We start from the raw sequence: 230,686 nt of genomic DNA on the forward strand, positions 1-230,686 counted from the left end.
AGAAAGTCAACTGGTTTTGTTTAACTTATTTTCTAATAAATCATTTTTTAATCAAACTTTAAAATCTCATTCAGAAATCTTAACAACTCAATCAACTTATTGATTTATCAGAGGTTTTGTTTAACATCACCGCCGATGGATACGCATTATAGGGGAAAAAATTTCCTACGCAACCCCTTTCTTTAATTAATTTATTCAAATGGTGGTTTTTTCTACCATTTCGCTAAAAAACTGCATTTTTATTCTATTTTTTAATCATTTTTATAAAAAAATTTCACATATTTCATATTTCATGCAGGTATTTTTTATTATTCAGATCTATCAAGGCCCTTTGTAGCTAGTCGATAGTTATAACCTATTATTTTTTTAACCTAGCTTCAAATGCCCTACTCTTCTTTCTTTGAAGCTGAAATAACGTTAGATAAAATATTCATTATTTTTCTAATTTTTGAAACTCACGAATAGAAAGTTCATTGACCTGTCCACGCCAAATCCACTTTAAATGACTCTCAATGAAACTTTCACCCTCAAACCAAACAAATAAACCCTCCATCATTTCAGGCCAATCCTTCCGATCAATTTGATTACGCCCAGAAATCACAGCAATAATTGCAGCCAAAATAGTATCGTGACTTACTGCAAGACTTAATCCATTGACATTTTTTGGGTGTGTATCATAGATTAGCTCTAATACATCCACTACACCATGAATAGGATGTTTCATTCCCGGCAAAGCATTATTTATAAAACTATTGATAAAACCCAATGCCCCCTGTTGACGAAAATAAGGTGCCGCTTGCTTAATATCTAAAACAAAGCTACCTGGTTCAACCAATAAGCCCTTTTCGACAATTTCAATATGATGAGTATTATTTTCAAGAGAAATATAGTCGGCACCTTGAATCATCAGAGCCGCAGTATCGACACAACGTTGAATAGGACTTGAAATACAATGCTGAATAATACGATCCGTATGATTAATCAAATAAGCACCCCAAGCTTGCGCTAAATCGCGCCCTTGTGATGTAAGTTGTAAATCATAGCCCGCCAATCCCTGACCATTCACGATTTCACGTATCGAATGACGTGTAAATAAAGTCACAGGTGTCTTAGCATCAGGCAATAAATCAATTGCTTTCAGCATACTTTTAGGCAATAACTCAAGTGCCATATCAACTCAATCTAATATTTCAAATGCATCCCTACTATAAACAGGTAGAAAGAGACACACAATCTCACAACATCATGTTGCTTAAAGCATCAACAGCAATTTTTTGACTTACTTGATCTCGAAATGCAATAAAACCTTTATTTAACACAGTATCTCGTTGATTGTAGCTAAATGGTGCCAACTCTAAACTCACCAATCCCCCACCAATACTTTCCAACAAACCTTGTCCTGAACTGGTATCCCATTCTGAAGTTGGATGAAAACGCGGATAAATGTCAATTTCCCCCTCAAGCATCATACAAAACTTATAAGCGCTACCTGCTTCACGACGAGTTACTGGATGGTATTGTTCAAGATAAGTAATATATTGCTGATATTTAGGGTTGTTACTACTATGACTCAATCCAACTTGAATCGGCTCTGAAGCCATAGCATTTCCTCCACTATACCGCTCCCAAGTTTTTTCTCTAAATGTATACTTATAGGGCAATTCAGTTAAATACCCCAGATACATATTTTTTTTTGTAGGAACAACAATAATAGACAATACGGTTTGATGATCTTGGATCAGACTTAAATTAATAGTGAATTCATCACGCTGATGAATAAACTCTTTAGTACCATCCAAAGGATCCAGCATCCAGCAGACATTCCATTCATGACGCTTTGAATAATCACTTTCTTCCGAAATCACAGGAATATCTGGTGTAATGATCGCCAGTTGTTCAAGCAAATATGCATTTACTTTTAAATCTGCTTGTGTCACAGGAGAATGATCATCTTTTTTATCAATATTAAACTCGCTTCCTGCACAGTAATTTTGGTACTCATCTAACAAAATCTGACTAGCTTGAGTCAAGATTGGAACTAATTGTAAAATTTGCCGATCTTGTGGCACGGATGTTGTAATAAACATTGACTAAACCTACTTTGCGTTCACTTTAGATATAAAGCCTTATTTTTTTCTAAATTTAGACTGCTAAGGTACTTATATGCAACTGATTTATAAAAAATCCAATTTAAGCATATCAAAATAATACTCGGCATCAGTTAAAGCCCTAAATAGGAAATAATGACTGAGCAGAGTGCAATACATGAAAGAAGACAAATCATGCTGGAATCCTTGGTAAGTAGATTACTAGCAACACTCAAAATTTACTGAGTAAAATAAAAGAAAATCTGAAAAATCATAAATTACATAAAAAACTAAATTAATAGTTTGTATATTTATTTATTTCATGTATTATAACGCCTGACTACAAAATAGTTTTGTTTCAGTAAATCTTATAGTATTTTCGCAGTTTTATTCATAATCCTTCGTTTTTCAGATTTTATGTTCCACTCTATTTCCATGTTAACTATTGGTCAATAGACCCAAATTTTTTAGATTATTAGGATATTATTATGTCTAACACTGTTAAAGGTACTGTTAAGTGGTTCAACGAAACTAAAGGTTTTGGTTTCATTCAACAAGAATCAGGTCCAGACGTTTTTGCTCATTTCAGCGAAATCTCAAGCTCAGGTTTCAAAACTTTGCTTGAAGGTCAGCAAGTAGAATTTACTGTTGGTCAAGGTCAAAAAGGCCCTACAGCGACTAACATCGTTGTTCTATAATTTGAATTATATCTATTCTAAATAGATGATTCAAATAGAAAAAAGCACCTTTAAGGTGCTTTTTTTACACTCTCAACTTACACAATATCCATTTATTTGAAAATATGAACCTCTTACCTATTTATAGCGTAACTAATTCCCCAAAACTACCAACCACCGTCATTCCAACGAATAAAGCATTTCTCTTTCAACCATCAATCACCCAAGACTTAATGTATTATAATTTTAAAAATAGAATATTGATAAAATAATGTATATATAATCTCTATCGGAACAGATGAAACCGATCCTATTTTTTGATATAAACCATCAACAACTACTAGATTTATTGTGTTTTTTAATTTCTTTTATTTTTCTGCGCTAGTTTTATACAGCTTAAATAACGAATCCTAAAGTGACCCCAACAACTATAAATTAAGAAACTTTCCATCATTTTAGCAATATCTAAAAATGAAGCCATTACAGTGCGCTGATTGCTGTAATGGCTTCAATTACAATATTGATGCTTATAATAAATTTTCAAGATTTTTGCATAAGCTGTATTGCGTTAGTTTCATAAAATCTGAATTAAAAATAATTTATAGATAAAGGTAATCCTAATTACATGAATAAAAACAAGGAAATAATATTCATTCAGAAAATTAAAATTGGCTCAATTATATGGTTAACAACCTCACTTTTCTCTCAACATTCCATATCTGATTACCTTAACCTTCGGTCTAGAGCTGATTTTATTAGCTAGAATTTAGTTTACTTGTTATTTAGCAGATTGATACTTCAGACCCAAGCAGAGAAAGACAGTGCTGATAAAATAGTATTTGATTTAAAAGAACAGCTTTTAAAATATCTAGATGAATACCTCTACTTTTAAGATCGATGTATAGTAGCAACTATCTATTACGCAACTTATTTTTAAGGAGATAATTTGAAAACATTATTAAGCTTATCATTTATGGTTTTAGTATTGATGGGATGTCAATCATTCTCTTCAAAACAACCAAACAGTACAATGGAAATAGATTTAAAAAATCCAGAAAAAAAGGTTTTGTGCGACAAGTATATTTGTGCAAATTCAGAAGGTGTTTCTAAAGAATTGACCATCAAATATCTAGGTCAAAAACAAGCTGATCGCATTTTTTCTCAAGGCGAATTTGATAAGACTCAGTTTACATTTGAGAATGGTATTTTCTGTGATACCAATACAAAGACATGTCATGTCGATCGTTACTACAATGAACGTGGCAAACACAGTGCTATTGCCCCAAAGTATACTTCTGCATTATTCGGTAAATAGCCAAAAATTAATATTTAAAAAGACATCTTCAAAGTGTCTTTTTAAATATTCAGAATCATATGATGAAAATTATCTACAGGAAGTATATTGCGCACAATCAATTTCCCATTACCTCTTGGAGAGGAACTATTGAAATAGTTGATTATTACTTTCATCTCCACAGGCAGTCAACTCAAGTGCAATGAGACACATAGCTACCCTAATATTAGTTACCTTATAAATCTGTCTTCCCGACATAATTCCTATTAGCTCATTCAATGTTAAGTTATGTGGCTTAGAATAAGTTGTCACTCAGAAAACTCTCTCTACAATGACTCACTACTTCAGGATTAATAGTTAATCAAAATTATCCTTAACTTGAAGGATTTCTTAAGTAAGTCTTTTAGACTTCCACTGATTAACCAACCTATGCAACATCGCTTGACCTACTTTGACCCAAATATCAAATTAATTTAAATATATTGATATGTTATCTCAGTTGACCTTAAATGATATTTGTTAAAATATTTATGTCATTATAAGTTCCTAAAAAGAACTGATAATAATAAAAATAATTCAAATCGATGAAAAAAATCAGAAATAAAAGTTAAGTTACCGCCTGAGAAAGTATTCGATATTTTTACTGGTCTTGAAAGCTACAAGAAAGTCCCAATTGTTTTAAGTACAGAATTAATTAAAACAAGGTGATTCACACTCTTCGTACGGTAAAAATGCAATCCGAAAATTAGCTTTCTTTCTGGTTCATTAAAAGAAGTTGTGACAGTTGTACAATACTCTCTATGGGATTATTTATTCTTAGGATGACCACTTCCAATGCAACATATGGGTGGTAGAATGCAGTTTACCTGTGTGGAAAATGGCACGTTAGTTACTTGGTCAACAAGTTATAAATTCCAATCATCTTCCAAGGATTCTATCCAAAACAATTGAGACTATAAATAAAGGGTTTTACTTTATGTCAGCAAAAGTATTATCTAAAATTGCATTAAAAAATATGGTTAAGACTCAAATTACTGCTGATAATTTCTTAATTCAATCGTAAGAAACTCATTACTAGAAAATTGCATAGAAATATTTGTGAATTAAAGTAACTGATGCTCGGATCTATTGGTACTTATGAAAAGCCTTAATAACTAATCAAAAGTATCAATCTACTTAATTTTTAATAGGTATTTGAAAACCACCTCATTGGATGGTTTTCATAGAAAAACTAGTAGAAATAATATTATTTATAAACACTCATAAATTGTTCATATATAGATGCTTTTTTCCCATCTTTATATACATAACGAGAAATCACACCTTTATCAGTATAAATATTCATTGTTATTTGATTTGATCCACTTAAGTCATTCATCAAACCAACTGGCGCGACAAAAATATTACGTGATCTATTGGCTCCAAAAGCAAAATCTTGTTCAGTTTTTCCAATCATATCGAAAGCATAAGATTTTTTCCCATTTTCAAATGTTACTTTTTCAATTTCATACTTATTATAAATGTCATTTAAACTAACCCTAACTTTAAGAATATCTTTTCGGTCTTGATTCCAAATGACAGTCACGATTGGACAAAGTTCATTGGGTTTACAAATTAACAAACCTTTAGTTTCAACGTCTTCTGTTTTTTGTGTTGTTGCACAACCTGTTATTACAAAACAACTAAGAATCAGCACTGCAATTTTTTTCATATTAAAGGCTTCCTATTCTAAATAATATAATGAACGAATTAATATCTAAAAATTAAATACTAGAGTGACTAAAATGATGAGTTCGCCTGACTAACATGAAAACCCTTACTTGTTCGTCACTCAGTTCTAATTTATGTTTGACTATGATTATATATTGTAATAACAAAAAATGTGATATTCCATCAACTACTTGGATACTCCTTATCACAAAATAAATAATTTGCGTAACACTACTCACCTATCAAGACTACTTTCTCTCATACATTCAGCATGATCAAAAACTACAGAATAACTTTCATTGATTAATTTTATTGTAATCTGCTTAAAGAACACACTCTTTTTATTTTTATAAAATAAAGCAATCGCTATTTGTTTTAACTTAATTAACCATAAAAAGTCCGTAGCACTGTACGGACTTTTTTAGATCGATATATGATAAATACATACTTTATATTTATAGCTTAAAAGTAACGAGATCTCATTACTTTTAAATATAAAATATATGATCTATTTCTAAGATAAAATTAACTATGACTCTCAAGGTAAATTAATTCACCTGTCCTAATGCCCACGCTAAGAAATCATCTTTATTGGTAAACTCTGGCGCTTTCATACCATTAATTTTCCTTACAATACCACCAAATGAGCCAATATAGGTAGAATGATTTTCCATCACGATTCTTTCCGAATCCTTATCTTTCATTACATCCAAAAAAGCTTTCAATTTCTCATGCTGGCTTAAGTCTCTGTATTCTGGTCGTTCTATTAAGTAATAATATACTTGTTCTACAACATGTTTTTGATTAGATAAATTCATACCTGCCTCATTTTCATTTTTAATTATAAAGCTTGCACATTTTAAAGATAATGCGTCTCAATCGTATTTTAAACAAAAACTACACGATCACTCAATGACTTTTTTTAACATTCGGTAAATTATTTTAATTCTGAGATATTTTAAATATATAAAGATCGATTTCTTGAGCAGTTTTAGAATCTATTAAATAAGCGACTTATACCACAAAATAATTCATTTTTTGCCTAATAAAACAATAAACTCACACAAAATCTACCGTACACTAGATGTGAGTAATGCTATATTTAAAGAAGATAAAGAATCTGGTAATAAGAGGGAAATCTCATGAATTACCAACACATTCTTGTTGCTGTTGATGAATCTGCTGTATCGCTTGCCGCAGCTGAACAAGCAATGATCTTAGCAAAAGCACTGCAAAGTAAAGTTACGCTAGTCAGCGTTGTTTCTATGGATCCTTTAAGTAGTATTAGTTTCTATGGAAAAGCACCTCGTTCAATGGATTACTATTCCGAAGCAGAAGAACACGCAAAGAATATATTAACCGCTTTAAAACTTAAATTTACCAACAAAGGGATTGATACCGAGACTAAAATTCTTGGAAATCTATCTGAAAGTCATGCAATTAGCGAGCTAGCAGATGAGTTAAATGTTGATTTAATTGTCATGGGTTCACATGGGCGTACAGGTTTTAAAAAATTAGCTTTAGGTAGCATTGCTCAAGATGTACTGACATTAAGCCATGTACCTGTGTTAATTGTAAAACATACACAATAATATGATATACATTCTTAAAAAAACCCACGCTTTGTTGGTTTTTTTAAGAATCACGACTTACGAAGAATAATAAAATTAATATAGGTACTTATTAAGCTGACTAAACTGTCATTTCAGTTTTAAAATAAGGATGACTAGAGCGATATACGCTTAATATTGTTAATTCTTTTTTTAAAAAAAGTTCTGACTCTTGTTCCCAAGTCGGCTTGCCACTGTAAAAATCAGTATTATTCACCGTCCAATCTGATACTAAGCCATAGATAAACGAATTATCGGCAAAAACTAATTTCGATTTATTGCTGGTTTCACTCTTAAAAACTTTATGCGTCGGCAAGGAACCAAACACATGAAAACAAGTATACAAATATTGATAATTAAGACTCATAGCGCAAATTCTCTCCCACTAACGATACTATAACAGTAAAGCCACCTCACCATTCATGCTAAATTACAGCAAAATACCATAAATTTATTATGGTTATTTTTATTACCCTAATAACTCCTACAAATGCATCAAAAATGTTAATGAATTCAAATTGCGAGCTGCATCATGATGTGTTATCAATAAGCATAAGAATTAAATACGATACGCAAAGGATAAAAACCATGTCATATAAACATATTTTAATTCCAGTTGATGACTCTCCTATCTCTTATGCAGCGATTGAACATGCTGAAAAACTTGCGAAAGCCTTTGGTAGTAAAGTTACGGTCATGAGTGTAATTGCATTAGATCCATTTACAGGCGTAGATTTTTATAAGGTCGCTCCTGCTGTTACCCAATACATTCTTGAAGCAGAAGCCAATGCCGAAGGCCGCTTAAAAGATATTCAAGAAACTCTAAGCCATCACGGTATTGATGTTGATACTAAAATCATTCGAGAAGTTCCGACAGCGACAGGAATTTTAAATATTGCGGATGAAATTAATGTAGATCTTATCGTTATGGGCTCTCATGGTCGTACAGGCTTGAAAAAACTGTTTTTAGGTAGCGTGGCTCAAGAAGTACTCACGATTAGTCCTATCCCCATACTCATCGTCAAACAATCAAACTAAATTAGCTTAAATTTTATTCTTAATCATGCAGGATATTGACCATGTCATACCAAAATATTTTAGTTCCCATTGATGGTTCAGAAATTTCACTCTCAGCTGCTAAGCATGCAGCCGAAATTGCCAAAGCACTCGGTAGTCAATTAACGGCGATTAGTATCGTATCAGAAGACCCATTTTCAGCTGCAGATTTTTATTACAGTCCAGATATGCTAAAAGATTATATTCTTGAGGCCTATAAAAGTGCTGAAGAAGCACTAGAAAAAGTCAAGACTATTGGTTCTGAAGTCGGGATCAGCATCAATACGCAAGTGATTAAAGGTCCAGTTTTTGCCGAAACTATTTCCGAGACTGCTGAAAAGTTAGGCACAGATCTGATTGTGATGGGTTCACATGGTCGTAAAGGCTTTAAAAAGTTTCTTCTCGGTAGTTTTGCACAAGATGTTTTAGGGAATACGCATATTCCTGTGCTGGTGATTAAACAATAAAGTCTGAGCTCGTGAATATAAAACCCACGAAATGTGGGTTTTATTAACTTTCATAATAATAAATATTATTTACTCATGAATGGCGATCACTTTAATCAAAATCGTTTGTGACTCTTCAAAATCATCAAAAATTTGCTTACGCGTTAACTCTTTAGACTTCACTTTAAAATCATGGTTTTGATAATGAATAACGGAAGGAATTTCATCAAAATACTGACTCCCAACATCAAGTGTCTCTTCAAATAATGGTGTACCAAGCTGATATTCTTTACTTTTTAAGACAACATATTTAACTGTTGTTTTCATGGTTCACACTCCTTTTTCACATACACTTTATTTTTATTTATATCATCTTTTTAGTTCTATAAAAGAATTAAATGCTCCACTTTGCATAATATTCCTACAAATAATACTAAAAAATAAGTCAGCAAATAATTTTAGTAGCTAAAATTAACTCTCAGCAGATTGATGAACGACATAAAGTCACTTCATCTTGCCCTTTATAAAAGTGGTACAGATCTTTCAAATAGCGTGTACTTTAATTCTCAAGATCAGTTGCCTACTTTTTCGGTACTCGATTTGATAAACCGACACAAATTGTAATTAACACCAGTAAAATGAACGATGCAGTAAATCGACTCAAAGCTAAACCACCATGGTCAATAGGTTTATCTAGAAAATCTCCAACCACAGCGCCTAAAGGCCGTGTTAAAACAAAGACAACCCAAAACAATAAGGTTCTAGAAATATTCGTCCACAGATACAATGCTAAAATCAGTAGAATTAAACTACCATAAAGATATATCCCCCCCGTATAACCCAAGCCCGCTGTATCTGCAGACCAATCACCTAATGCAGTACCTAACGTTTGTGAAAAGGTAATGGTTAACCAATAGAAAACTTCGACACGAGGGCGATTCACACTATGTGGAGAAATTGAACCTTCTGACTTATACCAAATCAATAATGAACCAAGTACCAACGCCAATAGAATTGTACTACCACCAACATAGCCTATCCCTAATGAGCGATCGACAAAATCAGCTAAGGTGGTTCCAACTGTCGTACTGGCAATAATAGTTGCCCAATATAAGGCTGGCTTATATGTTTTACTTGAAATTTGTAAATATAAAAATACGATAAAAATAAAAGCAAAAATAGTGGTACTTAATAAATAACCTAGGTTCAAAGACATTGACAATGCATCACCTGCCGTTTCACCGAATGTTGTGGCAAAAATTTTTGTTATCCAAAATAGCCCCGTAATTTGAGGAACTTTCACCAATGTATTTTTTAAAATTTCGTTCATCAGAAAACTCGAACTAACGTTATATTGATAGTTCAACGCCAACGCCTTAAAATCGGCTTAATCTACTTAGACAATTGAGTAACTGATGATTGAGTAAATACTAAATATTGTGAACATTTATAAATTAGAATGGCTATTATTTTTCCCATTAGAAAGAAACGAATAAGCCTAGACTCTTATGATTATTTTTCAAATCAATACAATTTTACAACGGGTTAATGATTATTCATTGTTTCATTTTTAGATATAAAAAGGTAAATTTAAACGTATTATTTACAAAGCAATAACATTCTTAAAAATAAAGGTTCTATATGAAAATCCAAATCGCTCTTATCTCAGCCTTCGTAATCTTAACAGGTTGCGCTAGCTCACAACCTTTAAAAGTCATCACAAAAGGTCCATTAATTTGTGAAGCGGATGAAGTTTGTCCAGAACTTGCAATGCGCTGGAATGAAGAAACACGAAATGGTTTCAAGATTACAACTGAAATTAATAATCCTGAACAATTTGATATTAAACAATTAGTTTTCTTGGTAGATGGTCAACCTTATGCATATTCAACCATATCACCAACAGCTTATACTACAACAGGTCATTTAAAAACCTCGACAAATTCAATTCACGTACCAGTCAGTTTCTTAAATTCATTTCGTGATGGTAAGGAAATTAACCTTAAACTTGTAACAGATAAAGGCGAAATTAACCGCCCTATTCTTAAGGCCAATGGTCAAAAGTCTTCTGCTTATGTAAGTTTCCTGAAAGGTTATACAGGACAAATGCCTCAGTAGTTTTAGAGCCTAAATAAATAAAAACCAGACATTAAGTCTGGTTTTTATTTAGAGTGATATCATTATTTCGGTTCAATTGGATTAAATGGCGCAATAACATCTGCATTCTGCGCTCGATGACGCATAAAATGATCCATCAGTACAATAGCGAGCATCGCTTCTGCAATTGGTGTTGCACGAACACCCACACATGGGTCATGACGACCTTTAGTCAGCACATCGGCATCTTCACGATTAATTGTAATCGTTTTACCTGGTGTAGTAATACTTGCTGTTGGTTTCAACGCAATAGCAACTCGAATTGTTTGACCGCTAGAAATCCCCCCGAGTATTCCTCCCGCGTGATTGGCTAAAAAGCCATCCGTGGTTAACTCATCACGGGTTTCATGACCAAACTGTGCGGCAACAGCAAAACCATCACCAATTTCAACACCTTTTACCGCATTAATACTCATCATGGCATGTGCAATGTCAGCATCTAAACGGTCAAAGACTGGCTCACCCCAACCAACGGGCACTTTTTCTGCCACAATCTCAAGCTTGGCACCACAACTGGTACCTTGTTCACGCAGAGAGGTCACAAGGGCTTCAAAACGAGAAACAGCTTCCACATCACCACAGAAAAATGGATTATTCGGTACTTCATTCCAATCTAATGTATTGGTTTTTTCAGTTCCAATTTGGGTGACATGACCACGAATAACAATACCAAATTTCTCAAAAAGATACTTTTTCGCAATACCACCGGCAGCAACACGCATTGCCGTTTCACGGGCACTAGAACGACCACCACCACGGTAATCACGAAAACCATACTTTTGGGTATAAGTATAATCAGCATGTCCTGGTCGGAAAGTTTGTGCAATATTGCCATAATCTTTCGATTTTTGATCAGTATTCCGAATCAGCAGACCAATCGATGTGCCTGTGGTTTTACCCTCGAACACACCAGAAATAATTTCCACTTCATCTGGTTCTTTACGCTGAGTCGCAAATTTAGAAGTTCCCGGTTTACGGCGATCTAAGTCTTTTTGTAAATCTGCTTCACACAGTTCGATCCCAGGCGGAACACCATCGACAATCGCCATGAGGCCGACGCCATGAGATTCACCACAAGTCGTTACACGGAAGAGTTGTCCAATACTATTACCAGCCATGTTCACAACTCCTTATGCTTGAACAGATTCTACAAATAAATCACGATACTTTCGGCATTGCTCAGCAGTTAAAGCAAAAATACCCGAACCACCTTTTTGGAATTTTAACCAGTGGAAATCAATCATATTAAAGTTTTGCTTCATCGCCCACTCAGAATTCCCCACTTCAATGATAATTAAACCATCTTCAGTCAAATAATCTGCGGCTTGCGCTAACATTTTACGTACAAGATCTAAACCATCCTGCCCCGCTGCTAATGCCAACTCAGGCTCATGTAAAAACTCAGCTGGAAGATCAGCCATATCTTCGGCATCCACATATGGAGGATTAGATACAATTAAATCATATTGATTTTCAGGCGGAATTTTAGCGAATAGATCTGATTCCATCCATGCAACTTGATACTGCATGTTGTGATGTTCAGCATTAATGTTTGCCACTTCTAAAGCTTCTTTAGAAATATCAGTAGCATCAACTTCTGACTCTGGGAACGCATATGCCAAAGCAATCGCAATACAACCTGAACCTGTGCACATATCTAAAATACGACGCGGCATTTTCGGATGAGCATTTTCAGGTAAATTATTTGTAGCTTCACGCGCTTGACTATTTTCATCTAAAAAATACGGCGCAAAGCGGTTTTGGATCAGTTCAGCAATTGGTGAGCGTGGAATTAACACACGTTCGTCAACGTAATAAGGTTTGTCACAGAAATACGCGAGATTCAACAAATACGACGTTGGTACTTTTTCATTAATACGACGTTCAAGCAGGCTAATAAATTCAGCTTTTTCACTTGGTAGTAATTTCGCATCTAAAATATCTGGATTTGCACTCCAATCCAATGCCAGTGTTTGTAAAACCAAGGCAGAGCTTTCAGCAAAAAAGTCTTCAGTACCTTGGCCTAAATGTGCATCGTATTGACGTAATGCTGAAACACCAAAGCGAATAAAATCGCGAATGGTTGTCAAATTTTCAGCGGCTTCCTGTAAATGTTCAGGGCTAATAGTCAGTTGATCCACTTAAGGCTTCTCCAAGGTCAATATTTTAAACGCTTTATGATACCTTGTTTTGCTTATATTTATAATGCTTTCGTTAGCATCAATTCAGCAACAACTAACGATAACGATAGGTTTTTTGTTCTAAAATATTGGCTTGTTGTACTGTCATTTTTAAAGCACAATTATAATATCTAGATTTATGCCCGATTGATTCTGATTTATTTTTTTCAGCACAACGCTCATCACGCAAATCAAACCATTGTTTTTGCAATTCTTTCTGAGCCTTTCTTTCATTAGCAGCGTCATATTGCGTTAACAATACATTAAAATAAGATTTTACCCGTTGATCTTGTTGTTTCAATTCATCCTGCATACACGCTGCAATATAACTCTGACTTGACCCACCCGAATTCATACATGAGGCATATTCTGAACTATACCCCATCGCAAATATTGATGTAGGCATAAAAATGCCTAAGGCTGCACCCCACAATTTATAATTCATTACTCTTCCCCAAATTTAAAACTGATTTTTATCTTGAAAATTTTTCATTCAAGTGAATTTTAAAAGAATAATCTGGAATAACAAAGCAAATGTTTTAAAAACCTTAGATGCTCAACGACACTTACATTGTTCACCCAATATCTGAGTAATGAAATTTAAACTTGATTTTCTTATTTTCCAGTAAATAGCGAATATTTGAAACTTACAATGTTAATGTAAAAATAGTACGGCTTGATTTTAAAACATTATGCCACTTGATTTCGCTCTTAACGATCATTATATACTTTACACCATTTTTAAGATTTAAAGTTTCGATGAGCTATAAGCATAATAACTTAATGGCGATGCGCCAGAATTACTGGAATGATGTACTTTCTCCAACTGTCGTTTCAGAAAAACATTATTTTCAACAAACCCTTACAGAACATGGGGTATTTGAATCCGCTTCAATTGAGGATGCTAAATACTTCTTCTTTAGTTTACCTAGTATTATTATCGTCAAAGGTTATGCTTTAGGTTTTATGGATAGCGCAGTGAAAATAATGATTGCAAAATATATTCATGACAATAAGCAAACTTTAATGCATCGCCAAGAGATTAAAATTCAATTCCGTATGTAACTTATTCACATATAAAACTTTAAATACGATTCATTGACTTTAATTTCACCGATTAATCGGTAAGTTGAACTATTTTAATACGGTCAGACCATGTAATATTCATTATTATGATTTATGTGCTCGTATTGCTTAAAGGATTTAATCTTCATGTCAGATCGGAACCAGAAGCTTAAACAGTTAAAAACCTCTTCTATGGATCGACGCTTATCAATTGCTAAAGCTTCATTGTTAGCGGGTACACGTTGGGCAGCCTCTAGTGCAGGTTCTATGTTCTCGAGTGAAGAAGAAAAAGAAAAAAAACGTAAAAAAGTACTAAAAGAACAAGCGGATTATCTTGTTTCTGAAATTGGTAAACTCAAAGGCTCAATCGTTAAGATTGGGCAAATGATGGCATTATATGGCGAACATTTTTTACCAGAAGAAATTACACAAGCGCTTAATACACTTAACAATCAAACTGTTGCCTTAGCTTGGCCTGCCATCAAAACACAATTGGTTAGCCAACTCGGTTCAAAACTAGATGATTTAACCATTGATCATGAGCCAATTGGTACTGCATCACTGGCTCAAGTACATCGTGCAACGCGTAAATCAGATGGTCTGGAAATTGTCCTTAAAGTGCAGTATCCAGGCGTCGCCGATGCCATTGATTCAGATATGAGTCTATTTAAAAATATGCTTAAGTTGACCCGAATGGTTCCACAAACTCGTGAGTTTGACCAATGGTTCGATGAAGTCAAAGAAATGATGCATCGTGAAGTCAATTATCGTGTTGAAGCCGCCACGACTCGTCGCTTTGCAGAACGTTTACATGATGACTCTCGTTACGCCGTGCCACAAATTATTAATGAATATTGTACTGACCAAGTACTTTGCATGACTTTTGAACGTGGTGTACCAATTAATAGTCCTGTTATGTTGTCACTCCCTCAAGAACGTCGTAATCAATTGGGTGAGGCATCTCTTGAAATTGCAGTACGTGAAATTTTTGAATGGGGTGAAATGCAAACCGATCCTAATTTTGGAAATTATCTGGTTCGCCTCGGAAACGGTGCAGAGATTAAAGATAAGATTATTTTGTTAGATTTCGGTGCGATTCGTCAGTTTGATGTACAACTCTTAAGCGTAGCACGTAATTTAATTAAAGCTGGTTATGATCATGATGCCGCAGCTATGGTCAATGCCATGACTGGTTATGAATTCTTTGATGCAATGCCTCTCAGTATTAAACCTGATATGGCAAAAGTCTTCTTACTGGCAACTGAAGCCTTTAGCACGCCAAGCAATAATCCAGATTTACCTGAAGGCGTGATGGATGAGCAAAATCGTTATGATTGGAAAAAAAGCCAATTGCATAGCCGCGTCATGCAACGTGCATCTAAATCTATGGCTTCACGTTATTTTAGTATTCCACCCAAAGAATTTATGTTTATTAGCCGCAAATTTATTGGTGCGTATACCTTTATGACCGTCATTGAAGCCAAAACTAATGTCCGTAAAATGATCACGCCTTTTTTATAATTTATACTCCCCAATAATCGCTTAGCGAAATAGCTCCAATTGTCATTCAAGTCAATATCCTACTTCCGTAGGATATTTTTTATTTATTAAATATTAAAAAATCAAAAACTTATACAACAAAAATCAGTCATACAACCATTTATCTTTGGTCAATCAGTTTGTCAGCTTTGACATGGTTTTTTAGCCATGAGCATGTCAGGATAATTACATACCAATACAAAAAACATAGAGTATTATAAATGGGTAATATGGCAAACAAGGCTCAAGGCTTAGGCTTAGCATTTATTACAAAATTGGCAGGCAGTGACCTACTCGATCAATTGAAACTTCGAAAGTTTGTAGAAAAATCGTTATACCAAGGCTCAAAAGTTGGCTTTAAAACATTAAGTACGACACAAAAAGTATTTAAGTCCAATACTACAGTTGGAAAGCAACGATTACCCAATCAACAAAAATCATTATTTGATTTAAATCTAACCGAAGAACAACAAATGACGACTGATGCAATGGATCAATTTGCATCAGAAATACTTTATCCTTTGGCACATAATGCAGACCATGCTGAAAAATTTCCAGCTGAACTTTGGCAACACATTACAGACCTTGGATTAAATTTTTATGCCTTACCAGAGGCTTTAGGTGGTGTTGCTTCAGAAAAAAACATTCTCAGTAATATTTTAATTGCTGAACGTTTAGCAAAAGGTGATTTTACCCTTACAGCAGGCATACTTTCGACTTTTAGTGTAATTAATGCCATTACACAATGGGGTTCAGAAGCCATTCAATCCACATATTTAAGTAGTTTTGCTGAAGATACCGAGATACACGCAACTTTTGCCATTCAAGAAGCCACGCCTGCATTTAATCCATTTAAATTAAAAACCAAAGCAACATTAAGTAACGGCCAATATTTAATTTCAGGTGAAAAAACGTTAGTCATCTTAGGTGAAACCGCAGATTTATTTTTGGTCAATGCTGAATTCAATGGATCAGCTGAAGTATTCATTGTGAAGCGTGACCCAAGTATTATCGCTAAAAAATCATCCGCAATGGGTTTAAAAGCCGCTGAAACCGTTACTTTAAAATTTGAAAATACTCCCGCTGAGCGCTTAGGCGATGAGGATTTTAATTATACCGCCTTCCTTGACCTCGGTAATTTAATGTGGTGTTCAATGGCTGTGGGTACCTGCGAAGCCGTAAAAGAATATTGCATAAAATATGCGAATGAACGAATTGCATTTGGTGAACCTATTTCGCACCGTCAAAGTGTCGCATTTATGATTGCAGATATGAGCATTGAACTTGAAGCAATGCGCATGCTGATCTTAAATGCTGCAAGCCTTGCAGAAGCTGGCCAACCTTTCCATCGTGAAGCCTATTTAGCCCGTTTACTGTGTGCTGAAAAAGCCATGAAAATTGGTACTGACGGCGTACAACTACTGGGTGGTCATGGTTTTACCAAAGAGCACCCCGTAGAACGTTGGTATCGTGATTTACGTGCCACAGCGATTTTACATTCAGGCTTACATGCTTAATCCATAATTATAAAAAAGGAATATAAATCATGAATTTACAAAATCCTAAAAAATTCAAAATACTTTTGGACCAAGCACACGAAACCGCCTTAAATGTACTCCGACCAATTTCACGTAAATATGACAAAGCAGAACATGCATATCCCAAAGAACTAAATATGTTGGCTTCTTTATTAGATGGTATGAACGATGGTGGCGATGGCATGAATGCGGGTGCTGCGGTCAATAAACGTGGTAACACCGATTCAAGCAATAAAAATGGCGTCAATATGTCCACCGCTTTGGGTGTGATTGAAATGTGCTATGGCGATACAGGTTTATTACTCTCTATGCCACGCCAAGGTTTAGGTAATTCAGCAATAGCTGCCGTTGCCAATGATGAGCAATTGGAGCGCTTTAAAGGCACTTGGGCAGCAATGGCCATCACTGAACCTGGTTGTGGCTCAGATTCAGCAGCTATACGTACAACTGCAACCAAAGACGGTGATGATTACATCCTGAATGGTGAAAAAATCTTTGTCACTTCCGGTGAACGTGCCGACTCTGTTGTGGTTTGGGCGACCCTAGATAAAAAACTGGGTAAAGCAGCCATTAAGTCATTCGTGGTACCTAAAGGTACGCTAGGGATGAAAGTGGAACGACTAGAGCATAAATTAGGGATTAAAGCTTCGGATACCGCTGCAATTAGCTTTATTGATTGCCGTGTTCCAGCTGCAAATTTATTGGGAAATCCTGAAATTGATATTGCCAAAGGTTTTGCAGGGGTTATGGAAACCTTTGACAACACTCGCCCATTAGTGGCGGCAATGGCAGTGGGTTGTGCTAAAGCCTCTTTAGAGCGGATTAAAGAGATTTTTATAGATAGTCTAGATCCAGACTACAACACACCTTATTTACAAACATCACATATTGCTGCACAAATTTATCGTATGGAGGCTGAATGGGAAGCTGCTCGCCTACTCACCATGAAAGCGACATGGATGGCAGACAATCGTAAACCAAACTCTCGTGAAGCATCGATTGCAAAAGCCAAAGCGGGACGTATTTGCAATGAAATCACACTAAAATGTGTCGAACTTGCAGCAAGTGTGGGGTATAACGAAGATGAGTTATTAGAAAAATGGGCTCGCGATTCTAAAATTTTAGATATTTTTGAAGGTACGCAACAAATTCAGCAACTGATTATTGCCCGCCGTGAATTGGGTAAATCTTCAAGTGAATTAAAATAATTTTCATCCTTTAAGATAAAATACCCTATTAGAGATGGATTTATACGGAATATCGTATTATAACAATCCATCTCTTTTTGATTTTATTACTTTATAAACATGTACCAAATTAGACTGATTCAAGCCAAAGATAATACTGAAATTGCTAATATTATTCGTCAAGTTTCTAAAGAGTTTGGTTTAGCAGCTGAATCTGGTTTTGCTGTTGCAGATCCAATTTTAGACAATCTTTATGAGGTTTATTCACAGCCCCATTCTCAATATTGGGTGGTTGAAAATGAACAAGGGACAGTTTTAGGCGGTGGTGGTATATCGCCTTTAACAGGTGATAATACGAGACTTGAAATACAAAAAATGTATTTTCTTACTGAAGTTCGCGGTTTAGGTTTTGCCAAACAAATTTTGCAAAATGGTTTTAAATTTGCACAACAAAATAAATTTCAATTTTGCTATTTAGAAACCACTAAAGATCTTTGGCAAGCTGTAAAATTGTACGAAAAATTAGGATTTGAGCATTTAAAACAACCAAAAGGTAATACAGGTCATAGTCATGCCTGCGAAATTTGGATGGAAAAGCTTTTATAAGCGTATCTTACAAACTAGTGCAGCTTCATCGAGGAGCTAGATGCAACAATTATTATCTGTAACATAATGATTAATCAAATGAATATATAAACCAATTAAATTTAGTCATAAATTAAATTGAGTACAGCTACACTTTTGACTAAACCTACAGTTACAGGCAATGTTTCGGCATAATATGCTGCTTGGAGGCTTTTAGTTACAGTTTTAGAGTTATTTAACATACCAAACGTGAACTTATTTTCTAATAATAATGGCCCTATTGGTATCGTATTATTTGAAGTGTCCGTTAATTTAATTTTAATGTTGGAACCGCCAGCCGATGCTGAAATACTATTTGTTAATACTCCATTCAAATTACTAGCAGATGAAAAATTATCAGTGATCGTTGCTGAATAGCTCGTATTAACAGCATCATTAGGACAATTTGCTGTAATAGTAAAGCTAGTAGTGCCACCTATTTGATTAGCACTGCTAAAATCGGAGCTTCGCATAGAAGGTAAGGTAATATTAGGACTATCTACAACACACGTGGATGGCGAAATTGTATAGCTTAGATTAGAAATAGTAATATTTTTATTTGCACTTACAGCTCCTCCTCCTGATGAAGTTCTTGTACCTGTAGCCGTGTAGGTACCTAAAACAATATTACTCATACTATATGTACCAGAAGTTAAGTTCGTTCCACGAATCAACACACTCACTTGCTCTAAACGCATACCTCTACTCGAGCTAGATCCAGTAAATAAGTTATATGATGTTGTAGATGAATTAACCGGATACAATGCTGCAGCATCCTGATTATCTTTAACACTGAAAGCAATATAAATTTGAGCTGGACTTGCAGCTACAGGAGTTTGTGGAGTATTGACTCTATAATATGTACGACCATTTAGATTAATGATATCTGATGTACTTAAACTTGTACCATTAATTTGAAAAGAATTAGATCCTGCATTATTACAATTATTAATGATTGTGCCATAACGATCAGGGGTCGTGGTTGCAGTAACTCTTTGATTATTCGCATTCGTTTTAAAATTACCCAAATTACTCAAAGTAAAATTAGGATTTTCAGTTCCAGTCGTATTACAAGCATTTACATCAAGTGAAAAAAATAATACGAATGAACTTAAAAGTAATGGATTTCTCATATCAATGACACTCCACACTAAGTATTTCAAATTGATAGTTTTTCTTATCTTTTTTAGTCTTTGGTGACGATATTGATGGAACTTTACAACTTTCATTCATTTCACTCCCCCATTCGACCGTTAAAGGTTGTTCAAATATATCATTTCTATTCTCAAGTATGACTTGATTCGACTGACCTAACATCCCAACAAAAGTTCCATTTTGATTTAAGACACGACTTCCAATTGGCAATTTAATCTCTTTTCCAGTTGATATTCGCAGCAAAATATTTGAAGTTTGCTTCGTATTAAAGGTTGCTAATGTCGAACTAAATCTTCTTGGAATGACTTTAATTTGGTTTGAATCTAGCACCACATCTATTGGTAAATCTTGCGGGTTTATACTAATATCATTTTCACTATAAGCTGAGTTTGCCGGATAAATTGCATTCCCAAAACGATCTAGCTTTACGCCCCATGCGTTATTGACTTTTGCACCCTTACCATTCTCTACATGGACAATCGTATATGTATCAGATAATGAGTTTACTGGCGTCAAACCAAATTGATGAGCAACAAGTGCTCCACGTGCTGATAATGAATATTGTTGATGATTATCATACGTATATGCAGTAGCGCCTAACGTTATTTTAGGAAGCATATAGTTTGCATAAGCTTGTAGCGAGGTTTCCGCATCACTATTTTGGTAAGTATTTGATAAACCAAGACCATAGTTAAAATTATTTTGATTTCCTAAAGTACCTGAAACATTCACATTTGCAGTGTTTATATTGCGATCATTTCTACTATTTTGAATATTCGAGTTAATAAATAATCGATTTTCTTTCCAATCTAGTGGTAATGAAAAACTCATATAAAGTGTTTTATCATCAGTATTGAATGAAGAATAATCTGTTTGACTATATCCCACAGTATAACTTAATTTTTTCCAAATATTACTGTAACTTAAGTTGTACTGTTGCGCACTTTTTTGCTTATCCCAATACTTATTATTTGAATAACTCAAGTTAAAGCTAGCCGTATTATTTACAAAATTAGACTTCATAATGTTTACAGAAAACTGATCTTTTAAGTTATTTGTAAAAATATAATTATTGTACTCAGAATCACTTAAATCATCGAAGTTAAGCTTAGATAATGCATTTGAAACTGTTAAATAGTTTTTACTTTGATGCAAAGTATTAAAAAAGAGGCTTAGACCTTTATTTTCAAAGCTATACCGATAATCAAAATTGAATTGATCCCCACGGTACTTCTCCGAAAATATGTTAGCTTGACTTGAGTTGACTTTAAAATTCATCCCACCAATTGCTGAACTAATACCCGCACCAAGCAATAAACTTTTATAGTGTTCAGAGGCATTAATCCCTCCTAAAAGTGTTAAATTATTACTGACTCCATATCCATAATTAACTTGAGAAATAATCTCATCCGTTGTTTTATTAAATAAATGATAACGTCCTAAAGCAGCACTATAATTATACCGACCAGGTTTGATTAAATTAAGATTTTGTTGTAGAGGCATCGTGTATGTTTTTATTTCACCACTATTTTCTACAATCTCAACCATCAAATTTCCATTACCAACGGAACCTAAATCCGTAATTTTAAAAGGCCCTGCTGGAACAGTACGTTCATATATTTTTATACCATTTTGATAAACTTTGACGACTGCATTTGAGTTCGCAACATTCTCAATGACTGGAGAATAAGTTTGTTGTGACCACGGCAACATCGTTTGATCTGAAGCAATCTGTGCTCCGATAATGGGTAAACTTTCTAGCTGATAATTCTGAGTACTAAACTGCCCTAAACTCAATCGTGAATAAATTGGTACTATATCTGTATGTAATACATTTTCATTTGATCTATAGGTTCCTAGACTAGAATCCTCTGAGTCAAAGCTACCTTGATGTCTAAAGTACCAACCATTCAAGTTTACACCACCATTTAAGCTCAAATATTGGGTATTTTTTTCATTATTATGATTTGTATTATAATTATAAGAAATAAATGAAGAGTTTATTCCTTTATCAAATAATTTTGGATTTATATATCCGTCTGGATGCTCTGTACGCAATGCTTGAGGTATATAAATATTTAAAATTAATTTAGATGCATCAAATTCATAATATGCACTGCTACTAATATCTTTAACATTTAAACAATTTACAGAAGGTAAGTTTTTAATCACCTCCGTAGTCAAATCAAGATGATTCAATAAACCTTGATCAATACACAATATTGCAGAATCTTTATTCTTTGGTTTTGCAAATGTTACTGTTGAATCGGCCATTCTTTTTTGATTTATGTTTAGTTGAACAAAGTACATTCCTTCAATAATACTATTTTTAACATTAAAATCCTTAAGATTAATATTTCGATTACTTTGCCCATAAAGCGAACTTGAGTTAAAAAATGCAAAACTTGATGTATCAAATGCCTGTAAATTTTCAATTGAATCATCAACAGGTTGAACAGCTGTTTTCTGAATCGATGGTTTATCTAAAGGGAATTGAATATTCTCTGGGTTATTTGGTTTACTTGCATGAGTGCCAACGGATACAAACATTAGAATATAAAGGTGTTTGTATTTAAATTTTTTCATTGACGACTATCCAACCTAAATAATACTAAATTAATTCATGCTTTTAGAAATTGATTGCACACCGCCTAGATCATTAATAAATGAATAGTTTATATTATTCGGTTTATTTTCTAGTTTAAAATCAACTATTTGACTTGAAAATGGAAGAACCATTATTGGTTTTTTGTAATTACTCTCGCCTAAAGACGTTTTGAAATCTAAACTGACAAATGTGATGTAATAAGACGTTGGATTTTTTAGCTCGACTTTTTTTTCATCACTTAGGTAATTAAACTGAACTTGATTAAATGCCTCATTCACTGCAACTTTTAATTTATTCGGTCGATAAAATAGTTTTATACGAGTCCGTACAGTAAATGATAATAAATTTTGCCCCACTAAATTAGGATTATCTGGTGGTATATCTAGCATATTAAACCAAAATAAAGACTCTCTATCTTCTGGTAGTTTTGATGACTCAGTCTGAATAATACGTATAACCTGACCTTGATTCGGCTCTACTCGACTCAGTGGAGGCGTCAATACAAATGGAATTTCTTCAGCTGTAGGAATTTCATCTATATTTCCATTATCAATCCAAGTTTGAACCAGTGCTGGAGTATTAAATTCATTACGAACCTGCACACCAACACTGGTTGAACCTGCAGGAAAAATGATGCGCGTACCATCAATGCTTACACCCGCCTGAGTCAAATTAATCCAACATACAGTGAGAAGCGTTAAAACAATCTTTCGCATAACTTTTCCTTTTATTAAAATTATGGATAAGTAATATTATAAGTAACAACAGCATTTACATCCTGAGCAGCAGGAAGAATAGATCCTGTACCCGCATAATATTGAGCTGCGTAATAAAACTTATTCGCAGTAGAATCATATGCAGCTTTTGCTTGTGTAGAAGTATTGCTGTAATCAACGAGTGTGCCTGCGCCGACTGAAGTAGGCTTAGCTAAAATTTGAACAAACACAGGATTTGTTGTTGATTTTGTTCCTGCTTTATTGACTAATGCAGTAGTCTCAGTCGCACTATAATCAGCTGAGGTTGACGTACTCAAAGTAACTACTGGTGCTAAGTTCGCACTTAAACCTGTTGCCGTATAACATGCAGTACCATCAGTTTTACTCAATGTCACATCAAAGTTTTTCAAACCACTCATACGTGTCGTTGTTGTGAAGTTAGAGCTAGGAATCGTATCTAAAGTAACAACGACATTGGTTGTACCTAGAGCATTGGTTCCCCCAGTTAAAACACAAGTTTCATTATAGATTTTACCATTAATGGTAATCGTCCCTGGATTTGCGAAGGTAATAGAAGACAGACTTAATGCTGTAATAGCCAATGCGATTTTTAAAGTTTTCATTTTAGTATCTCATAGAGAATTCGATTTTTAATTTCAGACACGCGATACAACACACAACCTGCAAACAAGTGTGAATCAATTAACACTATCCGAGCGAATTATACATAAAAACTAAACAATTAATACAATAATGACTATCAAGTTATACTTTTTATTTTTGAGATATATCAAGCCTATTCACACCATTACAGAGTTGAAAGTGAACAAAGACAATTTCTAGGATGTGTGCCGCCTTTAACAAGTGGTGCTGAAACAAGACTTGAAATATAAAAATATATTTCCTATCCAGATTCTTAGTTTTAATTTTACCAAGCCGATTGTAGAAAACAATTTAAAATGCAACCAAAGAAACAACTTTAGACATTACTATTTAAATAATATGAAAGACCTTGAACAAGTTACTAAGTTGTATAAAAATAAAGCTTTAAGTGACGTAAAAGCAATACAATGAATAGTCATATTTACAATGTTTAGATGGCAAAGCCTTTATAAACAGATTTAACAAAGTAGAGGACTATATTCAAATTAAATATTAAAAATCATATAAAAGCCGTTACAGTGCACTGAATTCTATAACGGCTTTGGCTACAACATTGATGCTGAAATACAAGCATTCCACACAAGTGTGTATAATATTAATGATAAATAATTTGTAGCCAAAATAATCCAGTCAAACAGGCTAAATATGATCAATAACTCGAAAGTAATTTTTATTTTTAAATAACTAAACATTTTCTAAAATAGATTTTGGTAAGTCTACTGATTATTTCCGTAATGATATTCTTTGTTTAATATTATAGTATTCAATTTTATAATACTATTTTGCCCATTCAACATAATGGAGCTTATACTCAATGCATCTTGATACTATCAACTCTTATTATTACTTAATACCACTCTCTTATAAAAAGCCCCTTTCAGGGCTTTTACTCAAACAGCTTCTTTACTTAAAAGCTTGTCTATGACACCAAACGTCTTAAAAATTTTCGCACGACGTTTCGGATGAATATTGGCTTTACTCAAATCTCCTTGATAATGCTCAAAAACACGCTTATCCATGATCTTAAACCATAAAGAAGGAATCAGCGCAGGAAGTAACATACTTGCATAACCACTTGGTAATTCTGGAGCCTCATCAAAATGGCGTAAAGCTTGAAATGGGCGAGTTGGATAAGCATGATGATCCGAATGACGCTGTAATTGGTACAAAAATAAATTTGTCACAATATTATTATTATTCCAACTATGCTCAGGCATGGTTCGCTCATACTTGCCATTCTCATCCTGCTGGCGTAATAAACCATAATGTTCAATATAGTTAATCACTTCAAATAAACTCAAACCATAAAAAGCTTGCGTAGCTAAATAAGGAATTGTGCCTTTCCCAAACAAAGCAACCATGCTTGTATGAAATGTTGCACTCATCCCCCAACCTTGTAACAGCTCATTCTCTTTCGACCAAAAAGATAGACCTTTACGTTTAAGACGTTTGGTTTCAATCTCTATCGAAGATTTTAATGAACCAAATACAGTGCGTGGCCAAAACTCGTAAAATGTTTCGCCCATCTTTGAGGATGCAGGATCTTCAGGTGTTGCCGCTCGTTTATGATGTCCATACGGATGCTCAATACGAAAATGATTATATCCTGTTGGGACTAATGCTAAATGTGACAAAATATGATCTAAGCGGTCAGATTTATGGCTCAATTCATGCGCGGTATTAATTGCAATACCATTGATTGCACCCATTGAAATGCCCAATAAAACCTTATCCAGTAATGAGGTTTCTTTGCGGCTAGCCAAGTAACAGGCATAAACATTGGCAACATACTGTAAAGGAATAAAAGACTTTACCAATCTAGAATAATAGGGATCTTGTTCCAACAACTTAATATCTTCTGTGGTTGGATTATTATTATCTTTACCAATTAGAGTATCAATGCTTGGAATCACAATGTGTAAAACAATTGGACCTCCTAAAGCAAAAATCTTCTTTAGTGGTTTTGGTGAAAATTGATATCCAGCTAAAATACCAATACCAATCACGGGTAATGCTGGACTAATCATCCACAAATAGCGTTTTTTATCGAGTGCCATTCCTGATTTTTTTGTGCCTTCTTGCATCTGGGTTTCAATTATCTGTACTGGTGCATTCATCGCTTCGTCTTCCCTATCTTGCTCTTAGCTCTATCTTTCAACAAAGCCCTCCATAAAAACAGTTGTAAGCGTCCAAAAAAGCTATGAAAAAGTCTTTGGCATCTTTAACATATGATTTGTCCTTTTCGCACATGCTTTAATCGCATATCCTTTTTTATAATTGCTCAAGACAGCGTTTGAATTGAATTTATGGATGCACTCAGTAAAATTTTTGATGATATTCATCTCAATCGATCAGAATATATCTATTTACAAGCGCAAGGAGATTGGGAGTTTATTTGTCCTGAGCAATCTGCGGTGATTGCTCATATTATTTTATTCGGGCAAGCCCACATACAATTTTCCAATGACTTAAGTTTAGCGTTAAATACTGGAGATATGTTGCTCATCCCAGCCGGGTTAGAACATCACGGCATGAATAACACTCATCAAAAACTGATTGAGCCTTTAAACATAGAACCGTTATTTAATGGTTTAAGACATGACTCTATTCATTTAGGTCAAAGTGGTACTGAACAAACCCTGATCCTGACAATTCGCTGTCACCTTAATGCAATTATGGCACGCCCATTGGTGAATGCTTTACCACAGTACTTACATCTTAAAAATGCGCTCAGTGATGAAGCACCTGAGTGGCTAAAAATCGGCCTATATTTTGTTGCATCTGAAACACAAAGAACCGCGGCAGGTAAAAACAAAATTATGGATCATGTGGTCAGTATTATGGTGCTCGAATGTGTTCGAGACTATATTGAGCAACTCAATGATCAAACAATCAATAAACAAAACAATTGGCTTAATGCACTCATTCATCCAGAACTTGCAAATGCTTTAGCTGTTATTCATAGTCAACCAGAACTTGCCTGGACTGTAGAAACATTGGCAGAAAAATGCTGTATGTCACGTTCAAAATTTGCCAACTTATTTAATCAAATTATTGGGGAAACGCCACTGGCTTATTTGCAGCAACATCGCTTACGTTTAGCCAGTCAACATTTAAAACATGGTCAACTTTCTATTCAACAAATCGCACATCAAGTTGGTTACTCATCAGAAACAGCTTTTAGCCAAGCCTTTAAAAAATATTATCAGCAAAGTCCAAGTCAGTATCGTAGCCAGTCTAATTTAAAAAATGAGTTATAAAAAAGCGCCGAAGCGCTTTTTTATAATGCAAAATTATTTAATTTTGGCTTTAGATTTTAAATATTGAGTATAGTCATCCAATTCTTGTTGACCACGTAACTGTTGATACAATTGCGTTAATTGTTGTGCTTCTTGCGGATTAAGCGAATCAGCTGAAGATTTAGTCACATCTGCGACTGCAATCACTACCATTTCATTCGGCAAAGGTACTGTTGTTACAGACCACATACCCGCTTTTGGTGCAGGTAAACTAAATGCAACACGTTCAATTTCACGTTTTAAACCTTGTGAACGAGTAAACATCCCAGCATGTTCAAAAGCATATTTATTTTTCGCTAATACTTGTTGCGCAGGTTGAGTTTTAAACTCAGCTAACATTGTTGCAATTTTCGCTTTTGCCGCCTCATACGCTTTTTGTTCAGTCAATAATGTTTTAATTTTTGCGCTGGCTTGCGCTAAAGATTGTGCACCAGCAGCGCGGTAATTACGTACTTTGATCCAAACAGTATCACCATTCGTCAATTGGATGCTACTTGATGCATTATGATCACCATTTTTAACATCATCATTAAACAGTTTAGCTTTAACATTAGGATCAGCCAATACAACATTTTGCGTCGCTAAAGTAACGCCATTAGCAGATTGTACTTTGGCATCTTTCACTTGTTGTGAAACTGGATCCAAGGCATCGCTACTTACTACCAATTCATTCAAACTATTCACTGTATCTGAGAAAATATTGGCAGATTTTGCTTTAATCACTTCTGCAGTTAACTCCGCTTTTTTCTCTTCGAAGCTTGGCACTGCATTAGTTGCTTGAGTCACTTCAATAATATGATAACCAAATTGGGTTTTAACTGGTTTCGAGACTTGATCTTTTTGTACGCTATTCACAGCTTGATCAAATTCATTCCCAAATACACCAACCGTATAAGACTCAACTAAGCCACCCTTAGATTTAGAACTAGGATCTTCAGAGAATTGTGCCGCAGCTTGAGCAAAAGATAAACCTGCCTTAATTTTGGCATAAATATCATTCGCAAGTTTTTCAGCATCGGCTGCAGAACGTGCATCTGTAGTGATCAAAATATGCTTAACATCACGTTTCACATCTTTATTCTGTTTTTCTACAAACTGTGCATAAGCTTGTTTTAGATCAGCTTCCGTCACATCAGTATGTGGCTTTGTTACCATTGCTGGTGTCAAAACTACATAATCCACATCAACTGATGCCACTTGCTTAAATTTATTTGGGTATTTGTTATAGTAATCGGCAATTTCTTGATTCGTTACTTTTACATTTTTCTTATAATCATCTAATTTAACACTCGATAAAAACAGATTACGTTGTTCAGACTGTAAGTTATAAACTTGCTGAATATCCAACTTACTGACTAAAGCGTAGTCCGTCACTGAACTCATGAGCATTTTAAGCGCATGATCTTGGCGTAAATTAGCAATTAGAGCCTGACTGGTCATACCAATAGAACGCAGATAGTTTGCATAAAGCGTATCTGAGAATTTACCATTTTCTTGGAAATTTGGCTGCTGTGCAATCATTTGCTCAATTTGAGCATCACTTAATGAAATGCCCAACTTTTCAGCTTGTTGAATCAATAACGTACGCGCAATCAAATTATCCAAAACTGAATTCTGAATAAAACTCATATTTAATAATGATTCATCGCCTTTCACTTTTTCACTATTTAGCAACTGATCTTTATAGCTTTTCGTCTGGGCTTCCAGATCTTTTTTAGAAATATTTTGACCATTTACCGTTTTGGCTACGTCTTCTTTCTGTCCCCCACTAAAATAACCCTCAATACCCACTAAAGCTAAAGGCGTTAAAAATAAAATGAGTAGGAGTTTGCCGAGCCAACCCCTGATGACATTACGAAAAGATTCCATAAGTATTCCAATATTTTATTTCGTAGGATTCTAACTGATATTCAAAAATGAATGAATGAGCAAAGCATTATAATTTAAAATATTTAATAAAAAACGCGCCAAAAAGGCGCGTTTTCAACACGTAGAGTTTAAGCTACAGAATCTTTTAAGCCTTTACCAGCTTTAAAGCTAGGAACTTTACTTGCTTTAATTTGTAGTTCTTCACCAGTTTTAGGATTACGACCAGTACGTGCAGCACGGTCTTTAACACTAAATGTACCAAAACCAACCAAAGTAACGGTATCACCAGTTTTTAATGCTTCACCAATTGAAGCAATAGTCGCATCTAACGCTTTACCAGCATCGGACTTAGACAATCCCCCTTTCTCTGCAATTGCGTCGATTAATTCTGATTTATTCATGAAGATTACGTCCTCTTATATCGTTTGTTTAAATTCCAAGGCTGTTGTTTAAAAGGCCATGACGACTTTATAGCAATGCTTTGGGGGGGAACGCAAGACCACATTTCCGTATTTCACTAAAATATCGACTAAAAATTATCAAAAAATGTATTTTTATTCATTTTTTTGGGATTTGAGTTTTTAAATTTAAATTTTCTGCCACCAAAGCATCCACCTTATCGTGCAATTCTAAAATTAAACTTTCTAAATGTTTTAAATCTTTAGCGGTGACTAAACCCAATCTATTTAAAGAGTGATTAATACGCTGGTCTAACACTTTTTCAACTTTATCCTTGGTCTCTATCACAGATTCTTTGGTTTTTCCTGCAACCTTAGTCACAGTTTGGTCAGTAATCTCAATGGTCTTAGACTCTAGCTCCTCCCCTACTTTGACCAATGAGTCAAATAATTTATTCCCTTCCTCTTCAGCACGCGAAAAAGCTCCTAAACCAGCCAACCAAATTTGTTTAGTATATTTCCTAAAATCGAGAGCTGACTTACGTGATGTTCTTGATTTTAAATGATTTATATTGTCATCAGGGTTTTCATCTTGATTAATTACAACCTCTTTAGTGTCTTGATCCATTCTAAATAAACTCCAATTATTATGACCGCAAAGTACTTATTTTGCATAAAATATATTTATTATAACAAATAAAGCCCTTGAACCTTTGGCAAAACTGTTCTACAAAGCTATGCTATACATAGTTTTGTATAGTTATACGACATTTTACTGTCATGTTTTAAATTTGAGACTGGATTCTCAATCGTTTTTTGTATAGGAATTTTTGTATGAATGAATCGCAACAAAAACAAGGTCAAACTCGTTTGTTGCTAAACATTGTCATGATTATATTAGAAACAATTTATTCTTTTGTATTAAAACATGATCGTGTTGTTCGCTTACAGGCTAAGAAATTTGTAGAACAACAAATTACAATCAAAATGAATAGTTACATTCCTTACATAGACTTCTATATCCAATTTACCGACAAAGGTATTTTATTTGATTTAAAAGCCCCTGAAAAAGCCATAGATTTAGCAGTAAGCAGCACCATTTTTGATTTTATACAGATTTTTGTGTTTGCCAATAAACGCAGTATGAAAAAAATGCGTTTAGAAGGTGATGCTATTTTAAAAGATGAATTTAAAGATTTGGTCTTACACCTTACCGCACCCAAATTGCTTTCAGACTGGAAAAATTGGCTCACCAATCCAGATAATGACAGTGAAAGTCGTGCCTCTAAAAAACGAATTAAACCACTGATTGAAAAAATTGATGCGCAACGTTCTAAAATCAATACATTACAAGTTGAAGTGAAACAATATCAAAATAGAATTAAAAAAATGCAAAAAAAACAACAGCAAATAACCATGGCTTTTTATGTAACAGGGATACTCTTTATAGCTTTACTCGTGTATAATTTTTGGGTATTTTTCAAATAATATTAAATATAAATAAGCTTTTAAACATTCTCTCAAAAATCCTGACAAATTTAGTAGGAATTATTAATAAAAAACTTGACTATTTTAGTCAGGATTCATAAAATTCAAACATCTAGTCTAAACATGTGTATCGAATCATGCGTTTAACCACTCGCGGTCGCTACGCAGTGACTGCTCTACTTGATTTAGCTTTGCAGCCACCTGAACAAACGATTACGCTAGCAGAAATTGCAACCCGTCAAACGATCTCAGTCGCTTATTTAGAGCAATTATTTGCCAAACTTAAGCGTCACGGTCTAGTTTCAAGTGTACGTGGTGCAAATGGTGGCTATCATTTAGCGCGCAAGGCTGAAGAGATTACTGTTTTAGAAATTATTGAAGCTGTAAACGAAACTGTTGATGCAACACGTTGCGACCATAAAGCAAACTGTCAAAATGGTGCAATGTGTCTCACACATGATTTATGGCAAGAACTCTCTCTCCATATTGCCGATTACTTAGCTAAAATCACCCTTGCTGATCTTGTCTCTCGCGACAATGTACAAACCGTTGCATTACGCCAAAATCCAGCAAGTTTTGATACAGCCCTTTTATCGGTTACAGGTATTTGACATGAAACGTCCGATTTATCTTGATTACGCAGCAACAACTCCTGTCGATCCTCAAGTAGCAGACCGCATGATGGAGTGCTTAACTTTTGACGGTATATTTGGTAATCCTGCATCGCGTTCACACGCTTATGGCTGGCAAGCTGAAGAAAAAGTTGAATACGCACGCGAACAAGTTGCTAATTTAATTAAAGCAGATCCTCGTGAAATTGTTTGGACATCTGGTGCAACCGAATCAGATAACCTTGCACTTAAAGGCGTAGCACAGTTCTATGCTTCTAAAGGCAAACACATTATTACCAGTAAAATTGAACATAAAGCGATTTTAGATCCTTGCCGAGAATTAGAACAAGAAGGCTTTGAAATTACTTATCTTGAACCAGAAGCAAAAACGGGTTTAATTACCCCTGAAATGGTTCAGGCTGCAATTCGCCCAGATACTGTTCTTGTTTCCTTAATGATGGTTAACAATGAATTGGGTACGATTACTGATGTTGCCGCAATTGGTGAAATCACTCGTGCCAACAAAACTTTCTTACATGTGGATGCTGCTCAAGCCGCAGGTAAAGTTGAAATTGACCTTTCAACTATGAAAATTGACTTAATGAGCTTCTCTGCACATAAAATCTATGGCCCGAAAGGCATGGGGGCTCTTTATGTCCGTCGTAGCCCACGTGTTCGCTTAAAAGCGCAAATACATGGCGGTGGTCATGAACGTGGTATGCGCTCAGGTACACTTGCGACTCATCAAATCGTCGGTATGGGTGAAGCATTTGAACTTGCAGGTAAAAACCTAGTTGCTGAACAAACGCGTTTACGTGTATTACGTGACAAGTTATGGAATGGTCTTCAAGGTTTAGAACAAGTTTTCCTAAACGGTCATCCTGAACACAATGTTGCTAATTACTTAAATGTAAGCTTCAACTTTGTTGAAGGTGAATCACTGATGATGGCATTGAAAGATGCAGCCGTATCTTCAGGTTCAGCATGTACCTCTGCAACATTAGAACCATCTTATGTACTTCGTGCATTAGGTTTGTCTGATGAACTTGCACATAGCTCAATTCGTTTCAGCTTTGGTAAATACACCACCGAAGAAGATATTGACCATGTACTTAAAATTACTAAAGCAGCAGTAGAAAAATTACGTGATCTTTCTCCGCTTTGGGACATGTACAAAGATGGTATCGACTTAAGCACGGTTGAATGGGCTGAACACTAATATATTCGGGCATCTTATTGAAAAAGCTCAATTGAACTTCACTCAGATGCCCCAACATATAAACATATACGTTAAATAATATTAACGCTGACCCCGAGGTATGGAGACGCATCATGGCTTATAGCGAAAAAGTAATTGATCATTACGAAAACCCCCGTAATGTTGGTGTTTTAGATAAAAATGCTGAAAATGTGGGTACTGGCATGGTCGGTGCACCGGCATGTGGTGATGTAATGCGTCTTCAAATTCAAGTGAATGACGATGGCATTATTGAAGAAGCGCGTTTTAAAACTTATGGCTGTGGCTCTGCAATTGCCTCTAGCTCATTAGTGACAGAGTGGCTTAAAGGTAAGTCTTTAGACCAAGCGCAAGCCATCAAAAATATTGATATTGCAACTGAACTTGCACTTCCTCCTGTAAAAGTTCATTGCTCTGTACTTGCTGAAGATGCGATTAAAGCAGCTGTTGAAGATTACCGCAGCAAAAAATCTAAAGCTTAATTTTTACCCAGTTGATGAATGGAGTTTTCATGATCAATTTAACTAAAAATGCTGCAACTCATATCAGCAATTATTTAAAAAATCGCGGTAAGGGTGAAGGTATTCGCGTTGGCGTGAAAACTTCAGGCTGTTCCGGTTTAGCATATGTACTTGAATTCGTTGATCAAGTTGATACACATGACCAAGCATTTGAACAGTTTGGTGTTAAAGTTTTCGTTGACCCTAAAAGTCTAGTTTACTTAGAGGGTATGGAAATGGACTATGTTAAAAATGGTCTAAACGAAGGTTTCGAATTCAACAACCCAAATAAAAAAGGTGAATGTGGTTGCGGTGAATCTTTCACTGTTTAAATAACACTTCCATTTTTATTGCTTTAAAACAGTGTAATACACTGTTTTAATTGCATTAATATCTTGTTTTTTGTTGTACTACTACCTTGGAATTCACTCCCAATGAATCACTTTGAGTTGTTCAATCTCCCTGTAGCACTCGATATTGATTTAGCTAATTTAAAAACTCAGTTTTTAACATTGCAGCAACAATATCATCCCGACAAAACTGAAGATAAAGATCAAGCCTTGATTAAATCAAGCGAAATTAATCAAGCATTTAAAACTTTATGCAATGTCGATAGTCGTGCTGGATATTTATTATCACTTAAAAAACAAGATCACCATCTCGACCAATCTATTAGTGATTTCGAATTTTTACAATCAGCTTTGGAAATTCGTGAGCACTTAGATGAAGCAACAGATAGCGAACAACTCCTCTCCTTAAAAAAAGAAGTGCAGCAATGGATTGATGGCTTAGTTCGTGAATTTAAAATTGATTATGATGATGAAGACTGGGCTGAAGCACGCGATACTGTGCGTAAATTACGGTTTTTCCAAAAAGTTATGCTGGATATCGACAAAGCAGAAGACCGCTTACTCGATGATGAAGATTTCGATTTAGATGATGATTTTTAATTTAATTTTTTTGACTTATTTCCAAGGGATTTAACATATGGCACTCTTGCAAATTGCAGAACCTGGACAATCAAGTGCGCCACATGAACATCGTATTGCCATTGGTATAGACTTAGGTACAACCCATTCTTTAGTGGCTACGGTGCTTTCTGGTAAAGCCAAAGTTCTCAAGGATGAACAAGGTCGTGTGTTACTTCCTTCAATTGTTCATTATTCTCAAAATTCTACAGAATATGGCGATACAGCAAAACCATTTATCACCACAGATCCTAAAAATACAATCTCTTCCATAAAACGCTTTATGGGGCGCTCTAAAGCAGATATTAAATTTCAACACCCCTATGCACTGGTGGGCGAAGAGCATCAGATGCCTGCTTTTGAAACAGCGCAAGGTCGTAAAACACCCGTTGAAATATCTGCTGAAATATTAAAACAACTCAAAGATCGTGCTGAAAATAGTTTAAAAAACCCTATCAATGGTGCAGTCATTACTGTTCCAGCTTATTTTGATGAAGCACAACGCCAAGCTACTCGTGATGCTGCACAACTTGCAGGTCTAAACGTATTACGCTTACTTAATGAACCCACTGCTGCTGCTGTAGCATATGGTTTAGACCAAGATACCAGTCTAGAAACTGATCGTAACTATGTGATCTACGATTTAGGTGGAGGTACTTTTGACGTCTCTATCCTACGTTTTTCACAAGGTGTTTTTGAAGTTTTAGCTACTGGTGGGCATACTGCACTTGGTGGTGATGATCTTGATCGCTTAATCGTAAAATGGGCTAAAAAACAGCTCAATATTGAAACCCTAGATGATGTAGAATATGCACACTTCATTGTTTCTGCACGCAAAGCCAAAGAAGCTTTAAGCGACAATCAATCTACCGATCTCAAAGTACTCGACCAACATCTCAGTTTAGATCGCACTACCTTTGAAGGTATCATTAAAGTTGCACTAGATAAAACCATTAGTGTCTGCAAACGCGTTTTACGTGATGCTAAATTAGACTTGGGCGACATCCAAAATGTGGTCTTAGTTGGTGGCTCAACTCGCTCTTATGCTGTACAACAAGCTGTTCGTGAAGTATTTAAACAAGAACCATTGTGTACCATCAATCCAGATGAAGTGGTTGCCATTGGTGCTTCTATTACCGCCAATCAATTGATCGGTAATAGTCAAGATGGTTCTTTACTATTGGATGTAACTCCACTTTCTCTCGGTTTAGAAACCATGGGTGGATTGGTTGAACGCTTAATCTCACGTAATACTGCTATTCCTGTTGCACGTCGCCAAGAATTTACCACCTATCAAGATGGCCAAACTGCCATGTTGATTCACGTCGTACAAGGTGAACGTGATTTAGTGGAACATTGCCGTAGTTTAGGACGGTTCGTGCTACATGGTATCCCACCAATGACTGCAGGTCAGGCACGTATTGAAGTGACTTTCCAAGTGGATGCTGATGGATTACTCAGCGTTTCCGCTAAAGAGACAACATCTGGTGTCAATGCACATATCGATATTAAGCCCTCTTATGGTTTAGCCGATGATGATATGCAACGTTTGCTTTTAGACGGTTATAAGTTTGCTGAAGAAGACAAGCACCTTCGTCACTTGCAGGAAACTAAAGTTGAAGCAAAACGTGAACTTGAAGCATTAGAGCAAGCACTGAAAGTTGACTCAACACTGCTTTCAAGCACACAACTAAATGACTTAAATCAAGCCAAAGAAAAGCTTGAACAACAGTTAGCAACATCTGAAATTAAAGCTATAGAAGCCGCTGTGGAACAGCTTAAAATTCACAGTGATGCTTTTGCTGCGGCACGAATGAATCAACATATTGATCATGCTTTAAAAGGTACAAAGCTTGATGATTGGTCAAACTCAAACTAATTAATAGGTAAAGACTATGCCACGTATTAAAGTTCTCCCTCATGCGCAAATTTGTCCAAATGGTGCTGAGTTTGAAGTTGAGCAAAATGCTAATCTTTGTCAAAGCTTACTCAATAATGGCATCAAAATTGAGCACGCTTGTGACATGTCAAAAGCATGTACGACATGTCATGTCGTTGTACGTCAAGGTTTTGATCATCTTGAAGAAATGGATGACGTTGAAGCAGATTTACTTGATCGCGCTTGGGGCTTAGAGCCCGACTCTCGCCTGTCTTGCCAGGTTAAAATTACAGATCAAGATTTAGAAATTGAAATTCCGAAATACACGATCAATCATGCATCGGAAAACCACTAATACCAAATCATCTCTAGTTAAAATATAAAAAACCACTCAATTGAGTGGTTTTTATATTTACGCGTAACAATATTTTTTATTTAATTTCATCTTCAAAATTTAATTTTGCAATACCTTGAGAATTGGTTAACTGCTGCTGCACATGAATCCGATCAATCATTTTTTCCAAAATATCCACTAACTCAGGATATTCATAATTTTGAGTTTCTTCTAAATTCAAGACTAAATGAAAACCTTTATATTCATAATCAAACCACTGTTGATTTTCTTTTCTATTGGCAGCATATTTTTCCATGACCTGCCATGTCTTCACCAAACCTTGAATACCCTTTAAGGCAATCGGTTTTTTAGGTGCGCACAAATAATCATTTTTAATCAATTTATAGGTTTCATCTGAAACTAAAATTTCATCAATTTCAGCTGCACTTTGTAATCTCGCCGCCAAGTTTGCATCACGACCAACAATGGTATACGCCATACGATGGACTGCACCATAATTACCAACGTGACAATAACCAGTACTAATTCCCATACGAATATGCAAAGTTGCATAGCCCATTTTAATCCATCGTTCTCGCAGCAATTTCATTTGATGACGCATTGAAATTGCCATATCAATACAATTTCGTGCATCTTGCTCTACCCCTTGAGAATCTGGATCCCCAAAAAAAATTAAGATCGCATCACCCATGAATTTATCAATGGTCGCGCCATATTGTTTAGCAATTTCAGTCATTTGACTTAAATAATCATTCAGTAAAAATGCCAAATCATCGGGAATTAATGTTTCAGATAGCTCCGTAAAACCCTGAATATCTGAAAAAAATACGGTTATTTTTTTACGTTTATATTCTAATTTTGCCTCAGTCTCACCACGCATAATGGCTTGCCAAAGCTGTAATGGCGCATAACGGCTTAATTTATTTGAAAGCTCGATATAGCGGTTCATTTCCTTAAAATAATTTTGTTTTTGCTCTTCTATTCGCTTCATTCGTCTATTTTGATAATAATTACCAATATTGGTAAATATTGCGATACAGACAAAAGCCAGAACAGAAAGTTCAGGATTCGTTTGCTGAAAATATTCATCAAAACCAAAAACAAAAATAATATTGAGATAAAAAACAATAATTGCAACAAGGCTCGCAAAAGAGCCCATCATAAAAGAAATTTTATTATTAATTGCATTGTAAATAAGCGCTGAAAACAATACAAAAGATACCACAAGACTTAAATGTACAGCAGCTAATGCCGAAGCGATGACAATAACATCAATAATAAAAAATACATTTTTGCGGATATGATTATCAAATTTATACTGAATCCAATGTGATAGTTTTTGACTAATCACAAAGACCAATAGTAAAAAAACTGGAAAATAGAGTTGATAGCTAGCATCTGGCGAGGTGAAATAATACACCACCACCAACAAAGCAATCATGACATATCCCATTAAACGCTGGAATACTTCAAATTGCTTTGGCTCTCTATCTAACATTCGATCTAATGGCACTGAATTAAATCACTCCAATTTCACTTCTACACAAATCCATGTGTATGTTACTTAGTCCATGCGCCAATCAAATGGCATATCACCCTGACCACGTAACGCGAGCATTAAGGTTTGGCGCATATGTGCTAACACATCATTGCTATATGGTACTGCTGGTGTACCCCAAACTGGCTTCGGCCAAGCCACATCATTTTGATAGCGTACTACATGGTGAAAATGTAATTGTGGAACCATATTTCCTAGCGCAGCAACATTCATTTTATCTGCACGAAATACACGAGCAAGCTGGCTTGATAACCAACTTGACTCTCTTAAAAACTGCTCTTGATCAGATTGGCTCAATTCATACAGTTCAGTAATTCCAGGTACACGTGGAATCAAAATTAACCACGGAAACTGCATATCATTCATTAAACGACATGTAGAAAGCGGAAAATCGCCAACAAAAAAAGTATCTTGAGCAAGTTGTGGATGCAAACTAAACATATCTTTATAAATGACGTAAAATTAGAAGGATGGCTAATACTAACACATCAATTTTGGCATGAATATTATTAGTCTTGTGTTTTACCACAAATAAACACAGATTAGCTTGAATCCATTCATCCCGTGCACATTAAACTAGAAAATGAAAATTCCAGCCCCCCCATAATCTATGCTTAAAAATCCTCAATACAGCATTCTGAACGAGGATTTAAAAGCTTAAGTTTCTTAAAATGAGAGTATAGCGCTAGCTTAATTTACTTCACTTAATAATTTATTCAGCAGATCTAGAACAAACTGAATTCTTTTCTCAAATTCTTGCAGCATTACCATCACTTTCAACCGTTGCCCACCGTCCATCCGGTAATAGGTCGGATGTTTTTGCATCAACTGAATGATACTCATCGCTTGTACTGGCGTATCTGGAGAAAACTCAATTACACCGCCATTACCATGTATATCAATTTTCACAATTCCCAATTGCTCAGCTTTAATCCGAATTTGATGCACACTAAACAACTGTTTAACAGGTTGCGGTGGCACACCAAACCGATCAATCAACTCCATACGAATGTTATCGAGTTTTTCTTGAGTATTGGTATTACTAATGCGCTTATAAAATAATAATCGCTGGTGTACATCACCTAAATACTCATCCGGAATCAGAGCTGGCATATGTAAGTTGATTTCAGCAGTGAGGGATAATGGCGCATCAAAATTTGGGGTTTTTCCTTGTTGGATGGCCTTGGTAGCTTTTTCTAACATCTCCATATACAAGCTATAACCAATCGCTTGCATTGACCCACTTTGCTGCTCACCCAACAATTCGCCTGCACCACGAATTTCCAAATCTTCAGTGGCTAGCATAAAGCCAGCCCCCAAATTAGAAGCCCGTTGAATGGCATCTAAGCGTTTTTCTGCATCACCTTTTAAACCTTTTAGCGAAGGTACCATTAAATAAGCATAAGCTTGATGGTGTGAACGACCCACACGCCCACGCAACTGATGTAATTGTGCTAAACCCAGTTTATCAGCCCGTTCTATGATAATGGTATTCGCATTTGGAACATCAATTCCTGTTTCAATAATAGTCGAACAAACAAGGACATTATGCTCTTTATGATAAAACTGCTGCATGACTTGCTCAAGTTCGCGTTCTCGCATTTGACCATGTGCGACAGCGACACGTGCCTCAGGCACTAAATGACGAATATTTTCCGCAGCACGCTCAATTGTATCGACTTCATTATGCAAAATATAAACCTGACCACCACGCAATAATTCACGCAGAATCGCTTCTTTCATGGTTGCATCAGTTTGATCAAGCACAAAGGTTTTTACCGCTAAACGACGTGCAGGTGGCGTTGCAATAATAGATAAATCTCGCATTCCAGAAAATGCCATATTTAGCGTTCTAGGAATTGGCGTCGCCGTTAATGTCAACATATCCACATCTGCACGCATGGCTTTAATTCGCTCTTTATCACGAACCCCAAAACGATGTTCTTCATCAACAATCATTAATCCGAGGTTTTTAAATTGGATATTTTCCTGAAGAATTTTATGCGTCCCAATAACAATATCAACTTTACCATCGGCTAAGTCTTCTATAGTTTTTGTATGTGTTTTCGTAGTTCCAAAGCGTGATAAGACCTCAACTCGAATAGGCCAATCGGCAAAACGATCTTTAAAAGATTCAAAATGCTGTTGTGCCAAAAGCGTGGTTGGAACAAGTACTGCAACTTGCCTATTATTCTGTACAGCAACAAATGCTGCACGCATTGCCACTTCCGTTTTACCAAAGCCAACATCACCACAGACCAATCGATCCATGGGCTTAGCCAATTGCATATCATGTAATACAGCTTCTATCGCATTGGCTTGATCAAGTGTCTCTTCATAAGCAAAACCACTGGCAAATTGCATATATGCACTTTGATCCAGCTCAAAACTGATTCCAGGCTTAGACTGACGACGCGCTTGAATATGTAAGAGTTCAGCAGCGACATCATGAATTTGCTCTAAAGCTTTACGTTTAGCTTTATTCCATGCATCTGTACCCAGTTTATGTAAAGGTGCTAAATCAGGATCACCACCACTGTAACGACTAATTAGATGTAGATTGGTCACTGGCACATAAACTTTTGCCGCATCAGCATAGTCAAGTTGCAGAAACTCATAATCTTGATCATCAATATTTAAAGTGACCAACCCTGCATAGCGCCCAACACCGTAGTCAATATGTACAACAGGTGCACCAAGACTTAATTCAGTCAAACTACGAATTAAAAATTCTTCTGAAACTTCTTGTTGTCGTTTGCGGCGTCGTTGCACTACACGATGTTCGTATAATTGGTTTTCAGAAATAACTGTTAAACAATCGGTAATAACCAAACCACGATCTAAGGGTGCGTTGGTAATAGCAACGGAATAACCACTTTGTCTAAACTTGGTAAAGTTTTCAACAACAGGGATATCACCTAGACTTGGACGCAAGGCATCTTTTAAAGTTTCACGGCGGCCTGCGCTTTCGGCAACCAATAGCACAGGATGATTGGCTGAATCGATATATTTCTTAACAACTGAAAATGGTTTTTCATGTTTAGGATCTACAGGTAACTTTGGCGGTTGCTCCACGCGTAGATTAATTGCACCTGCTTTCTCTTCAATTTCTTCCGATGCTGCAATAATTCGAGAAAATTGATTTAAATATTCAAAAATTTGCTTCGGTTGTAAAAAAAGCTCTTCGGGTGCAAGTAAGGGTTGATCACTATTATGACGTCGATCTTCATAGCGACGTATTACATCTTTCCAAAAATTAGCTAAATTTTCATCAATCTGCTTGTCTGTAATGACAATAGCATCACGTGGTAAGTACGTAGTAATACTACTTTGCGTTTGCATTGCCGCTTTACTAAAGAATAATGGAAAGTAAAAATCCAATCCAGGAGATGCAATTCCCTCTAAAACATCCTGATAGATTGGATTTTTCTTCGGATTTGCGGTTGGAAAACTCTCCGCATAACGATCTCTGAATGTTGATCGTGCTTCTTTGAGTGGGAACTCTTTGGCTGGTAAAACCGTAAATCGATCTAATTTTGTAGTGGTCCGTTGCGTTTCAGGATCAAAAAATTTAAGCGTATCAATCTCATCATCAAACAAATCAATCCGGATTGGTGAGTTTTGCCCTGATGCGTAAATATCCATGATGCTACCACGTACTGCAAACTCACCGTGGTCATAGACCGTATCGACAAGATGATATCCAGCTTGGATCAATTTTAATTTTTGCTGCTCTAAATCAAATTTTTGCCCAACTCGAATATCAAAATGCTCACCCAGAACCCATGACGTTGGCGCAACACGCTGCGCTAAGGTCGTCGCAGAAATGAGTAAAATACCTTTTTGAGGCATATTTGAAAGAATAGATAGACGTTCTGAAACAATATCTTGATGTGGTGATAGCCGATCATAAGGTAAAATTTCCCAATCGGGGAAAATAGTCGGCTTAATACCATAAAATTCGAGTTCGCTTTCCAACTGACCCAAATGTTGATTATTGCGTGCAACCAAGACAAATAGCTGCTCAGACTGCACTGATATTTCTTTGAATAATAAAGCTGCAGACGAGCCAAGCATTGAGCCAATCCAGCGCTTTTCGCCTGCTTTGAGTTGTTTTAAATTGAGTTCAGAGATTTCTTTTTGGAACATAATCGCTACAGGTCTAAAAGACATGCTTGCTATTTTAGCATGATGCTTTTATAAGAACTTATTTATCGATAAAGTCTTGGTTTTATTTTCTCAAACCTACTGCATTTTCTTAAAGAATATTAGGTCAGTTTTTGTGAGACTATATTCAAAAAACTCCATTTTTTATCAATAAATATTTGATTCATATCTATACTGACTTCTCTATACTAAATGCACTCTGAGTAAATTACTCTGTATAGTGTTTCATCTATCCCGTTTAAAAATTTTATAATAATCATTTAATTTTTTAATAATCGCCTGAAGCTGCTTTAAGTTTTCTTCGGTATTTCCTAAACGTGCAACATAACGTCCTGAAGAAACTTCTAAATCAATTTTTTCATTGATCAAAATCGCTTTATAAAATAATTCTTTTAAATCATTAAAATTGTTTAATTTTCGGTTAGAAAAATATTCTAAACGCTCGGACCATTCATTCAAAATGATGCCATCAACGATAAAACCTTGCTCTATATCAAATTGAATATTTTGTTCACGCAAATAGGTCTGTTCAGCTGTTTCTTTATTGCCTTTCAAAAACGCTACCAGTTTATTCAACATGTTTCTTCTTTCTGAACCTAAACTGTCATCAATCATATCAAATTATGCTGATTACAGCCGCAATATAAAAAGGATGTCCATATCAGACATCCTTTTTTGATTCACAATGGATTACTCATCACCCAAGTCATCTAAAAAATCAACAGTCGGCACAAAAAATAAAGTTCCAGTTTTAGCTGTACTAAAATCTAGTAATCGATCTAAATTCCCTTCAGCATCACCTTGAAACATATGTTTTAACATTTGATTGGTCGTACTAAATCTACCCGCGTAACCAATAAAAAACGTACCATATTCATTTTTTGAAGGATTGGAAAAAGGCATATTTGCACGCATAATCTTAAGCTCATTACCCTCTCGATCATAGGCTTTACTGACTACATTATGCGCCGTACCAGGTTTAACATCATCACCTAGTTCAACATCATTAAATTTTTTACGACCAATCACTTTTTCTTGTTCTTCATCACTTAAGCCACGCCATTTATCCATATCATGCATATATTTTTGAATAAAAGCATAACTTCCCCCTGTAAATATTGGGTCTTCATTTCCAACTAAAGCATATTCAGCTGCAATTTCTGGTTCAGGATTCTCAGTTCCGTCTACAAAACCAATAATTGCTCGACCATCAAAATAACGAAAACCATGCACTTCATCAATCGAGTACGCTACATCTTTGAGTTGCTCTTGAATAATGCTCGCCAACTCAAAACATAGATCCTGACGATCAGCGCGAATATGAAAAAACAAATCACCCTGTGTTGAAACAGCTGTATATTTCGGCCCTTTGATTTCTTTAAATGTGATTAATTCTCTTGGTTTATTCAGCTTCGGAAATAATCGATCCCACGCATTTGAACCAAAACCCATGGTCGCATTAAATTGGGCTTCAGGAAATCGATTACTTAAACTCCGTGTTAATGCAGAAAAATTAGCCGCGAAATCTATAATGGTTTCTACAACTGCATCATTTTGATTCAATCCCAATACGATGAATAAAGCATTTTCCCCCGGACGACTCATGACCGGTTGAATTCTCGTATTTCTCATAAATATATGCTCTCATTTTATTATAAATCTCGACAATTTAGCATATCGCAAGATTTATTCTGTAATTTTGAGCAACAAATTTAATTCAGTCATTCGATTTTACTTATACCCTAAAGTAAAAAGCATCCTTTAAGCGATGCTTTTTTGTGTTGATCCTTGGAAATATTAGCCATATTTTTGCTGTAAATACGTCACAATATCTTCGGATTCAAATAACTTAGCACCTGTATTCGGGTCTTCCAAATACGGCACTTGAATATCGTTCTTAATCCGGCTCATGACTTCAATGACTTTCTCACGTTTACCACCCTTTAAAGGCTCATACAGCCCCGGCTTTAAACGCAACACAGCAGGACCTTGATCTTGCCAACGCTCCTTGGCGACATTATGAAAAACAAAAGGAATCTCTAATTCTGTCAGGACACCGCGTACTACACGTGTATAAGGGCTCGCTTCAAAGCCCCATAATTTCAATAATTGTTCAGGTGCAGTACGATCAATAATTTTCTGATTAACCCACACACCTCGGGCGCCATTAATAAGCGTACCTGCTAACGCCACGACTGGGTATTTTGGATAATGTGTATATTTTTTCGGAGTTTTACCACTTTTTCCATAATGCTGAAATAAATAATCAATGATAGCCTTTGACTCATACATTGCAGCGCCAGTATTTTCATCCACAAAGAAAGGAAACTGCCTCTTACCGCCTTGCTCTTTGACGACTTTACGATACTTCATGCCTCCCTTTGGGCAGGGATAAACTTCATAATCCAAATTCAATAGCGTCATGACTTCGCGAACACGGCGACAAAATGGTGAACCCTCAAACTCATAAAGTTTTAATGTTTTTTCAGGCTGATTCGGAAAAGCTGTACCTGTTGCTCCACGTCCACCTGCTGTTATAGATGAGGCAAGTGCTTGAACGACTTTAATTTGATGATGCACCATTTTATAATCCTTGAGCTTTCGGCAGTTATTAATTTATAAATCGACCAACTTTTCTTTTGCAACAACAATTCCATTGTTATCGGCATATAGATAATCGCCCGAATTGATGCTTACACCACCAAAATAAAGACTAATTCCAGTCTCGCCTATGCCTTTTCGCTGACTTTTTTGTGGAATCGCAGCCAATGCATGTACACCTAAATCCAGTTCTGCAATCGCATCAACATCTCGCACACACCCATAAATAACCACACCATTCCAGTGATTTTTTACCGCTGATTCAGCAATCATATCGCCCATGAGTGCACAGCGCATAGATGCCCCACCATCCACTACAAGAACCTTACCTGTACCATCCGTTGCCAATAATTCTTTAACGCGTGAATTATCCTCAAAACATTTTACAGTGATGACCTCTCCACCAAAACTTGTACGTGCACCATAGCTTTTAAAAAACTTACCATCCATAGATGGAGTGACGACTTGAATATTTTTTTCAGGATGATCATCTAATAAATCACAGGTTACGAAAGGCGTTAAAGTCACTTTTTATCTCCATTACTTGGTATTTTGTATGTATAAATTATCATAAATTTTAAACTTATCAGTCTGAGTTTTTGCTGCCTCGACCATAGTATGAGCCACCTGCTGTGCGGTCACGGGTTTATATTTAAAAGTGTTCGGTACTAAATACGAAAATTTTTGATAAAGCTTTTGAGTCATATCTTCTAAACCTCGTTTTTCTTGACGTTCGCCCAAGAGTAGCGATGGTCGAATAATCGAGGTGCTATATAAATCCAAACTTTGAATATAGTTTTCTAACTCACCCTTGACCTTATTATAAAAAATTTTCGAGGTAGAATTTGCCCCCATCGCACTAATCAATAAAAAATGAGTCTGCGTCGTTTCGAACAAATCTGCAAAATGCGCATTAATACCATAATCTATATTGTAAAAATTCTGTTTTGAACCCGCTTTTTTAATGGTTGTACCTAAGCAACTAAATGCATGACTATATCCACTCACATCTTCATCATTCAATAATAAGAAGTCATCCAAAATAAATTGTTGTACTTTTGGATGAATGTCAAACGCTTGATCTTCGCGACGTACAATTACAGTTATACGCTCACATTCAGGATTTGAATTTAACTGTTTTACCAGTTCTCGACCAACCAATCCAGTCGCTCCAATCACAATTGCACTTTTTATTAATTTAGTCATTTTTTAATCATTCCCACTAAGTTTCAAATAATTTAACGTTTTCTTTCAAGTTTATCTGCATCTAAAATGTTGCCAAAGCAAGTCAAGTCTTGACTTTGATGCTTTATTTAATCACAATATGGCACTTGTTTACGGGCTGGTGATAATTCTTCTGATGAAGGTTTTCAGATGCAATTTCAGCCCGCCCAGACCAATCTATTTCAAGGAGTGCACGAGTGGCAAACTCTGCTCAAGCTAAAAAACGTGCCCGTCAAAACGTTAAAGCACGCAAACACAACGCTAGCTTACGTTCTATGGTTCGTACTTATCTTAAACGTACAGTAGCTGCAATTACTGCTGGTGATTATGCTATTGCTTCAGAAGCATACAAAATTGCTGTACCAGTAATTGACCGTATGGCTGATAAAGGCATCATCCATAAGAACAAAGCTGCTCGTCATAAGAGCCGTTTAAATGCACAAATTAAAGCTTTAGCTAACTAATTTATGTATGTAAAAAAAGCCCTTTTATAGGGCTTTTTTTGTGCCTATTTATAATCAATACGAAATAAAAAGAAGCCCTTTATAGGGCTTCTTTTATGTATTTAATATTTAAAGTCGGACTATTTTGTTAAAAGTCGCGATATCAATGGTAAATTTTTACCATTAGACGCTGCTAAAATTAAACTTTGATTCTGAGGAATAATACTCCACTTCTGGTTATTACCGCCGCCACAACCATACATTGTAATTTCACCGCGCCCATCTGCGCTTGGGGTACGTCCGCCAGACAAGTCTAAACAGCTATTTCCTTGGCGCAATTGTTGCGTATCACCATTTACAGCAACCTCCCATACTTGCCCTTGTAAATCATTACTACATGATGCAAGCGTTCTTGAACTGGTTAAACATAAATTTGGATACTGTTGACTATGAATTTTACCAACTGCATCATGGATCCACATTGTGGATGGCTCTCCTGTACAACCATTTTTACCACTCATATAAACATTCAGTTTATCAGTATCAAGCTTTTCTACTTTTAAACAACTATTGCCCATCTTAGGCATCACCAACATGTTGGCATTAGCCAAAGGAATATCTGCATTTAGCCCAAGTTCATTGACAAAATTATGGAATGCTTCTAATGCTTCCGTATTACCATTACTTAAGTCCGCATAATACACATTTACCCAACGATTCAAACGATATACTTTAATCTGTTGTTGCGTATAACGAACCATTTCAGACTGAGCATCTGCAGAAAGTTCATCTTTAAAGTTACGATATGAATCATAAAACAATCTGAAAGTAGGTGATAAACTTACAACATCTTTACCCTTATTTTGTAAGAATGCCTGTTCCATCTGTGGCATTTCAACATGACGAAGAGCTGAATAACCATCTTCCTTACCAATGCTTACATAAGGCGACATGATGTCAGTAGCTACAGGAATATTAATACTTGAAAGTTTAACCGCTTGCTCGTTGGCTTTCTGACAATATAAATCAACAGATTGCGGTTGATCGCTTTGTGCTAAATTAATATGGAATTTATTGGCATTACCATTCATACGTTGCGGTGCTAAGGCGATATTTTGTACACCACTTAAATACTGTACTTTCAACCAACAATTTGCAGCCGTGCCAACATTGGCTTGTGGCAAGTTAAATACATTCCCCCAATTCCCTCGTGCCGCAGGATAGATTAATCCTACTTGGTTAACAGGATCATACCCACCTAAAATAGTATATACAGGCACACTAAACAAACGTGGCTTTAAGTAATTTCCATCTGCACTGTTATACCAAACATTACCCGATTTTACCGGAACTTTAGGTTGTGATACTTCCATCGTTCGAGTGGTAGCATTCCACTTTTTATAACCTGTAGATGAGTCAGCAGACCAATTATAACGATCAAAGGCAGGTTGAATTTTTTGCTGAGCACTATAACCAGTGTAATGCGTATAACGTGAAATAGAGCTTGCTGACGAACCGCCAGACATTGCATCCCAACCATATGCGTATTTATCTAAGAAATTAGGTACACCATTGGTACCATCCCCTAAATTAGTTGCTCCCCAATTTAGATTTCCACGCATTTTATTTCTAAATGCAATATAACCCCAACCACTGTCTGCATGATGTGCAGCCCAGAACATATTATTTCCAACAGAACCAGGATAATGCCCTAAACCATAATGATGCCCAATTTCATGACTAAATTCATTACCGACTGAGTCATACAAAGTTAGAATACCATTACCACCACTTAAACCATGATTTGATTGACCATTACTATAATTCCCACGAGCATGGTGAATAACAACGCTTTGAGTTAATTGTGGCTGCTCTTGACTCTGCATTGATGAACTCGTCACCCCCCAATTTGCGAGATTTATCCCAACACTGAAGGTTGATTTTGCGGTATTTTCACGCATGTCACCACTATAAACATCACCTGTAGTTGCACTGACTAAATCATAAATTACACCATTTGCTACCATTACCTTTTCAAGCTTCATATCATCATACTTACTTACAATCATATGCGCTGCAGGGATGGTCTGGAAATAATCAGTCCCTGCTTTTTCAGGCTCAAGTAACATATAATGACCACTTGACTTAGGTGGATCAGTTAACAATCCCAATCGAATACTTTGAACGACAAGTTCTCCTGGCACTGCAAAATCAATATCTTCAGAACCTAAATCACCACTCTTATTACTTACAGGATCAATAATTCGAATAGATAATCCACTACGAATCTCATTCCAGTTTAGTACAGTTGTCCACGCCCGTTTTGAAAATTGAACTCGTGGACGATCATCCGCATTGGACTGATCTGAAAATGAAAGACGAGATGGTTCTTTCAACTCTACTGTTCTAACAAGTTGATTATTTAAATATATTTCAGCATTTAAAGTTTCAGGATCACCCATTTCAATAGTCGGTGTTACCAAAAGTAATGCATCTTTTTCAGTGGTTAATCGTGGTAAAAATTGTTGTTCATTATTTTTAGGATTTACAACATGGCTTTGTGCAAATTGCACCATAGCCGAGAAACTACCATTTAAGTCATTTCTGATTTGTCGAGTAAATCCAAATTTATCAAAATCAAAAAAACCCAAAATTGAGTTTTCAATGAGATCTTTTTTAGGTTCAGGATATTTTGAAATAAATGGTGGCTTTATGGGTGTACTTGGTCCAATTGGTGTCCAAGGGATACTTGTATCTGGTGGTGTTACCGGTGTGCTTGGCCCAATCGGTGTTGAAGGGATACTTGTATCTGGTGGTGTTACCGGTGTACTCGGACCAATTGGTGTCCAAGGGATACTTGTATCTGGTGGTGTTACCGGTGTACTCGGACCAATTGGTGTCCAAGGGATACTTGTATCTGGTGGTGTTACCGGTGTGCTTGGCCCAATCGGTGTTGAAGGGATACTTGTATCTGGTATAATACCACCTCCGATATTTTCACCACCGCCTCCAGGAGTGCTAGGTGTGCCACCTCCAGTATTTCCACCTCCAGGAGTTTCAGGTGTACCCCCCCCAGTCCCAGGATTTTCTGGTCGTCCATCTCCTGGAAGTTCATTAGTTCCATCTCCTGGAACTTGATTCCCCCCCCCACCAGAACCAGTTGAACCACCACCAGAGCCGTTAGTTGAACCATTACCCTTATCATCATCCAATCCGTAATAACCTGAACCACCACAGGCCACCAGCATTGCAGATAATGTACATAATGTTAAATACTTAAACCTTAGTTGCATCACATTCCCCAATGGAAAAACATAAGTGCTTCTCCTATTATTAAAATTAGGTGATATGGTTAAAATAACCTTTTATATCAATTACTTAAAAATAACACACTCTAAGTGTCTGTCAATTTTTTACTGATTACATGTATAAAAAAAGCCCTAGTGGACTTTTATGATTTTAATCATTGTACTTCGACACATTTAAAGTTTTTAATTATTTTAAAATTAGGGAGGATTTTGATACACAACTTTTTTAATTCATTATACTTCCTTATTTTAAAATTAGATAAGTCAACTTAGCCCCAACTAAATTGACTTATTAAAATTTATTTTAAAAAACTAGACACTAAATTCATGACTTTTTGAATATCGTTATTTGCTTCTTGCGGATCTGTTGATTCACCCTGTGGTGTTAATGAATCAATAATTTGTGGTAGTATCGTAGAAATAGCTCCGTATACATCTTGAGTTGGCACTTGAACTTTTTGCGCAACCTGTTCTATCTCTTGGGCATTAAATAAATTTTGGATTTGTTGCGTAGGAACTTCACTATTACCTTGTGATGGATCCACCCAACTTTGTAGTTGACTCCCCAAACCAGCACTTTGTAATTTAGCTAAAGCACCTTGTAAGCCACCATTTTGCTGAATCCAACCAAGTACCAATGGTACAACAGCGATCAATAAAGATTGTGCATTAAAACCGCTGGGTTGGGTTGTAGATTGTTGCTGGCCACCACCTAAGTTGCCCAATACTGATCCCAGAATACCTCCAAGCCCACCTTGTTGAGTTTGCTGTTGATTACCACCTAAGCCATTAAGAACAGATCCTAAAATACCACCCAATCCACCACCTTGTGATGATGATTGCTGCCCACCCAGTGCTTGCTTCGCTAAAACTTCAACAATATTACTTAAATCCGTCATGAGCGTTCCTAATTTTTATACTCATCAACAGAATACTTGGCTTTATTTATAAAGCCAAAATGCGAATTGTTAATTTTTGCAAGAGCTCCTTTGTACCAGCCAAATATATTTACCAACGGAATTTATTCCAGTTTTCAGGATTCGCCCAAAATCTAGAGTTAAACCAATCTGGTACATGTTTATACGTCAAAATATTAAATTGCCATAAAGCAAAATCATTATTATGCAAGGTTTTATCAACCAATTGAGTAAAGCCCAATGAACGCAACAACTGCTCATCATTGCGCTTACACACCACAACAATACGCTTAGCCATCAAATCCCGTAGTTTTACCAATAATTGTGATTTTTGCTGATCAGATACACTCATCAATTCATCTGTATCCATCAATACAAAGCCTAAATCATAACGCTGAGTAAAAGGCAGACTTAAAAAGTCAGTTAAGTTAAAATACTGCCATTGAATTGAATGATTAATATTGTATTGTGCAAGATTCTGCCCAATACACAATGCAGTTGTAATTGGCTGTTCTATTGATAAATCGTCTAGCATAGAAGTGATGACATTGTGCTCAGCCATAACTGCACCTTTATTTGAGTGAGTAATTAAATATGGAACTACATGGCATTTGCCATAAAATGCATGCAGGTCTTAAAAACCTTAGTGTAACTGATCAACAAACTCACCAGGCAAATGTTGAATATAAATTTATATTAGATCGCTCAGAAGTTGATCTACCCTTTAATTTAGGTCAAGAGATTGAAATTGAAGCAACAGGCAATATTTACTGTATCTCCTGTGGAGCTAAAACAGCAAAATCTTACTCACAAGGCCATTGTTTCAAATGTATGAAAACTAAGGCTTCATGTGATATGTGCATCATGAAACCGGAAACCTGTCATTATCACTTAGGGACTTGTCGTGAAGATAGTTTCGCTCACGAAGTTTGCTTTCAACCGCATATTGTTTATTTAGCCAATTCAAGCGCTTTAAAAGTCGGTATTACGCGCTTAGGGCAAATGCCAACGCGTTGGTTAGATCAAGGTGCAACACAAGCACTCCCAATCATGAAAGTCGGTTCACGTCGTCTATCTGGGCAACTTGAAGTAATGTTTGGCACCCAAGTTGCAGATAAAACTGATTGGCGTAAATTACTGAAAGGTGAAGCTGAACCCGTGGATCTCATTGAAGCTCGCGATCAATTAATTGAAGAATTTGCGCCCAAAATTCAGAGCATTCGAGATGAGTTTAGTCAACATTTAGAGTTTACGGAAACAGTTGAATTACTAGAGACGGAATTACCGCGTGAATTCATTTATCCCGTCGATGAATATCCTGAAAAAATTAAATCACACAACTTGGATAAAACCCCGATTATCCGTGGCAAATTACAAGGTATTAAAGGTCAATATTTAATTTTGGATACAGGTGTCATTAATATTCGAAAATATACCGGCTATGAATTAAAAATTAGAATTTAATCTCAAATCTATATCCTCTCTAAAAATAGAAGCCCGTCATTTATAAGTACGGGCTTCTATGTATCTAAGGCTTTATTTGATTAAATAATGACATTAAGCCTCATTCAACACGCCCATATCTAATGATTTTTCAAGATCAGACCGATTCAATTTAATCGACTCAATATCATCACCTGACTGCATCGCTCGATTTACAGCACGTCGGGTTGCACGTGTTACCAATGAGTTCAAATCACGCCCTGAATATCCTTGGCTATTTTCAGCAATTTCTTGAGCAACAGCATTGATATCAAAATCAATCGGTTTTTTGGCCAGCATTCCTACTAAAATTTTTACTCGCGCCTCTAAATCTGGTAGTCCAATTTCAATCTTTCGTTCCAGTCTAGACATTAAAGCGCTATCAATATTTTCAGGATGATTACTTGCAGCAAGTAAAAAAACTTGGCCCTCTTTCGTTGCAACACCATCTAGCTCTTGAAGCATTTGTCCAACAATTTCTTGCGTAAAACCATCATTTGTACTACCTCGTGCACCTGCCACAATATCAATTTCATCAATAAATACAATACAAGGTGCTTGTGAACGAGCTTGCTCAAACAATTGCCTTACCTTCCCCCCAGACTGACCAGTAAAATTGGCTTTTAAATCTGAAGTAGCCGCAGCAATAAACGATAATCCAGATTGACTTGCCAATACCCGCGCAATTTGCGTTTTACCTGTTCCCGGCGGGCCATACAACAAGATTCCTTTCGGTGTTGAAATACCCAATTTCGCTAATTTCTCAGCATTTTTAAGCTCTTTACCTAGATTTTTAAACTCCATGAAAGTTTCAGATGGTAATACCACATCATCCCAAGTCAAGGATCTCACTTGAGTAGAACCTTTTCCTCTAATTTTACGTACTTGTTCAATCAAATTCTCTGGTTTAAATTCTCGATTAATATTTTCAGCAACGATCGTTGCAACCAAAGTATGAATATCACGCCCTGACATTCCCGTGGTTTCTGTCACTAAGTCTTCAGTGACTTTTAGTTCAATTTCTGCCTCTTTAAACTCATTTTCAAGTATACGTTTACGTGCTTGATCATTGGGTAAGCCAATTTCTACACTCGCAGTAAAGCGGGACAATATTGCATTATCAATAATATCGTGACGATTGGTTGCCGCAATGACCAAAACTTTCCCAGATGCTTGATTAAATCCATCCCATTCAGATAAAAAAGTTTGTACTAATTCATTACCAAAGGCATCATTATCTGTACCACCACGTTTTGCAAATGCGCTCTCACATTCATCCACAAATAACAAAGTCGGTGCATTTTCACGACAACGCTCCCACAGCTCTTTAACTTTCGGTGCAGTTTGACCAATATAACCTGCCTTTAAATCAGAAATATTAACTGCTTCAAAGTGGCAATTTGCATGCTTCGCTAGCTTGCGTGCGATTAATGTTTTACCTGTACCCGGAGGGCCATATAACAAAATACCTTTAGGAGAAGGTTTTCGCCCAGAAACAAATAAATCAACCAGCTTTAAAATACGATCAAGAGTTTCCTCTTCCATCGCAACATCTGACCAATTTTGTGTAACATCACTTAAAGTTTTAAAACGTTGTTCAAGTGATGCAATATACTCATATGCCTGAACCCAGGCCTCAGCATGCTCAGAAAAGATTTGTATTGCCGAAATATCCTTAGAAAATTCAGGAACTAAATCGAGTGCAATTTGTTTATAAATAGGCCAATTCCATGCTTCTGTATTGGCGTTGATGTCAATAAACTGAGCTGGTTGTCCATTTTTAGGCATCATTAAAATTGCAAATTCATTGTCAGCTTTATTTAAACCATGGAACACCACAAAATCTGCACCAAAAACTCGCCCTGACTTTTCATTTATACGCCAATTTTTTGAAATATTTTTCTCAGAAGTAGGTGCACAAATAGCTTTATAGGGATAACCTTTTTCATTGCTTTCTTTGTCCCCAAAATGCATATAGCTGAGCTGACATTGCCCCAACAAATGAATGCTTTCAAACTCACTTTTACTTTTTCGATCACCTTCCTTTTGCATACCCTTTCTGACTAAAAATACATAAGCAGCAATCGCCAAGATGTAGCTTAAAAAACCACCTACCAAGGGTTTTGCAAAAAAGGGAATCAGAAGAAAAATACAACCCCATAAAAGGACTAAAACAATACCATTTTGACTCAATGGCTTTAAAGTTAAAGCACTTAATAGGCTATTTTTACGTGCTTTTTCACGAACAGTATTTGCTTTTATAGCTGTATAGTTCTTTAGAATTAGCTCTGCTTTATGTGCAGCTGCTTCCACGGCAGGATAATACCCAAAAGTTTCAGCTTTAATGTTTTGTAAATTTCCTCTAGCTTTGCTAAGTTCACTCTTGACTTGATTAAGCTGTTGTCCCAAATAGCTTTCCTGTTCAACAGATGAATTATTATCCATAGTCAGTTTTTCTCATAAAGTTTCTTATGCCTCCATTATGCATAAAATAACTTTTTTTACATGATTCATTTAATTTCATCACATTTTTATTTAAAATAATCAGCAGCCTATTCATATAGCTAATGATCAAACTTCTCTGCATGGATAATATAATTATCCACACGCGTTCTATCGCATACGCTGCCAGTTACACTGCTCATTACAAAGCTTGGCGTAAACAATTTGGTATCATACCCATAAAGTGCGAAGCAAATGTATGGAAAAGCTTGGATTACAGAATAGCTTTTCTCAAGCCATATCAATTCTTCATAACGCACTCATACTGGTATATCTGACTTTCTATTTTTTGTTATGTCATATTTCCTTATACAACAGTGACTTTGTTAATTAAGGCTTAAATATAATTTAATCAATTCCAGCACCATGCATTTTTAGGTCAAATACTTTAAAAATTCTGCTCAATAAAGAATTTATTACTTACCACTATAAATACCTTAAAGTGATTAAAAATCTTTTCAAAACAGAAATTCATTGACATATTTGCTATAATCTGTACAGCCTAACTACTCTTTCCTTGTATTGTTCTATGCATAAACATTTAGCTGAATTTGAAGCTACTGGTTGTGATCAACCACAAACTCGTAGAGGCCATGAACGACGTCTTGCGCTTTTACTCAGTGCAAATGATTTATTTTTGGAACGTGGGTTTGATGCGGTTTCATTGGATGATATCGTTAATCATGCTGGCGGCTCCAAAGCATCAATTTATAAATACTTTGGTAATAAAGATGGTCTCTTCACCGCAATTTGTGATTATCGACGTGAACAATTTTTCAAAGATATTTGCGTACCGTTTAATTTTACAACAGATGATCTGCGTTCTTATTTAATTCAAACACTCATGAGTTTTAAACAACATCTGATTATCCCAGAAAATGCAGCCTTTCTTCGTTTAATTCTAGAACAAGCTCAACGCAATCCAGAATTGGCACTTTATATTCATGAACAAGGTCCAAAACATATTCAGATGGCGATTGCCTGTGCACTGACCAAAGCAGATGAACTCGGTATTATTGAATGTAAACAACCGATTTATTCTGCGCAGCTATATTTTGGCATTATCCGGAATATTGAATGGTGTGTCCTCATGAATATCCATATTCAAGAAGATGATCAAGAAACACTCAAATACATCAGTTTTTGTGTTGATCGCTTCTTAGCCGCTCATCAAAAAGTCTAGTTTTTTTGCAATTCTGTTGTCTTATAGTATATTAGCTGAATCTTTTTTACTTTCTACCAACCAACAATGCATTGTTGGTCAATTTTTTATTGGCTAAGCAATGATTGTGGAGTAACCATGGCTCTGCGACATTTTCTAACTTTACGTGACCTATCCACCGCTGAATTGAACCGCATTATTGATCGTGCGCAAGAACTCAAGCTTATGCAACATAACAATGCAGTGTTCCAACCTTTTGTTGGCAAAGTAATGGGAATGATTTTTGAAAAGTCGAGCACACGTACACGTGTGTCTTTTGAAGCTGGTATGAGCCAATTTGGTGGTAGTGCTATTTTTCTTTCTTCACGCGACACACAATTAGGTCGTGGTGAACCCATTGAAGATTCTGCACGCGTTATTTCTAGTATGCTTGATATCGTGATGATTCGTACTTTTGGCCATGATATTGTCACACGTTTTGCTGAATACTCCAAAGTTCCTGTCATCAATGCATTAACTGATGACCACCACCCTTGTCAACTTCTTGCTGATGTGCAAACCTTTGTCGAACATCGTGGTTCTATTCAAGGCAAAACGGTTGCGTGGATTGGAGATGGCAACAATATGTGTAACTCATATATTGAGGCTGCACATATGTGGGGTTTTAAATTAAAAATCGCCTCACCTAAAGGCTATGAGCCAAAACCAGAGTTTTTATCTGAATTTGCACATTGTGTAGATCTGGTTGCTTCTGCTGAAGATGCGGCTGTAAATGCCGACTTAATTGTGACTGATGTTTGGGCAAGCATGGGACAGGAAGAAGAACAGAAAATTCGTGAAAAAGCGTTTGCTGCGTACCAAGTAAATGAAAAGTTGATGAATCTCGCTCATCCTGATTGCTTATTTATGCATTGCTTACCCGCTCATCGTGGCGAAGAAATTTCAGAAAATATGCTTGAGCATAAAAATGCAGTAGTTTGGGCTGAAGCTGAAAATCGTCTACATGCGCAAAAAGCCTTGGTTGAATTTTTAATTAATGCAAATCTAAAGAAAAATTAATTTTTATAAACGAAAAGGCTTTGATCATCAAAGCCTTTTTTATGCATTCAGAATACTTAAAGTAAAAATTACTCAATCATATAAAATTTCAAAAAAATACTTCAACCGAATTCAATAAAAATTTAATCTAACGTATCAAACCATGTGGTTGTAAAATAATTAGTGCCGCACCAATTAGTACCACAGCCCCACCCATCATATCCCATCGCGTTAAAGACACCTGATCAACAAACTTCAGCCACATTAAAGCCGTAAAAATATAAATTCCGCCATACGCGGCATAAATACGCCCAGAAGCTGCAGGATGCAATGTCAGTAACCAAACAAACACAGCGAGACTTAGTATCGTCGGAACCCATAACCAGTGGCTTTTCCCTTGATTCAAAATCAAATAAGGAAAATAGCAACCTAGAATTTCTGCAACAGCGGTAATTAAAAATAAAAAAAATGTTGTCATTACTTTGGTAATTTGAATATCCATCATTGTCTCAAATACTTTATTTAATGGAACTTAATAAAAATAACCCGTGAATTCACGGGTTATTTTTAATTTACTTGAAGAGTTATGCTGGTTCTGCGGTTTGATCTTCGAAAACTTCCAGTTTCAAACCAACCACTTTGCCATTTTCTTTCTGTACTGAAACAGCAACATTACCACCATGATCTGCCAATTCACCAAATAAAATCATTTCTGCTAGTGGCTTTTTCAAATGATCTTGAATCAAGCGTTGCATTGGACGAGCACCCATTAAACGATCATAACCTTGCTCACACATCCAATCACGCGCACTTTGATCAACTTCCAATACAACTCGCTTATCATCCAATTGTGCTTGTAATTCAGTTAAGAATTTATCAACAACCGACTCAATTACCGTGATTGGTAAAGCTTTAAATTGAATCACACCATCTAAACGATTACGGAATTCTGGTGAAAATGCTCGCTTCATTGCTTCCTGATTATCATTACTATTATCTTGCTCAGTAAAACCAATACTCGTACGAGAAATACTTTCTGCACCAATGTTTGTGGTCAAGACAATAATCACATTTCGAAAATCAGATTTACGCCCATTATTATCGGTTAATGCGCCGTGATCCATCACTTGCAACAGCAAGTTAAAAACATCAGGATGTGCTTTTTCAATTTCATCCAACAATAAGACACAATGTGGATTTTTATGAATTGCATCTGTAAGCAAACCACCTTGGTCATAACCCACATAACCAGGAGGTGCACCAATTAAGCGAGAAACTGCATGGCGCTCCATATATTCAGACATATCAAAGCGTACCAACTCCACACCCAACAATTTCGCCAATTGTTTGGTCACTTCAGTTTTACCGACACCCGTAGGGCCCGCAAAAACAAAACTACCGACTGGCTTATCTGGAGATTTTAAACCAGCACGAGATAATTTAATTGCTGAAGAAAGTGCACTAATGGCTTCATCTTGCCCAAAAACCACACGTTTTAAATCACGCTCAAGATTTTCAAGTACGGATTTGTCATCTTTAGATACAGTTTTAGGCGGAATACGAGCAATTTTTGAAATAATATCTTCAATATTTTCAATCGTAATGACTGTATTATCTTGCTCCGCCTTTAAACGACGTTGCGCACCAGCTTCATCAATCACATCAATGGCTTTATCTGGTAAAAAGCGATCATTAATGAATTTAGCAGACAATTCTACTGCTGAAACCAGTGCATTATCATCATATTGAACATGATGGAATTCTTCAAACTTGCTTTTTAAGCCACGCAATATATCAATCGTTTCAGAAATTGAAGGTTCATTGACATCAATCTTTTGGAAGCGACGAGATAATGCATGATCCTTTTCAAAGACTTGACGATATTCTTGAAAAGTCGTTGAACCAATGCAACGTAAAGAACCATTTGCCAACGCTGGCTTGATCAAATTCGATGCATCCATCGTACTGCCCATACTTGAGCCAGCACCAATAATCATATGAATTTCATCAATAAATAAAATTGCTTCGGGTTTCTTTTTCAAGGCATTTAACAGTTGTTTTAAACGCTTCTCAAAATCACCACGATATTTTGTGCCTGCAACCAAGGCACCAATATCGAGACTAAACACTTCGGCATTTGCCAAAGGCTTAGGTGCGCGTCCATTTACAATCAACCATGCTAAACCTTCTGCAATTGAAGTTTTACCCACACCTGGATCACCCACTAGTAATGGATTATTTTTACGGCGACGACATAGAATTTGGGCTGTACGTTCAATTTCTTTTTCACGACCAATTAAGGGATCAGTTTTACCTTTTTGTGCTTCAATATTAAGGTTAAGCGTATACAACTCAAGTGGTCCAGCATTTGCTGAAGTACTTGATTCACCATCTAAATCTTCAACTTCTTCTTCAACCTGAATTTCTTCTTTACGCGCACCATGCGATAAATACTGAGTCAAGGTTAAACGATTAATTTGATGGCGTTTAAGCAAATACACTGCAAATGAGTCACGCTCTGAATACATTGCCACCAGTACATCAGCGCCTTCAACCGTACGATCACCACCACTAGACTGCACATGAAAAATTGCACGTTGTAAAATTCGATCAAAACTTTCAGTTGGATGTGGCGCTTGGTCACTATTTTCACCAAGCTTAGGCGTATGTTGCTCTACATATTCTTCTAGTTCTTTACGTAAACCGATAATTTCTGCACCACAAGCTTTGAGTGCATTCACAGCAGAGTCATTGTCGAGTAATGCCAATAGCAAATGTTCGACCGTAAGAAACTCATGTCTCTTTTGACGAGCCATGCTAACAGCCAAACGTAAAGAAACTTCTAATTGACGACTGAGCATGAGATCCCCTTATTCTTGTGGCTCAATCTGACAAAGTAATGGATGACCTTGAGATCGAGCATAGTTGTTTACTAGGTTTGCTTTTGTTTCCGCAATGTCTCGCGGATAGACAGCTGCAACACCTTTGCCTTCATAATGTACTGTTAACATTACTTGAGTAGCTTGGTCAAGATTCAAAGCAAAGTATTGTTGTAAAATTTCAATAACAAAGTCCATCGGTGTGTAATCATCGTTCATTAAAACGACAGCATACAGTGGTGGACGCTTAAACTCAGGTGGAGCTGTCTGTACCGCAATATCACCCTCCTTTTCGTCTTGATGATCTGAATCACCAAGTCGAGGGCTCAAGTGCCAATCCACATAACCTGCCTGATAAAAAGAAGCTTTAACTTCAGATAATCTCATTTGACGTTTGTAACTGCGCATATATTTTAAATTCATCACTTATTGAGCATTCGCTTCAGCTTGCGGAACTTCCGCAGCGAGAGCAGCTGAGCTTTCTATAGGTTGTCCACGTGACCAACTAAAGCGCTTAATCACTGGCGTAGCCCCGTTCAAACGCACTTCGATAAATTGTGGATTAAAGCCTTTCGGCATAGTCCAACGACCAGTCAAGCGCTCAAAATCTGCAAAATTAAAATTACTATCTTCCATCGGAACAACCAAAACCTCTGTCCCACTGATTAAGCGTAACTCTGCACTTCCTGAAGCCTGTCGATTATTAGGACTCACCTGCACCAAATCAATTTGGTATTCATAGGCATTTTCAGGCAGGGTTTTAACGGCTATGTTTTGCACCGTCAAACTCATACCACCACGCTGCTTCAACACTTCACGATAGATCGCACTCATGCCATCCACTTGGGCTTTTTCAGTATTCGCCAAACTCAAAGCTTGGAATAAATCATTTGAATTACTCACTGCAACATCACGCTCTTGCACTGCAGCATTCAAATTTTTATTTAGCGTACTAAGCGTTGCCTTTTGCTTCTCAACCACATCGACCAGTTGTTTTGCATCGGCATCATAGCCCACCACGGTTAAACCCTGACGATGCCCGATCGTGTACCCTAATAACATGCTGCCTGTACATAGCACTACACCACCCACAATTAGAGGTAGAACTCCTTTCAGCAAGGTTTTTTTTTGTGGCTGAATTGATTGTGACGTAGGATCTATTTCTGTGTTCTGCATCATCATCTCTGATTGTTGATAGAGTCAAAACACACATTTAACGCTAAAGTAAAATGTGTGTGAAGTTTAAAAAGGTTTTTTATGGTAATAATCCAATGCCTTGTAAGCCTGCATTTTCAGAAAAACCAAACATTAAGTTCATATTCTGTACAGCCTGTCCTGCTGCACCTTTGACCAAGTTATCTTGTACCGATAAAACAATCAACTTTTTAGGTTGTGGTTTATACAGTGCGATTCGTAATTGATTAGAACCACGTACTGAACGTGTTTCAGGTGAACTATTTTCAGGCATGACATCTACAAACTGTTCATTTGCATAAAACTGTTCATATAAGCTTTGTAAATCAGCTTTATCACCCGCATCCGTTAAATCAACATAAATCGTACTCAGCATGCCACGAATCATCGGTACCAAGTGCGGTACAAATACAATATGATCAAACACACCTATTTGACCTGAAATATTTTCCAATGCTTCCACAATTTCAGGCTGATGACGATGGCCTGCAACACCATAAGCTTTAAAATTATCTGAATTTTCAGAGTAAATCATACCTAAACTGGCTTTACGACCTGCACCTGAAACCCCAGATTTTGCATCAATAATAATACTTTCAGGCTTAAGTAAGGTTTCTACTTGTTTAAATAATGGTGCTAAACCCAATTGAACTGTCGTTGGATAACAACCTGGATTTCCGACAACATCAGCTTGTTTAATTTTGTCACGGTTCAGTTCTGACAAACCATAAACTGAGTCTTTTAAAATCTCTGGGCAACTATGTTCTAAACCATACCATTTTTCGAATTGTTCTAAATTTTGGAACCGGAAATCTGCTGCCAAGTCTATAACCTTTGTCTTCGCTGCCACTAATTCAGCTGCATGTTTCATCGCTACACCATGTGGTGTTGCGAAAAAAACTACATCACATTTTTTCAATTCATCAATATTTAGGTCTGAATAGCAAAGATCTGTATGGCCACGTAAACTTGGAAACATATCATCTACACGGCGCCCATTTTCAGTACGTGAAGTCAGTACATTCACTTGTACATTTGGGTGTCGCAGCAAAAGACGCAACAACTCAACGCCTGTATAACCTGTACCGCCGACAATACCAACTGAAATCACGTTCTTTACCTCAATTCAAAGCATCTATTTCATAACTGTGCAGTATGACAGGAAGTTCAGGTTTTCTAAACTATTTTGCTTGGGATTCATTATATTTTATCACTATTGCTTAGATCGCTATTTATCTGTTAATTATTCTTTCATGTATTTCTAAAAGAGTACAATTACGCCCTGCGCGTTTCGCTGCGTATAATAATTTATCAGCAACTTCAATCGTATCCATTAGATCTTGATTTTTCACTTGGGTCAGACCAAAACTTGCAGTAACCGATATTTTTTGTTCTAAAAACAATTCCGATTCAATTGCTGTGCGAATCCGTTCAGCAATCTGATATGCAAGAGTTATATTCTCAACTTGCAATAGAATAATAAATTCTTCGCCACCAAAACGCCCAACCAAATCATGAGCACGAACATTTTGACTAATGATAACAACGACTTGCTGTAGAATATGATCCCCCATCAAGTGCCCTATAGCGATCATTAATTTTTTTAAAATGATCAACATCACACATCAACAAAAAATATTTTTTGCTAGGACGTTGTGCTAAGTTTTGTTCAGCAAAATCGTAAAAACCACGTCGATTAAGCAAATAAGTGAGAGGGTCGCGTGAACGCTCATCCTTTAGTTTTAAAATAATATCTCGAACCAAAGTACCCAATAAAACTATTGCAAACCACATACTAAATAGAATACTGGCAGCCAACATCATCAACCACCAAACTGATGTTGAAAGCATTTGCAGCTCAACATCCTCCAAAAATAGAAAAATAATAATGCAACGAACTAAGGTATAAAGCACTATAAATAGATATGAAAGATCAACAATTTTATTCAAAGAATCACTGTATTTATAATGTCTAAACATCGAAACTAAAACCAAGCCTCCTACAATGGCGATACCTAAATTCAAAATCAACATTCGCATCCATAGCTGTTGATTTACATAGGAATAGTAACCAAGCAAGATTGTAATCATCACAATCAAAATCCATGCAATTTTAGAATGTGCATGTGCATTTTTTCTTAAAGCCATAGCATAGGCACTGGCCCAAGTACCAAATAAATACATCCCCCCAACACAGGAGCTGCTGCATTCAATTGGTCATTGAACATTAAGCTCTGTGCGGCTAAGGCGAATGCTGGCACGATATAACCTACCCCCAACCACAACAAATAATGGGGAGCCTTAAATAAAAAATGGCAAATTAAAAATAGACTACCCATCAGAATTAGACAGCTAGGGACTATCAGTATGAAATAATGAATATCTGTAAAATTCACGTCTAAGTTCTTAATTAATATAATGACAATGGAAAAATAGTTGTTTTTTAGCGCATAAATTTTAAATCATTTTTGTATATCGTGTGAATCTCTACTTAGAATATCCTACTACTCACTATTAACAATACCACCAAAATGGTATTGAATTTACTTTTAATATGTTTTGATGATTTTTATAATTTATATCATGGTTGGACACTACTGCCCAAAAAGCAGCACTATGATTAAAATGCTGAGTATGTGCCAATTCATGCACACAAACATAACGGACAATGGCTTGGGGGAATAAAACCAAAGCTCCATTCAACATAATGTCATGCTTTGAAGTACAACTACCCCATCGTGTTTTAGGCTGACGAATGGAGCATCTTGCAAAATTCAAATCACACTCGACACTAACTTGTGCTAAATAAATAGGCAAATGCTGCTTAGCATAGGCCACGACAAATGCCTTTAAATATTGTTTTGGCTGTCGATCACTAATCCAAAGTTGGTAATTTTCATGATCAAAAATAAAGGATTGTTTTTGAGTCTGATACTCAACGTGTACAGAGTGGTCTAAATTAAATAATTTTAGTTCTGTGGGTAAGGTTTGATCTTTAAATTGTATTTGTTGTTGCTGATGCCATGTTTCAAGCAACCATTTCTGTGATTGATCAATAAAATTCTGAATTTGTTTTTTACTACACAATACTGGGGCGGTTAAACGAATCTGATTCGGTTCAACACGTAAGCGCAAACGCGTTGCCCTTACATGCCGAACAATTTTAATTTCAGGTAAATCTGATAGATTCATCGAAATCTCAAACCCAATCGCAATTAAACTGCTATGCGCTCTTCAATCCCATTATTGGTTGCTACAATCGCAATATCTGCTTTTTGAATTGCAAATATGCCATTAGTAACGACACCTGGAATATTATTGAGTGTTTTTTCAAGCTCAAGTGCATTTAGAATATTCAAGTTATACACATCTAAAATTACATTGCCATTATCAGTCACCACACCTTCGCGGTAAACGGGATCTCCCCCCAATGAAACGATTTTACGTGCTACAGCAGAACGCGCCATAGGAATCACTTCGACTGGCAGTGGGAATTCACGCCCCAACTGCTCAACCCATTTCGAGTCATCTACGATACATACGAATTTTTTCGCAATCGAAGCCACAATTTTTTCACGGGTCAATGCTGCACCACCACCTTTGATCATATGCATATGACGATCAATTTCATCTGCACCATCCACATAAGCATCTAAACCACCAACATGGTTCATATCCACAACTTCAATGCCTAACTTTTTAAGGCGTTGTGCAGTCGCTTCAGAACTTGCAACAGCAGCTTCTAATTGCAATTCTGGTAATAATTCAATGAGGAAGTTCACAGTACTTCCTGTACCTACACCCAAAATACCGCCCTTCGGCAAGTGCTTTAACGCAGCTTTTGCGACAGCTTGTTTCTTTTCATCTTGGGTAGCATACAGACTCATAACTTGGCTCAACTATTTTTTGACATTTGTTGCTGATTTTACAGCCTAAATGTACAGGGTTTGTTACAATAAAAATCTATTTTAAACTGTTAGATGGAAAATTAACATGCTGTCTCGTTTGGTTCGACAAATATTACAAGCAACCGTGTATGACGTTGCAATCGAAACTCCACTCGAAGCAGCGCCGCGAATTAGTGAAAAACTAAACAATAACATTCGCTTTAAACGTGAAGATTTACAACCTGTCTTCTCATTCAAACTACGTGGTGCATATAACCGCATTAGCCAATTACCAAAATCTCAGTTGGAACGTGGCGTAATTACTGCCTCAGCAGGCAACCATGCACAAGGCGTAGCATTATCCGGTCAAAAACTAGGAATTCACGCTATTATTGTGATGCCAAAAACCACCCCTGATATTAAAGTACAAGCGGTAAAACGCTTAGGCGGAGATGTGGTTCTATACGGTGATTCGTTTGATGTAGCCAACAAATATGCCATTCAACGTGCTAAAGATGAAGGTCTGACCTTTATTCCACCTTATGATGATGAACTGGTCATGGCTGGTCAAGGAACCATTGCCAATGAAATTTTACGTCAATGGCGTGACGTCGACTATGTCTTTGTTGCCGTAGGTGGTGGTGGTTTAATCGCAGGCGTAGCCGCATATTTAGGTGATGTCGCACCACATGTCAAAGTCATTCCAGTGGAATATGATGAATCCGCCTGTTTAAAAGCGGCTTTTGAAGCGAATGAACGTGTCATTCTGCCACAAGTGGGCTTATTTGCGGATGGCACTGCGGTTGCACAAATTGGTGAAAAACCATTTGAAGTGATCCAACTACAAAAATCAGATAAGTCAGGTCCAATTGTTGAGCGTGATGTTATTTTAGTCAATACCGACGAAATTTGCGCAGCGATTAAAGACACCTATGATGAATGTCGTAGCATTGTTGAGCCATCAGGTGCGATGGCACTGGCAGGCATTAAAAAATATGTCGAACAGCATGGTTTAGAAAATAAGAACATGGTCTCGATTGTTTGCGGTGCCAACATGAACTTTGATCGTTTACGCTATATTGCTGAGCGCACCGAGCTAGGTGAACATAGAGAAGCAATTTTCGCTGTGACCATTCCAGAAGAAAAAGGTTCATTTTTAAACTTCTGCCGTGCTTTACAAGGTCGTAATATTACCGAATTTAACTACCGCGCCAGCACTTCGAGTGCCGCTCAAGTCTTTGTCGGTATTAGTTTAAAAGGTGGTGAAAAAGAACGTCATGACATCCATGAATTACTAAAAACCCAATATGATGTGGATGATTTATCTGATGATGAAGTGGCTAAACTACATATCCGTTATTTAGTGGGTGGGCATGCTGATATTGAAAATGAACGATTATTCCGTGTTGAATTCCCAGAACGTCCAGGTGCATTACTCACCTTCTTAGAACGTCTAGGCCCAACTCATAATATTACCTTGTTCCATTACCGTAACCACGGTGCTGCAGAAGGTCGTGTTTTGGTTGGCTTAGAAGCAAGTGATGCCAAACAAAATCCAGATGGTTTGACTGAAACATTGGAAAATATTAATTATCCATATGCTGAAATCACCAACAATTTGGGTTATCAGCGTTTTCTTAAATAAACTGAATCACTCTACACTTCTAAAGCTAAACTTAAATAAAGAAAAGAACCTCCACTGAGGTTCTTTTCTTAGCAACAGACTAAGTTGATCGTGGGCAGTCCAAAACTGCATAATGCTCTATGCTTAGACCATCTTCTTTAAATTGCTTTTCAAAAAATTTACAAAATTTTTCAATTAATACCTCATTATTTGGCACCATGCACCAATAGAAATGATCTGCATAAATGAGTAACATCTCAAAACCACATGCTTTGACCAGATTTAGAACCTCTTCAAAAACAATATCAAAAACTTGGTCATACACACTGTAATAGCGTCCAATCACGGCATGATATTGATCGAAATGTTCAAACAATGGCTTAGCTCGTTGTCGAATCAAAGTCTGAGCGGCCTGAATATCAGCATGATGATCATGTAAAACTGAACAACTTACTAATCCATTTTCGCTATATAGATTACGATCAATCTTCATCCAATACTCACGCGTCTGATGGGCGACTTTCTCAACAGCAACCCATTTCAAAAAAGCTTTGAAGTTTCGTCTATGCTTCTTCTTCGGTAACTTCTTTTTCTTTAGTTCAGGAAACCAATGCCGTAACAACTTATAAATTTTTTTATCATCCATTTTAATTTCCTCTATTGGGATATCCATGAGACATTGATTGCTTCCACACAATCTGCTCCATATAGAAATTAAACTACTTTCTTTAAACAATGATGACCAAAGCTGAAATTCGCATGAATGCTTAGCTTACCGTCTAGCTACAAAAAACACGTGCTAACTCAAAAATAAAGTAAACACCTGATCACCTGTGAAATATTGCTTTTACCTATATAGTATGAATACTAAATTTTCATCCCGTTATTTCCAAGGAACTTGTTGTTTATGATGATTGAGTAGATTAGCCGTTGGCTGCATGACTCTTTTACAGATAAAATAGAGGAACAAGTTCAATCATGTGAATATCTCTTGTATCGTTAATGCCTAGTTTTCGTTATCACAGAACATCATCATATTTCATTTACAAAGGATATTTTTAAATATGGCACTGTTTGCTGTCATCGGTTTAGGAAGTTTTGGTGGAACAGTTGCCTTAGAACTGACTAAACTGAACCATGATGTAATCGGAATCGATACCATTAAAAAAAATGTAGAAAATATAGCGGATCAAATTAGTCATGCGGTCATTGCCGATGCGACTGATGAGCATGTGCTCGATGAATTAAATGTGAAAAATTGCGATGCTGTGGTGGTTGCAATTGGCGAAGATATTGAAGCCAGTATTTTATGCGTATTGCATTTAAAAAATTTAGGCATTGACAGAATTTTAGTCAAAGCAAAATCTAAAGCCCACCATATGATTTTATCACATCTTGGAATCACTAAAATTATTCATCCCGAAGAAGATATGGGGATTCGAATTGCACAGAGTCTGAGCTTTCCAATGGTTCGACGTTATATGGAGCTGAATAATGAGCGCTATATCGTAAAGGTTGAAATTGGTGCTAACCTACAAGGTGCACAATATCAAACTCTGATGGAAGAAGCATACGACTTAAAAACCCTATTACTGCAACGCGGCTCGCATGTGCTTTATGAGATTGCACCCGGTACAATTTTACAGGAAAAAGATGTTTTAATTATTGAAGGTCCTGTAGAAATGTTAAGAAAACTTTCGTCCCGTTTCTTATAAAGAAGCCTTTATGAAATTTAAAAAAACTGAGCTGATTAATAAAAAGCAAAACAGCATTAATCTAAGTCCACCCAGTTTACTGGCCTTGGGCTTTTTAAGTTTTATTGTCGTTGGTACAATTTTACTCAAACTCCCCTTTGCCCATCATGGCGAACTACCTTGGCTTAAAGCACTTTTCACTGCGACTTCAGCTGTGACCATTACTGGGCTTTCAGTCGTTAATGTCGGCGATTCTTTTACCTTATTTGGTAAAATTGTCATCATGGTCTTAATTCAATGTGGTGGCTTAGGTTTTATGACCTTTGCAATCTTAGCCGCGTTAAGTCTATCTTCTAAAGTCGGCTTAAAACAACAAATTATGGCACAGGAAACCATTGGACAAACCAGCCTTGCCAGAGCCACATTTACCGTCAAAGGCGTTTTACTTTATTCTTTATTTTTTGAAGGGCTCGGCACCTTTATTTTAACCATTGCTTGGATGCAACATTATGACTTTGGCCATGCATTTTTTTATGCGTTATTCTATAGTGTATCTGCATTCAATAATGGTGGATTTTCTTTATTTCCCAATAGCTTAATGAGCTTTTCCGACCAATATATGGTGACCTTTACCATTAGTATGCTGTATATCATCGGCGGGATTGGCTTTGTCGTATTAATGGATATAAAACGTGCCAAACGCTGGAAGAAACTCTCTCCTAATAGCAAACTCATTTTATCGACCATCGCCGGTTTAAACGTATTCGCTTTCATTGTTATTTGGTGCCTAGAGGCCAGCAACCCACTGACACTCGCTCCCATGTCAATCGGTGACCAAGCTTTAAATGCATGGTTCCACGCGACTGTTCCTCGATCCTCTGGCTTTAATAGTGTTGAGGTTAGTAGCATGACAAATGCCTCAACATTAGTCACAATGGTACTTATGTTTATTGGCGGTGGTTCACTCAGCACAGCGGGTGGAATTAAAGTGGGTACCTTTATTATTATGATTCTGAGTGTCATTACCTTCTTAAGACGTTCGGATGAGTTAACAATATTTAAACATTCTATTCCCTATCATATTACCTTCAAGGCTTTGGCAGTGATTTCCATTACCTTTATGCTCATTTTGGTCGGTTTTTTTGCGCTACTGATTTTGGAACCCAATAAACGCTTTCTTGATTTACTATTTGAGGCCATTTCTGCAGCCTGTACAGTGGGCTTATCTCGAGGAGTGACCGAGGATTTACAACCTGGCAGTTTGATTACGCTGATTATGTTAATGTTTGCAGGACGCTTAGGTCCACTAACCTTAGCTTATTTAATCGCAACACCGAAAAAGAGTCGAGTCAGCCACCCAAGTACAGAAATTCAAATTGGTTAAAAATAAAGTCAAAAAAAATATCGCTCTATTGCGCGATATTTTTTTGACGCTTAGTACCAATTCATCAAAGAAACACCCAAACCAACATAGGTTGCTCGGTGATTATAATCAATCAGACTTTCTCCATAACCATCAAATAGTTGAAAATGTCCACGCAGCTTACCTTTAATTGGAAAAGCCCAATCAAATTGCATCGCACCATGTGAATCGTCGCCACCTTTAAGCGAGTGGCGTAACATGAGAGAAAAGTCATGCTCATTCCACCGATAAAATGTGGTTAAATCACCACGCCCAATATAATCCTTAATATCAGGATTATTATCATCTTTTGCTGTTTCATCCATCCGATACCAAGGACGAACCATCATCGCAAAATTGCCTCTTTCAAAACCTAAATTCAGCATCACGCGGTTCCAACTACGTGATAAAGGATCTGAGCGACCATTCGATTGGTGATTAAACGTAACCCCCAATAAACGCCCATTTAAACCCAAAATTTCATAATTGGTACGAAATATAAGACTCGCTTCAGGCTCATAGTTGGTTTCACGAAATGGACGAGACTCTTCAGAATTATAGACTTGCCAACGCGAAGACTGTGTATAGCCTAACCATACATCACCATTATTACCAATCAGATTTTCAACCGCTTTCGTTTTCAAAGAAATTTGAAATTTCGCTTCCATCGATTTTAAATTTTGATCTTCAGTTACTGTATTTTGTGGATTTGGGCTATGCGGAAATTCATTTTTACTCGTCGTCCAAAACGCAGGTAATAAATATACCGGTTGATAGGCCCTAATATTCCACGTTCCTAACTTACTATCCGCAGAAAGCTCCCAACGCTTATCCAACAATGACGTATTCGGGTCTATTTTAGGCCCTTCGATCACAAATAAATTCCCGACTTTCTGTTCAATTTTATCTTTTAAAGTCACTGGTTCAATCTCAGGCGGAATCAATGCCTCCGCTGCGCGCTTTTCTGAGACTAAAACTGGAGCTATAGTACCTGACGTTTTGAATATTTTGTCATAGCATGCCAAACGATCCGCATTTGACTCCAAAGCCACACAAGCTTGCGTACTTGCAGGACTAACTTGAGTCGAATCATCTGCTTGTGCCGTAGATACCCAACCCAAGCTAAGCATCATAAAGATGCTCAGATGAGGCGGTGTACGTTCAAAAGATTTGAACGACATAAATTTCTCCAGAAAATTTATTTGACTTGTTTTATTTCAAATCTAAGTTGTTCCAACAGCTCTTTTTTGGCTACAGGTGCAACTACAGCTTTGACTGGGGTTTGTTCAATTAAATACGTTGTTGCGACACGTTTTAAATCAGGTAATGTCACTTCTAGCAACCGCGCACGTAACATTCTTCTAAATGCTGGTGTACGACCATGCAACAACGCATAACACGCCGTAATTGCCTCACCTGCAGGTGAACCAGGTTTATCCATACTCGAAACAAGACCTAAAATCGCTTCTTCAAGTTGATGAGGCTGTTGTTCTACATTCATTAACCATTCAATACTCGCATCAAAGTCCTTAAAGGTTTCTGCTAAACGCGGATCACGATAACTATAGAAACGGAATGAGCAAGCATTGCCATCATAACTCGCACCGCCACCATAAGCTCCTCCTTTTTCACGAATCGCACTATGTAAGAAACCATTACGTAGGTAACCTGCGAGTACCATTAATGGCGCAGCATCAGGATGAGAAACTTCAACCGCCGCATAAGCCGAAGCACAGAATTGTACATTGGTTTGAATCAACCAAGCCTGATCTTTATCGCTATTTTCTGGCTCAATTTGAGTTAAAGCTACTGACGATTGATCTACTGCAAGTTTATCCCAAACCTCTTGAATCTCTGCTACCAAACTTTCGGAATGATGCTCTTCACACACTAATAAGAATTGTTTTGGTGCCAACATTAACCCACGATGAATAGCTTGCAGTTCTGCGATTAATGCATCATATGCAGCATCATCTTTTTCAATTTTAGCAATTAGTTCACTTAACCAATTTAACGCACCTAAACCTGTATTTTGATAATCACGTTGTGCCAATGCACTCATATTCCGCGATGCAATTTGCATGGCATAACTATGACCAGAATCTGACAAACGTGAGGCCCAACGAGTTTTACGTTGTTGTAACAATTCAATAATACGATCTTTTTCATCAAAACGAAGCTGTTCAAATGCCAACTTAAGCAATTGAATGGCATCTAGTTTATTACTCAATGACTTGGTAGTTAAAGTTAACCATGCGGTAATTTTACCTTTATCATCCACTTGAGATCGCAATGATGCTCCCATGCCCAAACCACCACTCACAGCTGTTTGTAGTTGCTGCAAAGCCAAGTAATCATACTCACCTGCACCCACTTCACCCATCAAAATAGACAGTAAATTGAAATACGGTGATTTTACAATTTGATCAGGAATCTGAATCAGCACTTGTTGATAATAAATACCATTGGTTCCAGCATGATATAAATTCAAAGGCGTATCTAAACTATTACAGATAATTTCACGCAATTGACCTTGCACAATGGCCAACTCTGCGGGAATATCCTCTAAACCAACTTTCGGTAGTAGATCTAAATCATCAGGGGTTGCTTGACGAATATTTAACGCTTCCGTTTGTTGGATGATTTCAGCTTTTTGCTCTTCAGTTAAAGAGGCACCAATTGCTGCTAAGCGTGCTTTTTCTTCTTCAGCTTCTTTAGCCGATTTCATCGCATCGGGTACTAAAGTCATTTGTACGCGGTGTGGATTATCCAGAAGATGTGTGGTAATGAGATTAGACAACCACATTGGATCTTTAAGTTCTTCTTTAACCAAATCCATAGCAGCATCGACATCCCATACATGTACAGGATCATGATGATGAATTGCACTGCTCAACCCATTCAAAATTAACGTTAAGCCATATGGCGTTCCATCACCACTAATTTCACGCTGATGCAACTCAATTTGGTGCAAGATTGCATCAACCATGTCTTGATCTACTGGTTTCGATGCTACATCTTGCAAAATAGTCAACACGCCACTTTTGAATTCTTCTGCATGCTCAGGATTTGAACCTTGTACGCCACAATAGAACGTCATTTCAAAATTGGAATCATCCACGCCCATAATTGGCCCAGTTGATTGCGCATAACCACAAGTTTCCAAATAATGGCGTAATGGTGAAGCTGAATCTTCGAGTAAAATCCCTTCAACCAAACGCATGCCTAAACGCAGTTTAACATCACTGGACTCGGGTAATAACCACGAAAGAATGTGATAGGTTTTATCTGTTAAATCATCTGCATCAACCGCATAAGTTTCAGTTACTTCAAGCGGTGCAGTCAAACGTTGCTCATGTTTAGAATAAAGCGTCTCACCTTTTCCAAATTTAGCCAATGCTAATTTTTCAAATTGCTCTTGCAAGTGATAAGCAGATTCATTACCAAAAGTCATAAATACGGCATTACTTGGATGGTAATGTGATTTATAGAAAGAGACTAACTCTTCGTAAGTAAGATCCGGAATATCTTTAGGATCGCCACCTGAATTATAGTGATAAGTGGTTTTTGGGAATAAGTGATGTGCCAATTGATGATAAAGCTGATCTGAAGGTGAGCTCATTGCACCTTTCATTTCATTAAAGACCACCCCTTTATAAACAGGCTGGCCCTCTTCTAGCTCAATACGAATACCTTCTTGAGCAAAATCAAGTGGATTTAAATTGGCTGCAAATGCTGCATCCAAATATACTTCCAATAAATTTTGGAAATCTTTCTTATTCTGAGTTGCAAATGGATAAGCTGTCCAGTCTGCAGCAGTAAATGCATTCATAAACGTGTTCAATGAACGACGAATCATTAAAAAGAATGGATCACGTACTGGAAATTTTTCTGAACCACACAATGCTGTGTGCTCAAGAATATGCGCTTCACCTTTTGAATCCATCGGTTGAGTGCGAAATGCAACCAAGAAAACATTTTCATCATGCTCAGTCGCCAAGTGATAATGCATTGCACCTGTAACTTTGTGTGTGTATTCAGAAATAAAAATATCTAAAGCTTCAACATGGTGTTGACGTACCAACTGAAACGCAGGATGAACAGTTTGGGTTATTGTTTCAGTGACATCTACAGTCATGTGATCTCCTCAAAAGTTTTAATATTTAACATAGAGACATTATACCTACAGTGCTCCCTACAATTCATCCTTTAATCGTAGTGTGATGAAAAATTTAACCGACTATTTTAATCGGCTTTATTTTAGAATAGATATAATCACATGCTATTTTCCACAATAGTGATAAATTTTCGTGTTCTAGTATTAAAAAAATTAATATTGCTTAGGCTATTTTTATTAATATAACCTCATATATTCGAGTCGACTATTACCTTGCTCTATCGCACTTTTAAATTATAAAAACTTACTCCTACTAGTTAGTTATTAAACCAATAAATATGTAATCAAAAAAATTATCTTGAAGTACTCCACATTGCCAAAATTTAAAGTCATGCATTATGTTTCTCACTTTCAATATGACTATTGATTATTTACATTAAAAAATTTTACTTATTGAGTATTTATCGTGAATTTTATTCATCAACCTACAGTAAAATTGAGCATTGGTGTAAACTTTGCTTTTTTAACATTGATGTGATGAATAAAATGGCTACAGTTGATCTTTTTGCAATTGGTAATGCACTGATTGATCAGGAATTTAAAGTTACAGATGAATTCCTCACTCAACAAAATTTGCAAAAAGGCACCATGCAATTGACTGATGCCGACACTCAAACTCAACTGTATAGCAATTTAAAAGCAAGCCAAATCTACAAAGGTCAAGCTTCTGGTGGTTCAGCAGCCAATACCACTGTTGCATTCAGCGCATTAGGTGGTTCTGCATTCTATGCGTGCCGTGTTGGCCATGATGATTTAGGTTCAATTTACCTCAATGGTTTAAATGAGGCTGACATTCAGACTACGCCAAAATCAATCAGTCAAGGTGTAACGGGGACATGTATGGTTCTTGTGAGTGATGACTCAGAACGAACCATGCATACTTACCTAGGTATTACCGCTGAATTAACCGCCGAACAAATTGATTTTGAGCCATTAAAAACTGCAAAATGGCTTTATATTGAAGGTTATTTATCGACTAGCGATACGGCACGCGTTGCAGTAAAACAAGCCCGTCAAATTGCACGAGACAATGGCGTTAAAATTGCTTTAACCCTATCTGATCCAGCAATGGTGCAATATGCACGTACTGGTTTAAATGAACTGCTAGATGATGGTGTAGACTTAATTTTCTGTAATCAACAAGAAGCGATGATGTATACAGAAACTGATTCTGTAGAGGCAGCATTAGCAAAATTAAAATTACTAAGTAATGATGTTGTCATTACATTAAGTGAAGAAGGTGCAGTTGTTGCTAATGCAGAGCAAAATATTCACGTTGCAGGTCGTAAAGTAACTGCAATTGATGCCAATGGTGCAGGTGATGCTTTTGCTGGGACTTTCTTATATGCTTTAAATTCTGGTTTAGGATTACAGACTGCTACAGAATTAGCGATTTTGGTTTCAAGTGAAGTTGTTGCACAATATGGTGCTCGTTTAAACATTGCCGACTATGCTGAACTTTTTCAAAATTTTCAAAAGGAATGTGCATAAATGTCTAAAATTGCAATGACTGAAGAAATCCCTGAAAGAGAAGCGCGTGCTTTTGACACAGATGATGGTCGAACCATTTTTATCACTCAACGTGATGGCGCTTACTATGCTTACAATAATCTTTGCCCGCATCTACAAACTGAATTGGAATTTTTAGAAAATCAGTTTTTAGATCAGGATGGTGAATATATTCAATGTTCAACCCATGGCGCATTATTTAATGTCGAAACGGGTGAATGTATTTCGGGACCTTGCTTAGGTGAAAGTCTAGAGAAAGTGAATATTAAAGTGCATTCTGATGGTGGAATTTACATCGAAGACTCAGCACAGTAGGCTTTAAAAACCTACTCAATTGCCCCAAGGACAGCCATGCTCGATTTTTTCTTCGAACCTGATCTTATGCCATTTCATATCAGTGTTATTCTTTTGATCTTACTCAGCATGGCTGAAACTATTGGTTATTATATTGGCCTTAGACCCAGCACTTTTTTTAAGCGAATCTCTCCCGACTGGCTTACCCATTCCCCTTTTATTCAAGTCAAATTTGCCAAAGTTCTAATCGTAGTCTTCTTTTTAATTACCTTTAGTTTTGCTGGATACCTTCTGCAACTGATTGTATATGCTAGTCAGCATCACTTTTTTCCATGGTATTACATGATTATACCAGCGCTGATTATTGCAATTTTCTTTACTGTATTTATGATTCATTGTTTAGATCAAGTCATTAAACCACAAGTGATACAAACCCAAGTCAATCTCTTAGGCCGCTTAGCAACAGTTTCAAGTGGCAATGCTCGCCCTGGTTTTTCGGCTCAAGCTCGTGTTCGAGATGAATTCGGACAACTTCACTATGTTCAAGTTGAGCCCGAGTTTGGTGAACTAGAATTCCAATCGCAGATTATTTTAATTCGTTTTAGAAAGTCACATTACATTGCAAAAAATATTTCAAGATCGAACCATCTTTTTAGTTCAGAACAATTTTAGATCAATACAATTATTCCAATACATGATCTAGTTTAAATTACAAAATACCATTTAGGTCACCTCCACGCTTTGCACCTATGTGTATAAGTAAAAATCATACTCTCTAAATTTTTTTAAATGACATCTTTACTCGTTAAAAAATAGCAAATATCAAAAGTACTTCATACGGTTTTCTACTAAAAATCTTTACAATTTAACGCACTAAATTACTTGAAATACAAATTATAACCAACTATTTTACTATGAATACTTTTTGTACTAAACCAAATAAAATTTCATTAAAATATTTAATCCATATTAATATGGTTGGTTTATTCTAAATAAACAATACTAATTTAGTCGGTTTATTTTCTAATAATCACAACCATTTTAATCAACTTTAAAATAGCATAAAATTAGATTATTTTTTATTTAAAAAAACACATAACACTTTGTTTATAAATAAAATAATAATATATTTTTATTTTAATTGTTTTATCTATTTATTTTATATTGTTTTTTGTTTAATAATATAAAAGAAATTAAATAATAGGCTTATCCCATGAGCTTAAAATCTAATGATGTAAATCGTCGTCTTGTTCGAGAAATCACAGTCATATTAATAATTAAGATTGTGATTTTATTAACCATCAAGCATATCTGGTTTGATGCGCCGACGATCCCTAAAGATTTTGACAATCAAGTTGCTGAGCGTATTGCTGGCAGTCCTTCCCAAATCAAGGAGACACGTTGATGATTTCTGAAAGCGTGGTCGATCTTTCGCGGTTCCAATTTGCAATGACCGCGATGTATCACTTTATTTTTGTACCACTGACTTTAGGTCTGGCTTTTATTCTTGCCATTATGGAAACTACATATGTGATTTCAGGTAAAGAAATTTATAAAGACATGACCCAATTTTGGGGAAAACTTTTTGGTATTAACTTCGCCCTAGGTGTAACTACGGGCTTAACCATGGAGTTCCAGTTCGGTACAAACTGGGCCTATTACTCACATTATGTTGGTGATATTTTCGGTGCTCCACTGGCTATTGAAGGATTAATGGCTTTCTTCCTAGAATCAACTTTTATTGGTTTATTCTTTTTTGGCTGGGATCGCCTCTCTAAAGTCCAGCATTTAGGTGTAACATGGTTAGTTGCACTTGGATCGAATTTATCTGCATTATGGATTTTGGTCGCCAATGCTTGGATGCAAAACCCAGTTGGTTCAGCATTTAACTTTGAAACCATGCGTATGGAACTTGTAGACTTCGGCGCGCTAATATTCAATCCAGTTGCTCAAGTTAAATTTGTGCATACCGTTTCAGCAGGTTATGTGACTGGTGCAATTTTCGTCTTAGCAATTTCAAGTTATTACTTACTTAAGAAACAAGACTTACCTTTTGCTCGCCGCTCCTTTGCAATTGCTGCGATTTTTGGTCTAGCATCAACACTGTCAGTTATTTTATTAGGTGATGAATCTGGTTATGAATTGGGTGATGTTCAAAAAACCAAACTCGCCGCGATTGAAGCTGAATGGGATACGCATCCTGCACCTGCTCCATTTACTGTATTTGGTATTCCAAATCAACAAGAAATGCGAACAGACTATGCCATCCGCATTCCCTATGTCATGGGAATCATTGCGACACGTTCTTTAGACAAAGAAGTGACAGGCCTCAAAGACCTAATGACTCAACATGAAGTTCGCATTCGCAATGGTATGCAGGCCTATAGCGAACTTGAACAGCTTCGAGCAGGTGACCGTTCTCCTGAACTCATGGCATCATTCACTGAAAACCAAAAAGATTTAGGCTATGGCTTACTTCTTAAAAAATACACCCCGAATGTTGTGGATGCTTCTGAGGAACAGATCAAAGCAGCAACCAAAGATACTATTCCAAATGTTACCGCTTTGTTCTTTTCATTCCGCGCGATGGTTGCTTCTGGCTTCTTGATGTTACTGCTGTTTCTTCTTGCAACGTATGCTGTCGCCAAACGTAATGCAGAAAACAAACCGTGGTTACTTAAATTTGCATTATTTGCACTGCCGTTACCATGGATTGCAGCACAGACGGGTTGGTATGTTGCTGAAGGTGGTCGTCAACCATGGTCGATTGGTGAAATACTTCCGACACACTTATCTGCTTCAAGCTTAAGCACTGGTGATGTTTGGGGTTCAATTATTGCACTTGCAGCGTTCTATACCGTACTTCTCATTATTGAGATGTATTTAATGATCAAATTCTCGCGCTTAGGTCCAAGTTCGTTACATACGGGTAAATATCATTTTGAAAAATTAGCTGCAAAAGATCATACCAATCACGCTAAAATTGAGGAGTCTCAATCATGATCGAATATGAACTTCTCAAAATAATCTGGTGGGTATTGGTCGGTGTACTCCTAATTGGTTTTGCACTTACAGATGGTTTCGATATGGGCTCAATGGCACTTATGCCATTTGTAGGAAAAACAGATGATGAACGCCGTGCTGCAATCAATACGATTGCACCACACTGGGAAGGCAATCAAGTTTGGTTTGTGACTGCTGGCGGTGCATTATTTGCCGCATGGCCAATGGTTTATGCCACTGCTTTCTCTGGCATGTATTGGGCACTTTTACTGGTCTTATTTGCATTATTTTTACGACCTGTAGGCTTTGACTACCGATCTAAACTACAAAATACTCAATGGCGTACCTCATGGGATTGGGGTCTAGCAATTGGTGGTGCGGTACCCGCACTCGTTTTTGGTGTCGCATTCGGTAACATGTTCCTTGGTGTTCCCTTTACTCTAGATGAAACTGTACGTTCAACATACACAGGTAGCTTCTTTGCTCTACTGAATCCATTTGCTTTAGTCTGCGGCTTAGTGAGCTTATCCATGCTATGTGCGCACGGTGGTGCATGGTTAATGCTACGTACCGATGGTGTATTACGTCAACGTTCTGCCAAAGCAACACAACTGATGGGAATCATCTTCTTAGTTTGTTTCTTAGGTGCAGGTGCTTGGTTATATTTCGGTGGTATTCAAGGTTATACCCTTGTAACCCCTTACAATACTAATGGCGTAGCTAACCCATTAGCAAAACAAGTTCTCACCAATGCAAACCCAGGCTGGATGAATAACTATTCAATCTATCCAATTACTATGCTTGCGCCAATCGCGGCAATCTTAGGTGGGTTACTAATCGTCTTGGCTGCGGGTAAAAATAAAGCTGGACTGAGCTTTACAGGCTCGACCCTAGCAGTAACTGGCTCCATCTTAACGGCTGGCTTTGCACTGTTCCCATTCCTGATGCCATCCAGTATTAACCCAACGGTAAGTTTAACAATGTGGGATGCTGTTTCAAGTAAAAATACCCTAACCGTTATGACTGTTGTTGCCTGTATTTTTGTTCCACTAATTATATGCTACACCACTTGGTGCTACTATAAAATGTGGGGTGTGATTACCAACAAACACATTCAAGATAACTCACACAGCCTTTATTAAGGTTGTGTTTATAAGAAATAAGGAGAATAGTTATGTGGTACTTCGCTTGGATTCTTGGCATCTTGATGGCGTGTTTTGCAGGTGTGCTAAGTGCCCTATACATTGAACATCATCAAGATTTAGATGAGGAATGAGACGATGACAGAAATCGCAATGACAACAAAAGAAAAAAAGCCGAATAAATTTGCAATGGCCGTTTCATTTTTGATGGCATTGCCACTTGCTGCGGTATTATTAATTCACCCAAGTCTCATGCTTGATGCGAATGGTCATTACAATCATACGGCATTAATGTTGATCATGATTGGGATCTCAGGTGGATTCATTCACGGCGTAGGGTTTCTGCCTAGATTTTGGTTATGGAAATGGCTATTTAGCCCCTATATTGCATGGCCACTCATGCTTTGGGGTTACTACACTTGGTTCTTTACTTAATCAAACCGCTCTCTCTTTAAGCCCTCAAATTATGAGGGCTTATTTAATTAATACTTATCTTTAATTTTTAGCGACTTATAATTTGAGTTATTAGGTAAATCATTGCGAATGATACATCCTGTCTATATAGATGATAATACCCACTCCAATCACAACTTAGATTCAATCTATATAACTATGATCTTTTTCATCTTAATCAAATGTAAATCCACAATAGGCTGACCCACATTTGCATCCACGGGATAAGCTTCTATTTCACCAGTTCGTACATAACCACGACACTCATAATATGCAATTAATTCATCACAGACATTAAGCACCCACATTACATAATAGCTTAATTCTGTTGGATGCTGTTTAGCATACTTTTTAGAATGGTTTTCTGCGTACGCTAAAAAACGCTTCCCGATTCCTTGATTCTGCCAATGCGGTGCAATACAAAAAGTACCTATTTCAAATTCTAGGTGAAGATACGTCAACCCAATACAAGCAATGATAGTTTTCTGATCACAATCTTGTATTTCAGCGATTAAGAGTTGATTATTCGGTTGCTGGATACGAGCACCTACCACAATATGTGATTCACTCGCCCAACTTTTCCCTAAGTTTTGTCGATAGGCAGAATTAATCAAGTTAACCAATTGAGGAATATCAGATAGTTTTACCGCTCTAAATTCTAACTGCTGTATAAAAAATTCAACTTATCCCTTACCTTACTGAATAAGACCTAAAATAGCCTGAACCGGATCTTCACTATTATTTGCCAATAACTTCTTATGCATAGTAATCAATTGCATCACTTGTATTTGCGAAGTTTCCACACCCATTAATTTTTCAATTTCTGCCGCTAAATTTTCAGGAGTCGCATCACTTTGAATTAATTCTTGAATCACTTTTTTACCTGCAATGATATTTGGTAACGAGTAATATTGAATTTTAACCAATAGTTTCGCAATAATATAAGTCAACCAATTTAGCTGATAAAAAGTCACCATTGGTCGATGTAGCAGCATCGCTTCTAATGTCGCAGTGCCAGATGCTAAAGCAACAATATTCGCAGCATTCATCACCTGACGACCAATTTTAGATTCTTGGTCTGAGTTTTCCATTAAGCGAATTTTGGCGACTAAACTTGCAGGACGTTGTTTTAGCAAAGCTTCAATTTGTAATTTTCGAGCGTCATTAATGGCTGGAATTAAAAATTCATATTCAGGATATTTTTTATGAATAATGGCCGCTGCATCTAAAACCAAAGGGCCAAGCCGTTCAACTTCTCCACGACGACTCCCAGGTAATAAAGCAATGTGCTTTTGATTCACATCCAAACCTAATTCTAATTTCGCATCATGAATTGGATTTTTTAAGGGCAATTGACTCGCCAAAGGATGCCCAACAAAAGCTGCGGGTACTGCAAATCGTTGATAAAATGCTTTTTCAAATGGGAACAAGCATAGAACTAAATCAATCGAAGCTTTAATCCCATGTACTCGTCCCTGACGCCAAGCCCATACCGATGGACTCACATATTGCACAGTTTTAATTGGTAAATTATTTTGCTTAATACTTTTAGCAAGGCGCAAATTAAAATCAGGCGCGTCGATTCCAATAAAAATATCAACTGGATTTTTAGTCCATTTTTCAACCAAGCCATCACGCACAGCAAATAATTTTTTAATATCTTTAAGGACTTCAACTATCCCCATGACTGATAAAATGTCCATCGAATAATAGCTTGCAAATCCTTCAGCAATCATTTGAGGGCCACCAATCCCCTCAAATTCAACCTCGATACCTTGCTCGCGAAAACTTCGGATCAGCTTTGCTCCCAATGTATCACCAGAAACTTCACCCACGACTATTCCAATTTTAAGCTTTCGATTTTGCAAGACTTAATTCCCCTAGAAATTCCGAGCCATCTTAGCATAATCCATCTTTGCTTAAAGTTGTATTTCTAGATAAACCTCAAGCTTGAAAAGCTGTCGTAACTAAAACCCCAGCAATAAAAATCAAGCCTAAAAAATACAAGGTTGATTTACTTTAGCATTTTTTAGAATAAGTAAATCAACAATCAAGACAACCACTTATATGAAAAAGTCATAAGATAAGTCTGATTTTGATATTTGGCATTTCCAGTCATGTTTGGTCCAATTGAGTTTATTTTAGCAGGCGTTTTAGTGGGATTCTGCGTAGGCATTACGGGTGTGGGTGGTGGATCACTAATGACTCCAATTTTAATCAGTCTATTTAAAATAGAACCACATATCGCGATTGGTACTGACCTGCTTTACGCTGCGATTTCAAAATTTTGTGGGTCAATGGTACATGCAAAAAAACTCAATATCGTTTGGCCCATCGTGATTTGGTTAGCATTGGGAAGTATCCCTGCTTCATTAATGACACATTGGGTTTTGGATCATTATTTAAGCCAATCTAGTAACTATAAAGCGGTACTTACCACCGTTCTTGGCTTTATGCTGACCTTAACAGGTCTTTCCATCATGTTCCGTGCACATATTGAACGATTTTTTAACCGTTTCCGTCATACAACCATCGATTTAAATAATACGCCACCTTTTAATATTGAAGGTAAACGCATTTATGTTGTGATTATGGGCTTCATTCTCGGTGTGTTTGTCACCTTATCTTCTGTAGGTGCAGGTGCTTTTGGTATTATGGCACTGATCCTAATGTTCCCCAATTTACCGATGATCCGTATTATCGGTTCAGATGTGGTACATGCGGTATTGCTTACTTCTGTCGCGGGCTTTGCGCATATGAGTTCTGGGAATGTTGATTTTCATTTACTTGGATGGCTATTACTCGGCTCAATCCCTGCAATCATTATTGGTACATTAATCAGCTCACGTTTACCAGAAAGAATGATTCGTAAAATTTTAGGGATTACATTATTTGCTTTAGGCATCAACTTTATTCTTCACCCAGTAAAAACTAAACCGATAGAAAAACCACATACAGCCCAGCTCATTAGTACCGAAAATTCAGTACAGGCATAACCAAAATTATCTTATCTCCAATATTTCACGATTTTATTGATGTTTTATATAGATTTTATTGATGTTATCTATAGCAATGTGTTGATCAAATCGTGTTATATTCAAACAACTAAAAATACTTTCGTATGATCTAATACCAGTGACGGCAATGAATACAGTAAAGTCAAATCCTATTACTCAATCAGATATTGATGACGTGAATGTACAGAGCATTCAACCGCTTGTAACTCCAGCTGAACTTAAAGCTGAACTTCCTTTAAATGAAAATGCCTATCAAACTGTGCTGCATGGTCGTGAAACTGTGCGCAATATTTTAGATGGCAACGATAAACGTCTTTTTGTTGTGATTGGACCGTGTTCCATTCATGATATTGCTGCTGCACATGATTATGCAGACCGCTTAAAAGTTTTAAGTGAAAAAGTAAAAGATACGCTCTTCATTGTTATGCGTGTTTATTTTGAAAAGCCACGTACAACCGTTGGCTGGAAAGGTTTAGTTAATGATCCTGACATGAATGACTCTTTCAACATTGAAAAAGGTCTTCGTTTAGGTCGTAAACTTTTATTAGAATTAAATGATAAGGGTTTACCTTGTGCGACTGAAGCACTTGATCCAAACTCTCCACAATATTATCAAGATTTAATTTCATGGTCTGCCATTGGTGCACGTACCACAGAAAGTCAAACTCATCGTGAAATGTCTTCTGGTCTATCCTCACCTGTAGGCTTTAAGAATGGGACAGATGGCGGCTTAACCGTTGCGACCAATGCCATGCAATCAGTTAAACATGGTCATAGCTTCCTTGGCTTAAATAACGAAGGTCAAGTCTCCGTTATTCGCACCAAAGGTAATCCATATGCACATGTCGTTTTACGTGGTGGCAATGGCAAACCAAACTACGATGCGGGTTCTGTTGCAGATGCAGAAAATGCTTTAGCTAAAGCCAAAGTTAGCAATAAAATCATGATTGATACTAGTCATGCTAATTCGAATAAAGACCCATACCTACAACCGTTGGTTCTTAAAAATATTACCGAACAAATCTTAGATGGCAATAAATCGATTGTCGGGATTATGGTTGAAAGTCACATTAAAGGTGGCCGTCAAGATATTCCTGAAAATCTTGCCGATTTAGAGTATGGTAAATCAGTAACTGATGGTTGTATCGATTGGGAAACCACTGAAAAAGCATTGCTTGAAATGGATGCTGCCTTAAAAGACGTTTTACCAAAACGATAAGATAATAACGAACGCCATCCTTCGTGATGGCGTTTTTATTTAAAGACTGATAATTATTATGAATGACATCGAAACAGAATTAACGCAAATTCCAAATTTTCAATTTGTCCATGAACACCTGTTCAGCTCTGGGCAACCAACCCTAGCGCAATTCAAGCAAATCAAAGAATATGGCGTAGATACTGTTATTAATCTCGCATTTACAGATGCAGATCTGCATTTACAACATGAAGATAAAATTTGTGCTGAACTCGGTTTAAATTATATTCAGCTACCTATTTTATGGGAGACTCCCGCCGATGATCAGTGCCTCTTTATTTTAGATTTAATTGCTCATTTAGTTCAAACTAAAATGGTTTGGGTACATTGCAACCAAAATAAATCTGTCAGTAGTTTAATGTATTTATATCGTCAATATTTTCTAGAGTTGGATATGCCAACAGCACAAGAACTGATGCATCAAATTTGGGAACCCAATGAAACTTGGACAGGTTTGATTTATGCAGTCAGTTTGCAACTACAAGGTCGTAAAGCAACTGAAGATTTACAACAGTGTTTAATTCATCGCGATCAGTTCGCATAAATATTCAGTGATTTTGAATACAATCAAAATCACTGATGCACTCCCTCGTATAAATCAATTCAAATTACCTCCCTGAAGAGCTAATTTTAGAACTACTTTTTCACCAGATGTGAAATCAAAACGGTCGCCGTAGCCAGAATTCCTTCTTGTCGACCGGTAAAACCTAACTGTTCGGTTGTGGTTGCTTTAATACTAATTTGTGTCACATCTACATCTAACACATCAGCGATACTTTGGCGCATTGCTAAATTATGCTTGGCCAATTTTGGACGTTCACATGCAACCGTCATATCTGCATTATTCAGAATATAGCCCCGATCTAAAATTAGTTGATAAACGTGTTTCAATAATTTTCGACTGTCTGCCCCTTTAAACTCAGGGTCGGTATCTGGAAAATGCTGCCCAATATCACCTAAAGCCAAAGCGCCTAACAATGCATCACACAATGCATGTAATACGACATCACCATCTGAGTGTGCTTTTAGACCCTGTGTATGCGGAATTTTAATCCCTGCTAAAGTCACAGAATCACCTTGTTCAAAGGCGTGTACATCCATTCCCTGTCCAATACGGATTTGAGCAATCACTTTAGGCTCCTTTATACGATTTTTAAATTTGAAAATGTTGTATTCATACTTTCTATTTCGCTATAGTACGCATGCAACCATTGTCAAAGTATAAGCGATCATGTTGTTGAAAACTGAGTTTAATCTGATTAAAAATATTGTTTTAGTTCTATGGCTAGGCCATGTGAGCATGAGTATCACGTATGCTCAAGCTATCCAATGTGAGTCTCAAAATACATCCTCCGCACTTCAAAAATTGTGCCACGATGATTTAAAACAATTACGCCATAAATTCAATGAAAAATATATGACGGCTTTTTTAGTCACTGATGCACCAACGCGTCTTGTGGATGATACCAATACTCTTTGGCTCAATCGTATTCAGCAATGTAAAAACATGCAATGCTATAAACAGCAGTTTGATTTACGTCTTGAAGATTTAAATTTTTATACATCTATGAACCAAAGTCTTACTCAACATTTTATTAAATATGAACAAGGTCAAATTGCCAAACAACCTGTGCATTTACAAGTCCATCAACTCACTAAAGAACGCATCAAAATTGAAGGTATCGCTTACCGTAATCCCAACAATCGTAAAGAAAAACAGATTGTTTCCTTACTCGCCTACACCACGGCTAATAAAAAGAATGAAATCATTGATAATGAACATGACTGTAAATATCAATTAAATTTCCAAAAAGCAATTTTAGTCATCAAAAGTAATCAAAAAGGTTGTGAACGTTTTGTTGGTACTTATCGCTTATATGATTAGGATAATTATGTATCAATATGCTTAGTTAACACATTTTGTCATATAAAAATCTTTCCAACCAGAGTTTAAATAACCACTGTCTCTAATTCATCTTTTTCTATAGTACGGTTTTCTTAAGTATTATCCGTCGTGCTTACAGAGCATTAATAGGTAAACTACTATATTTTAATTTTAAAACCTTAATAGCTACGCCAAAGCCAAACATACTACACCAAGCAATCCTAAAACCAGACCGAAAGCTGTAAGTATTTTGAACTTTTCTTTAAATATGATTAATCCTGAAAGAACACCAAACAACACAACTAGGATATTCATTCCTGCAAAAACGACTGCAGGTGAATCTTTAAATAACATATGTGCATTCACATACAGTGCAATATTAGAAAAATTTAAAATACCTAGAACCAACCCACCCCAGACATTCTGTAATTTCCATATTGTGTGAGTAGCCACCAAATATAGCATCGTAAAGACAAAAGAACATCCAAACATTAAATTTAGGGTTACTGGAAATTGCAGTCCTAAATTCGTTGTATATTTCAACAATATATCAACCACTGCATAACCAACCCACACACTCAATAAATAAAGGCTACCCTTACTTATCAGCATTCGTTTTGACATGGCCGCTGGTGAATACAACAAACACAGAACAGCACTAATACCAAGAATCACACCCAAAACTTTAAGTGAATTAAATTGTTCTTGGAATAAAAAGTATGCACTCAGTAAAGATAAAACAACAGATAAGCGCTGTGCAATCTCTGTTTTTAAAATACCAGCCGTTTGTAATGACTTAGCCAGTGCCAAAAAAAGACTAGGAAGAACTACACCTAACACTACAATGAGCCACCATGGCGTGTCAGAAATTGTAATATGAGCTAAATCTGGCTTGAACCAAAAAAAAGACAAAATACTAGCCACTGCATAATTCCATGCAATCATTTGCATTACATCAAAATTTTTATTTTTACAAAATTTTAAGAGAATGGAGACCAGCACACTACACATTGCTGCTGCAAATATAAGTTCCATCTAATGTCCCATTTTAAGAATAAGAAAAAGCCCGCAATAAATGCGGGCTTTTGATTATAGATAATCTTTAACGATTATTTATAACGATTCACCATTTTCTCTAAAGAAATTGGACGAATCTTGTCTGCATTACCTGCTGTACCAAATGAAGTATAACGATCTACACAAATTTGTTTCATTGCATCAACAGTTGCAGAGAAAAATTTACGTGGATCGAATTCGCTTGGCTTTTCAGCCATCATACGGCGCATTGCACCTGTAGATGCTAAACGCAAATCTGTATCGATATTGATCTTACGAACACCATGTTTGATTGCTTCAACCAGTTGCTCAACAGGCACACCATAAGTTTCGCCAATTTCGCCGCCATATTGGTTAATAATCGCTAACCATTCTTGTGGCACAGAGCTTGAACCATGCATTACAAGATGCGTATTTGGCAATGCTGCATGAATTTCTTTAATGCGGTCAATTGCTAAAATATCGCCTGTAGGTGGACGTGTAAATTTATACGCACCGTGCGAAGTCCCCACTGCGATTGCCAAGGCATCAACATTGGTGTCAGCTACAAATTGTGTTGCTTCTTCAACTGAAGTTAAAAGCTGTGAATGATCAAGTACGCCTTCTGCGCCCACACCATCTTCTTCACCCGCCAAACCAGTTTCAAGGCTACCCAAACAACCAATTTCACCTTCAACCGAAACGCCACATGCATGTGCCATTGCAACAGTACGACGTGTAACATCTACGTTATATTCGTAGGAAGTTGGTGTTTTACCATCTGCACCCAACGAACCATCCATCATTACTGATGAAAAACCCAATTGAATCGAGCGTTGGCACACATCAGGATCAGTACCATGATCTTGATGCATCACCACTGGAATATGTGGCCATTCTTCAATTGCCGCCAAAATTAAATGACGTAAAAATGGAGCACCTGCATATTTACGCGCACCCGCCGAAGCTTGTACAATAACCGGTGAATTTGTTTCATCTGCGGCTAACATAATTGCGCGCATTTGTTCTAAATTGTTTACGTTAAACGCTGGTACGCCGTAGTTGTATTCGCCGGCGTGATCCAAGAGCTGGCGCAATGAAATAAGAGCCATAATATCCTCCCAGGTAATGCCCCGTATTCTACATGTGGATTTATTTCAATTCAGCAACAATATGTACTTTTTCAAAAAAAATCCCTGCTTTCGCAGAGACTTTTAATAAAATACAACAATTGCTTAGATTATTGCGCTTTGGATGCTTCTACTTCAGTTGCAGGTGTAGCAAGGTCAGTAGCTGCATTAGCTTTTTCAGCAGAAACGTCCGTATTTTTTTCATCTAGGACTGGCTTATCAATCGTATCAATCACTGCTTGTTGTTCTGGTGTTACCATTGCTGCATCAGTAGCCGCAGTAGTTTGTTCCGAAGCTGGTGCTTTTTCTTGTTTAGAGCATGCTGTCAGTGCTAAAGGAGCAATAATCAGTGTCGCAAAGATAAATTTAAAATTCATTACATAACTCAAATTGGAGATTCATTAGGGATGAGTTTATTGCAGTAATATTTCATTTTTATTACTTAGCGATGAATCACACAATCTCCATCGCATAAAAAAGGCTAACACGAGGTTAGCCTTTTTTAATATACCAGCCTAAAGACTACGCACGTTCTAACAATGCAGCAACTGCTGGAAGTGTCTTACCCTCTACAAACTCAAGGAACGCTCCACCACCTGTAGAAATATAACCAATTTTATCAGCAACATCATATTTATCAATTGCTGCTAACGTATCACCACCACCAGCAATAGAGAAACCAGTAGATTCCGCAATCGCCAATGACAGTGTTTTCGTACCTTCACCAAATTGATCAACCTCAAATACACCGACTGGACCATTCCAAAGAATAGTTTTAGAAGTTTTTAAGATTTCTGCAAATGCTTGCGCTGTGTTTGGGCCAACATCAAGAATCATATCATTGTCAGCAACATCAGCAACATTCTTAATCACAGCCTTTGCTTTAGCTAAAGAACCTAAGAAGTCTGAAAAATCAATTTCAGATGCATCAGCTACGACTACATCTGTAGGAAGTGGTACAGATACTTTTGCTGCAATTGCCTTTGCTGTATCCAACAAATCAGCTTCATACAGTGATTTACCAACATTAAAACCAGCAGCTGCGAGGAAGGTATTAGCAATCCCCCCACCAACGATCAATTGATCACAAATTGTAGCAAGCGACGTTAACACATCTAATTTTGTCGACACTTTAGAGCCAGCAACAATCGCAACCATTGGTTTTTCAGGCGTTTTTAATGCGCGGCCAAGTGCATCTAATTCAGTTGCAAGTAAAGGACCTGCTGCTGCAACAGGTGCAAAACGAGCAACACCTTCAGTTGATGCTTCTGCACGATGCGCCGTACCAAATGCATCCATTACAAATACATCGCAAAGTGCGGCATATTTTTGCGCAAGTTCGGGATTGTTTTTCTTTTCACCAACATTGAAGCGACAGTTTTCAAGTAAAACCACTTGACCCACTTCAACCGCAACACCATCTAAATAATCAGTCAACAAAGTTACGTTTTGACCCAAAGCTTCTGTCAAATAAGCGGCAACAGGAGCAAGTGATTGTTCAGCCTTTGGTTCACCTTCAACAGGACGACCTAAGTGAGAATACACCATTACCGCCGCACCTTTTGCAAGTGCAGCTTGAATAGTTGGTAATGCCGCGCGTAAACGAGCATCACTGGTAATCACACCATTTTTAACAGGAACATTTAAGTCTTCACGAATAAGGACACGCTTGCCTGTTAAATCGAGGTCAGTCATACGCTGAAAATTCATGTATTGCTCACTTTAGAGATATTAAAAATCGCGTAGATTCTAAATGATTACAGAAAAAAAGGTTAGTTACTTTTAAAGAAAAGCTGTAGAAAGATTGAGTTTTGATTATCATAGTCCCAAACTTATTCATCTTGTTGTGTGCTTATGTCATTTCATCCAGATCCAAAAATTAACGGTTTAAATGTTTTAGGTGAACCTTTGGCAAGCTGTTGCTTCTCTCCTATTACTGGTTATTTCCGTAATGGCTTTTGCCATACGGCACCTTCCGACTTAGGTCAACATACTGTTTGTGTTGAAATGACTTCTGAATTTTTAAATTACTCACAAAAAGTGGGCAATGATTTAATCACTCCTCTTCCTGAGCATGGTTTCCTTGGCTTACAACCGGGTGATTTCTGGTGTCTATGTGTTACTCGCTGGGTTGAAGCATATCAAGCAGGTATGGCACCCAATGTAAAACTACAAGCATGTCATCAGGCTGTACTGTCTTATGTTCCTCTGAATATCCTGATGGAATATGCGGTCTGATGGATGACTGTAAAATGAATAATCCTGAAATTATCTTGGCATCATCAAGTCAAACACGTCAAGATTTAATGAACCGTTTAGGTTTAAAATATCGTTGTATCTCACCTGAAATTGATGAATCACCTCGTGGTGAAACTCATGCAGATGATTTAGCTAAAAGGTTGGCTTTTGAAAAAGCACATTTAATAGCGCTAGATCATCCTAATGCAATTATTATAGGTTCAGACCAAGTTGCTTGGCGTGAACACGCACCACAAGCTTTTATTGGTAAACCTTTAATTGTAGAAAATGCAATTGCTCAACTACAAGCTAATTCGGGTCAGAATGTTTACTTCAGTACTGCACTAAGTGTGCAACATTTGTCTTCTGGCTTTGAGCAAACTTTAGTTGAACATTATCATGTCAAGTTCCGTGATCTAACTCTTGCTGAAATTGAACGCTATATTGAAATGGATCAACCTTTACATTGTGCTGGAAGCTTTAAATGTGAAAGCTTAGGCATCAGTTTATTTGAGCAAATGATTGGTCAAGATCAAACCACTTTGATGGGTATGCCAATGATTCAGTTATGTCATATTTTACGAAAACTTGAAATTCAACTTCCTTAAGCTTTTCACTCGAATTAACTTCATCCAAAATTTATACTTAGGCTATTTCCCATGTCCCAACCCTTAGATGTTTTAGGCGGAATTACCGCAGAACAGTTTCTCGCTGAATATTGGCAAAAAAAACCATTACTGGTTCGTAACGCTCTTCCTGACATTGCCAATATTTTAGAACCCAAAGATGTTATGGAGTTAGCACTTGACGAGAACATCACAGCGCGCTTAATTAAACAAAAAGATAAAGATCCTAAGCAATGGTCTGTTAAAACATCACCATTAATTAAAGGTGATTTCCAAAAAATGCCCAAACTATGGACATTGCTGGTTCAAGCGATTGACCATTACTCTTTTGATTTAGCTGAAATGTGGAAAAAATTTCCTTTTATTCCACAATGGCGCCGTGACGACATTATGGTGTCTTATGCCCCTAAAGGTGGCTCAGTAGGTAAACATTTTGATTTTTATGATGTTTTTCTAGTTCAAGGTTTTGGCCATCGTCGTTGGCAGTTGGGGCAAATGTGCGATGCTGACACCGATTTTGTTGCGGGACAGCCTTTAAAATTACTTGCCGAAATCGATGTAAATTTTGATGAAGTACTTGCACCAGGCGATTTACTTTATGTCCCACCAGGGCTATCACACTATGGCGTCGCTGAGGATGATTGTTTAACCTACTCTTTAGGTTTCCGCATGCCAAATATTGCTGACATGATAGATCGTACCAGTGAAAAGTTCGCTACAAATGGCTTATTTCACAATCCACTCATGGATATCGCTCGCACGAATCCAACACAGGTCGGTGAAATTACAGCGCATGAATTATCTTACTTAAAAACTGAACTGCTTGCTCGTCTGCAAGACTCTAGCATTTTAGATGATGCAATCATGAGCTTAATGGCAGAATCAAAGTATCCAGAAAACATTCCTGAAGTAGATGAAATTGGTACAGGAGATCTAGAGGAAGTACTGGATCTAGGCTATTCATTAATGCTAGAACCTGCTTCTCGCTTACTGTATACCGAGCAAGAACATGAATTATCATTTTGGGCAAATGGTGAAATAATCAGTGTTTCTAAAACATTTACACCCATTTTAAAAGAAATTGCAGATGGCCAGTCAATCTTACTGGATGCTAAATTGGCAAATGAAGACATACTTAAAGATATTGCACACCTGCTTAATGAAGCAGTTTTAATGCTTCTACCGCCAGAAGAAGAATAGTCCCATTAGATTCGAATGATCTAAATTCTAATTTGGATCATTCGAATCTTTTGAATATAAAAAATCAGTCTTTAATTTCTGCATAATTAAAAACAATTCTCAATACTAACAAATCATTACTTGAGCTTATTTAGCATTATTGGCAACGTAAGTTTATATATTTTAATTCATTGGAAAATCACATAACAATGGCCAGCCCTTCTCAAGCAATCAGAAGTCGACTTTTAAATACTTTTTTTTCAAGATTCTCCATTTGGTTCACTTGTATTTTTATCGCAATTTATTTGACATGGATTATTTTCTTTACTGAATCCCATTTTATTTATTATTTTTTTTCCGACACCATCTTAAATCTTATTTGGCTCATAAGCACCTTACTTAGCCTAGTCGGTTTATACGATGTCTTACAAAATAAACACGCCATTCTAAGAAATTATCCGATCATGGGACATTTCCGTTTTTTCTTTGAAAGTTTTCGCCCTGAAATTCGCCAGTATTTCATTGAATCAGATAACGATGCCTTACCTTTCTCACGTTCACAACGGAGTTTAGTTTATCAACGCGCAAAGAATGAAAATGCTGACAAACCTTTTGGATCAATTATTGATGTTTATCAAGAAGATTACCGCTTTTTGACACACTCCTTATCTCCATGCACTCCTGCTAACTTTAAAACATTTCGTATTCATATTGGAAATGAACAATGTGCTCAACCTTATAGCGCCTCAATTATGAATATTTCAGCGATGAGTTTTGGTAGCTTAAGCGCTCATGCGATTCTTGCACTAAATAAAGGTGCAGAAATGGGAGGCTTTTACCATGACACAGGTGAAGGTAGTCTAAGCCCATATCACTTAGAAAATAATGGTGATATCGTTTGGGAGATTGGTAGTGGTTATTTTGGTTGTCGAACTTTAAATGGACAATTTGATCCAGACAAGTTTGCTCAACAAGCAATTTTACCTCAAATTAAGATGATTGAAATTAAGCTTTCCCAAGGTGCTAAACCTGGTCATGGTGGTATTTTACCTAAAAATAAAATCAGCGATGAAATTGCACAAATACGCGGTGTGAGCCAAGATGAAGATTGCATCTCTCCAGCGAAGCATTCTGCTTTTAATACTCCCATAGAAATGATGCAGTTTATTCAAAAATTACGAGATCTTTCTGGAGGAAAACCTGTCGGTTTTAAACTCTGTATCGGACAGCCGTGGCAATTTATGAGTATTGTCAAAGCAATGTTACATACTCAAATTTTTCCTGATTTTATCGTTATCGATGGCTCTGAAGGTGGGACAGGTGCAGCACCTATTGAGCTTATTGACCACATGGGTACGCCATTACGTGAAGGCTTATTATTTGTGCATAACACACTCGTAGGGACAGGTCTTCGAGATAAAATCAAAGTCGGTGCAAGTGGTAAAATCATTAGTGCTTTTGATATTGCCAGCACCATGGCGATTGGTGCTGATTGGGTCAATTCTGCGCGTGGATTTATGTTTGCAGTTGGTTGTATTCAAGCGCAGAGCTGTCACACCAATCAATGTCCAGTCGGTGTTGCCACACAAGATAAAGAGCGCCAGAAAGCCATTGATATACCGACCAAAGCAGATCGGGTTTTTAGTTTTCAAAAAAACACCTTAAAGGCACTGGCTGAGATGATAGCAGCAGCAGGTTTACAGCACCCTGCTGAAATCAAAGCACATCATTTAGCCCAACGCATTAATGACCGAGAAATTAAAAATTATGCACAATTACACTTTTGGTTAAAAGATGGTGAACTACTCAATTGTGAAAATAAAGATGAAGAAAAATTTTATTTTAGAATGTGGAATTTAGCTCAATTAGATCGGTTTTAAATATTAGGAATGAACACTGGCAAGCTAAGGTCACTTCAAGATGATGTGGCTTGCCAGTCTTTTATGAAAAAGCTCAATTAACAATCTTCTTCAATTTTTAAATACAGACAATTTTTTAATAATAATCACCACTGGATTGTGCATGTAGAAATGCAGGAATTAATCCAGTCAAAGCGGCACGTATATCTGCCCGCTCGTTAATCAATTGATGAGAACCCTCCTCTAACATCAACAACGTCTGTAATCTAAATTTACGACGAATAAAATCAATGTTGTAACGCCAATCCACAGTTTGATCTTGCGCACCTTGTGCTAACCATACTGGAATTCGACAAGGTGGATAATTTTCCATTTCTTGCATCCATTTTGACATTGCAAGAATCCAATCCATTCCCATCATCCGAGGTTGTAAGGGATCTTTTAGCCGTACAAATCTTAAAAATTCAGGATTATGGTTATTGCGTCTAAAATGACGTGGTACTTCACGCTTAATCCGGCGGATAATCCCTAAACCAATCGAGTTATGCCACCATGCTGATTTTGCTGGCCGTACCAAAGGAGATAATAACAGTACTCGTTCCACAATCGGATTTTCACGGCGCTGTGCATATTCCAATAAATGATGCATCCAGATTGCACCACCTGTACTTTGCCCAATTCCTACCCATGGTTTAGGCAGTTGGTTGGCATTTTTAACATATTGATAGACTGCTTGCAGAACGTCTTGATAATGGTCAAAACTTTGAATATTTGCAGGAGAGCCATCAGTTAAACCATGGCCCGGTAAATCATACGTCAGAACACTAAAACCCTGCTCTAAAAGCTCTTTCACAATAGGCTGATAAATTCCGCTATGTTCTAAATAACCATGCAACAGACAAACCGTGCCTTTAATTTTTTCAATTTTCGGCTGAAATACTTGTACATGCAATTTAAACAACGGCATTTTGATATAGCCTTGCCACTGCTCACAATCGAGTTGATCAAAACCATATAAACGACAGTAAGCTTGAAGCTCTCTAGAGGGAATAAACACTCGATTTAAATTTAAAGGCTCTAATAAATGTGGCGTAACATCCCGACTCGGTACAGGTAAATCAAGTTGTTTTAAAATAATAGGATTTAAAAAAGGAATATCTGACATTTATGGCACCTCTCTACAACCACTGGTCCCAAACAGCACATCACGTATGGTCGCAAGCAGCTCATAATTTGCTCTACGACTATGATCATAATTCAATTTGCTGGGTTTCCAATCTGTTAATTGCGTCGGCATTGGCGCTTCAACTGCAATAGTTTCAACCCCATTCAATGCAAATAAGCGCCGTGTTCTTGGCATATGATATCGATCTGTCACTAAGAGAACTGTGGGAGCACCACCTTTTTTCTGTAATAGTAATGAACTAAACCTAGTATTTTCACAGGTATTCATACTTCTATTTTCTAATAGGTTCGCATCTACTCCACGCGCATTTAACCATTTTTGCATATAAGGTGCTTCTACACCACTCAATACAATTGGAAGCTTTGTTGATTTTTCAATCTTTAATGTGGTTTCTAATCTTAATTTTGTATAATCATTTACAATAATATCTTTTTGATTTTTATCCAGTGTTAAACCACCACCCACCACCACAATAGCGTAGGGTTGTGACAACGTCCGTTTTTTATCTTCATTCTGATTTTGTAGCAGTGCAATATCTTTATAAACTTGCTGATCTACAGATAACTGTTCAGCACTTTCAGTAATTTCATAGCTTTTTAAAAAATGAACATATTTTTCCATCAAAGCTTTATCATCATTATTATTCCCCCCTAGAAGCTCACTCACATCTATTTTAGTAAAAGCAGATTGAACCTCAGATGTGGCAGTTTCAGGCTTTAGCATTAAAGGAATCTGGGGTTTTTCTTGTTGTTCATCCTCCTCTGCTTGCTCTTTTTGAATATCTGCCTGCAACACTTTATAACGGGCTTGAATCAGCGCTAACTCTTGTGAATCCTGATGTTTAATCGCATCTTCGATCACACTAAGATAAGCTTGTCGAGCAATCCATTCATCTGAACCTGGCTCTAAATCCTCAGTGTCTGTTAAAGATGCCATTTGCTGACTTTTCGCTGCAATTCGATTGACTTCTACAGGTACAAATTGATTTAAAACTTTCACGATTAGATTTGAATAAAATGGCGTATACCAAAAAACCACCAGACACGCCAACAGTACAAATAATATTGCAGCTATTCGTACCAATTTGACCATCCAATGCATCTTTTGCATATCAGCTTAACTCACATGTGCTTGTATTAAACCAGACTCATTAAATAACACAGGTTCAGGTTCTAATAAAATATTAAATTGTTTAAATACATCTCGTTGAACTGCTTGATAAGTCGCTTGCACATCTTCTAGCGTTGCTTCTGCATAATTTACAAGTACTAACGCCTGTTTATCAAACATCCCGACTTGAGCCAGTCTTTTACCTTTCCAACCTGACTGATCAATTAACCAACCAGCTGCAATCTTAACATGGCCATCATTTTGTGGATAATGCGGAATATTCGGTGCATTGAGCTTAATTTGCTGCAAATCCTGCTCGGAAATAATTGGATTTTTAAAGAAGCTCCCCACATTTGGAAATGTTTGAGGATCTGGAAGTTTACTTTGGCGAATTCTAATCACTTGTTCTTGTAAATTTTTTGCCGTAATTTCATCTGCCATAGCAGTCTTTAAATCACCATAATTCATTTTTAAATCTGGATTTTTCAATAATTTAAAAACTACATGGCAAATCACATAGCGATTCGGATCATTTTTAAAAATACTATGTCGATAAGCAAAAGTACAATCTTGCGCTTGAATCGAATTAAACTGATTCAAATGACGATCATAAACCTCGACAGATTCAATAAATTCACCCACTTCTACACCATACGCACCTATATTTTGCACTGGTGAAGCGCCAACCAATCCAGGAATCAAGGCCAAATTTTGTAATCCATAAAGCTGTTGCTCTGTAGTCCATAACACAAAGTCATGCCAAACTTGCCCCGCACCCACTTTAATAGTTTTTGTTAATTCATCTTCAGCAAGAAATTCAATGCCCTGAATATCCATATGCATCACCAAAGCATGCAAATGTTGCGGCAATAACATATTACTACCACCTGATAAAATCAGAATATTTAACTGCTGTTTTTGTGCAAAATGGATAGCATCTACTACACTTTCAATAGAATGAATTTTGACATAATGCGAAGCCATTGCATCTAAATTTAAAGTATTAAAAGGTTTAAGCTGAACCTGTTGCTGAATATTCATCATGTTCCTTTTACTTTAATGTAGATGTTGCTTAAAAATGTTAACCCATGCTTGGCTACTAGACTCGCACTGATCCAATACCTGTTCAAAACCAGCATCTCCGCCATAGTAAGGATCTTGCAATGCTTGTTTTGGATAGTTCATATCATGCTCACTCATTAAGGCAATTTTGGCACGAATTTGAGCATGCCCATTTTCACACTTTGCGTGTTGCATTAAAGCCTGAATTTCACTTAAATTTTCAAAGTCCATAGCTAGAATCAAATCAAACTCTGCAAAATCAGCTATTTTTAACTGCCGCGCACGTAAAGCGGATAAGTCATAGCCACGTCTTAATGCATGTTTTTGACTACGTAAATCTGGAGACTTATTCGGATGATAATTACTTGTTCCAGCGGAATCGATAAAAATATTAAGTTGCTGGCTGTCGCAGAAATGTCGTAAAACCACTTCAGCCGTGGGTGAACGACAAATATTTCCTAAACACACACATAACACCTTGTATGGCGTTTTGGACGGCATAACAACCTCAAAAGTTCATTTCTTTTCAAGGCTATTATGTTAAGTTATTTACAAGGTGAATCCTATAGAACAGCAAAACAATAATGTTTAATTTATGATGAAAGATTAAGGAAAATACACATGAGCCACTTTCAATTCCAAACTGTTTCCAACATTATTTCTGGTCTAGGCTCTATCCAACAACTTAAAACTATTTTAACGCAACACCCCTACAAAAAAGTATTAATAGTGACTGATGCAGGCATGATTCAACATCAATTACACCTTCCAATCATTGAGATACTTAATCAGATTAAACTAACATATGTGATTTATGCAGATGTCCAAGCAGATCCAACTGAAGCAATCATTCTAAAAGCTGTAGAGTTCGCAAAATCTGAACAAGTGGATGTCATCATTGGATTTGGTGGTGGAAGCTCCATGGATGTTGCCAAAGTCATTGCCGTACTTGCAGAGCCACAACAAACACAGACGATTCAAGCACTGTATGGAATAAATAATGCTAAACCACCCCGTCTACCCCTCATTTTAATACCCACAACTGCGGGTACTGGTTCAGAAGTCACGCCGATTTCGATTGTTACTACTGGCGAAACTACAAAAACAGGAATTGTTTCTCCAGTACTGTATGCTGATATTGCCATTTTGGATGCAAACTTTACTCTAGGTTTACCTGCACACATTACCGCTGCGACGGGTATCGATGCTATGGTACATGCGATAGAAGCCTATACCTCTAAAATAAAAAAGAATTTTTATGCGGATATGCTCGCAAAACAAGCCTTAAAATTATTACATAAAAATTTAAAACTGGTTCTGAATGATGGTTCAAATTTAGAAGCGCGTCAAAATATGCTCTTAGGCTCTATGCTTGCAGGACAAGCTTTTGCCAATGCGCCTGTCGGAGCAGTACATGCATTAGCATATCCACTGGGTGGACATTATCACTTATCTCATGGGCATACCAATGCACTTGTTTTGGTTGAAGTCATGAAATTCAATATTCCAGAAGCAAAACAACATTATGCAGAGTTGATGCAATGCATTAATCCCTTTAGCCAAGGTAGTATCGACGGCTTATGTGATTTATTTATTGATCATATGCAACAGCATTTAGCAGAAAGTGGATTAACCTTAAAACTCAAAGATCTTCATGTACCTCAAGATCATTTAGAAATTTTGGCTCAAGATGCCATGCTACAAACACGCTTGCTTCAAAACAATCCCCGTGAATTAGTACAAGCGGACGCATTCAATATTTATCGTGCTATTTATGAATAGTCTTTTATGACATCCACATATAAAAATTTAGTGCTTATGAAACCTCAAACGCAATTACGTTCTCAATATACTTTTTTCTTAGCGATCCAAACCCGCTGGGCAGATAATGACATCTATGGTCATGTGAATAACGTGATGTACTATAGTTATTTTGACACTGCCGCAAATGCCTTACTTATCCAAAAAGCAGCTTTGGATATTCACCACTCACCTATTATCGGCTTAGTTGTAAACTCATCTTGTCACTTTTTACAAGAACTAACTTATCCTGAAATTATTGAGGTTGGCGTTGCTATTCAAAAAATGGGGAATTCTTCATTAACTTATGATTTAGCTATTTTTAAACAAGGGCAAGAACATGCCTCTGCACAAGGTCATTTTATACATGTTTTTGTTGATCGCCAAAGTAAAAAAAGCACCCCGATTCCACAAACAATGCGAGATGCCTTAAATCCATTTCTATTGAGTCATTGATCAGACCAAATCTGAAGAATATACAAGTGAGTAATTAAAAATAATTATCCATTAAAATGGTAGGTCATTGCAGGATCACTGACGGAGTGTTCGCCTATTTCAACACGTCCAGCAAAACGTCGATAAAACTTAGGGTCGCTATTACAGGTCACAGCAAAATCATACCAATACCCTACATCTTTCAAACCCCAATGCTGAGTCACAGTTTGTCCTGCTTTAACAAGAATTTTTTGTAGGGGATCGGTTCGATAAGCAACCGGAGTGACACTAAATTCAGTATCTTTCAGTCCATGATTGAGTAAATCAACATATACATGACCATTCAAAATATCATAACACACACGAATTTCAGGACTCACTTGAACATCTGTTAGCTTATTAATATCACCTTTAAAATGACGATGAAATCCATTGGGACCTATAACCCACAAGTCATACATTCCTAGATTATCTTTATTCACATTCCATACATCATCTATACTTTTTCCAGCTTCAACAACATAACGACGAGGTATTCGAGTCAAATTCAATTTATCATACACATGAAAGACCGCCCCCTGTATGCCAGTATTTGAAAACAATAGTTCGACATGACCATCTGTTTCACAACGGGCACTAGTATGTAATTCATAAGGTAGTGCACGAGATGGGCGAATCCCACTTTGTTGAATTGGGAGCTTAATATCACTTGGAATAGGTACAGCAGGTAAAGATTGCTGACTTTGGCGTAATTGATCAGCTTGATCACGAGTTTGTTTACCGCTCAATTGTGGTAATGGTTCTTCATTTGGTGTTTTAAAATTAAAAGTACTGCTTAAATCCCCACAAATAGCACGACGATAAGGACTAATATTCGTTTCTTTAACTCCAAAACGTTGTTCTAAAAACATTAATACTGATGTGTGATCAAAAACTTGTGAATTAACCCAGCCCCCACGACTCCATGGCGAAATCACAAACAAAGGAACACGTGGCCCAGGGCCATAAACTGCATTGTCTTTCTTCGGTTGTTTGGTACTTCCAAACGGTGCGTCATGTACAAAATATTCATATTGCATCTCTGCATCACTTAAAGTCGATTTACCCGCATAGGTTTTATCCGTTTGTAATGAGGGTGCTGATGGCGATGGCATATGATCAAAATAACCATCATTTTCATCAAAATTAATCAATACAACTGTTTTACTCCAAACCTCTGGCACAGCAGTTAGTGCATCAATGATCTCTTGAATAAACCATGCACCTTGAGCTGGACTTGAAGGATCAGGATGCTCACAATAAATTGAAGGTGCATTTACCCATGAAACTTGTGGCAACTTTCCAGTCTTAATATCATTTTTAAATGCATCTAGATATTCTTCAGGCTTGGTTCCAGGCAACGTATTTGCAATACCCTTATATAAGGGATTTTTTGCATTATCGGTATCACGATTATAAGCCTTATAAGGCAAGGCTTGCCCTGTTTGCGCATATGGACGATTTGAAGAACCACCACTACAGACTGGATAACCTGAATTTACATTAGCCTTCTTAAAAGTTTGAAATGCTCCCAACATATTATCCCCCCATTCATCAGGCATATTTTGGTAACACATCCAACTCACACCAGCCTCCTCTAATCGTTCCGCATAAGTTTTCCATGTATAGCCTATATTTACAGTCGCAGGATTACCATCAATCCAATCCCACTCATTATTTACAAAGGAAGTATTTGTTGCTGTCGCACCATTGGTTCCAGTTAAATGAAATGAACGATTTGCATCCGTACCTGTATGCATTGAACAATGATATGCATCACAAATTGTAAAAGCATTGGCGAGTGAAAATTGATATGGAATTTCTTGCTGCTTAAAATATCCCATTGAAGTATCAGTCTTATGCGTGGGCCAATTTGACATTCGCCCATTGTCCCAAGCTTTTTGACTATCACTCCATGAGTGGGGTGTACCACTGGTACGCTGCGCATTGTTGGCCGTTCCATCTAAGTGATAGGGTGTTAAAACATTACCATTACTGCGCTGTTGTTGCCAAACTGAGCGACCATTGGCCAATGGGATGGTAAATCGATCACCAAAACCACGAACGCCTTTTAACGTTCCAAAATAGTGATCAAATGATCGATTTTCTTGCATCAAAATAATGACATGTTCAACATCTTGAATGGTGCCAGTTTTATTATTCGCAGGAATTGCTAACGCTTTTTGAATACTGGCAGGAAATGAAGCAAGTGCTGCTGCACCGAAACCCGTTTTAATTGTATTGGATAAAAATTTACGACGACTGATCATTATTCTTTCCTTAATTATGGCGCACAACGCATCACTGGTTTTTTAGATGGATCTGGATGAGATACTGCTTGATCATCCTTAGAATCATTACAAGCAGTGAGCACCGAAATTAAGGGGATAATCAAAATAAAAGCAAAATATCGCTGAAACGGTATAAACATATAAGTGAACCTGACAAAATTTAGAATAAATTAGATGGCTCAGGTGACATTAGAATTACACTCATATTTCAAAATAATGATAAAAAAATAAGCCCGTAGGCTTATTTTAAATTAAAGAAAACAAGATTTTATTTTAATTGGATGTTTTTTAAATCTGCATCAAAAACTTCAACTAAGTTTTTCACTACAGACTCTTGATGTAACATCACCGCAGCCCGATCAAAAGCTTTTACTTTTCGTTCGTTTTGCATATTGAAGGGGGTAATTTCATCAACATCACCATATTGCACTAAAAAACGTGAATTTGGCCAATTTTGCTTTAATTCTGCTTCTAAGTCATGTTGAGCTTGAAACAATAACTTTTCATATTTTTGCGGAATATGAAACAGTGATTCACCGTCAATCTGACCTGTCATCACGCCATGCTGAGCCAGTTCCTGAACCGCAGGTGAAAGTGCACTATTTCTGAACCAATACTCCCACTTCTCGACATTCCATTCACCTTCCAAAACTTGCGGAACGAGTTTTAAAATCTCTTGTGGTGTTTGATTTGTACTAAGTTCTCGAGAGGATATAGATGTATACTCTAAAGAAGCGACTATAGACTGCTGGGGTACAGCTTCTATTACCGCAACATTGTCCTGTTCCGCATGTGTTTCAGTTTCAGTCGCTAAAAAGAATACATCAGCATCATGATTTAAAACATTAGCAGATATGACGGGTGTATTACTTTGAATCGACTCCCCCCCAAACAATGACAGTTCAGGTACTACTTCAAGCGTAGTATTTTCAGTTATTGAATCGATCTGCTTAATTTCTTGGACATTATTGGGCTGCTCTACAGACTCAATACTACTTTGCGCTTCAATCGGCTCATCTAAAAAATCATCACTACTCGGCTCATGGGTATTCTGCTGTTGATCGTCTATGATATCTTCTGACTGATCAAATGCATCAGCTTGAGTATTTTGCACATCATTGACCTGATGAGACTGAACATGTTGAAGTTGCGAGTTTTGCTCTTGAACAGCGGCAGTATTTTGATGAGTCGATTGTGTGTCATCATTCACAATTTGAGGTTGCGTAACATCTAAAGGAGCGACCTGAGTCTGAGATACTAAAATTTCATTGAACTGTAGCGGTCTAAAAGCCAATAACCGCAAAATAGTCATTTCAAAACCTTGCTCTTGCGTTACTGAAATCTGTAATTCAGCTCGACCTTTGCATGCAATTTGATAATACAATTGTAAATCTTGAGCTGAAATTAGCTGAGATAATTGCATGATTTTTTTATTAATTTCAGCACTGTATTTCAAACTTAAATCGGGTAAATATTGCAACATAGCCAATTCATGCAAGGTTGAAATAAACTGATCTAGAACCAAAGAGACATCTAAGGCTTGTTGTCTAAATTGCAATAAGAGTTGACTTACACGCTCAGGTTGATTTTGGTGAATCGCCAGAATTAAATCATAAATAATAGTTCGGTCGATTAAACCCAACATCTCTTTCACATCTTGATGATGGATCACACCCTGACCATAAGCAATCGCTTGATCAGTTAAAGATAATGCATCGCGTAACGAACCTTGCGCCGATTCAGCCAATTGCCAAAGCGCATCTTGCTCAGATTGAATCGCTTCTTTATTTAGAATATCCGTTAAATGATGGGTAATTTCATCTACGGCTAACGGACGTAAAGTAAACTGTAAACAGCGGGAAATCACCGTAATTGGTAGTTTCTGTGGATCTGTGGTGGCAAATAAAAACTTCACATGCTCTGGTGGTTCTTCTAAAGTTTTAAGCAACGCATTAAATGAATGCGTTGAAAGCATATGCACTTCATCAATCAGATAAACTTTAAAACGGCCTTGAGTCGGTGCATAAGGAACATTGTCTAAAAGCTCTCGGGTATCTTCCACTTTAGTTCGAGATGCTGCATCGATTTCAATCAGATCGATAAAACGCCCTTCATTTACAGCCGTACAAGTTGCACACACTTCACAGGGTGTTGATGTAATACCTGTTTCACAATTGAGACATTTTGCCAAAATACGTGCAATAGTGGTTTTACCAACACCACGAGTTCCTGTAAACAAATATGCATGATGCAAACGTCCGCGATCTAAGGCACTGGTCAAAGCACGCGATACATGATTTTGACCAACCAATTCATTAAAGTTGCGTGGACGATATTTACGTGCAAGTACCTGATACATGGATGCTCCTAGTGACAGGTCTAAGGATACTGTTTTTTTACCTATTAGTGAATGCAGTTATGTAGAGTTATTTCTGCTGAGAGATAATTCGATCAAATTCAGCAAATTTATCCGCTTAATTTAATATTTTCTTAAAAACATGACCAATAATCGTTTCCGAATCAATCTCATTTAAATGCTTGATTAACACTATACTCCCACTATTGCTCAGCTAACCAACTCATAAAACGTTGACGTTCCACTTTAGTTGCTTTTTGCCAGATTTGAATTAATTGCTGATCTGCTGTGTTGGCAATCGAATTACTTATAGCTTGTGGACTCACTATCGGAGTTGACACAACCGTTGGTATAGATGATTTTTGTGCATAAATTGCCGCAGGCTGAGTGGTACTTTTCTTTTGCGTTAAATCCAATACTTGTCCAAAAATCCCACTACTTAACCATGGTTTTGGTTGGTTATTTGCACCAGTTTGTTGTACCAGTAATTGATTGTTTTTATCATATATCGCAATTGTTGGTTGTGTTGCATAAACTTTTGCTGCATCAAAACTCTGAGGCGGATTCACCAATGCCAATTTATAAGTTTGTCCATCTTTTAAATCAGGTGCTTGAATAGTCACAATACCTGATTTCAAAATATCATGCTCACCGTTCAAATGTTCAAAATACTGTTGGTAACGCACACTTAAAGAAGCATTTCCAGCATCCACTTTATAATCATTTTTTTTATTTCTTAAAAATCCAACATTAATTTCCTGATCATTCACCGCTAACATCACAATTTCTTCTGGTACTGAAATAGTCACTGCTGCAAAAATGGAGCTACTCATCATTAAACCGAATACAGCTGTGCTTAGCTTGAATGTCATATGTTCTACTCTATTGTCAAAAAACTGTAAAATTTAATGCACTATGCAATGTAGTGATGACAGATTTATGACAATAAATATTTAAACCAATATGTCACTTCTAAAGAGTAATAGAAGTGATCAGTCCTGTCAGGTGAACAGCTCAATAAAAAAAAGAACGCCAAAGCGTTCTTTTAAAGCATCGATTACGCGACTTAGTTAAATGTTTTAAAGCGTACCGCATCGTCCATAAATGTTTTTTCAGCAGCGGGCGCTTCAATTGAACCAAAAACCAGCTGAGCACGTAATTTCCAGCTTGCAGGAATATCAAATGTTTCAGCAACCTCTGTATCTACAATTGGGTTGTAGTGCTGCAATGACGCCCCAATACCCGCTTCATGTAATGCAGTCCAAGTCGCAAATTGTGCAATGGCTGTAGAATGTTCTGCCCAAACGGGGAAGTTATCTGCATACAAAGCAAATTTTTCTTGTAGGTCTGTAATAACATCCATATCTTCATAGAATAAAACTGTACCAGCGCCAGCAATAAAGCTATTCAATTTTGCACTTGTACCCTCAAATGCCTCAACAGGTACGATTTTACGCAAAGTTTCTAGAACAATGGTCCAAAATTGGATATGCGAATCAGCAAATAAAATAACAGCACGTGAGGATTGTGAATTAAAAGATGATGGACTCTGTTTTACTGCTTCTTTAATAATGTCTTCAATTTTTGCTTGCTCTAAAGTAACATTTTTACCAATTGCATAAATTGAGCGGCGTTGTTTGATTTGATCTAAAAATGACATACTTACAATCCTTCTATGACCAATGGTCGTATTCTTTAAGATGATCGTAGTTTATGTATTCTTTAAATGAAGGTCAGCCCTATAAGAATAACAAAGTGTTCTAATTTTAGAACAATAAGCTTATATTATAGCCCACACTCTCAAATAACCCATACTAAATTAATATTATTGAATTTTTTAAAAATAAGCATTCACAATAATACGTGTTCTATTAGAAAAACACACGAAATAACACAGCATCATCTTGTCGTTCCTTCGGTTTCGGTGCGGCTAATATAGAACCAAAAATCAATTGTGCTTTAAGCTCCCAACTTTCAGGCAGTTGCAAAAATTTAGTCACCTCTGCATTGATCGTAGGATTATAATGATGCAATGAAGCACCTAACTCTGTACTTGATAATGCCGTCCACACTGCAAACTGCGCCATTCCAGAGGTTTGTTCTGACCAGCGCTTAAATTCCTCTGCTTGTAATGGTTTCTGCTTTTGCAGTGTTTTAATAACCTCTTGATCTTCAAAAAACAAAACTGTGCCATAGGCTGCCGCACAGCGGTCTATTTTAAGTGCTACACTATCATAAATATGCACAGGCACTTGTTTACGCTGAACTTCTTTCACTAATTGCCAAAATTGATAATGTGTATCTTCAAATAAAATCGCTACACGCACGCTCGGTGAATTAAGTACAGAGGGACAACAATACACCGCTTCTTTAATTAAATCTGTTAAATACTCACGACTTTGAATAACACGATTGCTTAATTCATAATAACTACGTCGCTTGTACATATCCTCAAGCAAACTATATTCTGCAACTTCAGTATTCTTTTTTTTAAACATGAAATCTGTTGATATATCAGTCGTAAGCACCTGACTTAATTTTGTAAATAATGCCATTTTATATTCCCAACTTAGTTGCCTAAAGGCATACATTTTGTAGGTATTTTAACTTTATATTTACAGTTATACTTAACTTAATATTTTCTTATGTTTCTTTTTAAATCAAATAGATATTTAAAAACAACAAACTCCGCACTTAGCGGAGTTTATGTGAAATGTACCACATATATTATTTAATTATTATTTATCAGTTTCAAATAAAGCGGCAACGAATGATTTTGCAGAGAATGGACGTAAATCATCAATCTTCTCACCCACCCCAATAAAACGAATTGGTACATGGGTACGACTTGCAATATTAAATAGTACCCCACCTTTAGCAGTACCATCAAGTTTAGTAATAGTTAAGCCCGTTAAACCAACAGCTTCGTCAAACATTTCAACTTGGTTAATTGCATTCTGGCCTGTCCCCGCATCGACCACTAGCATGATTTCATGCGGTGCAGTTGCATCAATTTTTTGCATCACACGTTTTACTTTTTTGAGCTCTTCCATTAAATGGCTCTTATTGTGCAAACGACCGGCAGTATCTGCAATAAGAACATCAATACCTTTGGCACGCGCACTTTCAAATGCATCAAAAATCACCGATGCACTATCAGCACCATGACCTTGTGCTACAACCGAGATATTATTACGCTCACCCCAAATTTCTAATTGTTCTGTTGCAGCAGCACGAAAGGTATCCCCAGCCGCCAACATTACTTTCTTGCCTTCACCTTGTAAACGCTTGGCTAATTTACCAATTGTCGTGGTTTTACCCACACCATTGACACCGACCACCAAAATTACAAATGGAGTTTTATTAGGATCGATATGTAAAGGTTTTACTCGTGGTGCAAGTAAAGCAACCAATTCTTCTTGCAGTGCTTTATATAGTGAATGGGAGTAAATCAAATCACCACGTGCAGTACGCTCGGTTAAATTCGTAATAATCGTTTTAGTTGCTTCTACCCCAATATCAGCAACAAGCAATTGTTCTTCGACTTCTTCAAGCAATTCATCATCAATCTCTTTACCACCAATCAAGATATTGACCATACCATCTGCAAGATTTTTGCGTGATTTGCTCAAACCTTCTTTCATTCGGCTAAAGAAACCACCTTTTTCTTTCTCTTGAGCTAGGTCTTCATTTTTAACTATTGGATTTATATTCTGTACAGCAGCTACAATTTCTTTTTCTCGGCTTTCTATGCTTTGAGTTTCAACAATAGGCACATCAACGGCTGGTAAACTAGGTAAAGTGATATCGTCATCACCGATATCCGCATCAATCAAAAATTTATTGTGCTCTTGTTGCATGCCGAATCCTTGAAAAGCATAGCTCAAAGGAATAATTCTAACATAGAATCCAAGCAATTCACGCTGTAATGACACTTTTAGAATATGCGTTCAAAATTGTATTTAAGGCTATGATCTCTGAATGAATTTTTAACCCACGTTATTAATGCATCTTGGCTTTATCATTATTCAAGTAAATTAATTAACTTGCTCTGCATCATCTTGTGCCATAGCTGGATATTCTTTTATTTTGGATGATTCTGCGTAATGTGCCCACATTAATCTAAAATAATCTGATGCAGCAATATTGTCTTGCAAAATTAAATAATTAGCCATTTTTTGGGTTGAAGGATATTGTTGTTGTTCAGTGAGAAGTCGAACTTTGTCATATTTCTGTGATTCAATCGGGCGCTTTAATGCCAAAACGGCACAAAAAATAATGCTTAAAATCACTAGTACAACTACTATATTGAGCAAATCTTCCAACTTGAACTGAGATTTAAATTTTAAAAACTGATCTTTAGAAATGAGCATGAACTACCTCGAATTGCACGTAGTTTAATATTGCTCAACAAAAAGTGAAAGCTTTGATTACCTGACCAGCTGAATAAATCACGACTAGTCAGGTTATTTTATATCGATTTATATGCACTAGCTGACTAATGCACGAATTACTGCAAAATATAAAATAATTGCAATAATTGCTAATGCTAAAAAAACAGCAAAAACACTTAAACCACTTTCAGCATACATTGGATGTAAATCATCATCATCAGCTAAACGCTTCAGCTCACCATCATAAGCCTGATAAAAAGCTTTTTTTTGCATAGGCTCTAAAAGTCTGGTATAGTCATACACGCGTTTTCGTTGTGCAAGACAAAAGTCACCTAGGTGTATTTCTTGATGATAAATTGCTTCATCAAGTTGTTTACGATGGAATTGAGCCAAAGCGATAATTTGAGACTCAGCCAAAGGTAGTTCAAAGTTAAACCCATCAATTGTGTTTGTCATTTTTGTTCTCCTTTTTTCATATTTTCTCATATTGATTTTAATAAAAATTATTTCTGATTATTGTTTAATCGTGTAATCTTGAATTATCGAATACCAGCCTCGTGTATTAGACATATTAGTTGACAAATTAAGTAATTTGTAATATTAGTTTAATATAACTTAGTTAAAGTAGTAAGAAGACCAAATTGGTCGTTAGTTAGATGTAGCAATCATAATTACAATAAGGAGTTTTATATGATTCAACAATTTTCCCATCATGACTTAGAGCATGTATATGCAAGTGCTGTAAACACAATTCAATCTGAAATGATTTTTGTAGGTGCAGTACAACAGTTAGAAGAAGCAGCGCGCGCTGGACATGGTAAAGCAGCAATGTTTTTAGCAGAACTTTATTTTCAAGGTTTCCGTGTAGAACGTGATTCAATGAAAGCACAATATTGGCAAAAAATGGCCACGATGCAAGCTTAATTAAACGTCACCTAGGTGGCGTTTTTTCGTACTACTCTTTAACAAATCATATTCATAATTAAATCACCAACCCCAAATTATATAAATCTTACAATCCATGTGATCTAAGTTAGAGAATAGATCACATTACCAGCAAAAAAACTTGAGTAATTTTACCCTGCTACAACCATATAGCTAAAATCTACGCCACTCCTATCTATTTTAATTATCTTTAAAATAACAATCCAATAAATATAATATTGTTAAGCACAGGATCTACAATTCAAATAACTGTCATCATTTTGTTTTAAAGATATAGATGAGTGATAAAATTATATTTTTATGACTGGAAAGTATTTGCATTCTTTGAAAATAGAGCTAACTTAAAGGCGTATAAGATTCAATATAAAATGAATAGAGGAACAAGAATATGACCACAGTTGCACAAGTGATTCACAATAAATTAGGTCAAGAAATTTATACCATTGCACCATCAGCTACAGTACTTGAAGCAATCACCCTTATGGCCAATAAGGGTATTGGTGCAGTCGTAGTTTCAGAAGATTCTAAAGTGGTAGGTATTCTTTCAGAACGCGATTACACTCGTAAAATTGCATTAATGCAACGGACTTCCGACCATACTACTGTTGCTGAAATCATGACCAGCAAAGTAATTTCAGTAACACGCAGCAATACTGTGGAGGAATGTTTAGAGCTTATGACTAATCGACATCTACGTCACTTACCTGTCCTAGAAGAAGGATTCTTGATCGGCTTTATTTCTATTGGTGATTTAGTTAAAGCAACAATGGAAGACCAGCGAAAATTAATTGAACAATTACAACAGTATATCTCAGGTTAAATTTATTCAAAATAAAAAACCTCTCGGATTGAGAGGTTTTTTTATTAATTTCAGGCTTTAAAAAAGCTTTAGCGAATATCTTTGTTAGTTCAAGCCTAATTTTTCAGCCACATAATCTGCATCTTTATCACCACGCCCTGATAAATTTACAACGATATTAATCTCTTTTGACATCTTAGGTGCTTCACGTAAAGCCCACGCTACCGCATGAGAACTCTCTAAAGCGGGTACGATTCCTTCTACGCGAGATAAAATCATGAAAGCATCTAAACATTCTTGATCTGTGGCTGTTGAATACTCAACACGACCCAAATCTTTTAAGAAGCTATGCTGTGGCCCTACCCCTGGATAATCCAAACCAGATGCAATTGAGTGCACAGGTAATGGCTCACCCAGCTTATCCTCAAGCACGTAACACGCCATACCATGCAATTGGCTTGGCTTACCTAGTGTTAAGGTGGCTGAGTGCATATCTGTATCTAGACCATGTCCCGCAGGCTCTACACCCACAAGCTTCACATCAGCTTCATTTAAAAATGCAGTGAAAGCACCCATAGCATTAGAACCACCACCTACACACGCTACAATATAATCAGGATGACGACTAAAACGTGCATTACTCTGAATCTTGATTTCATCACCTATAATGGCTTGAAAATCACGAACCATTTTTGGGAAGGGATGTGGCCCAACCACTGAGCCGATCGCATAAATAAAGTTTTGTGGATCTTTCAAATATTCTTCAAATGCGCTATCTACAGCGTCTTTCAAGGTTGCTGTACCACGTGTTACTGAAACAAGTTTTGCACCTAAAATTTTCATTTTAACGACATTAGGATGCTCTTTTTCAATATCCACTTGCCCCATATGAATTTCACAGGGAATACCAACTAAAGCACAGGCCGTTGCCAACGCGACTCCATGTTGCCCTGCACCCGTTTCTGCAATGACTTTACTCTTACCCATGTACTTGGCAAGTAGTGCCTCACCCAAACAGTGATTAATTTTATGCGCACCAGTGTGGTTTAAATCCTCACGCTTTAAATAAATCTGTGCACCACCCAATTGATTAGATAAGCGTTTTGCATGAAACAAAGGACTTGGACGACCCACATAATTGGCAAATAAGTCAGCCAACTCATCCTTAAACTCAGAGGTATGACGAATTTCTTCGTAAGCAGCATTAATTTCATCCATCGCAACCTTTAAATGCGGTGGAATAAATTGGCCGCCGTACTCACCAAAAAAACCATCTTCATTAGGTAGTGCGATACCATTAATTTGATAATCCAATTCGATTCCCCATACTAAAACCAATATATTGGTTGAGTTTATCTTGCTAAATATTTAGTCATATCTTCAATGCCTTTTAAGGTCATTGGGTACATATGATCTTCAAAGATTTGTTTTATTAAACCAATAGTCTGCGTGTAATGCCAATAATTTTGTTCTTCAGGATTAAGCCAAGCTGTTTTTTCAAAATGATTACGCAAACGACGCAACCAAACCTCACCAGCCTCATCATTCATATACTCAACTGAGCCACCGACCGACTTCAATTCATAAGGTGCCATACTCGCATCACCCACAACGATGACACGGTAGTCTTTGCCATAGGTATTGAGTAAATCCCAAGTATTCATTTTAGAGGATGAGCGACGATGATTATCTTTCCAAACATAATCATATAAACAATTATGGAAATAAAAATAATCTAGAGTTTTAAATTCAGTCTTCGCTGCACTAAATAATTTTTCACATTGTGCTATATGTGAATCCATAGATCCACCGACATCAAACAACATCAGTACTTTAATACGATTACGACGTTCAGGCACCATCTGTACATCTAAAATACCTTGCTTTGCTGTTTCATAAATCGTGCTATTAATATCAAGTTCTTCAGCTGCACCCTGACGAGCAAACTTACGTAAACGACGTAATGCCATTTGCATTTGTCGAGTACCCAAAATCTGATCATCATCTAGATTTTGATATTTACGCTGCTCCCAAACTTTCACAGCAGAGCGCTTACGACCCGGCCCACCAATACGCACACCCTCAGGATGATCCCCGAAAGCGCCAAAAGGTGAAGTTCCACCTGTACCAATCATGCGATTGCCACCTTGATGTTTTTTATGTTGTTCGCGTAAACGCTCCTCCAACATTTTCATCAATTCTTCAAGCGAGCCAGCTTTTTTCAATTCTTCGCGCTGTTCAGGTGTGAGATGCTTTTCCAATAATTCTAGATCGAACCAATCTTTAGGGAGTTGGTGAACCTTCTTCAACAAATCATCTAAGTCGAAGGTATGAATGCCTTCGAAATAGTCTTTCATAGCACGATCAAATTTATCAAAGAATCTTTCATCTTTAACCATGACTGTTTTTACAAGCTGATAAAAATCATCTTGATCTGCAAACACCAAGCCCGCACTAATTGCTTGGTTTAAATCAATCAATTCACGAGTTGATACGGGTACACCGTATTTTCTGAGCGTATAAAATAATCGCACAAACATTTGGCGATTACCTCTTAGCGACGTGACATAAAGGCTAAACGTTCTAACAATTGCACATCTTGTTCATTTTTAATAAGTGCACCATACAGTGGCGGAATAGCTTTAGATTTATCCTGATTCCGTAAAACATCTTCTGGCATATCATCTGCCATCAACAAACTTAACCAATCAATTAGCTCAGAGGTGGATGGTGGTTTCTTTAAACCTGGGACTTGACGCAATTTAAAGAAGACTTGTAATGCCTCGCTGACCAATGTTGATGAAATTTGTGGGAAATGTACTGCAATAATTTCACGCATAGTTGCTTCATCTGGAAATTCAATATAATGAAAGAAACAACGGCGCAAAAATGCATCTGGAAGTTCTTTTTCATTATTGGATGTAATAATCACAATTGGACGTTGAGTTGCCGTAATTGTTTCACCCGTTTCATAAACAAAAAATGACATTTTATCCAGTTCATGCAACAAGTCATTCGGGAACTCAATATCTGCTTTATCAATTTCATCAATCAATAAAACGCAGCGTTCCTCACTGGTAAATGCATCCCACAATTTACCTGGTTTGATATAGTTTTTAATATCATAAACACGATCATCACCGAGTTGGCTATCACGCAAACGTGAGACGGCATCATACTCATACAACCCTTGTTGCGCTTTAGTCGTCGACTTAATGTGCCATGTAATCAGTTTGAGACCTAAACTTTCTGCAACCTGCTCAGCAAGTAAGGTTTTACCTGTACCCGGCTCACCTTTGATTAACAATGGTTTTTGCAAAGCACGAGCTGCTTTTACAGCAAGTTTTAAACTATCGGTGGCGATGTACTGTGCTGTACCTGTAAATTGTTGAGAATTAACAGACATAATTAACCTTTATTTTTTATTTAAAGTGGTGAAATATTTTTTGCTAAAGTGCTGCTATTGGCTATATTTTTATTGATTTTGTATTTTGACCACAAATAACCAATGATTAAACCTAGCCCAATAACAAAAGTAATAAGAGCGGAGTTTGACCAAATTAATGGCGTATCTTTGGTTAAAATACCAAAAAGTAAGCCAAAGATTGCAGGCGCAACCTCAGAATTTGGTCCCTCAGAAATGGTTGGGGTTGCGATAACCGCAAATACGATAATCCACGTAATACCACCAAGCGGCGTTGGCAACCGTTTTGAAATCGCATACCAACACCAGAGAATAATCAATACACCAAGAACATAAACAGCAATGGCAATACTATCTTCAGGAATTGAATCCAGCAATGCTAAAAAGTTTGTCCATATTCCTGATTGATCTTCACGCACCACGTAATCCCTCTGGTTCAACCGCATTTGGATTAATTAACCCTTCAGGCGGCACTTGAATAAAGAAGCCTTTGGTTTGTAATGAATCAATCACATGCAATACGCTAACACGTGCCAATTTTTTTGATTCGCTTAGCTCTAGATGCATCACAAAAGTTGCACGACCAAAAGCAGACCGCAAAGCTTCAGATAAAACACTTAATGGATCTACACCCTCTTCTTGATGAGGATGGTTTGGACGAGCCACATAAAGATACATTTCATCTTTTTTGCTCGATTTATAAATATCACAATGCATTTTTTTCAACAGCGCTTACAAAACTCAGCTGACAGCATACATGAAAAAAACGACAGATACATTAGCCTTTGTTAACGCATCAGTCGTATTTCCGATTCAATTGCTAGAAGTTTAAACAGTTTGAAAAAATATTAATTGACTTACTCAGTGACTGTCATTTGAGTAGAAAGGTATTCTTTATCTTTATGCAGTAACTCAAGCAATGGCCGCGTAAGAATGTCATAACGCCAACCCAATAAGTAGCGTGGTAAATCTTGCTCATCACCATGAAAAACCACATGTTGATACAATGAATTTAACCATTTCTTACGCATCAGTACCTCTTTAGGCACTTGAGATTCTTGCACAACCAAATCAATAAAAGTATCGACTGCTTGTGTCACACCTTTAGATGAGTGCCGAATTGGTCTTGCCATTCGTAATGGCCACTCTTCACTTTCAGGCAAAAATTTAAGTAAATCTAAAATCGTTTTGCCGTGCTCACGCACAATATTTGGACGGATGTCTTTCACTTGTGCTAACTGAAAATTATTTTTAGGGTTTTTTTCAACCAAATCATAAATACTTGAATTTTTCAGCAGAAAACTACGTGGCTGGTTTAGCGCCTTCACCATTTCTTCTCGCCATACACTCAATTGCTGTAATTGCATCAATTGTTTACGCGAATGGCGATAGTTAGCGATATCTAGATATAGCTTATCTTTGAGTGAAATTTCAAAAGTTAAATTATTACAATCTTCTAATACACAATGATATAACTGCTTGGCTTCTAATTCTGTTTTAAGCTTCTGCGCCAATTGCGTAATGTACAGTACATCATTGGCTGCATAACTCATTTGCTCAGCCGAAAGCGGACGAGCCAACCAATCTGAGCGGGTCTGATCTTTATCAATATCGATATCCAGCATTTGTTTTAATGCATTTTGATAACTTACCTGTAAACCATGACCTAAAAATGACATAGCAACTTGAGTATCAAAGACATTGTCCAAACTAGAATGATCTGCGTAATGATAAATTAAATCAATATCTTCACTACACGCATGAAAGATATTTTGTTGCGCTTGAAATAACTGTTTCCAAAATCCTGTCAAATCAAGTGCTGTCCCATCCAGAAGAAACACTTGATCATCAACATTAATTTGAAAGACGCCTAATTTCGGCCAAAATGTATCGACTTTAATAAATTCTGTATCTAACCCATAAATTGAGCTTTGCTTCATGTGTTGCAACACATTTTCAAGATCAGACTGTTGATTGATAAATTGGAACATGTTTATACGATTCAAACGACTACATTTAAATATAAATTATACGTTAGTTTCATCTATAAAAATTAAATATAAACGTTTCAATCAATCTCCTCATCATAAAAGCTTTTATTTTTTTAAATTAATCTTTTTTACTTTTCTATTTTGATCATTTTAATAAATACAATGACTTGCTCAACTTAATTAAATAAACACTTTACTGTCTCAATAGCACAAGCATTTATTACAGTTAAAATAAGCACACACGCGTGCTTATTTCATCCGCATTCGATTATGTACTGCTTGGCTTAAAGTATGGCTATCGACATACTCCAACTCTCCACCTTGCGGTACACCTTGTGCAATTCGAGTCATCTGAAGATGAAGATGCTTAGTGGCTTCAACTAAATAATGAGCCGTTGCCTGACCTTCAACCGTGGCATTGGTGGCTAAAATCACTTCTTCAACGGTTCCTTGAGCTAAACGCTGAATTAAATAAGGAATGCCTATTTCTTCGGGTCCAATCCCATCTAAAGGCGATAAATGCCCCCCTAGTACGTGATATTTTCCTCGAAAACTTCCACTTTGTTCAATCGCCATGACATCCGCAGGTGATTCAACCACGCACAGCAAATGCTCATCACGCTCTGTAGACAGGCAAATATCACAAACTTCATTTTCAGTTAAAGAATGACACATTGTACATTCATGAATATAAGATGTTGCTTCGTTTAACGCATGCGCCAAACCAATTGCACCCTGTCTATTTTTCATGATCATATGTAAAGCCATGCGTTGAGCCGATTTTGGCCCCACGCTTGGCAATATTCTTAACGCTTGAACAAGTTGATCAAAACGATCACTAAACACAAATCGTATCCTTAGAATATTTTAGTGGTTTAAAATAAACCTGAAAGACCTGGTGGTAAACCCATACCAGATTTAGCACCATTTAATTTCTCTTCAGAAATCACTTCAACTTGGCGTGCCGCATCATTCATTGCTGCAGCAATTAAATCTTCAATCATATCAGCATCATCTTGAAGTAATTCAGGATTAATCTCGATACGTTTCACCACATTACGGCAAGTCATTGTCACTTTAACTAAGCCACCGCCAGCTTCAGCATGCACTTCAGTTTGAGCCAGCTCTTCTTTGGCCTTTTTAACATTGCTTTCCATGTCTTTTTGCATACGTTGAGCTTGCTGCATGAGCATATTAATGTTCATAAAATTCTCCGAACAAAATTAATTTTCAATCAAAATATTTAAATTAAATCTAAACCGCGTTTGATATCAGCAATAATATCATCCACATCTTCTAAACCAACAGACAAGCGAATTAATCCTTCACCAATACCTGCAGCAAGTTTTGCTTCCGCGGGTAGTTTACCGTGAGTTGTCGTTGCTGGGTGAGTAATTGTCGATTTTACATCACCTAAATTACCTGTAATTGATATAAATTTTGTATTATCAATCACTTTCCAAGCACTTTCTCGCTCACCTTTGACTTCAAAAGAGACAATACCTCCAAACCCAGCTTGTTGTTTTGCCGCCAATGCATGACCTACATGATCAGACAAACCCGCAAAATAGACTTTTTTAACCTTTGGATGAACTGCTAACCATTCCGCTATTTTTTGCGCACTACTTGAATGTGCTTTCATGCGTAAACTTAAAGTTTCTAAACCTTTTAAGAATACCCATGCATTAAATGGGCTCATTGAAGGCCCAGTGGTTCGTACATAAGCAAAAACTTCTTCAAGTAATTGATGCTTACCGACAACAGCACCACCCAAAGCACGCCCCTGCCCATCTAAATATTTAGTGGCTGAATATACGACAAGGTCAGCACCCAACTTAAGGGGCTGTTGCAAGATTGGTGTACAAAAACTGTTATCAATCGCTAATAACGCATCATTTGCATGCGCAAGGTCAGCTAAAGCCTGAATATCTGCAATTTCAGCCAATGGGTTTGATGGTGATTCGACAAATAGTAATTTTGTTTCAGGACGTACTGCATTTTTCCATGCATCTAAGTCAGTTAAATCGACAAAATCAACCGCGACACCAAATTTCACCACATATTTTTCAAACAAAGCAACTGTTGAACCAAAGACAGCACGTGAACAAATCACATGATCACCAGTTTTTAAGTATGACATTGCCACAGCCATAATCGCAGCCATACCCGAACTCGTCGCAACAGCACGCTCACCGCCTTCTAATGCAGCTAAACGTTTTTCAAACATTGCGACTGTTGGATTGGTAAAACGAGAATAAATGTTGCCAGATTCCGCACCCGAGAATTTAGCCGCTGCTTCTGCTGCATTTTCATAGACAAAAGATGAAGTGAGGAAAATTGGCTCACTATGCTCACCTTCAAAACTACGGGTATGACCAGTGCGAATTGCCAAAGTATCAAGTTGATATTCGATGTCGTCTTGTTGGCTCATTTTATTGCTCAGTCCGAAAACTGCCTTTGCGAAGAATTGCCAACATTTTGAGCGTCTAGTGTATTTAAGGTCAAGGTATAATGTAAAAATATCGCTTAGACTTCGAACAAACTTGCATAAAAATGAGACTAAAATTGCGTATGGAACAACTCAAAAAGAAAGTACAGGATCGTTCTCTCAAATTTAAAAATCTTTCAACCCGTATTTTTAATGGAAAATCTCTCGTTCTCTCCCAAAGCACCCCCTATGACGTGGTTGCAGAATACAAGCAAACACGTGTACGCTACTATGCTTCTCCTGATAGAAAATATAAAGAACCGCTTGTTTTTGTTGCTCCATTGGCCATTAATATGGCCATTTATGATCTCTACCCTTATCGCTCTTTAGTCAAATATTTTGGTGATCAAGGCTTTGATGTATATTTAATTGATTGGGGCAAACTCAATTATAAAGATCGTTTTTTAAATTTTCTGAATTTCATTGATGAAGCAATTCCCTACTGTATCAATAAAATTCGACAGCACTCTAATAGCAATCAAATTTCACTCCATGGCTGGAGTATGGCTGGAATTTTTGTTCTATTATATACCGCGCTACATCAACCGAATTATGTCAAAAATTTAATGGTACTGGCGAGCCCAATCGACAGCTATGCTTCTGGTGGAATCGGTAAATTGTATCGCCGAATTAACTATTACTTATCCCAAAATAAAAAAATTAAACAAGCGATTTATTCAGGCTTTATTCCAAAACAATTTTTACATACACCAGGTTTACTCAATGCAATTGGCTTTAAAGTCTTAGACCCCAAAGGATGGTATGAAGGTCATAAACAACTATTACTAAACTTAGATGATCAACAGTTACTACATGAACATGCCACTTTAGGTAATTTTCTTAATCATATGGTCGACTACCCCGGTGGCGTAAATCAAGATATGCTTTTTAATGTTTGGCTTCAAAACCCACTCAAGCAAGGGATGATCCAATTAAAAGATAAAAAAATTGAGCTTAAAAAAATTGATTGTGCACTTTTTATTGGTGCAGGTCGCAGCGATCAAATGGTCACAGCAGATGCAGTTAAGCCTTTAAGTGAATTGACAAATAGCCACGATGTCACGTTTACTCTCATTCCAGGAGGACACTTAGGCTTGATGTCGAGCCAAAAAAGTGCCGATGAATTTTGGCCTGTCCTGTCCCAATGGTTAGATCAACGTTCAACCAAATTATAGAAATATGGTTGTAACCGAAAATATAGGGAAAATGAATCATGATTCAATCAGTTGCATTTATAGGCTTAGGCGCAATGGGTTACCGCATGGCGGCGCATTTACCACAACATTTCGATACTGTTTATGTTTGGAATCGAAATTTCGAAAAAGCACAACAACATGCAACTGAGTTTGGAACCTTAGCAGTCGAGCTGCAACAGGCAGTTCAAGCTGATATTATTTTTTCCTGTTTACCCACTAGCCAACAAGTCGATGAGATTCTAGCGCAAGTCCAACTTAAATCAGGTTCTATCTGGGTAGATTGTACCAGTGGTGTCCCCGAATCTGCTCGTGCACAATCAGCACGACTTTTACAACAAGGTATCAACTTTTTAGATGCACCTGTGAGCGGTCAAACTATTGGGGCTGAAAATGCAACTTTAACCTTTATGGTGGGTGGGAATGCCAAAGCCTTTGCTCAAGCGGTTCCTGTCATGCAAACTATGGGTAAAATCGTTAAACATGTGGGGCAATCTGGTACTGGTTTTGCAGTTAAAGCAGTGAATAACATGATGATGGCGGTACATTTATGTGCAGCAGCAGAAGGATTTACCACCTTAAAAGCACATGGTGTAAACCTTACTGAAGCACTGGATTGTATTAATGCATCGAGTGGTAAAAGCGGTGTAACTGAAAGTGTATTGCCACAACGTGTATTTAATCGTAGCTTTCCTTTAACTTTTGCCCTCCCACTACTGGCCAAAGATACTGGAATTGCTGTTGATTTAGTTCGTGAAGCTCGAATTTCTGCACCTGTCATAGGACTCACACAAAGTTTAATTCAAGTCGCTAATGACTTAGCTGAACCAAATAGTGATTTTTCTACTGCAATAAAAATGTATGAATCGTGGAGTAAAATTACATTAGAGTGATTTTTAAACATTGAATATCACGCCACACCCCATATAATCAATGTAATACTCAGACAATTTAAAATGTCATTTGAAGGATTCTTATGAAAAAGTGTTCTATTGCAATTATTTCCATGCTATCGATGTTTGTTGGCACTCAAGCTTATGCTGCCGATGCTGCTCAAGAATGCCAAAAGCTACAAGATGACTATAACGTGATCTATGCTTCTAAAGGTTTTTGCTTTAAAGACCCTGATGCAAAGGCTAAGTTTGGTAATGAAAACTGTTTTACCAGCAAACCTAAATTTTCGGAAAAAGAACAACAAAAACTTGACGAAATCAAAGCGCGTCAGAAAGAGTTGAACTGTAAATAATGACTTTAAAAACCATCAAGGAACTTACTATGGCTTATGATGATCAAAATATATTTGCTCGAATTTTACGCAACGAACTTCCAGCTATTAAAGTATATGAAGATGATCAAGTGCTTGCATTTATGGATATTATGCCGCAAGCCGAAGGACACACTTTAGTTATTCCGAAAACACCTGCTGTCACTTTATTAGATTTACCACCAGAATCTGCTGCCTATACCATCCAAATAGTGCAAAAAATTGCCAAAGCAATTGAAACAGCCTTGGATGCCAAAGGCATTGTCTTAATGCAACTTTCAGGTACTGCTGCGGGTCAAACAGTTCCACATGTGCATTTTCATCTTATTCCAAGTTCAGTCCATGAACTGGGTCGACATGCAGTTGAAATGGGTGATCAAGAAAAAATTAAAGCATTAGCGGAAAAAATTAAAGCGCTACTTTAATTTTTTAAACTGATAAAAATGAGGCTCATGCCTCATTTTTTTGTATTTTATTTTCTCTAATTTTTTCAATTATCAAAGCGTAATAAAACTGTCATTTACTCTTCACCCATTTGTAACAAATTTTACAGATACTGCATGCAAGTTAGTAAGCATCTGTAATTTTTTGTACCAGACGCTTACTAAATAAAAAGAGTAAAACAGGCAGACGCCATTTTTGAACAAGTTTTGGAGAAATCTCAATGAAAAAAGTGCTACTCGCTGCAGCAGTTGCATCATTCGGCTTAAGCGCAGCGCAAGCAGCGCCAACATTGTATGGTAAGCTCAATGTGTCTTTAAACCAAGTGGATAATAAAGACTTTAAAGGAACTGATGAAACTCAATTAAATTCAAACGCTTCACGTATTGGGGTTAAGGGTGAAGAAAAACTAACTGACAATATGGGTGTTGTATACCAAGCAGAATGGGCAATTTCTACAGATGGCTCTGGTTCTGATACAGATTTAAGTGCTCGAAATCGCTTTTTAGGTCTTAAATTTAAAGACATTGGTACATTAAAAGCTGGACAATACGATTCATATTTCAAAACATCTGCTGGTAAATACCAAGATATTTTCAATGATGATACCAATCTTGATATTACTAAAACCATGTATGGTGAAGAACGTCTAAAAAACGTAATTGGTTTTGAAACTGATAAAAATCTGCTCATTCCAGGTTTACAGTTCAATCTTATGGCACAAACGGGTGAGAATAACTCATCTGTATATTCGACCAAAAAACGTGATAGTTTCAGCGGTGTTTCAACATCACTGACTTATGAAAACAAAGATTATGGTTTGGCGACTGCACTTTCTGGAAATTTTGCTATACCTGGTGCTTACAATGCTCTCAGTTTAAAAGATATTGAATCTGATGCTTATCGTGTTACAGGTTCTCTAGACCTAAGCAAAGCCGGTATTAATGGTTTAGTTTTAGGTGCATTGTTCCAGCATGCTGAACCATCTAACTCTCCTTCAGCTGCTGATTTAACTGCCGCTAAACTTGACGCACGTGTTGCTTCACTTAAAGAACAAGCTTGGATTCTCCAAGCAACTTATAATATTATGAATACGCCATGGACTGTTAAAGGACAATACCAATCAGCTAAAACTGAATGGACAGGTGATGACCGTACCCTTGACCAATACGGTGTTGGTGTGGATTATAACTTTAATAAACAAGCACGATTTTACGGCGTTCTTGCTCAGCAAAAACGCGATTGGCAAACGGATGATAACAAAAAAACTGTGTTTGGCTTAGGTATGGAATATAACTTCTAATCAAAAGACTCTTTCCTCCTAAAAAGAACATGCAATCGCATGTTCTTTTTTATGGTTTAATATTCAGCAACTTTCTACTTAATAATCCTTTAAAAAATAAAGAATAGTTACAGCATCATTTCTAAGTAGGCATCCTGCCTACATAAACTTCCTATTTTCTTATAAAGAGCCATTACGAATTCATACACATTTATAAATTTTTGAATTACTGATCATTATCAATAACTATACTAACTTATTGATATTTTATATAATATTTCAATGTGAATCTCAATTTATCTGCCATACCTACATATTTCCCCTCTCAGTCGAGGAAAATCAGCACATTAATAAGATGCTTATCAAAAGCATTTTATTAAAATTTAATTGATCAGGAATTAATTACAAAACGCAGCGATTCCAGTTTGTGCTCATCCTAAAATCAGCGCATGTACATCATCTATTCCTTCGTAAGTATTCACAACTTCAAGATTACAAGATATCGTGCCACACCAAATTCATCACTAATTCCATTGCCGTCCATCATCTCACATGCAATATTTAATGCTTTACCACAATTATTACGCTTAATTAAAGATGTGCCGTCTACAGAAGCAATATCTTCATCTTTCATGCGACCAAAACGTAAAGCAATTTGCAAGCCCAACACAATTTCAGTTTGCATATCAGCAAGTTTCTTCTGAATTAATTGATTTACAGTCAATGACCGTCCAACTTAATACGAGCGAACTCATCATCACTTCAACTGCAAAAATGAAGGTATCAAAATTTTATTAGTTTTATGCTAAACAACAGCAGTCATCATTATTAGAAATTTCTAGGCTGACTAGAAACTGAAGTTCAGCTTTATCAATCGCAGACTGAGTTTATCCGTTCTTAAATATCACTTATGAATTTAGCTCATTGCCGTTGCTGTCAAACCAATGTAGCGATACATTCCTTCTACACCTAAATCTGCCTGATAAATTACGTAATCAGGAAAACTAGCTTGCGAAATCTCATGCCAGATATTCATGCTTTCATCATCATGCGCATGAATTTCATCTACTGTTCGTTGCATACTCGCCTCATACGCATCTGAAATGTATTCAAAGCCCAAATCCATAGCAATAAACAAAGTATGTGCACATGGTTGAATATATTGTTCTTGAGACCAATCAAGAACATCTTGCTGACAATAAGGGCATGTTACATTTACTTGATTTTTTTCAAGTTGAATTAGTTGAAAAGACATATTCTTTGGAACAAAATAAAAGGATATTTTAAACGAGTCAAAAAAATTTAAATACTGGTTTAAATTTCTTTAAAGTAATAATTTTTATAAAGAAGACAAAAATGATCTCAATAATTGAAAAAGCAATTGCTTTAGCTGCACAAAAACATGCAGGACAGGTGGACAAAGGTAATCAGCCCTATATTTTTCATCCACTTCGACTGATGCTCAAAATGAAAACACCTGAACAGCAAATTGTTGCTGTGCTGCATGATATTTTAGAAGATACAGATACTACTGTGGTTGATCTAATTTCACTGGGTTTTAGCCAAGAAGTCATTGAGGCAATTCAAGCACTGACTAAAAAAGATGATGAATCTCGAGTTGAAGCAGCATATAGAGCAGTAAAGAACCCCATTGCACGTGCCGTTAAACTGGTGGATATTGCTGATAATATGGATTTAACTCGTATTCCACAGCCATCTGCAAATGATTTATTAAGATTAGAAGAATACAAACATGTGCAACAGATCTTGCTATCAGGTACTTGAAACAATAAAACAAGATCTAAATTGACAAAATACAACAAAGTATCTTTACAATGCGGGCTTGTTGCATTAATGGAATGTTTTTATGCTCACCGATTTAGATGATTTTTACTGCTTTGCACTGGTTGTTGAACACGGTGGATTTAGTGCTGCAGAGCGAGCAACCGATATTCCAAAATCCAAATTAAGTCGCCGCGTCTATCATTTAGAAGAAAACTTAGGTGTACGACTTATTCAACGAAGTTCCAGACACTTTGCCGTTACTGATATTGGTATGAATATTTATCGTCATGCGCAAGTGATGATGAATGCTGCACAGTCTGCACATGATTTAGTTGATCATTTAAGTGAACAACCTCGTGGTGTTATTAAAGTCAGCTTACCTGTTTCTATTGCACAAAATGAAATGGCAAAAATTTTACCCGCTTTTTTAAAAACATATCCTGAAATTAAAGTGCAACTATTGGTTAGTAATCGTCGTGTGGATATTATCAATGAAGGAATTGATATTGCACTCCGTGTTCGTGCCAATTTAGATGATGATCCAAGCTTAGTACTGCGAAAATTTGAAAATATCGAACAGCATTTATTTGCCAGTCAAGCCTATCTAAATGAGTATGGCATGCTCAAAACCCCAGAAGATTTAACTGAACATCGAATTTTAAGTATGGTTGATGAGCATCTAGATCAACAAATGATTTTGCATGATGATCAAAATCTTCAGAAAAAAATTAAAATCAATCCTGTGGTCATGGGCTCTGATCTAATGATGCTGGCTAAAATGGCCAGTCAAAACTGTGGTATTGCTCTCTTACCAGATACCATTGCCTGTGATTATATTAAATCGGGTGAGTTGGTACGTGTACTCCCCGAATGGAAAGCACCACATGGTATTTTCCATGCGGTATATCCCTCACGTCGTGGCTTACTCCCCGCAGTACGCGTGTTTATTGATTACTTGGTCGAACATTTAACCAAAAGATAGTTTTTATATATTTTATAAAAATCTATTGATAGGGTTTAATCGCTAGAATGGGCATTTATAAATTGTCCATTTCTCCCAATTTTTGATACCATCCATGCTTGCTTTGTCTTCGTACTTTTGACTTTTTATGACTTCATCTTATCAACAACAGCTTGATGCCAAAATTGAACGTATTCGTACCCAATTTGCCGAGTTTAATCCACCTGAATTAGAAGTATTTGAATCGCCTGAACAAAATTTTCGTATGCGCGCAGAATTTCGAATCTGGCATACAGAAGATGATATGTTTTATGCGATGTTCGAACGCAGTGAAGATGGCACACAGAAGACTGTTGTCCGTATAGATGAATTCCCTATTGCAGATCAAAGCATTAATCAACTGATGCCAGTTTTACTCAAGGAGCTTAAAAGTAATCCGATCCTTGAAAAACGATTATTTGAAGTTCATTTTCTCGCGACATTAAAAGGCGAAATATTGGTTTCCTTAATTTATCATCGTAAATTAGATGAAGAATGGGAACCGATAGCCAAACAACTAGCAGATAAGCTCAATATTAAATTGATTGGTCGTAGTCGCGGTCAAAAATTTGTAATCAGTGATGAATTCGTAGTTGAAGAACTGCAAGTTTTTGATCGTACATTTAAATATCAACAAATTGAAAGTAGCTTTACACAGCCTAATGCACATGTCTGCCAAAAGATGCTGGAATGGGCGTGTAATGCCGCTGAAACGACGCAAAAAGATTTATTAGAATTGTATTGTGGTAATGGCAATTTTACATTGCCTTTATCCCTTAAATTCAATCGTGTACTTGCGACAGAGCTAGCTAAACCATCGGTTTATGCAGCACAATGGAATATCGAACAAAATCAAATTAAAAATATTCAAGTTGCACGTCTGTCTGCTGAAGATTTCACCCAAGCATATAACGGTATTCGTGAATTCCGTCGCTTGCAAGAAGCAGACATTGATATTCAAAGTTATGATTTTGACACCGTCTTTGTCGATCCACCTCGTGCAGGTATTGACGACGATACTTTAAAATTACTACAAGGTTTTAAGCGAATTATTTATATTTCATGTAATCCTGATACCTTACATGACAACCTCAAAACATTATTACAAACACATAAAATTCAAAAATTTGCGATGTTTGATCAATTCCCATACACGCACCATGTTGAATCTGGTGTGCTTTTACAAAAGATTTAAACAATTTATTTCAGCTTTATAATGGACTACATTCATGTAGTCCTTTTTTATTTATATTTTTTTGTATGATTAATCATATAGTTATAATTTATCAAGTTCTACTACTGTCATAATTTCGTTAAACTTAGCTGTTATTATCGATATTTTTACTTATAAATTGAGAGTTACATCACCTTCTCATACTTGAATTTTATTTTAAAACGACTATATTTCGAACTATGTTAGGTTGTATATGAAAGGCTCTATGAGTTTTTGGCAAAAGCTGTTTATGGCAAATCAACAGCAGAACGAGCAAAAAAACCAAATTGCTTGTGTTGAAAATGATTGCTCTTGTAAGTCTAATGATCAACTTCTTTCGGCACTATTGAAAGCGCAAGATGAAGATGTGATCGTTGGGATTAAAAAGGTCCTGATGTCGCGAGGCTATAGCCGCAAAGAGTTAAACCAACTACAGCATCCACCTATTCAATAGTCATGGATGATCATGAAAAGGCATTTAGTTCAACTAAGTGCCTTTTTTAATGATGATACATCCTTATCTGCTTTATAGTAAAAAGCAAAGACCCCATCTAGTAAAACTTAGCCAAAGTTTATATGTAGGCAATTTTTATTTAGATGGTTATCACAATATTAATGGACTACAAAACCTAGGTTTGGGAATCAATGAGCTAAAAACATATATTAATTTAAAAAAGTAATCTATTTGAATGCTTAAACAGCATATATGCTCAAAATCTAACTCGATATACCTGTATAAAAATAAAAATGCATACCTTACTAATTGGATAACAATCAAACATACATTGAGAATAACTTTATCATCAAAATTCTCTGTTATGATTGAGCAACCTACAATAAATTAAAGAGTTATATATGAAAAAACTATTATTACTAACCATTTCTAGCCTATGTCTTGGTCTTACTGCATGTAGTAATATGCCAAAGGAATGTGAACAATCTTGGAAACATATGGAAGATTTAGCCAAACAAAGTGGTATTCCAGCAGATGCGATCAAAGCTCAGAAAAAACAATTTGAAGAACAAATTAAAAAAATGCCTAAAGATCAAGCAATACAAGCCTGTCAAGCACAAAACTCTGTTTTTGGAACAGTCAAATAATCAGTTGAAGCCTTGCAAGCTGAAAAGAATATTTTTCTGATCAGCCTTTTGCTTTATTCTTTCAGCGCTCTTTTGGCGATAATCTAAGGTTGCTGGGCTAATACCCAATAGTCGAGCTGCTTCCCATACATTTTGCTGACTTTTACTCATTGCAGATAAAATAATATCTTGTTCATACCTATCTAAAGAAAAATCTGCGGTAAATAGTTTATTCAATGTGAGTACTTGAACATAAGATCCTGATTGATGATCAGGTAATAAATTTGTTCGCTGAGAATGATAACGCGAGTTCTTCTTTGATTTTAGAACTATAAAAAATCAAAAATCATTGGCATCCGAATTTAGGTTGAATATAGGCAATGATTGGACCTAAATTAAATACTTGATCATTCCTTTGGGCTTGGGGAATATAAGCACTTGAAATAGAACCGTCTAAGTATAGTGCATTTGTAATTTTTAACTGATCTTTAAAAATTGTCGCAAAAGCATAAAATGTAATCGGATCACGACTAATCAAAAAATACAATTGATTGTTTTTCAAACCAACTCCATTTCTAATTTTTAATGAATTTGAATTTTCAACAAATTGAGAGTTTAGCTTTCCATCAATGACTAGCATTGGGCCAGACTGCGTTGCATATTTTGCTTTAAAGTTCGTATTTTTATAATCTTTAGTCATCTGAATAACTGCCCGTTGATTATTCCATGCCAATACTCCGTTGGGCTGCATATAAAAATTACCAAAAGCTTTTTTTTCATTCAATGAAGTCTGCTGCCTTGAATCTTCAATATATAAACCAACAGGTGAAAAGTCGGCATGATACATGCCTGCATTCATCGCAAAATGCATTTTTTCACAAGGCTTCAAACTATTTTGGATAGCTAAAAAGTGATAATATGGATGACCTTTTGGATTATTTAACCGTAACGTTAAGTCTTGCAACTGTACAACTTTGATCACATCAACTTCATTTTTTTCAGTTTTAATCTTTTGATATTCTACATCTGCAAAACTAATAGATGCTGCAGATACAGTTACCACAAAGATCATACCCAATTCTGCTAACTTCATTTTTATTCATTCTACTTGGCTCTTAATTAATACTTTATAGCAAAAATAATCACCACTTAAATATCATTACTGCATCCCACTTTTTTATGATTTCTTTACTTGAACCACATATAAAAGGAGCACCTTGTTATCATTTTAGCTATAATCAAAGTTCTTTCAATAAAAAGACATCTGTACAATTTATTGGAACTCAATAACCATGTTAGAAAGTTCAAAGAAATACCATTTAGGATCACACTTAATCGTTTATCATTTTGGCTATAGTCATCATGGAATTTACGCGGGCAAAGGTCGAGTGATCCACTACTCTGGGTTTGCGCATTTCTTTAAAAAGCAACCCATAGAGATCACGTCCATTGAAAAATTTTCTCGTGGCAAAAAAATCATCATCCGCCACTATGAACACTCAAAATATAAACATCGTGCAGTTGTGCGACGTATGCGCTCACGTATGCATGAAAATAATTACCATTTAATTATTAATAATTGCGAACATTTATGTAGCTGGGCGATTACTGGAGTTGAAAGTAGCCCGCAAGTTATGAAAATGATGGGACGCTTAACGACTATTGGTTATATTAGTTCAATCATGAGTTATATGAATGGTTTATTTCTAACTCTTGCAACGGCATGTTTTGCTTTGGTGTTCTATATAAAAATAAAACTTAAAAGCCAAGCAAAAATGCAAATTCCAACTTATTTATCCTTACGTGATCGACAACAGAAAAAATAGTGCTGCTGATGACTCTTTGGATATACAGACTAAAATCATTTATTCGCTTCAATTGAGCACCTACAAAAATATAAGATTCAGGCTTTCTAATCCCACCCCCCCCCCATTGAGCTGATTAAATTGACCGTTGTTACATATTGACGACTACGTATTGACCAAACACTACTTTGCGCAGTAATACGGGCATTCTGGGCCGTTAACACATTCAAATAAGCTACAATTCCTGCTCTATACTGATTCATTGTCGTTTTTTCAGCACGACTTGCAGCCTGTAAACTTTGCTGCTGTTGATTTACCTGTTGTGACAATAAATATTGTGCTGCGATATTATCTTCTACATTTTGAATCGCCGATAAAATGGTTTGTTTGTATTGTGCCGCAGATGCAGCATAAGCTGCACGAGCCTGTGCAGTTTGTGCTTTTCTTAATCCTCCATCCAATATAGTCGATGCCAACACAGGTCCAACTGACCAGACTAAATTTGAAGCATTTAGCAGGTGGCTAAATTGATTGCTTTTAAAACCGATATTTCCACCCAAACTAAAATCAGGGAAAAAGGCTAACCGAGCCACACCAACTTGTGCATTTGCGGCAGCCATAGTCCGTTCAGCAGAAGCAATATCAGGTCTTCTTTGTAAAATACTTGAAGGAAGTGAGCTGGGTATTTGCGGTAAAGCCGGTAATTGCTGCGGAATTTGTAATTGTAATTGATCTTGTGGTTGAGCAATCAGCATTGCAATAATGTGTTGCAATTGTACTTGTGACAATTGCATATCTGTATAACTGGCTAAGGCAGCCTGATATTGGCTTTGTGCCTGATCAACAATCGTTGAGGCAACAATCCCCGCATTATATTGATTTTGAGTCAGTGTTAAAGACTTTTTCAAGTTATCGATACTCTCTTTTTGAGATTGTAACTGAAAGCCTTGTACTACCCATTGTAAATAGTTTGATACCAACTGCGATTGCATGCTTAAACGAATATTATTTAAATCTGCCTGACTAGCTTCGGCTTTATCTTGATTAACCAAAATATTTTGACGGACTTTACCCCACAAGTCAGGTTCCCAGCTTACTGTTGCATCCACCCCATATTCAGTAGAAATAGCTCTAGAACTATTAACCGAAGCACTCCCAGAATTTGCCCGCGTCATCGAAGCATTGCCTGCGAGTGTTGGGAATAATCCAGCGCGGGACTGCTCAATTAAAGCTAGAGCTTGCCGATACTGTGCTTGATACTGCGCAATTGAAGCATTTTGACGATTTAATTGATCAACCAATTGATTAAGCTGCGGATCACTAAAGATTTGCCACCATTCGCCTTTAGGTAAACTATCGCTTGGATTTGCGATTTTCCAATCCTGAGTTTCCCATTTTTTATGTTCTATGCCTAAACCATATTGACTAGGTGAAGATAAATTTTGTCCGATATTTACCGAAGGTGTCTCTTCAGGCTTAATCATTTGGCAGCCTGAAAAACCCATTATGAATAGCACAGCTAAACTGCTGACATTTGAAAAATAAAGTATTTTAATTTTTTTTGAGTGACTTTTTTGCATCATATTTTCCTTATTCTATTTTTTAACGTTGATATGTTTAAAGCTAGGGAATTTTTCAAATTTTTCTTTACCCCACTGACTTAAACGATCAATATATAAATACATCACGGGGGTGGTATACAGCGTCAGAATCTGACTAATAATCAGCCCACCTACAATAGAAATACCTAAAGGTACGTGTAATTCTGCACCATTCCCCCGCCCTAAAGCCAAGGGTAACACCCCAAAAAGTGCCGTCAGCGTGGTCATCATAATGGGTCTAAAACGTAATACTGAGGCATTTAAAATCGCCTGTTCTGCTGGCAAATTTTGCTGTCGCTGTAGTGTTAAAGCCACATCAATCATCATAATGGCATTCTTTTTCACAATACCCACCAGCAGTAAAATTCCAATCAGTGCAATAACGTTAAATTCCATTTGAAATAGCATTAATGCTATCAATGCCCCAAGTCCAGCAGAAGGTAAAGTAGAAAGAATCGTGATTGGATGAGCAAAGCTTTCATACAAAATACCCAATACAATATAAATCACAATAATTGCTGCGAGGATTAATAATGGTTGACTACTTAGCGAGGATTGAAAAGCTTTGGCTGAACCTTGGAAGTTGCCATGTATGGAGCTTGGAACTTGCAGTTGATTCATGACCTGATTAATTTGATCGGTCGCATCAGATAATGAATAACCATTATTTAAGTTAAAAGATAAGGTGCTTGCAGCAAATAAACCTTGGTGATTGACTGATAACGAGGTATTTTCAGGTTGCCAAGTACTAAAAGCAGATAAAGGCACTGCTCCACCTGAACTGCTCTGTATATAAATATTTCTTAAAGACTCTACCGACTGCGCGAATTCAGGTGCTATTTCCATAACCACATGATATTGATTCATTGCATTATAAATTGTCGAGACTTGCCGCTGCCCAAAAGCATCATTTAACACGCTATCTACTTGTGCTTGGGTCACACCCAATTGTGTCATTTTATCATGGTCAAATTGTAGTGCTGTTTTAAGACCCTTCACCTCTTGGTCACTAGTAACGTCGGTTAAAGCTGGCAGCTTATTAAAAGCCTCCTTTAGCCTTGGTGTCCAAGTCCGTAAGCTATTTAAGTCATCACTTTGCAAGGTATATTGATAACCTGCATCAGATAGACGCCCACCAATTTGTATATCTTGTACTGGCGTTAAGACCAATGTTGCACCCGGTTCATGGGCCAAATTTTTACGTAGACGCCCCATAACCTGAGTGGGCGTATCAGTACGTTCACCTAAAGGTTTAAGTGCCAAAAATAGATTCGCATTATTAATTTGCGCCCCGCCTAGCGTTCCCATAACATGATCAACCGCAGGGTCTTTTTCAATGACATTAATAAATTGTTTTAATTTTAAATTCATCGCATTAAATGAAATATTTTGATCTGCACGTAGTGATCCCCTCAACACACCTGTGTCTTGCTGCGGAAAGAAACCCTTAGGAATCACCACATACAAATACACATTAAAAGCAATCGTAAACAAAAAAATAATTAAAGTTAAAGCTTTAAAACGTAATGCAACGGCTAGACTCCATTTATACATTAAGGTGATACGTCCAAATAAACCTTGTTGTTTAATATAGTCATCTTCCGATGCAAGTCGTAAAGCCTCGCTATCAGAAATGGGGAAGTGTTCGGGTTCAAGCTGTGCTGAAGACGATTGTCGTGGATGTGACTTTAACCACCAAGCACAGAGCATCGGTGTTGTCGTCAAAGAAACCAACATAGAAATCAAAATTGCATAGGACAATGTCATTGCAAACTCATGGAATAATCGCCCCACAATACCGCCCATCAATAAGATAGGTACAAACACAGCAATCAGAGAAATACTCATAGAAATCACAGTAAAACTAACTTCTTTTGCTCCAGTAATTGCTGCTTGCATCGGGCTAAGCCCTTCTTCGAGTCGTCTGGAAATCGTTTCCAGTACTACAATGGTATCGTCCACCACAAATCCCGTGGCAACTGTCAACGCCATTAAACTGATATTATTGAGGGAAAATCCTGAAAGATACATCAAAGCAAATGTACCAATTAAGGAAATGGGTACTGTTAATGCAGGAATCAGCGTTGCACGACCATTTCTGAGAAAGACAAATACCACCAGAATGACCAAAATCACAGAAATGATCATAGTCATTTCTATTTCTCTTAATGAGGCTTTAATCGTGGTACTTCGATCTACCGCTACTTGAATATTAATTTGTGTTGGCAAAGCGGACTGTAACGTCGGCAACATATCTTTGACACGTTGAATCGTTTCAATAACATTGGCATTCGGTTGTTTAAATACTAGAATCAACACCGAGGGTTGCTCTGAATAATAGCCTGCATTTCGAGTGTCTAAAACAGAATCTTTCACTGCTGCCACATCCGAAATACGCACGGGCGAATTGTCTTTGTAACTGATAATTAAAGGTAAATAATCCTGTGCTTTTTTGGCTTGATCATTGGCCTGCACTTCCCATAATTGGTCTTTTTGTTCGACAAACCCTTTCGGTCGATTGGCATTGGTTGCGGTAATGGCTGAACGCACCGTTTCTAAACCAACGCCATAATGAGCAAGTTGTAACGGATTAAGCTCTACCCGTACTGCTGGCTGTGCTGCACCACCAATACTGACATCACCAACTCCATCAATTTGTAAAAGTTTCTGTCCTAAAATAGTATCCGCAGCATCATACATTTGACCTCTAGATAAGGTTTTTGAGGTCAAGGCTAAAATCATCACTGGTGCATCAGCAGGATTAACTTTACGATAGGTTGGATTATTTTGTAAGCCCGATGGCAATGAGGATAACGAAGCATTAATCGCACCTTGTACATCACGTGCAGCACCATTAATGTCACGGCTTAAATCGAACTGTAAAGTAATATTTGTTGAGCCCAGTGAACTAGTAGAGGTGATTTCATTTACACCAGCTAAACGTCCTAGTGTGCGTTCTAAAGGTGTTGCTACTGTCGCTGCCATCACTTCGGGGCTTGCACCTGCTTGCTTGGCACTCACGGAGATGGTTGGATAATCAACCCGTGGTAAAGAGGCGACAGGTAATAAATTAAATGCCAATATTCCTAATAAACATAATCCAATACTGAGCAATGTTGTCGCTACAGGTCGATGAATAAACGGCGTTGATATAGCCATATTTATTCCCCTGGTGACTTAATGAAATGCTTATAAGGAGGTAATGCACTGGCATCAATATCCGTTCGAGATTGGTGTTTCATCCGTTGTGCTAAATGGTCAAAAGCTAAATACACGACTGGCGTGGTAAATAAGGTCAATAACTGGCTAACAATAAGTCCGCCAATCATGGCAATACCCAGTGGATGACGTAGCTCGGACCCCATGCCATTGCCAATAATTAAAGGTACAGCCCCCAACAACGCAGCCATTGTGGTCATTAAAATGGGTCTAAATCTTAATAGACAGGCTTGATAAATAGCTTCTATCGGGCTTAATCCCTGATGTCGCTCTGCATCTAAGGCAAAATCGATCATCATAATGGCATTCTTTTTAACAATCCCAATCAGTAAAATAATCCCAATAATTGCAATAATATTCAGATCATTACCCGTTAAAGATAAAGCGAGTAATGCACCAATTCCCGCTGAAGGTAAGGTTGAAAGAATCGTTAATGGATGAATAAAACTTTCATACAACACCCCTAAGATAATATACATCACCACAATCGCTGCGATGATCAGCCAAACCGTATTACTTAATGAAGCTTGGAATGCCAAAGCTGTACCTTGAAACTGGGTAATCATACTTTTAGGCAGATTCATGTGCTGTTCGGTATCTTTAACTGCCTGTACAGCTTGTTGTAACGATATGCCTTCTCCCACATCAAACGATACCGTGACTGTGGGAAATTGTCCTAGATGATTAATTTCTAATAAGGTACTTCTTGAGGATATATTTGCAATACTACTTAAACGTACCGGTTGACTGGTACTCGAGGGAATATATAAATTTTGTAGCGCCTGAATTCCATCTTGGTCTTGTCCTGAAAGCCCTAACACCACATGATATTGATTGGTCTGGGTAAAAATCGTACTAATTAAACGCTGACCAAAAGCATCATATAACACATTATCAATATTGGCTGTGGTCACACCATATTGTGCCGCAGCATCGCGATTAATATCCACATAGACTTGTAGCCCTTTATCTTGCCAATCTGATGCTAAATTGGTAAGTTCTGGCCGCTGGGCTAAATTCTGCATTAATTTAGGCACCCACATGGCTAAATCAGCCATATTGGTTGATTGCAAAGTAAACTGATACTGCGTCCGGCTTTGCCTTGAATCAACAATTAAATCTTGTGCGGGTTGCAAATAAACGGTTACACCTTGTGCTTTGTCTAGACGCTGTTTTAAATCACTAATTACACTAGCAATATCACCGCGCTGTGATTTTTCTTTCAAGTTAATTAAGATTCGGCCAGTATTTAACGAACTGTTGACTCCATCAATTCCAATAAATGAAGAAATGCTCGCTACAGCAGGATCTTGTAAAATAATTTGTGCCGTTTGCTGCTGTTTTCGACTCATGGCTTGAAAAGAAATAGTTTGATCAGCTTCCGTAATCGCAATAATTTGACCAGTATCTTGAATCGGAAAAAAACCTTTTGGAATGAAAACATACAACATAATGGTAAAAACAAAGGTGGCCACGGTTACCACCAGAAAAATACCCTGCCGAGCTAAAACCCAACGGAGTGCTTTGGCATATAGTTCAATTAGCCCATCAAAAAATGCACCCATTTTTAAATAAAAACGACCTTGCTGATCATCTGGGGTATGTTTAAGCAACCGTGAAGACAGCATTGGAGTCAGTGTTAAAGATACAAATGCTGAAATTAAAATAGAAATTGCCAGTGTAACGGCAAACTCACGAAAGAGTCGGCCAACCACATCCCCCATAAATAGAAGTGGAATCAGCACGGCGATTAAAGAAATCGTTAATGTGATGATGGTAAAAGCAATTTGTTCCGAACCTTTTAAAGCCGCCTGCATGGGCGTATCACCCTGCTCAATATATCGGGAAATATTTTCAATCATGACTATGGCATCATCTATCACAAAACCTGTTGCAATGGTTAAAGCCATTAAACTTAAATTATTGATAGAAAATCCAAATATATACATGACTGCAAATGTCCCCACTAAGGACAAAGGTAAAGCCACAGCAGGTATAAAAGTTGCTCGTGCGCTACGTAAAAATAAGAATACGACTAGAATCACCAGAACCATGGCCAAAACTAATTCAAATTCAACATCGGTTAATGACGATTGAATTGTGCTGGTACTGTCATTCAAAATTTGAATTTTGACTGCCTGTGGAAAATTACTTTGTAATTTTGGTAATAATTGCTTAATTTGATCAGCAACTTGGATGATATTGGCATTCGGTTGACGTTGAACATTAATAACCACGGCAGGTATCTGTTCTGCATTCACTTGCCCTGAGATATTTTGCCCCATCCAAGCGGCTAGCCGAATGTTTTCAGCAGAATCAAGCGTCGCTGCAATATCAGACATTCGAATTGCTGCACCATTTTTATAAGCAATAATTAGATTTTTATAGTCATCAGCCGTATGTAATTGATCATTACCATCAATCGTTGAAGACTGAACTGCACCACTAATCGTTCCTTTAGCTTGATTTACATTCGATGCAATAACGGCTGTACGGACATCTTCAAGGCTTAAACCCATATTGGCCAATGCAGCAGAATTAACTTCTAATCGCACCGCAGGCCGTTGTGCACCGCTCACACTAATTAGACCCACGCCATTTACTTGTGAAAGTTGCTGGGCTAAACGTGTATCGGCCAAATCTTCTAACTGGGTTATCGGCAGCTCTTCAGAACTCACTGCAATCGTCATAATCGGCTTATCTGCCGGATTAACTTTGCTATAGGTTGGTGGAGAAAGTAAATCGCTGGGCAACAAGTTATTTGCTGCATTAATGGCTGCTTGAACTTCTTGTTCCGCGACATCCAAACCTAAGTCTAGATTGAACTGTAAGGTAATGACAGAAGCACCATTTGAACTGGTGGATGACATCTGATTTAAGCCAGGCATTTGCCCCAACTGACGCTCTAAAGGTGCAGTAATGGTTGATGTAATGACATTGGGGCTTGCACCTGGATATAAAGTTGTCACTTGCATCGTTGGGTAGTCAACCTCTGGCAATGAGGCCACAGGTAAAAACTTCCAAGCCACTAAACCAGATAAAAAAATTGCAATCATCAACAATGTGGTTGCAACTGGGCGCAGAATAAATAATCGTGATGGATTCATCTGCACTCCTTATTGAGTTGCTTGACCAGTGTTCTGGATATTTGCATTGCTGTGCACTATGGCATTGCTCGCTTGTGGTCTACGCTGTTCTGGTTGTTCACCTGTTCTGCTATTTTTTACGGGCACTGGATTGGGTAAAAGATTTTGTGCAGCATACATGAAGATTTGATTCGAGTGATTGCTCTGATTTCATTGTAGCTTTAATGTGATCTGATTTTGGGACAACATCACCTAAGCGAACTTTTGCACCATCTTTAAGCTTATCCACTCCATCCGTGACTACTTGATCATTGGCTTGAATTGCACCTTGTATAAGTACAGTATTATCACCAATGACCGTACCCGTCGTCACATTCACGACTGTAACTGTATGATCTGGATTTACTTTATAGACAAAACTTCCATTACTGCCCAATTGTAAAGCAACTGTTGGAACAATCAGAGCATTGAAAATTTTGCCAACTTGCATTTGAATATTGACAAATTGATTTGGAAATAAGTGCTGATTATGGTTATCAAATTCAGCCTTAATATTAATCGTACCCGTACTGGTATTCACTTGGTTGTCTAAAGCCAATAACTTCCCATCAGCAAGTTTTTGGCTATTTTGTCGATCCCATGCTTGAATAGGGATTATTTGCTGTGGATCATCCATTAACTGGATCAGCTGCGTCAAATATTGTTCTGGAACGGCAAACACCACTGAAATATTTTTAAGTTGAGTAATATTCGCAATCCCATTGGGATCCGTCGTATTTACCATATTGCCAGCATCCACTTGTCTTAGACCAATACGACCAGCGGCAGGTGCGGTGACCTGCGTATAACTGAGCTGCAATTTGGCATTATCGACAGCTGCTTGATCAGTTTTGACCACACCTTGATACTGTTGAACTAAAGATGCTTGGGTATCATATTGTTGCTTAGCAATCGAATCTTGTTTCCAAAGCTGTGCATAACGCTGTAAATCCAATTTTGCATTACTCAGTAATGCTTGATCTCGTAAAAGTTGCCCCTGACTTTGTAATAAGGCAGCTTTTGGAGCCCGATCATCAATTTGTGCTAAAAGCTGCCCTTTCTGAACAAAACTTCCTTCTTTGAAATAGACATGCATCAACACACCACTGACGAGTGGATGAACAACGACTGTATTGGAAGATGTAACCGTACCTAAGGCCTGTATAGAAGAGTTGATATCTTTTTGTACAACGGTAGCGACACCTACAACTGTTGGAGCAGAATTTGCACCACCTTTTTTGCTTTGATCTGAACCTTGAGTCGATTGCACTGATTTATGTGTAAGATGCCAAATTCCCCAAGCAACTAAAAAGAGAATGATCAACACAATCAAGTAACTTATGATTCCTTTAATTTTGGATGGTTTTTTTACAACTTCCGTCTCTTCAGATGAATTATTCATTTTGTTATCATTGGTATTATTTTATTCTAATATAAATCATTCAATCACTTTAATTTAAGTTTAAATGTTTATTTTTTTATCATTTATAGACAGCTAAATTGATCCATTATTTTGCGTATTTTCACTCACTAAATGAACTTTTATCCTCTATATTTTGTCTAGTTCATTTTAGCAAATTACTTATTACAGCAATCTTCATAAAATATTTTCAAATTAAATACCCACCCATAAATTACCATTTAATTTTTGTTATACAGCACTAAATTTTCTGTTTTGAGCAATTAAAATCATAAAAAAGCCCAACCGAAATTGAGCTTTTAATTATGGATATAAAATTACTTACCTGGCTTAAAACTGTCTTTTAAGTCTAGAATACGGTTAAACACAGGTTTTTCGCTTGTATGATCATATTGATCAGCTACGAAATAACCTTCACGTTCAAACTGGAAGCGATCTTCAGGTTGTGCCAATGCTAATGCTGGTTCAATGATAGCTTGCAAAACCGTTAAAGAATCAGGATTTAGATGCGCTAAAAAATCATCATCAGCATCTGGTGCTGCTTCAGTAAATAAACGGTCATAGACACGAACTTCCGCAGCAATACCCTTCTCCGCAGAAACCCAATGTACAACCCCTTTTACTTTACGCCCTTCAGGATTTTTACCTAAAGTTTCAGGATCGATTGAACACTTAAGCTCAACAACCTCACCATTGATATCTTTAATCACTTCATCGCACTTAATCACATAAGCATGACGTAAACGAACTTCGCCTTCTGGGGTCAAACGTTTAAAGCCTTTTGGTGGAACTTCTTCGAAATCTTTACGATCAATGTATATTTCTTTCGATAAAGGAATAATGCGTTCGCCCATATCTACGTTTGGATGACGCGAATGGCTTAGATCCATATCTTCAGGAAGATTGGTTAAAGTCACTTTCAATGGATTAAGTACCGCCATACCACGTGCAGCAGTGTTTTCCAGTGATTGACGAATACAGAACTCAAGCATTGCAACATCAACAATACCATCTGTTTTAGATACGCCTACACGTTTACAAAAGTCACGTAAGCCTTCCGCAGTAAAACCACGACGACGCATACCAACAACAGTTGGCATACGTGGATCATCCCAACCATGAACATGATTACCTTCGACCAGCTTACGTAATTTACGTTTAGAGGTAATGGTGTAATCAATATTTAAACGGCTCGATTCGTACTGATGTGGAACAGATGGCGATTTAACTTTTTCCACAACCCAATCATAAAATGGACGGTGGTCTTGGAATTCAAGCGTACACAGTGAATGGGTAATCCCTTCAATCGCATCTGATAACGGATGCGCATAATCATACATTGGATACATTTTCCATGTATCACCCGTTTGATGATGTTCAGAATGGAGTACACGATACAAAATAGGATCACGCATATGTACATTCGGTGAAGCCATATCAATTTTAGCGCGTAAAACAGCTTTGCCTTCACCCAATTCACCATTATTCATTTGTGTAAAGCGAGCTAAGTTTTCTTCTACTGAGGTTTCACGATAAGGTGAATTTTTACCTAGCTCAATAAAATTACCACGGTTTAAACGAATTTCTTCAGGTGATTGTAAATCGACATAAGCATCACCCTGTTGAATTAATTGAATTGCCCAAGCATGCAATTGATCAAAATAACTTGATGCATAGCGTGGCTCACCATTCCATTCAAAACCTAGCCACTTCACATCATTGGCAATACCATCGACATATTCTTGTTCTTCTGCATCAGGATTCGTATCATCAAAACGCAAGTTACATAAGCCATCAAACTCTTGAGCAATCCCAAAGTTTAAGCAGATTGCTTTAACATGACCAATGTGTAAATAACCATTCGGTTCTGGCGGAAAGCGAGTCACAACCTGTTTTGTACGGCCCGATGCTAAATCTTCAGTAATGACTTGACGTACAAAGTCTAAGCCCGCCTGTTGTTCTTGCTGCGCAGCATCGACAGATGTATTACTGGTTGTCGGGGTCTTCGGCAGTTCTGAAACAACATCATTTGGCTTCATAGTTGATAAATCACTTCTATAAGATAAAATAGGGTAATAAAAATGCAATTTTCAGTTTATTAACAAAGAAAATCGCGTTTTTGCTTGCCTTGTAGTTTACAGTTTGCTTATGCTTCTCTCAACCACAAACCCATGGCTTTTTTTGTCCATGATCAGGAGATTATAGAATGAGTTTTCCTCAAGTCGAATTAAACACCAATAAAGGGCGCATTGTTCTTGAACTTAATGCTGAAAAAGCACCTATTACTGTGGCTAACTTTTTAGAATATGTTCGCGATGGTTTTTATGATGGCGTAATTTTCCACCGTGTTATTGAAGGTTTCATGATCCAAGGCGGTGGCATGGATGAAAACTTCAAAGAAAAAACAACACGTGATTCTATTGAAAATGAAGCGGACAACGGTTTAAGCAATGAAGAAGGTACGGTTGCTATGGCACGTACTCAAGCACCTCATTCAGCTTCTGCGCAATTCTTCATTAACGTAAAAGACAACTCTTTCCTTAACCACACAGGTAAAACTGCACAAGGTTGGGGTTATGCAGTATTTGGTAAAGTTGTTGAAGGCCTAGATATTGTTGAAGCAATCAAAGGTGTACGTACTGGCAACCGTGGTTACCATGCTGATGTACCTTTAGAAAATGTCGTCATTGAATCTGCTAAAATCATTTCTGAATAATTTTATTTAGGATTGCTCGTGACGTATTTGTTTATCGCTGATTTACATTTGTCACCTGAACACCCTCGACTGGTTCGAGGGTTTTTGGATTTATTGATTCAATATAAAAACAAAAATACGCAACTGTACATTTTGGGTGATTGGTTTAATGCTTGGATTGGCGATGATTACACTGCTCCATGGTTAGAAGAGCTTGTTACAGCGTTAAAACAATTTCACCAAGCAGGCAATCAAGTTTTCTTCCAAGTTGGAAATCGTGACTTTGCTTTAGGCCAAAGATTTTTAGATCAATTTAACGCAATACTTCTTCCAGATGTTTATACGCTAAAAATAGGCAATAAAACCTTTCGGTTAGAACATGGCGATGCTTTATGCACTGATGATATTTCCTATCAACGCTTTAAAAAAATCATTCGTAATCCCATTATTCTGGGACTACTCAAAAGTACGCCTTTAAGTTTTAGACAAAAACTTGCCAATGGTTTTCGTAAAAAAAGCCGTGAATCTCAACAGCATAAAACCTATGAAATTATGGATGTAAATGCTGAAGCAGTAAATCAAGCCTTGAATAATATTGATTTTTTGATTCATGGACATACCCATCGCCCCGAGATTCATCCTGTAAATGATAAATTACATATTGTCTTAGGCGATTGGCGTGAACGTACCTCTGAGGCTATGATTTTAGAAGTTGATGAAAATGGTGAATGGCAATTAATTAAGTGGAATATCAAATAAAACTGTTGATTTCAAATTTCCAAGAAATGACTTTTCATGTTTACTCACGCTTTGATTACGTTCTTTTCATATTTTATGCCTATAATCAATCCATATTTAAAAATTGAAAGTTAGGTTTAAAACATGGACTTATTAAACGTTTCAAAAACACGCTATACCACCAAAGCTTACGATGCTAAAAGAAAAATTCCGCAACCGCAATTTGATCGTTTACTTGAAATTCTACGTTTAACCCCATCCTCGATTAATATTCAACCTTGGCACTTTTTCATTGCAGACAACCCAACGGCCAAAGAACGCATTGCCAAAAGTCTGGTAGGTAAATATGCTTATAATGCAGCTAAAGTTTTAGATTCATCGCATACAATTTTATTTTGTACTAAAGCCGATATTAGTGAACAACATCTTGAAAATCTAATTCACCAAGATGATCTGAGTGGACGCTTTAAAGATGAAAAAGCCAAACAGGGCCAAAAAGATAGCCGTTCAGGTTATGTACATTATTACCGTAATGAAAAGGGGGATATCCAACGTTGGGCTGAAAATCAGACCTTTATCGCTTTAGGCCAAATTCTTTTAGCTGCAGGGATTGAGGGTATTGATGCTACGCCTATTGGTGGTTTTGATGAGGAAATTATGACTGAAGAATTACAATTAACTGAAAAAGGTCTAGTACCTTCAGTCCTGTTAACTTTAGGTTATCGAAGCGATTCCGACTTTAATGCAACATTACCTAAATCCCGTTTAAATAAAGAAGATATTTTTACGCAGTTATAAAATAGCTTAGAGGGTAAGTAATATAGATACTTACCCTTCTTATAAAATTATAGTTTTAAATTTAACAATCCATTCCATCATAAAGTAACGCTCTAAAAATCAAAACCAACCTTTACGTCCTTTCAACACAGCATCTGCACAACGTAAAGTCTCTTGACTTAAACCCCAAAGACGATAATCACCCGTCATTGAACCAATCATAAAGTTATGCGTATAAGCAAAACTGAGGTCTCGTTGTGGGTCACACCAAGCACCAGAGCCATTGTATCCGATATGTCCAAAACCCTGTTTAACGCGTTTCCCCATCGTAATCACACGGTGATATCCTAAGCGCCAGTTCATTGGAATCGGCATCACACGATCACGTTTAAAACTTTGTATTTGGCTCAATACTGTAAAGACTTCTGGCTTAAGTATTTCTTGATTTTCCCAAACACCTTTATTGGCCAGCATGGCATACATTTTAGCCAAACTATTCGCGGTAAAAACACCATTCGCGGCAGGAATAATCGCTTGTAAACCTTGATCACTAAAGAAACTAAAATCTTTCATACCCTTCGGTATCATTGCATCTAAAAAATCTTGAGGATTCTGCCCACTTAATTGAATCAGTTTTTCAGAAAAATTATTTTTATGTTGTTTTTGGATTGAAGATTTAGTCTTGGATTGTACAACGTGCTCTTGTTCTATTTTTGATAATGGGCGTGCTACACGAGCAAGTTGTGTAGTGGGTACGCCAAAGTATGCACCGTCTAATTCTAAAGGATCCTCCAAATAGCGCTGCATCAACCAAACCAATGGTTGCTTGGTCGCTTTTTCTAAGATACCACCCACCAACCAGCCAAAAGTGAGTGCTTGATAGGCAATATCAGACCCCATCTCAAATCTTGGGGTCGCTTGCTCCATGACTGTCAACATATGCTGCCAATCCGCCATTTCCACAGCGCGCGCAATCAAATTTCGAATGTCATATAAACCACTCTGATGACTCAGAATATGTCGCAAAGTCATGCCTGCTTTACCATTTTCCCCAAACTCAGGCCAATACTGAATAATCGGTGTATCGTAAGCTAAAAAGCCTTCACTGACTAAAATATGCGCCAAAGTAGCGATGACACCTTTGCCTGTTGAATAACATATAGATAAGGTATCCTGAGCCCAGTTTTCTGTTGCAGATTTTTTTCCAGTAAAAATATCAACAACTTTTTGTCCCTGAAAATAAACTGCAAGTGCTGCACCACCATGATCAACGCGTGCATCTTGTAATCGGCTAAATTGCTGTGCTAAATCATAAAATCGCTCATCAACAATACCATGATAATTTTCAGTATTTGCAAAAATAATATCTTTTAACTGGCCCATTCCTTTAACCCTCTTATTCTTATATCTCTATTAAAAAAGCCTAAATTATCTTAATTTAGGCTTAATCTATGAGTCTACTTATAAAGCTTGTACCACACCGCTCACATGCGGCTTTTTAGATTTTTGATTCCGAATCAAAAAGTCAGTTTCTTTACTCTGTTGAGCCGTTAAAAACTCAACTGTTGAAGGTAGATACATCGGTAATTTAAACCAAACATCCGCTTCATAAGCATCAGGCAAGGCCAAACTTGCCAATGCGCGTGCCTTACTCCACATACCATGTGCAATCGCTTGTTTAAAACCAAAGGCTTTTGCGGTCACAGCATGAATATGAATGAGGTTGAAATCACCTGAGATCATTGCATAACGGCGACCCGTATTTTCCGAGATATTCCACTCGGCTTGAATTTGATAATCTGGCTCTTTGGTTTCTTTGGTTTTCTCTGATACCGCAGCTGTAGTTTTTTGACGTGATAAATACGTCGTTGTGCCTTGCATCACAATATCATTACCGACTTTCGCAGTGGTAATAAAATCAAATTGTACGCCTTTATCATGTGGCTTAAGCTCACCAAACTGACAAGATAGAGTCAATTGCTCATTCACGCCAATTTTACGCGTTTGCTTAACAACGTTTCGAATATGAACTAAACCTAAAATTGCAAATGGAAATGCTTCTGAAGTCATCATATGCATTTGCAAACTTTGTGACAGTACAGCTAAATAAATAGCAGGAATATAGCCATTATTTTTAAAACCACACACTTCGTTATAAGCTTTTAAATGCTTTGGATCAATTTTGAATGAATCCACCACATATTCAACTTGTGGCAGAATTTTCTCAGCTTTCGGCTTTTTGAAAATAAGACCTTGAATCACTTTTGGATAAGCTAGATACGGTTTAGGAAGTTGACTAAAGTGGCGAGTATTCATACTGGACCTTTGGAGAATTATTTTTAGATAAATCATTATGCATTGCTTTTCTTCAGTAAGGTTTAAAGCTTACTGAAGAGCTTATTAGAGAGGGAATATAGAAAAGACCAAAGCTCCCTCTCTAACTTTCTCAGAGTACTATAAAGGCACTATGAGAAACACCTTACGTTGTCTAAGCACCTAACAAGCTTTGACCACAGACACGAACCACATTGCCATTTAAACCTGTTGATGCAGCTGATGCAAACAAGGCAATAGTTTCTGCAACATCGACAGGTAGACCACCTTGACTCATCGAATTCATACGACGACCAGCTTCACGAATTGCAAAAGGAATCGCCGCAGTCATTTGAGTTTCAATAAAACCAGGTGCAACAGCATTAATAGTGATACCATCTTTTAATACAGGGGCAGTAAATTTTACCAAACCAATCACACCAGCCTTAGAAGCAGCATAATTCGTTTGACCTAAATTACCAGCGATACCTGAAATTGAAGAGACACAAACAATACGACCATTCTCATTCAAACCTGAATGATTCAATAAATAATCATTAATGCGTTCTGCAGCAGATAAATTAATATTGATTACCATATCCCACAATTCTGGTTTCATATTCGCTAAAGTTTTATCGCGAGTCACCCCAGCATTATGGACAATAATATCCAAGCCACCTTTAGACGCAGCAGCGGCTTTAATTTGCTCACCTGCATCAGCAGCTGTGATATCAATAGCAAGTGTTGATCCACCAATTTCATTGGCAACGCGATCTAAATCTGCTTGTTGTTGTGGTACATCTAAACAAATTACATGTGCACCATCGCGTGATAATACATGAGCAATTGCTTCGCCAATACCACGACTCGCACCAGTAACCAAAGCTGTTTTGCCCGCTAAAGGCTTCGCCCAATCAATATCAAGTACATCCGCTTTAGATACATGAATTACTTGACCAGATACATAAGCTGAACGTGGAGAAAGTAAGAATCGTAATGATGACTCTAAATTCGCAGCTGCATCAGCATCCACAAGAATCAAATCAGCAGCAATCCCTTTTTTAAATTCTTTACCCACAGACTTCACAAAACCTTCAAGTGCACGTTGAGCAATTGCTTGCTGAATCGTAGGTGCGGTTTCTGGAGTTAGCCCGACAATAATCACTCGACCAGAGTTTTGAATTTGACGTGCAATTGGATGAAAGAAATTGTACAACTCATGTAACTGTTCCGAGTTTTGAATACCAGAAGCATCAAAAACTACTGCTTTAAATTTAGATTCTTTATCACCTTCATTAAAAGCATTAACAGTTAAGCCCACTTTAGCAGCAGCTTGCTGTAATTCTGCATTATTACCAGCATAACTATTTGCATGAATATTACTTAATACTTGTGCAATCGCACCTGAAAAAATACTATTCGGCGCGGCACCGAAAAGAGCTGCACCTTTAAGCACAGGTGTCGCAGATTCAAAACGATCTAACTCAAGAGGAGAAGGTAAACCTAAATTTTTAATGACAAATTTACCAATTGGAGATTTAGAAAAAGCTTGGTATTGGTCAGACATGATTATTATCTCTCAGCAATATAATTGTGAATGAATCGCAGGTATCTATTAACTTCAATGTAATGTCAGATACTTATAATGACTTCAATTCATTCGTTCCACAATAATAATACTTGAGTTACCCCCCTGATGTCTTGACCTGAATGATCAGTCAAATGTCATTTTAGTCAATTCAGGCCATTTGACTCTATGTTAATGTATGCACTAAGAATATCGTAAACATGCTTGGAAAAGCCTTATGAGCAAATCAACTCAAGAAAATCCAACTGTCGAGAATTCTGCGACAGAAGCTGTGTCAAATACATCAAAACCACGTACGCGTACGAGTCAAAGTACTGCTACGGCTTCTAAAGCAGCAAATGCTACTGCGAAAACTCGCCCACGTGCGACATCTTCACGTAGTAAAAACACTGCAACACATTCTAAGAAAGCTGAATCGACAGCACCTGTTACAACTCAAACTGCTGTTCCACAGGAAAAAATTATGAGTCAAAATACTATTCGTCGTGTTGCTATTATTGGTGGCAATCGTATTCCGTTTGCACGTTCAAATGGTGCATACTTCCAAGCATCTAACATTGATATGTTGACTGCCGCATTAAATGGTCTAGTTGAGCGTTTCAATTTGCAAGGTCAACGTTTAGGTGAAGTTGCTGCTGGTGCAGTCTTAAAACACAGCCGTGATTTCAATATGACACGTGAGTGTGTGCTCAACACTCAACTTGCACCAGAAACCCCTGCTTATGACTTACAACAAGCTTGTGCAACAGGTTTACAAGCGGCATTCCAAGTAGCGAATAAAATTGCCTTAGGCCAAATTGATGTAGGTATTGCAGGCGGTGTAGATACAACTTCTGATGCACCAATCGCCTTTGGTGATGGTTTACGTAAAGCATTACTGGAGTTAAATATTGCTAAAACGGCAAAAGATCGTTTAAAAGCGCTGACGAAAATTAATGTAAAAGACTTGCTTGATGCCCCTAAAAATGGTGAGCCACGTACTGGTTTATCTATGGGTGATCACCAAGCAATTACTGCACTAGAATGGGGTATTCCTCGTGAAGCGCAAGATGAGCTTGCAGCTTCTTCTCATCAAAAAATGGCAAAAGCATATGATGAAGGCTTCTTCGAAGACCTAATCACACCATTTATGAGTCTTGAGCGTGATAATAACTTACGTGCGGATTCAACTGTAGAAAAGTTAGCAAAATTAAAGCCTGCTTTTGGTAAAGGCGATGCTCGTACTATGACTGCGGGTAACTCTACCCCCCTTACGGATGGTGCTTCTGTCGTACTTTTAGCCTCTGAAGAATGGGCTAAAGAAAATGGACATGAAGTTTTAGCTTACTTAACCTTCTCTGAAACTGCTGCAGTTGATTTTGTTGGTAAAAAAGAAGGCTTATTGATGGCACCGGCTTATGCAGTTCCACGTATGCTTGAACGTGCTGGTATTACTCTACAAGATTTCGACTATTATGAAATTCATGAAGCTTTTGCATCACAAGTACTTTCTACCTTAAAGGCTTGGGAAGATCCTAAATTCTGTAAAGAACGTTTAGGTTTAGATGCTCCTTTAGGTTCAATCGATCGTTCTAAGTTAAACGTTAAAGGCTCTTCATTGGCAGCTGGTCATCCATTTGCTGCTACAGGTGGTCGTATTCTTGCAACAGCTGCAAAACTATTGAATGAAAAAGGTTCAGGTCGTGTTCTGATTTCAATCTGCGCCGCTGGTGGTCAAGGCGTAACGGCGATTGTAGAAAAATAATTTTTTCTACTTTTAACTTACTGAATAAAAACTCATTTGTAATCACAAGTGGGTTTTTATTATCAACTTTTAATAAATATAAAAATGAAATAAATTGGTGATTATTTAGCCAATGAATTGCAACGAGCTTTAACTTATGTCAAACAAACAAAATAATCATGCACTATTACTGCCAATATTTCAGATACACATAAATTTTTAAATGACAGCTTTGCCATATGCATAACAATTTCTAGCCTTATGGTTGTATATAACTTTTTATTTATAGGAGTCAGCCCACGCGCTAAAATACAAATACGTAGCTATATACATACATTAAATAAAAATCAAAAAAGCATATTTAGTCCACTTGGAGCTCTATTTTTTATCTTTATCACTGTTTTTCTTAATTTTATCTGGTTCATTCTTATTGATGATCTTCCTCCACCAAACAGCAAAAATTATATTGTGACTTACTTTTCAAGCTTTGCACCTGCTTATTTAAGCTTATTGTTTTACTTCTTTAAATATTCACTCATTCTCTGTATCACACTATTATTATTCTACATATTAGAGAGTCAAAAATTAAAATAAAAAGCCATATACATTGATATGGCTTTTTAGCAGGGTTCATTTAAATCGAATGTTTAGGCTGATAACCCAAGCGCGCTTCAATATAGTCATAGCACCATTGGAAAATAAAGGTATAGACTAAAATACACAAGGTCATACTTAAATCCAGTAAAATTGCCTGAAAAATGGTCATATCCATTGCATAGGCAACCATTGGAATAGTGGCTAACATTAAACCACCTTCAAAACCAATTGCGTGCATAATCCGTACAGGAATGGTTCTTTTTAATTGATGCTTTCTTTCATATTTTTCAAAAAAATGATTAAAAATCATATTCCAAATTACAGAAGTAACCGCCATGGCAACACCTAATGTCCCTGCTATTTCCATAGGCACTTCAAAAATAAAACTTAACGCAATCGCTATGATCACCAACAAGATGATCTCATAGCTCAATGCATGAACAATCCTTCTCTTGGAAATCAACATTTTCAATTACTCGCTATACTATTCATTAGATGAGTTGTATTTTATGCTTATAATATTGATCAATCGAGTCAGATTCTTTCAATCTTATTGATAGATAAGCCATATATAAGTGATCCTATATGAATATTAATCAGGAACAACTCATCATCTTTAAAACGGTGATCGAAGCAGGATCTTTTTCTGCAGCTGCACGAAAACTTGGTAAAGTTCCATCTGCCGTTAGTATGTCCATTTCAAATTTAGAAATTGATCTTAACCTCAACCTATTCAATCGCATCGGGCGTGAGCCTATTCCCACTCCTCAAGCACTGAGTCTTTATGAAAAAACTGAACAGTTACTCATAGAAATGAATCAATGGAAGCAGCAAGCCTCTGCCTTGAGCAATGGTTTGGAATCCGCCTTAAATATTGTTGTAGTTTCTGAACTTTTACATACGCATTGGACTGACTATATTTCTTTGCTTGAGCAAAAATTCCCTGAACTGCAGATTAATATTTTTTCAGCTCCTCAAGAAGATGCCTTAAAGTTACTGTTAAACCAATCTGCACAACTGGCTTTAATGTTTGAACGTGAACAATTAGAAAGCCGTGAACAATTTGTAGAACTGAAACGCGAAGCATTAGTTCCTGTCGCAGCCAAAGACTATCCTTTGGCACAATCTGAACATGTTAGTTTTGAACAAATTTTACAAAGTCGGCAAATTGTCGTCGCCAGTCGTGACCGCACAATTAAACCCGAACTACTCTACTCGAAACGTAATTGGCGTACTGACAATCATCATTCTGCCTGCGCAATGATTATGCAAGGTCTTGGTTGGGGCGTATTGCCTTTAGAAATGTTTAATGAAAATCCAAGTTTAAAAAAACACCTAAAAATTTTAAACTTCTCAGATTTCACACCAAAGTTTGAATATTTTGTCGATTTAGTCTGGAGTCGTGAAACTGAACTGGGTGCAGCTGCTCGTTTTTTGATTAATCACATCCGAAAGCAACGAATTCATACAAAATAAAGCCACTTGAAGCCTATTTTTCACTTTCGCCAAAATCACATTATGCTATAACTGAACTTACAAATAATTTACCTAAGAATTAGATCGCAATGACACAATCTGCATTAAGCCAATTAAAAGCATTGACCACTATTGTTGCTGACACTAGCGATTTAAATGCAATTCAACAATTTCGCCCTTTGGATGCAACCACCAATCCTTCATTGATTACTGCTGCAGCCAGCCAACTTGAAAATAAAGAGTTAATTGAAACTGCGTATGATCAGGCTAAATCTGAAGGTTACCAAACAGATGAACTGATTGAACGTACAATTGATATTTTAACAGTCAAATTAGGTGTTGAAATTTTAAAAATAATTGAAGGCCGTGTTTCAACGGAAGTGGATGCCTCATTGTCTTATGATACAGAAGCCACCATTGTGAAAGCTAAAGAGTTACTAGCACTTTATCAATCTCATGGTATTGATCAAAACCGTATCTTAATTAAAATTGCTTCGACTTGGGAAGGGATTCAAGCCGCAAAAATATTAGAAGCAGAAGGAATTCATTGTAATCTCACCTTATTATTTGGATTACACCAAGCAAAAGCCTGTGCCGATGCAAAAGTAACACTTATCTCACCGTTTGTAGGGCGTATTCTGGATTGGTTCAAAAAAGCTGAAAATATTGATCATTATCCAATTGAGCAAGATCCCGGTGTATTATCGGTCAAACAAATTTATCACTTTTATAAACAATATGGTATCCAAACTGAAGTGATGGGTGCGAGTTTCCGTAGTGTCGATCAAGTGCTTGGTTTAGCTGGATGTGATCTACTGACTGTTTCACCTAATTTATTGGCAGAACTGGAACAAGATCAACGCACTGTAACGCCGCAACTCACGCGTGATCATGCACAGTCCCATCAAGCATGTAGTCATGAAGTTCTCACGGAAGAACAATTCAAACAACAATTGAATGCAGATTTAATGTCTTTTCAACTACTACAAGGTGGAATAGATGGTTTTATTAAAGCACGAGAACAATTGAATACCTTGTTACGTCAGTCCTTTGGACTAAGTGCAACCATTAAAGCTTAATGAGATATACTGAGTCAGTTCAATTAACTTCATATATCAAGCTGAGTTCGTCATAAATTAACGACTCAGCTTTTCTTGGTTTATATTAAATAAGTGAGAAATTTGTGTTTGGCATTATCGATATTGTCACCTTTATCATCGGGACTATTTTTATTGTGATTTTGCCAGGACCAAATTCCTTATATGTGATGTCAATTGCATCAAGATTTGGAATTAAGGCAGGCTATTGGGGAGCTTTCGGCGTTTTCACGGGTGATCTTATTCTAATCATCTGCACTGTTTTAGGTGCAGCCTCTTTACTGCATGCCTTTCCGTGGTTATTTATTTTATTAAAAGTGATTGGCACCGTCTATTTATCTTACCTTGGAATTAGATTACTTATTGCCAGTATCCATACGTGGAAAAACAACCCCAAAGTCATTCAATCAAATCAAACAGCGATAAGCCGTCAAGATATACATCCTTATCGAACTGCATTAACAATTAGTCTACTCAATCCTAAAGCAATTCTATTTTATCTCTCTTTTTTTGTGCAGTTTGTAGACCCCACCTATCCTTATCCAGCACTCAGTTTTACTGGACTAGCAGTTATTCTACAAATTATTAGTATGGGATATCTCACCATTCTAATTTTTTCAGGGATTAAACTAGCTGATTTTTTTAACACCCGTTTTAAATTTGCATCGATTGCTGTGGCATGTGTCGGACTCTTATTCTGTGGATTTGGTTTAAAATTAGCCTCTTCAACTATGTTATGAATTTAGTACGAATTACTCTGCACTCATCTCGTATTTAAAACCATCTGTTCAAGTAAGAATGTAAAGGACTATGCAAAAAATTATTCAAGATTTCTCTATCCCCGCAGTATTTGCAGGATTTATCACCTTCCTCATTGGAATTAGTGTTTCTGCTGTTTTGGTCATTCAAGCAGCACAACTTTTAGGTGCAACAGCTGAACAAATTAGTTCTTGGTTTTGGGCACTTGGTTTAGGCATCGGCCTTTCAGGATTAATATTGTCATGGAAGTTTAAATATCCTGTGGCGACATCTTGGTCCACTGCGGGCTTAGCCCTGATTCTTGCCTCAGCCAGTGGTTATACCCTATACGAGGCAATTGGCGCATTCCTCATTTGTGGACTCATGACAGCCGTCTTAGGGTTTTCAGGTATTTTTGAAAAAGTACTTTCTTATATTCCACAAAGTTTGACCAGTGCAATGTTGGCCGGTGTGCTACTCAAATTTGGCATTGCATTATTTGCGAGTATGCAAAATGACTGGGGCTTTATTCTGAGTTTATTGACGGTTTATATTGTTTCCAAACGGCTTTGGGCACGTTATTGCATTGTCATTACAGTCATTGCTGGTATCACTCTTTGTCCTTTTTTCATGGAGTTTCACACCCCAGCTCTACATTGGTCACTGGCTAAACCGGTATGGATCACACCTGATTTCACATGGTCTGCAGTTTTTGGTTTAGCACTCCCACTGTTTGTAATTAACATGGCGTCACAATATTTACCCGGTATTGCTATGATTAAAAGCTATGGCTATCAACCACATGTCAACCAACTGATTGGCTGGACGGGGACAATTCAAGCTCTACTTGCACCCTTTGGTTGTTATAGCGTGAATATTGCTGCTATTAGTGCAGCAGTTAGTTTAGATGATCAAGTTCATCCAGATCCTTCAAAACGTTATATTGCAGGAATGAGTTGTGGGTTTTTCTATATTTTAATGGGCCTATTTGCAGCAACATTAACCAGTTTACTGATGTCATTCCCGCATCTATTTATTGTTGCTTTAGCAGGAATCGCGCTATTTGGTACTATTAGCCATAATATTGCGATTGCCTTTTATGATGTAAATGAGCGTGAAGCAGCGCTGATGACGTTCTTATTTAGTGCGTCTGGTCTGCAATTTTTTGGTGTCGGCTCTGCATTCTGGGGGCTACTCTTTGGTTTTGCAGTATCTATCATTTTAAAATTTAGAACAAAATAATGGATGACGACTCTCAATTATTTATATTTTCAGAAATCTAAATTTTGAGTAAAAAAAAGCTTATCCTGAGATGGATAAGCTTAAAAACTTAAATCAAAAAAAGAAACTACAGCTAGAATCTGGAATGAATCATATAGCTTGTGTGTTTTCTAAGCAAATACTTTTAACAGATCAATCTATACCTAAAAGGTATTAATATTAAATAAGAACTGAGCTCCATTTTTTATACACTCAGAACCTCTTTAACATTCAGTCAGGATAAAATTTATATATGACTAAAGCCGATCATTGACATATTCCTAAGCTAAGTTAAATTTCTAGATAAGAGCCTGTGCCTTCTGGCCATGGTGACAACAATTCAAACCCAGTGCTAGTCACAGCAACCATATGCTCCCATTGCGCTGATAATGATTTATCCGTGGTCACGACCGTCCAACCATCTTTAAGCTCTTTAACTCTCGCTTTACCTGCATTAATCATCGGCTCGATAGTAAAAACCATCCCTTCTTTCAATACGATGCCTTGTCCAGGTTGTCCATAATGCACTACATTCGGTGATTCATGATAAACCGTCCCAATACCATGACCACAATATTCACGAACAATACTATAACCTTCACGATGTGCAACACTTTGAATCGCAAAACCAATATCACCTAAGGTTGCACCAGGTTTAACAGCATGAATGCCTGCAACCATTGCTTCATAAGTGGTATCTACTAATTTTTTTGCTTCAGGACTCACATTTCCCACGAAATACATTCGGCTGGTATCACCAAAATAACCATCTTTAATAATGGCAACATCAATATTAATAATATCGCCGTCTTTTAAAATAGTCGCTGCGGATGGAATACCATGACAGACTACTTCATTCGGCGAAATACAGGTTGTTTTGGTATATCCATAATAGCCAACATTTGCAGGAATTACTTTTAGTGTATTCACAATAAAATCATTACAAATATCATCTAAATATTCGGTAGTCACGCCAGGCTGAATATACTTCCCTATCATTTCTAAAACTTGCGCCGCTAAACGCCCAGAGACACGTAATTTTTCGATATCCTGTTCAGTTTTAATGGTAATAGTAGAAGCTTTCATTGCATTAATCCCCTGATTAGTATGGCCATTATATGCCTTTTATACATAAATTTCCCTGCTTTGATTTTCTGAATTTATGATTATTGCTCTAATTTTATTCTCAATCAGAGGTATTCTCTGTTTACAATTAAAATAATAGTAAATATTATAAATCTGGAATATACCAAATTACTGTATTAATATTTTATTTTTTCTTTATATTATCATTAACATAACTTAAATACACATAGTATTCATTTGCATAAATTTATAACAATAATAAATATGATTGATAAAATAAAATACCCAAATGACTTCAGATCCTCTAGAATTTATATTTTTGCAACACACTCTCCTTTATGACTAGTCTCCGTACTCGGGATATTATTGCTTTAGGTTTCATGACTTTTGCCTTATTTATTGGGGCAGGCAATATTATTTTCCCACCCATTGTGGCGCAACAAGCTGGTGAACATGTCTGGTTAGCAGCACTAGGATTTTTAATTACTGCGGTTGGTTTACCTGTAATTACTATCATGGCGCTTTCTCGCACACACGGTTCAATCGCAATCCTAAGCTCACCCTTAGGTAAAGTTGCAAGCTTAATATTAACTGTAGTTTGTTATCTTTCAGTTGGCCCTCTATTTGCCATACCACGTACCGCTACTGTTTCTTATGAAATTGGGTTCTCTTCACATTTTGGTACGACAAGTAGCAGCTTACTGATTTACTCTGCAATTTATTTTGCTTTTGTAACAATCATTTCACTTTATCCAAATAAGCTTTTAGATACGGTTGGTCATGTACTTGCACCACTGAAAATTTTGTCTCTGGCAATTTTAGGTATTGCTGCATTTTTCATACCTTCTGGCTTTATTCCACCAGCGATCAATAACTATGTTGCCAGTCCTGTATCCGAGGGCTTTGTAAATGGTTATTTAACCATGGATACATTAGGTGCTTTAGTTTTTGGTATTGTAATTATTAATGCAATTCATTCTCGTGGTGTTACTGATACTAAATTAGTAACTAAATATGCAGTTATTGCTAGTTTAATTTCAGGCGTTGGTTTAACTTTAGTTTATCTCAGCTTATTTAAACTAGGTTTAGGCAGCCATGAGGTTGCACCAAATGCGGCCAATGGTGCAATTATTTTGCATGCTTATGTACAACATGCTTTTGGTGATTTAGGCTCGCTATTCTTAACTGGCTTAATCTTCCTTGCCTGTATGGTTACAGCAATTGGTTTAACCTGTGCTTGTGCTGAATACTTTGCTCAACTGACTAAAATTTCATACAAAATTCTAGTCTTCATTTTAGTAGGCTTCTCATTCATCATTTCGAATTTGGGCTTAACTAAACTTATTGCAGTTTCAGTTCCTGTACTAAGTGCAATTTATCCACCAGCTATTGTAGTTATTGTACTGAGCTTCTTTTGGGGACGATTTAATAACCCACGTTTGGTTATCGCACCAGCCACGGCAGTTTCATTTATATTTGGCGTGATCGAAGGCATTAAAATTACTGCTTTTAAAGATAATTTACCCGTTGCTATTCAAAACCTTCCGTTGAGTGAACAGAATCTAGCATGGCTAATTCCATCATGTGTTGTATTAGTTATCTGTATTATTATCGATAAAGTTAAAAAGTAATCATCTTCAACTTTCGTCAATAAAATTTTGTTTTACCCAAACATAGTTTTATATATGATCAATAATGGCCATGTTTTACCCAAATGGGCTTTTATTGATAATCTACTTGACGATGATGAAGTAGTTTCTTTCTGATTTTAAAACTGATCATATACAGATAAGCTTTACTTTTTAAGGAAGTATAAAGCTTTATCTTTCAATTGCTTTTAATGAATCCTCTTGCTTTTGTATTACTCAGCAGCATGACTAGAACAACACGATGATTGAGCATAAAATATTGTTAAAAATATTTCTAAAAAACCACATAATACGTGACAAAAATCACAAATAACTTCTCAACTCATATCAACTATTCACATTCCATATCATTGTATCTTTACACTACTCTTTGCAATATTTTTCATTTTTTAATATCTCTTTAAATCTTGTCGGACTACCCCAATATAACTTCATTATATTTATACTTTCATGTCGTAAAAATGAGCACTTTTTTATGAGCAGTAAACCATCTAAAACCTGCCTTTCTGCCGTTAAAATAGCGTAATTAGATCATAAAATAGTGCCATTTACGCTTGAAATAATATATAGATATGATACAACTAATATTCAAACCTGACTAAAACAATTAGGTTTTGTCAAGCATGACAGGAGGGGTGGAGATGTTATCAATACATTTCAATAAGCAAGTCTTCATTAATTCTTTGAAGGCCAATAAAAAAATAGTAATTTATCTGAGTACCAGCATTGCGCTCATGGTCATGTTAATGATCCATGGATTAATTCAAGGAAACCTAAAACCTGAATTCTTTATCTATGCATTATTTGTGTCTGTAGCATTTTATGTCTGGGATGTGATTGACCATAAATTTAGAAAACAACGTACTGAATTTTTAGATTAAAAAATGGATGCACTGCATCCATTTTTTAAATGTAGATATAATTATAAAAATTTAAATTAAAAAATAATACAACCCACCTCATTTAATGTCTGTGCATCATAATAAACTCATACTAAAATCAACTACTAAAATAAAGTATTTATGCTTCCAAAAAGCAATCCACCTGTCGCGACTATTTCGCCAATTACCAATAAAATCATCGCACTTCTGAGCATCCACTTCGGCAATTGCCACTTGCCCATTTGATGAGGTTGTTTAAATTGATTCGATGTATCTTTTAACCACCCATGTAAAATATAACTTACAATCGAGAAACTAAAAAAGATTAAATTAATCACGACGAAAGCTAAATTCAACCATTCGGGCCAAGATGAAAAATAAGCCAATACTGCTAAAATCAATGTTGCAGGCGCATAAAGTAAACTACTTCGATGTGCAATATCGACATAATAATGTGCACGCGCATGCTCAGAACGACTAATTTGATAGTACTTCCATACCCCAGTTAGCATTCCGACCCACAAATAAATTCCACTAAAAATAATTGCAAATTTAACCGAATATTGTAAATGTTCCGCATCCATGAACCTGATTTTCCATTCTTTAATATAAAAATATAAATGGAGTCTAGCAATATCGCTACGCTTTCACAAATGACTTTTTAGTCATATTTTAATCAAGTTTCTTTTTAGAACTTGTATACAGTAAAGCAATAACTTTTTAGCTTTAATCAATTATGAACTCTTTTGAAAACTTAAATATTATCTGTGCTGATGGTTATAAACTCAGTGCACGCTTTTATAAATCGACTGAAGTTACTCAAAATCTTCCCATATTAATCTGCCCAGCAACGGGTATTGTTAAAGGTTTTTATCACGCTTTCGCTGAATGGCTCAATACCCAAGGTTATGATGTTTTAAGCTTTGATTTTCGCGGTATCGGTGACTCTTTACATGGTGCACTGAAGGATTCTCAAGCCAGTATCCAAGATTGGGGGCAGCTCGACATTCCGGCTGCAATTGAGACACTACTGGTAAAAACAGCACATGAAAAAGTCATTCTACTAGGACATAGTGCAGGTGGACAGCTTTTAGGAATCACACCCAATTTTGAAAAAGTAGCTAAAGTGGTTGCTGTTTCTGGTTCTACTGGTCATGTTAAAGGTTTAAAAGGTCATACAAAACGTATGGCACCTGTGATGTTTAATCTGATATTCCCTGTTTCAAATTTTGTTAAAGGCTATGGTGCGACCAAAATATTGGGGATGGGAGAAAACCTACCTAAAAATGTAGCAAAACAATGGGCACTTTTTTGCAGTAAACCTGGTTATGTTTTAAACGCCATTGGTAAAACCATATTTGATGATTTTCACAATGAAATCAATAGCCCTATGACTGTATTTTGGTCATCCGATGATGAAATTGCCACACAAGCCAATGTTAAAGATTTAATTCGCTTATATCCAAATGCATCAACAAAAATGTATGAATTGGTTCCATCAGAACATGGTCATAAAGCCATTGGTCACATGTTAATGTTCAAAAAATCTCATCAAAACATTTGGCCAGTTATTGCCCAAGAACTCCAAGTATAATGAGGTAAAACATCCATATTCATCACCTCTAGACCTGTAATCCTATTTAGAGAATTGATCTCTAACAAAAGATGCTTCACAGATTATGAGGCATTTTTCATATTGAATGACGTTTGATTTTTCAACGTCATTATTTAATCTTTTAATATGCAAACTTACACATTATATGACCTTTTAGACAGAAAGTTTTTATTAAAAAGTCACGTTTAAAACTGTATAAAATTCATTAGAATAAAACCCTTAGCCAAAAATATTGCATAAATAATCTATGGCTATTTAGATGCGTAAACTTTTCATCTAAACAAAAAAATTGACTAGGATTCATCATTATGGCATATGCAAATGTATTAACCTTTAATAAAAAATTTAAGCCTATTGTAAATACAAGCGATGAAGGTGCATATATCAACCGCGCTGCAGTGTTTGAATTTCATCAGGTCAAAGTCGTAGTTATACAGGAGAATCAAAAGCAAGAATTACTCTACCAAGTGACACTTGAAAATACACTACCGACAGCAAAAATTTCAAAATTAGTAGTCACTAACTCTCAAAGTATTGTTGCAATTTCACCCAAAAACAACTAAATTTGCTCAAATCATCAACAGAAAGACAACTATACCCTGTCTCTAATTCAACAACCCTGCATAAATTTTATTCCAAGAAAAATAATCGTAGTTAGATTTCTCTTGTTTTTAAACTTTGTGATTAAACATTAATTACATTATCTATATCATTTCAAATAAAAATAGTACAATGAGTGAATAGATAATTAAAAAAATGGAATTTAAAAATGTCAAAAAAATATTCTAAATTTTTACCCTCGACTGAACATTTCAATTTAGAAGATTTTCCTTTTTATTGGATTACTCAAGTTCATGCTCAATACGTGCTTAATGTGGACCATGTATTGAAAAAACATGGTGTTGATAACTCTCGACGACGCTTACTGATCGCTCTTGAAGCACAGCCCAATGCGAGTGTTTCTGATCTTTCAGATAAGATTGTGTCTAAAATGTCGACAACTACTAAAATTGTCTATCGGCTAAAAGATGAAGGCTTTGTTGACACGTACTCATGCTCAGATGATGCCAGAATTACACGTGTAATTTTGACAGAATCTGGCAAACAGATGACCCGTAAAATTAATGACTTAATGGCTGTTGTATTAGAACAATCCTTTGAAGGACTCACCTTACTTCAAATTGAAAAGATGATGGAAAGTTTAAGACACATCTTTAAAAATCTTTCTCATTAATCAAAACATCCAACTGTGTTGAGTTTGTAGGCTCTTTAGTATTGGGGATACCCGCTTTCAAATTCATCAACAGAAAATTTCTGAATAAAAGGATTAATATAATTGGAGTTCAGAATCAAGCTAGCACTTCAACAATCATACTAGATAAAGAAAAATAGGCCAAAGTATTAGATGATAAGCAATACTATTATTAGTGTTGCTGCTAAATATGCTCACCTTGCATTTATTGGAGTGATTTCATATCAAGTGCAAATAAAATAGCTCAAATATCCTAATATCTTATATTTCAGTGTTGGTATTTTACCCTTCACATATTTTGTATTCATAATGCTAATTTATCGCACATACTATTGCGCTCGATATAGCCTCATAAAATAGATAAAAATCATTCTCAGAAAAAATGCATTATTATATTTATACGCTGCCATTACACTTTTTATTAAATGTGTACTTAACTTATATTTAACATACACAGACTGGGGGTTTTTATACATTTTTTTAGAAAATTAGCTCGTATAATTTAATCAGTAAAGCTGTTCAGATACTTTTAATAAACTTAAAAAGTATACTTAGCGATCATCTTTTAAATAGGTATTAAGCCAAGCTTATACTGTGTGATAGCCACCCCATCCTCTTCAAATGATTTACTATTTAATTCTATCCGAAGAATCTCGTGACTTTTCTTTCAGCATCAAGCAAGCCATGCATAAAGCTTTGCACATGAAAACTTGAGGCCGTTTATCAGTAAATGATAGTGCAAAACTTATCAACTGATGAGGAGATAGAAATGAATAAAAAATTACTTACTGCTATAGTAGTTATAATAACCACAACCCTCACTACTGGTTCTATTTTTGCAGAACCATCATATAGTGATCATCATGATTCAAGAAATCACGATAGAGACTACCAAGATCATCGTGATGAACATGAGCGGCATGATGGACAACAGTGGGATCATCAACCGCGTTATATGCAAAACCATCAAGCTTATCGCTATGACCTACCAAGGCCACATCATGAGTGGCGTAGAGGTCAGATCATTCCGCCTCAATACCATGAATCGGATTATTATGTAGATAATTGGCGTGATTATGATCTTCCAGCTCCACCATATGGTCATCGTTGGTTAAATGTGAATGGAGATTATGTATTAGTCGCTGTAGCAACAGGTGTGATTGCGAGTATTATTCTTGGTGGACATTAATGAACATCTTAAGTATAAAAACTTTAGCTTCATTCTGTAGCTTGTCACTTTAATAATGATGTATTTCTTAAACATTCAATTTTTATTGTGAATATAGTATAAAAAATAAAAAAGCCTCTTAAGAGGCTTTTTTATTAGAGAAATACGGCAGTTTTAATCACCGGTATAACCTTTTAGTCTTAAGCGCGCAGCATGTAACAAAGGCTCTGTATAACCAGATGGCTGCTCACCACCTTTAAAGATCAAGTCTGATGCAGCTTGGAATGCAATATTGTTGTCGAAATCTATAGACATTGCAGTATATTCTGGATCATTTGCATTTTGCTCATCCACAATCTTCGCCATACGTTGCATGACTTCTTCAACTTGTGCACGTGTAACAATGCCATGACGTAACCAATTTGCCACATGTTGTGAAGAAATACGTAAGGTTGCACGATCTTCCATCAAACCAACATTGTTGATATCGAGAACTTTAGAACAACCTACGCCCAAATCAACCCAACGAACAACATAACCCAAGATTCCTTGACAGTTATTTTCAAGTTCTTTGGTTTTCTCTTCTTCAGACCAGTTTGTATCCTTCGCTAATGGCGGAGTCAACAAATCATCTAAAGGCAGAGCTTCAGTCGCCAAAAGTTCTTTCTGACGATTCGCAACATTAATTTGATGATAATGAATCGCGTGAATGACTGCACCCGCTGGTGATGGAACCCATGCACAGCTTGCGCCAGCTTCTGGATGCTCAGTTTTGGTTTTATACATATCAAGCAACATATCTGGTTTAGGCCACATGCCTTTACCAATTTGCGCTTTACCACGTAAACCTGCTTTAAGACCAACCATTACGTTACGGTTTTCATATGCTGGGAACCAGATCTGAGCTTTCACTTCGCCTTTACGTACGAATGGACCAGCTTCCATAAAGGTATGAATTTCGTCACCAGTACGATCCATGAAGCCTGTATTAATAAAGATCGTACGATCTTTTGCTTGAGCAATACAATTTTTCAAGTTTACAGAGGTACGACGCTCTTCATCCATAATCCCGATTTTTAAAGTTTTTGCAGGTAAACCAAGGACTTTTTCTGAGCGCTCAAACAATTCTACTGCAAATGCAACTTCTTCAGGACCATGCATTTTTGGCTTAACGATATACATAGAACCTTTACGCGAGTTCTTAATTTCGTTTTGGCCTTTAATATCTGCAAAAGCAAGTAATGGCGTAATTAATGCATCCATAATGCCTTCGTAAATCTCAGCACCATCTACAAGAATGGCTGGATTTGTCATTAAATGACCGACATTACGAAGTAACATCAATGAACGACCATGAATAATCGTTTCACCACCAATTAAGTTCTTATGCGTACGGTCTTTATTCAAACTACGCGTTACAGTTTTACCGTTTTTTTCAATCGATTCTTCTAAAGTACCTTGCATTAGGCCTAACCAGTTACGGTAGCCTTCTACTTTTTCTTCTGCATCAACGGCAGCAATCGAGTCCTCTAAATCCTGAATCGTTGTTACAGCAGCTTCAAGTACTAAATCTTTAATACCTGCTGCATCTGTTTTACCAATAGGGCTGGTTGCATCTATTTCTATAATGACATGCAAGCCATTATTTTTAAAAACGATTTCTGTAGGAGTTGCAGCATCACCGTTATAACCTACGAATTGTGCTGGATGCGCCAACGTCGTTGTAGAGCCATCTTTCAATGTCACAACAAGTGCATTGTGATCTACAGCATACTGAGTTGCCTCAGCATGCGAACCTGCTGCAAGTGGAAAGTTTTCATCTAAGAAGTTTTTCGCGAATGCAACTACTTTCTCGCCACGTACGGGATTGTAGCCTTTGCCTTTTTCTGCGCCACCTTCTTCTGAGATAACGTCAAAGCCGTAAAGTGCATCATATAAAGAGCCCCAACGTGCATTAGCAGCATTTAAGCAATAACGAGCATTACGTACAGGTACGACAAGTTGTGGACCAGCAAGCAATGCGATTTCTTCATCGACATTTTCTGTGCTGATTTGGAAATCTTCTACTTCTGGTAACAAGTAACCAATTTCTTTAAGGAAAGCTTTATAAGCTTCTAATTCAAATTTGTTGTCACGGTGCCACTGATCAATTTTAGCCTGAATCTCATCACGCTTTTCTAAGAGCGCTTTATTCTTAGGGCTAAGATCGACAACGACTTGCTCAAAGTTATTCCAATATGTTTCGCTCTCTAAACCAGAACCTGGTAAAGCTTCATTTTCGATAAAATCGTAAAGTTCTTTAGCAATCGCTAACTTGCCTTTTTGAATACGTGCAGTCATTGTCTTTCCTGATATTGCTACTTTTTATAACAAGAGTTTGTAGTATACCGATTTATACTTTGCTGAATACTAATATCACATTCCTAAATAATGAGCATTTTCTAATTGATAAATATTGACATTATCAAAATAATAAATGTTAAAATTCAAAATGTATCAACAAATTAAATACCGATTTACAGTGTATAAAGTTTTTAAAATGTCGAAATTAGACTTAAGTTCAGAATGTACCGCTTATTCTGATTTTTATTCGATAACTTTTATAAATGTATAAAGATTAAGCCATGAAAGCGCGTTAAAGTCGATCAAATAGCTTCTTTTTTTATCAAAAAAGCACTCCGAAGAGTGCTATTCAAATTGAGATCAAGAACCTATGACTTAACTTTTCGCTTCAGTACTGTCTTGTGGTTTATCAGCCACCTGATGATGAGCTGCTTGTAAATAATCATCTGACTGCATTTCTAATAAACGCGAACGAGTCCGTTCTATTTCAAATGCCAATTTTTCACCTTCATAAATGGTAATAATTGAATCTTCAGAAGTCAGTAATAGTTTGACCCCACGATCATAAAACTCATCTACTAGATAAATAAAGCGACGCGTCCCTTCCGATAAATAATCGGTTAAATGCGGCACATTGCTCACCAGAACGGTATTATAAATATTAGCAATTTCGATAAAATCCGCAGGGCTACGTGGTTTCATACATAGCTCTGAAAATTCACACCACAATACATCCTCGGTGTGACCGAGTGTTTCCACAATACGATGACTAATAATAATCGGTTCATCAGAAATAGTTTGCGTTTGCGTCAGCGCTGTAAATCGCTTTGCCATCCACAATTTATGTTCATGTGTCAAAGGTGACTTAAACAATTGTGCTTGTTTTAACACACGTAAACGGTAATCCACGCCAGCATCAACATTTAACACTACACAATTTTTCTTGACCATTTCAATGGTTGGAATAATGCGGTCACGATGGATACCATTTTTATATAAACCATCTGGTGCAATGTTTGAGGTCGCAATCAGCGTAATGCCTCGCTGAAATAGCTTTTGAAATAAATCACTTAGAATCATCGCATCGGTGACATTTGATACAAAAAACTCATCAAAACAAATCACGACAGCTTCTTTATAAATTTGATCTGCAACTAAATCGAGTGGATTCTGCTGACCTGATAATTTATTAAGTTCTTTATGCACATATTGCATAAAATGGTGAAAATGCATCCGTGTTTTACGACGAAACGGTAAAGACTCATAAAACTGATCCATTAACCACGTTTTACCTCGACCAACTCCGCCCCACATATACACTCCACGTGGTGCAGTCTGTCGACGGAAACGACGAAAGGCTTTTTTAGAGGCTTTGTATCGGTTGAGTAGCTCTTGCCAAACCCGCTCCAACTCATGTACCGCCTGAGCCTGAGCATCATCAGGCAAAAACTGTCCAGAAGATATAGCCTGAGCATAGCGCTCCGCAGGCGATAAAGGTGTAAATGCTGTCTTATGCGTTGCTTTCTGATCTAACATATCGCTTATGTACTTTTTAAGGTCTAGTGGAAGTATATCGAAATATAAACTTTGATAAATAAAACTTTGGCATATAACCCAAGCTAAATAATACTTAGGCTATTTACCATACTGCCTTGGACTTTGTCCAAACCAGCGTTTGAAAGCATGATTAAATGCCGCAGGTTCAGAATATCCCAATAACTCAGCAATCACCTCGATTGAATATTCATTATATTCAATCAGTCGCAAGGCTTTATGTTTTATCAATTGTTCACGGATTTGCTTATAGCTGCTATTCAATTGTTGTAACTGATAACGCAACGTTCTTTCAGGGATATTCAAAGCCTGTGCCGTTGTCGCCATACTTGGAATATTCCCCTGTTGTAATTCTAAATAACCACGTACACGCTGTATAAGTGAGGCTTGATCAGTTTCTTCAGCATTTAAACGTTCAATTTCAGCTATACATTTGGCTTCATAAACTCGAAAAGTAATAGGATCTGCTGATGGAATTCGAACATTCATCACAACATCATTGAGCTGAAAAGCTGCTTTTTCAGCTCCAAAATGCAAATCTGAGCCATAATATGTTTTATATTGATTCAATACATCTAATTCTTGTGGTGGCTTAAAAGGTAATTCAACGCGGATAGTCGGTGCCACCAAACCCATCATTTTATAAATATCTTGTAAAAACTTATAGGTTCCTGATACTTCACATTGCGCACGTAATAAACCCATCTCAGTATTTAAATCAATAGGTTCATAAGTCAAAGCAACATGATTATTGGAATAAACCAATCCCAACCGACCAAATAAATGTGTTAAGCCTTGAAACTGAATCCCATATTTAAGTGCATCTTGAATAGTACTACAGGTCACAAGAAGCATTAATAGAGGACCATAACCAGCTAAGGCATAATGCTGTCCAATAAAAAGCCCAACTTCAGGTTTAACCCCTTCTCCAATGACTTTTTGAATATCCCACTCTAAGCTCGGATGAATAATTGAACTTGGATCAAGTGCATCTGCATTTATTCCAATACTAGCAAGTCGTGTATCCACATCAATTCCTGAGTTACGCATCCCATGAATTAAATACATTAAACCCAGTATTGATCGTTTCATCATATCTTCAATAAAATCTTTGCAAACTGTTTTTACAACAAATAGTTAACTTTGAAAATTGCCGAATCTATCAATTTTATCGTCAGCGAAATCATGTTTCTTCGTTTAAAAATCTATTAACCTACAAAAATCAAAAAATGATTCTAAAAATTAGGATAAAAATCATGAATGAAGCAGCACCTCCATCTAAAAATGTACCAAACAATGTACAAAAAACACAAGTCGCCATTATTGGTGCAGGTTTTGGTGGTCTTGCAATGGCAATTCGTCTCCTTCAAGCCAATATTCAAGATTTTATTATTTTAGAAAAAGCAGATGATGTTGGTGGGACTTGGCGTGAAAACCAATACCCAGGTGCAGCATGTGATGTGCAATCACATATGTACTCACTTTCTTTTGCACCGAAAAAAGACTGGTCTAAACGTTATGCTGAAGCAGCTGAAATCTTTGACTATATACAGGATATAATCAAAGAGTTTGAACTTAAAGAATTTATTCAATTTCAGCACGAAGTTATTTCAGTAAAATTTGATGAAACCGCTTTAAACTGGCAATTGATCATGCAAAATGGTCAGCATATTGAAGCACAATTTATTGTTTTCGCCTCAGGTCCACTCCATGTTCCACAAATTCCAAAAATTAAAGGTATTGAAAAATTTAAGGGTGAAGTCTTCCACTCTTCACAATGGAATCACAACTACAATTTAAATAATAAATGTGTCGCATCCATTGGTACAGGTGGTAGTGCAATTCAATATATTCCTGAAATCGCACCAAAAGTAGAGCAACTCTATGTTTTTCAGCGTACTGCTGCTTGGGTTATTCCACGAGATGAGCGTGCTTATCATACTTTAGATAAAACGCTGTTTAGCCATTTTGAATGGTTCCGTAAATTACACCGTGCCCGTTTATATTGGTCAAATGAGTCACGTGTCGTTCCCATTGTAAAACCACAAATCATGAAATATGGTCAAAAACTTGCCGAAGCATTGATTAAATTCAAAATTAAAGATCCAAAAATCGCACAAAAATTAACACCAAATTTTGTTATGGGCTGCAAACGTATTTTAATTTCCAACAAATACTTTCCCACTTTTAACCGTGATAATGTGGAATTAATCACTGAAGCTATTCAAGAAGTCACTGCAGATAGCATCATCACCAAAGATGGTAAACAACACAAAATTGACTGCCTAATTTATGGTACTGGCTTTATTACAGATCCACGTATCTATTTAAAATCTTTTGCATGTTATGGCCAAAACAACCTAGAACTCAAAGAAGCATGGAAAGATGGTGCTGAAAGCTTTTATGGCATCACAACCAAAGACTTCCCTAATCTTTTCCAACTATTAGGGCCAAACACTGTACTTGGGCATAACTCTGTTATTTTTATGATTGAATCACAGACCAATTATATTATCCAGATGATCCAATTAGTTCATAAGACTCAAACTCAAGCGATTTCGGTGAAAGCTGAAGCCCAAGATCAGTTTAATCAAAATGTGCAAAAACAACTTAAAGGCACTGTATGGCAATCTGGCTGTGTTAGTTGGTATCAGCAAGATGGCGGTAAAAATTTCTCCCTTTGGCCCACTTATACATGGAAATACTGGTTAGAAACTCGAAAAGTCAATCCTGCTGATTATCAATTTTTTGGAAGTGTTAAGTCCAATAACAAAACATCCCGTGTTGCATAAAGTTTGCTTATAATAAGCAGGTGTCTACCCACCTGCTGACTTTTTCATGCAATCGCTTTGGTTAATTTTCCAATTATTATTTTGTTTATTTGTCGGATTTTTTTTAGCACGCAGACTTCCACAATGGTTGGAAAAAATTGCTTTTAAAATATTACCTTATTTTACCTATATTCTTCTGATTGCAATTGCCGTTGAGTTTTCCCAGACTTTACAAAGCATGAATAGCCCCACACAAATTTTAAGTAGTGCCTTAACATTATCACTGAGTACATCTATTGGAGCCTTTCTCTGTTGTTACCTACTATTTAAAGCCATTGGCTATCAACCTGCACAAGGCAAGGTTTCAACCAACTTATTGATAGGATCACTCCTCAATATTAGCTACGCCTTCATTGCACTCGGTTGTGGTTATGGCTTAGCAGAATTATTTAACCATTGGGGTTACAGCCTACATGTTAGTACTTGGAATCTATTGTTAGTTTTCATGTTTTTAATTGGCCTAGATTTGGCTTATTCTCCTTTAGATCGCTCATGGCTCAACTGGAAAATCATGCTCGTTCCCGTGGGTTGCATTATTGGCTCAATCTTAGGTGCTGTCGCGGCATCTTTGATCATCAGCAATATCAGTCTCAAAGATCTAATTATGCTGTCACAAGGCTATGGTTTTTATTCAATGACTGGAATTGTGGTTACTGAATTGAAGAATTCTCATTTAGGCAGTATTGCCTTAATAAATGATTTATTTAGAGAAATTATAGCCATTTTATTTATGTATCTAATCGGATGGCGCTATCCACGTTCAGCTATTTCTTCTGCGGGTGCAACAGCAATGGATGTTACCCTGCCAATGGTGAAACAGGCATGTGGTAATGAGTTTATTCCACATGCAATGGTCAGTGGATTTATTTTATCTATACTCGCACCGATTGCCGTCAGTATTTTAGCCGCACTTTAAATTACCACAATAAATCATGCTCCATAATCCCTCTCTTACAAGAGGGATTTTTCCATCCTTTATATCAAGGGGATCTGGGTAAAACTTGATTAAATAGATGCTAAAATATCTTTTAACATTTGGCTTGGATACTTAGACTGGGTAATCGGACGACCAATCACCAAATGTGTAGCACCATCCAACATCGCTTGCTTAGGCGTCACAATACGTTTCTGATCATCTGCAGTTGACCCTGCCGGACGAATCCCTGGTGTCACCAAAGCAAAATCTTGACCCAATTCTTGACGTAGCATTTTAGCTTCTTGTGCGGAACATACTACACCATCTAACCCACTTTCTTGAGTCAATTTTGCAAGACGCTTCACTTGTTCAAAAGGCTCAATATCTAAACCGATATCACGTAAATCTTCTCGCCCCATAGAGGTTAAAACAGTCACCGCAATCAGTTGCGTTTGATAATTACCTGCCTTCAAACGCTCGACACAAGTTTCCATCATTTTTCGTCCACCTGATGCATGCACGTTCACCATCCATACACCTAGATCAGCAGCAGCACAAACCGCTTGCGCTGTAGTATTTGGAATATCATGAAATTTTAAATCTAGAAATACTTCAAAACCTTTGTCATGTAATGCTTTTACGACAGATGGCCCTTCATGAGTAAAAAGTTCTTTACCCACTTTTACTCGGCATAGTGATGGATCAAGTTGATCTGCAATTGTTAATGCGTCATATTGGCTTTTCGCATCTAAGGCAACAATGATACTCAAGAGTCTATTCCATCACATAAAAAGATACGTAATTATAAGGGGGTTTAGCAAGTGCTGTAAAACATTGATCGGCGACTCATATCAATTAAATTAAAATCGCTATTTTTCAATGAACATATACGGTTATAAAGTCAGTAAAACTTCATTATTTAATCAACTTACTCGAATACCAATTCAAAGCTTAAAAATAAAAAAGCTCTTTATTGCTTAAACAATAAAGAGCTATGTATTCGCTTTAAAACTATAAAGGATTCGAGGATTTATCCTCAGGATAAATATCTAATATTGTCTTTTCATGACGAGCATGAGCAGCGGCTTCCGCAGCAGCCAACTGTGCAGTTTGTATTTGTTCTTTGCGTAAGTGCTCTATATCTTTACGTAAACGTTTAATTTCCCAACTATTTTGGAATACACGGAAAACTTGAACACCTAAAAGTAATCCTAAAACAATACCAATGGCTAAAGTAAATAATAACAACAAACCTAAGCGCATTGCAGGCACTTGAGTAAACCATAAATCTACTGCAAGCTCTGTACCATTAAGCAACACTAATGCTAAAGCATAACCAAAAACAGCTATTAATAGCAGTACCAAAACATAGCGCATAAGCACCCCGCTCGATTTTTATTTATTGGCAGATTCGTTTACTGCATCACGTAGCGCTTTACCAGGTTTAAAATGTGGAACGGCTTTTGCTGCAACTTCCACTGATTTACCTGTTTTAGGATTACGACCAACACGCGGATCTCTATGGTGCAATGCAAAGCTACCAAATCCACGAATTTCTATACGATCATCTCCAGATAATGATGCAATCATTTGATCGATCATTATCTTAACAGCTTCTTCTACTAAAGGCTCGGCTAAGTGTGGATTTTTTAGTGAAATTCTTTCTATTAAGTCAGACTTATTAAGTGCTTCAGTTGTCATATAATGCCTCATTCATTTTAATGCTATTCGCTATGTTATAAATAATATCCTTTTTAAATACAAAAAGGTAGCGCAATAATTAAATACTACGCCACCTTTTACAGTAATTGTATAAAAAGTATTAATTAGTTACATTAAATAATACTTCTTTACAACGACTTAGTGATTCATTTGAGCTTTGATCAAATCACCAATAGTCTTAGGACCATTTTCTTGACCAGCAGGCGCTGTAGTTTTTAAGCTAGCAACTGCTTCTTTCTCTTCAGCTTCATCTTTCGCTTTGATAGACAAGTTGATAGAGCGAGATTTACGATCAACGTTGATGATTTTCGCTTCAACTTCTTGACCAACTTCTAAGAATTTAGTTGCATCTTCAACGCGATCGCGATTGATTTCAGATGCTTTCAAAGAAGCCTCAACTTCGTCTGCTAACTTAATAGTTGCGCCTTTAGCGTCAACTGCAGTTACAGTACCTTTAACCAATGCACCGCGTTCGTTAGTCGCCAAGAAATCATTGAACGGATCATTGTTCAATTGTTTCACGCCTAAGCTAATACGGTTGCCTTCAGCATCTACAGATAAGATAACCGCTTCAACTGTGTCACCTTTCTTGTAACGACGAATAGCTTCTTCGCCTTGTTCGTTCCAAGAAATATCAGACAAGTGAACTAGACCGTCAATACCGCCTGGTAAACCAATGAAGATACCAAAGTCAGTGATAGATTTGATCGTACCAGAAACTTTTTCGCCTTTGTCATGGTCTTTAGCAAACTCTTCCCATGGGTTAGCACGAGTTTGTTTGATACCAAGAGAAATACGACGACGTTCTTCATCAACTTCAAGAACCATAACATCAACTTCATCACCAATCTGAACAACTTTAGATGGGTGGATGTTTTTGTTTGTGTGATCCATTTCTGAAACGTGTACTAAACCTTCAACGCCTTCAGCAATTTCAGCGAAACAACCGTAATCAGTAAGGTTAGTTACGCGTGCTTTAACGATTGAACCTTTAGGATAACGGTTCATGATCGCTAACCATGGATCTTCGCCTAATTGCTTAAGACCTAAAGATACACGATTACGTTCTTTGTCAAATTTAAGTACTTTAACAGTAACTTCTTGACCCACTTCAACAACTTCTGAAGGATGTTTGATGCGTTTCCAAGCCATATCTGTGATATGTAGAAGACCATCAATACCACCAAGGTCAACAAATGCGCCGTAATCAGTAAGGTTCTTAATAGTACCTGTAACTGTTTGACCTTCTTCAAGTTGAGAAAGTAATGCTTCACGGTCAGCTGAAGATTCAGCTTCCATAACTGCACGACGAGATACAACAACGTTGTTACGTTTAGCATCAAGCTTGATTACTTTAAACTCTAACTCTTTACCTTCAAGGTGAGTTGTGTCACGGATAGGACGAGTATCTACCAAAGAACCTGGTAAGAATGCACGAACTGGACCGATGTCAACAGTGAAACCGCCTTTAACTTTACCAGAAATAACACCGGTAACGATTTCGCCGTCTTCAAAGATTTTTTCAAGTTTAGTCCAAGTTTCAGCACGTTTCGCTTTTTCACGAGAAAGAACTGTTTGACCCATACCGTTGTCAAGTGCTTCAACAACAACGTCAACTGTATCGCCAACTTGAACTTCAAGTTCACGTTGTTCGTTTAAGAATTCAGAGCGTGATACAACACCTTCAGACTTAAGGCCAGTATCAACAGTTACCCAATCAGAATCGATGCTAACAACGATACCTTGGATGACTGCACCCTTTTCTACGTTGAGGTTTAATTCACTTGCTTCAAAGAGGGCTGCAAAAGATTCGGTCATGATATACCTAGTAAAGTCAGCGGTCTTGGATCAGACAAGGCCGGTTTAATTAAGTATCCACATAGTCCATATAAACTGATCAAGCTATGCTTCTACTGATATTCGATTAAATATTGGTTATATTAGCTAAACGCTCATCGACATAATCAGTCATCAGTTTGAATACTTCATCAATATTCAAATTTGAACTATCAATGATATAAGCATCATCTGCTGGCTTGAGTGGAGCAACTGTACGCTCCATATCTCGCTTATCTCGAGTTTGTATATTTGCTAAAATATCGTTTATTTTAACATCCAGCCCCATACCCTGCAACTGTTTTACACGACGTTCCGCACGCGACTCCGCCGAAGCAGTAAGATAAATCTTAACTTGCGCTTCTGGAAATATCGTTGTCGCCATATCTCGCCCATCTGCAACCAAGCCTGGCGCTTGTGCAAAAGCACGTTGACGATCTAAAAGCGCTGTTCTAAGTACTGGAATCGCTGCGACTTTTGACGCATACTCTCCAATTTGTTCGGTACGTATAAGCTGGGTAACATCTTCACCATCCAATAAAATGACAGTCCCTTCATCTTGGCTTTTAAATACGATGTCTAAATTTGTTGCAATTGTAACGCATTGTTTGAGTACGTCATCATTATCCAATGCTTCGAGCAGATTTTTTTGCTGCAATGACAATCCAAGTAAGCGATACAAAGCCCCAGAATCTAACAAATGAAATTGATAGTGATTTGCGAGTTTCGCAGCTAATGTTCCTTTACCCGAACCACTTGGCCCATCGATCGTAATAATTTGAATTGTCATTGATTGCCCGATTTATACAGATTTTGCCAATTTGGAAAAACCTAGTGTAATCGCTAGTTTGAGCTGTGCAAGTATTAATTTACTTACAAATGGTGCACGTGCTTGTAATTCAATCGTATATTTCACTAAAGTCTGAGTTGCTGAAACTGCTTCAAATTCAATAATTCCGATATGATGCTTAATTAAAGGATTATTAATCAGCTTGTATTCAATACGCTTATTCACATCAAGCAAAGTAATCTGTTCTTGAATTGGTTTAATTGGGCCAAACCCCATTCTACGAATTGATCCCAAACCATCTGGACGTTCTGGATCTGCTGCATCCTTAACACGTACCACTTGTACGGGAGCAAATGCAACATTATAGGTTTCATGTTTTGAAAGTAGCTCAAAGACCTGATCAATCGGTGCATTAAATTCTTTTTTGACTTGAATCGCGTTCATTTTATTCCCCTGTAATTGATGACAACCCGTCATCTTGTTTTAATCGATTCTAAATTGTTTTTTTATTTATTGAGTGAATTTTGTTCGACACGACGCTGTTTTTTTTGCTCACGACGCATTCTAAAAAAGTCGGATAACTGAGTCGAACATTGAGCTTGCAAACAGCCACTCTCAAATTCAAAAATGTGATTGTAATAGCCTGATTCTAATAATTTTCGACTACTCACCAAAGAACCCGCTTTAGGTTCAGTTGCTGCAAAAACCACTCGATGAATTCTTGCGTGTATCAAAGCACCTACACACATCGTACAGGGTTCTAATGTCACATAGAGTGTTGCATCATCAGGTAAGCGATAATTTTGAAGATGATGGCAGGCCTGCCGAATCGCTTGTATTTCAGCATGCGCAGTCGGATCATTTAATAGAATAGGTGCGTTAAAACCCTGTCCAATCATATTTCCTTGACTGACAATAATTGCACCTACAGGAATTTCACCTTGCGCAGCAGCAAATGCAGCTTGCTCATAGGCACGCTGCATCCATTGTTCATCTATTTTTTGCTGCTCATTCCATATCAAAGAATCAATCATGACACATTAAAAAATCATGCAATCACGTGATATTGTTTTAACAGCGTATTCCAGCTTTCAATATTGGTAATCGGTGGGTTTTTTGCCAAAATACCTTTCAATGACATGGACTCACAAGCTTCCCATTCAGGCGATAAATCTTTATCAACTAAACGTGCACGTACACCCTCTACAAAATCAGGGTGGCGAATCTTCCAATCTGAAATTTGTGATTCTAGCGCAAAAACTTCTTGCCAAGGATGAACCTGACGTCCCCATTGCCACAATAACCACGTAATGGCTGCCGTACTCGGTGAACCTTTTGCTAAGTTTTCACTGGCTTGACGTAACCAATCACTACGTGCATCACTCAAACCAATAATAGCTTGATAATCATGTTCAAAACTTACACCACGGCATACGCTATGAATCACATCTAATGAATTTTGTAATGGTCCAGGTGCTACCGGACGATGCAACCCATTTAAGGTATCATCTAAAGCACGGAAATCACCTGCTGGATAATGATCCCAATCGATATCCAGTAATTTTTGTAATACTACATCACGCTGTGCATCACAAATATGCGTTGCCCAGCCAATCCCATAACCACCCGCAGCAGTCATGATTGAACCCGTAAGACCTGTGAATAAACCAATTGGACCACGATCTGCCAAGAAACGCGTCGCGCCTACATCTGGATAGAGTCCAATATTTACTTCTGGCATCGCCAAACGTGAGTATGGTGTTACTAGACGGAATGGCGCAGCCATAAATAACCCAAGCCCACCACCCATCACATAGCCTTCACCCCAGACCACCACTGGCTTTGCATAGTCATGCAGCAATAAATCCAGTGCATATTCTTGAGTAAAGAATTGATTTGCGGTCTCTACTTCATTATTAATCACGAGTTGACGCAATTTGCGCACATCGCCACCCGCACAAAATGCTTTAGGCGTGGTTGAATCTAACCATATTGCTTTAACTGAATCATCATGGTGATAATCTTGGAATAGCTTTAATAATGCAGTTGCAATAGATTCATCTAAAGCATGAAGAGACTTTGGACGGTTTAAGCGAACAATTCGCCAACCATTTTTAGCATCTTCAATAATCAGATCAGGATGATAGTCGTTTGTTAAGGGAGAATTTGTCATGCGTCCAGCTGCCAATCTATCGGCTCAATGCCATTTTGTTTCAGATAATTATTTGTTTTAGAAAATGCTTTACAACCAAAAAAGCCACCTCGGTTTGCTCCTAAAGGTGATGGATGTACAGCTTTGAGTACTAAATGCTTATTTTGATCAATGCGTTGCCCCTTACGTTGTGCATAAGCACCCCAAAGAATAAACACCACATGTTCACGCTGCTCATTCAATACATCAATCACAGTATCGGTAAAATCCTCCCAACCCTGTTTTTGATGCGATGTTGGCTGCCCTGCCTCTACAGTTAAAACACTATTTAATAACAGTACACCTTGTTGCGCCCATTGACTTAAGTCGCCATGCTTTGAAATGGTTAAACCTAGATCGGTATTCAATTCATGGAAAATATTTCGCAAAGATGGAGGTATTGCAAGTCCTTTTTGTACAGAAAAACTCAAACCATTCGCTTGATTTGGCCCGTGATAAGGATCCTGCCCTAAAATCACGGCTTTGACTTGATGTAATGACGTAGTATTTAAAGCATTAAAAATGAGCGAACTTGGAGGATAAACGACTTTGTCCGCTTTTATTTCAGCAAGTAAAAATTCTCGTAAATGTTCCATTTTTGGACCCAACAAGAATTCTGACAAGCTATATTTCCAACTGTCATCCAACCGAACTTGATTCAACTTTGCTTGCTCTTGTTCAGTCAATTGCATTTGTATTCATCCTAAAACCAAAACTCCACACTCAATAAACCAATTTAAATTTTTACTTGCAAATCTACTGCAGGGTTTTGAAACTTCAACCCTTGTTTTAAATTTTCATACATTTGTGGATCCATCCATTCCGCTTGTACTTGTTCAGAAAATACAATTTTATCTAGATCTAAAATCCCCATTTGCACATTTTCAATATCTTCTTGAAAGCTCTGTGCATAGCCCGTATCGGTTTCATGTACGATCACAGAATAAACTTCTACATCACCCTCGCCATTTTGAGTAATGGTCGATTGTAGAACTTGCTGTGCCAAATAGAAAAAAATTCGAGAAAATTGTTCTGCAGATGGTGATACTGGTAAAGCCACCCAACGTGCACTAAATGTTTTACAGGCTTGAATATATTCTGCACTATCATCTTGCCAGAAACAGATTGCATGATCAAAACTATCGAATAAATCTTTAATGACACCTTTGAGCAAGCCAAAATCATATACCATTTGACCATGATCGAGTTTCGAAGCCTTTAACAGTAATTCTACTTTATAACTGTGACCATGAATCGAACGCTTACAACGATCAGATGTGCAGTTACGCACGATGTGTGCATTTTCAAATTTAAATAACTTACGAATTAACATGCGCCAAAATTTCAACAAAACGTTAAGAAAATTGATTATAAAGCAAAACTGAAACACTGAGCATTAATTTTACCGTTCTTGACAATAGGCAAAAGGTATTAGCCTAGATCATATCTCACTGTAGCATCTATTTCTTAAAGCATCACCTACCAAATCCCTACCTAAATAGCCCTGAGGTCTATGGCTACTACATACTTTAAAAAGGCGCTAAACTTCTAGCATAAACAAAAACATGCTTATCTTTACGCATCATATAACTGGTAAATTGTCTTTTACGATTTGAAAGCAAGACTTCAATCTGTGCTTTAAAATAATTTGATTTCACATCAAAAATTTGCGGGGCTAGCGCTTTTGCTTCCGTATTGACAGAGTCAAACGGTGACAGGGTCATCAATGCGTTTACATTGGAAAAATGTTCCAACTTATTTTGTTTTGCCTGTATAGCCGACGTTACTGCATTTACATCCATTTTTTCATCTAAACTTGCCAATAATAAAGGTTGCGCAGTATTAACATTTATTTTTGTACTGATCTCAGGCAATGCTGAAATATAAGGTGCTATCAAATCAAATTTAGCACCCTCAAAACCACGAACTTGTTTCAACTCTTCAATTTGATGAAATTGAGTATTTGCAGCTAAATATGGGCTAGGTAATCCTTGATAATAATTACTTTCAGCACCCATTGCTCCTACAGTTAAATCATCTGGATCCTGCCAATCAACAACCGCTTGACTCAATTCAGCTGGCAACCCGACTCGTACTAAAAGCTTTTCAAAAAATTTCTTGGTTTCTGGGTTTTCAGTCCCATCACTCTTTAACAACGTATTTAAATTAAACTTACCAGACTCATCTTTTAGCGTACCAGAGACAAAACCATCCTCAACAGGAAATGCTGGCATGGGTTGCGCCCATGTCTCTTGTAAATAATCAATATTCGCTCCTCCCTCACTGTCTTGTACCAATAACTCTGAAAAAAAAGCCTCTGCACTTTTTGCGTAATAAAGTGATTGATTTTGCCGCATTAAATACGCAGTATTTTCAAAAGTGCTCTGTTGGTGTTTCGCAATTGTTGCTGCAATAATTGTTGCTAAAGCCACCATAACCAATATGGTTATTAATGCAATTCCTTTCTGCGGCTTCATTAAATGCCTCAATTGTTTAAGCTACTATTTGGTGAGCTATTATTTTGATAACCACTATTCAATGAATTATGGTTTTTTATATCCTGATTGACATCACTATTTGGTGCATTAGCATTTGAGTCATTACCTGTATCAACTTCATTTGATTTATTTTTAATCAAATAACTGGTATTTAATAAACTGAACATCCACTCATATTCAACCTCACGAATCACAACTTTAATTTTTATACCACGAGGTAACAATTGCTGTGCTTGAGTATCAGTCGAATCAGTCCCTGTTGCAGGCCAACGATCCAATTCACCCGGATTTAAGACTGAAATATTGTACTGATCTACATCAGCTAATAAAACACTGGATAAAGGCTGTGCTGAATTTGCAGTATTTAAATTGGCATATTTTAAACGATAAAGCTTTTTTTCTTGTGCATTATATTGATACTCAACACGTTCATACGGTGATAAGCCTTGCTTTAAAGGATCAGTGACACCTGCTTTACTAAAACTTAAATTCTGATTAACCAAGTGTAAAGCAGGCTGGATCTGCCCAGCCACATTTGCAGTTAACGGCATAATTTGCAACATATCTCGCTGAAATTGTTGATATGCTTCTTGTAGTTGTCCTAAATTTTCTTCGTGGGTTGCATTTCGATCCTTCACTTTCAACAAATAATCAAAAACCTTCCAACCTAATGCCGACAATACCGCAAAAATTGCAATCGCAACCAACAGCTCAACCAAAGTAAAACCCATTTTTGTTTTCATTGGGGAGTTTTTCATACTGATTGCTGCTTCATGATGGATTATTTTTTTGTGGATAGTTAAAAAAAATCAGATTGGTAATTCCTGACTCAACTTTTCCTTGTTCAGAATTAAACAGACTAACTTGTACATCTATACGTTGTACATTTGGGCTTATGGTCGCTTCGGATTTTTTATCAATTTGCCAAGTCTCACCTTGTGAGGTTACTTGTTTAGACTGAGTCCCTTCTAGTTTTTCCTGATTAATCTCCATTTGTGCAACTTCATTCTGTGCAACAAATTGCGCTTTTGTCCGCAAAATCGCATGAGCCGTCGATTGTGTATATTGCATAGCCACATGGGTTAATGCCATTGCCGCCACCGCAAAAATCGCCAACGCCACAACTACTTCAATAAGAGTAAAGCCTTTATTCTGCATCGGTGATTTTCCCCAAATAATCAATATTAATGGGTGCACCTATTGGTTTTTGATCATAATACATCTGAATAGAAACAGGCTTCACCTCACCATTTCCGAACCAAATCAACTGTGGTGCTTGATTTCCAACTAAATCCGCATTGTTGGCATTTTGATATTGATGATCTTGTACCTGAATCATAAATGATACGTGCTCAGGTAAAATTCGTGGCTTAAACTCAGTTAAGGCCTGCCATTTATTTTGCTCAATGACTTGGATGCGGCTATTTAAATCTACTGAGTTGGGTTTATATTCAGTTAATTGGTAATTAAATGCTGCTACGTCTGTAGCTGGATGAGTATCCAAAGCATAAATTCGCGCTTGATCATTAGCTTCACGATTCATTTTTTTTAAATCTAAGATCAGAAATTCACGCGCTTGCATTGCCTTACGATGATCAACACCACCAACATTAAGCACAACCAGTGAAGCCATAATACTAACGATTACAATCACCACCATCAACTCTATGAGGGTAAAGCCACGTTGCAGAGATGGTGATGGATGATTCATAACATCTTCTTAATTCTTAATTGTATTCAGTGATTCGTTCCATCACTGGCGACTGTTTTGGCATTGCCAAAGCTTGCTCAATCAAGGCTACTCTTAATGTATCTCGACACCCCAAATAACGCTGATAGAAACTCGAATTTAGAATCGATGCAGCACCTTGAGTAATCGACCAAATAGAAGCTAAGTAATCACGTACGCTCATCACACTTTCAATTGACTCTAAATAGCGTTCAGTCATACGAATAATAATACGCAGACGTTGCTTCCGAACTTGATAGAGTTCATTAAATAAATAATGAATCCCCTGACCTGTAGTAGAAAGACGCTCTTCAATCTGGTGAAATAAAACTGCACGCTCAGGATGGTGTAAATGATGAAGCATAAAAAAAGCCAAATGTTCAGGAAAGGCTTTTTCAGTATCTCGCACCATTTCAAGTAACATATGCTCATTACGAATGATCAACAACATGTACAGTTCATCTTTACTTTGAAAATGTTTATAAAGTGTTCCTTTGGCTAGATCTAATTCAGCTGCCAAGGCGTCCAGCGTCATGCCCGCCTCACCATTTTCTAACAGTAGTTGTTCTGCTACTTGAAAAATTAACGCTTCTCTTGCTCTAAACTGAGCCTGACGATCCATCTTCACTCGATAAACTCTCTTCTTGCTATTCTATCCGTAAAAAAATGATGCACTTCTATTCACATTACTTTTGTTTAAGGAGATTCTCAAAGTTTTGTGTGGTAATAAAAGCAATCTCCTCAAGGGTTTTATCATATACATCACTTAAGGCTTTGGCTACATAAGGAACGTATTTAGGCTCATTAGGCTTTCCTCGATAAGGCATAGGTGCCAAATAAGGACTGTCTGTTTCAATCAAGACTCGATCTAACGGCACTTGCTTAGCAACATCTCTTAAATCTTGGGCATTTTTAAACGATATAATCCCTGAAAAAGAAATGTAATACCCGCAATCAAGCACGGCTTTAGCCGTTTCCCAATCCTCAGTAAAACAATGCAAAATACCATGCGTTGATTTTTCAGCACGAATAATATCTATCGTATCGTCTTTTGCTGAACGAGTATGCACCACTACAGGCTTTTTAACTATTTTCGATGCTTGAATATGTCGTGCAAAACAAGCTTTTTGTTCCGAAATAAAATCTGTGCTATGAAAGTAATCTAAGCCAGTTTCACCCAATGCCCATGCCTTTTCAGCTTGCGCAAGTTCAATGAGATACTCAACTGTGGCACGTTGCATAACCTCGACATCTTCACATGGATGTACACCCACGCTATAGCCCACATCTGCATGTCGCGCCGCAATTTCTGACAATGCAATGTGATCATCCAAATCTACAGAAATTCCCATAAATTTAGATACACCACACTGACGAGCTTCCGCCAATGCTGCATCTAAACTGCCTGCATACGGGTCTAAATTCAACATGGTTAAATGACAGTGCGTATCAACAAACATTTTTACCTACTAATAACTATGTGCTTAAAATTTTATTTACTGAAGTACTTTGCCAAAATAGTTTACATGGTGAAGCTTGGTTTATCTGAAGATAAACTTCCAGCAAGCATTTTTTCAGCTTCCATTTTATAGTAAACACCTTTCTCACCACTCATTTGAATAGCAAAACCTTGGGGTTTTAAACCTGCTTGCTTTTGCGAAATCCAAATCACCTTACCTGTTAAGGGAATTTTTTGTAGTTGATCCGGCAAGGTCGCCAAAACAAAAATTTCTTCGCCCATCTTAACTGCTTGTTTCGAGGGAATAAACAACCCACCGCCCTGTACATAAGGCATATAGCTCGCTTGCAAAGTCACTCGATCACTAATATTAACCTGTAATAAACCGCCCATACGTGGCTGCATGATTATTCCCCTTTAATTATGTCACGCTGATGAAACATGCATTAACTTTATAAACAACTGATCAATAATTAGATTTGTTTGCACATTTTGATCAACCATTTGTTTTGATTGTTGTAAACACTCATAAATATCAAATAATGTTTGCACTTGATATTGCTCTGCAAGTACTTTGAAATCTAGATCTTCATTCTTAACAACTTGGTTCAGCTTGACACAAATTAAATCCGACAACAAGTATTCAAACATTTGAATAAAATCAGAAAAAATCAGCAACTTATTCCACTTACTAGCCAATTGCATTGGCATATTTTTTTGTATGACTAGTTTTTGCCAATCTTGGACAAAATCAGCGCGCAGTTTTAACCACGTACTTTGTGCCAACTCAAGTGCTTGCAAAGGCATCTGATTAGATAAACTCATCAATAATGAAATATTTGATGCTTCAGATTCAGGTAAATACTCTTTTAGATAAGCCTCTCCTTGTTCCAAAGAAATACGATCTAAAGCATAATGTTGCAAACGGCTACGAATAGTTGCTGGTAATTTTAAATAATGATCTGCCAAAAGAATGATCATGATTCTTTCACCAGGCTCTTCCAATGTTTTGAGTAATGCATTTGCAGATGACATATTTAATGCTTCTGCAGGCTCAATAACAATCACACGCCAACCATCGACAGTTTGCTGTACAAATGGTAATAAATCACGAATTTTCTCAATCTTTATTTTAGCATTTTGTTTTTTATTATCTTCATCTGTAGAAATATGCACATAATTCGGATGGGTATCCGATTTCAACCATAAACAACTACTACATTCACCACATGCCGCTTTCGGTTTTTTATTTAGACATAAAACCCAAGCCAAAAAGTGTTGTGCAAATGCTTGCTTACCACAGCCTTGCTTACCATAAAACAATAAGCCATGACCCAAATTGGGGAATCGTCCAGTCAACGTTTCCCAAATCTGCTGTTGCCATGGATAGACTTGTGAAGATACTGCACCCATGCTGATTAAACTCTCTGTGCTTTATTCAAAGTTCTTAACATCCATTGCATTCAAACGATCTAAATCCGCCTGAGTATCTACACCAGGTGGCAAATTCACTGCTGCAATATTAATAGCAATCCGATGTCCATTTTCCAAGACACGCAATTGTTCCAAACTTTCTAATTGTTCTAATTGCCCTATATCCCAAGTCACATAGTCTTGTAATAAATTTACACGGTAAGCATATAAACCTAAATGACGAAATGCTTGCTGATGTAAGATTGCAATGGCCTTTTGAGCACCATCACGGTCATACGGAATAGGTGAACGACTAAAATACAAAGCTTCATTGAATTTAGACATTACGACTTTTACAATGCTATCGCGTTGAAACTCATCCAGATGATGAATCGGCTCACATAACGTTGACATTGAACAATGCGGCTTTTCAATCAATAAATCTGCAACCTGTTGCACCAATTGTGCTGGAAGCAAAGGCTCATCCCCTTGTACATTCACAATAATATCTTGTGCAGCCCAACCTTTAATCCGAGCAACCTCACTTAAACGATCAGTACCCGATGGATGATTCGGATTGGTGATGACGACATCAACACCTTCAGCACGACAGACTTCAGCAATACGTAAATCATCAGTGGCCACACAAAGATCATCAAAACCTTGCACTTTTTTAGCTTGATCCACTACACGTAAAATCATGGGACGTCCATGAATTTCCAATAATGGCTTACCAGGTAAACGTGAACTAGCAAAACGTGCAGGAATAACAATGTGTTTCATTTTAGAACCTTAAGCAATCTGAATACCGAGTTGTGACAATTGATGATTTAATAATGCATAGCACTGATTTGATAATACAGCTTCAACTGGAATGACCCAAATCTCACGTTTAAAAGTTGGATGTTGCTTCAATAAAGGTAACAGCTTCACTGCATCTTTTTCAGTGGTAATAATCGGATTACTATCTTCAAACTGAATATCATCAATTTCATAATCATGATGATCTGGAAATTCATGACACTGAAACTGCATTACTCCCAAGCTTTCCAGCGTATGATAAAAACGCTGTGGAAAACCAATTCCTACAACAGCATAATAATCTAGGTTTGGATCAAAAAGCTCTGCTTGATCATATAATGGATTCAGCAAATATGGCTCAGCCACTTCAAGATGCATATTCAATTCGGATGCAGGATTAGAACTATGTTCAACCACTGTACTGTATTTTAGACGTGATACAGGTTCCCGCAAATAGCCTTCAGGCAATAGTTTTTGATTACCTAGCCCTCTATTTTGGTCAAGAACAATCCATTCCAATTGACGATCTAAAGCCCAATGTTGCAAGCCATCATCGCTAATAATCAAATCCAAAGTGGACTGTTTTAATAACAATTCAATACTTGCCTGACGATTAGCACCAACGGCCATCAGCACGCCTGTAGACTGTACAATTAAACAGGGTTCATCACCAACATATTCAGGTACAGAGTCTGACGTCACAAGAGCTGGAAATGGACCTTGCCCACCATACCCCCGACTAATCACACCAACTGCAACTTGATTCTGTTGCAGATATTTAACCAGCTGAATCAGCAAAGGTGTTTTACCACTACCACCTACAGTTATATTACCAATCACCATCACAGGCACTGGAGCATGGTAAGTAGCTTTAAGTTTACTCTTATAACATTGTTTATTGAGTAAAAAGCCAAATCGGTATATCCATGACAAAGGGCGTAATACAACCAACCACTTTGCTTGCGTATTCCATGCATTCTGAATGGTTTGCGCAATAGACATACCTAATTACTCCTCAAAATTTCTTTGGTGTAACTGATAATACGCACCATGTTGAGCCAATAACTCGGCATGACTGCCTTGTTCAACAATACGCCCTTTATCCATCACCACAATCAGATCTGCATTTTCAATCGTTGATAATCGATGTGCAATCACTATAGTTGTTCGATCTTGCATCGCTTCATCAAATGCTTTTTGAATAAAATATTCAGATTCATTATCTAGAGCACTAGTTGCTTCATCTAAAATTAAAATTGGCGCATTTTTTAAAATTGCACGTGCAATTGCAATTCTTTGTCGCTGACCACCTGAAAGTGCCAAACCTTGCGCACCTATCGGGGTGTCATAACCCTGCGGCAAGTCCATAATAAAGTCATGCGCATACGCAGCTTTCGCGGCAGCAATAACTTCTTCATCGGTGGCATTTTCCAACTGGCCATACGCAATATTGGCACGTACCGTCCGATCAAATAAAATTACCTGTTGATTCACCATAGCGACTTGAGAACGTAAACACGCCAAATCAATATCACCAATAGCTATACCATCTAAGTAAATTTGACCTTGACTAATTTCCTGAAAACGAACCAATAAATTCACTAATGAGGTTTTACCTGCACCAGAACGCCCAACTAAAGCAACAGTTTGCCCAGCTTGAATATTTAAGGAAAAATCTTGAATTGCATGCACTTTACCTTTATATGTTAGTGCAACATGATCAAACTGAATCGCGCCACGTAACTTTGGTGTTAATGTTCCAGTATTGGGTTCTTCTGGCATATCTAATAATTCAAAGACTGAATGTGCTGCTGCCATGCCACGCTGTAGCTTCTCGTTCACATCGGTTAAACTTTTAATCGGTTTTGCCAACAAGCCTGCTGCAGTAATATAAGCAACAAATTCACCTGAAGATGTATCACCTAAAATTTGTGGTCGTAATGCAAGCCAGACAATAACGCTCATGGCAATCGCCATCACCAATTGTACTAATGGGCTATTTAAGTTTTGCACCACCACCATTTTCAAGCCACGTTTTAAATTTTCTTCTGAAGATTGATAAAAACGTTTTTGTTCATTTTTCTCTCCAACAAAACTTTTAACAACAGCCTGTCCATTCACACTTTCTTGTACCACATGATTCACATCCCCCATGGTATTTTGAACTTGGACAGAGAGCTTCCGCATCCGCTTTGATGCTTTACGCACTAAAAATGCAATCACGGGCATAACAATAAAAATACACAGGGTTAAACGCCAATTGCTATACAACAAATAGCCCAACAAGCCCAAAGTAATCAAACCATCTTTGACCACAACCTTTAAAGATTCTGATGACGCTGCTGTAAGTTGCTCAACGTTATACATAATTTTCGCAGTAATATGCCCAGATGAATTATCCAGATAATACTGCGAAGGTAAGCGGAGTAATTTTGCATACACCTCTTGGCGAATACTAAACACCAAACTTCTAGAAATGACCGCAGTAAAGTACCCACCCATGAACAAACCAAGTCCACGAAAAAATATTAACAACACAATCAACGCAGGAAACCAATTCAAATCTTCACGATTGCCAGCTTGAATCGCATCAATAATAAATTTTAGTAATTTGGCAACTGAAACCTCAGTCGCGGCATTAATTCCAAAACCAAGAAGAACAAATAAGGCAATACCCCAATATGGCTTTAAATACGAAATTAGGCGCAAATAGACCTTAAAATCTTGGTTCACGAATTAATAACCTCTAGATGGAACTTTAGTACTGATGTTGATATTCACAAAACCGAGTTGACCTGCAGCATCCATGACACGAATGACATCTTGATGGGTTGCTTGCGCATCAGCTGCAATTACAAACATTAGGTCGCGGCGATCATTCGCCGCTTGCTTAATAGCAGTGCTCAAATCAGTCGTCTCTTTACTTGAAAGCGCCTGTCCATTCACCGCGTAATGCCCTGAAGAGTCTACCATGACTTCAATTTTTTGATCGTACTGTTTTGGTGGGACACCTTGAGCATCAGGTAAGGATAAATTAATACGGCTCTGCTGACTAAATGTGGTCGTCAACAGCAATATCACCAAGATAAATAACAAGCAATCAATTAAAGGCGTTAAATTGATATGAATATCTTCAACACTCGTTCTCTTAAATTTCATTAAAGCACCCCCAAAAGTTAACCTGCTTTCTTCTGATGAGTTTGATCATGCTTTTGATAAAACAATGCTGCATGAAATAATGTCGACTGTTGCTCTAATTCAGCAATATATACTTGCACTACGCGCTGAAAATAACGATATGCAAACAATGCTGGAATTGCAATTACCATACCGACTGCTGTGGTAATCAAGGCTTTAGAAATCCCTGGAATCATCATGGCTGGATTGCTATTCGAACCCAAATCAAGCACCAAAAATGACTCAATAATCCCAACAACTGTCCCCAATAGCCCCAACAATGGTGCAACTGCACTTAAAGTTCCTAAAAAATTAATATATTTTTCCAAAAAACCAATTTCACGTGAAGCGGTTGCTTCCATTTGCGCGCGTGCATAGGCTTCACCTTGCGGAAATGCATCCACAGCATCTTGAAAAATGTAACCTAGCGTCGATTGACGTGCTGCTTTATCTTTTTCCAAGACATCCAAAACAGAATCTAGACTACGTCCTTTTTGCATCAATAAGGCTTTCGGTAGAACTAAAGAGCGCTTCAATCGAATTAATCGCTCGAAAGAAATCGCTACGGTAAATATTGAACACAGTACCAAAGGTAGCATCAACCACCCGCCTGCTTTGATCAATTCCCACATCTTTAGTTCCCCAAAATTCTAAACCCGTAATGTAATATTTTTTTATTCAGATAAACAGATATTTAAAATACCATCCAATTCATCTAATGAATGGTAATGGATAACCAATTTACCCTTACCCTGTTTATTGTGATCAATTTTAACGTCCGCGCTAAAGCGTTCTGATAGTTTTTTAGTCAGTTGCTCCATGTCAGCAGAAGACGTCTCTTTGGCCTTCTCTTGTTTCGGTGTATTCAAGTCACGAACCAACTGTTCGGTTTGACGAACAGATAGACTTTTTTCAATCACAATTTTTGCGATGTGTAATTGATCTTTGACTTTTAGCGTCAAAATTGCTCGTGCATGCCCCATATCAATCTGACCTTGTTGCATCAGGTCTTTGATTTCATCTGCAAGACTCAATAAACGCAGCAAGTTACTTACAGTTGTTCGCGCTTTACCTACAGTATCTGCAATTTCTTGGTGACTTAAACCGAACTCTTCATGAAAACGCTGCAAAGCCAGAGCTTGATCAATTGGATTTAAGTCTTGGCGCTGAATATTTTCAATTAAAGCCAAAGCAATCGCGACTTGATCAGTTAAATCACGAACAATGGCAGGAACTGTAGCCAAACCTGCAATTTTTGCAGCGCGCCAACGGCGCTCACCCGCAATAATTTCATAAGGTGTGTGTTCATCATCTATTGGACGAATCACAATCGGCTGCATCACGCCATGTTTTTGAATCGAGGCAGCCAGTTCTTGTAAGTCTTGCTCATCAATAAAACGGCGGGGTTGATACGCACCACGTTTGAGTTGCTCAACATCAATCTGCTTCAGCTGACCATGATCCAGTGCTTGAACCTCAAGCTGTAATTTTTCTTTTTGAATCGAGCCCAGCAATGCATCCAAACCACGACCTTTGGCCAATCCACGTTTTTTAGTGGTCATGCTTTACTTTCCTTTTTTACTTTACTTTTTTTTAACATTTCTGCAGCTAAATTTAAGTACGCAATTGCACCCTTAGAGCTTTTTTCAAAATAAATAATGGGTAAACCATGTGCTGGCGCTTCAGCTAAACGTACATTTCGAGGAATCACAGTATCATAGAGTTTCTTACCAAAATACTGCTCCAACTCACCAGATACATCACGTGTCAATGCATTACGCGCATCATACATGGTTCGTAACACACCAATAATTTCTAATTCAGGATTTAAAGCTTGCTGAATCTTATCAATCGTTTGTGTTAAATCTGCTAAGCCTTCCAAAGCATAATATTCACATTGCATTGGAATCATCACGCTGTGTACAGCAGATAAGGCATTAACTGTAATTAAGCTTAAGCTTGGCGCACAATCGACAATGATATAATCAAAATTATGTTCAATCTGTTGTAATGCATTGCGCAGAATAAATTCACGACCATCTTGGTCTGCAATCGCCAGTTCTACACCGGCTAAATCACGATTTGAACCTAAAACTTTATAACCAACTTCCGCTTTAGTAATAGCTGTTTCTATAGATACTTCACCCAATAGCACATCCGTTACCGAATACAGTAAGTCATTTTTTTGAATCCCTGACCCCATTGTGGCATTGCCTTGGGAATCCATATCCACCAATAACACACGTTTCTTTAAGACTGCTAAAGAAGCAGCCAAATTTACTGCTGTTGTGGTTTTACCTACGCCACCTTTTTGGTTTGCGATTGCTATAATCTGAGCCATGGTAAATCCAATCCTTAGTTCTGTTTCTAAATCTGTTTTAATAAAAGTAAATGACGTTGTTCATCTAAGCGCGGCACACTTAATTCAATCACATCGCAGGTAAACTGATCTTTAACTGCAGCAACTTCATCAGTTGGAATTAATCCACGCATTGAAGCAATAATACTTGTCGCATGCATATAAGGTTTCGAAGCATCTACAAAATCAGTCAACGAAGCAAAAGCACGACTGGTAATCACATCAAACTGACCCAGTTCTTGAATCATGTCTTCATTTTCAACGCGAGTTTGCACTGCAATCACATTTTTTAATTTTAAATCTGCAATGAACTGTTTTAAAAAACGAATTTTTTTACCATTGGAATCAAGCAATACACATTTACGTTCAGGCTGACACAAGGCAATAATCATGCCGGGCATACCACCTCCCGTCCCGATATCAAGTAAGCGCCCTGTAGGTAAATCTTTTAAAATACTCAAACTATCCAATAAGTGCTTCACCAGCATCTCTTTTGGGTCTCGAATAGCAGTTAAATTATACGCTTTGTTCCACAGCACTAAAGTATCTTGATATTTGAGTAATAAATTCAGTGCTTCGTCACTCAGTTCTAAACCAAGTTGCTGACTACCCTGCTTTAACTCTTGAAAAAATGGATGCATAGCGAAATAACATCTCAATAAAATTAAATGGAAGTATACCGATTTATAGACCGTGGAACAGTAGTTAACGATTAGTGATTATGCATTTAATCGTATATCCCCTGACGAATCTGCAAATCTAAGCTAGTTAATCGTTCAGGCGTACCTACATCCACCCATGCAGACTGCATTTTCGCAGCAGATACTTTCTCATCAAGCATTGCTTGTTTTAACAAGGGTGCCAGTGGTCGCTTACCGCCTTCTAAACCATTGAACATCTTAGGATCAATCACAGCCAAACCACTATAGGTTAAATTTTCACCCTGCTGATTTTGTTCAAAGGTATAAGCTCGACCCGAAGCAAGAGTAAAATCTCCACGAGGATGTTGCTCAGGATTACTCACCAAGACCAAATGTGCCAAGTCTTTTTCAAGCTGAACATCCAATAGTGCTGCAAAATCAAAAGTAGTCCAAACATCACCATTAAGTAGAATAAAAGGTTCATCCCCTAACAAAGGTAAAGCATTGATAATTCCACCCGCAGTTTCCAGACCTTCGTCTTCTCGTGTCCACCAGATATTTACACCAAATTGCGTACCATCTCCAAGCGTGCCAATCAATATATCGGCCAACCATGCAGAGTTAATGACAATATCGGTGACACCAATTTCTTTTAATTTTTCGATATGCCACACAATGAGTGCCTTCCCCCCCACTTCAAGTAAGGGCTTAGGCTTATACAAAGTAAGTGGGCGCATACGATTGCCCAAACCTGCCGCTAAAATCATGGCTTTCATTATGCAAGCACCTCATATCTGCCATATTTTTGTTCAAATTGTGGCATAACGCGTTGTTGAACAAATTGCATAAAAGGCTTTAATTCTGCATAAGGTTTACTTTCTTCAAGTAAATACCACATCACCCGTGGTAGATCTTTCAAATAGCCTGACTTACCATCACGCTCAAATAAACGCACAAAAATACCTAAAATTTTAATATGACGCTGAATAGCCATCAAATCTGCATCACGTTTAAATTGTTCAAAATTGCGCTCTTGTTGCGCAGATTCTGGCAATAGATCATAGAATGTTTTAAACCATTGATAAACGCGATCTGCATTCCACTGCACATAGGCATCTCGTGTTATCGAGATCAAATCATAAGTATCGGCACCAATCACGGCATCTTGAAAATCAATCACGCCTTGTTCTGTCTCATTTTCTAAGATCATTAAATTACGGCTATGAAAATCACGATGCACAATCACTTGTGGTTGAGCCAAGGCTGCATTGGCCAAAATTGCAAAAGTACGTTTAATTAACGCTTGCTCTTCTTTTGTTGGTTCAATCTTTAAGGATGGCAACAGCCAAGCGGTTAATAGCTCCATTTCGGTCATCAGCTTTTCATAAGAATAGGTAGGGAAATGTCCTAAACCATCAATTGACTGTAGTTGAATCAATTGCTTAAAGCTTTGTGCATAATGACTATCTACAGTTTGATCATCTAATCGTGTAGACAACAATACATCGCCAAAATCTTCTAATAACAAAAAGCCTTGTGCTAAATCCTTAGCAATTATATGGGGTACTCGTACACCATTTTGATCAAAGAATTCATCAATCGTCACAAAAGGCCCACAATCTTCCATCGAAGGGGGTGCATCCATAAGCATAAATGTTTTATTATTCAGAGTAATTCGTGCATAACGACGGAAGCTCGCATCGCCAGCTAAAAAGTGAATTTGAAATTGATCTGAATTGAGTACAGATGTCAGCCAAGCTTGTATGGTTTGTTCACGTAGTGTATTCATTTGCAATTAAATCTAATTCAGGCTGCATTTTGAACCACCAAGTGTAGCTACTTATCAACTTTTTCTCTATGATGCGATAATAATTAATTGCGATTTGCATACTTGGTTAATGAGACAAAATGAAGCAACAGTTTAAATTTAATCCTTTAGCGACTGCTATTTTGACCCTTCTTTGCGGAAGTTCTGTATCAAGCTATGCTGAATCTACAAAAACCGTTTCCAATGTTGATAATCAGCAGCTCAAAGCAACGATCAAAGAGAACTTTCCAGGTCAAAATTTCTTTGAACAATACTATGTAGATAAACACTCCGCACCAGCTCAAGTACGTGATGTTCAATCTGCGAGTAATCGCTTCTGTGAAGGTGTCTGGGTGACACCTTTTAATGCAGAGACCAAAGTAACCACTGCTCAAGAAGGCACCTCAGTCATTACAGCCGACCATGGCTATTACAACCCTAATGGCGACTCAATTTTATCTGGTGATGTTGTCATTGACCAAGATGGTCGTATGATTCGCGCAGATGAAGTCACTATTGATAAAACACAAACCTTCGCCAAAGCCAATGGTAATGTACAAATGGCTCAAGGCGGCTTAATCGCTCAAAGTGACCAGATTAATTACAATTTAAAAAATGAAACTGGTGATCTAAGCAACAGTTTTTATATTGCTGAAGCAACCCATGCGCATGGCCATGCTGCTAAAATTTCAAGAACATCGCCTACGGTCGTTGTCCTTGATGATGCAAGCTATACCACTTGCCCACCAGATGAAGTGCCCACTTGGAAAATCCAAGCCAAGAAAATCGAAATCAATCAAGATACGGGTCGTGGCGTAACACGTAACACCAAACTTTATATTAAAGATATCCCTGTAATTGCTGTACCTTACTTTAATTTTCCAATTGATGACCGACGTGCGACTGGTATTTTAAGTCCAAGCTTTGGCTTTTCGAATGATGGTGGTTTTGAGTTAGCAGTTCCAGTCTATTTAAACTTAGCACCAAACTATGATGCAACACTTACACCCCGGGTTATTACCGATCGTGGTTTAATGCTTGAAGGTCAATTTCGCTATCTCACTCAAAACTTTGGTAAAGGCAGCATCTGGGGAAGTGATTTACCTTCCGACAATAGATACAACAACAAAGATCGTAAAGACTTACATTTTTTACATGATTGGCAAATCAACAAACAATGGTCTACTAATCTTGAATATAATTATGTTTCCGACAAAGACTTCTTTGCAGATCTAGATAACAATCCCAATACCCGAACAGAACTCAATCAACGTCGTGCTTGGGAGTTTAATTATGGACATGGCATTCCAGGCTTAAGTGCTCAATTTAAAGTGGAAGACTTCCAGACGTTAGATGAAACAATCCCAGATATTGATAAACCCTATGCACGCCTACCCCAATTACTCGTAAATTACGTGGGTGGCAACCCTCAAGGTCTGGAATATGAGCTTAATAGTGATAGTGCTTATTTCAAGAAATCTATTAATGACTCTACGGTAGATAACCAGCCCAGCGGTACACGTTTATACAATCATTTTGCGAGCCGATATAACTTTCGAAACCCTTGGGGTTATGCAATTCCAGAAGTTTCTGTACGTAGCTTAAATACATTCTATGACCAGGAAACAATTGCAAATAGTAATTCAAGTTCTGACACTAAAAACAAATCAGTCGTCGTACCCCAATTCACTTTAGATACGGGACTTACCTTTGAAAAAGAAGGTAAATTCCTACAAACGCTTTCACCTCGTGCTTTCTACGCCTATGCACCGTATGAAAACCAAAATGGTTATCCAAACTTTGACTCTACAACCGCATCTATTAGTTATGACCAGCTCTTTAACCCTTACCGTTTCTATGGGCATGATCGTCTAGACGATAACAACTTCGCATCTTTAGGCTTGAGTTATAGCTTATTTGATCCAGTTGGATTAGAACGCTTACGCGCCAGTGTTGGTCAAAGTTATTATTTTGAAGATCGCAGAGTTACACTCAATCGAAGCGATGTAATTGATACTGAAAAAAAGACTGGCCCAGTATTAAGTCTTTCAAGTCAATTATCTCAAAATTTTACTATTAACGCCAACTCGGCATGGATGTCGAATGGTGATAATGCTGAACGAGACTTCCAAGTTTATTATACAGGCGATAAGGGCAACTTATATAATGTTGGATATTTCCACAGAAATTATTTACCTGATCGCCAAGATGCTTACGATCAAGCAGTTGCATCATTTATACAACCTGTAAAAGACAATTGGCGCATTATGGGCCACGTTCAATACGATATCGATAATCATGTTGCGCGTGAATATCTATTGGGTGTGAACTATGAATCTTGTTGTTGGGGTGTTTCTGTCTATGGTCGTTCGTACTATAACGACCTAGACAATGTGAATGATCCCAATGTAAAACCTAAACGCGCAGTAATGGCCGAATTCACATTAAAAGGATTGGGTGGATTAAACAATAAACTTAGCTCATTACTCGAAAGCCGTATTTTAGGGTTCGATAAAGTTAATCAATCTTGGACACATTAATGAAGACGCAAAATTTTAAAAACCTCTTTAAAGCTACTGCACTCACCTTACTCATTGCTTCATCAACGTTTGCAGTTGCAGCGCCAACTGATCAAGTCATTGCAGTCGTTGGAAATAGTGCCATTTTAAAAAGTGATTTAGATCAAGGCGTCGCAGAAGCTGTACACCAACTTCAAGCTCAAAAAAAACAACTCCCACCTCAACAGTTTTTAGAAAAACAAGTTTTAAACCAACTTATTTTGCAAAACGCTCAACTTGAACAAGTCAAACGTTATGGTTTAAAAATTGATGAAAAAACCTTAAATGAGGCCGTTCTAAAAGTTGCCAGCCAATCAGGAGTTAAGAGTTTAGAAGCTTTTCAACAAAAACTTGATGCTGTCGCACCAGGCACTTATGAAGTCCTACGCAATCGTATTTCAGATGATTTACTGATTCAACGCTTACGCCAACAACAAGTTATGTCGCGTATCAAAATCAATGATCAAGATATCGAAAATTTCCTAAAATCACCTGAAGGCCAAGCTACTGTAGGCAGCCAAGTACACGTTGCCCATATGCGTATCTCAGGAACTGGCTCAGCCAATGAACTAAATGCTGTTGCACAAAAAATTAAAACTGAGCTAGATAATTCAACTGATGTTAAAACCATCGAAAAAAAATACTCGACTGATACTATAAAAGTAGATGGTGCAGATATGGGATTCCGTCCATTATCTGAAATCCCAGCAGAACTCTCTGCACGTGTCAGCATTTTAAAATCAGGACAAACGACTGATCTAATTCAAGCAAAAGATGGTATCCATGTTTTAAAATTAATTGATCGTAAAAATAATGATCAACGTGCTTTAGTCCCACAATACCATACGCGCCATATTTTAATTAAAACCTCAGAAGTTGTTAGCCCTGAAAATGCGAAACAAATGATTGATAGTATTTACAATCGAATTAAAGCGGGTGAAAGTTTTGCAACTCTTGCAGCAACCTACTCAAATGATCCAGGATCTGCACGTGATGGTGGAAGCTTAGGTTGGGTTAACCCAGGTATGATGGTGCCTGAATTCGATCAAATAATGCAGAGTGCAACGGTAAATCAAGTTAGTGCGCCATTTGAAACTCAGTTCGGCTGGCATATTCTGGAAGTAACCGACACCCGTAAACAAGATATGACCAGTGAATATCAAAAACGGATGGCGCGTCAAATTTTAGGTGAGCGTCAATTTGATTCAGAACTTGATAGCTGGTTAAGAGAGTTACGTGCTAGCACTTATGTTGAAATCAAAGATCCGAGCCTAGATAATAAAGCTAAACCACAGTAATACTTGCCCTCTAGGATTAACATCATTTTCAAAGCAGTGAATTATTATCAAATAAAAACCGAGTTATACAAATAACTCGGTTTTTATTTTTCAGATATTCAATTAAGCTAAATAATATTAAAAAAATTAAGCATTTAATAACAAGAAACTTTCTCAGCACTTAATTAATATAATGCCCTAAAATAAACCATCTTATCCAATTAAATCTTATAAATAAATTTTTGTACATGGCCTAAAATATTGATATTTCGTGGGAATTAAATCAATTTCGATTCATTACCTAAAACTTATTACACAACCTATTTTATAGGTTTATTTTATAAAAAAAGACGCTATAAAAGCGTCTTTTTTTTAATTATCAATTAACGATTATTTTCGTCATCTTGAGAATCTTCAAACTTAGTTTCACCTTCGAAACCAGGGTTTGATTGACCGCCGAAGCCGCCTTGACCACCGAAGCCACCTTGACCACCGAAGCCACCTTGACCACCGAAGCCACCTTGACCACCGAAGCCACCTTGGCTTTGTCCACCAAAGCCACCTTGGCTACCAAAACCGCCTTGACCACCGAAGCCACCTTGGCTTTGACCGCCGAAGCCACCTTGGCTTTGACCACCGAAGCCACCTTGGGTTTGACCGCCGAAGCCACCAGCAGTTTGAGGAGCACCAGCAGGAGCACCAGCAGGACGCGGATTACGCGCAGGGACTACTGTAGAAATTGCATGTTTATAAACCATTTGGCTTACAGTATTCTTCAATAACACAACATATTGGTCAAAAGATTCAATATGACCTTGTAATTTGATACCGTTTACAAGAAAGATAGAAACAGGAATACGTTCTTTACGGAGAGAATTTAAGAACGGATCTTGTAAAGTTTGACCTTTAGACATTTTATACTCCAAAAAAAATTTAAAATTCAGCGCAAAAACTATCTTTATTTTTCAATTAAAAATTATAAAAAAGATAGTAGCTAAATTTTGCTTTATCCATGTAAGTTTCGCAAGTCTTCTTGAGCCTGCTTTATTGTTAAATAAGTTCTAAATTGGTGTACTTCTTGCAAAGAACGTAACCAAGTGTATTGACGTTTCGCCAATTGTCGTGTCGCAAACAAAGACTTATCTTCCATTTCCAACTTACTTTTATGACTTTTATCACTATTTTTAAGAAAATCTAATGCTTGACGATAACCTACTGATCGAGCAGACGGTAAATTCTCGTCTAAATCGTATTTTATCATAAGATTCTCAACTTCATTTAAAAATCCGATACTCCACATTTTCTGCAACCGTATCTCAATTCGTTGATGTAATTCAGCACGATCTGGGATTAAAGCATAATTATGAAAATCGTAACGATACGCCACTTTCTTCGGCTGCTCTGCTTGAAGCTTTGTAATCGGTTGCCCTGTAATTTTAAAAACTTCTAATGCCCGAATGATTCTCTGCTTATCACTAACTTTAAACTTCTCACCCGCTAAAGGGTCAACTGACTTAAGTTCATCATATACAGCTTGCCAACCTTGTTGTGCTGCTTTGGCTTCAATTTCGGCACGAATTGCAGAATCTGCACTCGGTAAATTTTCAGACAAGCCTTCCAATAATGATTTAAAGTACAACATAGTCCCCCCCACCAAAATTGGAGTTTTACCACGTGCATGAATATCATCAATTAAACGATATGCATCCTCTACAAATTCTGCTGCTGAATAAACCTCTAAAGGCGTAATAATATCGATCAGGTGATGCGGATACTGCGCCTGTTCAGTTTTACTCGGCTTTGCTGTACCAATGTCCATATCTTGGTAAACAAGCGCAGAATCGACGGAGATAAGCTCAAAATTTCCTCGCTCATAAAGTTCACATGCCAAAGCGGTTTTTCCACTTGCCGTTGGCCCCATTAAGTTAATCACGGGCAATTGATTTGACATGTAAAACTACTCTCCTCGAGCAAATAATTTATCTAATTGAGTCAATGGAAATGCACGCCATGTTGGACGTCCATGATTACATTGACTAGCAAATTCAGTTTGTTCCATCTGACGTAATAACGCATTCATTTCCGACAAACTGAGCATTCGATGAGCACGTACAGCACCATGGCAGGCCATTCCTGCTAAGATTTGATCTCTTTTCTGTTGCAAGGCCTGCGCTTCATCATTTGGATCAAGATCATTCAACAATTCTGGAACTAAAGCACCAAAATCAGCTTTATGTAAAATAGCTGGTACACCACGAACAACAACCTGCTCATCGCCATATTGATCAATATCTAAACCTAGACGTTCCAGTTGGGGCTTCAGCTCTTCAATACGTGTCGCTTGCATCCGAGTAATTGATATTACTTTCGGAATCAATAACTGCTGTGACATCCAAAAATTTGGTTTGTCCCATGCAAGTTTCATCTGTTGCAACAAAATACGCTCATGTGCGGCATGCATATCCACCATAATTAAGCCTTCAGTATTTTGCGCAAGAATATAAATACCATGCAGTTGAGCAATCGCAATCCCCAATGGAAACTCATCCACTCGACTTGTCACAGTTTCAACTGGCGTATTAAAACCTTGATCATCCGCCCCCAACGAAAATGACGAGTGCTCTCTTAATGGCGCTAAATAACTTTTGAGTGCATTACTCAGCTGCTGAGTTCCTACATACGACGTCTGTGACGGATAAGCCACACTTTGAGGCTGATTCGAACTAAAGTCGGTAAGTGTTTCAGCAGAGGCTTCTTGGCTCAGATTATGGAGCTGTTGTGATGAATGCTGAGTTGGATTGGATTGGTTCTGATTATTTAAATCACGATGTAATTGAAATTGTTCCTGATAACACGGTTGATTCTGTTGTTGTGCTATTTCGGCTGACTCCAACTTCATGGCTTGAGACAAGTCAGTAGAAGCTGTTTGAAACTGTGCTAAAGTTGCTTTGGCATAATGCCGCACGAACTCATGTACTTCACGTTGATTTAAAAAACGAATTTCATGTTTAGTTGGATGGACATTAACATCTACATTTTCAGGATCGACTTCCAAAAATAATAAATATCCTGCATGTTGATGGCCATGTAAAATCCCCTCGTAAGCCATACGCAAAGCATGTGAAATCGTTTTATCTTTCACAATACGACCATTTACATAGACATATTGCAAGTCTGCCTGCGCACGTGCATCTGACGGATGCCCAAGCCATCCAGATAACCGCATCTGAATACTATCGGCATCTATCCAATAGGCATTTTCAGTAAATGAACGACCTAATAACTGTTGGACACGCTGAAAACGCAACTCACCACTATCTGCAATCGGTAGGTTTAAACGAATATGATCATTATGTTCTAATACAAAACGGATATCAAAATGCGTTAAAGCCATACGACGCACAATTTCTTCAATATGACCAAATTCTGTGGTTGGTTTTTTTAAAAATTTACGTCGTGCTGGTACATTAAAGAATAAATCCTGAATACGAATATGCGCACCCTGTTTTGCAGCAACTGCTTGAATCTCTTGATGATCGAACGCTGTTCCGTTTACTTCTAATTGATAACCTATACCAGAGTCATCTTGACTACTGCTCAAAGTTAGACGCGAAACTGCGGCAATAGAAGCTAAAGCCTCACCACGAAAGCCCAAACTGACAATTGCATGTAAATCTTCTGCGGTCTGAATTTTACTGGTCGCATGACGGGTGACAGATAAAGCCAAATCTTCAGCATGAATACCGCGGCCATTGTCGATGATTTCTATCAGCGTACTGCCGCCTTGCGCAATCCGAATAATCAGCTCAGTTGCACCAGCATCAATTGAATTTTCAAGTAATTCTTTAACCACAGATGAAGGACGCTCTATCACTTCTCCCGCAGCAATTTGGTTCGCCAATGCAGGATTTAAACTATGAATACGTCTTAAACTTATTTCTTCACGCTGCATTTCTTCACCATCTGTGTTGCGTTTGATCTTTTAGGCTTGAAGTGCTTGAAACAAAGCTTCTGAATTAAAACTAAGGCTGACTTCACGGACCTCTTCATCCTCAGTTTTTTGAATATCGACAATACAATCTGCTTGCGGAATTTCATCACCCCCTTTGGATGGCCATTCAAATAGAAATAGTGCATCATCGATATCTAAATAATCACGGATACCCATCAACTCAAGTTCGTACGGATCATTTAAACGATACAAATCAAAATGAAAAACCTCTTTCCCTGCTATTTGATAGGGTTCAACCAAAGTATAAGTTGGGCTTTTCACTGCGCCTTGATGACCTAAACTCTGTAACCAATACCGTGTAAGTGTGGTTTTCCCCGCACCTAAATCACCAATCAAATAAATTACACCCTGAGTAATATTGTGCGCTAATTTTTGCGCTAATTTTTGTGTATCTTGTTCATTACCCAAACTTAATTTAAATGAATATTGCATAGCACTCACGACATGATTCAAAGCAAACAATATGATAGCATTGCAAGGCAATAATGCCTATTAAGGCCGTGTAATCTGCCTACTTTCACCGCAACTTTTTCAGTAACTGGATATGACACTTCAAAATAGAATTGATCCTTGGGGAAATTTAGAATCCAATCCATCAAAAAAAGCGATGTTAATGGGTAATCGCGGTGTATTGCACAATAAAGAAAAGAAAAAAAATTGGCGTTGGAAGCTTAAAACATGGATCAGTTGCCTGACTCAATTCAAGGGCAATAAACGAGAAATATTTGCAAAAGGATGCTATTCAGAATTATTTTTTCTAGATGAGGCAACTGCTTTTGCAGCAGGTCATCGACCTTGTGCAGAATGCCAACGTGACCGTAGTCAGCAATTCAAAACTGATGGATACAAGCCACAAGCCAACCGACCGAATGAGAAGCTAAAACTAGCCGAAATAGACACACAAATTCATCAAGAAAGCATCACGGCAGATCAACAAAAAGTAACGTTTAATACTGTTTTAGCCAACTTACCCATGGGAACTTGTTTTGAATATCAATCTGAAATTTTTATGATTACTCAAGAAAATTACCATTTAAACTGGTCTTTTGATGGCTATCTACACTGTACTGATATTCCTGCTCACCCCTTGGTCAAAGTCCTTACTCCACGTTCTATAGCAAAAGCATTTCAACAAGGCTTTACGCCAATCTTCCAGTCAACTGCAACCTCAGCCCTAGTTTAAGTATCAAATATGAAAATTTATAAAGAGTACACCCCAGCGATGATTGACGGTGTCTCCGCCAGTAAAGTCTTTCTACCCCAATCTGTAACACAACCCCATACTGTGTTTGAATATTTATGTGCGCATTTCAAACATATTCTGATGGAAGAATGGCAACAAAGATTTGAAGATCAATTAATTTTAGATATGCAAGGTCATGCCTTGACTGCAAATAGCATTTATCAAGCCAATACCCATATTTATTATTATCGTTTTTTAGCGCATGAAATACATGTACCTTTTCATGAAAAAATCATTTTCGAAAATGATGACTTATTGGTAGTCGATAAACCACATTTTTTAACCATGACGCCTACTGGGCAATATGTCCAAGAAACTCTATTGGTTCGCCTAAAGAAAACCACTCATAATGCTGATTTAACTCCAATTCACCGCTTAGATCGAGAGACTGCTGGTGTAGTTTTATTTTCCAAACGACCAGAAACACGTGGAATTTACCAACAAATGTTTGCTGACCGACTGGTTGAAAAAACTTATCATGCCATTGCAGCATTTCGAGCAGATTTAACTTTTCCACAATCTGTTCATTTAAGAATGGAGAAAGGTGAACCGTTCTATACCATGCAAGTGGTTGCAGGTGAACATAATAGCCATACAAAAATTGAAATTTTAGAACATAACCAATATTGGGCTAAATATTGCTTAAAACCTTTAACAGGTAAACAACATCAATTACGAGTTCATTTAAATTATTTGAAAATTCCAATTAAAAATGACCCTTTTTATCCGATAGTAACGCATAAGCCAGAACATGATTTTTCACAGCCTTTACAACTTTTAGCCAAAGAAATAAGCTTTAAAGATCCTATTTCATTACAGCAAATGCATTTTTGCTCTAATTTAGCGATTACATTATAATTTCAATGTAATGACATTAGCCTGACTTATTTTTCGATTAATGATTGAAATTGCGCCAATTTTGATTAAAATACATCAAACATAAGTCGTTCGGTTCTATTCATGAGAAAAACAGAAGTTTATCAAGTTCGACTTGATTCACAAGAAAAAAAACAAGCCTTTGCTGTATTTAAACAATTGGGTATGACCCCTGCTCAAGCCGTACGCCTGTTCTTTAAACAAGTTGTGTTAACCAAATCCATTCCGTTTGCCATTGAAAATCAAAGCATCAATATAGAACAATTATTAAAACTAAAAAAAAATAAGCAAGAACAAGGTCATAGCACCTTCTCTCACACCCATGATACATTGGATGATGACGATATTTTTGCGGAACTGAATGCGATTTTGGGTGAAAGCGACAAAACTTAACAGTGTCGCATTTATAAACAATATTTAAAATTTTGAGTATCAATTTTTAGGTATGCTGATGTGCAGGATAGAAAAACTGCAAGGAGTATCTAAATGATTGTTCGCAGAGCGACACTAGACGATTTACCACAACTTGCGATTTTATTTGATGAATATCGACAGTTTTATGGTGCATCGTCGAATATCAAAGAATCATTTAATTTTTTAAAACAACGCTTTGAAAACAAAGAAAGTGTTATCTTTATTCATGTTAAAGATGATGTATTGACGGGGTTTATATTACTATATTTAGGTTTTTCTTCCCTTGCCTGCTCAATTTACTATATTTTAGATGATGTCTATGTGACACCCATTTACCGCAGACAAGGTTCAGCCAAACAACTTATTGATACTGCAATTTTATTTGCACGACAGGAAAATGCATTACGAATTAGCTTAGAAACGCAAAAAAATAATTTTCAATCGCATCAACTCTACGAAACAATGGGATTTGTCAAAGATGATGAATTTCAAATTTATCATTGTTTCCTTAAATAGCTAAAAACTCCTGATCGATAAGATTTTTTGCAGCTAAAATTTGTTCAGCATTTAAATACATCCACTCTCCCTCAGCCAATTGATCAAGTCGTAATTGCCCAATTTGTGCACGATGTAATTTTTCAACTTTATTGCCCACAGCAGCTAGCATCCGTTTCACTTGATGATATACGCCTTGATGGATCGCCATTTGTAACTCATATTCAGTCAATCGCATCACTTGTGTCGCAGCAAATAGACCATTTTCATTTCTAAGCTCAACGCCCTGTTCCAGCTGTAATAACTGTTCATCTGCAATTGGATCAACCGTTTGCATTTTATAAACTTTTGGAACGTGCTTTTTAGGATGCGTTAAGGCTTGCAAAAACTGTCCATCATCAGTCAACAAAATTAATCCTGTGGTATCTTGATCTAAACGCCCTACACACTGAATTCCACGATTCATCAAAATATCATCAAAAAAATCAAACACACTAAAATGATGTGTGGCTTGATGTGAACACTCATAATTTTGTGGTTTATTTAGTGCGATATAAACTTTTTCTCGATATTGATAGCTTTGCCCATGCACACTAAAACACAGTTGATCAGTATCTAGTTTATATTTCGGAGAATCAATCATCACCTGATTAATTTCTATCGCACCATTTTTAATCAGCTGCTGACAATGTTTTCGTGAACCAAAGCCTTGTGACTGCAACATTTTTTCAAGAAACACTATCAATACCTTTCCAACAATAAAGCAAACGGCATTCTAACTGAAATCATTCTAGAATTTATGCTTTATTCAATGTGAAACAGAATCTAAATCTAAAAGCAGCTACAATGATCAAATCTTGTATTCACTCTATTCGTTATGATGTCGCATCTCGATTTAAATTTAATTGTTTTATTGGTACTACTGGCCTGTGGGATTTTTAGTCATAACTCTGCAGTGACCATTGCTGCGGGGGTACTCATCGTATTTCGTATTACCCCTTTAAGTGAATTTTTCCCTTATTTACAACAACACGGCTTAAATATTGGCATCATCATCTTAACCATTGGAGTTTTAACGCCAATTGCCAGCGGAAAAATTCCTGGCGATGCCATTTTAAAGTCGTTTTTAAGTTGGAAATCTTTTCTCGCTATTGTAATTGGTTTGTTGGTAGCGTGGTTAGGGGGACGTGGGGTCAAGCTCATGACACATCAGCCAGATGTAGTTGCTGGTCTTTTAATTGGCACGGTCGCTGGTGTTGCGGTACTGCGTGGTGTACCCGTTGGACCTTTAATTGCCGCAGGAATCTTATCATTATTGATTGGAACATCTTAAGTTCAGATTAAACCTCCATAGCTTGCAATATCTATGAAGGTTTAAATAGTGACTATACTTAATGCATTGTATTTAATTTGAATAGTAATGTGTACGCTTTTGAGAAAACTTTTCTAACTGTTTTAAAAAGCCTTCAAAATAACTTTTTTCCTTTTCATCAACTCGATAGCCTGCATATAAAGTTCGGCGTAATCCTGTAGCAGATACGCAGTCTAAACGGCGTGAAGTGACCCAGCCTTTTTGCTCATATTCACTCACCACCCAATCTGGTAAAGCGGCGATTCCACGACCACTAGCAACCAACTGAATCAACATTTGAGTTAAATCTGTGGTTCGGATCTGTTTCGGTAAAATATTCGCTGGAATAAATAATTTAGACATAATATCCAAGCGATGCTTATCTACAGGATAAGTAATTAACGTTTCTTCTGCTAACTCTTGTACTGTCACACGTTCGGCGCGTACCAAGGGATGGGTATTCGATAACACTAAACGGGATTCATATTCAAAAATAGGGAAGTATTCAATCCCTTTTAATGCAATCGGATCGGCCGTAATCAATAAATCGAACTCGGAATTTTGCAGTAATTCATGTGGATTAGACTCAAATCCTGAAGCAAAATCTAAGTCAACATCTGGATATTGATGACGATATTGATTTAATAAAGGCATGAGCCAGTCAAAGCAACTATGACATTCCGATGAAAAAATAATACGCCCTGTTTGTCCATGCACAATACGGGTGATATCGGCTTGGGTAATTTGAATTTGCGGTAGAACATCATCTGCTAGCTTTAATAAACGCTGTCCCACATTTGAAAAAGAGACGGGACGACTTCGACGATTCACTACTTCTACGCCATACCAATGATCCAACTCTTTGAGTTGATGAGAAATCGCAGACGGCGTTAAACAAAGATCATTCGCAGCGGCAACCAATGAACCATGCTCACGTAATGCTGTTAAAGTTTTTAAGTGACGAATTTCTAACATAAGCAAACAACCAAGCAAATGTCGCATGGTCTAAATACAGATTAACTGATGCTATAGCTCAAGGGGTATCTAAACAAAACACGACATAAATAAATAAAATTCATCTTATCATCAAATTCATTAATTTTTTTCATGTTTTTTTGTTTTACTCTGCTTTCAACGAAAAAATTGTTCTCTGCCCCCAGCATTGAGGGCCTTTTTATATCTTATTGGTTCTTGTATTATTCAATTACAGGTTATATTTAAAGATACTATTCAACTGCGAAACATGCTGATTAAAATAATTTAATAATAGTCTGAATCACAACTGCATTAATAATATCAATAAAAAATGCACCGCATAAAGGAATAATTAAAAAAGCTTTATGTGATGGGCCATAAGTATTGGTGACTGCCTGAATATTCGCAATCGCAGTCGGTGTCGCCCCCATACCAAAGCCACAATGCCCCGCAGCTAACACGGCAGCATCATAGTTTTTACCCATAATATTGAACGTCACAAAAGCCGTATATAGTGCCAAGACTAGCGTTTGTACCAGAAGAATAATTACCAATGGGCCAGCCAAGTCTGCCAACAACCATAATTTTAACGATAGCAAAGCCATGGCCAAATAAAGTGATAAGGATGCATTACCAAAAACATCGATAGCACGATCAAAGATATCTACTTTAAAACCATGTTCTAGAATATTTCTTAGAATTACACCACTACCCAATGCCCACACAAATGTTGGCAATTCAAACCATTGTCCATTGCTAATTTTAGCCATCCAATTTGCAACGTAAATACACAGTGAAAACATCCCCAATGTGGTTATTGCATTATTTGCCGTAATTAAACGTGTTCTGTCTGGATATTCAAAAGCAGCAGCATTGGCATGTGCTTGGGTTTCCTCTTCCTGATTGTCTATGCTTTTTCCAGCCAGTTGATACTTTTTAATAAGAAACTTCGCGACAGGCCCACCAATCACCCCACCAATGATTAAGCCAAATGTCGCACTTGCCATTCCTAGAACAACAGCACCATGGATACCATACTGGGTTTCTAAAACCTCACCCCATGCACCTGCAGTACCATGTCCACCTGTTAAAGTAATTGATCCTACAATTAAGCCCACTAAAGGATCTAACCCTAATAATTTAGCTAAACTAATACCCACTGCATTCTGAACCAGTACAAATCCGGCAACGCACAGCAAGAAAATAAAAAGTGCTGAGCCACCTTCTTTTAGTTTAACAAAACTTGCACTAAGTCCAATTGAAGTAAAGAACATCAACATAAATGTATTTTGTATTTCTGCACTAAAGGTGGCACTAATGCCAAAAAACTTATACAAAAACAATGCCAATAGCGCTGCAATCAGCCCCCCCACAACGGGCTCAGGAATATTATAATTTTTTAAAAAGGCGATCTTCTGAACCAGAAAACGCCCAATAAATAAAACGATGACCGCAATAACCAATGTGCCAAAGGCATCTATTTGAAAGCTCATTTTAGCCTCGTATAAAGTATTCAATTATCATTATTTAATGATTTAAACCTAAAACAGCCTATAAACTCAGCTATAAAAATGTAAAATAAATCAACCGCCTTTAATTTAACTGTAATTATTTTTTTACCTGATAATTGAGAATCAATTTACTATTGTACAGTCTAGAACTTTTAATCGAATTTATTAGCCAATTACGCATACCAGTCACTGCTTGTACTCATCATTCAGGCTAGAGAAGTGAATAAATTCACCATTAACTGGAACTCTAAATAAGATCAAAAGATTTTTATAAATCTTGACCTTATTTTAATCTAGTAACTCTTATTCTGGTAGCTGATGTCCACAATGTGGGCAGAAACAATATTGAGTTTTTTCTCTTTCCATTTCTTGCTGCTTTTGTTCACGAATTAACTGCAACAGAATATCCTGCGTTTGCTCAGGTGTTAATCCTACTTCCTTACGTAGCACTTCAATCTTATCTTCATCGGCAACCACATCAATTTCACTGTCTTGCAATAACTCTCTAAATTTTAATTCTAGTTTTTGCTTGCGTAACTCCAACTCATTAGCTAAACCATTGGCCAAAATACCTGCTGGTAATGCGGCTAAACCGACTCCAAGAATAGTAATCAACGCACCTAAAAATTTTCCTAACGGTGTTATTGGTGTGACATCCCCATAACCAACAGTGGTTAAGGTCACCACAGCCCACCACATGGATGCAGGAATAGAGCTGAACACATTTGGTTGAGCACTGCTTTCAACCATATATACGCCTGCTGCAGCCATCACAATCATAATAATCAAGATAAAAATAACCGCTTGAAATGAACCTTTTTCACGTTCTATGACACGGAGTAAAATTTGCAATGAGACAAAATAACGCGTTAACTTTAACAATCGGAGTAAACGTAAAATTCGTAGGAACCGTAAATCAATATGTACAAAGAAGTTGATATAAGCTGGTAAAATCGCCAACAAATCAATAATCGCAGCACCGCTGGTTACATACTGCCAACGTTGTTTCCATGCAGATTCAAATGGATTTTTTTCAACAATACACCAAAATCTCAAAATATATTCCACACTAAAAATTAGAATGGATAAATTCTCAAAACTATCAAAATAAATTTTATATGCTTGATAAATCGGATTCACTGATTCTAAAAGTACAGCAATCACATTACCAATGATGAGTAGAATCAAAAAATAATTAATACTTCGACTTAAAATCGTTTCATATGCCTCATTATGTAAATTGTTATATACAAATTTTCTGAGGGTGTACCAAACTGTCAATCTCATGTGCCATGCTTTTACTTTTTTCTAAAGAGCTATGGTAATACGTCATTCCTCTAAATCACAATTTAAGTTAAAAATTTCTCCACTAGGCGCAATATTTAATTATAAAGATGGCTTGGACACTGAATATACATAAATTAAATTTCATTAATTGATAAATATTTATTATATTAGTCAGCTATTTTCAGCCCTGCTGTTTTCCACTCCGCCTACACCACATAAATGGATCATTTATGTCTTCGCAAAAGCAAAGCCAACTCAAGCATGGTTTGAGTAATCGTCACATTCAATTGATTGCCCTTGGTGGTTCAATTGGTACAGGTCTTTTCCTCGGAATTTCGCAAACCATTCAACTTGCAGGCCCAGCCGTTATTTTAGGATATGCCATTGCAGGTTTAATCGCATTTTTTATGATGCGACAACTCGGTGAAATGGTGGTAGAAGAACCCGTTAGTGGCTCATTCAGTTTTTTTGCCTATAAATATTGGAGTCCATTTGCGGGCTTTATGTCGGGTTGGAATTACTGGGTGTTGAATGTTTTAGTCTGTATGGCGGAACTGAGTGCTATTGGCTTATACGTGCAATATTGGTGGCCTGAAATTCCAACTTGGGTCTCTGCATTGGGCTTTTTTATTTTAATTAATATAATTAATTTAATGCACGTCAAAGTTTTTGGTGAAATGGAGTTTTTATTTTCTATTATCAAAATTTTAGCCATTATTGGCATGATTGGCTTTGGTGCATATTTATTGGCAAGTGGTCATGCAGGTGAAACTGCCTCTGTTTCTAATCTATGGGCTTTAGGTGGCTTTTTTCCGAATGGCATTTCTGGTTTAGTCATGGCCATGGCGATTATTATGTTCTCTTTCGGTGGTATTGAATTGGTAGGCATTACGGCAGCAGAAGCCAAAGATCCAACCACAACCATTCCTAAAGCAGTCAATCAAATCGTATATCGCGTTTTATTATTTTATATCTGTACCATTTTTATTCTACTTTCACTGTATCCTTGGAACCAAATTGCAGAAGGTGGTAGTCCTTTTGTTTTAATTTTTGATTCTTTAGGCAGCCAATCTGTCGCAACTATTCTTAATTTTGTAGTATTAACAGCTGCTATTTCAGTTTATAACGGCACCAGTTATGGCACCAGTCGAATGTTGTTGGGTTTATCTGAACAAGGAAATGCACCAAAATTTCTAAGCAAGATTAATCAACGTGGTATTCCCTACACTGCAATTTTAACCTCTGCTATTGTCACGCTAATTTGCGTCATTTTAAATTACATGTTTCCTGAAAAAGCCTTTAAATTACTAATGAGTCTGGTTGTTTCAGCCATCGTAATTAATTGGATGGTACTTTCATTAACACATATTAAGTTTAAGCAAAGTATGCTTCAGCTTAAAAAAACCAGTATTTTCCCGAGTATTGCTTATCCACTCACCAATTATATTTGTGTGATTTTCATGCTGTGTATTTTAGTGATTATGTGGATGACACCAGATATGCGCATTGCAGTAATTCTAATTCCGGTGTGGATTGCATGTTTGAGCTTGGCATATTGGCTGAAAATAAAGAAAAACTGAACTACAGTATGATACTTTTTTATAATAAATAAGGTTACAGATCGCATCTTTAATGGCACCCTTCCGTTAAAGATGCGATCCATAGAATCAAAGCCACTCTCCCAAATGTCTTTGATTGAATAAGATTATTTTATAAGATATGAGTGCGGAATGTTTCCCGTATATGAATCCAATTTGGATGCTTTTCGGAATTAAATTTCACTATTTCTATACTTTACGAAAATATTTACTGTGGTATCGCTTATGAATGATAGTCAATACACACTAGACAAGATTGATCGGAAAATTTTATCAGCACTCAGACAAGATGGTCGTTTAACCGTTGCCCAATTGGCAGACATGGTTGGACTCTCTTCGTCTCCCTGCTGGACACGAGTTAAACGCTTAGAGTCTTTAAAAGTCATTGAAGGTTATACCGCTAATATTAATCCGAAAGCGATTGGGATTAATGAACTGTTTTTTATTGAGATTACTTTAGAACGTCATGATGATGAAATTTTGAATGAGTTCAGTGATGCCTTAGCCAATATGCCTGAAGTGATTGAAGCGCATTTGGTCACAGGTGATTATGATTATTTAGTGAAAGTTGCCGTAAAAAACTCTGAGCATTATGAGCGTTTTCTACGTAAGAATTTATATTCGATGAAAGCCGTTCGACATACGCATTCTATTTTTGCTTTGCGTCCTTTGAAGTTAGCCAACGCTGCAGATTTGATGTTGATTGAGTGATTTAATTTTTTTTGCTGAAAATGATCTGTATTTGTGTTTTAATACATTCAGTTTGAGATGAGCCTCTTACAGTATATGAGCTTGACTTATATACGACTAGCCCCTAACCATGGGGCTTTTTAATGCCCATAGATTTTAATTTTGACTAATCTATAGTCAAACAGCCCAAAAAAGCACCGCTAGGTGCTTTTTTTAATTCTTTTAAAATTGCGACTCAATCCATTAACTCAAGATGCCAATTGAAACTTGAATCACAAAAGCATTCACAATATCGACGAAGAATGCACCAGTCAGTGGAATAATTAAAAAGGCTTTATGTGATGACCCATAAGTATTGGTCACCGCTTGAATATTGGCAATTGCCGTTGGGGTTGCCCCTAAATTCACACCGCATTGTCCTGCACAGAGTACAGCTGCATCGTAATTTTTTCCCATAATGCGAAACGTCACAAAATACAGATATAGCCCCAAGAAAATAGTCTGAGCGATTAAAATAATGATCAGTGGTCCAGCTAAATCCGCCAACAACCACAATTGCAGTGACATCAATGCCATCGCAAGAAATAATGCCAAGGATGCATTACCAAAGACATCAATACAGCGGTCAAATACTTCTATCTTCAAACCATGTTCTAAGATATTACGAAGAATAACCCCACACATGAGTGCCCAAACAAATGTCGGTAATTCAAACCACTGTCCTTTAGCAATTGCCGTCATGAAATAGGCAAAACTAATGCAGATCGCAAACATTCCCATAGTCTTTACAGCATCATCTGCGGTAATTAAACGGGTTTTTTTAGGATACTCAAATGGTGCAGTTTCTGCTGCTGGTGGTGCTTCATTGCGACCTATCGATGGTAAAACTTCTTCAGCCAATTTAAAACGACGAATGAGAAATTTTGCGACAGGCCCACCCATCATACCGCCAATCACCAAACCAAATGTAGCACTGGCCATACCCAAGACCACTGCACCTTTTATGCCATGATCCTGCTCAAAGACTGTACCCCATGCACCCGCAGTACCATGCCCGCCAGTTAAGGTTATGGAGCCAGTAATTAATCCAATTAAAGGATCTAATCCCAAAAATTTGGCAAGACTAATACCCACTGCATTTTGCAATAATACAAAGACGATGACGCATGCCAGAAATAACACGAGTGCTTTTCCACCTTCTTTAAGCTTGACCAAGCTTGCACTTAGACCAACGGAGGTAAAAAACATCAGCATAAAAATTTGCTGAATATTGGTGTTAAAATTGACCGTAATATTAAAACTCTTAAACAAGAAATATGTGATCACCGCCGCGACTAACCCGCCTGCGACAGGTTCTGGGATATTGTATTTTTTTAAAATACTCACCTTATTGACGACGACATACCCCACCAATAGCACAAAAACTGCTACAACTATTGTCAAAAAGGCATCTAATTGATAATTCATGAGATATCCACTGATGCTTACTTACTTAATTTTAAACAAAATCGTAAGTTATGGACAAGATGTTATTGCTATTCTTAGCCGATCTAGGGGGCATTTGTACAAATACTATCATTTAAAAATACATATATGTAATGTAGGGAATTAATCCAAAAACTCGGTATGAATGATTAAAAACATGAAAGATGCCGATATTTGTGTATTACCAAAAAATATCGGCATCTTTACATAGTGTCAGAAGTTTAAAAATTGAACTCTTCATTAAAATATAATGAATAAACAATCAATTCTATTCGATGTCATACACCCAGTTTTTGGCTTGTTTGTCCGTGGTGTCTTCACAGACATAGTAATAGTCACTCCAAGAGTCGGGATGGAAAATTTCAAGTTTACGATAAGTCACATTTTTAGACTTTTCGATACAAACAAAGCTCTCGCCTTGGTCTTTCACGGCTGATCCATTTAAGAATCCACCAATACATAAAAATCGTGCCTGTTTTGCCATTTACTTAAATCAACTTTTTAAATCACTAAAATATAGCGTAATTAAACGATGGATTGATTCATCTGTAAATATTAGGTTTTATAATGTGGATCTTTTTGCCAAATCACATCATCAAAATTAAGCTCAAAAAATACTGCAATTTGTTTAGCTATTCGCTTTTTAAAAAGTTTAGCATCCATATAGACAATGGTTTTATTGCTTAGGCTATTATAAATGACACGACCTCGTGGAATTTCCTCATATTCTATATGTCGCAACTCTGCTATTTGATTTCTAAACTCCTCCCAATATTTGACATGAATATAAGCACTATCAATCAAACCAAGTGAGTCTTGATCTGATAAGTCAAAGTCATGTGCAATACCAATGATTTGGTTTTGGAAGTGCCAAAAAATGCCGATTTTCATTTTATTTTTAATCCACTCAATATGATTACTCCATTTTTCTTGATGAAAAATTTATTTTTTTATATTTTCCATATAAGTCAGATTTCACCTTGGTCTTCTATTTGAGTGCTATTTAAGAACGTGGAGTTGTTTAGACACTTCAACTGTAAATTCTATTACTAGAAGATTGTGCCTAAACAATTTAACAAACTACTTAGATATATGATTCAAAACGGTAAATCATCATCCAATTCAATTGGAGGAGGTTTTGGAACCTTCCTCACAAAATCATTATCCCATTCATTAATATCGATAATTTTTAATTTCTTATCATCAGTAAATAAGTTCTTTGAGATTCTAATTTTTTTACCATCATTATGTTCCCAAAAATGATAATTATCATTACTAATAAATAAATCATAATGATAACCAAACGCTGATAAAAGCGAACTTAGCTCTTCTTCATTTGCAAAATAAATTCTAATATTTGTGTTTATTGCATTTTTGATAGCATTAAAAGCAGGATGGTTAGCTAATAAAATCTCCCTTATTGCTTCACTTCCTTTTTCCTTTTCATTTGTCAGGTAAGTAACTAATTGTTTTAATGTTTTAGCTGTATCTTTTAATTCTTCTATCAACTTAATATCTTTTTGCTTTGCGACATCACTTAATAAACTCTGAAATAAACTTGCCCATTGCTCTTGTAAATATTGAATAATTTCATTTGAAGTTTCAAAACCAGTATATTGATTATTAATAGGTAAAGTAAAAACTTCATCTAAAAACTTTTAAATTTTAATATCATTGACTGCAGAAAATTTCATTATTTTGATAACTTCTTCATTATCTTTATTATGTTCATATGTTTTATACTCATGAAGAACCGCCTTATCAATAAATATATATACTTGCTTTCCTTTATCTAATGCCGTTTGTAATTCTTTTTGAGAAATAGAATATCCTCCACTCTCATGAGCTTGTGAACCAAATCGGCCGCCAATAATTGAAATCAATATGTCACAGTTGTCAATTTCTCTATAGCAATATTCTTCTAAACGCACTTGACTCGAATATGCGATGTGACCTCTTTCATTTAAAATAGGTTCAAAGTTTCTTTCTTTTATATAGCGTTCCAAATCTGTACGAATATTCCGAAGATCATAATAAGTCGAACTTATAAATACTTTTGGTTTTGCCATTATTTAGGTTGTCAAATTAGGTTATTGTTTTCATTATAATTTTATTAATTTTTGAAAACAACAATAAGATAAGGGCTGAATTATCAGCCCTTATCTTAAACTACTTTTTAATCAATTAGACATTAAGTCAACTGAGCAGCAACAATTTTCTTCGTATCAACATCTTTAGCAGCGTCAGTATAGTCGCCCATTTTGTCGAAGCTTAAGTATTGATAGATATCAGAAGACATGCTGTCAATTTGAGCTGCATATTGTTGGTATTCTTCTGGGCTTGGTAATTTACCAAGTACAGCAGCAACAGATGCAAGTTCAGCAGAAGCTAAGTAAACGTTAGCACCTTGACCTAAACGGTTCGGGAAGTTACGTGTAGAAGTCGAAACACAAGTTGTGTTCGGCGCTACACGTGCTTGGTTACCCATACACAATGAACAACCTGGCATTTCAGTACGCGCGCCAGCTTTACCATAAATGTTATAGAAGCCTTCTTCCATCAATTGACGTTCGTCCATACGCGTAGGCGGAGCAATCCACAAACGAGTTGACAATACGCCACCAGGAACTTTCTCTAACAACTTACCAGTTGCGCGGAAGTGACCAATGTTTGTCATACATGAACCAACAAATACTTCATCAATTTTCACGCCTTGAACATCAGAAAGAAGTTTCGCGTCATCTGGATCGTTCGGGCAGCAAAGAACAGGTTCTTTAATGTCAGCAAGATCAATTTCATACACTTTCGTGTATTCAGCATCAGCATCAGCTTTAAGAAGTGATGGATTTGCTAACCATTTTTCCATGTTTTCTACACGGCGCGCCATAGTACGAGCATCGCCATAACCTTCAGAAATCATCCATTTCAACATAGTAATGTTTGATTTCAGGTATTCAGCAACTTTCTCTTCAGAAAGTGTAATCGAACAACCTGCAGCTGAACGCTCAGCAGAAGCATCAGAAAGTTCGAATGCTTGCTCTACAGTTAGGTCAGTTTCCATTTCTGTAAGGTCAATCTCAAGGATACGACCAGAGAAAATGTTTTTCTTACCTTTCTTCTCTACAGTTAAATCACCTGCTTGAATCGCGTAGTAAGGAATAGCATGTACAAGGTCACGTAGTGTGATACCAGGTTGCATTTTACCTTTAAACTTAACAAGGATTGATTCAGGCATATCAAGTGGCATAACGCCAGTGGCAGCAGCAAATGCTACAAGACCAGAACCCGCAGGGAAAGAAATACCAATTGGGAAACGAGTATGTGAGTCACCACCAGTACCAACAGTATCAGGAAGAAGCATACGGTTTAACCAAGAGTGAATAATACCGTCACCTGGGCGTAAAGACACACCACCACGGTTCATGATGAAATCAGGAAGCGAATGTTGCATTTGAACGTCAACTGGTTTTGGATATGCAGCTGTATGACAGAAAGATTGCATCACAAGATCAGCAGAGAAACCTAAGCAAGCCAAGTCTTTCAATTCGTCACGCGTCATTGGACCAGTTGTATCTTGCGAGCCCACAGTCGTCATCTTAGGTTCACAGTAAGTTCCTGGAAGTACACCTTGACCTTCAGGAAGACCACAAGCGCGACCAACCATTTTCTGTGCTTGAGTAAAACCTTTGCCTGTTGCAGCAGGCTGAACAGGAACACGGAACAATGTAGAAACTGGAAGACCTAAAGCTTCACGCGCTTTAGTGGTCAAACCACGACCAACGATTAAGTTGATACGACCACCCGCACGAACTTCGTCAAGAAGTACAGGCGTTTTCAATTCAGATTCAGCGATCACAGCACCATCTTTCAATGCCGTTACTTTTGCAGCAGCATGATCAATTTTAAGAACGATTTCGTCGCCCATGTTCATGTTTGCAACATCAATTTCTACAGGTAATGCACCAGCATCTTCCATAGTATTGAAGAAAATCGGCGCGATTTTAGAACCTAAGCAGTAACCACCGTCTTTTTTGTTCGGGATGTGAGCAATGTCATCACCAAAGAACCAAAGCACAGAGTTCGTTGCAGATTTACGGCTTGAACCAGTACCAACAACGTCACCTACGTAAGCAACTTGGTTGCCTTTCGCAATCAGTTCTTTAATTTGCTTGAGTGGACCAACTTCACCAGGAACTTCTGGGTTAATACCATCACGTACGTTTTTCAACATCGCATTGGCATGTAATGGAATGTCTGGACGGCTCCATGCATCTTGCGCAGGTGACAAATCGTCTGTATTGGTTTCGCCAGTGACTTTGAAAACTGTAAGTTTGATTTCAGTCGGAACATCTTTACGGCTAGTGAACCATTCAGCATCAGCCCAAGATTGCATTACTGCTTGTGCATTGGCATTGCCCGCTTTTGCTTTATCAGCAACGTCATGGAATGCATCAAATACAAGTAATGTTTTTTTCAATGCCTCTGCTGCTAAACCAGAAAGTGCAGCATCATCAAGTAAGCTTACTAAAGGTGCAACGTTATAACCACCAAGCATTGTACCAAGTAAGTAAACCGCACGTTCTTTTGAGATTAATGGTGAAGTCGCTTCACCTTTTGTAACAGCAGCAAGGAATGCAGCTTTAACATAAGCAGCTTGGTCAACGCCAGCAGGAACACGATTTTCAAGCAAGTCAACTAGGAATGCTTCCTCACCAGCCGGTGGATTTTTTAATAATTCAACCAAGTCAGCAGTTTGAATATCATCAAGTGGCTTCGGTGGGATTCCGAGTGCGGCACGTTCAGCAACGTGTTGGCGGTAAGCTTCTAGCACAGTGTTATTCCTCTTTTTTAAAAAATCACTTGTAAATTCCAGCTCGTAAAAAGCTTTACAAGTAATATGGACTATCAAATTTTACTAAAAATCGGGGCAAAAGTTAATGCAAGTAGCGTGTTTATTCGTGATGGCCGTTATTTTATAAATAAATAGTAGGAAGATATAGCCACTATCAACTCAAAATATAACCTTTAATCACTATTTAAATGTAGACCAGTCCAATTGCATTACTTTTGACTCGTTGATTACCATAAAAAAGGCAACTGATGTTGCCCCTGATCTGATCTTATGTACATTCCACCTTAGTGGACTGCCGTATGCAGTTGATATTGTTTAAACTGCTCACGGCAGCCTTCAAATTTCATTTGAATTTCATCTACATGCAGCATAGCATGTTCTGCACAGGCAAATGATATTTGTACTTGATATAGCTGAGTCTGTTCATCAATCATTTTTTGAATGACGACTTTGTCACCTAAACTCAACACATAATGACTCCCACCAATCACAGCAACACCTTGCTCATCTTCTAAGAGCAAATCAGCATTATGTAAATATGCGACTACATTCATTTTCGGCTCCTTTTCATTTTTATTTTCTATATTAATATTTTATATAAGCTTTTCTAATTTTATGCTAATCATTTTTTGTTTCATAAAATATTACCCCCTTAAATTTTTGGGATAAAAAAACCGTTCCTTAGAACGGTTTGTAATCGGGCATTTTTGTTGGATCATGCGGTGTATTTAAACACGTCTCAAAAGCTTCTTGTTTAAATTGAGCTTGAACTGCATCTTTATCCGCTTTGAGTTGCTCTTGCGGAAAGGCATAAATTTTTTCAATTTGTGCTGTGATAAACGCTTTAGTGGTTGGATCAGTCAACTTATTGGCATTCTCTATCGCTTCTTTTTGCGTAATACCATTTTGACGATCTAATGTAATCGAACGTGCCGCATTTCCGATACTGGTACAATAACCTTTCCAAATTTCTTCAGGAGTTGCAGGTTTTTTTTCTGAACAACCTGCCATAACTAAAACGGTGCTAATTGCACCAAAGATCACTAACTTTTTCATTACGCCTCTCCTCATAGCCCATATCATACTAAAACTTTGCCTAAATGGGAGCCTTTCTTATTTATTTTTAATTTAAAATATATATCCTAAAGTACTATTTTTTTCACTCTCCACCTCATAACCAGTTTCAATTTAATGACAGATCAAATACAAATCTAACTTTAGAGCATAGAAATAACCTAACTATTCTCAAATAGGACTAAACAGTACACTCAATCATATTTAACAATTAGATCGAAACAGAAAAGCGCATCAAACGATGCACTTTTGGAACTATTTAGCCTTTTATCCTTAGAATCGCCAATGATAAAAGACGTCAATCGCTTTTTCCAAAGACTGACTGGCTTCCAAATATAAACGCTTATTCATTTGATAACGTAGCGTCAGTTTATTGACTGGGGTAAAGACTCCGACCCCATAACGAATATATAAGTCTGGTGTGATGTAGCCTGTTAAGCTCACTTGAGTATCATCACCAGTTCCTTGAGCATCTAATGCTAAACCACTTAAACCAAAGTTCCGACCAATTTGATTCGTAAATGCACGTGTTCCACCTAAGCCCAGACTAATTCCCGCAGCAGCAATGGTGTTATTCACGTCAGACTTGAACCCTTCAGTATTATTTAAGCCACTAGAACCTTCATTAATACGTCCCGTCAGTAACGCATTCATGGCTTCTTGTTCAGACAACCCTGCATCATTATACACTTGAATATTTGGACTTGTTGCCGTTCCTAATACACGAACCCCAACAATACTTCCCGAAATACTCTTATTCACATCCACATCTAACGTTGGATTGGCTAATGGTCCATTAAAGCGTGCAATCGCACGATTTAAATCCAAGGTCTGACCATATGCTTCAATGGTCACTTTTTGACTTACCCCAATCGCACCATTAGCACGCATAGCCGTTTCTAAGCCACGTTGTGACAAATAGACACGACCCACCAGTGGAATACGACTATTGAATCCTTGGAACACCACCTGATTACCGAGGCTGACATCAACATCCGCACGAATATCCCACGGTTTCGCTGCTTTAAGAATAGCCAGTTGATCATCACCTTCATGCACAACACGTACATCTGGAGAAACATTGATGACAGAAGCACTTGCTTCTGGCATTGATATCAGTGCTCGAGGTACGACCACCTTACCTTTTACAATAATTTTTTTATTCACAGGCAAAATATCAACAGCAACATCGGTATTAACAAGAGCCGTAAGTAAAGGTACTTGACGCACTAATAACTTATCACCCGTTAAATTCAATTGGATTCTTGGATCATCTTTCCAATCAATATTACCCTTTAAGACACCCACACCTTGCCCGCTATTAAATGCACCATTTAGCGTGGCATGATTTTGCTGAATAGATGAGTAAATTTGGATATTGGTTAAGTCTACAGGCAATGAAATCATGCTGATCGCACCATTTTTCAAGCGCATTTCACCATTAAATAAGGGCTGTGTTAGAGTGCCACTGATTTTACCTGCGAGAGCTAACGAACCATTCATTTTTCGGACATCAGCAATAAATGGCTTTAAAATTTTGAGCTGCACCTCATTAAAAGCAACCTCACCACGCATGGGTTTACTTGCAACATATGGATTAATAAACACATTTGCATAGCCTGTCCCAATATTGGGCGCTTTTAAATCTGTGCGTAACAGCAATCCATCTTTTACGCTTTTCACAATAATACTGGCTTCATCATAGTGCATCGTAGATGCAAGATCTTCTGGAACGGCCGCGGCCAAACCAATTTCACCATTACGGGTAACCAGTCGTGCATCTAATTTAGGTTGTGTGCCTTGTGCCCAAGATGCCTTAGCGTAGCCATTTAATTTACCTGTCATCGCCAAGCCTTCTGGCATAAAGGCTGAAAAGTCATTTAAATCTAAGTTTTTCGTTAAGAATGAAACATTACCTCTACTACTGTTGACACGAATAGGCTGATCAAAACAGAGTTGACTTTGTTGACTAGACCAACAATGCTGCCCCACATATAATTCAGACTTTGCTGCAGTAAAAATGACAGGTGCATTTTGATCTTGTAATAAATGCATTCGAATAGAATCAAATTCACCTTTTTGAATTTGCCCTAACCAATCACTTTGGCCATTAAATCCACCCACCAATTGCACATAAAATTTTGAATAATAATTCCAACCTTGCAACTGTAATAAATGTGCTTTACGTGTACCGGAGAGTGTTGCTGCCGCATGTTGAATTTCACGCCCGCCACTACGTAAGGTTTCTAACTGTGCCACCATTTTGGCGGGTATCGTTTCTGATGTTGGTAACTCGCCTTTAAGGCTAATTTTTTTGATGCTAAACGCATCATTAAAACCAAAATCATCTAGCATTAAATTGGCTGTCGCACTTAAGCGAGGCTGTGCTTGTAGATTTAAGTAGCCATAAGCTTTACCACGTAATCCTGGATAAAGTTCATAAAGTGCAGGTGCATTCAAATTTAATTTAAGATTTTGTGCATTACCTGTCGCTTGCAATTGGTTATTGGCATAAGACAAAAATAGATTATTCGCCTCAAACTGTTGTGGTAATAAACCTTTTTGATCGGCATTTAAAACAACGGCTAAATTACCACGCCCACGTAGTGGTTTATTATTAATCATTCCAGCTAAATTGAGCCGTTGGATATTAATCCGTTTGAGTTTTTCACTCCAAGTCCCTTGGGTTTTCAGATTACCTGAAAGCTCACCACGAATAGAAGACACAAAATAATATGGTTTAAAATGCACTAAAGATGCATTAATGTCCCAAATAATAGCTTGATTTAAATAAACAGAACCACTGGCCAAAACTTGACCAGCCACACCATTATGCTTTAACTCATAAATCTTAATCAGTTCTGGTGTACCCGCCACTTTAAATTTTAATAAACCGTTGCCTTGCTGCATCTGTGTTGCATTTAATGCACCATCATATTGAACACCAAAACTCTTAAAACCTCCGCCAGATTTTTCATCTTTAAAAAATACAGCAACCGTACTTTTACCCGTTAATTTTACTGTTTCTGGATTGACTTGATTCGCAATACGCCCCGTTAAATCAATCGAAGCCAATTGAATAATGTGTTCATTGGTCCGTGCAAAACCATTAGCATTAATTTGTCCACTCAATAAATTGATCGGGGCAGTTGCAACAACAGTTTGAGGGTTAAAATCTTTTGCAGTTAATAAAGCCTTCCATTTAAGCTGACGTTTTGCATCGGGTAATTGCAACTGTGCACTCCCAGTCAAACTGCCTTTTTCCGCCAAATAACTCAATGTCGGTATATTTACATTATTATCTTTTAAATTCAGTTGCGCATTATATTGCCCTGCAGGAAGCATCGCTTGATCATGTTTAGCTATGCTTGTTGTGACTTGTATATTTTGCTGACCTTCAAGCAGTGCAAGTTTAACCTTGCCTGAATCACTACTGAGCCAACCAATATAGGGGACTGCACGATCAATATTTTTCCAGTCAACATCTAAGAGCAATGGCTCTGGTTTTTTAGTTTTTTGCTCAGCTTGATTAAGTTTGAGATTCCATGTTTCAAATTTATCGAAGGCCACATTTGCTATCACTTGCAAGTCTTTTTTCAAGACACCTGTCGATGCAATTTTAGCATCTAAACTCGGTGGTAAAAAATCACGTACTACTTGTGGAATAATTTTATCTTTTGGACTAATTCGATCTAAACGTCCATTTAAATCCCAATGAATATGCTCTTGCCAACTGACTAAACCCGCAATATCGACAGCTCCCCCCATTAACTGACCATTTAACTGATTAATATTCAATTGATGAATTAAGTCGGTATGTGCCTTCGCAGTATATTTACCCTCAGGAATATTTTGACCACTAATATCAGTGTTAACTTCTAAATCTAGCCCTTGTACATTACCAGCAAACTTTGCCACTCCCTGTTTAGACAATAATTTTTGATCCAATAGCAGTGGCCAATGGTAATTTTTAAAGATCAGTGCACCATTCATGGGAACCTGCGGTCGCATCGGATGCACAACTGCCCAACCTGTAAGCAAGTCTGGTGTCTTCGTCGCAACACCCACCCGAATGGTGTCTAATGTCCCGCGAGCACGGATATAAATTTCTTGAATATTAAGACTTTGTAAGGATGGTAAAGACACAATTCCTTTCGCATCAATTGGATATTTCCCTTCAAACTGAATACTACCAGTTGCACCTTTTACCGCAAGGTAGCCCATATCCATTTTAGTGTTTTCAAAGGTCAATGAAGTCCCTGACCATAATGCCTGATTCAATTCAATGTCGTGAAAATCTACAGTCGTCGTATCGACTTGAATCGCTAAATGATCTAGCGTGGCATGATCTATGCGCAAAACAAAAGGCAGTTTAATCTCGCTAAATTTAAACGGTTCATGACTTGATGGAAGTTTCGTAATAATGCGTAAGTTATTAATATCAGCATGACTTAAATGAATTTCTTTATCTAAAATTGCGCGCCAGCCTAATGAAACATCAGCACGGTCAATTTTGATATCCACAGGTTTCAAGCTAACCAAAATATTTTTTAGAATTATACCTTGCAGTAAATTACCACTTTCATACTGATACTGGATCATTTTCTGATGAGACAGCACTCGATCCAGTAAAAATCTACTGCCCTTATCTGTAGAAAACATGATGGCTAAAGCTGCAATTAATACCCCAATAATAACTACAAGACTCAATAACACATTCCGTAGAGTATGGCGTTTTTTTTCTTGCTGTTCAGGTAATGGTTGCATTTGCTGTTCATCTTCAGCCATAACTATTCCAAAGCTCTCTATTTGTTTTTAAGTATTAAAGTTGTGGACCAATGAAAAAGTGCAGTCTAATAGGATGTGCTGGATCTGAAATTCCAGCTGCAACATCCAAACGAATTGAGCCAATCGGAGACTTCCAACGAACCCCTAAACCTAGACTATATTCTGTACCATTTTTAAACTTCTCATCATAAGCATTACCAAAATCTGTAAATACTGCCGCGCGCCAGCCTTCTTTAAATTGATAGTTATATTCCAAAGAGCCAACAGCTAAAGCCTGTCCACCCACTTTATAACCATATTCAACTGGCGATAAACTCTTATAATCAAACCCACGCAAACTCTGATCACCACCTGCAAAAAACCTTAAGTTGTAAGGTACTTTTTCAAAATCTTTGGTAAAAATATAACCTAGGTCAGCACCGACAACAAACTGATAATCATTGTTTTCCCCAAATGAATACAAAGCATTCCAACTGGCATTGGCGATCGCCATATTAGTATCCGACAATAGCGACTCACTGCCAAGTTGAACTTTATAACTTTGTTTAAATCCACGAGTTGGATTCAAACGATTATCACTGCTGGTTTTTGTGGTTTCATAACCGAGTAATAATGATTGTTGTTGTGGTTGTGCTCCAGGTATTAAAAACGCATCTGGAATATTGCTGATATCCGTAATTCCTTGCTGAGTAATACGATCTAGACGATAGCGGACACCAATAATATGCTGCCACTCTTTACGTGAACCTTTAATGATCCGATCTACACCTGCAACTGCTGATTCAATCACTAGACTTAAGTCATTGCCGACAGCATCTCGTTCTTCACGCTCATAACCACCAACAACACTAATATAATCATTCAATGGATGTGTATAAGGAATATTATAGCGACCATCAAAGGATTGACGGATTTGTGACAACTCCATATTAGCATCAAACGAATGCCCCAGATGGTTAACAATGGCACGTCGATATTGGCTGCGCAAACGCACCCCTGTATCCGTACCATAACCAATACCCGCTTCTAAATTATTTAATTGATCTGCATTTAAAGTCACAATTACTGGAATTTTTTTATCGGCACGAGCTTGGTCTTTTAATAAATCCTCTTCAGATTCTTTGCTTTGTTGCTGCACACTCATTTGACGTAGGTTTGGATTACTTTCAGCCGGATTAGTTCCTGCAAATTGTTTTTCATCCACAACGTTCTGGGTCACTTCTTGAGCTGAATCTATGGTTTTTTTCACTTCAGTTTGATTAGAAAATGCGGCTTCATCTATTTTTTGTTGATCAACCAACTTTTGTACATCAGGTGGTAGCTCCAAGGGCTTTTGAATAGGATCGGGTTTTACGGCATCAACTAACGTATAATTAAAATAACGTGAGTTGGTTAAGTTATTGGCTAAACCATTCACACGCCAAGCCGTATAATCCGCCCCATCTTCCCAAGTGACCAATGTTTTTAATATTTTTAAATCAATTGGTAATGGCTTAGTCGGATCACTCATTTTAAATTCGACTTCACCCAACTTATAACGTTCACCAGTTTCATATTTTAAATTTATAAAAGCTTTATTCTGTGGCTGTTCAATTTTGACATCATGCAAACGCCAGTAACTATCAAAAAATCCATTATTTGTCGCAGCATCTGCTATTTTTGTTTTGGTCTTTTCATATAAACCTTGATTTAAAATATCTCCAACATCTAACTCAGGCAGTACACGAATCACTTGAAATTGCGCTAAGTTTTTTCCAGCACCCGTAAATTCAATATTTTGCTCTTGAACAATGACTGGATCATTGGGTGTAACACTGACTTTGACTTTTTCAGGAGTCAACTTTTCAAATTTAAACTGTGCATTGTAGTAGCCCACTGCATGTGCAGCTTGATTGGTGAGCGTACGTAACTGAGGGACTGCTGAATTAAAATCTGAGAACGATTCTGTGCTAAAGCTTGATAGTTGCGCCTTAATATTATTGGCCAAAGGCCCTGGGGCCCCTTCTACAACGGCACTAATACGGGGTACTGCCACCAGATTATCTTGTGGTGGACGTACTTTATGTAATAAGCGTTTAAAGAAATTGGATTCGACTTTATCTTGATTGGCTGGCTCGAATACAGAGTCAGCAAGCGTCTTGCCAGATTCATTGGCTTCAACCACAATCCGACTATCAGCTTTAATACTATTCATCAACTGATCGACATTTACAGGTGCTTGACTAATTTCCGTGAGTTCTTGATAAGTCGCATCTGTAACTGTTTTTTCTGGAGTAATCGCGACATTATTTCTGAACTTGATCGCTTCATTCTTAGCGGCTTCAGCCTCTTGGTAAATCTCATTGACTAAAGATGAGTCCACAGGTGTGATCGATGAACTCGCTAAATCATCAAATTGAATGGGTTTAAAATCTGGAATTTCACTTGGATTTTTTTCTTGTTGTTGTAACATCACTGCACTATCAAAAGAATTCTGCTGCTGAATACTTTTATTATTTTTCTCTAAGCCAGCCAGTTGCTCATGCGACAAATCTTGTTGATTTAAATTATCTAGCTGCTGTTTTTGGGTAACCTTGGAAACAGCATCCGCGACAATTTGATCGGATAAATTCGACGTACTTTGGATCGGCCCTGCGATACTAGAAGGCAGAGTACTTTGTTCTGCAAAAGCAGAAGGTGTAGCAAATACGCTTAAAAAAATACTTGCACACAACAATTTATTGATATCATTCGTGTTCAACATGCTCTGCAAACAATGAGCAAGCATGGATTTTTTAAATTTAATTTTTGCTGGCATACCAAGCTCTAAAATCTCATTATTTAATTGATGTAAAAAATTGCTATCTAAAGTGCTACATTACATCTAAATAACGTGTTTTTTCACATTTTTTTTGGCTAAAAACATCATACATGATTTTGCGATACAGTTAACAATTCGTCACATTTCTTAATAAAACTTAGTGAAGACATTCAACAATGGAAAAAAATGAGCATATATTAGGTACACGTCGTTTTTTACCGATGTTCCTCACCCAATTTTTTGGGGCCTTAAATGATAATGTCTTTAAACAATCCTTGTTACTGGTCATTACTTATGGCTGGATTCAGCAACAATCGGCTCATATCAGTACTCTAAACAACCTTGCTGCACTCTTATTTATTTTACCTTATTTTATTTTCTCTGCGACCGCAGGACAGATTGCAGATAAATATGAACGTTCATTTTTAGTCCGAAATATTAAAATATTAGAAATAATCATCATGCTGATTGCTTCAGTTGGATTTTTATTGGGTAATTTGTGGATTCTGTTATTCGCGCTCTTTCTAATGGGGACTCACAGTACTTTCTTTGGCCCAATTAAATACGCAATTTTGCCCGATATTTTAAAACCGAATGAGCTGATGTCTGGCAATGCTTTATTCCAGTCGGGAACCTCTATAGCCATCTTAATTGGGATGATTTTAGGCGGCGCGGTTATCTCAAGCTCACAAGGCAATTTAATTTGGATTAGTTTAACCGTAACCCTGATTGCTGTGATTGGCTATATCTGTAGTCGTTTTATTTTAAAGCAACCAACCACAAATTTAGACTTAGTCATTGATTGGAATTTTTTCCGTACCAGTTCTGAAACGATTCAATACGCAAAAAGTTTACCGCTTATTTTTTTAATATTATTAGGGAACTCGTGGTATTGGTTTTATGGGGCAACGTATCTCACGCAAATTCCACAACTGACACAGCAAAACTTACATGCCAATGAAAATGTCGTGAGTTTATTACTGACCTTTTTTTCGGTCGGCATTGGGGTTGGATCATTACTCTGCCGAAAAATTGGTGGCGCGGCGGTGAATATCAAAATGGTTCCGATTGGCGCAATTGGATTAACTGTTTTTGCACTTTATTTAGCTGCCAGTTTAGCCTTTATTCCGATGCGCACTGGTGACCTCATTGGCATCAGTGAGATGTTTAATCTCGGAATAGCCTATTATCACGTGATGCTTGCTATAACCCTATTGGGAATTAGTGGTGGTTTTTATATCGTACCACTTTATGCGATGATGCAAGCTTATGCACCGAAATCGCACCGTGCCCGTGTCGTGGCAGCCAATAATATTTTTAATGCTATTTTCATGGTCTGTTCTGCAGTTTTCTCTATAATCATCCTAAGTATATTCAAGATTGATATTAAAATACTGTTCTGTATTACTGCAATCTTCAGTGCAATTTTCAGTATCTGGCTACTCCTACGACTTCAACCGTTGGCAGCCTCTACCCCTATTTTTTTGGAGGACTAAAATGCGTCAATACACTGGCATAGACAAACTGATCAACTCATTTGATCAAGCCTTAAGAAGCCTGGTTCCCGGTGTGACTTCTGCACAAAGAGCAAACCCTTCAAATGATGTAGAAACTAAATTAGGTGTGAGTGAAGCACGTCATGTTGCGGGCTTAATGCGTGTTAATCATAGTGGTGAAGTTTGTGCTCAAGCGCTTTATCATGGTCAAGCTTTAACAGCGAAACTCCCCAATGTGCGTCGTGAAATGGAATTTGCCGCAATTGAGGAGCAAGACCATCTAGCATGGTGTGAAGATCGTTTAAAAGAATTGGATAGTCATACCAGTTTATTCAACCCTGTTTGGTATGGACTGTCTTTTGGTATGGGTGCAATTGCTGGACTTGCAGGTGACAAATATAGTTTAGGCTTTGTAGCCGAAACTGAACGCCAAGTCAGTATGCATCTGCAACACCACATTAGTCAGTTACCTGCACAAGATGAACGTTCACGTAAAATCTTGGTTCAAATGAATGAAGATGAATTACATCATCGTGATACCGCTTTAAATGCTGGGGGTGTCGACCTACCCATTCCAGTTAAAATTACCATGACAGCTATTTCTAAGTTAATGACCAAAACCAGTTATTTTATTTGATTGATTTTAATATTTTTGTGATTACAAATAACATAATAAGTCCACTTCTTAGTGGACTTATTATTATCAGTAAATTTTATAGAATCGACTTAGCACTGTTATCTTCCCCGATCATTTTGGTGATTAATCATAATCTTGCTATAATGCTGCAATCGAAATAAATTATGTAATTTTGGAAAGACTAGCATGAACCCAAAAGTTACTGAGAAAAAACCCTTACCATGGTTGCTCATGGGATTAGGACTTTTAGTTCCTGTTTTTATTATTGTCATGGCCTTTTTTGCAGCGAAAAGTGATGCTGAGACTAAAAAGAAATACCAACAACAACATGCAGAAATTGCGAAAAAGCACGCTCAAATGACAAAAAACTAATAACGCAATATCTCTTTTATAACCTTAGTCAATTCAAGATGTCTAGTTCTGGATCTAGGTATTCAATATTAAATACCTTTAATTTTTAAAGATGAGCTGACTGTATACTTCTTTGCAAAAATTGAATGTGATGAAATTAGAAATATATTCTTAAACACTGCTAATTAATTAGCTAACTTTTAAATATTTGAAAAATTTTATATTCTAGCATTAATAATGCAGCTAAAAATAATTTAGATTGTTGTTAAAGTTATAAGGGTTAGTCACATTTTAAAAATATTCTTCTCACTTTATCCAACTCTTGCATCACAACTTACAATAGGAAACTGATGTTCCACGTGACCAAATTTTGGATCTTTCCAGATGTCTAGCATTGGAATTTTCACATCTAATGCTAAAGGGATTTTCTTCGGATTAAATTGCATCTTGGCTAGATCTGATCCCCATGCAATTAAATCGGCATCTAAAGTGATTTGATGCGAAGGACGCACCCGACCTGAATCAGCTTCCATTTGCTTCAGTAAAGTCATTATCTCATTGACAGTCAAATGACTTTTGAGCAAACAAGCAGAATTCCAATAGTCTGTACCGACACCATCCCGACAAGGGATCAAATAAATATGAGAAAATATCACATCACCCAAAGTAGAAATTTGTGCAATAGCCGTCTGGAAATTTTGTTTAGGGTGGCAATTACTCGCTAATGCTAGGGCGAATATCGTTTCGGTGGCGTTCAAGACGAATTCCTACAGAATTTGCTTGCGCGATAATGGCAGGCTTACGGATAGTGATCTTAATCGAATCTATAGCTGGGAAGGTAGTAAAAAGTGCACTTAACACCAATTTAGCCGCATGTTCGATCAATTTCGGAGCTGCTATCTGAATGACTTTAGCTGAAATTTCACAAATTTCTGCATAATTTAATGTATCTTGTAATTCATCTGAATTAGATGCTTGCTCTAAATTAGTATAAATAGTCATATCTAACATTAAAGGTTGAATAATTTGACGTTCCCAATTGAAACAGCCAACCACCGTATCGACCTTTAGACCTTCAATAACAATTGCATCCATAGCAAACCTTTTATTCATTTCTAACTCAATCACCTCTCCAGATAAAGAGAGATGATCAGTGATTTAAAATTAATTTTTTAACAATATCTGTGGATCAATATTCTGCACCATTTGTAATCTTTGGTCTGCGTAAATATCGGTATATGGTGCAAGAATGCGCATAAAGCGATCAAAGTACAACATTTGCTTAAATAACAAGGCAAAATCACGTGGGAATTTGATGCCATGACGTTCACCTACACCCACCATATCCATCATGATATCGTTTAAATCAGCAGGATTCGAACTGAGTATTTGCTGTGGGTCTGCCATCAACACGCCACTAAACAAACGCTCTAAATCGGCTGCTAAAACATCAGTATCAATATGTTTACTGGTCATACCCATATTCAACATATTTTTTGCCATTGCTGGATAATCCGTCCGTTGCAATGCATCCATAAAGGCCATACATGCTGTCCAAACTTCCGGCTTTAATTGACCGACAATACCAAAATCGATGAATCCAATTCGGCCATCCTCAAGTAACATCAGATTACCTGCATGTAAGTCAGCATGAAAACTTTTGCACATCATTAAACTACCAAACCAAGTATTCATTGCTGTAACGAGCACTTGGGATGGATCTTTTGCAACCCTTTTCACGACTTCAAAATCGGTTAAAGGTACGCCATATAGACGTTGCATGGTCAGTACACGGCGAGTTGAATATTGATGATAGACTTTTGGAGCAGTTGCAGCTTGATTTTGAGTAACATTCAAATAATTAACAAAATCATCTATATTTTGTGCTTCTTCAATAAAATCGACTTCACGTACCATTCGCGTTTTAATTTCATCAACAATATCTGCCAGCGAAGCAAACTTCACTTTCGGTACCGCTTTTTCTAAAATTTTAGTCGCCCAATGCAGTACATTTAAGTCAGTATAGAGAATAGTTTCTACACCTGGCTTTTGCACTTTAATCACAACATCTTCACCACTGACCAATTTGGCAGCGTGAACTTGTGCAATAGACGCAGATGCCAATGGCTTTTCTTCAATTGATGCAAAAATTTCGTCTAAATTTCGGCCTGCAAATTCAGATGCTAAAACACCTTGTACATAACTAAAAGGTAATGATGGGGTTTGATCCAAACAGCCCTGAAATTCTTCCACATATTCACGTGGAAATAGCGATGGCGTACTGGCAATAAATTGACCCAGTTTAATATAGGTAGAACCCAATGATTCAAACGTTTCACGCATCAATTTTGCGTTACTAGGTTTTTCAGTAGCATATTTAATGCCTGCTCTTGCTGCGATTACCGCAGTTTCCCCAACTCGGGCAACTGAGCGCAGTCCATCTAACCAGATATTGTTTTTCATAATGTCTAAGTAGAATTAAATTAGTCTGAGTGTAACAAATTAATGTGTATTTGCAGAATGGCTTGCCTGACAGTTTGAGCAATCTCTCTCTTTTTCAAATGCCAAAATACGTTGTTGCATCGTCAAACCATCCCATAGCAGCAGCTTTTGCTTAAGTGGTGTTTTGGCGAGACCTAAAAATA

222 protein-coding genes and 2 pseudogenes (1 of these 224 cut by a window edge) are annotated in these 230,686 nt (G+C 37.0%); 86 read left to right on the top strand and 138 right to left on the bottom strand.

Features of this window, described 5'->3' with window-relative positions; genetic code table 11:
- Positions 1 to 433: 433 nt before the first annotated feature.
- Together B9T27_RS06065 and B9T27_RS06070 are read right to left on the bottom strand one after the other, a co-directional pair.
- Positions 434 to 1,171: a histidine phosphatase family protein gene (locus B9T27_RS06065; RefSeq protein WP_086205961.1), complete on the bottom strand. Its 738-nt coding sequence runs from the start codon at positions 1,169 to 1,171 to the stop codon at positions 434 to 436.
- Positions 1,172 to 1,235: 64 nt separating this feature from the next.
- Positions 1,236 to 2,087 carry a 3'(2'),5'-bisphosphate nucleotidase CysQ family protein gene (locus tag B9T27_RS06070; protein WP_086205962.1) on the bottom strand — a complete coding sequence of 284 codons (852 nt, stop codon included), beginning with the start codon at positions 2,085 to 2,087 and terminating at the stop codon, positions 1,236 to 1,238.
- A 488-nt stretch (positions 2,088 to 2,575) separates the two neighbouring features.
- Between B9T27_RS06070 and B9T27_RS06075 the strand changes: the two genes are divergently transcribed.
- Together B9T27_RS06075 and B9T27_RS06080 are read left to right on the top strand one after the other, a co-directional pair.
- Positions 2,576 to 2,785 carry a cold-shock protein gene (locus B9T27_RS06075; RefSeq protein WP_143222566.1) on the top strand — a complete coding sequence of 70 codons (210 nt, stop codon included), beginning with the start codon at positions 2,576 to 2,578 and terminating at the stop codon, positions 2,783 to 2,785.
- Between the two features lie 925 nt (positions 2,786 to 3,710).
- The gene (locus B9T27_RS06080; RefSeq protein WP_416224390.1) at positions 3,711 to 4,079 is read left to right on the top strand and encodes a YcgJ family protein; all 369 of its coding nucleotides are present in this window, start codon (positions 3,711 to 3,713) and stop codon (positions 4,077 to 4,079) included.
- Between the two features lie 1,225 nt (positions 4,080 to 5,304).
- On the opposite strand, the gene B9T27_RS06085 is transcribed toward B9T27_RS06080, so the two are convergent.
- Together B9T27_RS06085 and B9T27_RS06090 are read right to left on the bottom strand one after the other, a co-directional pair.
- Entirely contained in the window at positions 5,305 to 5,769 is a 465-nt protein-coding gene (locus B9T27_RS06085) for a hypothetical protein (RefSeq protein ID WP_086205964.1), read from the bottom strand.
- Positions 5,770 to 6,316: 547 nt separating this feature from the next.
- Positions 6,317 to 6,586, bottom strand: coding sequence for a hypothetical protein (locus tag B9T27_RS06090; protein ID WP_086205965.1), 270 nt, complete (start codon positions 6,584 to 6,586; stop codon positions 6,317 to 6,319).
- A gap of 324 nt (positions 6,587 to 6,910) precedes the next feature.
- On the opposite strand from B9T27_RS06090, the gene B9T27_RS06095 reads away from it, so the two are divergent.
- Complete coding sequence (locus B9T27_RS06095) at positions 6,911 to 7,360, top strand: universal stress protein (RefSeq protein ID WP_086205966.1); 450 nt, start codon at positions 6,911 to 6,913, stop codon at positions 7,358 to 7,360.
- Between the two features lie 100 nt (positions 7,361 to 7,460).
- Here B9T27_RS06095 and B9T27_RS06100 read toward each other — a convergent pair whose 3' ends face one another.
- Positions 7,461 to 7,745, bottom strand: a complete 285-nt coding sequence (locus B9T27_RS06100) for a hypothetical protein (RefSeq protein WP_086205967.1) — start codon at positions 7,743 to 7,745, stop codon at positions 7,461 to 7,463.
- Between the two features lie 221 nt (positions 7,746 to 7,966).
- Between B9T27_RS06100 and B9T27_RS06105 the strand changes: the two genes are divergently transcribed.
- Complete coding sequence (locus B9T27_RS06105) at positions 7,967 to 8,416, top strand: universal stress protein (protein WP_086205968.1); 450 nt, start codon at positions 7,967 to 7,969, stop codon at positions 8,414 to 8,416.
- Between the two features lie 41 nt (positions 8,417 to 8,457).
- Positions 8,458 to 8,901 (top strand): universal stress protein, encoded by a 444-nt coding sequence (locus B9T27_RS06110; RefSeq protein WP_086205969.1) that lies wholly within the window; start codon positions 8,458 to 8,460, stop codon positions 8,899 to 8,901.
- Positions 8,902 to 8,970: 69 nt separating this feature from the next.
- On the opposite strand, the gene B9T27_RS06115 is transcribed toward B9T27_RS06110, so the two are convergent.
- Both B9T27_RS06115 and B9T27_RS06120 read right to left on the bottom strand, forming a co-directional pair.
- The gene (locus B9T27_RS06115) at positions 8,971 to 9,207 is read right to left on the bottom strand and encodes a hypothetical protein (RefSeq protein ID WP_086205970.1); all 237 of its coding nucleotides are present in this window, start codon (positions 9,205 to 9,207) and stop codon (positions 8,971 to 8,973) included.
- A 253-nt stretch (positions 9,208 to 9,460) separates the two neighbouring features.
- Entirely contained in the window at positions 9,461 to 10,210 is a 750-nt protein-coding gene (locus tag B9T27_RS06120) for a hypothetical protein (protein ID WP_086205971.1), read from the bottom strand.
- A 311-nt stretch (positions 10,211 to 10,521) separates the two neighbouring features.
- Between B9T27_RS06120 and B9T27_RS06125 the strand changes: the two genes are divergently transcribed.
- Positions 10,522 to 10,998 carry a hypothetical protein gene (locus B9T27_RS06125; protein WP_086205972.1) on the top strand — a complete coding sequence of 159 codons (477 nt, stop codon included), beginning with the start codon at positions 10,522 to 10,524 and terminating at the stop codon, positions 10,996 to 10,998.
- A 62-nt stretch (positions 10,999 to 11,060) separates the two neighbouring features.
- On the opposite strand, the gene aroC is transcribed toward B9T27_RS06125, so the two are convergent.
- The 3 genes from aroC to B9T27_RS06140 all read right to left on the bottom strand — a co-directional run bounded on the left by aroC (position 11,061) and on the right by B9T27_RS06140 (position 13,662).
- Positions 11,061 to 12,155, bottom strand: a complete 1,095-nt coding sequence (gene aroC, locus B9T27_RS06130; protein WP_086205973.1) for a chorismate synthase — start codon at positions 12,153 to 12,155, stop codon at positions 11,061 to 11,063.
- A gap of 12 nt (positions 12,156 to 12,167) precedes the next feature.
- On the bottom strand, positions 12,168 to 13,178 hold the full coding sequence (gene prmB / locus B9T27_RS06135; protein WP_086205974.1) for a 50S ribosomal protein L3 N(5)-glutamine methyltransferase: 1,011 nt from the start codon (positions 13,176 to 13,178) through the stop codon (positions 12,168 to 12,170).
- Positions 13,179 to 13,272: 94 nt separating this feature from the next.
- Positions 13,273 to 13,662: a lysozyme inhibitor LprI family protein gene (locus B9T27_RS06140; RefSeq protein WP_086205975.1), complete on the bottom strand. Its 390-nt coding sequence runs from the start codon at positions 13,660 to 13,662 to the stop codon at positions 13,273 to 13,275.
- 314 nt (positions 13,663 to 13,976) lie between these two features.
- Here B9T27_RS06140 and B9T27_RS06145 point away from each other — a divergent pair, with 314 nt between their 5' ends.
- The 5 genes from B9T27_RS06145 to B9T27_RS06165 all read left to right on the top strand — a co-directional run bounded on the left by B9T27_RS06145 (position 13,977) and on the right by B9T27_RS06165 (position 19,152).
- The gene (locus B9T27_RS06145; protein ID WP_086205976.1) at positions 13,977 to 14,282 is read left to right on the top strand and encodes a hypothetical protein; all 306 of its coding nucleotides are present in this window, start codon (positions 13,977 to 13,979) and stop codon (positions 14,280 to 14,282) included.
- A 147-nt stretch (positions 14,283 to 14,429) separates the two neighbouring features.
- On the top strand, positions 14,430 to 15,803 hold the full coding sequence (locus B9T27_RS06150; RefSeq protein ID WP_086205977.1) for an ABC1 kinase family protein: 1,374 nt from the start codon (positions 14,430 to 14,432) through the stop codon (positions 15,801 to 15,803).
- Between the two features lie 239 nt (positions 15,804 to 16,042).
- Complete coding sequence (locus B9T27_RS06155; RefSeq protein WP_086205978.1) at positions 16,043 to 17,338, top strand: acyl-CoA dehydrogenase family protein; 1,296 nt, start codon at positions 16,043 to 16,045, stop codon at positions 17,336 to 17,338.
- A gap of 29 nt (positions 17,339 to 17,367) precedes the next feature.
- Positions 17,368 to 18,567 (top strand): acyl-CoA dehydrogenase family protein, encoded by a 1,200-nt coding sequence (locus tag B9T27_RS06160; RefSeq protein ID WP_086205979.1) that lies wholly within the window; start codon positions 17,368 to 17,370, stop codon positions 18,565 to 18,567.
- Between the two features lie 99 nt (positions 18,568 to 18,666).
- Positions 18,667 to 19,152 (top strand): GNAT family N-acetyltransferase, encoded by a 486-nt coding sequence (locus tag B9T27_RS06165; RefSeq protein ID WP_086205980.1) that lies wholly within the window; start codon positions 18,667 to 18,669, stop codon positions 19,150 to 19,152.
- A gap of 101 nt (positions 19,153 to 19,253) precedes the next feature.
- Here B9T27_RS06165 and B9T27_RS06170 read toward each other — a convergent pair whose 3' ends face one another.
- From B9T27_RS06170 to B9T27_RS06195, 5 genes are all read right to left on the bottom strand, one after another.
- Positions 19,254 to 20,303, bottom strand: a complete 1,050-nt coding sequence (locus B9T27_RS06170) for a fimbrial protein (protein WP_086205981.1) — start codon at positions 20,301 to 20,303, stop codon at positions 19,254 to 19,256.
- A gap of 1 nt (position 20,304) precedes the next feature.
- Positions 20,305 to 22,911, bottom strand: a complete 2,607-nt coding sequence (locus tag B9T27_RS06175) for a fimbria/pilus outer membrane usher protein (RefSeq protein WP_086205982.1) — start codon at positions 22,909 to 22,911, stop codon at positions 20,305 to 20,307.
- A 30-nt stretch (positions 22,912 to 22,941) separates the two neighbouring features.
- Positions 22,942 to 23,649, bottom strand: coding sequence for a molecular chaperone (locus B9T27_RS06180; protein ID WP_086205983.1), 708 nt, complete (start codon positions 23,647 to 23,649; stop codon positions 22,942 to 22,944).
- Positions 23,650 to 23,669: 20 nt separating this feature from the next.
- Positions 23,670 to 24,272 carry a fimbrial protein gene (locus B9T27_RS06185; protein WP_086205984.1) on the bottom strand — a complete coding sequence of 201 codons (603 nt, stop codon included), beginning with the start codon at positions 24,270 to 24,272 and terminating at the stop codon, positions 23,670 to 23,672.
- A gap of 930 nt (positions 24,273 to 25,202) precedes the next feature.
- The gene (locus B9T27_RS06195) at positions 25,203 to 26,429 is read right to left on the bottom strand and encodes an alkane 1-monooxygenase (RefSeq protein WP_086205986.1); all 1,227 of its coding nucleotides are present in this window, start codon (positions 26,427 to 26,429) and stop codon (positions 25,203 to 25,205) included.
- Positions 26,430 to 26,618: 189 nt separating this feature from the next.
- On the opposite strand from B9T27_RS06195, the gene B9T27_RS06200 reads away from it, so the two are divergent.
- Complete coding sequence (locus B9T27_RS06200) at positions 26,619 to 27,572, top strand: AraC family transcriptional regulator (RefSeq protein ID WP_086205987.1); 954 nt, start codon at positions 26,619 to 26,621, stop codon at positions 27,570 to 27,572.
- Positions 27,573 to 27,605: 33 nt separating this feature from the next.
- Here B9T27_RS06200 and B9T27_RS06205 read toward each other — a convergent pair whose 3' ends face one another.
- The 3 genes from B9T27_RS06205 to B9T27_RS06215 form a co-directional block, all read right to left on the bottom strand.
- Positions 27,606 to 29,480: a SurA N-terminal domain-containing protein gene (locus B9T27_RS06205; RefSeq protein WP_086205988.1), complete on the bottom strand. Its 1,875-nt coding sequence runs from the start codon at positions 29,478 to 29,480 to the stop codon at positions 27,606 to 27,608.
- A 128-nt stretch (positions 29,481 to 29,608) separates the two neighbouring features.
- Positions 29,609 to 29,881 carry an HU family DNA-binding protein gene (locus B9T27_RS06210; RefSeq protein ID WP_010114788.1) on the bottom strand — a complete coding sequence of 91 codons (273 nt, stop codon included), beginning with the start codon at positions 29,879 to 29,881 and terminating at the stop codon, positions 29,609 to 29,611.
- Positions 29,882 to 30,038: 157 nt separating this feature from the next.
- On the bottom strand, positions 30,039 to 30,506 hold the full coding sequence (locus B9T27_RS06215) for a phasin family protein (protein WP_086205989.1): 468 nt from the start codon (positions 30,504 to 30,506) through the stop codon (positions 30,039 to 30,041).
- Between the two features lie 206 nt (positions 30,507 to 30,712).
- Between B9T27_RS06215 and B9T27_RS06220 the strand changes: the two genes are divergently transcribed.
- From B9T27_RS06220 to fdx, 8 genes are all read left to right on the top strand, one after another.
- Positions 30,713 to 31,366 carry a hypothetical protein gene (locus B9T27_RS06220; RefSeq protein WP_086205990.1) on the top strand — a complete coding sequence of 218 codons (654 nt, stop codon included), beginning with the start codon at positions 30,713 to 30,715 and terminating at the stop codon, positions 31,364 to 31,366.
- Positions 31,367 to 31,503: 137 nt separating this feature from the next.
- Positions 31,504 to 31,977: an Rrf2 family transcriptional regulator gene (locus tag B9T27_RS06225; RefSeq protein WP_086205991.1), complete on the top strand. Its 474-nt coding sequence runs from the start codon at positions 31,504 to 31,506 to the stop codon at positions 31,975 to 31,977.
- 1 nt (position 31,978) lies between these two features.
- Positions 31,979 to 33,196 (top strand): IscS subfamily cysteine desulfurase, encoded by a 1,218-nt coding sequence (locus B9T27_RS06230; RefSeq protein ID WP_086205992.1) that lies wholly within the window; start codon positions 31,979 to 31,981, stop codon positions 33,194 to 33,196.
- A gap of 113 nt (positions 33,197 to 33,309) precedes the next feature.
- Positions 33,310 to 33,696 carry a Fe-S cluster assembly scaffold IscU gene (gene iscU, locus B9T27_RS06235; RefSeq protein WP_086203806.1) on the top strand — a complete coding sequence of 129 codons (387 nt, stop codon included), beginning with the start codon at positions 33,310 to 33,312 and terminating at the stop codon, positions 33,694 to 33,696.
- Between the two features lie 29 nt (positions 33,697 to 33,725).
- On the top strand, positions 33,726 to 34,046 hold the full coding sequence (gene iscA, locus B9T27_RS06240) for an iron-sulfur cluster assembly protein IscA (protein ID WP_086205993.1): 321 nt from the start codon (positions 33,726 to 33,728) through the stop codon (positions 34,044 to 34,046).
- Between the two features lie 102 nt (positions 34,047 to 34,148).
- Positions 34,149 to 34,664: a Fe-S protein assembly co-chaperone HscB gene (gene hscB, locus B9T27_RS06245; RefSeq protein ID WP_086205994.1), complete on the top strand. Its 516-nt coding sequence runs from the start codon at positions 34,149 to 34,151 to the stop codon at positions 34,662 to 34,664.
- A gap of 37 nt (positions 34,665 to 34,701) precedes the next feature.
- Complete coding sequence (hscA, locus tag B9T27_RS06250; RefSeq protein ID WP_086205995.1) at positions 34,702 to 36,561, top strand: Fe-S protein assembly chaperone HscA; 1,860 nt, start codon at positions 34,702 to 34,704, stop codon at positions 36,559 to 36,561.
- A 16-nt stretch (positions 36,562 to 36,577) separates the two neighbouring features.
- Positions 36,578 to 36,916: an ISC system 2Fe-2S type ferredoxin gene (gene fdx / locus B9T27_RS06255; RefSeq protein WP_086205996.1), complete on the top strand. Its 339-nt coding sequence runs from the start codon at positions 36,578 to 36,580 to the stop codon at positions 36,914 to 36,916.
- Between the two features lie 76 nt (positions 36,917 to 36,992).
- Here fdx and B9T27_RS06260 read toward each other — a convergent pair whose 3' ends face one another.
- From B9T27_RS06260 to B9T27_RS06295, 8 genes are all read right to left on the bottom strand, one after another.
- A complete protein-coding gene (locus tag B9T27_RS06260; RefSeq protein ID WP_086205997.1) occupies positions 36,993 to 38,429 on the bottom strand; it encodes an adenylate/guanylate cyclase domain-containing protein in 1,437 nt (478 codons plus the stop codon).
- Positions 38,430 to 38,480: 51 nt separating this feature from the next.
- Positions 38,481 to 38,915: an HIT domain-containing protein gene (locus B9T27_RS06265; RefSeq protein WP_086205998.1), complete on the bottom strand. Its 435-nt coding sequence runs from the start codon at positions 38,913 to 38,915 to the stop codon at positions 38,481 to 38,483.
- A gap of 249 nt (positions 38,916 to 39,164) precedes the next feature.
- The gene (gene mfd, locus B9T27_RS06270; protein ID WP_086206250.1) at positions 39,165 to 42,623 is read right to left on the bottom strand and encodes a transcription-repair coupling factor; all 3,459 of its coding nucleotides are present in this window, start codon (positions 42,621 to 42,623) and stop codon (positions 39,165 to 39,167) included.
- 243 nt (positions 42,624 to 42,866) lie between these two features.
- Complete coding sequence (locus tag B9T27_RS06275) at positions 42,867 to 43,220, bottom strand: hypothetical protein (protein WP_086205999.1); 354 nt, start codon at positions 43,218 to 43,220, stop codon at positions 42,867 to 42,869.
- A gap of 111 nt (positions 43,221 to 43,331) precedes the next feature.
- On the bottom strand, positions 43,332 to 44,273 hold the full coding sequence (locus B9T27_RS06280) for a Dyp-type peroxidase (protein ID WP_086206000.1): 942 nt from the start codon (positions 44,271 to 44,273) through the stop codon (positions 43,332 to 43,334).
- A gap of 165 nt (positions 44,274 to 44,438) precedes the next feature.
- Positions 44,439 to 45,224 (bottom strand): glutathione S-transferase N-terminal domain-containing protein, encoded by a 786-nt coding sequence (locus B9T27_RS06285; RefSeq protein ID WP_086206001.1) that lies wholly within the window; start codon positions 45,222 to 45,224, stop codon positions 44,439 to 44,441.
- A 33-nt stretch (positions 45,225 to 45,257) separates the two neighbouring features.
- A complete protein-coding gene (rraA, locus tag B9T27_RS06290) occupies positions 45,258 to 45,770 on the bottom strand; it encodes a ribonuclease E activity regulator RraA (RefSeq protein WP_086206002.1) in 513 nt (170 codons plus the stop codon).
- A 12-nt stretch (positions 45,771 to 45,782) separates the two neighbouring features.
- Entirely contained in the window at positions 45,783 to 46,448 is a 666-nt protein-coding gene (locus tag B9T27_RS06295) for an NAD(P)H-binding protein (RefSeq protein ID WP_086206003.1), read from the bottom strand.
- Positions 46,449 to 46,663: 215 nt separating this feature from the next.
- Between B9T27_RS06295 and rpsT the strand changes: the two genes are divergently transcribed.
- Complete coding sequence (gene rpsT, locus B9T27_RS06300) at positions 46,664 to 46,930, top strand: 30S ribosomal protein S20 (RefSeq protein ID WP_086206004.1); 267 nt, start codon at positions 46,664 to 46,666, stop codon at positions 46,928 to 46,930.
- 119 nt (positions 46,931 to 47,049) lie between these two features.
- On the opposite strand, the gene B9T27_RS06305 is transcribed toward rpsT, so the two are convergent.
- The 3 genes from B9T27_RS06305 to B9T27_RS06315 form a co-directional block, all read right to left on the bottom strand.
- Complete coding sequence (locus tag B9T27_RS06305; protein ID WP_086206005.1) at positions 47,050 to 50,202, bottom strand: M66 family metalloprotease; 3,153 nt, start codon at positions 50,200 to 50,202, stop codon at positions 47,050 to 47,052.
- A gap of 314 nt (positions 50,203 to 50,516) precedes the next feature.
- Positions 50,517 to 51,116 (bottom strand): YidB family protein, encoded by a 600-nt coding sequence (locus B9T27_RS06310; RefSeq protein ID WP_086206006.1) that lies wholly within the window; start codon positions 51,114 to 51,116, stop codon positions 50,517 to 50,519.
- 109 nt (positions 51,117 to 51,225) lie between these two features.
- Positions 51,226 to 51,696 (bottom strand): DUF6231 family protein, encoded by a 471-nt coding sequence (locus B9T27_RS06315; protein WP_086206007.1) that lies wholly within the window; start codon positions 51,694 to 51,696, stop codon positions 51,226 to 51,228.
- Between the two features lie 32 nt (positions 51,697 to 51,728).
- Between B9T27_RS06315 and B9T27_RS06320 the strand changes: the two genes are divergently transcribed.
- Positions 51,729 to 52,598 carry a DUF2797 domain-containing protein gene (locus tag B9T27_RS06320; RefSeq protein ID WP_086206008.1) on the top strand — a complete coding sequence of 290 codons (870 nt, stop codon included), beginning with the start codon at positions 51,729 to 51,731 and terminating at the stop codon, positions 52,596 to 52,598.
- Positions 52,599 to 52,691: 93 nt separating this feature from the next.
- On the opposite strand, the gene B9T27_RS06325 is transcribed toward B9T27_RS06320, so the two are convergent.
- Positions 52,692 to 55,061, bottom strand: coding sequence for an AAA family ATPase (locus B9T27_RS06325; protein ID WP_086206009.1), 2,370 nt, complete (start codon positions 55,059 to 55,061; stop codon positions 52,692 to 52,694).
- Positions 55,062 to 55,647: 586 nt separating this feature from the next.
- Here B9T27_RS06325 and B9T27_RS06330 point away from each other — a divergent pair.
- Entirely contained in the window at positions 55,648 to 56,301 is a 654-nt protein-coding gene (locus B9T27_RS06330; protein ID WP_086206010.1) for a TetR/AcrR family transcriptional regulator, read from the top strand.
- 117 nt (positions 56,302 to 56,418) lie between these two features.
- Complete coding sequence (gene argF / locus B9T27_RS06335) at positions 56,419 to 57,339, top strand: ornithine carbamoyltransferase (protein WP_086206011.1); 921 nt, start codon at positions 56,419 to 56,421, stop codon at positions 57,337 to 57,339.
- Between the two features lie 127 nt (positions 57,340 to 57,466).
- Here argF and B9T27_RS06340 read toward each other — a convergent pair whose 3' ends face one another.
- The 8 genes and pseudogenes from B9T27_RS06340 to rpiA form a co-directional block, all read right to left on the bottom strand.
- Positions 57,467 to 57,820, bottom strand: a complete 354-nt coding sequence (locus tag B9T27_RS06340; protein ID WP_086206012.1) for a YnfA family protein — start codon at positions 57,818 to 57,820, stop codon at positions 57,467 to 57,469.
- 82 nt (positions 57,821 to 57,902) lie between these two features.
- Positions 57,903 to 60,179: an ATP-dependent Clp protease ATP-binding subunit ClpA gene (gene clpA / locus B9T27_RS06345; protein ID WP_086206013.1), complete on the bottom strand. Its 2,277-nt coding sequence runs from the start codon at positions 60,177 to 60,179 to the stop codon at positions 57,903 to 57,905.
- 9 nt (positions 60,180 to 60,188) lie between these two features.
- A complete protein-coding gene (clpS, locus tag B9T27_RS06350; RefSeq protein ID WP_086206014.1) occupies positions 60,189 to 60,605 on the bottom strand; it encodes an ATP-dependent Clp protease adapter ClpS in 417 nt (138 codons plus the stop codon).
- 18 nt (positions 60,606 to 60,623) lie between these two features.
- Positions 60,624 to 61,373: a DUF6776 family protein gene (locus B9T27_RS06355; RefSeq protein WP_086206015.1), complete on the bottom strand. Its 750-nt coding sequence runs from the start codon at positions 61,371 to 61,373 to the stop codon at positions 60,624 to 60,626.
- A 79-nt stretch (positions 61,374 to 61,452) separates the two neighbouring features.
- Entirely contained in the window at positions 61,453 to 62,502 is a 1,050-nt protein-coding gene (gene argC / locus B9T27_RS06360; RefSeq protein WP_086206016.1) for an N-acetyl-gamma-glutamyl-phosphate reductase, read from the bottom strand.
- Between the two features lie 121 nt (positions 62,503 to 62,623).
- Positions 62,624 to 63,730, bottom strand: a pseudogene (locus B9T27_RS06365) (diguanylate cyclase).
- Positions 63,731 to 63,905: 175 nt separating this feature from the next.
- On the bottom strand, positions 63,906 to 64,583 hold the full coding sequence (locus tag B9T27_RS06370; RefSeq protein ID WP_086206017.1) for a M48 family metallopeptidase: 678 nt from the start codon (positions 64,581 to 64,583) through the stop codon (positions 63,906 to 63,908).
- A gap of 23 nt (positions 64,584 to 64,606) precedes the next feature.
- Complete coding sequence (rpiA, locus tag B9T27_RS06375) at positions 64,607 to 65,278, bottom strand: ribose-5-phosphate isomerase RpiA (RefSeq protein ID WP_086206018.1); 672 nt, start codon at positions 65,276 to 65,278, stop codon at positions 64,607 to 64,609.
- A 106-nt stretch (positions 65,279 to 65,384) separates the two neighbouring features.
- Here rpiA and ilvA point away from each other — a divergent pair, with 106 nt between their 5' ends.
- The gene (gene ilvA / locus B9T27_RS06380) at positions 65,385 to 66,923 is read left to right on the top strand and encodes a threonine ammonia-lyase, biosynthetic (protein WP_086206019.1); all 1,539 of its coding nucleotides are present in this window, start codon (positions 65,385 to 65,387) and stop codon (positions 66,921 to 66,923) included.
- Between the two features lie 79 nt (positions 66,924 to 67,002).
- Here the strand turns inward: ilvA and B9T27_RS06385 are convergent, their stop codons facing one another.
- Positions 67,003 to 67,548: a hypothetical protein gene (locus B9T27_RS06385; protein ID WP_086206251.1), complete on the bottom strand. Its 546-nt coding sequence runs from the start codon at positions 67,546 to 67,548 to the stop codon at positions 67,003 to 67,005.
- A 418-nt stretch (positions 67,549 to 67,966) separates the two neighbouring features.
- On the opposite strand from B9T27_RS06385, the gene B9T27_RS06390 reads away from it, so the two are divergent.
- Entirely contained in the window at positions 67,967 to 68,617 is a 651-nt protein-coding gene (locus B9T27_RS06390) for a potassium channel family protein (protein WP_086206020.1), read from the top strand.
- A 10-nt stretch (positions 68,618 to 68,627) separates the two neighbouring features.
- On the top strand, positions 68,628 to 69,980 hold the full coding sequence (locus tag B9T27_RS06395; protein WP_086206021.1) for a TrkH family potassium uptake protein: 1,353 nt from the start codon (positions 68,628 to 68,630) through the stop codon (positions 69,978 to 69,980).
- Between the two features lie 50 nt (positions 69,981 to 70,030).
- On the opposite strand, the gene B9T27_RS06400 is transcribed toward B9T27_RS06395, so the two are convergent.
- Both B9T27_RS06400 and B9T27_RS06405 read right to left on the bottom strand, forming a co-directional pair.
- Complete coding sequence (locus tag B9T27_RS06400; RefSeq protein ID WP_086206022.1) at positions 70,031 to 71,179, bottom strand: phospholipase A; 1,149 nt, start codon at positions 71,177 to 71,179, stop codon at positions 70,031 to 70,033.
- 17 nt (positions 71,180 to 71,196) lie between these two features.
- Positions 71,197 to 74,136 carry an insulinase family protein gene (locus B9T27_RS06405; RefSeq protein WP_086206023.1) on the bottom strand — a complete coding sequence of 980 codons (2,940 nt, stop codon included), beginning with the start codon at positions 74,134 to 74,136 and terminating at the stop codon, positions 71,197 to 71,199.
- Between the two features lie 525 nt (positions 74,137 to 74,661).
- On the opposite strand from B9T27_RS06405, the gene B9T27_RS06410 reads away from it, so the two are divergent.
- The 8 genes from B9T27_RS06410 (at position 74,662) to B9T27_RS06445 (ending at position 80,558) form a co-directional block, all read left to right on the top strand.
- Positions 74,662 to 75,666 carry an adenosine kinase gene (locus B9T27_RS06410; protein WP_086206252.1) on the top strand — a complete coding sequence of 335 codons (1,005 nt, stop codon included), beginning with the start codon at positions 74,662 to 74,664 and terminating at the stop codon, positions 75,664 to 75,666.
- Between the two features lie 15 nt (positions 75,667 to 75,681).
- Positions 75,682 to 75,999, top strand: a complete 318-nt coding sequence (locus B9T27_RS06415; RefSeq protein WP_171263356.1) for a Rieske (2Fe-2S) protein — start codon at positions 75,682 to 75,684, stop codon at positions 75,997 to 75,999.
- A gap of 36 nt (positions 76,000 to 76,035) precedes the next feature.
- Positions 76,036 to 76,650 carry an OB-fold-containig protein gene (locus B9T27_RS06420; protein WP_086206025.1) on the top strand — a complete coding sequence of 205 codons (615 nt, stop codon included), beginning with the start codon at positions 76,036 to 76,038 and terminating at the stop codon, positions 76,648 to 76,650.
- A gap of 541 nt (positions 76,651 to 77,191) precedes the next feature.
- On the top strand, positions 77,192 to 77,383 hold the full coding sequence (gene cydP / locus B9T27_RS06425) for a cytochrome oxidase putative small subunit CydP (protein WP_086206026.1): 192 nt from the start codon (positions 77,192 to 77,194) through the stop codon (positions 77,381 to 77,383).
- Positions 77,383 to 78,981 (top strand): cytochrome ubiquinol oxidase subunit I, encoded by a 1,599-nt coding sequence (locus B9T27_RS06430; RefSeq protein WP_086206027.1) that lies wholly within the window; start codon positions 77,383 to 77,385, stop codon positions 78,979 to 78,981. The genes cydP and B9T27_RS06430 overlap by 1 nt, the downstream gene beginning before the upstream one ends.
- Positions 78,978 to 80,123: a cytochrome d ubiquinol oxidase subunit II gene (gene cydB / locus B9T27_RS06435; RefSeq protein ID WP_086206028.1), complete on the top strand. Its 1,146-nt coding sequence runs from the start codon at positions 78,978 to 78,980 to the stop codon at positions 80,121 to 80,123. The genes B9T27_RS06430 and cydB overlap by 4 nt, the downstream gene beginning before the upstream one ends.
- A gap of 32 nt (positions 80,124 to 80,155) precedes the next feature.
- Positions 80,156 to 80,257, top strand: coding sequence for a cytochrome bd-I oxidase subunit CydX (gene cydX / locus B9T27_RS06440; RefSeq protein WP_002120988.1), 102 nt, complete (start codon positions 80,156 to 80,158; stop codon positions 80,255 to 80,257).
- Positions 80,258 to 80,261: 4 nt separating this feature from the next.
- Positions 80,262 to 80,558, top strand: coding sequence for a cyd operon YbgE family protein (locus tag B9T27_RS06445; RefSeq protein WP_086206029.1), 297 nt, complete (start codon positions 80,262 to 80,264; stop codon positions 80,556 to 80,558).
- 167 nt (positions 80,559 to 80,725) lie between these two features.
- Here B9T27_RS06445 and B9T27_RS06450 read toward each other — a convergent pair whose 3' ends face one another.
- Both B9T27_RS06450 and lpxB read right to left on the bottom strand, forming a co-directional pair.
- A complete protein-coding gene (locus B9T27_RS06450; protein ID WP_086206030.1) occupies positions 80,726 to 81,247 on the bottom strand; it encodes a GNAT family N-acetyltransferase in 522 nt (173 codons plus the stop codon).
- A 24-nt stretch (positions 81,248 to 81,271) separates the two neighbouring features.
- Positions 81,272 to 82,444 carry a lipid-A-disaccharide synthase gene (gene lpxB, locus B9T27_RS06455; protein ID WP_086206031.1) on the bottom strand — a complete coding sequence of 391 codons (1,173 nt, stop codon included), beginning with the start codon at positions 82,442 to 82,444 and terminating at the stop codon, positions 81,272 to 81,274.
- 249 nt (positions 82,445 to 82,693) lie between these two features.
- Here lpxB and B9T27_RS06460 point away from each other — a divergent pair, with 249 nt between their 5' ends.
- The 3 genes from B9T27_RS06460 (at position 82,694) to B9T27_RS06470 (ending at position 85,395) form a co-directional block, all read left to right on the top strand.
- Positions 82,694 to 83,572 (top strand): sulfite exporter TauE/SafE family protein, encoded by an 879-nt coding sequence (locus tag B9T27_RS06460; protein WP_086206032.1) that lies wholly within the window; start codon positions 82,694 to 82,696, stop codon positions 83,570 to 83,572.
- A gap of 148 nt (positions 83,573 to 83,720) precedes the next feature.
- Positions 83,721 to 84,812, top strand: a complete 1,092-nt coding sequence (locus B9T27_RS06465) for a 3-deoxy-7-phosphoheptulonate synthase (RefSeq protein WP_086206253.1) — start codon at positions 83,721 to 83,723, stop codon at positions 84,810 to 84,812.
- A 58-nt stretch (positions 84,813 to 84,870) separates the two neighbouring features.
- Positions 84,871 to 85,395 carry a protein tyrosine phosphatase family protein gene (locus B9T27_RS06470; protein WP_086206033.1) on the top strand — a complete coding sequence of 175 codons (525 nt, stop codon included), beginning with the start codon at positions 84,871 to 84,873 and terminating at the stop codon, positions 85,393 to 85,395.
- A gap of 92 nt (positions 85,396 to 85,487) precedes the next feature.
- Here the strand turns inward: B9T27_RS06470 and ispF are convergent, their stop codons facing one another.
- The gene (gene ispF, locus B9T27_RS06475; protein ID WP_086206034.1) at positions 85,488 to 85,982 is read right to left on the bottom strand and encodes a 2-C-methyl-D-erythritol 2,4-cyclodiphosphate synthase; all 495 of its coding nucleotides are present in this window, start codon (positions 85,980 to 85,982) and stop codon (positions 85,488 to 85,490) included.
- A gap of 100 nt (positions 85,983 to 86,082) precedes the next feature.
- Between ispF and B9T27_RS06480 the strand changes: the two genes are divergently transcribed.
- Entirely contained in the window at positions 86,083 to 86,736 is a 654-nt protein-coding gene (locus tag B9T27_RS06480; RefSeq protein WP_086206035.1) for a hypothetical protein, read from the top strand.
- Between the two features lie 186 nt (positions 86,737 to 86,922).
- Here the strand turns inward: B9T27_RS06480 and B9T27_RS06485 are convergent, their stop codons facing one another.
- From B9T27_RS06485 to B9T27_RS06500, 4 genes are all read right to left on the bottom strand, one after another.
- Positions 86,923 to 87,771 (bottom strand): DMT family transporter, encoded by an 849-nt coding sequence (locus B9T27_RS06485; protein ID WP_086206036.1) that lies wholly within the window; start codon positions 87,769 to 87,771, stop codon positions 86,923 to 86,925.
- 74 nt (positions 87,772 to 87,845) lie between these two features.
- Positions 87,846 to 88,883, bottom strand: a complete 1,038-nt coding sequence (gene fba, locus B9T27_RS06490) for a class II fructose-bisphosphate aldolase (RefSeq protein WP_086206037.1) — start codon at positions 88,881 to 88,883, stop codon at positions 87,846 to 87,848.
- 128 nt (positions 88,884 to 89,011) lie between these two features.
- Positions 89,012 to 89,278, bottom strand: coding sequence for a hypothetical protein (locus B9T27_RS06495; RefSeq protein WP_086206038.1), 267 nt, complete (start codon positions 89,276 to 89,278; stop codon positions 89,012 to 89,014).
- A gap of 145 nt (positions 89,279 to 89,423) precedes the next feature.
- Positions 89,424 to 90,611: a phosphoglycerate kinase gene (locus B9T27_RS06500; RefSeq protein ID WP_086206039.1), complete on the bottom strand. Its 1,188-nt coding sequence runs from the start codon at positions 90,609 to 90,611 to the stop codon at positions 89,424 to 89,426.
- Positions 90,612 to 90,755: 144 nt separating this feature from the next.
- On the opposite strand from B9T27_RS06500, the gene B9T27_RS06505 reads away from it, so the two are divergent.
- The 4 genes from B9T27_RS06505 (at position 90,756) to B9T27_RS06520 (ending at position 94,824) form a co-directional block, all read left to right on the top strand.
- The gene (locus B9T27_RS06505) at positions 90,756 to 91,139 is read left to right on the top strand and encodes a DUF2237 family protein (RefSeq protein ID WP_086206040.1); all 384 of its coding nucleotides are present in this window, start codon (positions 90,756 to 90,758) and stop codon (positions 91,137 to 91,139) included.
- Between the two features lie 14 nt (positions 91,140 to 91,153).
- Positions 91,154 to 91,747 carry a Maf family protein gene (locus tag B9T27_RS06510; protein WP_086206254.1) on the top strand — a complete coding sequence of 198 codons (594 nt, stop codon included), beginning with the start codon at positions 91,154 to 91,156 and terminating at the stop codon, positions 91,745 to 91,747.
- Positions 91,748 to 91,798: 51 nt separating this feature from the next.
- Positions 91,799 to 92,965, top strand: a complete 1,167-nt coding sequence (locus B9T27_RS06515) for a cupin domain-containing protein (RefSeq protein WP_086206041.1) — start codon at positions 91,799 to 91,801, stop codon at positions 92,963 to 92,965.
- A 188-nt stretch (positions 92,966 to 93,153) separates the two neighbouring features.
- Positions 93,154 to 94,824 (top strand): FMN-binding glutamate synthase family protein, encoded by a 1,671-nt coding sequence (locus B9T27_RS06520; RefSeq protein WP_086206042.1) that lies wholly within the window; start codon positions 93,154 to 93,156, stop codon positions 94,822 to 94,824.
- A 115-nt stretch (positions 94,825 to 94,939) separates the two neighbouring features.
- On the opposite strand, the gene B9T27_RS06525 is transcribed toward B9T27_RS06520, so the two are convergent.
- From B9T27_RS06525 to B9T27_RS06540, 4 genes are read right to left on the bottom strand one after another with little or no spacing between them, the layout of a single operon-like run.
- Positions 94,940 to 95,968, bottom strand: coding sequence for an alpha/beta hydrolase (locus B9T27_RS06525; RefSeq protein WP_086206043.1), 1,029 nt, complete (start codon positions 95,966 to 95,968; stop codon positions 94,940 to 94,942).
- The gene (locus B9T27_RS06530) at positions 95,969 to 97,099 is read right to left on the bottom strand and encodes a YdcF family protein (protein WP_086206044.1); all 1,131 of its coding nucleotides are present in this window, start codon (positions 97,097 to 97,099) and stop codon (positions 95,969 to 95,971) included.
- A gap of 6 nt (positions 97,100 to 97,105) precedes the next feature.
- Positions 97,106 to 98,140 carry a UDP-N-acetylmuramate dehydrogenase gene (murB, locus tag B9T27_RS06535; protein WP_086206045.1) on the bottom strand — a complete coding sequence of 345 codons (1,035 nt, stop codon included), beginning with the start codon at positions 98,138 to 98,140 and terminating at the stop codon, positions 97,106 to 97,108.
- 15 nt (positions 98,141 to 98,155) lie between these two features.
- Positions 98,156 to 98,662, bottom strand: a complete 507-nt coding sequence (locus B9T27_RS06540; RefSeq protein ID WP_086206046.1) for a low molecular weight protein-tyrosine-phosphatase — start codon at positions 98,660 to 98,662, stop codon at positions 98,156 to 98,158.
- Positions 98,663 to 98,782: 120 nt separating this feature from the next.
- On the opposite strand from B9T27_RS06540, the gene B9T27_RS06545 reads away from it, so the two are divergent.
- A complete protein-coding gene (locus B9T27_RS06545) occupies positions 98,783 to 99,943 on the top strand; it encodes an iron-containing alcohol dehydrogenase (protein ID WP_086206047.1) in 1,161 nt (386 codons plus the stop codon).
- A 36-nt stretch (positions 99,944 to 99,979) separates the two neighbouring features.
- Positions 99,980 to 100,417 carry an acyl-CoA thioesterase gene (locus B9T27_RS06550; RefSeq protein WP_086206255.1) on the top strand — a complete coding sequence of 146 codons (438 nt, stop codon included), beginning with the start codon at positions 99,980 to 99,982 and terminating at the stop codon, positions 100,415 to 100,417.
- A 44-nt stretch (positions 100,418 to 100,461) separates the two neighbouring features.
- Here the strand turns inward: B9T27_RS06550 and B9T27_RS06555 are convergent, their stop codons facing one another.
- From B9T27_RS06555 to B9T27_RS06590, 9 genes are all read right to left on the bottom strand, one after another.
- Positions 100,462 to 102,705 (bottom strand): phosphocholine-specific phospholipase C, encoded by a 2,244-nt coding sequence (locus tag B9T27_RS06555; RefSeq protein ID WP_086206048.1) that lies wholly within the window; start codon positions 102,703 to 102,705, stop codon positions 100,462 to 100,464.
- A 14-nt stretch (positions 102,706 to 102,719) separates the two neighbouring features.
- On the bottom strand, positions 102,720 to 102,866 hold the full coding sequence (locus B9T27_RS14860) for a hypothetical protein (protein ID WP_171263351.1): 147 nt from the start codon (positions 102,864 to 102,866) through the stop codon (positions 102,720 to 102,722).
- Between the two features lie 128 nt (positions 102,867 to 102,994).
- The gene (gene dnaX / locus B9T27_RS06560) at positions 102,995 to 105,085 is read right to left on the bottom strand and encodes a DNA polymerase III subunit gamma/tau (protein WP_086206049.1); all 2,091 of its coding nucleotides are present in this window, start codon (positions 105,083 to 105,085) and stop codon (positions 102,995 to 102,997) included.
- Positions 105,086 to 105,285: 200 nt separating this feature from the next.
- Positions 105,286 to 105,954, bottom strand: coding sequence for a DUF2057 domain-containing protein (locus tag B9T27_RS06565; RefSeq protein ID WP_086206050.1), 669 nt, complete (start codon positions 105,952 to 105,954; stop codon positions 105,286 to 105,288).
- 194 nt (positions 105,955 to 106,148) lie between these two features.
- Positions 106,149 to 106,742 (bottom strand): nitroreductase family protein, encoded by a 594-nt coding sequence (locus tag B9T27_RS06570; RefSeq protein WP_086206051.1) that lies wholly within the window; start codon positions 106,740 to 106,742, stop codon positions 106,149 to 106,151.
- 211 nt (positions 106,743 to 106,953) lie between these two features.
- A complete protein-coding gene (locus tag B9T27_RS06575) occupies positions 106,954 to 107,637 on the bottom strand; it encodes a nitroreductase family protein (protein ID WP_171263352.1) in 684 nt (227 codons plus the stop codon).
- Positions 107,638 to 107,820: 183 nt separating this feature from the next.
- Complete coding sequence (ftsY, locus tag B9T27_RS06580; RefSeq protein WP_086206053.1) at positions 107,821 to 108,942, bottom strand: signal recognition particle-docking protein FtsY; 1,122 nt, start codon at positions 108,940 to 108,942, stop codon at positions 107,821 to 107,823.
- A gap of 177 nt (positions 108,943 to 109,119) precedes the next feature.
- Positions 109,120 to 109,455: a hypothetical protein gene (locus B9T27_RS06585; protein ID WP_086206054.1), complete on the bottom strand. Its 336-nt coding sequence runs from the start codon at positions 109,453 to 109,455 to the stop codon at positions 109,120 to 109,122.
- Between the two features lie 117 nt (positions 109,456 to 109,572).
- Positions 109,573 to 109,932, bottom strand: a complete 360-nt coding sequence (locus tag B9T27_RS06590) for a hypothetical protein (RefSeq protein ID WP_086206055.1) — start codon at positions 109,930 to 109,932, stop codon at positions 109,573 to 109,575.
- Between the two features lie 234 nt (positions 109,933 to 110,166).
- On the opposite strand from B9T27_RS06590, the gene B9T27_RS06595 reads away from it, so the two are divergent.
- Positions 110,167 to 110,400, top strand: a complete 234-nt coding sequence (locus B9T27_RS06595; RefSeq protein WP_086206056.1) for a hypothetical protein — start codon at positions 110,167 to 110,169, stop codon at positions 110,398 to 110,400.
- Positions 110,401 to 110,809: 409 nt separating this feature from the next.
- Positions 110,810 to 111,241, top strand: a complete 432-nt coding sequence (locus B9T27_RS06600) for a CBS domain-containing protein (protein WP_086206057.1) — start codon at positions 110,810 to 110,812, stop codon at positions 111,239 to 111,241.
- Between the two features lie 84 nt (positions 111,242 to 111,325).
- On the opposite strand, the gene trpB is transcribed toward B9T27_RS06600, so the two are convergent.
- The 9 genes from trpB to B9T27_RS06645 form a co-directional block, all read right to left on the bottom strand.
- Positions 111,326 to 112,534: a tryptophan synthase subunit beta gene (gene trpB, locus B9T27_RS06605; RefSeq protein ID WP_086206058.1), complete on the bottom strand. Its 1,209-nt coding sequence runs from the start codon at positions 112,532 to 112,534 to the stop codon at positions 111,326 to 111,328.
- A gap of 38 nt (positions 112,535 to 112,572) precedes the next feature.
- On the bottom strand, positions 112,573 to 113,760 hold the full coding sequence (locus B9T27_RS06610) for a vWA domain-containing protein (RefSeq protein ID WP_086206059.1): 1,188 nt from the start codon (positions 113,758 to 113,760) through the stop codon (positions 112,573 to 112,575).
- A 14-nt stretch (positions 113,761 to 113,774) separates the two neighbouring features.
- Positions 113,775 to 114,626, bottom strand: a complete 852-nt coding sequence (locus tag B9T27_RS06615) for an AAA family ATPase (protein WP_086206060.1) — start codon at positions 114,624 to 114,626, stop codon at positions 113,775 to 113,777.
- Positions 114,627 to 114,646: 20 nt separating this feature from the next.
- Positions 114,647 to 115,090 (bottom strand): hypothetical protein, encoded by a 444-nt coding sequence (locus B9T27_RS06620; RefSeq protein WP_228146159.1) that lies wholly within the window; start codon positions 115,088 to 115,090, stop codon positions 114,647 to 114,649.
- Positions 115,056 to 115,361, bottom strand: a complete 306-nt coding sequence (locus tag B9T27_RS06625) for a YcgL domain-containing protein (protein ID WP_086206062.1) — start codon at positions 115,359 to 115,361, stop codon at positions 115,056 to 115,058. The genes B9T27_RS06620 and B9T27_RS06625 overlap by 35 nt, the downstream gene beginning before the upstream one ends.
- A 140-nt stretch (positions 115,362 to 115,501) precedes the next feature.
- The gene (locus B9T27_RS06630; protein ID WP_086206063.1) at positions 115,502 to 116,635 is read right to left on the bottom strand and encodes a ribonuclease D; all 1,134 of its coding nucleotides are present in this window, start codon (positions 116,633 to 116,635) and stop codon (positions 115,502 to 115,504) included.
- Between the two features lie 249 nt (positions 116,636 to 116,884).
- A complete protein-coding gene (recR, locus tag B9T27_RS06635) occupies positions 116,885 to 117,481 on the bottom strand; it encodes a recombination mediator RecR (RefSeq protein WP_086206064.1) in 597 nt (198 codons plus the stop codon).
- Positions 117,482 to 117,510: 29 nt separating this feature from the next.
- Positions 117,511 to 117,840, bottom strand: coding sequence for a YbaB/EbfC family nucleoid-associated protein (locus tag B9T27_RS06640; protein ID WP_086203876.1), 330 nt, complete (start codon positions 117,838 to 117,840; stop codon positions 117,511 to 117,513).
- Positions 117,841 to 117,878: 38 nt separating this feature from the next.
- Positions 117,879 to 119,066, bottom strand: a complete 1,188-nt coding sequence (locus tag B9T27_RS06645) for an O-succinylhomoserine sulfhydrylase (protein ID WP_086206065.1) — start codon at positions 119,064 to 119,066, stop codon at positions 117,879 to 117,881.
- A gap of 140 nt (positions 119,067 to 119,206) precedes the next feature.
- Here B9T27_RS06645 and B9T27_RS06650 point away from each other — a divergent pair, with 140 nt between their 5' ends.
- From B9T27_RS06650 to B9T27_RS06670, 5 genes are all read left to right on the top strand, one after another.
- Positions 119,207 to 120,298: an alpha/beta fold hydrolase gene (locus B9T27_RS06650; protein ID WP_086206066.1), complete on the top strand. Its 1,092-nt coding sequence runs from the start codon at positions 119,207 to 119,209 to the stop codon at positions 120,296 to 120,298.
- Between the two features lie 38 nt (positions 120,299 to 120,336).
- Positions 120,337 to 121,209 (top strand): NAD(P)-dependent oxidoreductase, encoded by an 873-nt coding sequence (locus B9T27_RS06655; protein ID WP_086206067.1) that lies wholly within the window; start codon positions 120,337 to 120,339, stop codon positions 121,207 to 121,209.
- Positions 121,210 to 121,322: 113 nt separating this feature from the next.
- Positions 121,323 to 121,562: a YARHG domain-containing protein gene (locus B9T27_RS06660; RefSeq protein WP_416224393.1), complete on the top strand. Its 240-nt coding sequence runs from the start codon at positions 121,323 to 121,325 to the stop codon at positions 121,560 to 121,562.
- A gap of 29 nt (positions 121,563 to 121,591) precedes the next feature.
- Positions 121,592 to 122,005, top strand: a complete 414-nt coding sequence (locus B9T27_RS06665; protein WP_086206256.1) for an HIT family protein — start codon at positions 121,592 to 121,594, stop codon at positions 122,003 to 122,005.
- 239 nt (positions 122,006 to 122,244) lie between these two features.
- The gene (locus B9T27_RS06670) at positions 122,245 to 123,324 is read left to right on the top strand and encodes a porin (RefSeq protein ID WP_086206069.1); all 1,080 of its coding nucleotides are present in this window, start codon (positions 122,245 to 122,247) and stop codon (positions 123,322 to 123,324) included.
- A gap of 410 nt (positions 123,325 to 123,734) precedes the next feature.
- Here B9T27_RS06670 and B9T27_RS06675 read toward each other — a convergent pair.
- Together B9T27_RS06675 and B9T27_RS06680 are read right to left on the bottom strand one after the other, a co-directional pair.
- A pseudogene (locus B9T27_RS06675) lies at positions 123,735 to 124,036 on the bottom strand (acyl-CoA dehydrogenase family protein); the annotation flags it as partial.
- A gap of 183 nt (positions 124,037 to 124,219) precedes the next feature.
- Complete coding sequence (locus B9T27_RS06680; RefSeq protein ID WP_086206070.1) at positions 124,220 to 124,558, bottom strand: hypothetical protein; 339 nt, start codon at positions 124,556 to 124,558, stop codon at positions 124,220 to 124,222.
- 104 nt (positions 124,559 to 124,662) lie between these two features.
- Here B9T27_RS06680 and B9T27_RS06685 point away from each other — a divergent pair, with 104 nt between their 5' ends.
- The 5 genes from B9T27_RS06685 to B9T27_RS06705 all read left to right on the top strand — a co-directional run bounded on the left by B9T27_RS06685 (position 124,663) and on the right by B9T27_RS06705 (position 128,402).
- The gene (locus B9T27_RS06685) at positions 124,663 to 125,088 is read left to right on the top strand and encodes an HD domain-containing protein (protein ID WP_086206257.1); all 426 of its coding nucleotides are present in this window, start codon (positions 124,663 to 124,665) and stop codon (positions 125,086 to 125,088) included.
- 82 nt (positions 125,089 to 125,170) lie between these two features.
- Complete coding sequence (locus B9T27_RS06690) at positions 125,171 to 126,070, top strand: LysR family transcriptional regulator (RefSeq protein WP_086206071.1); 900 nt, start codon at positions 125,171 to 125,173, stop codon at positions 126,068 to 126,070.
- A gap of 127 nt (positions 126,071 to 126,197) precedes the next feature.
- Complete coding sequence (gene trmA / locus B9T27_RS06695) at positions 126,198 to 127,283, top strand: tRNA (uridine(54)-C5)-methyltransferase TrmA (protein WP_086206072.1); 1,086 nt, start codon at positions 126,198 to 126,200, stop codon at positions 127,281 to 127,283.
- 244 nt (positions 127,284 to 127,527) lie between these two features.
- Complete coding sequence (locus B9T27_RS06700) at positions 127,528 to 127,755, top strand: hypothetical protein (protein ID WP_086206073.1); 228 nt, start codon at positions 127,528 to 127,530, stop codon at positions 127,753 to 127,755.
- Positions 127,756 to 128,156: 401 nt separating this feature from the next.
- Positions 128,157 to 128,402 carry a hypothetical protein gene (locus B9T27_RS06705; protein WP_086206074.1) on the top strand — a complete coding sequence of 82 codons (246 nt, stop codon included), beginning with the start codon at positions 128,157 to 128,159 and terminating at the stop codon, positions 128,400 to 128,402.
- Here the strand turns inward: B9T27_RS06705 and B9T27_RS14760 are convergent, their stop codons facing one another.
- Both B9T27_RS14760 and B9T27_RS06715 read right to left on the bottom strand, forming a co-directional pair.
- Positions 128,403 to 128,618: a helix-turn-helix domain-containing protein gene (locus tag B9T27_RS14760; protein ID WP_228146160.1), complete on the bottom strand. Its 216-nt coding sequence runs from the start codon at positions 128,616 to 128,618 to the stop codon at positions 128,403 to 128,405.
- 109 nt (positions 128,619 to 128,727) lie between these two features.
- Positions 128,728 to 129,474, bottom strand: a complete 747-nt coding sequence (locus tag B9T27_RS06715; protein ID WP_086206075.1) for a phosphodiester glycosidase family protein — start codon at positions 129,472 to 129,474, stop codon at positions 128,728 to 128,730.
- Between the two features lie 199 nt (positions 129,475 to 129,673).
- Here B9T27_RS06715 and B9T27_RS06720 point away from each other — a divergent pair, with 199 nt between their 5' ends.
- Positions 129,674 to 130,207: a lecithin retinol acyltransferase family protein gene (locus tag B9T27_RS06720; protein WP_086206076.1), complete on the top strand. Its 534-nt coding sequence runs from the start codon at positions 129,674 to 129,676 to the stop codon at positions 130,205 to 130,207.
- An 86-nt stretch (positions 130,208 to 130,293) separates the two neighbouring features.
- On the opposite strand, the gene B9T27_RS06725 is transcribed toward B9T27_RS06720, so the two are convergent.
- The 5 genes from B9T27_RS06725 to B9T27_RS06745 all read right to left on the bottom strand — a co-directional run bounded on the left by B9T27_RS06725 (position 130,294) and on the right by B9T27_RS06745 (position 141,590).
- A complete protein-coding gene (locus B9T27_RS06725; RefSeq protein ID WP_086206077.1) occupies positions 130,294 to 131,766 on the bottom strand; it encodes an efflux transporter outer membrane subunit in 1,473 nt (490 codons plus the stop codon).
- A gap of 15 nt (positions 131,767 to 131,781) precedes the next feature.
- On the bottom strand, positions 131,782 to 134,946 hold the full coding sequence (locus B9T27_RS06730) for an efflux RND transporter permease subunit (protein WP_086206078.1): 3,165 nt from the start codon (positions 134,944 to 134,946) through the stop codon (positions 131,782 to 131,784).
- Between the two features lie 2 nt (positions 134,947 to 134,948).
- Positions 134,949 to 138,113 (bottom strand): multidrug efflux RND transporter permease subunit, encoded by a 3,165-nt coding sequence (locus tag B9T27_RS06735; RefSeq protein WP_086206079.1) that lies wholly within the window; start codon positions 138,111 to 138,113, stop codon positions 134,949 to 134,951.
- Positions 138,114 to 138,222: 109 nt separating this feature from the next.
- Positions 138,223 to 139,533, bottom strand: coding sequence for an efflux RND transporter periplasmic adaptor subunit (locus B9T27_RS06740; protein ID WP_086206080.1), 1,311 nt, complete (start codon positions 139,531 to 139,533; stop codon positions 138,223 to 138,225).
- Positions 139,534 to 139,868: 335 nt separating this feature from the next.
- Complete coding sequence (locus B9T27_RS06745) at positions 139,869 to 141,590, bottom strand: glutamine--tRNA ligase/YqeY domain fusion protein (RefSeq protein WP_086206081.1); 1,722 nt, start codon at positions 141,588 to 141,590, stop codon at positions 139,869 to 139,871.
- A 167-nt stretch (positions 141,591 to 141,757) separates the two neighbouring features.
- On the opposite strand from B9T27_RS06745, the gene B9T27_RS06750 reads away from it, so the two are divergent.
- From B9T27_RS06750 to nfsB, 3 genes are all read left to right on the top strand, one after another.
- Positions 141,758 to 142,267 (top strand): peptidylprolyl isomerase, encoded by a 510-nt coding sequence (locus B9T27_RS06750; protein WP_086206082.1) that lies wholly within the window; start codon positions 141,758 to 141,760, stop codon positions 142,265 to 142,267.
- An 18-nt stretch (positions 142,268 to 142,285) separates the two neighbouring features.
- A complete protein-coding gene (locus B9T27_RS06755; RefSeq protein ID WP_086206083.1) occupies positions 142,286 to 143,005 on the top strand; it encodes a UDP-2,3-diacylglucosamine diphosphatase in 720 nt (239 codons plus the stop codon).
- 123 nt (positions 143,006 to 143,128) lie between these two features.
- Positions 143,129 to 143,782, top strand: coding sequence for an oxygen-insensitive NAD(P)H nitroreductase (nfsB, locus tag B9T27_RS06760; protein ID WP_086206084.1), 654 nt, complete (start codon positions 143,129 to 143,131; stop codon positions 143,780 to 143,782).
- A 99-nt stretch (positions 143,783 to 143,881) separates the two neighbouring features.
- Here the strand turns inward: nfsB and B9T27_RS06765 are convergent, their stop codons facing one another.
- The 3 genes from B9T27_RS06765 to B9T27_RS06775 all read right to left on the bottom strand — a co-directional run bounded on the left by B9T27_RS06765 (position 143,882) and on the right by B9T27_RS06775 (position 147,641).
- Positions 143,882 to 145,144 carry a serine hydrolase domain-containing protein gene (locus B9T27_RS06765; protein ID WP_086206085.1) on the bottom strand — a complete coding sequence of 421 codons (1,263 nt, stop codon included), beginning with the start codon at positions 145,142 to 145,144 and terminating at the stop codon, positions 143,882 to 143,884.
- Positions 145,145 to 145,222: 78 nt separating this feature from the next.
- Complete coding sequence (locus B9T27_RS06770) at positions 145,223 to 146,077, bottom strand: MaoC family dehydratase (RefSeq protein ID WP_086206086.1); 855 nt, start codon at positions 146,075 to 146,077, stop codon at positions 145,223 to 145,225.
- Positions 146,078 to 146,249: 172 nt separating this feature from the next.
- Positions 146,250 to 147,641, bottom strand: coding sequence for a 3-oxoacyl-ACP reductase (locus B9T27_RS06775; RefSeq protein ID WP_086206087.1), 1,392 nt, complete (start codon positions 147,639 to 147,641; stop codon positions 146,250 to 146,252).
- A 238-nt stretch (positions 147,642 to 147,879) separates the two neighbouring features.
- Here B9T27_RS06775 and B9T27_RS06780 point away from each other — a divergent pair, with 238 nt between their 5' ends.
- Positions 147,880 to 149,406, top strand: a complete 1,527-nt coding sequence (locus tag B9T27_RS06780; protein WP_086206088.1) for an acetyl-CoA C-acetyltransferase — start codon at positions 147,880 to 147,882, stop codon at positions 149,404 to 149,406.
- Between the two features lie 613 nt (positions 149,407 to 150,019).
- On the opposite strand, the gene aceI is transcribed toward B9T27_RS06780, so the two are convergent.
- The gene (gene aceI, locus B9T27_RS06785; RefSeq protein WP_086206089.1) at positions 150,020 to 150,448 is read right to left on the bottom strand and encodes a chlorhexidine efflux PACE transporter AceI; all 429 of its coding nucleotides are present in this window, start codon (positions 150,446 to 150,448) and stop codon (positions 150,020 to 150,022) included.
- A gap of 119 nt (positions 150,449 to 150,567) precedes the next feature.
- On the opposite strand from aceI, the gene B9T27_RS06790 reads away from it, so the two are divergent.
- The 4 genes from B9T27_RS06790 (at position 150,568) to B9T27_RS06805 (ending at position 154,535) form a co-directional block, all read left to right on the top strand.
- On the top strand, positions 150,568 to 151,458 hold the full coding sequence (locus tag B9T27_RS06790; RefSeq protein ID WP_086206090.1) for a LysR family transcriptional regulator: 891 nt from the start codon (positions 150,568 to 150,570) through the stop codon (positions 151,456 to 151,458).
- 89 nt (positions 151,459 to 151,547) lie between these two features.
- Positions 151,548 to 152,537: a transaldolase gene (tal, locus tag B9T27_RS06795; RefSeq protein WP_086206091.1), complete on the top strand. Its 990-nt coding sequence runs from the start codon at positions 151,548 to 151,550 to the stop codon at positions 152,535 to 152,537.
- A 104-nt stretch (positions 152,538 to 152,641) separates the two neighbouring features.
- Complete coding sequence (gene leuE, locus B9T27_RS06800) at positions 152,642 to 153,295, top strand: leucine efflux protein LeuE (protein WP_086206092.1); 654 nt, start codon at positions 152,642 to 152,644, stop codon at positions 153,293 to 153,295.
- A gap of 70 nt (positions 153,296 to 153,365) precedes the next feature.
- The gene (locus B9T27_RS06805) at positions 153,366 to 154,535 is read left to right on the top strand and encodes a benzoate/H(+) symporter BenE family transporter (protein ID WP_086206093.1); all 1,170 of its coding nucleotides are present in this window, start codon (positions 153,366 to 153,368) and stop codon (positions 154,533 to 154,535) included.
- A 309-nt stretch (positions 154,536 to 154,844) separates the two neighbouring features.
- Here B9T27_RS06805 and map read toward each other — a convergent pair whose 3' ends face one another.
- Positions 154,845 to 155,639 carry a type I methionyl aminopeptidase gene (gene map / locus B9T27_RS06810; protein WP_086206094.1) on the bottom strand — a complete coding sequence of 265 codons (795 nt, stop codon included), beginning with the start codon at positions 155,637 to 155,639 and terminating at the stop codon, positions 154,845 to 154,847.
- A gap of 338 nt (positions 155,640 to 155,977) precedes the next feature.
- On the opposite strand from map, the gene brnQ reads away from it, so the two are divergent.
- Both brnQ and B9T27_RS06820 read left to right on the top strand, forming a co-directional pair.
- Positions 155,978 to 157,270 carry a branched-chain amino acid transport system II carrier protein gene (gene brnQ / locus B9T27_RS06815; RefSeq protein WP_086206095.1) on the top strand — a complete coding sequence of 431 codons (1,293 nt, stop codon included), beginning with the start codon at positions 155,978 to 155,980 and terminating at the stop codon, positions 157,268 to 157,270.
- Between the two features lie 659 nt (positions 157,271 to 157,929).
- A complete protein-coding gene (locus B9T27_RS06820; protein ID WP_086203909.1) occupies positions 157,930 to 158,169 on the top strand; it encodes a hypothetical protein in 240 nt (79 codons plus the stop codon).
- Between the two features lie 125 nt (positions 158,170 to 158,294).
- Here the strand turns inward: B9T27_RS06820 and B9T27_RS06825 are convergent, their stop codons facing one another.
- Entirely contained in the window at positions 158,295 to 158,753 is a 459-nt protein-coding gene (locus B9T27_RS06825; protein WP_086206096.1) for a hypothetical protein, read from the bottom strand.
- A gap of 152 nt (positions 158,754 to 158,905) precedes the next feature.
- Between B9T27_RS06825 and B9T27_RS06830 the strand changes: the two genes are divergently transcribed.
- The 4 genes from B9T27_RS06830 to B9T27_RS06845 all read left to right on the top strand — a co-directional run bounded on the left by B9T27_RS06830 (position 158,906) and on the right by B9T27_RS06845 (position 162,225).
- Positions 158,906 to 159,763 (top strand): alpha/beta fold hydrolase, encoded by an 858-nt coding sequence (locus tag B9T27_RS06830; RefSeq protein WP_086206097.1) that lies wholly within the window; start codon positions 158,906 to 158,908, stop codon positions 159,761 to 159,763.
- A 329-nt stretch (positions 159,764 to 160,092) separates the two neighbouring features.
- Entirely contained in the window at positions 160,093 to 160,347 is a 255-nt protein-coding gene (locus B9T27_RS06835; RefSeq protein WP_086206098.1) for a hypothetical protein, read from the top strand.
- 206 nt (positions 160,348 to 160,553) lie between these two features.
- A complete protein-coding gene (locus tag B9T27_RS06840) occupies positions 160,554 to 161,018 on the top strand; it encodes a MarR family winged helix-turn-helix transcriptional regulator (RefSeq protein WP_086206099.1) in 465 nt (154 codons plus the stop codon).
- A 787-nt stretch (positions 161,019 to 161,805) separates the two neighbouring features.
- Entirely contained in the window at positions 161,806 to 162,225 is a 420-nt protein-coding gene (locus tag B9T27_RS06845; protein WP_086206100.1) for an RcnB family protein, read from the top strand.
- Between the two features lie 153 nt (positions 162,226 to 162,378).
- Here B9T27_RS06845 and B9T27_RS06850 read toward each other — a convergent pair whose 3' ends face one another.
- The 3 genes from B9T27_RS06850 to B9T27_RS06860 all read right to left on the bottom strand — a co-directional run bounded on the left by B9T27_RS06850 (position 162,379) and on the right by B9T27_RS06860 (position 167,193).
- Positions 162,379 to 164,544, bottom strand: coding sequence for a malate synthase G (locus B9T27_RS06850; protein ID WP_086206101.1), 2,166 nt, complete (start codon positions 164,542 to 164,544; stop codon positions 162,379 to 162,381).
- Positions 164,545 to 164,922: 378 nt separating this feature from the next.
- Positions 164,923 to 166,083, bottom strand: coding sequence for a cell division protein ZapE (zapE, locus tag B9T27_RS06855; protein ID WP_086206102.1), 1,161 nt, complete (start codon positions 166,081 to 166,083; stop codon positions 164,923 to 164,925).
- 99 nt (positions 166,084 to 166,182) lie between these two features.
- On the bottom strand, positions 166,183 to 167,193 hold the full coding sequence (locus B9T27_RS06860) for a helix-turn-helix domain-containing protein (RefSeq protein ID WP_086206103.1): 1,011 nt from the start codon (positions 167,191 to 167,193) through the stop codon (positions 166,183 to 166,185).
- A gap of 164 nt (positions 167,194 to 167,357) precedes the next feature.
- Between B9T27_RS06860 and B9T27_RS06865 the strand changes: the two genes are divergently transcribed.
- On the top strand, positions 167,358 to 168,893 hold the full coding sequence (locus tag B9T27_RS06865; RefSeq protein WP_086206104.1) for a flavin-containing monooxygenase: 1,536 nt from the start codon (positions 167,358 to 167,360) through the stop codon (positions 168,891 to 168,893).
- Positions 168,894 to 168,939: 46 nt separating this feature from the next.
- Entirely contained in the window at positions 168,940 to 169,848 is a 909-nt protein-coding gene (locus tag B9T27_RS06870; RefSeq protein ID WP_086206105.1) for a lysine exporter LysO family protein, read from the top strand.
- Between the two features lie 89 nt (positions 169,849 to 169,937).
- Here the strand turns inward: B9T27_RS06870 and pyrF are convergent, their stop codons facing one another.
- The 28 genes from pyrF to B9T27_RS07010 form a co-directional block, all read right to left on the bottom strand.
- Positions 169,938 to 170,618 carry an orotidine-5'-phosphate decarboxylase gene (gene pyrF, locus B9T27_RS06875; RefSeq protein WP_086206106.1) on the bottom strand — a complete coding sequence of 227 codons (681 nt, stop codon included), beginning with the start codon at positions 170,616 to 170,618 and terminating at the stop codon, positions 169,938 to 169,940.
- Between the two features lie 241 nt (positions 170,619 to 170,859).
- Positions 170,860 to 171,225 (bottom strand): lipopolysaccharide assembly protein LapA domain-containing protein, encoded by a 366-nt coding sequence (locus B9T27_RS06880; protein WP_086206107.1) that lies wholly within the window; start codon positions 171,223 to 171,225, stop codon positions 170,860 to 170,862.
- A gap of 18 nt (positions 171,226 to 171,243) precedes the next feature.
- Positions 171,244 to 171,549: an integration host factor subunit beta gene (locus tag B9T27_RS06885; RefSeq protein WP_086203923.1), complete on the bottom strand. Its 306-nt coding sequence runs from the start codon at positions 171,547 to 171,549 to the stop codon at positions 171,244 to 171,246.
- Positions 171,550 to 171,708: 159 nt separating this feature from the next.
- Positions 171,709 to 173,388, bottom strand: a complete 1,680-nt coding sequence (rpsA, locus tag B9T27_RS06890; protein ID WP_086206108.1) for a 30S ribosomal protein S1 — start codon at positions 173,386 to 173,388, stop codon at positions 171,709 to 171,711.
- A gap of 106 nt (positions 173,389 to 173,494) precedes the next feature.
- Complete coding sequence (cmk, locus tag B9T27_RS06895) at positions 173,495 to 174,196, bottom strand: (d)CMP kinase (protein ID WP_086206109.1); 702 nt, start codon at positions 174,194 to 174,196, stop codon at positions 173,495 to 173,497.
- 12 nt (positions 174,197 to 174,208) lie between these two features.
- Entirely contained in the window at positions 174,209 to 174,640 is a 432-nt protein-coding gene (locus B9T27_RS06900; protein ID WP_086206110.1) for an SRPBCC family protein, read from the bottom strand.
- Positions 174,641 to 174,702: 62 nt separating this feature from the next.
- A complete protein-coding gene (tadA, locus tag B9T27_RS06905; RefSeq protein WP_086206111.1) occupies positions 174,703 to 175,230 on the bottom strand; it encodes a tRNA adenosine(34) deaminase TadA in 528 nt (175 codons plus the stop codon).
- Positions 175,231 to 175,244: 14 nt separating this feature from the next.
- On the bottom strand, positions 175,245 to 176,369 hold the full coding sequence (locus B9T27_RS06910) for an enoyl-CoA hydratase/isomerase family protein (RefSeq protein ID WP_086206112.1): 1,125 nt from the start codon (positions 176,367 to 176,369) through the stop codon (positions 175,245 to 175,247).
- Positions 176,366 to 177,079, bottom strand: coding sequence for a uracil-DNA glycosylase (gene ung, locus B9T27_RS06915; RefSeq protein ID WP_086206113.1), 714 nt, complete (start codon positions 177,077 to 177,079; stop codon positions 176,366 to 176,368). Before ung ends, B9T27_RS06910 begins: the two co-directional genes overlap by 4 nt.
- Positions 177,080 to 177,123: 44 nt before the next feature.
- On the bottom strand, positions 177,124 to 177,720 hold the full coding sequence (locus B9T27_RS06920; RefSeq protein WP_086206114.1) for a 6-pyruvoyl trahydropterin synthase family protein: 597 nt from the start codon (positions 177,718 to 177,720) through the stop codon (positions 177,124 to 177,126).
- A gap of 196 nt (positions 177,721 to 177,916) precedes the next feature.
- Positions 177,917 to 178,864, bottom strand: coding sequence for a type II secretion system minor pseudopilin GspK (gene gspK, locus B9T27_RS06925; RefSeq protein WP_086206115.1), 948 nt, complete (start codon positions 178,862 to 178,864; stop codon positions 177,917 to 177,919).
- Positions 178,865 to 178,872: 8 nt separating this feature from the next.
- Positions 178,873 to 179,643, bottom strand: a complete 771-nt coding sequence (gene gspJ, locus B9T27_RS06930; protein WP_228146161.1) for a type II secretion system minor pseudopilin GspJ — start codon at positions 179,641 to 179,643, stop codon at positions 178,873 to 178,875.
- Between the two features lie 13 nt (positions 179,644 to 179,656).
- A complete protein-coding gene (gene gspI / locus B9T27_RS06935) occupies positions 179,657 to 180,043 on the bottom strand; it encodes a type II secretion system minor pseudopilin GspI (RefSeq protein WP_086206117.1) in 387 nt (128 codons plus the stop codon).
- Positions 180,033 to 180,596 carry a type II secretion system protein gene (locus tag B9T27_RS06940; RefSeq protein ID WP_086206118.1) on the bottom strand — a complete coding sequence of 188 codons (564 nt, stop codon included), beginning with the start codon at positions 180,594 to 180,596 and terminating at the stop codon, positions 180,033 to 180,035. The genes gspI and B9T27_RS06940 overlap by 11 nt, the downstream gene beginning before the upstream one ends.
- A gap of 16 nt (positions 180,597 to 180,612) precedes the next feature.
- A complete protein-coding gene (locus tag B9T27_RS06945; protein ID WP_086206119.1) occupies positions 180,613 to 181,236 on the bottom strand; it encodes a TetR/AcrR family transcriptional regulator in 624 nt (207 codons plus the stop codon).
- 64 nt (positions 181,237 to 181,300) lie between these two features.
- Complete coding sequence (locus B9T27_RS06950) at positions 181,301 to 182,074, bottom strand: TatD family hydrolase (protein WP_086206120.1); 774 nt, start codon at positions 182,072 to 182,074, stop codon at positions 181,301 to 181,303.
- A gap of 62 nt (positions 182,075 to 182,136) precedes the next feature.
- Positions 182,137 to 182,478, bottom strand: a complete 342-nt coding sequence (locus tag B9T27_RS06955) for a PilZ domain-containing protein (RefSeq protein ID WP_086206121.1) — start codon at positions 182,476 to 182,478, stop codon at positions 182,137 to 182,139.
- Between the two features lie 21 nt (positions 182,479 to 182,499).
- Complete coding sequence (locus tag B9T27_RS06960; RefSeq protein WP_086206122.1) at positions 182,500 to 183,486, bottom strand: DNA polymerase III subunit delta'; 987 nt, start codon at positions 183,484 to 183,486, stop codon at positions 182,500 to 182,502.
- 21 nt (positions 183,487 to 183,507) lie between these two features.
- The gene (kdsB, locus tag B9T27_RS06965; protein ID WP_086206123.1) at positions 183,508 to 184,269 is read right to left on the bottom strand and encodes a 3-deoxy-manno-octulosonate cytidylyltransferase; all 762 of its coding nucleotides are present in this window, start codon (positions 184,267 to 184,269) and stop codon (positions 183,508 to 183,510) included.
- A gap of 9 nt (positions 184,270 to 184,278) precedes the next feature.
- Positions 184,279 to 185,289, bottom strand: coding sequence for a tetraacyldisaccharide 4'-kinase (gene lpxK, locus B9T27_RS06970; protein ID WP_086206124.1), 1,011 nt, complete (start codon positions 185,287 to 185,289; stop codon positions 184,279 to 184,281).
- A gap of 6 nt (positions 185,290 to 185,295) precedes the next feature.
- Positions 185,296 to 187,020, bottom strand: a complete 1,725-nt coding sequence (gene msbA, locus B9T27_RS06975; RefSeq protein ID WP_086206125.1) for a lipid A export permease/ATP-binding protein MsbA — start codon at positions 187,018 to 187,020, stop codon at positions 185,296 to 185,298.
- A gap of 3 nt (positions 187,021 to 187,023) precedes the next feature.
- Positions 187,024 to 187,446, bottom strand: a complete 423-nt coding sequence (locus tag B9T27_RS06980; RefSeq protein WP_086206126.1) for an ExbD/TolR family protein — start codon at positions 187,444 to 187,446, stop codon at positions 187,024 to 187,026.
- A 17-nt stretch (positions 187,447 to 187,463) separates the two neighbouring features.
- Positions 187,464 to 188,096 (bottom strand): MotA/TolQ/ExbB proton channel family protein, encoded by a 633-nt coding sequence (locus B9T27_RS06985; protein ID WP_086206127.1) that lies wholly within the window; start codon positions 188,094 to 188,096, stop codon positions 187,464 to 187,466.
- A gap of 42 nt (positions 188,097 to 188,138) precedes the next feature.
- Positions 188,139 to 189,026, bottom strand: a complete 888-nt coding sequence (locus B9T27_RS06990) for a ParB/RepB/Spo0J family partition protein (protein ID WP_086206128.1) — start codon at positions 189,024 to 189,026, stop codon at positions 188,139 to 188,141.
- Positions 189,023 to 189,805: a ParA family protein gene (locus B9T27_RS06995; RefSeq protein ID WP_086206129.1), complete on the bottom strand. Its 783-nt coding sequence runs from the start codon at positions 189,803 to 189,805 to the stop codon at positions 189,023 to 189,025. The genes B9T27_RS06990 and B9T27_RS06995 overlap by 4 nt, the downstream gene beginning before the upstream one ends.
- 26 nt (positions 189,806 to 189,831) lie before the next feature.
- Complete coding sequence (gene rsmG, locus B9T27_RS07000) at positions 189,832 to 190,464, bottom strand: 16S rRNA (guanine(527)-N(7))-methyltransferase RsmG (protein ID WP_086206130.1); 633 nt, start codon at positions 190,462 to 190,464, stop codon at positions 189,832 to 189,834.
- Between the two features lie 86 nt (positions 190,465 to 190,550).
- Positions 190,551 to 191,240 (bottom strand): N-acetylmuramate alpha-1-phosphate uridylyltransferase MurU, encoded by a 690-nt coding sequence (gene murU, locus B9T27_RS07005; RefSeq protein ID WP_086206131.1) that lies wholly within the window; start codon positions 191,238 to 191,240, stop codon positions 190,551 to 190,553.
- A complete protein-coding gene (locus B9T27_RS07010; protein ID WP_086206132.1) occupies positions 191,240 to 192,253 on the bottom strand; it encodes an aminoglycoside phosphotransferase family protein in 1,014 nt (337 codons plus the stop codon). The genes murU and B9T27_RS07010 overlap by 1 nt, the downstream gene beginning before the upstream one ends.
- 119 nt (positions 192,254 to 192,372) lie before the next feature.
- Between B9T27_RS07010 and B9T27_RS07015 the strand changes: the two genes are divergently transcribed.
- Both B9T27_RS07015 and B9T27_RS07020 read left to right on the top strand, forming a co-directional pair.
- Positions 192,373 to 194,811, top strand: a complete 2,439-nt coding sequence (locus B9T27_RS07015; protein ID WP_086206133.1) for an LPS-assembly protein LptD — start codon at positions 192,373 to 192,375, stop codon at positions 194,809 to 194,811.
- The gene (locus B9T27_RS07020) at positions 194,811 to 196,127 is read left to right on the top strand and encodes a peptidylprolyl isomerase (protein ID WP_086206134.1); all 1,317 of its coding nucleotides are present in this window, start codon (positions 194,811 to 194,813) and stop codon (positions 196,125 to 196,127) included. Before B9T27_RS07015 ends, B9T27_RS07020 begins: the two co-directional genes overlap by 1 nt.
- 362 nt (positions 196,128 to 196,489) lie before the next feature.
- On the opposite strand, the gene hfq is transcribed toward B9T27_RS07020, so the two are convergent.
- From hfq to tsaE, 4 genes are all read right to left on the bottom strand, one after another.
- Complete coding sequence (gene hfq, locus B9T27_RS07025; protein ID WP_086206135.1) at positions 196,490 to 197,020, bottom strand: RNA chaperone Hfq; 531 nt, start codon at positions 197,018 to 197,020, stop codon at positions 196,490 to 196,492.
- Between the two features lie 92 nt (positions 197,021 to 197,112).
- Positions 197,113 to 198,057 carry a tRNA (adenosine(37)-N6)-dimethylallyltransferase MiaA gene (miaA, locus tag B9T27_RS07030; RefSeq protein WP_086206136.1) on the bottom strand — a complete coding sequence of 315 codons (945 nt, stop codon included), beginning with the start codon at positions 198,055 to 198,057 and terminating at the stop codon, positions 197,113 to 197,115.
- Positions 198,058 to 198,063: 6 nt separating this feature from the next.
- A complete protein-coding gene (mutL, locus tag B9T27_RS07035; protein ID WP_086206137.1) occupies positions 198,064 to 200,058 on the bottom strand; it encodes a DNA mismatch repair endonuclease MutL in 1,995 nt (664 codons plus the stop codon).
- 30 nt (positions 200,059 to 200,088) lie between these two features.
- Positions 200,089 to 200,550 (bottom strand): tRNA (adenosine(37)-N6)-threonylcarbamoyltransferase complex ATPase subunit type 1 TsaE, encoded by a 462-nt coding sequence (tsaE, locus tag B9T27_RS07040; RefSeq protein WP_086206259.1) that lies wholly within the window; start codon positions 200,548 to 200,550, stop codon positions 200,089 to 200,091.
- 112 nt (positions 200,551 to 200,662) lie between these two features.
- Between tsaE and B9T27_RS07045 the strand changes: the two genes are divergently transcribed.
- The 4 genes from B9T27_RS07045 (at position 200,663) to B9T27_RS07060 (ending at position 203,167) form a co-directional block, all read left to right on the top strand.
- Positions 200,663 to 201,301 carry a hypothetical protein gene (locus tag B9T27_RS07045; RefSeq protein WP_086206138.1) on the top strand — a complete coding sequence of 213 codons (639 nt, stop codon included), beginning with the start codon at positions 200,663 to 200,665 and terminating at the stop codon, positions 201,299 to 201,301.
- A 9-nt stretch (positions 201,302 to 201,310) separates the two neighbouring features.
- A complete protein-coding gene (locus tag B9T27_RS07050) occupies positions 201,311 to 202,219 on the top strand; it encodes a pseudouridine synthase (protein WP_086206139.1) in 909 nt (302 codons plus the stop codon).
- A 102-nt stretch (positions 202,220 to 202,321) separates the two neighbouring features.
- Positions 202,322 to 202,630 (top strand): type II toxin-antitoxin system RelB/DinJ family antitoxin, encoded by a 309-nt coding sequence (locus B9T27_RS07055; RefSeq protein ID WP_086206140.1) that lies wholly within the window; start codon positions 202,322 to 202,324, stop codon positions 202,628 to 202,630.
- A 93-nt stretch (positions 202,631 to 202,723) separates the two neighbouring features.
- On the top strand, positions 202,724 to 203,167 hold the full coding sequence (locus B9T27_RS07060) for a GNAT family N-acetyltransferase (RefSeq protein WP_086206141.1): 444 nt from the start codon (positions 202,724 to 202,726) through the stop codon (positions 203,165 to 203,167).
- Here the strand turns inward: B9T27_RS07060 and B9T27_RS07065 are convergent.
- Positions 203,160 to 203,885 carry a pseudouridine synthase gene (locus tag B9T27_RS07065; RefSeq protein WP_086206142.1) on the bottom strand — a complete coding sequence of 242 codons (726 nt, stop codon included), beginning with the start codon at positions 203,883 to 203,885 and terminating at the stop codon, positions 203,160 to 203,162. The genes B9T27_RS07060 and B9T27_RS07065 overlap by 8 nt on opposite strands.
- A gap of 138 nt (positions 203,886 to 204,023) precedes the next feature.
- Here B9T27_RS07065 and B9T27_RS07070 point away from each other — a divergent pair, with 138 nt between their 5' ends.
- On the top strand, positions 204,024 to 204,479 hold the full coding sequence (locus B9T27_RS07070; RefSeq protein ID WP_086206143.1) for a DUF441 domain-containing protein: 456 nt from the start codon (positions 204,024 to 204,026) through the stop codon (positions 204,477 to 204,479).
- Between the two features lie 72 nt (positions 204,480 to 204,551).
- Here B9T27_RS07070 and B9T27_RS07075 read toward each other — a convergent pair whose 3' ends face one another.
- The 3 genes from B9T27_RS07075 to B9T27_RS07085 form a co-directional block, all read right to left on the bottom strand.
- Positions 204,552 to 205,472: a LysR family transcriptional regulator gene (locus B9T27_RS07075; RefSeq protein ID WP_086206144.1), complete on the bottom strand. Its 921-nt coding sequence runs from the start codon at positions 205,470 to 205,472 to the stop codon at positions 204,552 to 204,554.
- A 275-nt stretch (positions 205,473 to 205,747) separates the two neighbouring features.
- Positions 205,748 to 206,965, bottom strand: a complete 1,218-nt coding sequence (gltS, locus tag B9T27_RS07080) for a sodium/glutamate symporter (RefSeq protein WP_086206145.1) — start codon at positions 206,963 to 206,965, stop codon at positions 205,748 to 205,750.
- Between the two features lie 321 nt (positions 206,966 to 207,286).
- Positions 207,287 to 208,270 (bottom strand): ion transporter, encoded by a 984-nt coding sequence (locus tag B9T27_RS07085; RefSeq protein WP_086206146.1) that lies wholly within the window; start codon positions 208,268 to 208,270, stop codon positions 207,287 to 207,289.
- Positions 208,271 to 208,500: 230 nt separating this feature from the next.
- Here B9T27_RS07085 and B9T27_RS07090 point away from each other — a divergent pair, with 230 nt between their 5' ends.
- Both B9T27_RS07090 and B9T27_RS07095 read left to right on the top strand, forming a co-directional pair.
- On the top strand, positions 208,501 to 209,850 hold the full coding sequence (locus B9T27_RS07090; protein ID WP_086206147.1) for an amino acid permease: 1,350 nt from the start codon (positions 208,501 to 208,503) through the stop codon (positions 209,848 to 209,850).
- Positions 209,851 to 210,093: 243 nt separating this feature from the next.
- Positions 210,094 to 210,579 (top strand): Lrp/AsnC family transcriptional regulator, encoded by a 486-nt coding sequence (locus tag B9T27_RS07095; RefSeq protein ID WP_086206148.1) that lies wholly within the window; start codon positions 210,094 to 210,096, stop codon positions 210,577 to 210,579.
- Positions 210,580 to 210,801: 222 nt separating this feature from the next.
- Here B9T27_RS07095 and gltS (B9T27_RS07100) read toward each other — a convergent pair whose 3' ends face one another.
- From gltS (B9T27_RS07100) to B9T27_RS07140, 10 genes are all read right to left on the bottom strand, one after another.
- Positions 210,802 to 212,025 carry a sodium/glutamate symporter gene (gene gltS, locus B9T27_RS07100; RefSeq protein ID WP_086206149.1) on the bottom strand — a complete coding sequence of 408 codons (1,224 nt, stop codon included), beginning with the start codon at positions 212,023 to 212,025 and terminating at the stop codon, positions 210,802 to 210,804.
- A gap of 286 nt (positions 212,026 to 212,311) precedes the next feature.
- A complete protein-coding gene (locus tag B9T27_RS07105) occupies positions 212,312 to 212,527 on the bottom strand; it encodes a hypothetical protein (RefSeq protein WP_086206150.1) in 216 nt (71 codons plus the stop codon).
- 71 nt (positions 212,528 to 212,598) lie between these two features.
- The gene (locus B9T27_RS07110) at positions 212,599 to 212,934 is read right to left on the bottom strand and encodes a hypothetical protein (RefSeq protein WP_086206151.1); all 336 of its coding nucleotides are present in this window, start codon (positions 212,932 to 212,934) and stop codon (positions 212,599 to 212,601) included.
- Between the two features lie 206 nt (positions 212,935 to 213,140).
- Positions 213,141 to 213,551 carry a hypothetical protein gene (locus tag B9T27_RS14995; RefSeq protein ID WP_228146163.1) on the bottom strand — a complete coding sequence of 137 codons (411 nt, stop codon included), beginning with the start codon at positions 213,549 to 213,551 and terminating at the stop codon, positions 213,141 to 213,143.
- 150 nt (positions 213,552 to 213,701) lie between these two features.
- Positions 213,702 to 214,112 carry a DUF4062 domain-containing protein gene (locus B9T27_RS15000; protein WP_228146170.1) on the bottom strand — a complete coding sequence of 137 codons (411 nt, stop codon included), beginning with the start codon at positions 214,110 to 214,112 and terminating at the stop codon, positions 213,702 to 213,704.
- Between the two features lie 122 nt (positions 214,113 to 214,234).
- The gene (locus tag B9T27_RS07120) at positions 214,235 to 216,874 is read right to left on the bottom strand and encodes a bifunctional aconitate hydratase 2/2-methylisocitrate dehydratase (RefSeq protein WP_086206152.1); all 2,640 of its coding nucleotides are present in this window, start codon (positions 216,872 to 216,874) and stop codon (positions 214,235 to 214,237) included.
- Between the two features lie 305 nt (positions 216,875 to 217,179).
- A complete protein-coding gene (locus B9T27_RS07125) occupies positions 217,180 to 217,449 on the bottom strand; it encodes a hypothetical protein (RefSeq protein WP_086206153.1) in 270 nt (89 codons plus the stop codon).
- A 127-nt stretch (positions 217,450 to 217,576) separates the two neighbouring features.
- Positions 217,577 to 217,951, bottom strand: a complete 375-nt coding sequence (locus B9T27_RS07130) for a hypothetical protein (RefSeq protein ID WP_086206154.1) — start codon at positions 217,949 to 217,951, stop codon at positions 217,577 to 217,579.
- Between the two features lie 291 nt (positions 217,952 to 218,242).
- Positions 218,243 to 222,757 carry a translocation/assembly module TamB domain-containing protein gene (locus B9T27_RS07135; RefSeq protein ID WP_086206155.1) on the bottom strand — a complete coding sequence of 1,505 codons (4,515 nt, stop codon included), beginning with the start codon at positions 222,755 to 222,757 and terminating at the stop codon, positions 218,243 to 218,245.
- 34 nt (positions 222,758 to 222,791) lie between these two features.
- On the bottom strand, positions 222,792 to 225,554 hold the full coding sequence (locus B9T27_RS07140) for an autotransporter assembly complex protein TamA (protein ID WP_086206156.1): 2,763 nt from the start codon (positions 225,552 to 225,554) through the stop codon (positions 222,792 to 222,794).
- A gap of 179 nt (positions 225,555 to 225,733) precedes the next feature.
- On the opposite strand from B9T27_RS07140, the gene B9T27_RS07145 reads away from it, so the two are divergent.
- The 3 genes from B9T27_RS07145 to B9T27_RS07155 all read left to right on the top strand — a co-directional run bounded on the left by B9T27_RS07145 (position 225,734) and on the right by B9T27_RS07155 (position 228,062).
- Entirely contained in the window at positions 225,734 to 227,053 is a 1,320-nt protein-coding gene (locus B9T27_RS07145) for an MFS transporter (RefSeq protein ID WP_086206157.1), read from the top strand.
- A gap of 1 nt (position 227,054) precedes the next feature.
- Entirely contained in the window at positions 227,055 to 227,690 is a 636-nt protein-coding gene (gene coq7 / locus B9T27_RS07150) for a 2-polyprenyl-3-methyl-6-methoxy-1,4-benzoquinone monooxygenase (protein ID WP_086206158.1), read from the top strand.
- A gap of 186 nt (positions 227,691 to 227,876) precedes the next feature.
- Positions 227,877 to 228,062, top strand: coding sequence for a hypothetical protein (locus tag B9T27_RS07155; protein ID WP_086206159.1), 186 nt, complete (start codon positions 227,877 to 227,879; stop codon positions 228,060 to 228,062).
- Between the two features lie 290 nt (positions 228,063 to 228,352).
- Here the strand turns inward: B9T27_RS07155 and B9T27_RS07160 are convergent, their stop codons facing one another.
- The 4 genes from B9T27_RS07160 to B9T27_RS07175 all read right to left on the bottom strand — a co-directional run.
- Positions 228,353 to 228,799 carry a 2-amino-4-hydroxy-6-hydroxymethyldihydropteridine diphosphokinase gene (locus B9T27_RS07160; protein ID WP_086206160.1) on the bottom strand — a complete coding sequence of 149 codons (447 nt, stop codon included), beginning with the start codon at positions 228,797 to 228,799 and terminating at the stop codon, positions 228,353 to 228,355.
- Positions 228,756 to 229,136 (bottom strand): dihydroneopterin aldolase, encoded by a 381-nt coding sequence (folB, locus tag B9T27_RS07165; RefSeq protein WP_086206161.1) that lies wholly within the window; start codon positions 229,134 to 229,136, stop codon positions 228,756 to 228,758. The genes B9T27_RS07160 and folB overlap by 44 nt, the downstream gene beginning before the upstream one ends.
- Before the next feature lie 69 nt (positions 229,137 to 229,205).
- Entirely contained in the window at positions 229,206 to 230,504 is a 1,299-nt protein-coding gene (locus B9T27_RS07170; protein ID WP_086206162.1) for an ABC1 kinase family protein, read from the bottom strand.
- A gap of 39 nt (positions 230,505 to 230,543) precedes the next feature.
- On the bottom strand, positions 230,544 to 230,686 hold the 3' portion of the coding sequence (locus B9T27_RS07175; RefSeq protein WP_086206163.1) for a HesA/MoeB/ThiF family protein. Its footprint extends 646 nt past the window's final position; the window shows 143 of its 789 coding nt (coding positions 647-789); its start codon lies off the right edge, out of view; the stop codon is at positions 230,544 to 230,546.

Origin of the sequence: Acinetobacter sp. ANC 4648 (assembly GCF_002135345.1) — a bacterium.
In the GTDB taxonomy this organism is placed as follows: Bacteria; Pseudomonadota; Gammaproteobacteria; order Pseudomonadales; family Moraxellaceae; genus Acinetobacter.

What these genes read in the sequence shown, in the direction of transcription:
- B9T27_RS06850 (WP_086206101.1), bottom strand. Translation starts at nt 164,544, where the DNA reads ATGACTGCACGTATTCAAAAAGGCAAGTTAGCGATTGCTAAAGAACTT.
- fba (WP_086206037.1), bottom strand. Translation starts at nt 88,883, where the DNA reads ATGGCTCTTATTTCATTGCGCCAGCTCTTGGATCACGCCGGCGAATAC.
- B9T27_RS06845 (WP_086206100.1), top strand. Translation starts at nt 161,806, where the DNA reads ATGAATAAAAAATTACTTACTGCTATAGTAGTTATAATAACCACAACC.
- tadA (WP_086206111.1), bottom strand. Translation starts at nt 175,230, where the DNA reads ATGATTGATTCTTTGATATGGAATGAGCAGCAAAAAATAGATGAACAA.
- B9T27_RS06610 (WP_086206059.1), bottom strand. Translation starts at nt 113,760, where the DNA reads ATGTTTGTGCGATTATTTTATACGCTCAGAAAATACGGTGTACCCGTA.
- B9T27_RS06180 (WP_086205983.1), bottom strand. Translation starts at nt 23,649, where the DNA reads ATGCGAAAGATTGTTTTAACGCTTCTCACTGTATGTTGGATTAATTTG.
- B9T27_RS06565 (WP_086206050.1), bottom strand. Translation starts at nt 105,954, where the DNA reads ATGACATTCAAGCTAAGCACAGCTGTATTCGGTTTAATGATGAGTAGC.
- B9T27_RS06550 (WP_086206255.1), top strand. Translation starts at nt 99,980, where the DNA reads ATGAAACCTCAAACGCAATTACGTTCTCAATATACTTTTTTCTTAGCG.
- B9T27_RS06395 (WP_086206021.1), top strand. Translation starts at nt 68,628, where the DNA reads ATGAAATTTAAAAAAACTGAGCTGATTAATAAAAAGCAAAACAGCATT.
- lpxK (WP_086206124.1), bottom strand. Translation starts at nt 185,289, where the DNA reads ATGTCTATTGCGCAAACCATTCAGAATGCATGGAATACGCAAGCAAAG.
- B9T27_RS07010 (WP_086206132.1), bottom strand. Translation starts at nt 192,253, where the DNA reads ATGAATACACTACGTGAACAAACCATACAAGCTTGGCTGACATCTGTA.
- B9T27_RS15000 (WP_228146170.1), bottom strand. Translation starts at nt 214,112, where the DNA reads ATGGCAAAACCAAAAGTATTTATAAGTTCGACTTATTATGATCTTCGG.
- B9T27_RS06120 (WP_086205971.1), bottom strand. Translation starts at nt 10,210, where the DNA reads ATGAACGAAATTTTAAAAAATACATTGGTGAAAGTTCCTCAAATTACG.
- B9T27_RS06420 (WP_086206025.1), top strand. Translation starts at nt 76,036, where the DNA reads ATGCTCGATTTTTTCTTCGAACCTGATCTTATGCCATTTCATATCAGT.
- B9T27_RS06775 (WP_086206087.1), bottom strand. Translation starts at nt 147,641, where the DNA reads ATGTCTGACCAATACCAAGCTTTTTCTAAATCTCCAATTGGTAAATTT.
- B9T27_RS06595 (WP_086206056.1), top strand. Translation starts at nt 110,167, where the DNA reads ATGATTCAACAATTTTCCCATCATGACTTAGAGCATGTATATGCAAGT.
- B9T27_RS06620 (WP_228146159.1), bottom strand. Translation starts at nt 115,090, where the DNA reads ATGCGGTTGAACCAGAGGGATTACGTGGTGCGTGAAGATCAATCAGGA.
- B9T27_RS06570 (WP_086206051.1), bottom strand. Translation starts at nt 106,742, where the DNA reads ATGTCATTTTTAGATCAAATCAAACAACGCCGCTCAATTTATGCAATT.
- B9T27_RS06730 (WP_086206078.1), bottom strand. Translation starts at nt 134,946, where the DNA reads ATGGCTATATCAACGCCGTTTATTCATCGACCTGTAGCGACAACATTG.
- hfq (WP_086206135.1), bottom strand. Translation starts at nt 197,020, where the DNA reads ATGTCTAAAGGTCAAACTTTACAAGATCCGTTCTTAAATTCTCTCCGT.
- B9T27_RS06105 (WP_086205968.1), top strand. Translation starts at nt 7,967, where the DNA reads ATGTCATATAAACATATTTTAATTCCAGTTGATGACTCTCCTATCTCT.
- aceI (WP_086206089.1), bottom strand. Translation starts at nt 150,448, where the DNA reads ATGTTGATTTCCAAGAGAAGGATTGTTCATGCATTGAGCTATGAGATC.
- cydB (WP_086206028.1), top strand. Translation starts at nt 78,978, where the DNA reads ATGATCGAATATGAACTTCTCAAAATAATCTGGTGGGTATTGGTCGGT.
- B9T27_RS06995 (WP_086206129.1), bottom strand. Translation starts at nt 189,805, where the DNA reads ATGGCTCAGATTATAGCAATCGCAAACCAAAAAGGTGGCGTAGGTAAA.
- gspI (WP_086206117.1), bottom strand. Translation starts at nt 180,043, where the DNA reads ATGCAGAATAAAGGCTTTACTCTTATTGAAGTAGTTGTGGCGTTGGCG.
- B9T27_RS06765 (WP_086206085.1), bottom strand. Translation starts at nt 145,144, where the DNA reads ATGGGCCAGTTAAAAGATATTATTTTTGCAAATACTGAAAATTATCAT.
- B9T27_RS06265 (WP_086205998.1), bottom strand. Translation starts at nt 38,915, where the DNA reads ATGTTTAGTTTGCATCCACAACTTGCTCAAGATACTTTTTTTGTTGGC.
- B9T27_RS06880 (WP_086206107.1), bottom strand. Translation starts at nt 171,225, where the DNA reads ATGCGCTATGTTTTGGTACTGCTATTAATAGCTGTTTTTGGTTATGCT.
- B9T27_RS06590 (WP_086206055.1), bottom strand. Translation starts at nt 109,932, where the DNA reads ATGACAAACACAATTGATGGGTTTAACTTTGAACTACCTTTGGCTGAG.
- B9T27_RS06720 (WP_086206076.1), top strand. Translation starts at nt 129,674, where the DNA reads ATGTTAGAAAGTTCAAAGAAATACCATTTAGGATCACACTTAATCGTT.
- B9T27_RS06630 (WP_086206063.1), bottom strand. Translation starts at nt 116,635, where the DNA reads ATGTTCCAATTTATCAATCAACAGTCTGATCTTGAAAATGTGTTGCAA.
- tal (WP_086206091.1), top strand. Translation starts at nt 151,548, where the DNA reads ATGACACAATCTGCATTAAGCCAATTAAAAGCATTGACCACTATTGTT.
- B9T27_RS06510 (WP_086206254.1), top strand. Translation starts at nt 91,154, where the DNA reads ATGAATAATCCTGAAATTATCTTGGCATCATCAAGTCAAACACGTCAA.
- mfd (WP_086206250.1), bottom strand. Translation starts at nt 42,623, where the DNA reads ATGTTCCAAAAAGAAATCTCTGAACTCAATTTAAAACAACTCAAAGCA.
- B9T27_RS06860 (WP_086206103.1), bottom strand. Translation starts at nt 167,193, where the DNA reads ATGAAACGATCAATACTGGGTTTAATGTATTTAATTCATGGGATGCGT.
- B9T27_RS07075 (WP_086206144.1), bottom strand. Translation starts at nt 205,472, where the DNA reads ATGTTAGAAATTCGTCACTTAAAAACTTTAACAGCATTACGTGAGCAT.
- B9T27_RS06495 (WP_086206038.1), bottom strand. Translation starts at nt 89,278, where the DNA reads ATGAATTTTAAATTTATCTTTGCGACACTGATTATTGCTCCTTTAGCA.
- B9T27_RS06805 (WP_086206093.1), top strand. Translation starts at nt 153,366, where the DNA reads ATGCAAAAAATTATTCAAGATTTCTCTATCCCCGCAGTATTTGCAGGA.
- B9T27_RS07130 (WP_086206154.1), bottom strand. Translation starts at nt 217,951, where the DNA reads ATGAAAAAGTTAGTGATCTTTGGTGCAATTAGCACCGTTTTAGTTATG.
- B9T27_RS06065 (WP_086205961.1), bottom strand. Translation starts at nt 1,171, where the DNA reads ATGGCACTTGAGTTATTGCCTAAAAGTATGCTGAAAGCAATTGATTTA.
- brnQ (WP_086206095.1), top strand. Translation starts at nt 155,978, where the DNA reads ATGACTAGTCTCCGTACTCGGGATATTATTGCTTTAGGTTTCATGACT.
- B9T27_RS06470 (WP_086206033.1), top strand. Translation starts at nt 84,871, where the DNA reads ATGAATGACATCGAAACAGAATTAACGCAAATTCCAAATTTTCAATTT.
- B9T27_RS06665 (WP_086206256.1), top strand. Translation starts at nt 121,592, where the DNA reads ATGGCTTATGATGATCAAAATATATTTGCTCGAATTTTACGCAACGAA.
- B9T27_RS07095 (WP_086206148.1), top strand. Translation starts at nt 210,094, where the DNA reads ATGAATGATAGTCAATACACACTAGACAAGATTGATCGGAAAATTTTA.
- B9T27_RS06305 (WP_086206005.1), bottom strand. Translation starts at nt 50,202, where the DNA reads ATGCAACTAAGGTTTAAGTATTTAACATTATGTACATTATCTGCAATG.
- B9T27_RS06525 (WP_086206043.1), bottom strand. Translation starts at nt 95,968, where the DNA reads ATGTCAGATATTCCTTTTTTAAATCCTATTATTTTAAAACAACTTGAT.
- B9T27_RS06355 (WP_086206015.1), bottom strand. Translation starts at nt 61,373, where the DNA reads ATGCAGAACACAGAAATAGATCCTACGTCACAATCAATTCAGCCACAA.
- B9T27_RS06885 (WP_086203923.1), bottom strand. Translation starts at nt 171,549, where the DNA reads ATGACAACTGAAGCACTTAATAAGTCTGACTTAATAGAAAGAATTTCA.
- B9T27_RS06480 (WP_086206035.1), top strand. Translation starts at nt 86,083, where the DNA reads ATGTTGTTGAAAACTGAGTTTAATCTGATTAAAAATATTGTTTTAGTT.
- B9T27_RS06230 (WP_086205992.1), top strand. Translation starts at nt 31,979, where the DNA reads ATGAAACGTCCGATTTATCTTGATTACGCAGCAACAACTCCTGTCGAT.
- B9T27_RS07135 (WP_086206155.1), bottom strand. Translation starts at nt 222,757, where the DNA reads ATGGCTGAAGATGAACAGCAAATGCAACCATTACCTGAACAGCAAGAA.
- B9T27_RS07055 (WP_086206140.1), top strand. Translation starts at nt 202,322, where the DNA reads ATGAGAAAAACAGAAGTTTATCAAGTTCGACTTGATTCACAAGAAAAA.
- B9T27_RS06320 (WP_086206008.1), top strand. Translation starts at nt 51,729, where the DNA reads ATGGAACTACATGGCATTTGCCATAAAATGCATGCAGGTCTTAAAAAC.
- B9T27_RS06280 (WP_086206000.1), bottom strand. Translation starts at nt 44,273, where the DNA reads ATGAGAAATACGAGAATTCAACCGGTCATGAGTCGTCCGGGGGAAAAT.
- tsaE (WP_086206259.1), bottom strand. Translation starts at nt 200,550, where the DNA reads ATGCAATATTCATTTAAATTAAGTTTGGGTAATGAACAAGATACACAA.
- B9T27_RS06650 (WP_086206066.1), top strand. Translation starts at nt 119,207, where the DNA reads ATGGAACAACTCAAAAAGAAAGTACAGGATCGTTCTCTCAAATTTAAA.
- B9T27_RS06615 (WP_086206060.1), bottom strand. Translation starts at nt 114,626, where the DNA reads ATGTCTGTTAATTCTCAACAATTTACAGGTACAGCACAGTACATCGCC.
- B9T27_RS06735 (WP_086206079.1), bottom strand. Translation starts at nt 138,113, where the DNA reads ATGAATCCATCACGATTATTTATTCTGCGCCCAGTTGCAACCACATTG.
- rsmG (WP_086206130.1), bottom strand. Translation starts at nt 190,464, where the DNA reads ATGCATCCATTTTTTCAAGAGTTAAAGCAGGGTAGTCAGCAACTTGGT.
- B9T27_RS06690 (WP_086206071.1), top strand. Translation starts at nt 125,171, where the DNA reads ATGCTCACCGATTTAGATGATTTTTACTGCTTTGCACTGGTTGTTGAA.
- B9T27_RS06085 (WP_086205964.1), bottom strand. Translation starts at nt 5,769, where the DNA reads ATGAAAAAAATTGCAGTGCTGATTCTTAGTTGTTTTGTAATAACAGGT.
- B9T27_RS06705 (WP_086206074.1), top strand. Translation starts at nt 128,157, where the DNA reads ATGAAAAAACTATTATTACTAACCATTTCTAGCCTATGTCTTGGTCTT.
- B9T27_RS06445 (WP_086206029.1), top strand. Translation starts at nt 80,262, where the DNA reads ATGACAGAAATCGCAATGACAACAAAAGAAAAAAAGCCGAATAAATTT.
- B9T27_RS06155 (WP_086205978.1), top strand. Translation starts at nt 16,043, where the DNA reads ATGGGTAATATGGCAAACAAGGCTCAAGGCTTAGGCTTAGCATTTATT.
- B9T27_RS06530 (WP_086206044.1), bottom strand. Translation starts at nt 97,099, where the DNA reads ATGCAAAAGATGCATTGGATGGTCAAATTGGTACGAATAGCTGCAATA.
- B9T27_RS06870 (WP_086206105.1), top strand. Translation starts at nt 168,940, where the DNA reads ATGCAATCGCTTTGGTTAATTTTCCAATTATTATTTTGTTTATTTGTC.
- ung (WP_086206113.1), bottom strand. Translation starts at nt 177,079, where the DNA reads ATGCAATTGACTGAACAAGAGCAAGCAAAGTTGAATCAAGTTCGGTTG.
- B9T27_RS06165 (WP_086205980.1), top strand. Translation starts at nt 18,667, where the DNA reads ATGTACCAAATTAGACTGATTCAAGCCAAAGATAATACTGAAATTGCT.
- hscB (WP_086205994.1), top strand. Translation starts at nt 34,149, where the DNA reads ATGAATCACTTTGAGTTGTTCAATCTCCCTGTAGCACTCGATATTGAT.
- B9T27_RS06770 (WP_086206086.1), bottom strand. Translation starts at nt 146,077, where the DNA reads ATGAATACTCGCCACTTTAGTCAACTTCCTAAACCGTATCTAGCTTAT.
- B9T27_RS06390 (WP_086206020.1), top strand. Translation starts at nt 67,967, where the DNA reads ATGGCACTGTTTGCTGTCATCGGTTTAGGAAGTTTTGGTGGAACAGTT.
- B9T27_RS07045 (WP_086206138.1), top strand. Translation starts at nt 200,663, where the DNA reads ATGACACTTCAAAATAGAATTGATCCTTGGGGAAATTTAGAATCCAAT.
- B9T27_RS06945 (WP_086206119.1), bottom strand. Translation starts at nt 181,236, where the DNA reads ATGGATCGTCAGGCTCAGTTTAGAGCAAGAGAAGCGTTAATTTTTCAA.
- cydX (WP_002120988.1), top strand. Translation starts at nt 80,156, where the DNA reads ATGTGGTACTTCGCTTGGATTCTTGGCATCTTGATGGCGTGTTTTGCA.
- B9T27_RS07105 (WP_086206150.1), bottom strand. Translation starts at nt 212,527, where the DNA reads ATGGCAAAACAGGCACGATTTTTATGTATTGGTGGATTCTTAAATGGA.
- B9T27_RS06140 (WP_086205975.1), bottom strand. Translation starts at nt 13,662, where the DNA reads ATGAATTATAAATTGTGGGGTGCAGCCTTAGGCATTTTTATGCCTACA.
- B9T27_RS06940 (WP_086206118.1), bottom strand. Translation starts at nt 180,596, where the DNA reads ATGAATCATCCATCACCATCTCTGCAACGTGGCTTTACCCTCATAGAG.
- murB (WP_086206045.1), bottom strand. Translation starts at nt 98,140, where the DNA reads ATGAATATTCAGCAACAGGTTCAGCTTAAACCTTTTAATACTTTAAAT.
- B9T27_RS07070 (WP_086206143.1), top strand. Translation starts at nt 204,024, where the DNA reads ATGATGTCGCATCTCGATTTAAATTTAATTGTTTTATTGGTACTACTG.
- argF (WP_086206011.1), top strand. Translation starts at nt 56,419, where the DNA reads ATGGCTCTGCGACATTTTCTAACTTTACGTGACCTATCCACCGCTGAA.
- B9T27_RS06700 (WP_086206073.1), top strand. Translation starts at nt 127,528, where the DNA reads ATGAGTTTTTGGCAAAAGCTGTTTATGGCAAATCAACAGCAGAACGAG.
- B9T27_RS06545 (WP_086206047.1), top strand. Translation starts at nt 98,783, where the DNA reads ATGAGCCACTTTCAATTCCAAACTGTTTCCAACATTATTTCTGGTCTA.
- cydP (WP_086206026.1), top strand. Translation starts at nt 77,192, where the DNA reads ATGAGCTTAAAATCTAATGATGTAAATCGTCGTCTTGTTCGAGAAATC.
- B9T27_RS06275 (WP_086205999.1), bottom strand. Translation starts at nt 43,220, where the DNA reads ATGTTGAATAAACTGGTAGCGTTTTTGAAAGGCAATAAAGAAACAGCT.
- B9T27_RS07170 (WP_086206162.1), bottom strand. Translation starts at nt 230,504, where the DNA reads ATGAAAAACAATATCTGGTTAGATGGACTGCGCTCAGTTGCCCGAGTT.
- clpA (WP_086206013.1), bottom strand. Translation starts at nt 60,179, where the DNA reads ATGCTCAGTCGTCAATTAGAAGTTTCTTTACGTTTGGCTGTTAGCATG.
- B9T27_RS06680 (WP_086206070.1), bottom strand. Translation starts at nt 124,558, where the DNA reads ATGTCTTTTCAACTAATTCAACTTGAAAAAAATCAAGTAAATGTAACA.
- B9T27_RS06575 (WP_171263352.1), bottom strand. Translation starts at nt 107,637, where the DNA reads ATGGCATTATTTACAAAATTAAGTCAGGTGCTTACGACTGATATATCA.
- B9T27_RS07155 (WP_086206159.1), top strand. Translation starts at nt 227,877, where the DNA reads ATGAACCCAAAAGTTACTGAGAAAAAACCCTTACCATGGTTGCTCATG.
- murU (WP_086206131.1), bottom strand. Translation starts at nt 191,240, where the DNA reads ATGAAAGCCATGATTTTAGCGGCAGGTTTGGGCAATCGTATGCGCCCA.
- B9T27_RS07125 (WP_086206153.1), bottom strand. Translation starts at nt 217,449, where the DNA reads ATGAATGTAGTCGCATATTTACATAATGCTGATTTGCTCTTAGAAGAT.
- B9T27_RS07090 (WP_086206147.1), top strand. Translation starts at nt 208,501, where the DNA reads ATGTCTTCGCAAAAGCAAAGCCAACTCAAGCATGGTTTGAGTAATCGT.
- rpiA (WP_086206018.1), bottom strand. Translation starts at nt 65,278, where the DNA reads ATGAGTCTGTATGCTACCCAAGATGAAAAGAAACAAGCTGTCGCAAAA.
- B9T27_RS06655 (WP_086206067.1), top strand. Translation starts at nt 120,337, where the DNA reads ATGATTCAATCAGTTGCATTTATAGGCTTAGGCGCAATGGGTTACCGC.
- B9T27_RS06540 (WP_086206046.1), bottom strand. Translation starts at nt 98,662, where the DNA reads ATGCCGTCCAAAACGCCATACAAGGTGTTATGTGTGTGTTTAGGAAAT.
- map (WP_086206094.1), bottom strand. Translation starts at nt 155,639, where the DNA reads ATGAAAGCTTCTACTATTACCATTAAAACTGAACAGGATATCGAAAAA.
- B9T27_RS07050 (WP_086206139.1), top strand. Translation starts at nt 201,311, where the DNA reads ATGAAAATTTATAAAGAGTACACCCCAGCGATGATTGACGGTGTCTCC.
- B9T27_RS06990 (WP_086206128.1), bottom strand. Translation starts at nt 189,026, where the DNA reads ATGACCACTAAAAAACGTGGATTGGCCAAAGGTCGTGGTTTGGATGCA.
- B9T27_RS06145 (WP_086205976.1), top strand. Translation starts at nt 13,977, where the DNA reads ATGAGCTATAAGCATAATAACTTAATGGCGATGCGCCAGAATTACTGG.
- B9T27_RS06910 (WP_086206112.1), bottom strand. Translation starts at nt 176,369, where the DNA reads ATGACAAATTCTCCCTTAACAAACGACTATCATCCTGATCTGATTATT.
- B9T27_RS06740 (WP_086206080.1), bottom strand. Translation starts at nt 139,533, where the DNA reads ATGAATAATTCATCTGAAGAGACGGAAGTTGTAAAAAAACCATCCAAA.
- B9T27_RS06840 (WP_086206099.1), top strand. Translation starts at nt 160,554, where the DNA reads ATGTCAAAAAAATATTCTAAATTTTTACCCTCGACTGAACATTTCAAT.
- B9T27_RS06725 (WP_086206077.1), bottom strand. Translation starts at nt 131,766, where the DNA reads ATGCAAAAAAGTCACTCAAAAAAAATTAAAATACTTTATTTTTCAAAT.
- B9T27_RS06460 (WP_086206032.1), top strand. Translation starts at nt 82,694, where the DNA reads ATGTTTGGTCCAATTGAGTTTATTTTAGCAGGCGTTTTAGTGGGATTC.
- B9T27_RS06500 (WP_086206039.1), bottom strand. Translation starts at nt 90,611, where the DNA reads ATGAATTTTCAGCGTATGACTGACCTCGATTTAACAGGCAAGCGTGTC.
- B9T27_RS06600 (WP_086206057.1), top strand. Translation starts at nt 110,810, where the DNA reads ATGACCACAGTTGCACAAGTGATTCACAATAAATTAGGTCAAGAAATT.
- aroC (WP_086205973.1), bottom strand. Translation starts at nt 12,155, where the DNA reads ATGGCTGGTAATAGTATTGGACAACTCTTCCGTGTAACGACTTGTGGT.
- B9T27_RS06750 (WP_086206082.1), top strand. Translation starts at nt 141,758, where the DNA reads ATGAGTTTTCCTCAAGTCGAATTAAACACCAATAAAGGGCGCATTGTT.
- B9T27_RS06160 (WP_086205979.1), top strand. Translation starts at nt 17,368, where the DNA reads ATGAATTTACAAAATCCTAAAAAATTCAAAATACTTTTGGACCAAGCA.
- dnaX (WP_086206049.1), bottom strand. Translation starts at nt 105,085, where the DNA reads ATGTATCAGGTACTTGCACGTAAATATCGTCCACGCAACTTTAATGAA.
- clpS (WP_086206014.1), bottom strand. Translation starts at nt 60,605, where the DNA reads ATGCGCAGTTACAAACGTCAAATGAGATTATCTGAAGTTAAAGCTTCT.
- B9T27_RS06330 (WP_086206010.1), top strand. Translation starts at nt 55,648, where the DNA reads ATGCATAAACATTTAGCTGAATTTGAAGCTACTGGTTGTGATCAACCA.
- B9T27_RS06075 (WP_143222566.1), top strand. Translation starts at nt 2,576, where the DNA reads ATGTCTAACACTGTTAAAGGTACTGTTAAGTGGTTCAACGAAACTAAA.
- B9T27_RS06670 (WP_086206069.1), top strand. Translation starts at nt 122,245, where the DNA reads ATGAAAAAAGTGCTACTCGCTGCAGCAGTTGCATCATTCGGCTTAAGC.
- B9T27_RS06660 (WP_416224393.1), top strand. Translation starts at nt 121,323, where the DNA reads ATGCTATCGATGTTTGTTGGCACTCAAGCTTATGCTGCCGATGCTGCT.
- B9T27_RS07140 (WP_086206156.1), bottom strand. Translation starts at nt 225,554, where the DNA reads ATGCCAGCAAAAATTAAATTTAAAAAATCCATGCTTGCTCATTGTTTG.
- B9T27_RS06960 (WP_086206122.1), bottom strand. Translation starts at nt 183,486, where the DNA reads ATGGGTGCAGTATCTTCACAAGTCTATCCATGGCAACAGCAGATTTGG.
- B9T27_RS06410 (WP_086206252.1), top strand. Translation starts at nt 74,662, where the DNA reads ATGGCTACAGTTGATCTTTTTGCAATTGGTAATGCACTGATTGATCAG.
- B9T27_RS07145 (WP_086206157.1), top strand. Translation starts at nt 225,734, where the DNA reads ATGGAAAAAAATGAGCATATATTAGGTACACGTCGTTTTTTACCGATG.
- nfsB (WP_086206084.1), top strand. Translation starts at nt 143,129, where the DNA reads ATGGACTTATTAAACGTTTCAAAAACACGCTATACCACCAAAGCTTAC.
- zapE (WP_086206102.1), bottom strand. Translation starts at nt 166,083, where the DNA reads ATGTTAGATCAGAAAGCAACGCATAAGACAGCATTTACACCTTTATCG.
- B9T27_RS06950 (WP_086206120.1), bottom strand. Translation starts at nt 182,074, where the DNA reads ATGTTTGTTGATACGCACTGTCATTTAACCATGTTGAATTTAGACCCG.
- kdsB (WP_086206123.1), bottom strand. Translation starts at nt 184,269, where the DNA reads ATGAAACACATTGTTATTCCTGCACGTTTTGCTAGTTCACGTTTACCT.
- gltS (WP_086206145.1), bottom strand. Translation starts at nt 206,965, where the DNA reads ATGAGCTTTCAAATAGATGCCTTTGGCACATTGGTTATTGCGGTCATC.
- B9T27_RS06285 (WP_086206001.1), bottom strand. Translation starts at nt 45,224, where the DNA reads ATGGTGCATCATCAAATTAAAGTCGTTCAAGCACTTGCCTCATCTATA.
- B9T27_RS06220 (WP_086205990.1), top strand. Translation starts at nt 30,713, where the DNA reads ATGAATGAATCGCAACAAAAACAAGGTCAAACTCGTTTGTTGCTAAAC.
- trmA (WP_086206072.1), top strand. Translation starts at nt 126,198, where the DNA reads ATGACTTCATCTTATCAACAACAGCTTGATGCCAAAATTGAACGTATT.
- B9T27_RS06175 (WP_086205982.1), bottom strand. Translation starts at nt 22,911, where the DNA reads ATGAAAAAATTTAAATACAAACACCTTTATATTCTAATGTTTGTATCC.
- B9T27_RS06520 (WP_086206042.1), top strand. Translation starts at nt 93,154, where the DNA reads ATGGCCAGCCCTTCTCAAGCAATCAGAAGTCGACTTTTAAATACTTTT.
- B9T27_RS06555 (WP_086206048.1), bottom strand. Translation starts at nt 102,705, where the DNA reads ATGATCAGTCGTCGTAAATTTTTATCCAATACAATTAAAACGGGTTTC.
- B9T27_RS07020 (WP_086206134.1), top strand. Translation starts at nt 194,811, where the DNA reads ATGAAGACGCAAAATTTTAAAAACCTCTTTAAAGCTACTGCACTCACC.
- B9T27_RS06430 (WP_086206027.1), top strand. Translation starts at nt 77,383, where the DNA reads ATGATTTCTGAAAGCGTGGTCGATCTTTCGCGGTTCCAATTTGCAATG.
- B9T27_RS06090 (WP_086205965.1), bottom strand. Translation starts at nt 6,586, where the DNA reads ATGAATTTATCTAATCAAAAACATGTTGTAGAACAAGTATATTATTAC.
- B9T27_RS06980 (WP_086206126.1), bottom strand. Translation starts at nt 187,446, where the DNA reads ATGAAATTTAAGAGAACGAGTGTTGAAGATATTCATATCAATTTAACG.
- B9T27_RS06515 (WP_086206041.1), top strand. Translation starts at nt 91,799, where the DNA reads ATGTCCCAACCCTTAGATGTTTTAGGCGGAATTACCGCAGAACAGTTT.
- B9T27_RS06405 (WP_086206023.1), bottom strand. Translation starts at nt 74,136, where the DNA reads ATGACTGTAGATGTCACTGAAACAATAACCCAAACTGTTCATCCTGCG.
- B9T27_RS06865 (WP_086206104.1), top strand. Translation starts at nt 167,358, where the DNA reads ATGAATGAAGCAGCACCTCCATCTAAAAATGTACCAAACAATGTACAA.
- B9T27_RS06205 (WP_086205988.1), bottom strand. Translation starts at nt 29,480, where the DNA reads ATGGAATCTTTTCGTAATGTCATCAGGGGTTGGCTCGGCAAACTCCTA.
- B9T27_RS06150 (WP_086205977.1), top strand. Translation starts at nt 14,430, where the DNA reads ATGTCAGATCGGAACCAGAAGCTTAAACAGTTAAAAACCTCTTCTATG.
- B9T27_RS06110 (WP_086205969.1), top strand. Translation starts at nt 8,458, where the DNA reads ATGTCATACCAAAATATTTTAGTTCCCATTGATGGTTCAGAAATTTCA.
- B9T27_RS06225 (WP_086205991.1), top strand. Translation starts at nt 31,504, where the DNA reads ATGCGTTTAACCACTCGCGGTCGCTACGCAGTGACTGCTCTACTTGAT.
- B9T27_RS06325 (WP_086206009.1), bottom strand. Translation starts at nt 55,061, where the DNA reads ATGGATAATAATTCATCTGTTGAACAGGAAAGCTATTTGGGACAACAG.
- B9T27_RS06095 (WP_086205966.1), top strand. Translation starts at nt 6,911, where the DNA reads ATGAATTACCAACACATTCTTGTTGCTGTTGATGAATCTGCTGTATCG.
- B9T27_RS06210 (WP_010114788.1), bottom strand. Translation starts at nt 29,881, where the DNA reads ATGAATAAATCAGAATTAATCGACGCAATTGCAGAGAAAGGGGGATTG.
- coq7 (WP_086206158.1), top strand. Translation starts at nt 227,055, where the DNA reads ATGCGTCAATACACTGGCATAGACAAACTGATCAACTCATTTGATCAA.
- B9T27_RS06640 (WP_086203876.1), bottom strand. Translation starts at nt 117,840, where the DNA reads ATGAACATTAATATGCTCATGCAGCAAGCTCAACGTATGCAAAAAGAC.
- B9T27_RS06715 (WP_086206075.1), bottom strand. Translation starts at nt 129,474, where the DNA reads ATGAAGTTAGCAGAATTGGGTATGATCTTTGTGGTAACTGTATCTGCA.
- ftsY (WP_086206053.1), bottom strand. Translation starts at nt 108,942, where the DNA reads ATGCAACAAGAGCACAATAAATTTTTGATTGATGCGGATATCGGTGAT.
- B9T27_RS07060 (WP_086206141.1), top strand. Translation starts at nt 202,724, where the DNA reads ATGATTGTTCGCAGAGCGACACTAGACGATTTACCACAACTTGCGATT.
- gspJ (WP_228146161.1), bottom strand. Translation starts at nt 179,643, where the DNA reads ATGAAAAACTCCCCAATGAAAACAAAAATGGGTTTTACTTTGGTTGAG.
- B9T27_RS06295 (WP_086206003.1), bottom strand. Translation starts at nt 46,448, where the DNA reads ATGACTAAATTAATAAAAAGTGCAATTGTGATTGGAGCGACTGGATTG.
- miaA (WP_086206136.1), bottom strand. Translation starts at nt 198,057, where the DNA reads ATGTCAAATCAATTGCCCGTGATTAACTTAATGGGGCCAACGGCAAGT.
- B9T27_RS07015 (WP_086206133.1), top strand. Translation starts at nt 192,373, where the DNA reads ATGAAGCAACAGTTTAAATTTAATCCTTTAGCGACTGCTATTTTGACC.
- B9T27_RS06170 (WP_086205981.1), bottom strand. Translation starts at nt 20,303, where the DNA reads ATGAGAAATCCATTACTTTTAAGTTCATTCGTATTATTTTTTTCACTT.
- B9T27_RS06985 (WP_086206127.1), bottom strand. Translation starts at nt 188,096, where the DNA reads ATGTGGGAATTGATCAAAGCAGGCGGGTGGTTGATGCTACCTTTGGTA.
- cmk (WP_086206109.1), bottom strand. Translation starts at nt 174,196, where the DNA reads ATGACAATTCAAATTATTACGATCGATGGGCCAAGTGGTTCGGGTAAA.
- B9T27_RS06645 (WP_086206065.1), bottom strand. Translation starts at nt 119,066, where the DNA reads ATGAGCCAACAAGACGACATCGAATATCAACTTGATACTTTGGCAATT.
- B9T27_RS07085 (WP_086206146.1), bottom strand. Translation starts at nt 208,270, where the DNA reads ATGAGATTGACAGTTTGGTACACCCTCAGAAAATTTGTATATAACAAT.
- B9T27_RS06820 (WP_086203909.1), top strand. Translation starts at nt 157,930, where the DNA reads ATGTTATCAATACATTTCAATAAGCAAGTCTTCATTAATTCTTTGAAG.
- B9T27_RS06780 (WP_086206088.1), top strand. Translation starts at nt 147,880, where the DNA reads ATGAGCAAATCAACTCAAGAAAATCCAACTGTCGAGAATTCTGCGACA.
- B9T27_RS06625 (WP_086206062.1), bottom strand. Translation starts at nt 115,361, where the DNA reads ATGCATTGTGATATTTATAAATCGAGCAAAAAAGATGAAATGTATCTT.
- B9T27_RS06125 (WP_086205972.1), top strand. Translation starts at nt 10,522, where the DNA reads ATGAAAATCCAAATCGCTCTTATCTCAGCCTTCGTAATCTTAACAGGT.
- B9T27_RS06900 (WP_086206110.1), bottom strand. Translation starts at nt 174,640, where the DNA reads ATGAACGCGATTCAAGTCAAAAAAGAATTTAATGCACCGATTGATCAG.
- B9T27_RS06370 (WP_086206017.1), bottom strand. Translation starts at nt 64,583, where the DNA reads ATGAATCTATCAGATTTACCTGAAATTAAAATTGTTCGGCATGTAAGG.
- B9T27_RS06835 (WP_086206098.1), top strand. Translation starts at nt 160,093, where the DNA reads ATGGCATATGCAAATGTATTAACCTTTAATAAAAAATTTAAGCCTATT.
- B9T27_RS06200 (WP_086205987.1), top strand. Translation starts at nt 26,619, where the DNA reads ATGGATGCACTCAGTAAAATTTTTGATGATATTCATCTCAATCGATCA.
- B9T27_RS06485 (WP_086206036.1), bottom strand. Translation starts at nt 87,771, where the DNA reads ATGGAACTTATATTTGCAGCAGCAATGTGTAGTGTGCTGGTCTCCATT.
- B9T27_RS06745 (WP_086206081.1), bottom strand. Translation starts at nt 141,590, where the DNA reads ATGAAGCCAAATGATGTTGTTTCAGAACTGCCGAAGACCCCGACAACC.
- B9T27_RS06505 (WP_086206040.1), top strand. Translation starts at nt 90,756, where the DNA reads ATGTCATTTCATCCAGATCCAAAAATTAACGGTTTAAATGTTTTAGGT.
- B9T27_RS06400 (WP_086206022.1), bottom strand. Translation starts at nt 71,179, where the DNA reads ATGTCGTTCAAATCTTTTGAACGTACACCGCCTCATCTGAGCATCTTT.
- B9T27_RS07110 (WP_086206151.1), bottom strand. Translation starts at nt 212,934, where the DNA reads ATGAAAATCGGCATTTTTTGGCACTTCCAAAACCAAATCATTGGTATT.
- fdx (WP_086205996.1), top strand. Translation starts at nt 36,578, where the DNA reads ATGCCACGTATTAAAGTTCTCCCTCATGCGCAAATTTGTCCAAATGGT.
- B9T27_RS06790 (WP_086206090.1), top strand. Translation starts at nt 150,568, where the DNA reads ATGAATATTAATCAGGAACAACTCATCATCTTTAAAACGGTGATCGAA.
- iscU (WP_086203806.1), top strand. Translation starts at nt 33,310, where the DNA reads ATGGCTTATAGCGAAAAAGTAATTGATCATTACGAAAACCCCCGTAAT.
- rpsA (WP_086206108.1), bottom strand. Translation starts at nt 173,388, where the DNA reads ATGACCGAATCTTTTGCAGCCCTCTTTGAAGCAAGTGAATTAAACCTC.
- B9T27_RS06215 (WP_086205989.1), bottom strand. Translation starts at nt 30,506, where the DNA reads ATGGATCAAGACACTAAAGAGGTTGTAATTAATCAAGATGAAAACCCT.
- gltS (WP_086206149.1), bottom strand. Translation starts at nt 212,025, where the DNA reads ATGAATTATCAATTAGATGCCTTTTTGACAATAGTTGTAGCAGTTTTT.
- B9T27_RS06830 (WP_086206097.1), top strand. Translation starts at nt 158,906, where the DNA reads ATGAACTCTTTTGAAAACTTAAATATTATCTGTGCTGATGGTTATAAA.
- B9T27_RS06070 (WP_086205962.1), bottom strand. Translation starts at nt 2,087, where the DNA reads ATGTTTATTACAACATCCGTGCCACAAGATCGGCAAATTTTACAATTA.
- B9T27_RS06340 (WP_086206012.1), bottom strand. Translation starts at nt 57,820, where the DNA reads ATGGATATTCAAATTACCAAAGTAATGACAACATTTTTTTTATTTTTA.
- hscA (WP_086205995.1), top strand. Translation starts at nt 34,702, where the DNA reads ATGGCACTCTTGCAAATTGCAGAACCTGGACAATCAAGTGCGCCACAT.
- B9T27_RS06465 (WP_086206253.1), top strand. Translation starts at nt 83,721, where the DNA reads ATGAATACAGTAAAGTCAAATCCTATTACTCAATCAGATATTGATGAC.
- B9T27_RS06825 (WP_086206096.1), bottom strand. Translation starts at nt 158,753, where the DNA reads ATGGATGCGGAACATTTACAATATTCGGTTAAATTTGCAATTATTTTT.
- folB (WP_086206161.1), bottom strand. Translation starts at nt 229,136, where the DNA reads ATGGATGCAATTGTTATTGAAGGTCTAAAGGTCGATACGGTGGTTGGC.
- iscA (WP_086205993.1), top strand. Translation starts at nt 33,726, where the DNA reads ATGATCAATTTAACTAAAAATGCTGCAACTCATATCAGCAATTATTTA.
- gspK (WP_086206115.1), bottom strand. Translation starts at nt 178,864, where the DNA reads ATGAAGCCGCAGAAAGGAATTGCATTAATAACCATATTGGTTATGGTG.
- B9T27_RS14860 (WP_171263351.1), bottom strand. Translation starts at nt 102,866, where the DNA reads ATGTTTATACCGTTTCAGCGATATTTTGCTTTTATTTTGATTATCCCC.
- B9T27_RS06195 (WP_086205986.1), bottom strand. Translation starts at nt 26,429, where the DNA reads ATGAATGCACCAGTACAGATAATTGAAACCCAGATGCAAGAAGGCACA.
- B9T27_RS06310 (WP_086206006.1), bottom strand. Translation starts at nt 51,116, where the DNA reads ATGACGGATTTAAGTAATATTGTTGAAGTTTTAGCGAAGCAAGCACTG.
- B9T27_RS06585 (WP_086206054.1), bottom strand. Translation starts at nt 109,455, where the DNA reads ATGCTCATTTCTAAAGATCAGTTTTTAAAATTTAAATCTCAGTTCAAG.
- mutL (WP_086206137.1), bottom strand. Translation starts at nt 200,058, where the DNA reads ATGCAGCGTGAAGAAATAAGTTTAAGACGTATTCATAGTTTAAATCCT.
- ilvA (WP_086206019.1), top strand. Translation starts at nt 65,385, where the DNA reads ATGCTGTCTCGTTTGGTTCGACAAATATTACAAGCAACCGTGTATGAC.
- B9T27_RS06920 (WP_086206114.1), bottom strand. Translation starts at nt 177,720, where the DNA reads ATGTTAATTCGTAAGTTATTTAAATTTGAAAATGCACACATCGTGCGT.
- B9T27_RS06385 (WP_086206251.1), bottom strand. Translation starts at nt 67,548, where the DNA reads ATGGATGATAAAAAAATTTATAAGTTGTTACGGCATTGGTTTCCTGAA.
- B9T27_RS06315 (WP_086206007.1), bottom strand. Translation starts at nt 51,696, where the DNA reads ATGGCTGAGCACAATGTCATCACTTCTATGCTAGACGATTTATCAATA.
- B9T27_RS06100 (WP_086205967.1), bottom strand. Translation starts at nt 7,745, where the DNA reads ATGAGTCTTAATTATCAATATTTGTATACTTGTTTTCATGTGTTTGGT.
- B9T27_RS06955 (WP_086206121.1), bottom strand. Translation starts at nt 182,478, where the DNA reads ATGCAGCCACGTATGGGCGGTTTATTACAGGTTAATATTAGTGATCGA.
- B9T27_RS06115 (WP_086205970.1), bottom strand. Translation starts at nt 9,207, where the DNA reads ATGAAAACAACAGTTAAATATGTTGTCTTAAAAAGTAAAGAATATCAG.
- B9T27_RS06415 (WP_171263356.1), top strand. Translation starts at nt 75,682, where the DNA reads ATGACTGAAGAAATCCCTGAAAGAGAAGCGCGTGCTTTTGACACAGAT.
- B9T27_RS06185 (WP_086205984.1), bottom strand. Translation starts at nt 24,272, where the DNA reads ATGAAAACTTTAAAAATCGCATTGGCTATTACAGCATTAAGTCTGTCT.